The organism is Algisphaera agarilytica, assembly GCF_014207595.1.
In the GTDB taxonomy this organism is placed as follows: Bacteria; Planctomycetota; Phycisphaerae; order Phycisphaerales; family Phycisphaeraceae; genus Algisphaera; species Algisphaera agarilytica.
The window spans coordinates 2,394,302-2,622,430 of the sequence record NZ_JACHGY010000001.1; the positions used below are offsets into that span (position 1 = coordinate 2,394,302).

Genomic DNA, 228,129 nt, shown 5'->3' on the forward strand with positions numbered 1-228,129 from the left:
TAAGACGTTGGCCACTTCGAGCACTTGTTCGTTGGTCGAGCAGTGGATGAAGCCTTGCGAATGCAGGCTTGGCGTTTCGTATCGGCCTTCCGCCTGGACGTCGCTCCAAGCTTGCTCTTGGGTGATGTGCAGGATGATGGGCATCGCGCTAAACAGCCGAGCTGGTGGCGGGCAACACGCTATCCAACAACGCCTGCAACTTCTTCCGCGGCTCGTCTTCGAGTTCGGTGAGCGGGAGGCGGACTTCGCCGGTGTCCATGCCGGCGATCTGCATGGCGGCTTTGATCGGGATGGGGTTGGTGGCGAGGGTGAGGCAGCCCTTGCACAGGGCGAAGAGCTCGAGGTGGCGCTGCTTGGCGGCGGCGAAGTCGCCCTCGGCGGCGGCGGTGACGACGGCCTTGACCTTGGCGGGCAGGAGGTTGGACAGGACGCTGATGACGCCCACGCCGCCGATGGACATGAGCGGGAGGGTCATGCTGTCGTCGCCGGAGATCTGGGCGATGTCGCAGCGCGAGGCGATCTCGCTGGCGAGGTCGAGGCTGCCGGTGGCTTCCTTGATCGCGACGATGTTGGGGTGTTCGTTCAGACGCACCACAGTGTCGGCGGACATGGTGACGTTGGTCCGGCCGGGGATGTTGTAGAGGCAGATCGGCAGCTCGACCGCATCGGCGACGGTCATGAAGTGGCGATACAGGCCTTCCTGCGTCGGCTTGTTGTAGTAGGGATTCACCATCAGGGCGACATCCGCGCCGGCGGCCTTGGCGTCTTGGGTGAGCGAGAGGGCTTCCTTGGTGGAGTTGCTGCCCGTGCCGGCGACGACCTGACACTTGCCCGCGGCGGCTTCGACGGTCTTCTCGATGACCTTGGCGTGTTCATCGTGGGAGAGCGTGGGCGATTCGCCGGTGGTGCCGACGGGCACGACGCCGTCGATGCCGTTGTCGATCTGAAAGGCGACGTTCTTGGCCAGGCGGTCGTAGTCGACTTCGCCCTGGTTGAACGGGGTGACGAGCGCGGTGTAGGTGCCGTTGAGCATGGTGAGCCTTGGGGTAGGGTGGGCAATGCCCACCGCGTGGGGATTCGTAGTCAGGGGCGGAAAGTCCGCCGAGCGGGAGTATTTTACCGATCGCTAGCTCTTACGCAGGGCGAGGATCAGTTCGATCTTGCCCACGTGTTCGCCGAGCTGTTTGGCGATGTCCTCGGCGGACTTCCCGGCGTCGGCGAGGCGGGCGACTTCGTCGGTGAGTTGCTGGGTCTGGGCCTCGGTGGTGAGCGGGCTTTCGACGACTTCACTGAGCTGCTTGGTGATGGCTTCGGGTGAGGCGGGCTTGGGGGTGGGCTCGCCGGCGGCCGGGGCGGGGCCGGCGTCGGGCAGCTTGCCGTGTTCGTCGCGCATGGCTTTCTGGAGCTGGGCGATGCGGAGGTCGGCCTCGTCGATTAGCTTCTCCAGCCGCATTGACTTGGTGTCGAGCTGGTTGCCCAGGCGTTTGGCGAGTTGTTCGATCTCGACCATGAGGCCTTCGAGGTCGTTGCGGACGCCGTCTTGTTGCTTGTAGCGTTCGAGGTTTTCGCGGGCGGTGGGGTGGTCGGGGCCGTGGACGCTGCGTTTGCGGATGCGCATGAGCAGCCAGGCGGAGATGAAGACGACACCGACGATGAGCAGGCCCAGCGAGATGGGGTCGTTGGGGTTGAGCTGGGCGAGGAGGGGTAGTGTCACGGTTGTCCCCCCTTGGCGAGGAGGTCGTCCGCCGCGGCGCGGGCGGCGTCCATGGCCTGCCGGACCGGGACGTTGGCGGTGGCGGCGAGGTCGCGGACGGTGTCGAATTCGGGCTGGGCGGTGAGGGGCGTGCCGTCGAGGCTGCCGACTTTGATGGGCACGTCGCCGAGCCGGGTGGCGGCGGTGACGTGCTCACGGTCGAGGACGAGCCGGTCCCATTCGCGGAAGCGGACGCCGAAGCTGCCGGTGAGTTCGAGGATGCGTCGGGCGGTGGCTTGAGCGGCATCGGGGGTGGACAACACAGAGAGCATGACGCCGGGGCGCTGCTTCTTCATGTGGATGGGGGTGGTCCAGACGTCGAGGGCGCCTTGGTCGAGGAGGGTTTGCGTGGCGTGGCCTAGGATTTCGCCGGTGGTGTCGTCGAGGTTGACCACGAGCTCGACCACGCGGGTCGCGGCGGATTCGTTGCCGGTGTGGGTTCCGGGGGTGGGCGGGGGAGCGTCGGCGGACATGCACTTTTAGTTTACTGCATCGGCGGGTTGGTAGACTTTGAAAATGGCTGAGAACGCCCAGGCTCCGAGCTATCTCCCGTTGGTCCGTGCCGTTGCGGACGGGTTGCGCCACCGCTGCGGAGTGCTCGAAGGCGACCGGGTGTTGGTCGCGTGCTCGGGTGGGGCGGACTCGGTGGCGCTGCTGCGGGCGCTGCATCTTCTTCACGATCGACGGAAGTGGAACCTATCGCTGACGGTCGCGCACGTACAGCACCACCTGCGTCCCGAAGACGAGGCGGAGGGCGATGCGGCGTTCGTCGAAGCCTTGGCGGGGCGGTTGGGTTTGAAGTACGTGCGTCGCGACATCACGCCGGGTGAAGCGGAAGGCAACATCGAAGCGAACGCGCGGGAGCAGCGCTACGCGGCGTTGGCGGAGATGGCCGGCGAGGTCGGGGCGACGTATGTCGCTACCGCCCACCACGCCGACGACCAACTCGAAACCCTGCTCATGGCGATCCTGCGCGGCACCACCGCCAAGGGCCTACGCGGCATCGCGTGGCAACGTTCGCTGCACGATACGGTCACGCTCATCCGCCCGATGCTGAATGCGACGCATGCCGAGGCGATTGAGTTGTTAGAGTCGCTCGATCAGCCTTGGCGGGAGGATGTGACGAATCTCGACAAGTCACGCACGCGGGCACGGCTGCGTCACGAGGTGTTGCCGGTGTTGCGGGAGTTGCGGCCGAGCGTGGCGCGGAAGGCGGTGGAGTTGGGGGATCATTTACGCGATTCGTCCAGCGAAGCGTTGTGATTTTGCTCTCCGGACGCCAATAACAGAGATCGTGATTGCGGTGGGTATGCAGCAGAAAAGTGTGGCGAAAAATCCCACCGTGAGGAATTCGATCAAGTCAAAGCTATGGCTGATTTGCTGTTGATATTTCATACTTTGTAGTAGCACGCTACCCACCATCGCGAAGATCGTGAAGAAAGCCCCCAGCGCTATGTATGGCAGGCGTAGAGACAAAAACAGCATGGGTACCAACGCCGAAAGGGCCGGCATGATGATCACGTTGCCGAGCGCAGCTTCGTGATAAAGGAAGTAGCCGATTCCCCAAAACACTAGAGGTGGGATGGTGAATCTAGCCACGTTTAGTTGATTGTTTTGACTGCGTCCCATCGGAATAGCCTGCTGATCAATTATGCTCGTCGCCACTTCACCTGTGGGGCGTCGCCCCACATCATTTCGAGGTCGTAGTGGCCGCGGGTGGCGGGTTCGAAGAGGTGGACCATGACTTCGACCAGGTCGACGACGCACCAGGTGGAGGCGGCGTCGCGGTCGCTGCCGTAGCGGTCGAAGCCGTGCTGGGCGCCGAGGTCGGCGACCTCGCTGCCGACGGACTTGATCTGGCGGTCGCTGGTGCCCGAGGCGATGACGATGAAATTCGTCACTTGGCTCATGCCGGTGACGTCGAACACGACGATGTCCTCGCAGCGCAGGTCGCTGACGAGGCGGGCGGCCTCGACGGCGACGAGGCGGGCGGCGTCGGGGCCTTTGGCGCTGGCGGGCGTGCTTCCGGGGGTGGAGCGGGTGGTGAACTCGTCGGGCGTGGTGGTCATGGTGTCATTGTAGGGGTGAAAGAAAGCCCGCGGATGGGGTCCGCGGGCTTTGGGGTTGGATTGAGTTTTGGCCTTAGCGGGGTTGCTTGACTTCGCCGCCGCCGCCGGCGCCTTGGGCGGGGCCCAGGACCATCTCGTCGACGGACTTGCCGGCGGGGACCATGGGGTACACGTGTTCGTGCTTCTCGACGAGCGCGTCGAGGATGGCCGGGCCGTCGTAGGCCAGGAACTCGTCCATCACCTTCGGCAGGTCTTCGAGCTTGGTCACGCGGAACGCGCCGCAGTGCATCGCTTCGATGAGCTTGCAGAAGTCGGGGTTGTGCATCTCGGTGTGGCTGTAGCGTTCTTCGTAGAACAGGTCCTGCCACTGCTTGACCATGCCCTGGAAGTCGTTGTTGAGGATGATGGTCTTGGCGGGGATCTTGTACTGGGCGGCGGTGGTCATCTCCATGGCGGTCATGGAGAAGCTGCCGTCGCCGTCGATGTTGACGACCTGGCGAGCCTTGCGGCCTTCCTTCTCGGCCTCGACCATCTCGCCGAGCTGCGCGCCCACCGACGACGGCACGCCGAAGCCCATGGTGCCCAGGCCGCCGGAGGTCAGCCACTGGCGGGGCTCGGTGTACTTGTAGAAGTGGGCGGCCCACATCTGGTGTTGGCCTACGCCGGTGGTGATGATCGCGTCGCCCTTCGACGATTTGTACAGCTGCTCGATCACGGCCTGCGGCTTGAGGTGGAACTCACGCTCGTCGTGGTCGTAGCGGTACGGCTCGTCCTTCTTCCACTGGGCGAGTTGCTCCAGCCACGGCGTGCGGTCGTTTTCCTGGGTGAGGTGCGGCAGCAAGAGCTCGAGGTTCTTGCGGGCGTCGCCCTCGACGCCGATGGTGACGGGCACGGCCTTATTGATGTTTTCCGGGGCGATGTCGAAGTGGATGATGCCGCCACGGCCTTCGCGCTCGGCGGCGCGGGCGGCGGGGGCGAACTTCGCCACGTTGCCGGTGACGCGGTCGTCGAAGCGGGCACCGATGGACACGACGACGTCGGCGTCACGCATGGCCCAGTTGGCGTAGGCGGCGCCGTGCATGCCGAGCATGTCCACGCTGCGGGGGTCGTTCTGGTCGAACGCGCCCAGGCCTTGGAGCGTGGTGGTCACGGGGATGTTGCCGGCGTCGACACACTTCCGCAGGACTTCGGTAGCGCCCGAGAGGATCGCGCCCTGGCCGACGTAGAACAGCGGCTTCTTGGCCTGGTTGATCATGGCGGCGGCGCGTTCGATTTCGGACGACGTGCCCAACTCGCGGATGTGGTAGCCGGGCATGTGCGGCTCGGCGTAGACCTCTTCGTCGAGGACCTGAGCGGTCACGTCCTTGGGCAGGTCGACGAACACGGGGCCGGGCCGGCCGGTGGTGGCGACCATGAAGGCCTGGTTGATGGCGCGGGGGATGTCGCGGACGTGCTTGACCAGCACGTTCCACTTGGTGCACGGCCGGGTGATGCCGGTCATGTCGGCTTCCTGGAACGCGTCGGTGCCGATTGCGCTGGTGGCGACCTGGCCGGCGAAGACGATCAGCGGGGTGCCGTCCATCAGGGCGTCTTGGAGCGGGGTGACGGTGTTGGTCGCCCCTGGGCCGGAGGTCACCAGGACGATGCCGGGCTTGCCGGTGACGCGGGCGTAGCCCTGGCCCATGTGGCCGGCGCCTTGTTCGTGGCGGGAGAGGATGAACTTGAACTGGTTCGACTCGTGGATGGCGTCGAACACGGGGAGGATCGCGCCGCCGGGGTAGCCGAAGATCGTGTCGACGTCATGCTCTTTCATCATGGCGTTGAAGATCTGGGCACCGGTCATGCCGCGGTACTTGTCGGTGGGGGTGCCGCGACGGGCTTGGAGTTCGGTGGCGCTGAGTTGTTGGGCGGGGGCCATGATGGGGCTTCCGTAAAAGGTGGTGTTGTTCGGGGGGTGTTTTTAGACCTACATCGGCCTCGTGGGAGGCGGCGGGTCATGATCAAGTGTTATCGGGTCGTTCGAGCGGGATCGGCGAGTGAGGGCACGGGTCGTCCGCTCAGATAACGACCACGCCGACCGTCGCGACGACGGCGGGGAGGGCGATGACGAGATGGGCGCGATCGCGTTTCATGGGCCGAGGATTATATCGACCCACCGGCGTGGGGGTCAATACGTTGTTTGCGATCTTGCCGGGCTTTAACGCAGAAAACCCGCCCCGGCCGTGGCGGTCGGAGCGGGCGTGATGGGGTTGGGGTTGGGGGTTTAGGCGGTTTCACGGCCGCGGCGGCGGGCCAACAGCACGCTGCCCAGCCCGCCCAGGGCCAGGGCCCCGGCCGGCTCGGGGACCGCGCGGAAGCTGTCCACGGCGAATTCCTGCCCGCCGACGCTGAAGAGGTTGATCGGGGTCACGCCGTCGCCGAGGGTGAGCCGGCCGATCTCGTTGCTGCCGCCCAGGCTTTGGCCGGTGAGCTCGAAATCGACGCCGTTGTAGGTGCCGTTGGTCGTGGACAGCGCCGCCCCGAGGGCCACGCCGAGGATTTGGCTGAGCCCGCCGTTGACCGCGTCCACGGCCCCGTTGACCTGCAGGTTGCTCACGCCGCCGTAGAAGGCGTAGTCGAACTGCATCAGGGTCGGGCTGCCGCCGAAGTCGAAGGTGGCCAGCACGTTGTTGAGTTCGAGTTCCTGGTCGCCGTCGCCGAAGCCGCTGGCGGGGGGGATGAACACCCGGCTCTGGACCTCGGCGAAGTTGGAGGTGAACCCGCCGCCGGGCAGGTGCATGGGGCTGACGGTGATGTCGATGCCGTCGGAGTTGAAGGTCGATACGGGCACGGCCGTGGTCCCGCCGGGCAGGGTCTCAAAGCCAGTGGCGGCGGGTAGGGCGTAGCCGGTTACAGGCAGGAGCACCGCGGCGCACGCGGCGGCGGTCCACCGGGCACGGGCCGAAGTTTGGGGGGCGATCGTTCGAAACATCTCGGGTCTCCGGGGTGGCGGGGGAGGGGGGCCACCGCGGCGGCAACGCCACCGCTCACCGCGGGCAACGCGAACACGCGTCGGGCCGGTCACTGCGGATACGAAAACACCCGGCGCGGTCTGCGCCGGGTGTCGGAGATTTTCATCGGTTGGGTGCTCAGTCGACCGGGACCAGCCGGCGGATGAAGCCCGGGTCGCCGCGGTTCTCAACGGCGACGTACAACGCCCCGTCCGGCCCGGGCATCACGTCGCGGATACGGCCCTGGCCGCGGTAGATCGGCTCGTCTTCGATCACGGTCTTGCCGTCTTCGCTGAGGCGGACCCGGCGGATTTCTTCCTTCGCCAAGGCCGCGACGAACAGGTCGTTCTGCCAGTTGGGGAAGCCGTCGCCGACGTAGAAGCTGCTGCCGCATTGGGCGATCGAGGGCAGCCAGTAGTACACCGGCTCGACGAATCCCTTGTCTTCGTGGAACGGCGGGTTCTTGCCGAAGGGCGTGCGGTTGTAGTTCATCGAGTACGACACGACGGGCCAGCCGTAGTTGTTGCCGGGCTCGACGAGGTTGATCTCGTCGCCGCCGCGGGGGCCGTGCTCGATGTCGTAGAGCAGGCCGGTCACGGGGTGCTTGGCCAGGCCCTGGGGGTTGCGGTGTCCGTAGGACCAGACCGAGGGCATGGCGTTCGAGTCGCTGAGGAACGGGTTGTCCTCGGGGATCGAGCCGTCGGTGTGGATGCGGTGGACCTTGCCGTTGGGGCGGTCGAGCTCTTGGGAGCGGGGCATCTGGCCGCGGTCGCCGATGGTGAAGAACAGCGTGTTGTCGTCGTCGAAGACGAACCGGCTGCCGTAGTGCACCCGCCCGGGGCTGGCGTGCTCGGCCGGGGTTTCGAAGAGTGTTTCCTGGTTGGTCCACACCCAACGCGACCCGCGTTTCTCGAGCTTGCCCCGCACCACGGCGGTCATGCCCGCGGGCTTGTCGCCCGAGTCGTCGGTGATCTCGGAGTAGGACAGGTAGATCCAGCCGTTGCCGGGGTGGCCGGGCGTGTCGTAGTTCGGGTCAACGGCGATGTCGAGCAGGCCGCCCTGGCCGTGGTTCCAGACCTTGGGGGTGCCGACCACGGGTTGTTTGACCAGCTTGTCGTCGATGATCAGGCGGAGCTCGCCGTTGCGTTCGCTGACGAGCATGGTGCCGTCGGGCAGGAACTCGATCGACCACGGGCGGACCAGGCCTTCTGCGACCGTCTCGACTTTGTAGCTGTGATGTTGGGTGGCGAAGACGCCTTGGCCGTCGGGCTTGCTGTCGCCCAGGGCTTCACGGCGTTTTTCGTCGCGGGCTTCGCGGAGGTAGACGACCAGCGCCCACGACTGGGCCTCGGTGAGTCCGCCCTCGAAGGCGGGCATGCCCGCGTCTTCGATGCCTTTGTAGATGGCGTTGAACAGTTCGCGGTCGCTGCCGTCGGTGACCCAATCATCGTTGAGCATGGACGAAGCGCTGCCCCCGGCGTAGTTCTCGCCGTGGCAAGCGATGCAGTTGTTCTTGAACAGTTCTTCCACGTTTTGCGCCGGGGCGGAGCCCAGGGTCACGGTGGAGAGCAGTGCAGTGGAGAGGAGAGAGAGTCGCCGCGGTGAGAAAGAAGGGGGGGTAAGCATGGTGGAAGATCGTAGCCTGTGGATGGACGGATCGACAGGGTGAACTTCCAAAATTAACGGGCGGGATCTAGGGGGCCAACCTCTATATGGATTTTGCCGCTTGCGGCTTAGCGTTCCGATTCGTCGGTCGTGCGCTAAGCCGCAAGCGGCAAAAGTATGAGAGGGTCAGGTTGAGGGTTGCTCAGAGCGCCGAGGCGAGGTGGATGGAGGGTTGAGCTTGTTTGACGTCGTCCATGGTGTCGCCGACGAGGTAGAAGACCATGTCGCCTTCACGCCAGACCATCATGGGCTGCTCGGTGTGGTCCGTCGGCGGGATGTAGGGCACGCCGGGGTCGAGGGTGGGCTTGCCGTCGTAGGCCTTGATCCACAGCGAGAGCATTTGGCCCTTGTCGTTTTCGTACATGACGTGGACCGACTTGTCGCCGGGGAGCGGGCAGAAGCCCGCGAGCTTGTACTCGTAGCCCAGGGTCGAGAGATCGAGGGCGGCGCCGTCGAGTTCCTGGCCGACGTGCTGCACGAGCGAGTCGTCGAGTTGGCCGATTTCAGCGGGGAAGAGCTGGCCGTCGTAGGGGGCGGACTGACCGATCGAGCATTTCACGTGACGCTCGCCGAAAGTCTGCGCGAGGCTGGCGGTGAGGATGCCATCGGAGTGGTAGCCCCGGTTGGAGTTCATCACGCTCAGGGCGACCAGCGCCCCGATGAACAGCGTGGCGGCGACCGCGATCGGGGCGAGCCATTGGCCGATGCGGCCGATCACGGGGCTGTCGTGTTCCTGTACCGACGCGCTTGTCGGAGCGGGCTGTTCCTGGGTGTGTTCGTTGGCGATCGAGCAGATCTTGTCACGCAGTGCATCCGGGCACCGCATGTCCTGCGAATCCATGATGCGTCCGCACGCCTGCTTGAGCTGTTGCTGATGCAGGACCCGCTTGGTGTTCGCCGGGTCGGCGGCCATCTGCTCCAGGGCGCGGAGGCTCTGTTCTTCGTTCAGCTCGCCGTCGGCGTAGCCAGAGAAGAGTTCGTGCGCTTCTTGGGGGGTCATGCCGTTGCTCATGATTCGTTTGCTCGTGCTTCTTTCTGCCCGTTGGTGTGTTTGGGGTGTTTGCCACCCGTTGTTGGTTCGTTGTTCGATGCGGCGGGTTTCAGTTCACCGCGATGCCTTGTTCCTCGGCCAGCCCCGCGAGCTTCTCGCTGAGGATGCCGCGGGCCCGGTACAGCCGGCTCATCACCGTGCCCAGAGGCACGTCCAGGACTTCGCCGACTTCCCGATACTTCAGGCCTTCCACCGCCCAGAGCAGCAGCACCTCGCGGTACTGGTCGGGCAGTTCATCGATCGCCTGCTTCAGCCGATCATCGACCTGTTGCCAGTCCATGTGCTCCAGGTCCCACGCCGGGGGCGGAGCGTCCACTTCGCTGGGGGTGCTTTCATGGATGTACTCATCGGGGATCGTGGGCTCCCGCTTTTTCTTCTGGTACCTGGTGTAGAACGTGTTGTGCAAAATCTTGAACAACCACGGCCTGACCCCTTTTTCCCCGAGCTGGAAACGCCCCTCGGCCTTGAACGCCTTCAGGTAGGTCTCCTGCATCAGGTCCGACGCCTCGTCGGGGTGCCGGCTCAGGTGCATCGCCATCCGATACACCGCATCCATTTCGGCTAACGCCAATTCTCGAAACGCTTCACTATCCACGTGCCACACCTTTTCCTCATCACGAAACGAACGCCGTTTCGCTGACAGGATAACTACTTACCTCGGAAATCTATTCCGCAAGGAAGCGAGGTCTGCAAATTTCGCGGTTTATTGGGCTTAGAAACGTATTCAGCCCGTGATCGAACCCGCATCCGCGCCCGGCAGGAAGCCGGTGGGGGAGGGCTCAGCCTGGGGTTGCCACTGCTGGCGGATGTGGTCGGCGGCGGTCTGGAGATCGGCCCGAAAGGCGTTAAGTTCTTGCTCAATCGGGTTTTGCAGGCCGGTTTCGGGAGCGATCAACGCCACGGAGAACTCGTTCAGGCGCTCGGGCCAGGCGATCGCGGATTCGACCGAGGGGTCGATCCGCTGGCCCATCTGGGATTCCAGCTCACCCAGACCCGCCAGGAGCGATCGGACGGAGGGCCCCAGCGTGTCGGGCCGGGGCTCGGCCGCGAGGATGCCGGGCGAGGGGCTCGAGGGGTCGGGCATCACGAGCTGGGTCAGCGTGACCACACCCAGGAGCGCGGCGGTGCTGAGTCCGCCCAGCCCGATCAGCCACAGCACCCGAGCGGCCACGCCGGGCCCGGTCGCCTGGGCGCGGTCCTCGGCGGTGCGGGGCGGGTAGTCGCCCACGGGGTAGGCCGGGGCGAGCTGCTCGAGCGTGGATCGGCGGTGCTGGGCACCGTCGCGCAGCTGCTGTTCGAGGTCTTGGACGTCGGGTTTGGGGGCGGGGTTGGTCTTCATGGCGTTCACCATCGGGGTTACATCGCGGCCAGGGCCGGGGTGTGTTTGAGTTTCTCGCTGAGGATCTTGCGGGCCCGGTGCAGCAGGACGCGGGCGTTCACACGGCTGATGTTCATCGCCTTGGCGACCTCGGCGGGGGTTTGGTCCTCGCCGTAGTGCAACCAGAGCGCGGTCCACTGCGCGGGCTTGAGCACTTCGTCGGCCAGCCGCCAGATTTCCGAACGGCGGTCGTGTTGCTCGGCCTCGATCGTCCGTTGCAGCGGGCCGTCGGACTGATCGGGCAGGGCGATGATCGCGTCGCCGCCCGCGGTGGGTTCGTGCCCCGACGGGGCGACGTGCTTGGCGTTGGCCCGGCCGTGGTCGATTGCTTTGCGGACCGCGATCGTGAAGAGCCAGGTGCTGAACTTCCGCTTGGGGTCGTAGCGGCCGATCTTTTCGTACGCCGTAAAGAGCGTGATCTGGGCCAGGTCCTCAGCATCGGTTTCCCGACCGACGCGGCGACGCAGCAGGTGGATCAGCCGGACGCGGTACCGCCGGTCGAGTTCTTCGTAGCTCTTGACGCAGCCGGTCTGCACCCGCGCCGCCAGGGCTTCGTCGGTGGCCGCGTCCTGTTCGACGGGCTCGACAGCTTCGGCGGGTGGGGTGACGGGGCTGGGCGTCATCATGGCGGTCATACGCGGAGGGTTCCCTCAAGGCTCGACGATTTCTCTTACGAATCTCGGGCGGCCGCGGTTACAGGAGCGAAACGAAAAACCGGTTGCGGGCCCCGGCGTCGTGCCGGGGCCCACGGGAGTCGGGAGAAATGGCCGGGCGTTACTCGAGACCGAGCTCATCAAACGCCCCGGCCTCGTCGAGCATGTCCAGCACCGCCGCGAGGCCTTCGTTATCGCACATCGCGGTGATGCTCAGCAGGTTGCTGTTTTCCGAAGGCTGCTCGACACGCACGTAGGCGAGCAGGTCGGCGAGCTTCGCCGCATCAGCATCGTTCGCCGCGGCGAGCTCGATCAGGGCTTTGCCACCCGCGGCCATCTGGTAGATCTGCCGAGCGCGGGCCGGGTTGGTCAGGGTGATGTTGAGCGCGAGTTGGGTGTCGAGTTCGCCGGTGCTGCCGACGACTTCGAGCGACTGGATCATGCCCGCGATGTTGGACTGCTGCGGGTTGCCCTCGAAGAGCTCGGCGGGGATGCGGTCGACCCACAGACGGAAGAAGTCGTCGCCGCCGAGGATGTCGGGGTTGATGACCTGTTGCCCGGTTTTCGCTTTGTCGACCAATTCTTCGGTCTTGGTTTTGTCGGGCGAGAGCAGCAGCACGCCGGACTGCGTTTCGCTGCCGGGCATGATCGCGCAGAAGAACCGGGGCTTGTCTTGGCTTTGGACCGAGTGGATGATCAGGTCGGAGTAGTCGTAGGAGTCGTAGTTTTCCAAAGCGAGCAGCAGGCCCTCGACGTTGGTCTGGGCCGAGCCGATGTCGACGGCGATCGAGATGTCGCCGGGGGCGAAGCCTTCGCCGAACGCCACGATCTTGCCCAGGTCCTCGCGGAGGTTCAGGCCGAGGGTGTTGGAAGCGCCGTCGATCAGCTCGCCGAGCTGATCGCGTTGTTCGACGGTGAAGTGGTCCATGACCTGAGCGGCCAGGGTGCTGGTGCGGACCTTGGCGGGGTCGAGGACCATGCCCCACGCCGCGTCCGGCGGGGTGAGGAAGTCCTCAGCAGTCGAAGGGGCCAACGGGACCGCGGCCAGGGCCACGGCTCCGATCAGGGTGGTGAGAAAGCGTTTCATATGAGAATCCAATCATAAATGGGGATAAAGCAATGGTATGGCGAGGTCGCCGTCGGGTATACGGCGGCCACCCCACGACCGTTACCACCACGGCTACCATGCTCCCATGAACGACAGCCCCACCCAAGACCAACCCCTCAAAATCGGCATCATCGGCGGCAGCGGCCTGGGCGACATGTTCGACGCCCCCGGCACCGACCCCGCCGACCAGGTCGTCAAAACCACCCACGAAATCGACACGCCCTTCGGCAAACCCAGCGGTCCGATCACGGCCGTGGAATGGTCGGGTGTGGAGGTCTTCCTATTGCAACGCCACGGGCCGGGCCACGTGCTGAACCCCACGGCCGTGCCGTACCGGGCGAACATCTACGCCATGAAAGCCCTGGGCGTCACGCACCTCCTGGCGAGCGGCGCGACGGGTTCGCTGCGGGAACACCTGCAGCCCGGCGAGCTGGTCATCGTCGATCAGGTGGTGGACAAGACCTACAAACGGCCCAACACTTTCTTCGAGAAGGCCGCGGTGCACGTCGAGTTTTCCTCTCCGTTCTGCCCGGTGATGCGGCGGTGGCTGCTCGACGCGGCGCAGCGCCTCGACACCGACCTCAACATCCACGACGGCGGGACGTATGTGTGCATGGAGGGCCCGGTCTTCTCGACGAAGGCCGAGAGCGAATGGCACCGCCAACTCGGCGGCGACCTCATCGGCATGACCGTGATGCCCGAAGCCAAGCTCGCGCGTGAGGCCGAGCTGGCCTATGCGTTGATCGGATTGCCGACCGACTACGACTGTTGGAAACCCCACGAAGGCGACCAGCACGAACTGCTGCAAGAGATCATCGGCAACCTCAAGAAAGCCAGTGCCGCGGGGATCGCGCTGATGAAGGCTGCGTTGGCTGATCTGTCGATGCTCCGTGATCAACCCAGCCCCGCACACACCGCTCTTGCGCTGGGGATCTGGTCGGACAAGTCGAAGGTTGATCCCGAGGAGGTGAAGCGACTTGAGGTGTTGTGGGGGAAGTATTTTGAGTAGGGATCCGGGGCTTTGTCGCACCTCCGGTACTCCGCAGCCCTCGGCTTAGGTTGCGCAATCAAGCCGAGGGCTGCGGAGCGAAGCGACAAAGCCCCGGATCAAACACTCGGGTCGTGAACCACCCCATTCTTAAACTCCCACACCCAAGCCCCCTCGCGCTGATGCTGAATGATGTACCCCAGCACAGCGACCTGATGTCCCCGGTTCTTGATCTCGATCGGCTTTCCACCCGCCGCCCAAATCCTTCCGGACATTTGTTCACTCACCGCACGCGAGCCTGCTTGCTTGAGGGTGCTCTGGATGGCCTTCGCGGCTTGATACTCGCCGGGCACTTTGCAAAGCACATGCGTGTGTGTCGTACCAACGGCGATCGCGAGTGTGGACAGATCGATCTTGTTGATTTTGCGTAGCAACCCCTCGCCGACCTGTACTCGCAATGATGGCGGAATCACAACCGCGTCCCCGCTGCGTTCTTGGTGGTATCGATGTAGCCCGGCGTGTTCCCCCTGCGGCGGGGGATGTTTGTAATCCCCGGAGGAATGCACGCGGTGGTTGCGATTGCGGAAGCCGCGTGGGTCGCCGTGGAGCCAGGTGCCGTGGGTGTGGAGGCAGAGGTGCCACCAGTCGTGCCACGCGGGCATAGGTTGTCCTCCGGAAGGGGAAACAGAAGGGGCAGAAGGGGAAGGGGAGAAGGGCGTGATCCGGGGCTTTGTCGCTGCGCTCCGCAGCCCACCGCTTAGGGGTTTGAGATCACGAAGCCGAGGGCTACGGAGCCCCAACGGGGCGACAAAGCCCCGGATCCAAACACCTCAAAACTAATCCTTGTCACCAGATTGAACGTCGCCATCCGTATTCTCATCCTCGACGCCTTCCTCCGGCGGCGGTGGCGGCGCTTGTGATTCGCGCCGCTTCTCATCCGCGAGTTCTTTGCGGTTGATCTCGACTTCACGGGGGAAGTCGAAGGCGAGACGGACCTTGTCGCCGTGGATGTCCACGACGCGGATACGGCCCAGGGGGGCGTTGGGGTCGCCCAGGACGACCTCTTCTCCGATTCGGCGGGTGAGTGCGAGCATGACTGGACCTCCTGTCCCCGAGCACGTTCCGACGCGTGCCACGTGGGGTTACGAAACAACCGCCCGCGGCATTGGATTCCGCAGGGCGTAGTCAAAGTTGGCGGCCGTGTCCCAGAGAGGTCTTCCTTCTCCCGGGCGCCTCGCGCCACGTGCGGAGGCTGGCCGTGCGTTGCTTAAGAGGTCAGTCCACCTGCTCTACCGAGGTGATCTGCGGGATGCGTTCGCGGATGTTGCGTTCGATGCCCATGTGCAGGGTCATGCTGCTGGAGGGGCAGCCGATGCACGCGCCGTGGAAGCGGATGCGGGCGATGCCCTCGTCGGTCACTTCCACCAGCTCGACATCGCCGCCGTCGGATTGCACGGCCGGGCGGATGCGTTCGATGACGCCCTGCACCTGCTCAAACAGCGGCAGGCTGGCATCGACATCCGAAGCGTTGTACTGGGGGAGGGACTGGGTCATGGTTTGGGCGGGCAACTCGGCCGATCAAAGCGGAACTGAATTTCATTCTCATCATAGGCCCGCGAGACGTTCTAAACAATGACAGGACGGTGGCGGGGCGGTCGGATCGAGGATCGTCGGCCGTTGTAGCCCAGAAGAAACACGCCGAGGGCTAGGCACGCTCCGACGCCGGGCTCGGGCGTGTGGCCGGGTTCTTCGTCGAGGGCTGAGACCAATGGGTTCTGCTGGCCGGGGGTGAACGCAAAGTCTCGCAGTCCCAAGTCCTCGGCGTCGTACCCCGCCGAAGTCCCACCAACAAGTCGATCCAACGCGGGGCCATCCTCGGTCAAGGCACGGGCCAACGCGGTCACATCCGCGGTCCCGGAGGTCGGGCGGGGCAGGTCCGCGATCCCGAGGGCTTGGATGGCCGCTACGCTCGGCCCTTGAACCACGGCTCGGGCCTGGGTATCGGTCCCACTGCCGAAGTTGATCCAGTCGGCGATCGGCGTGTCGGGCGTGATCCCCGAGATCGCGCTGCCCGAGCCGAGCGAAAGGCCCGGGTTGAACGTGCCTTGTCCGTGGATCAGCACGAGGGCCACCGGCAGGGCGTCGGAAAACAAAGCGTCATCCATCTCGACGACCGCGGCTTGCAGGGTTCCGCCCGGGATCGCGGCGGCCCATCCGAGCCCGGTGATCAGGGCCAGGCCTCTGCCGCTCGGGGTCTGGTCGGCCGGGGGCAGGGTGATCGCGTGCTGCACACTGAGACGTTCCCGGCTGGCGTTGAGGATGAGCAGTGTGGCTCCGGCCGCGTCGAGGCCGTCGATTTCCACGCCCGTGGTGCCATGGGCGGGGAGGATGATCTCGCTGATGTAGGGGGCGGCTAATGCGGGGCTGTGGCATAGCCCGGCCATCACGACGGCGAAAATCACGGAAAAAGCGTGTTGGGTCCGGGAGCGAGGCATGGAAGGGTCCGGAAGCCGATTGAAGTCCGTTCAGCGGGGTCCGTCCCGGGGATATCCTGTTAATGTTCTAAAGGATATCGCATAACCCCGAATAACAACAAGCTTTAGGTATGGATTGTTGGCTTGATTGGGTGAAAAACCCGAGCCCGAGGCCGGCGTCCGAGCTGCCGGGAGCGGGGCGGCCGATTTGTACAGAATTTCGTTCACCGATGGGCGTCGTGGGTTTGACTTGCCGGCCGGTTCTTGTTACTTTTTCCCGACGATTTGGCTTCGGCTGAGTTGCTAGTGAGTTTGACCGTCCATTTATGGGGCGCGTGTTGGTCACAAAACCGACTCGACGCCCCTTGTCAATCGGGGGCAAGCCGCTACATTGCTCAGCCCGCGACCGCGAAGGTCGCGTCGAATCGAGGCGTTTCACGGCAGCGTGAGGTGCCGGCTCAACAAGATTGGGCCTGACAACCGAATAGATTTTTTTGGCTGTTTTTGCCGCTCTTCTGCGGTGTTCGATCCTGGAGGACGAAGCAAACAGCCGGGTATGCCGCCCTAGCTCAGTTGGTAGAGCGCACCCTTGGTAAGGGTGAGGTCGTGGGTTCAAGTCCCATGGGTGGCTTTTTCGAGAGCGAATCTCGAACGTCTGACTCGATTTTTGATTTAGGATTTTTGATTGCAACAAGACAAAAATGATGGACGGTTGGCGGTGTAGCCAAATCAAAAATCATCAATCAAAAATCAAAAATGAACACGTGGTCACCGACCACTGAACCACGGAGAGTTTTTCAAATGGCTAAAGGTGTTTTCGAACGGACCAAACCGCACTGCAACGTCGGCACGATCGGCCACGTTGACCACGGCAAGACCACGCTGACCGCGGCCATCACCGCCGTCCAAGGCGCCAAGGGTCTGGCCGACCACATCAGCTACGACGACGTCGCCAAGGCTTCGGCTTCGGACGGCCGCCGTGACGCCACCAAGATCGTCACCATCTCGACCTCGCACGTCGAGTACGAGACCGACAACCGTCACTACGCCCACGTCGACTGCCCCGGCCACGCCGACTTCGTCAAGAACATGATCACCGGTGCCGCCCAAATGGACGGCGGCATCCTCGTGGTCTCGGCCGCCGACGGCCCCATGCCCCAAACCAAAGAGCACGTCCTGCTCGCCCGTCAGGTGAACGTGCCCAAGCTGGTCGTCTTCCTGAACAAGGTCGACCTCGTCGACGACGAAGAGCTGCTGGACCTCGTCGAAATGGAAGTCCAAGAGCTGCTCACCAAGTACGACTTCGAAGAAGACACCCCCATCATCAAGGGTGCCGCCTTCCCCGCGCTGCAAAACCCCTCGGACCCCGAAGCTTCCAAGTGCATCGGCGACCTCATGGACGCCATCGACACCTGGATCCCCGAGCCCGAGCGTGAAACCGACAAGCCCTTCCTGATGTCCATCGAAGACGTCTTCTCCATCAAGGGTCGTGGTACCGTTGCCACCGGCCGTGTGGAGCGTGGCGAAGTTAAGGTCGGCGACAAGGTCGAGATCGTGGGTCTGGGTGACACCCAGGAAACCACCGTGACCGGCGTTGAGATGTTCAACAAGACCCTGGACTCGGCGATCGCCGGCGACAACTGCGGTGCCCTGCTCCGTGGTATCGAGAAGAGCGACGTCCAGCGTGGTCAGGTCCTCGCGGCTCCCAAGTCGATCACCCCTCACAAGAAGTTCGAGGCTGAGATCTACATCCTCACCAAGGAAGAGGGCGGCCGCACCAGCCCGTTCTTCTCCGGCTACAAGCCCCAGTTCTACTTCCGCACCACCGACGTGACCGGTGCGATCGAGCTGACCGGCGGCGCCGAGATGGCCATGCCCGGCGACAACATCAAGGTCAACGTTGACCTCGGTGAGAAGCCCATCGCGATGGAAGAAGGCGTCCGCTTCGCCGTCCGTGAAGGCGGCCGCACCGTGGGTGCCGGCGTCGTCACCGCCATCACCGAGTAATGTGAAATCCCGTCGTGTCGGCGGTGGAAACGTCGCCGACACGTTTTTCGAATCGAACCGTACAACGCCGCCGATGTCCTCGGCGGTCTTTCCTAGAAGCCCCGACCGAAAGTTAACGTCATGGCCAAGTCCAAAGAAGCCGTCGAGTTCGTCTGGCTGCAGTGCACCGAGTGCGGCGACCTGAACTACCGCACCCCGGTGAACGTCAAGGGCGGCATGCCCGAGAAGCTCAAAGCCGGCCTGAAGAAGTACTCGCCCCGCCTGCGCAAGCACACCCTGCACAAGATCAAGCGTAAGTGATTTGATTTGGCGATTTTGTGATTTAGCGATTTGGTGATTTTGAAAACCAAGTCAATAGCTCAATCGCCAAATCACGAAATCGCCAAATGAACCCCTACGGGTGTAGCTCAGTTGGCTAGAGCAGCGGATTCCAAATCCGCAGGTCGTGGGTTCGAGTCCCTCCACCCGTGTTTTGAGATGGCCGCTTGCGGCTGAGCGTAACGAGCAGTGAATACCATGGGATTACCGATCTACAAACCCGGACAAGGCTACTGGACCCGCGTGCTGTCGGCCGTGGGCGCGGGCACACTGGTGCTCGCCGGTGCCGCCTGGATCTACGCCATCTCGCCCGGCTTTCTGCCGGACGCGAACCAGCTCTACTACCAGGCCGGGCTCGCCGTGGCCATCATTGTGGGCTTCGGTATGCTGATCTACTTCCTGCTCAACAAGCCCAACGTGGTCGACTTCATGATCGCCGTTGAGGCCGAGATGAAGAAGGTCAACTGGCCGAGCAAGAAAGAGATCGTCGGCTCGACCTGGGTCGTCATCTGCGGCACCTTCATGTTTGCCGGCCTACTGTTCCTGATCAACTTCGCCTTCGGCTGGTTCTTCCTGCAGATCGGCATCCTCGCGCCGACCGGCAACTGACACCCCCAAGCCGAGGGCTGTGGAGCCCCAAAAGGGCGACCAAGCCCCGGACGGCAACCCAGCAACCCGAGCACCTTTCATGTCCGAAGAACACAACGACTACGCCGCCGAAGAAACCGTCGAAGCCCCCGCTCCGGAAGCCCCGGCCGTGTCCCCCGAGATCGAAGACCAGATCGACGAAGACGAACTACTCGTCATGCCCGGCATGAACTGGTTCGTCCTCCGCGTGGCCTCCAACAAAGAGTCCAGCGTCCGCAAGACCCTGCTCCGCAAGATCAAGATCGAGGGCTACGACGGCGAAGACCCCGAAAAGCCCCACCTGGTCAACCGGATCCTCGTGCCTACCGAGAAGACCAAGACCATCAAGGCGGGCAAGCAGAAGATCATCGAAACCAAGCTGTACCCCGGCTACGTGTTCGTCGAGATGATGCTCGAAGACGACGGCCGTATCCCCCAGGACATCTTCTTCCTCATCAAAGAAACCACCGGCGTCGGCGACTTCATCGGCACCGCCGGTCGGCCCTCGCCCATGTCGATCCCCGAGATCGAAAAGATGCTCATGGCCTCCAAGCCTGCGGAAGAACAGCCGCAGGTCAAGATGGAGTACCAGAAGGGCGACCACGTCAAGATCACCTCCGGTGCCTTCGAGAACATGGAAGCCACCGTCGACGAACTCATGCCCGACCAAGGCAAGGTCAAGGTCATCGTCACCATCTTTGGCCGTGCGACCCCCGTCGAACTCGAATACTGGATCATCGAACGCATCGAAGAGTGATTCGCAGAATTCCAGGTTCCACATTCCCGCCCCCAAGAAACCGCCGACCCTTCGGCGGTTTTTTCATGCCCCCTAAACGCCCCAAGCCGAGGGCTGCGGAGCCCCGAAGGTGCGACAAAGCCCCGGATCAAGCCCCATAAAAACCGCCCCCACGCTTCCGGATTAACCCTCGCCTTCAAGTGTGGGGCGATTCTGGACGATAAGACCGTGAGGCGGGCGGTACGTCGCCACCCGCGTTCTCGGCCAGGAGGACGAAAGGGGGCTTCCCCATGTCCAGCATCGGAACCGGCATCGCCACAGGGGTCGCGGCCGTCGCCCAGACGGCCCAGCAGACCGCCCGCAACAAAGACCTCGTGCGCAACACCCAGCAGCGGGTCGCCAAAGACAACGCCGATTCGTTCGTCGAACGCCTCCAGTCCGCTGGCCAAGCCGACGATCCCGACGCCGAACTGCCCGACCACCAGGCCCCGGGCTACGAGCAGCTCTACCTCCACGACGGCGACGGCGAGCCCATAAGCCCTGATCCACTCAAGCCGGAGGCTGCGGAGCGCAGCGACAAAGCCCCGGATATCAGCGATCAGTCCCCGCCCCCGCCCGGCCACCCGCTGTACCAGCACCTCGACATCAAGGCCTAACACCTCGGCTCAGCCCACCCGAAACGCCTCGATCCGCCGGAGCGCCGCCCGGTTGACCAGCCGTTTCCCGTGGAAGCGCTGCCCCCACGACACCGCGGTCACGTCGTAGTAGGTGTGTACGGCCTCATCTTCAGCGTTGAGTAGCGCCTTGCGCAGCGACGCCCGGCGGTGAGGATCGGCCCCGGCATCCAGAAGCATCCCCGCCAAGTGGTCACGCTGCGGCTCGTAGGCGGCACACGTCACCACCGCGTTGAACAACGACGTATGTCCCCCGAAGCTCTCAGCATCCACCGCCGCCGTCGCATTCGGATCTGCACCGCGATCAAGCAGCCAACGCGCGATCTCCAGTTCGTCGTACTCGCCGCAGAGGTGCAGCAGGGTCGAACCTTCCAACGGCGTGCCGCAAAGCCCGCCGGGGTCCTCGGCCGGGAATCCCACTTCATGCGGGAACAGCTCGGCCAACGTGAAGCGTCGCTCGAGTAGCGTGGGGTCGTCTACCAGGTGTTTTTCCAACAGATCGACCCGGCCCCGATGAAACGCCATCGCCGGGGTATCGGGCAGCACCGTCCCGTGCTCGTCACAGATTTCCAGGCACCGGTGCTTGCCCTCGGGGTCACGCTTGTAGGTACGCAGGACCTGAGCGACCGGGGCCAAGCGGTTGCCGTGCGCGTCGGCCAGGTCCGCGCCATGTTCGAGTAAAAACTCCAGGCCCGCGGGATTCAACAGCTCGCAGGGGTGCATGACCGCGCCGGGCTTGGCGCCTTGGCCGTCGGGTTCAAGGAACCATTCGCCGAGTTGCTGGAGCCCGATCGCCTGGGCCTCGTGGTTTGCCGCGGCCAGGTCTTTGCCATCGAGTTGCGCCAGCAGGGCGGCGGCCTGGGGCCGGTCCGACGCCGTGGCATAAGCGAACGGCACGCCCCAGGTCGCGCTGGTGTCCAGCCCTCGGGCGCCCTCCCGCAGGATGTCGGGGTGGTGTTGGACCACACGCTCCAGCGTGGCCAGGTCTTGGTCATCGATCGCCACCAGCAGTTCCACCGCTGCCTTGAGCCGGGGCCAGCTCGGGAACCGATACGAACGCGCCAGGGTGAGCTGGGCGTCGCTCAGCGTGGCTTCGGTCGGGCCGGGCGGGGTGGGGTGGTACTCCGAAAAATCCGCCATCGCTTCGGGGAATTCACGGCGAAAGTCGGCCAGCAGCGTTTTCGCTTGGCGTCGGACGTGGTCGAGATCGGGACGGTGGGGGAGGCGGCGCTTGGCCATAAGAGAGCTCCTCTGATGCGCGCCCGCTGTCCGCGTGTTCGGGCTCAGAAAAGCTGGAATGTGAGAACGTCGTCGAGGCGTGGCAGATGGACTCTATCCTTCCCGCGGACCGGGCGGTCTCTGCCAAGACCACCGCCAACGGTAACCCAAGGCCATCAGCGAGGCAAGCAAATTCGGATGTCGCGTCGTGGCTCGGGGTCGCGGTTTTGAGTTCGCCGGGGTGCGGGGGCGATACAATCGAGGGATGCTCCTCGAAATCGCTCTCGCTGTTGCTGTCGTCCTGCTGCTCGTGGCCGCCGTTGTGGCGGGCGTGCTGGTCCGGGCCCGTACGTCCATGGCCACGGAGTTGCATAACGCCAAGGCGGAAAGCGAATCGCTGCGCGAGACCAATCGCGAGCTGGAGACCAAGGCCGCCGTGGCCCAGCAGAGCCTGGAGGAAACCCAGTCCGTCAAGGCCACGGCCGACAAGCTCCGCGACGAGAACACCGACCTGGTCAAGCAGGTCGAACGCCTGACCGCCGACCGCGAAGCCCTCGAGAAGCTGCACAAGAAGCTCGACGACTCGCTCGCGGGCCTCGCCACCAAGTCGCTTAACGAATCCAACAAGCAGTTCCTCGAACTCGCCAAGAAAACGTTTGAGAGTGAGAAGAAAGATGCCGACGCCTCGCTCAAGCAGCGGCAGGTCGCCATCGAAACGTTGGTCAAGCCCATCCAGGAAAAACTCCAGCAGACCACCCAGGCGATCAACGAGATCGAGAAGAACCGCAAGGAAGCCTACGGCGGACTCAAGCAGCACCTCGCCGCCATGGTCACCGACCAGAAACAACTCCGCGACGAAACCGCCAACCTCGTCAAGGCCCTGCGCCGCCCCGAGGTGCGTGGGCAGTGGGGCGAGATGCAGCTGCGACGCGTGGCCGAACTCGCGGGCATGGCCGCCCACTGCGACTTCACAGAACAGACCTCGGTTGATTCGGGTGCGCTGCGTCCGGACATGATCGTTGATCTTCCGGGGGGTCGGCAGATCGTGGTGGACGCCAAGACGCCGATCACCGCCTACATCGACGCCGCCGAGGCCACCGAAGACGCCGATCGCGACACGAACCTCGGCCGACACGTCAAGCACATCGAGGAGAAGATCGCCGAGCTGTCGAGCAAGCGTTACCAGGACCACTTCGCCACCGCCGACTTCGTCGTGCTCTTCATCCCCGGCGAGTCGTTCCTCTACGCCGCCGCGTCTCGCAAGCCCGACCTCATCGAAAACGCGATGAACCGCAACGTTGTCATCGCCACACCGACGACGCTGATTTCGTTGCTCAAGGTCGTCGCGCTGGGTTGGCGCGAAGAACAACTCGCCGACAACGCCAAGAAGATCCAAGACCTCGGCCAGGAACTGCACAAGCGTGTCGCCACGCTGACCCGCCACCTCGACAACCTCGGCAAGGCGGTGGGCAAGACCGTCGAACACTACAACAAGTTCGTCGGCAGCTACGAGTCGCAGGTCATGGTCCAGACCCGAAAGTTCCAGGAACTCGGGGCCGACTCACCCAAAGAGCTTCCTGCCGAGGGCGAAATCGAGATCATCGAATCCAGCCCGCGCACGCTCAAGGCGATCGAGGAGTAGGTCAGGTCTTCGACCTGACGCCCAAACCCCCGTCGACGGTGTCAGGTCGAAGGCCTGACCTACGGGTATCACAACGATCGTTTTTCGTGATACGTCAGCCGCTTGCGCCGCCCGAGCACGACGTGGTCGGGATAGACGTCGGGGTCGCGGTCTGCGCCCGTATCGCGGTCCAGGAACAGGGGGAACTGGTCGGCTTTGGGTTTGGCCCAGTCGTAAGCCCAGTCGTAACTACGCATCAGGATCCGTTGTTCGCGGTTGAGCGTGTCCAGCCAGGCCGGGTCGCTGTGCCATCGATCTTGATTCGTGATCCACGCCGGGCTGTAGGTGAGGAAGAAGTTTTTGCGGACCATGTCACTCTCGTTGGGTTCGACGCGGTGCCACAGCGCGTTATGCATCAGCGTCATCGTGCCGGCCTTACAGGTGAGGATTTTTTCGCCGGGCACCGAGTCGTGCGTGTCGTAGAAGTCCTGATATTCCTGGTGATGGCTGCCGGGCAGGCAGACGAAGTTGCCCATCTTGTGTTCGGGTAGGTCCGTGAGCCAGTAGCCGAACTTGACCTGCAACGGCAGGTGGGGGCTAAACACGTTGTAGGGCAATCCCCGCGGCCCGTCGGGGTGCCAGAAGTTGTGCCACCCGCCGCGCGGCCGGATCATGAGTTGGGATTGCTGGAGCTTGGTGAGTTCGCCGTAGCAATCGTAGGCGAATCCGATATGCCGGGGGTGGTCGATCAGTTCAACGAACGCGGGGTCTTTCTCGACGAGGTTCTCCGCATTGAAGAACCCGCCGGGATCGCGGCGGTTGAGACGTTGGATGAAGGCGTCGTGCAAAGCGAGATACCGCTCCACGTCTTCGGGGCTGATCGCGTCCTCAATCACCAGGAAGCCGTCACGCATAAACGTGTCCCACTGCTCGTCGGTGAATCCGGGCGGCGCGGCGATCGGGGCGGAGTCGGCGACGGATACGGCAGACGGGCTGGACATGGAATAGCTCCGGGAAAAGAAGAAAGAAGCGGAGAAACGCGGAGGTGCGTGAGACGGAAAGCTATATGAAGTTTACCGTTGACAATCGATACGCCAAGTTTTGTTCAAACCACGGCGTCAGATCAGCTTGGGTAACTCGGCGTCGGCTTCGTCGAATTTCCGTCGAACGACCGAGCAATCGAACTTCGGCGGGATGTCCTGGGCCGAGCCGTGATCCAGCAAAAACTTGAAGACCGCCTCGACCACCCGCGACGGGCTTACCCGGCCGCGGCACCACAGGTCGTAGTCCTGGAAGCTCAGGGTGACGGCGTGCGGGAAGGTCCGCCCGTCGGCAAACACGGTCACGTCGTAGGCCCACGAGGTGGCGTGCTCGACTTCCTGTCCAACTTCGATCTCGGCCATGGCGCTATGGTAGAGGGTGGGCGGGCTCTGTTCACGCGGGCGGGCCCGTCGGGGCCGCGAGGCCCTGAGGCTGTATTCGATTCTGCATACTTATTACAATTGACTTCGAATCTTCGTAAACCGTTGCTTTTGCTTGTGTCACGGGGCAACGGGGCGTGTCGGACAGGTGATCATCATGCGAGTAACCATCAAAGATGTGGCAGAGAAGGCCCAGGTCAGCGTGACGACGGTGTCGATGGCGATGGGCAGCCCGGGCCGGATCGCCGAGGCGACCCGCGAACGCGTCCTGAAGGTGGCCGAGGAGATGGGGTATCGGCCCAACATGCTCGTACGCGGCATGCAGAAGGGCCAGACCATGTCGGTGGGGGTGCTCATGAACTTTTCCGGCGACAGCTTCGAGGGCCGGATCTTCCAGGGCGTCCACCACACGCTGGTCGATGCGGGCTACGTGCCGATCGCGTTGATGCCCAACGACCGGGCCCCGGCCCTCTCACAGATCCACTCGCTGCTGGACCGCCGGGTCGATGGCATCCTGATGCGTCCCACCGGCGAAGCGAAGTGGGAAGAGCACCTGCACGAGGCGCTGCGGCGGCACGTGCCGGTGGTCTCGGTCGACTCCGAAACTGTTGGTGAAAGCGGCAAAAGCGAGCGGCAGATCGATTTTGTTGGGACCGACGACTACCTCGGCGGGAAGATCGCCGCCACGAAGATGCTGGAGGCGGGGCACCGGCGTCTGGCGGTGTTGTCGATGGGCGACGAGACCGATCCGATGTACCAGCGGTGCAAGGGTTTTGTGGACACGCTGAAGACAGTTGCGGACACGACTTGCGAGGTCGTCGATCTGAGCTGGGAGTATGTGCATTCGGAGTCGCCCGAGCTGGCGATGAAGCTGCTGGGCAGCGAGAGTCGGCCGACGGGGGTTTTCCTGACGATGGACATGATTGCGCCCGGGGTTTACCGCGCCGCGGCCAGCCTGGGGTTGAACCTGCCCGATGATCTTTCGGTGATTGGTTTTGCCGACGAAGCGGTGGCCCATTACCTCACGCCCAGCCTGTCGACGCTCCGGCAGCACCCCCGGGAGATCGGCCAACACGGGGCCGAGCTGCTTCTCAAGCGGATCGAGATGTTCCGAAAAAGCAAGAAAACCCCGGTCTTTGAGCGCACCATCAAACTGCTCGAACCGACCTGGGTCGAGCGTGATTCGGTGACCGCGCCGCCCGCCTGAGTTCGGCGGAAAAGGGCGTTTTTACATTGATATGGATACACGATCGACGCTTCGCCGAAGCGTTTGTTCACGGTGATCCACGGCTGAGTCAACCCCGGCCGTCGGGCCACGGGGCCTTTCCTGACGCCATGGCACAAGTACCCGTAAGAACGAGCTAAGATACCGGCGTCGTGAACTTTCTTTTTGCAACATTGCGGCTGGGGCTGGCCAATCTGTGGGTCCACAAGCTGCGCTCGTTGCTGACGGCGCTGGGCATCATCATCGGCGTCGGGGCCGTGGTCGCGATCGCGGCGTACGGCGAGGGCACCAAGCGCGCCGCCATCCAGGACATCATGCGCCTCGGGGCGAACAACATCATCATCCGTTCGGTCAAGCCCCCGGGCTCCAACGTGGCGGGCCAGAACGAGGCGACCCGCCTCAGCGAGTATGGCCTAACCCGCAAAGACGTTCGCCGACTGAAGCAGACCGTGCAGCCTATCGAGCGCATGGTCGAACTCAAACGCGTCGGCGACCGGATCCGCCGGGGGACCCGCAGCGTGCCGGGGGCGGTGTTCGGCACCACGCCGGGCCTGCAGGAAGCCGCGTCGCTAACGGTCGAGCGGGGGCGTTACCTCACCGACTCGGACAACGACGGGTCGCGGAACTTCGCGGTGATCGGTGCGGAGGTCGCGGAGCTGCTGTTTCCGTTGGACGATCCCGTGGGCGGGAGCTTTCTCATCGACACCCAGCGGTTCGTTGTGGTGGGCGTGCTGCGTCGCGTCGGGCTGGCGGGCGGCGCGGGAACCGCATTAGTCGGACGCGATCTGAACTACGACATCCACATCCCGCTACGCACGGCCAACACACGCTTCGGCGACGTGCGGCAGTCGCTGGGGCAGGGCAGCCGGGAACGCACGAAGATCGAGATCAGCGAAGTCATCGTGCAGCTGGCGAGCCAGGACCAGGTGCGCGGCGTCGCGGCGAAGATCGAGCGCCTGATCGACACCGAACACAGCGAGACGAACGACGTGTCGCTGATCGTGCCGCTGGAGCTGATCGAGCAGGCCGAGCGGGTGCAGTTCCGCAGCAACGTGCTGATGATCGTCATCGGCGGCCTGAGCCTGTTCGTCGGCGGGGTGGGCATCATGAACATCATGCTCGCTTCCGTCACCGAGCGCACGCGTGAGATCGGCATCCGCCGGGCGCTCGGCGCGACGCGTCGGCACATCGTGGCGCAGTTCCTGGTGGAGACGACCACGCTGTCGTGCGTGGGCGGGCTCATCGGCGTGGGCTGCGGGTTGGCGGTGTCGCTGGGGCTGCAGTGGTACGCCCAGAACTTCGGCGGCGTCGAGCCGCCGGTGGTGATGCTGTTGCCCGTGGCGATCGCGTTCAGCTTCGCGGTGTTGGTCGGCATCGCGTTCGGGCTGTACCCCGCGGTGCGTGCATCGCAGCAGGACCCGATCGTGGCCCTGCGGCACGACTAACTCTGCCGGGTCTACAGCCGGCAGTCTTGCAATCGATGGGTCTTTTCTAAGTTCGGCCACCGTTTCATTTCTTGGAGTTTCGTCATGAATGTTTGGCTACGCCTATGGGCTTCTGTCTGGTGTCTGCTGGTTGTGGTGGGTTTTTCCGATCCAGCATCTGCTCAGATCGAAGCGCGTTCCAACTATTTCGTTCAGGAGTCAGCCCGATGTGCGATGGTTGATTTCGCGATCAGTCGACTCGATATCCCGGACGGCGTTGAGGTTTTGGTGCAACGCAAAGACGGTTACCCGCCGCAGGGTTTCGCGGTGATCAAGGGCCCCGTGGATGTCGAAGGCGATCAGTCTTGGGTTGTCGATGCGACCGATGACCACGGGTTGATGTACGGGGTCCTGGACCTGGCGGAAAGTCTGCGTTTGGGGCTTAACCCGGCCAAACGATCTTCGCCCGACATCCACCGCCGAGGGCTGAAGTTCAACATCCCGTTGGACGCCCGGGCCCCGAGCTACGACGACACCGGCGACGCCGCGTATCACGCCATCGAACAGGTCTGGGACCGTGCGTTCTGGGAGGGCTTCCTCGATCGGATGGCCGAGCACCGTTACAACGTGTTGACGCTGTGGTGCAACCACCCGTTTACGACCATGGTGAAGCTCGAGGAGTACCCCGACGTGGCGTTGCCCGACGTCGCGGTGCGGGCGTTCGAGGTCGACGACCATGAACTGATCCAGTACCGCCAGGCGAAGCTGCGCGAGCCCGGTGCGTTCGAGGTGATCAAGCCGATGACCATGGACGAGAAGATCGAGCATTGGCGATACGTCATGCGCTACGCCAAAGAGCGCGGGATCGACATCTACTTCATCACGTGGAACGTCTGGGTCCACGGGGCCGAGGGGCGGTACGGCATCACCGCGGACCAGACCAACGAACACACCACGCGGTACCTGCGTCGCAGCATGGAGCAGATGGTGCTCACCTACCCCGACCTCAAGGGGTTCGGGATCACGGCGGGCGAGCACATGAAGAACAAGCTCGAAGGTGAAAACTCGACGGGCAACTGGTTCTGGAAGACCTACGGCCTGGGGATCAAGGACGCGCTGGCGCAGCAGCCCGGCCGCGAGTTCGATTTCATCTACCGGGTCTGGTACACCGGCCTGGGCGAGATGAAGAAGACCTTCATCGACAAGTACACCGACGCGGGGCACGGCCAGATCGACATCGGGTTCAAGTACGCCCGGGCCCGGCTGTACTCGATGCCCGATCCGCCGTTCTTCAACAACCAGCTCCGCGACGAGGCCGAGACGAACGGCCTGGCGACGTGGATGAACCTGCGCAACGACGACATCTTCAACTTCCGCTGGGGCGACCCGGATTATGTGCGGGCGTTCATGGAAAACCTCCCGCCCGAGCCCACGCTGGCGGGCTATCACATGGGGTCGGACGGCTACGTGTGGACGCGCGAGTTCACCAGCACCGAGCCCGAGTCGCCCCGGGAACTTGAGTTCGACAAGCACTGGTACAACTTCATGCTCTGGGGCCGACTGGGCTACGACCGGAAGCTGGGGCGGGAGTTTTTCGAAGCGCACCTGGCCAAGCGTTTCCCGCAGGTCGATGCGGCCCGGCTCTACGAGACCTGGAAGACCGCGTCGCAGATCGTGCCGCTGGTCAACCTGGCGCACTGGCGCGACTGGGACCACATGTGGTCGGTCGAGACGTGCATGAGCAAGAAAGAGGGGTACCACTCGGTGGACCACTTCATTGAGTTCGGCCCGATGTGGGGACGGGGCATGGTGTCGATCAAGGACTACGTGGAGCAGCCCGGCAAGGCGGGGCGGTCGCCGATGGATGTGGCGGACGAGCTGGACGCGTTGTCGGACAGCGTGTTGCGAGGTGTTGCGGCGCTGCGGCAGGCGGTGGGTGAAGCGCCGTCGAAAGAGCTGCGGCTGACGCTGGGGGACATGGAGGCGTTTGCGTACCTCGCGGCGTACTACGCCGACAAGTTCCGCGGCTCGACTCAGGTGCACCGTTTCCGCGTCACCGGCGAAGAAGACGTTCGGCAAGAGGCGATCGTTCACTTGGAAGCCGCCGTCGGGCACTGGGAAGATTACGGCCAAGTCGCCGCAGCTCAGTACACCCCGCAGCTATTGGCCCGGGTGAGTACGACCGATTGGCTGGGCGTGCTGCTGGAGTATGCCCGGGCGGATATCGAGTTGGCGAAGAACGCGGAGCCGGGCGAGTTCCCTGCGTCGGTGATCCACTCGAACCTGCCGGATTACATGGATAAGTGATTCGCGGTGTGTCGTGGCCTAGGGCCGAAGCACCTCGGCGGCGATGCGGGCTTCGCGGGCCGCGACGGGGTCGCTGCTTTGGAGCCGGTCGGCCTCGGCGAGCAATTGATCGACACGACGGTGCGAGAGGTGGTGACGCAATTCTCGTGCGAGCCGTGAGGACATCTTGTCCAGCAGTTCATCCACAAGGTCGTCGTCGCTGCGCATCCGCAGGGGGTCTTCGTGTAGGCCCAGGTCGCGGCGGATGTTTTCGAGGGTGGCGTCGTGGTCGGTGACTTCGGTGGAGAGCGGATGGGCCGGGGTGCCTTGCTCGGTCAGGGCGTAGCTGGCGAGCAGCGAGACGGTGCGGCGGTGGTCCAGCCGGGTGTACGTCCAGTACTCGGTCCGGGTCTTGGTGATGAAGGTGGGCGTGGAGGCGAGGCGGTGGCGGACGCGGCGGTGATCGCTGCGGGCGTCGTTGTATTCACAGCGGGCCTGCTCGAGTTGGCGGTGGACGCGGTGGACTTCGTGCGGGCAGCCGCATTCGGGGCCGTGTGGGTGTTGGGCGTGGAGGATGTGGTAGCGGTGTTCGAGGTGGCTGATTTTTCGAGAGAGCTCGTTGATGCAGTCGTCGATCGAGGCGAGCTTGTGTTCGAGGCGATCGATCTCGTGGTTGGGTACGTCGTAGTGGACGGTGTAGGGGTGCTTGAGCTGCTTGGCGGTCACGGTCGCGGGGGGCAGGTCGAGCGCATCGAGCGTGATGGCGATGCGTTCGCCCCCGGGCTCGAAGCCGAGCGCGGCCTGGCGGTGGCGGGACAGCTTGTCCTGGATGATGTCGGCCAAAGCCTCGGCGAGCTTGGGGTTGTCCTCGCCGTGCGCGGTGAGTTGAAGGTCCAGCCGGTGGCGGTTGCGGATGAGCTGGGTGGCGTAGTCGCGACGCTGCGCGGCCTTGGCGTGCTCGGCCTTGCCGTGGGCGTGGCCGTGGACATGGTCGTGGGCCTGAATGAACCACACGCGGGCGGCACCGGGCAGGTCCTGGGAGAGCGCCTGTTCGCCTCGGGCCAGGTCGATCCGTGCGAGGGCGGGCTGCAGCTCGGGGTGCTTGGGGCGGTAGTCGAGGGTGCGTAGCGTTTGGTTCTCCGCATCGTCGAAGCGGCTTTCCTTGAGCGCCTGGGCACCACGGTCGAGCATATCCCTCGCCGCCGCATCGAGGGTGGGTTCGATCGCCGCGCGGGCGGGGAGAAACTGCGGGTCGGTGATGACCGCTTGGCGATAATTGGCCAATGCACTGTCCCACGCCAGCTTGGCGCGGTCGGCCTGGCCTTGCCGGTACGACGCGGGCTGCTGCTCGATGGGCAGGCGGAGGCTGGCCAGCGCGGCGGCTGCGTCGGGGTGATCGGGCACATGACCCAAAGCGAGTTGCAACTGCTCGCGGGCACGTCCGAGGTCCGAGTCGTCGGCGGCCGCCAGGGCACGCTTGTGGTATTGATCCGCCGCGTCGGCGTGTGCCTGATCGAGGCCTTCCAGCGCGGGCAGCCAATCGGCGTGGTGTTCGAGTGCTTGGGTAAAGCACTCGATGGCGTCCAACGGGCGGTGCTGACGCAGCGCTTGTTGGCCCTCGACCACGGCGGCGTCGCGCCGCGCGACCCGGAAGTTCTCGGCAAACTCGGCCTTACGCATCAGCTTGGGATCGTGTTCGAGCGCGCGTGCAAAATGGTGTCGGGCCTTGACCGGGTCGTTGGCGACCAACGCGGCCTCGCCGCGTTCCATATGGCGCTGGGCCGAGCAGCCGATGCCGGCCAGGGTGGTGACAAGAAGCAGAAGAACCAGTGGAAGGGATCGGCGCATGAGAGGGTCTCCACCCTATGGGGCAGAATCGCCGGGTTTGGGGTTGGCCCATAAAAAACCCACGCTCTGGGCGTGGGTTAGGAGGATTCAGAAGGGGGGTAAGCTCAGGCGTGCTTGGCTTTCATCGCCTTGCCCGCCTGGGCGCTCTTGCCCGCGAGGTCGAGGATGTGGATCGGCCGACGCGCCCATTCGGGAGTGATCACCAGGTCGGCCTGGCCGGTCATGTACTCGGCGATGTTTTTGTAGAACAGGTCGCCGCGGCTCTTGGGGTGCTTGCCCGAGGTCTCTTTGATCTGGTGCTTGCGGTTGGCCTTTTTCAGGATCCACTGCTGCGGGTCGTCTTGCCAACCGAAGTGGTTGATGATGTAGGTGCCCTTGGTGCCGTAGAAGGTCAGCGGGGGCCGGCGGACCGGGTCGAGCTGGGTGATGCACAGGTTGGCCACGCAGCCGTTGGCGAAGCGGACGACGGCGGTGGCTTCGTCTTCGTTCATGTCGCCGATCCACGGGAAGTTCTTGGGGGCCTGGCTTTCCCAGTAGCCGTTCTTGGCATAGCCCGAGACCTCGACGATGTCCGAGTCGACGACCTGCAGGGTGTACTCGAGCAGGTGGCAGCCCCAGTCGTAGAGCACCCCGCCGGAGACGGACTTGCTGGTGCGCCACCAGTCGCGTGGCATGCCGTAGCCGCCGAAGTGGGCTTCGACTTTGTACACGTCGCCGATGGTTTTCTTCTCGACGATCTCGCGGACCGCGCGCATGATCCAGCCGTCCCAGTGGCGGTTGTGGTAGGTGCTCACCATGACGTTGTGTTTGTTGGCGAGGTTGATCAGGCGGTCCGCTTCGGAGGTGGTGACGACAAACGGCTTCTCGGTCACCACGTGCTTGCCCGCCTTCACGCACTTGGCCGCGAGGGGGTAGTGAAGGTTGTGCGGGGTGATGTGCACGAGCAGGTTCACGTCCGACTGCTTGAGCATCGCGTCGAGGCTGCCGTAGGTCTCGATGCCAGGGAAGTCGTCCTCGGCCACCTTCAGACGCTCGGGGTCGATCTCGCAGACGGCGAACGGGGTCATGCCCGCCTTCTTCATCTGCTGGAGGTGCTGCTGGCCCATGTTGAAGGCGCCGCCGTAGCCGACGACACCGACCTTGATGTCTTTGGTGGATTTGAACTTCTTCATGGGCGGGACTCTATCAGAATCCGACCCGGCGAGAAACGGTTTTTAGATGGCCAAAGCGGACGGGCGGATTGTTTACAATATTGTTTTCTTCTCGTTTCATAAGGAATCCAACATTGAGCAGTACCGAAGGTTCGAGCAGCGTGATGGTGACCGGGGCCGACCGCGGCATCGGCCTGGGTTTGGTGACGCACTACCTCCAGCAGAGGGGTGAGGTGATCGCCACGACACGCCGCGAGCAAGCGGGCGAGGCGTTGGCCGCGCTGGCCGGGCAGTACCCCGAGCAGCTGAAGGTCTTGACGCTGGACGTGGGGGACGAAACCTCGATCGCCACGTTCGGCAAGCAGCTCGAATCCGACGGCGTGACGCTCGACGTGGTCATCAACAACGCCGGGGTGTCGCTCGGCGAGCCGTTCGGCGAGTGGACCGCGCAGCACTTCGCCACCCACCTTGCGGTGAACACCGTCGGCCCGGGGCTGATCGTGCAGGCGATCAAGCCCAGCCTCAAGGCGGGCAGTGTGGTGATCAACATCACTTCCGGCATGGCGTCGGCCGAGTACAACGTGGGGGCGGAGAATCCGTTGGACGCGTATGCCGTGAGCAAGTGCGGCTTGAACATCCTGACGCGGCGCCTGTCCGAAAAGCTCCGGGCTGAGAACATCGCGCTCATCGCGATGAGCCCGGGCTGGGTGCAGACCGAGATGGGCGGCAAGGAAGCGCCCACCACCGTTGACGACGCGGTCCAACAGATGACCAGCACCATCGCCACGCTCGGCATGGACCACACCGGAACGTTCATCGGCCCCGAGGGCCAAGCGTGTGCGTGGTAATTCACTTCGACCCGCGGAGGAGCCTCATGCTCAGAATGTCCTTGTTTTGCTTGGCTATTCTGCTGTGCACCGCGTGTTCGGCGGTGAGTGAAGACACCGCGGTTTCGGAACCGCCGCCGGTTGGGTCTCAAGACACCCCGGCCGCCGAGCCGCAGCCTTCCGACGCAACGCCCGAGGCCACTACCTACGGCCCCAAAGACTTCGAAGCCCACGGATGGACCATCGTTTGCCAGGCCGTCACCTTCAACGATCACACCTTCACCTCCGCGCCCGACCAGCTCGAGAAGCTCGGCATCAAGGAAGTCATGGCGTACCGCGGCCAGATCGTTGGCGGCGGCTTCGACGAAAAGTTTGAGTTCACGACGATGAGTCAGGAGGCCCGCGACTACGTCAAACAACTCACCGCGGAGAAGGGCATCACCATCCGCCACTACGGAGTGGTGAATGCCAAGACCCCCGAAGACTGGCGCAAGTTGTTTGAGTTTGCCCAGGAGCTGGGGATCCAGGCGATCGTCAGCGAGCCGGAGTACGACGAGCTGGAGATGGTCGATGCGCTGGCACAGGAATTCGACATCCGTGTGGGCATCCACAACCACCCGCTGCCGACCAAGTACTGGCACCCCGATATCGTGATCCACCACATCAAGGACCTCAGCGATCACATGGGCATCAGCGGTGACACCGGCAACTGGGCCCGCTCCGGCCTCGATCCGCTGGAGTGCATCAAGAAGCTCGAACCCCTCGACGGCCGAATCGTAGAGATACAGATCAAAGACATGACCCACGGCTACAACGTCCCCCTCGGCACCGGCCAGAGCGACGTGGCGGCCATGCTGCGGGAGCTCAAAAGCCAGAACTACCAAGGCCCGTTCGTGATCGAATACTTCACCAAACGCGACACCAAGCTGAACGAGATCCGCGAATCCCTGGACCACCTCTACCGCGTGGCCGCCTGGATCGAGTAGCCCCGGATCGCCACCCCTGCGGGTGCTTGGATCGTCCACCAAATCGGCAATATCGTGCTATCGGCGGGCGGGGTGGCCGCCTATATTGTTAGGGATTCGGCTTTCTGTATCAGCCGGTCTGATTCTCATCTCTCTCGGAGTGTCACCGTTTTGAAAACTACCCTGAACCGTCGGACCTTCCTCAAAGCCTCTGCCGCCACCGCGGTGGGAACCGGTGTGGTGCCCACGTTTTCGATCGGCCAGCCGGGCCCCTCGCCCAACAGCAAGCTCAACATCGCCATGATCGGCGCGGGCAACATCGCCGCCATGGCCTACGGCCCGTGCAACCGTGAGAACATCGTCGCCCTGGCGGACACCGACGAGAACATGTTCCTCCAGCACGCCGAGAAGTTCCCCCAGCTCAACGACGCGAAAAAGTACAAAGACTTCCGCGTCATGCTCGACGAGATGGACAGCGAGATTGACGCGGTCTGCATCAACACGCCCGACCACACCCACTTCGTCGCCACGATCGCCGCCATGGAACGCGGCAAGCACGTCATCACCCAGAAGCCGCTGACCCACAACATCTGGGAAGCCCAGACGCTCAAGAAAGCTAAGGACAAGTACGGCGTCGTCACCAACATGGCGGTGCAGGGCCACACCTTCGACGGCATTCGTCAGATGCGCGAATGGTACGAAGCCGGCGTGCTCGGCGAAGTCACCGAAGCCCACAGCTGGATGAGCGGCCCGTGGTGGACCAAGCCCGGTGCCGAGAAGCCCAACCCCTATTGGCAGAAGCCCGAGGTCCTGCCCCCCGCGGCCATGGACGCCCCGGACAACCTCGACTGGGACCTGTGGCTCGGCCCCGTCGCGGCGGACGTTGCGTACAACAGCGTCTACCACCCCAAGACCTGGCGCGGCTACCACGCCTTCGGCAACGGCCTCATCGGCGACTGGATGCCCCACATCTCCGACGCCCCGATCTCCATCCTCGATCTCTACGACCCCGTCTCGGTTGAACTCGAGGAAGTCGAAGGCGGCGACGACATCGTCGTGCCCAACGGCAACCGCGTCCGCTGGGACTTCGAACGCCGCGGCGACAAAGCGCCCTGTACCTTCTACTGGCACAACGGTGCACCCGGCAAGTTCGCTCCCGCGAAGCCCGAAGCTTGGACCTGGAGTGAAAAGTTGCCCAACGCCGGCTCGCTGTTCATCGGCGATAAATCCGTCGGCTACACCGACAACCGCTCCAACAAGCCCCGCCTCGCCAACAAAGACGAAGCCCGCGCCTTCAAAGAAGCCGGCTACCCCGAAGAGGTCTACCCCCGCATCAAGGGCGGCCCGTTCGGCGAGTGGATCCGCGCGATCAAGGGCGACGGCCCCGAGCCCGGTGCCAACTTCGACTTCGCCGCTCCGTTCACCGTCACCCAACTCCTGGGCGCCCTGGCCATCCGCCACGGCGGCAAGATCGAATGGGACGGCGCGAAGGGCGAGATCACCAACCGCCCCGAACTCAACGCTTTTGTCAAGCCCCGCGTCCGACCCGGCTGGGAGTACGGCGAAGACCTCTGGACGTGATCGGCCCGCGACGGATCGTTCCGATTAATTCCCTCGATATGCCCTCGGTGTCCTGAACATCACCGGCGAGCAAGGTCCCCAACCCACGCATGAAAGTGTCGTCGGTCGGGGATCCAACAAGCAATCGGTAAAAGTACTTTAACAGTCGGTTTTTCGTGTTTCGCTTTGCATGATTTCTGTGTTCGAATTGATGGAGTGCCCACGTATGTCCCGTTCGATGAATCGCCGTACCTTCCTGAAAGCCACCGCCGCCACCGCCGCAGGGGCGGGTGCCATCCCCAGCTTCTCAATCGGGCAACCCGGGCCCTCGGCCAATAGCAAGCTCAACATTGCCATGATTGGCGCCGGCAACATCGCGGGCATGGCGTATTGGGGCTGCAACAACGAAAACATCGTTGCCCTGGCGGACGTCGACGAGAACATGTTTCTGCAGAAGGCCGAGGAGTTTCCTCAGCTGGAAAAAGCACGCAAGTTCAAAGACTTCCGCGTGATGCTCGACGAGATGGAAAACGAGATCGATGCGGTGTGCATCAACACGCCCGACCACACCCACTTCGTCGCCACGATCGCCGCCATGGAGCGCGGGATGCACGTCATCACGCAGAAGCCGCTGACCCACAACATCTGGGAAGCGCAGACGCTCCAGAAGGCCAAGCACAAGTACGGCGTCGTCACCAACATGGCGGTGCAGGGCCACACCTACGACGGCATCCGTCAGATGCGAGAGTGGTACGAGGCCGACGTCTTCGGTCAGATCACCGAGGTGCGTTCGTTCTTCGGCGGCCCGGGTTGGCGCGAGTTCGATGGCGACCCCAACAACAACCACTACTTCATGCGCCCGGATGTCTTGCCCCCGGTGGAGCAGCCGGTCCCGTCGCACCTCGATTGGGATTTGTGGAAGGGCCCGTCGACCACCGACCTGCCTTACCACGGCGTATACCACCCCAAGGGCTGGCGCGGCTACTACCCCTTCGGCAACGGCCTGATCGGCGACTGGCTGGCGCACGTGTCTGATGCCCCGGTCTGGATCCTCGACCTCTACGACCCCGTCTCGGTCGAGCTCGAGATGGTACTCAACGGCAGCGACGTCATCGTGCCCGACGCCAACGTGGTCCGCTGGGACTTCGAACGCCGCGGCGACAAGGCCCCCTGCACGTTCTACTGGCACAATGGCTGGGGCAAGTACATGCCCGACAAGCCCGAGGAATGGACCTGGGGTGAGCCGGACGAAAAGATGCCGGCCGGGACCCTCTACTTCGGTGAGAAACAGATCGGCTTCACCGACAACCGTTCGAACAAACCTCGCCTAGCCAACCAAGAAGCGATGCGCGAGTTCAAAGCGGCCGGCTACCCCGAAGAGGTCTACCCCCGCGTCAAGGGCGGCCCGTTTGCCGAGTGGCTCCGCGCGATCAAGGGCGAAGGCCCCGAGCCCGGTGCGAACTTCGACTTTGCCTCGCCGTTCACGGTGATGGCCCTGCTCGGCGCACTGGTCATGCGGCACGGCGGCAAGATCGACTGGGACGCCAAGACCGGCCAGATCACCAACCGCCCCGAACTCAACGCCTTCGTCAAGCCCGAGGTCCGCCCGGGCTGGGAGTACGGCGAAGTCCTGTGGGTCTGAATCGATCACGCATCGGACATACAAACACCGCCACCCCGTTAGCCGCGGGGCTTGTCCCCGCGCTCGCGCACTCACCACCCACCCCGTCCTCTCATATCATGACAGGATGAAACGATCTATCTGCGTGCTGGCTCTGGCGATCGGGCTCACGGGTTGTGCCGCGACCCCGCCCAGCCCCGAATCCCCCGTCTACGAACCGATCTTCGACGGCGAAACCCTCGACGGCTGGCACATCATGCAGGTGCCCGAGAACCACAACTACCACGGCCAGCCGGAGAACTTCTTCGTCGAAGACGGCGCGATCCACGGCGTCCAACTTCCCAACAAGAACGGCGCCCTACTGCTCACCGACCGCAAGTTCGCCGACTTCGAACTCGAACTCGAGTTCCTGGTCGACTGGGGCTGCGACTCGGGCGTCTTCATCCGCTGCACCGAAGACGGCAAGGCCATCCAGATCCTCGTCGACTACATCAGCTGGGGCACCGTCGGCTACGTCTACGGCTCGGGCATCGGCGGCTTCATGTGCCGACCGCTTCTGCTCTACGAAGAAGACGGCCAAATCCTCGCCCGGGACAACTACGACGGCGTCGAGATCGACAAGCTCACCTACTCGATGGACGCCGAGACGTGGAACGCCACCTTCAAGCCCGGCGAGTGGAACACCCTCAAGATCCGCTGCGTCGGCACCGCGCCCCACGTCACCACTTGGATCAACGGCGAGATGGTGATGGACCTCGACGGCAACACCTTCGCCGCCCGCCACATGCGCGACAACAACAAAAAAGATTGGGACCAGCCCACCACCTGGAGCAGCGAAGTCACCCAAGAAGTTACCGGCAACCGCGGCTCGATCGGCCTGCAGGTCCACCCCTCGGGCAAATGGACCCGCTGGAAACCCGACGGCGCCGCCCGCTACCGCAACATCCGCATCCTTGATTTGGGTTCCGAGTAAGCGTTGCCGTAGGTCAGGCATGACTGCCTGACGCGATTTGTCGAGTAGCTTTTTGCGGAAGGATGGCGCAATGGCGGAAGTCGAAGAAGATGACTGTGAGCGATGCGGCCGCCATGCCTCGGGCAAGCGGCGCTGGATGTTCTACAGGCCTCTTGAACGCTTTCCCCAGCCGCCGATGGTGCGGCAGTTCTTCTGCGACCGCTGCTTGAGACTCATGTGGGTCTATGCCGTGATCGGATTCGGTCTGGTGTGGCTCTTGGTGGGTTCGCTCGTGGGTGTCACGATCTGGCTGACGCAGTTTTAATAAACCTTGCTTTCTTGTGTTTAAGATGCGACGCGAACCGTCCCGCGCGTGGTAATCTCAACTGATCCAGTTCCGGGATATTCTGCCTCAGCTACTCTTGTAAATAAAACGCTTGGTATGGTAAATAAACAGATATTTCAATTGATGATTGCTTTATGCTTCTTGATTCCATCATGTGGAGATGGGGGCCAGCCAGGCAATACGTATTCGGTTCAAGGCCGTTATGTGGGGAACTATTCAAATGGTCAAGAAGTAATCGTGCTGAATCAGGATAATACGTTTACACAGACGTTCTCACGCAATGGGGTGACGCAACATTCATTAGACGGGACATGGGAGTTGCGTAATGAATCGATTGTTTTTAGCCCTTTTATAGTAGTCGATAGTTCACCTCCAAAACAGTATGGTCATGTGGAAGGGAGCCTTCACAAAAAAGGCGAAGTGATTTCTTTTAATCCAGATACAGACTATTTTATTAGAAAATCTCCGTGAATTTTGTATCTATCTTAATGAGGGGGCACGGTGTTTGTAGTACATGACGGTTTATTAGTTGCCGTAACTCAGGCAAGCATGCCTGACCTACGGGATGCAGGATTTCGTTTAGCGGGCGACGCGGAGCGTCCCGCGTGGTAACCTCAAACCGACTTATTCCGGGGCATTATGCCCCGGCCACCCCACACCCGATGGGAAGGAGCCGTGATGATCAAGTTTGTGATGATTTGCTACCGCAAGCCCGGCACGACGCGGGCCGAGTTTCAGGACTACTGGCTGAACCAGCACGCCCCGTTGTTCGGCAAGTTCGCCGATGTGTTCGGGACCAAGCGTTACGTGCAGTGCCACACGCTGGACTCGCCGATGAACGACGCGATCCGCGCATCACGCGGCATGGCCGGGGCCTGCGACGGCGTCGCCGAGGTGTGGTTCGAATCCGAAGAACAACTTATGGCCGCGATGAGTTCCCCCGAAGGCCAGGAGGTCGGGGCGACCCTCACCGCCGACGAAAACAACTTTATTGACCACGCCCGCTCCAGCGCGTTCATCGCGGTGGAGCATGAGTTGTGAAATTGAACTAGGTAGTGCATTTTAGTAGCGAATATTCTCAAACGTTGGTCTGGATAGATGAGTTGGCCATTATTGATTGAACGTGCTGTGTAATGAAGCGGAAAATATTCATCGTCTTCTCGTTTCCCTTATTGATCCTGCTTGTCTTGCTCGTATGGAATTTTGACGACATTCAAAGAGCATATCTGATTAGCGGCGACATCAATTTTTACGGAAAAATAATTGACGAAAGTGGTAAGCCAATTGTTGGGCATCAAGTGGAGTTCTCGATTTCGGAACCTAATTTTTTCTGGCACTGGATTGGTTACAGGAAAGCCCGACGTCGTATGGAATATGCCGAGACAGATGCAAAAGGTCTGTTTGCGCTTGAAGGCGAGCGAGGGATATGGATGGACGTTACGATTCGAAATACAGAAACACTCATTTTTAATCCTGAATCCATCGATCGAGTGAAAAAATACCCTGAGCAATTTAGAGAGAAGTATTTTAACGAGGTTATAAATGATGGCGGTGTGAGTAATAACTTCAACTTTAGTGGTTTCTCCGAAGCGCCCAAAGCCGGTTCGGGATCGAGTCCAGGTGAGCCGCTGATTTATACCGGGTACTTTTTGGAGAATATTGATCCGAGGCGTTAAATCGCCTGTGCAGGCACTTTATTCGAAGTGTGAAGAGGGCGCGGGCCAACTACATTAGTATCAGATCAATCGCGATTGTTTTATAGCGCAGGATGTAGGTCAGGCATGCCTGACCTACTGAGCCGATTTACGTTAGGTGGTAAAGCTGTGGTGTTTACGTGTATCACCGAATCCAATGGTATATTTCATCTAAGTCAACATACCTCCTCAACACCGGATGCAGCGTTGCGTGAACATGTTGCTGTCTTGCCAGTGGATGATGGCGTGGATCCCTTTGATGCGGAATTGGATTGGCTGCTCAAAGTGAGCGATGGGGCGACTGAGTTAGAATTAATTCCTGTTTCCGATTGTCCCGGTACATGGCTCTGGATAGACGGAGCGCGTCACCAACCACAATACAGCACCTACATCGTCCGCACGGATGTACGGGTCACCTAACCACTGGCTGGCAGTTGACCGGCGACGCCTGCGAGGGCTGCTCATAGGTGTGGCTAGACTACATCGCCATGGGATAGCTCAAGCTGTTTTCAGTGTGCTAGGATCAAGCGCATACCCGCACTCATCCGCGAGTTCTTTGAACTCGGCGATCTCGGCTTCAGTGAAGAGCAGGCCGCCGGCCTTTTCGCTTTCGAGCGAGGCGTGTTCTAAAGCGACCAGAGTCTTCGTGCGGCGTGCTACTCGGAGCGATACGCTTCCAGCCGCGCGAGTGCCGCGAGGTAGGGGAGGCTGTGGGCGATGTAGGCTTCGTCGTCGAAATGGATGGGCAGGTCGGTGGCGGGGGTGATCGGCTTGATCTTGAACTGGCGGCTTGCGGAGAAGCCGTTGCAGACCGAGCCGGGGATCTTGGTCCAGCTGCCGCGTGAGCGTTGGCCGACGCCGTAGACCATGCTGACGGGGAGGTAGGCCGCGGGGCCTTCGCCTTCGCCGCCGCCTTCGAGCTTGCCCACGTTCAGGCCCGCGATCCATTGCACGTTGGCCACGGCGATCTCGCGGAACTGCGGGTCGTCGAACAACTCGCCGAGTTCGAGAGCCAGGGAAGCGGTGAAGGCGTAAATGTTGTTGTGGCCGTGGTACCAACTCCCGAAATGCACCAGGCTGTGCTCGCGGTCGACCCCGGCGGGGAGGATGAGGAACGGACTGCTTCGGCAGGCGGGCAAGAGGTAGCCGTGGGCGAATCGGTGGAGGGTCTGTTTCCACCGCTCGGCATCGGGGTGGTCGGGCCACTCCCGGGTCATGTCGATCAGCGGCAGCAGGTAGTGGGGGTAGTGGCCGCCTTTGTTGTACAGCCGGCCTTCCTTGCTCCACGCCCCGCAGTGGATGTTGGCTTTCTCGGTGAAGCGGATGCCGTCGAATGAGTCGAAGTGGTCGTAGGTGTAGAAGTGGCCGAAGTACCCGTGCTCGGCTTCATCTTCGGGGACCTGACGTTGCATGAGCAGGTCGGCGTACGCCACGGCGCGGTCTTGGTAGTCGGCTTCTCCCGCACGGCACAACTCGAACGCGGCCCGGGTCATGGTGACCAGGTCACGCGTCATCCACTGCCCATCGGGAGGGGCCGAGCCTTTGGGCGCTCCGTGGACGGCGGCGAAAAAGTCTTGTTCGCCCACCGGGTCGACCGGGCCGTGGTCTTCGAGCCAGTCAAACGCGAGTTTGGCGCGTTCGAGGTACTCGGCGCTCTTCTCGGGGTTATGGGTTTGGATCAGCCGTGACACGCGGGCGAACACCGCGGCGGCTTTGGCGATGTTGCCGGTGACGACGTCGCGGTCCCGGTCTTCGTGGATGACCACGCCGCGCCCCAACCCCTCGACCTCGGCCTTGTCTTGCAGGCGGGCCATGTAGTCGCAGCCGCGGATGAGTTGGTCTTGGAGGAAGACGAGTTGATCTTCCGGCCCCTTGTGAGCGATCAGTTTGATCACATCAGCGATGCCGTCGACGCAGACCGCGTGGCTGCTGAACTCTTGCAGGTCGCTGCCACAGTCGCGCCAGCCCACGCCGGTGCGGGCCTGCTGCGAACGGGTCTTGAGGTAGTCCGACCCGATGACGGGGTAGCTGGCTTCCCAGAGCAGTTGTTCGCCGATGTCGATCGGATTGCTTTCGGCGATCACTTCGTCGCCATCGTGAATGTGTAGGGTGTATCGGCCCGGAGTAAGCACCGACGAGAAATCCGCCTCCCACCAATGCGCGGCCCACCGCTCGCCGTGCGCGACGAGTTGGCCTTGGTGTGCAAGGTCCGATGAATCGTCGTGAAGTGTAAAGGTCGCTTCGGTAGACAGGCGGTCCGGTTGATCGGAGCGGACCATCGCGACTTTATTGTCGGACTGGTCGTAGCCGATCTGGGAAGACATCACCCAGACCTCAGCGGTCAGAGTTGGAGATGTCATGAGCGATACCAGAGCCAGGCAGATAGTGATCCAGCGCATAAGTGGATCGCATTTATAGCAAAACGCGATCCGCGTTTACTAGGCGTTTTTTAGTATTTTCGGGTCGAAATCGTGACCGCACTCGTCGGCGAGTTCTTTGAACTCGGCGATCTCGGCTTCGGTGAAGAGCAGGCCGCCGGCCTTTTCGCTTTCGAGTGAGGCGCGGTATTCGAGTTCGCCGGGGAGGATGGTGCCGTTGTCGACGTTGCCGTGGCCGACGACATCTTCGATGACGGCCTTGACGTTGGCGGCCTGGTCACGGCCGCAGGCGAACGCTCCGCCGCTGACCGCATCCGGGTGGATGACCTGGAAGTAGAACGACGGGGTGGTCTTTTCGCCTTCGGTCCCCGCGGGGATGTCTTCGGGGCGTGAGCGGAGGGTGGGGAGGCTGCCGCCGATGAAGCCGCCGACGAGTTCGTTGATGAGCGACAGGCCGTAGCCCTTGTGTCGGCCGAAGGGCTGGAGGGCGTGGACCTGGTTGGGGTCTTGCGTGGGGTTGCCGTCCTTGTCGACCGCGGAGTCGGGGGGCAGGGTGAGCCCTTCACGTTTAAATTGTTGGACGCGTCCCATGGCGACGGTGGAGGTGGCCCAGTCGATGACGATGGGGTAGCCGATGGCGTCTTGGGTGGGGAAGCCCCAGGAGTGGGGGTTGGTGCCGAGGGTGGGGTGCTTGCCCATGAAGGGGACGACTTCGGCGAGGGCGGCGGTGCAGTTGGTGTAGGCGATGTAGCCGCGTTTGGCCGAATCCATGACGTAGCCGCCGCCCCAGAGGTAATGGAAGGCGTAGTCGACGGACACGATGCCGACGCCGTACTGGTCGGCCATCTTCTCGGCGGCCTCGATGGCTTCAAAAGCCACGGCCTGGCCGAGCTTGCGGTTGGCGTTCCACTGCTCGGCGGCGGCAAACCTGCTGGGGAGCTTTTCGATCTCCGCGCCGGGCACGCAGCCGGGGTTGGTCTCGTTGCCGCTGCCGAAGAGGTGGTCGAGGTGCAGGGCCTTGAGGGCGTTGTGCGTCTTGATGCCGTACCACGCGGTGAGCTGGCTGAAGCGGGCGGCCTGCTGGGCCTCGTCGGCGGTGTAGCCGCGGTGCTGGTAGGCGGCGGCGACGAGGGCGTTGTGAGATTCGATAGGGAAGATCAGATTCGACATGCGGGGAATGGTAGCAAAACCCGGGCGGGGCGGAGTTGCCGATTAAGGACTTTAAGACGGGGCCTCGGGCGGATTTGCCCGGCCGCGTCGGGCGGTTTGCGGCGGCCGCGGGGCCTTGGGTTTTGGGGCTGAAAGCCTCGCCTGCTGGATATCCGGTGGTACACTGAAAAGGTGTGAACTGGATCATGAAGCGGCTCGGGCATCGGTCGGGCCGAGCGAGGGAGATTGAGATGCGTTACCCCAGGATGCGGTTGGGCCTTGTTTTGGTCGCGGGTCTGATTGCGCTGCAGTCCGCCGTGGCGGGGGCGACGCCGACCGTTTGGAGCGGGCTGGACTTTGCCTTCACCAAGGCGAACGGGGCGGACCACACCGACCCCGCGAACCAGGACGCCATCACGTCGCAGGTCGAGTTGACCCGCGCGGCAACGCAGGGCTTGTTCAACATCGCCGCAGAATCCGGTTACAAGGCCACGTCCCCCGCGGGCACCGAATGGGCGTTCCTCCAAAACAACCCCGGCCAGTCCGAGCAAGACCTGGTCAGCACCAACTGGTCCCTGCTCAACTTCGCCGACTGGACCACCGCGCTGGGCGGCCGGGGCGTGCTGGCCGGGGCGATCCTCAACGGCCCCGGGGTGCTGCACCTCATCGACGAAGACATCTACCTCGATATCCAATTCACCGCGTGGGGTTTGCGGGGCAACGGCGGGTTTTCGTATCTGCGTTCGGTCCCCGAGCCTGGCGCCGGTCTGCTGGTGGGGCTGGCGGGCTTCGCCGCTCTCTCGCGACGACGTTGAACGCATCAACTTTTCGGTTCGGCGTTATCCCGCTTCGGGGTTCGCGTGGCGGTCGACCATCTGGCTCAGCGCTTTCCAACCCTCTAACTCTTGGGCGGTCAGCGAGGCCCGGCCCTGGGTCTTCAGCCGGTGTTCCACGGCCCGCAGCCATCGGCGTTTCTCGCGGGGTAGGTTCACCCGGTCGTTGACCACCAGCCCAGTGACGCGTTGCTGCTGGTGTCGTCTGACGACGCGGAGCTTGCCGCGGGTGTGGACGGTGTAGCCGTGGCGTTTGGCGGTGCGGCGGACGTGTTGGATCGTGCCGCGGACGTACTTCGGCCAGTCCTCGGGGTAGCTGACGGTGATGTCGTCGGCGTAGCGGGTGTAGGTGCCGTGGTGCGCCTCGACGTAGCGCAAGATCTGGGCGTCCATCACGTGGTTGATCAGGTTGCTCAGGCGCGGGCTGGTCGGGGCACCCTGGGGGAGCCCGCCTTCGTGGGTGCAGAGTTCGGTGAGCAGGGCGGCGGACTCGGCGTCCCAGCCGATGCGGCGGAAGTAGTGCTCGACACGCTCGGCCGTGGTGTTCGGGAAGAAGTCCTTGAGGTCGAGCTTGATCACCACCGCCTGCCCGGCGTGGAACGCGGCGTTGTGCGCGATCGACACGCCCGGCTCAAACCCGGTCGCGCACCAATGCACCTGGAGCTTGCGGAGCAGCCTGCGGTGGATCAGCCGTTGCAGGTGTTTGAGCTCGGGGTTGGGCGCGTGGAGCACGCGTGTGCCGCCGCGTTTCTTGGCGGTGGTGAAGCGGTGGTACCTGCGGTTGGCGGTTTGCAGTTTCTGCGCGGAAGTATCCAGACGCCGGGCGAGTTCGGCGAGGTCTTTGCCCCTACCCAGCCGGGTGCGACGGCGGTCTGTGCGGTGCGTTTCGTGGGGCTTGGGCAGCAGCGCGAGGCGTTGCAGCCACAGCACGATCGCGACGCAGATCACGACGACCGTCAGCACCGCGAAGATGATTGCGAAGAGCCACAAAAAGCCTTTCGCCGGGTTACCGGGGATCGGCCCGCCTTGCTCAGCATGGGCAAAGACGTGTCTTTGCATCATGCAGACTACCGAGTCTCGGAGGCCGCGACGCGACCCGGGCGACGAAACATCGCCCTACGCTCTACAGAGCTTCGCCAAGGCAGCCTGAATTGTACGGGATCGAATCGTTGCATAAATGCATCAATGCCCGCTGCACATCCCGCCGCAGCAACCGCCGCCCGCCGGTGGGCCGGTGCAGTCGGCGGGGTCGGGCTTCTTGGACAGCACCATGCCGGTGCCCAGCAGCTTCTCGACCGGCGTATCGGCGGGGGTCTTGCCCAGATCAGTTTCGGCGAGTTCACAGAGCTCGCCCCAGGTCTCGACGGTCGCGGACATGCCGTGCATCACTTCGAGGGTCTGGTGGTTGTCGGTGCAGTAGTATTGGTAGGTCGGCATGGCGGTCGCTCGGGCGGCGTGTTGGTGTTTCGATTCACAGCTCCGGAGTCCTTCATTGTACAAGCACCACCAGGCATCGATCGACAACGTCCGCCAGCACTTCGCCGACGACCCGGAGGTGACGGGCGTTCTGCTCGGCGGATCGATCGCCCACGGCAGCGCGACCGAGGCGTCGGACATCGACATCATGTTGGTGGTCGCCGACGAACGGTACGAACAGCGCAAGGCCGAGGGGGCGATCCATTTTTTCAGCAACGAGCTCGCGCCCTATGAAGGCGGGTACGTGGACGGCAAGTACACCAGCCGGGCGTACATGCAACGCGTCGCGCAGGACGGCAGCGAGCCCAGCCGATACGCCTTCCTCGACACGCAGGTGCTGCTCGACCGCGACGGCGGTTTGGACGCCCTCGCCCAACAGGCCTCGGCCTATCCCGACCAAGGCGTCGACGAACGCATCGCCGTGTTCTACGCCCAGCTCGAAGGCTGGCGGTGGTACTGCGGCGAAGCGCTGCGCCACGGCAACCCCCACCTGCTGAACTGGTCGGTAGGCCGACTGGTCCTCTTCGGCGGGCGGATGCTGCTGGCCCACAACCGCCTGCTGTTCCCGTACCACAAGTGGTTCCTGCGCGTGCTCGACGGGGCGACGGAGAAGCCCGACGGCATCGGGTCGCAGATCGACACGCTCTACCGCGAGCCGACCCAAGAACACATCGAGACGTTTTTCGAGTCGGTCCGAGACTTCCGCGATTGGCCCAAGCCCGCGACCGGCTGGCCCGCCCGGTTCATGGCCGACTCAGAACTCGCCTGGCTCAGCGGCCCGGTGGGCGTGGACGACTGGTGATTTGGGGCGACGATGCCGATCGGGTGTGGGGCGGATTGTCTTGAGGTAAAGTACTTCACCCGCTCGGCGTCCCGCCGATCTCAGCATCCGTTTCTCAGGAGTTTTCCGTGCAACACGACCCGTCCCAACTGCCCGTCGGGGTCACGCCCACCGACCGTCGAAAGTTCTGCCTCAACGCCGACTGGCGGTTCGTGCTCGGCGGCGAACAGGACGGCGCCGCGTTGTCCAAGCCGGGTGTCGACGTGGCGAACTGGGAACCCGTCAGCATTCCCCACGGGCTCAAGCTCACCTCGCTTGAGCTTGACGGCTGCACCGACGGCAAAACCCAGCCGACGTTCCTCCGCGAGGTCGGCTGGTACCGCCGGGAGTTCACGGTCGATACGACGGGCGGCTCGCGCGTCTTCCTCGAGTTCGAGGGCGTCCACCAAGTCACCACCGTCTGGGTCAACGGCACCGAGGTTGGGCTTCACGATCTGGGCGGCTACACGCCGTTTCATTTCGATGTCACCGACTACATTGATCGCGACGGGACGAACGTCGTCGTGGTGAAAGCCGACAACACCCAGCGGCCCGATGTCCCGCCGGACCCGGGGCCGTTCGACTACATCAAGTTTGCCGGGCTGTACCGCGATGTGTATCTCGTGCAAACGCATGATGTGCACGTCGGTTTTGCGTGGGACAAGAAGCTGGCGGGCGTGAGCGTGACGACGCCGACGGTGAAGAAAGACTCCGCCACGGTGAGCGTGCGCACCACGCTGACCAATGCCGGGGATGCACCCGCCGAGGCGACGCTGCTCACGCGCATCGTTGATGCGGACGGCATCGTCGTCGCCCGTTTTGAAGAATCCGCCACGGTGCTGGGCCAAGGCGATCACACGTTCTTCCAGACCGGCGCGATCACCGAGAACCTGCGCAAGTGGTCGTGTGACGATCCCTACCTCTACCGCGTGCACACGCTCGTCAGCGTGGACGGTAAGGCGGTGGACACCTGCGAGACGCCGCTGGGCGTGCGCACCATCGAGCTACGTGAAGGCGTGGGCTGCCTCATCAACGGCGAACCCACCATGCTCATCGGCGTGAACCGACACCAGCACTTCGCCTATGTCGGCGACGCCATGCCCAACAGCCTCCACGTGCAGGACGCGATCCAGCTCAAGGCCCGCGGGTTCAACATCATCCGCCTCGCCCACTACCCGCACGACGATGCGTTTCTGCAAGCATGCGACGAACTGGGCATGCTGGTGTACGAAGAGGGGCCGAGCTGGATCCAACTGGAAGATCAGCCGTGGCGTGACAAGCTCGAGCTCGTCACCCGCCGGGCGATCCGCAACCACCGCAACCACCCCTGCGTCGCCTTCTGGGGCGCGGGCATCAACCACCGCGGTACGATCGAACAGCTCCACACCGCGTGCAAGGAAGAAGACCCCACCCGCCTCACCGGCTCGAACCACGCGCCGTGGACCGGGCTGCAGAGTGCGGGCGTAGCGGACTTCTTCACCACGATGGACTACCACAACGACCCCGAGCCGGATGAGCTCACCTTCGCCAACGAGCACATGTCCACCTGGACCGGCGAGCCCAACCAGGAACTCATCTCCCGCTACCGCGCCTCGGCCAACCGCTTCGCGATGGCGGCGTGGACGGCCCATGCGTACTACACCTTCCACGACCCGCCGATCGAGTCGCGCGCCCGCACCCGCGGCGGCATGATGGACATCTTCCGCATGCCGTTCCCGGTGATGGACTGGTGCCAGAGCGAACTGACGACCGAGCCGATGATCGCGCTGGGCGAGCACTGGCTGCCGGGGCTGACCAAGTTGCGCGTGTTCAGCAACGCGGCCGAGGTAGAGCTGCGCGTGAACGGCAAGCTGATCGCACGGCGAACCCCGGATCGCGACGAGTTGTTTGCGAACCTCGTCTCGCCGCCGTTCACGTTCCCCGTGGTGTACGAAGACGGCGAGATCGAAGCGAAGGCGTTTGATGCCGAAGGCAACGAAGTCGCCTCGGTCTCGGCACGCACGCCCGGCCAACCCGCGGCGATCCGCCTCGTGGCCGACGACGAAGGCCGCACGCTCGTGGCCGACGGCAGCGACTTCGTGACCTGCTTCGCCGAGGTGGTCGATAGCCACGGCCAACGCGTCTACGACGCCGACGGCCTGGTGACCTTCGACGTGCAGGGCCCCGGCGAAGTCATGGGCGACGAATCGATCGACGCCAACCCGATGGCCCCGTGGCAGGGCGTCGCCGCGTGTCTGCTCCGCTCCGGCAGCGAGCCGGGCACGATCACACTCACCGCGACCGCCGACGGCCTGACCTCCGCACAGATCACGCTCGACACCGTGGCTTGGCAGCCCGATGAACTCCTCGCCCACGCCAAGCCGATCTACGACCACCCCGTCGTCAAGGTCGACCTCGGCGGCCCCGGCCAACACATCCAGCCCGAGGGCTGGCAGGGTTGGACCGACGACACCGAGCAGGGCCCGAGCTCCTACGACCTGGGCGACGGCGTCACCGCCATCGTCGAAGCCATCAGCGCCACCGGCACCGCCAAGCTGCACTGGCGTGGCGAAGCCAACACCACCGGCCCCCTGGGCTTCGTCGCCGAGGACGGCGTCTCGCCCATCGGTGCATCGGATGCGGGCCTGCGTTTCACCCTCGCTGGACTCAAGCCCGGCCGCTACCAACTCGGCACCCTCCACCACGCCCCGGCCCACAACAGCGACGTCATGGACATCGCCGACCGCGAAGAGGGCGACAGCATGGGTGCTCCCGCCGAGGTGTTGCACCTCACCGATCCCGATGGCGGAGTGGCCGCGGTCATTCAGACCCAGGGCGGCCGAGTGCCGCGTCAGGGTGCAGGCCGTGGTGTGACCACGTTCGACGTGACCGCCGCGGATGCAGTGTCCACGTTCGAACTCCGCGCTGTCGAGCCCGGCCAATCGCTTTGGCTCAACGGGTTCATGCTGCGGCAGTTGCCGGGTTGAGATTGAGGCTGAGGCGTACCGGCGTTCTAAACGCGAGGGGATTGTGCACTGGCCCATGCCAATCCTTGCCAACGGCATCACCGCCATCTTGTCTATTTTGACAATCAGGTGTTTTACTTAGAAAACACTTGCTGTGCTGTCTTGGTGGGCGTTTATGGTGTCGGGGATCGCGGTTTGCTCGACGCCTGTCTCATATCAGCTCAGGGAAAAAGATGCCCCATCGCCACCTGCTCGTTGCCTTGCTCGTTGCTGTGTCCACGCCGGTATGTTTGCAGGCTCAGGTCCAATTATCCAACACCGCACGCTTCGGCATTCTCAACGATCCGAACAATCCCTTTGATACCGAGCCCGACCCCAATGCGCAATCGGCCCTCTACACCGAGCGCTTTCTGCTGAACTTTCCTGAGTTGCGACCGTTCAATCTGGTCGAGGAGCTTGAACGTGAGCTGAATGCCAACACACCCCAGCCGCCCGCATTCGAAGCCTACCGTCAACAGTCGCGGTTGGTTTCTAACAGTTTGTTCGAGGCAAGCATCGGCAACGTCAACGGCGACCTCGACGCCATCCCCGACGACTTTCGCGAAGACCGCATCTACGGCACCGGCCCGGGCGATCCGAATTCGTTTGATGAAGCGGGTGGTTCGGTCGGCGGGTTCGCGGGCAAATTAGTCTCGGGTATCCGCACGCCGGCGGGCTCGGTGAGTAGCAACGATCAAGAAGTGCGGACACGTATCAAAGTCCAAAACACCGGCCCGACCGAGTCTTCCAGCGCACTGGCGCTCGATCTGAGGTTGAAATCACTTTTTGAAGCCCAGCCCAATGTGTGGGCGAACGAAGCAGTCAGCATCAACCTTTTCGATGTCGATGAAGGCGAGGGTTTGCTGCCCGGTTCACAGCGATCTAGCGAGCTCTACGACACGGTCCCCGGAGGGTTTGGTTCGCCCAGCTTCGGCACGCTGTTCAGTGAAGATGAATTCAGCTTCCCCGAATCCAATGAAGTCAGCCGCACCGCGTCGGGTGAATTCGGGATTGATTTCACGCTTGAGCCGGGCCAGGAAAAAACGCTCGAATTTGTGCTGACCTTCTACACCCAGGTCAGTAACGGCTCGGAGTTCCCCGCCCAGCTGGACAACACCCAATCGCTGGACTTCGCGCTCAACATCTTCGGCGACGGTATCGAGGTCGAATATCTCCCCGCCCCCGAGCCCGCTTCGCTGGCGCTGCTCGTCTTGGGCACCACGCTGGTCGTGCGTCGTCGGCGAGCCTAAGCAGAACTCTAGTTCTCACACAGACCGAACAACGAAAAAGCCCGCACATGATCGAAGTCATGTGCGGGCTTATTGTTTCGAGACGGTGCGAAGGTTTCTTCGCCCTCACGCCAGCCGTAGGCCGCGGAGCGGAACGCCTTACGCCTTGAGCTGCGGGCGATCGGGCTCGGGCCAATCGACGTGGAACTTCTGGCCGCGGGGCTTGTCGACGCGCTCGTAGGTGTGGGCGCCGAAGTAGTCACGCTGGGCTTGCAGCAGGTTGGCCGGGACGACCGCCGAGCGGTAGCCGTCGAAGTAGGCCAGCGCCGAGCTGAAGGCCGGGGTCGGCACGCCGTTGAGCACGGCCAGGCTGACGACCTTCCGCCAGTTCTCCTGGCAGCGGTGCAGTTCCTTCTTGAAGAACGGGTCGAGCATGAGGTTTTGCAGCTTCGGGTCCTTGGCGTAGGCCTCGGTGATCTTCTGCAGGAAGCGGGCGCGGATGATGCAGCCGCCGCGGAAGATCTTGGCGATCTCGCCAAAGTTCAGCTTCCAGCCGTACTCGTTTTGCGCTTCGGCCATGAGCTGGAAGCCCTGGGCGTAGGCGCAGATCTTCGAGCTGTAGAGGGCGTCGTGGATCGCTTCGATGAGGGCCTTCTTGCCGCGGACGGGCTTGGTGTTCTTGGGGCCCTTGAGCTTCTTGGACGCGGCGACGCGCTCTTCCTTGATGGCACTGAGGCAGCGGGCGAACACGGCCTCGGCGATCGCGTTGGCGGGGATGCCCATGTCCAGGGCGCTGGTGCTGGTCCACTTACCGGTACCCTTTTGGCCGGCCGCATCGAGGACGATGTCGACGAACCACTTGCGCTTGTTGGTCGGGTCTTTCTGCTGGAGGATGTCGGTGGTGATTTCGATCAGGAAGCTGTCGAGCAGGCCTTCGTTCCACTGGCCGAACACTTTGGACATCTCGTCGGGCTTCATGCCCAGGAGGTCCTTCATGAGCTGATAGGCTTCGCAGATCAGCTGCATGTCGATGTATTCGATGCCGTTGTGGACCATCTTGACGTAGTGGCCCGCGCCGTCGGCGCCGATGTGGGTGGTGCAGGTCTCACCTTCGGTGATCGGCACGCCCTTCTTGTAGTCTTCGTAGGGCTTGCCGGTCTTGGGGTCGACCTTGGCGGCGATGGCTTCCCAGATGGGCTTGAGCGACTTCCAGGCTTTCTTCGAGCCGCCGGGCATGAGCGAAGGCCCGAAGCGTGCGCCGAGCTCACCGCCGGAGACGCCCGAGCCGATGAACTCGTAGCCGGCCTTGGTCAGCTCTTCTTCACGGCGGATGGTGGCGTTCCAGTTGGAGTTGCCGCCGTCGATGATGATGTCGCCCTTATCGATCAGGGGAAGCAGCCCGGCGATGGTCGCGTCCACCGCGTCGCGGTCGTGGGGCAGCACGGCGGTCGACTGCACGAGCAGCACTATCTTGCGGGGCTTGGCGATGGACTTGACGAAGTCCTTGAGCTCGGCGAAGCCGACGACGCGCTCGGCCGAGGGCTCGTTTTCTTCGCAGTCCTTGATGAAGGCTTCCATCTTGGAGGTGGTGCGGTTGTAGACGCTGACCTTGTAGCCGTGGTCGGCCATGTTCAGGACGAGGTTCTGGCCCATGACGGCCAGGCCGATGAGGCCGATGTCGGATTGGTTGGATTTCTTCTTAGCCATGTGAAAGTGTGCTCGGGTTAAAAAAGGCTTTTACGCCAAGACGCCAAGTTGCCAAGACGCCAAGAAGAGAACTCTTCCTGGGGTTCGCCTTGGCGTCTTGGCGCCTTGGCGTCCTGGCGGGTTACATCGTCGTTGATGTGGAATATACGGGACTTTAGAACTTGTTGGCCTGGATAAAGTCGTCATTTCCAGACAAGAAGTTTACAAGATTCAGCGTCGCCCGCATGGCCTGCCGGCCGACGGACTCCAGGGTCCGGCTGCCGATGTGGGGGGTCAGCATGATGTTGTCGACGCCCTGGTAGGGGTGGGGCGTCTGCATCGGCTCGACGTTGACCACGTCCGTGCCGTAGCCGCCGAGCTTGCCCGCTTTGCAGGCCTCGGCGATGTCCGATTCGTTGACCAGGCCGCCGCGGGCGGTGTTGATCAGGATGGCGGTGTCTTTCATCTGCTCGATCAGGGCGGTGTTGATGAACCCGCGGTTTTCTTCAGTCAGGTTCATGTGGAGGCTGATCACGTCGGCGGTGGTGAGGACTTCCTCGGCCGAGTCGCATTTCTTGACGCCGTACTCGTTGGCGAAATCTTCGTCCCAATACAGGTCGTAGGCCATCGCGGGCATGCCGAAGGCGGCGCCGCGTTTGATGACTTCCTTGCCGATCCGGCCCATGCCGATGATGCCCAGGGTCTTGCCCGCCAGTTCGCTGCCGGTCTGACGTTTCCAGTTGCCCGCCTCGACCTCGCGGAGGTGCATCTTGAAGTGTTTGGACAGGCCGATCATCAGGCCGAAGGCGTGCTCGGCGACGGTGGTGTGGTTCACGCCGGGGGTGAAGAGCACGGGGATCTTCTTTTCGGTGGCGTGGGGGACGTTGATCGAGTCGAGCCCGATGCCGTATTTGGCGATGACCTTGAGCGGGGTGGGGGCGGCGAGCGCGGCGTCGATGACGTTGGCGGTGATCTCGTCGTCGCCGTTGAGCAGGCCGTCGAAGCCGCCGTGCTTCTCGACGAGTTCGAGCATCTCGGCCTCGTGGAGCGGGCCGCGGGCACGGACGATCTCGAAGCCCGAGGATTCGAGCTTGGCGTGGTGATCGCCGGGGGTGTCCTGATAGCTGGTGGTGGTGAGGAGGATTCGCATGGCAGGCCTTTCGTCAGGGAGCGTCGTGTCGGGCATTCGAGCCGGACGGGTCCGCTCGTTGATGCGCACGTCCCTCCAGACACCTGCCTCTGAGCGATTCCTGAGATGAAGCGGAAAACGCGGGGAATCAGAGGGGGCCGACGACCTCCGTGCGGGAGATAGAGCCCAAGAAAATACGCCCGGAGCCCGCCAGCGTCAAAATCGGGGGCAAGGAAAACCCCCCGTCAGCGGAAAGCCGAGCGGGGGGCTGTTCGTTATCAAATTGATGGGGTGGTTGCGGGGCCGTAGCCTCGGCCTTACTCCGTGGCGGTGTCGCCGCCCTCGGCCTTGTCACCCTTCTTGCCCTTGCACTCGCCATCTTTCTTGCACAGCTCGATTTGCGACTCGGCGGGCTTTTCGACTTCTTCTTTCTTCTTCTTGCCCTTGTCGCAGAACTCAACCTGCGATTCGGCGGGCTTCTCGACGTCGCCCTTCTTGCCCTTGCACTCGCCGTCTTTCTTGCACAGCTCGAGCTGGGACTCGGCGGGTTTTTCAACCTCTTTCTTCTTCTTGTCGCCCTTGTCGCAGAACTCCACGGCCAGCACGTCGTCGCCGGTAGAAGGGATCACCAGGCCGCTGGCCGGGTTCACAAGGCCCAACAGGGCAACACAAGTCACGATCGAGGCAAGAAATTTAAGCATCACAACTCCTGGTAAATTTAGTGGGGGTCACCCAATCCTTGAGAAAAGCTAAACAATTGAACCTAGAGACCTTAGGCGGTGTCTAACTGAGGTTCAACGTCCCGTGTAGACATTTATTGCGGCGGGGTGGAAAAATATTTCCCAAACCGCCCAGCCCCTCAATCCGGGGGCAGGTCCGCCGCCAAACGCCCGTTGACCAGCGTGACCACCCGGTCGGCGGCCTCCGCCACCTTGTCGTCGTGGGTGACCAGGACCATGGTCTGGCCCTCGGCGTGCAGCTCGTGGAACAGTTCCAGGATCGACCGGCCGGTGTCCGCGTCGAGGTTGCCCGTCGGTTCGTCGGCCAGCAGCACGTCCGGCTCATTGATCAACGCCCGGGCGATCGCCACCCGCTGACGCTCCCCGCCCGACAGCTTCGCGGGGCGGTGTTTCATCCGGTCCTTCAGCCCGACTCGCTCCAGCAGCGACTCGGCCCGCTGCTTGATCGCGCTCTTCGTCCGGCCATCCTCCGCGATGAGCCCGCCGATCAGGACGTTCTCCACCGCGTTCAGCTCCGGCAGCAGGTGATAAAACTGAAACACCAGGCCGACGTGCGTCCGGCGGTAGGCGTCGATTTCCTTTTCGGGCAGTTCGTGCAGGCTGGTCCCGCGGTAGAGGATCTGCCCCTCGGTCGGGGTGTCGAGGCCGCCGATGAGGTGCAGCAGGGTCGACTTGCCCGAACCCGATCGGCCAAGGATGGCCAGCTTCTCGCCCACCGCGATCGACGTGTCCACCCCGTCAAGGACGCGCAGCTCGCGCCCGCCTTCGGTAAAGGTTCTGCCCAGGCCGCGGGTTTCGAGGATGGCTTCACTCATAACGCAGCGTCTCCACGGGTTCGAGTGACGACGCGATCAGGGCCGGGATCAACGACCCGATGACACAGCTCACGATCATCCCCACCGAGACCAGCGTGATCTCCAGTGGGTCGATCCGGTCCGGGATCCGATCGAAGAAGTAGGTCTGGGGGTCCCACATCACAAAGCGGATGTTCTCGTTCAGCCACGCGTAGACCTGGCTCATCGAAAGCACGACCACCAGGCTGGGGAGAAACAGCAGCAGCGCACCGAGGGCGGGGATGCGTTTGATCCAGAACACCATCCGCCGCTGCCGGAACCCGATGAGGATGGCCAGGATCAGGCCCAGCACCGCGCCGAGGACGGCGCTGCCGATCAGCAGCGACGTCACGCCCAGGTAATGGCCCAGGAAGTGTTGCACGAGGTTCAGCGCCCGGACCACGCCGACGCCCAGCGCCGCGCCGCCGACCGCGCCGATCACCCCGATCGCCAGACCGTAGCCGACGAACAGCCCGAGGATGCCTTTGCGGGTGGCGCCGATCGCCCGGAGGATGCCGATGTCGCGGGTCTTGTCCTGGATCAGGGTGTAGAACGTGGTGGCGACCATGAAGATCGCGACCAGGCTGATCACCCCGAAGAGGAAGCTGACCAGGTTCTTTTCGTTTTTGACCGCCCCGATGATCTGCCCGTGCACATCTTCCCAGGTCAGCGCCCGGGGGCGGGCCAGCAGCAGGTTGTCCTGTGCATCGTAGAAATCGGCGATCGTCTTCTGCACGCGGTTGCGGGCATCGAGCACCTCGACGCCCGGGGCGACCTTCAGCACCAGCCGATTCGCCCGGCCGGGGATGACGATCTCCTTGCCACCCAGCCCGGTCTCGGGGTCGAAGCCCTCGGTGTCGAACCCTTTGCGCTGGTCCATCGCCAGCATCTTCTGCAGCGTGTCGAACGGCACGAACACGTACTGCCCGTCGATATCAAACAACCCGCTCTTGAATTCGTTGACGACGACAAACTCCCGCCGTTCCTGCTCCAGCGAGGCCGTGCCGCCCGAAGTCAACGGCACCACGGTCAGCGCCATCGGCGCCCGCGCCCAGGTGCTGTCGATGTTGTAGTTGCCCAGCTCGTCGCGGTAGTGGTACGGGTTCACCTCGATGCCGATCAGCGCCTCAGGCAGGCCCTGGCGTTGCCCTTCTTCGTCTCGGCCCGGGTCGATCGGGTGCTCACGGGTGATCTGCTCTTTGATCTGTTGGTAACGCTTGCTGTCTTCACCCAGGATTTCTTTGGGCAGTTCGAGCAGTTCGTCGGGCGTCCACATCAGCGTGTGTTTGTAGCCGACGATCTCTTCGAGCTTGGCCATGTCCACGCCCTGCACGCGGACGGGCTTGGCGTTGTCGCGGAAGTTGATCAGTCCGTAGGTCTCGATGAGCGGCGTGCCGTTCTGGATCTCGGGCAGTTCGAGGATCGCTGCGAGCAGTTCTTCGTATTGCTCGAAGCCCTGCAGCGAGCCCTCGACGATGACGTCGCCGGTGAGGTTGCGGGCCGACTCACGGAACTGGTCGAGGAACCCGCCCATCACGCTCATGACGATGATCACCATCGCCGTGCAAAGCATCACCGCCACCGCCGCGAACAGCGGCGCGAGCTTCCGGCGGAGGTACTTCAGGATGAGCAGGAGCTTGTACATGGAGGTAGGAAGTTTAACCGCGAAGGCGCGAAGAGCGCGAAGGCTAGTCAATCCTCCCCATCTAGACGACAGAACTTACGGGTTCGTTCATTGCAGTAGCCCCGGTAGCTACATAATGATTTGCCTTAGCTTCGCGTCCTTCGCGCCTTCGCGGTTCAATCACCTTGCGGCTTCATCAGCGGGAACAGGATCACGTCGCGGATGGACTCGGCTCCGGTCAGCATCATCACGAGCCGGTCGATGCCCAGGCCCAGGCCGCCCGCGGGGGGCATGCCGACGCGCAGGGCTTCGAGGAAGTCCTCATCAATCTGTTGCTTCTCGTCTTCATCGCCGACCTGTTCGCGGAAGTTCGCTTCCTGGACTGCGGGGTCGTTGAGCTCGGTGTAGCCCGGGCTGATCTCGACGCCGTTGATCGCCAGTTCGTAGACGTCGGCGAAGTACGGGTCGTTCACGTTTTTCTTCGCCAGCGGGATAATCACGCTCGGCACCTGCGTGACAAAGCACGGGTCGATCAGCGTGTGCTCGATCAGCTTCTCGAAGACCTCGGTGAGTTGCTCGGCCGGGGTGCCGTCGAACTTCAGGTCTTTGCCGGGGTTCTGCTCGCGGAGGCGGTCGATCTCCTCGGGCGTGGCGGGTTCCTTGGTGAACTTCCAGCCGGTGCGTTCTTCGACGAGCTCGGCCATGGGCACGCGGCGCCACGGGCGCGACAGGTCGATCGTTTTGGTGACTTCGCCCTCGGCGTTCTTGTGCTCGATCTTCAGCGTGCCGAAGATTTTTTCTGCAACGGTGCAGGTCATGTCTTCGACCAGCTCGGCCATGGTCTCCCAGTTGCCGTAGGCCTCGTAGGCCTCGAGCATGGTGAACTCGGGGTTGTGGCGGGGGCTGATGCCTTCGTTGCGGAAGTTGCGGTTGATCTCGAAGACCTTGGGCAGCCCGCCGACGAGCAGCCGCTTGAGGTAGAGCTCCGGCGCGATGCGGAGGGTGAGCGGGATGTCCAGCGCGTTGTGGTGGGTGTGGAACGGCCGGGCCGCGGCGCCGCCGTGGATGCTCTGGAGCATCGGGGTCTCGACTTCCATGTAGCCCTTGCCACGCAGGTAGTCGCGGATGGCGTCGATGATGCGGATGCGCAGCTGCATCGTCTGCATGACCTCGGGGTTGGAGTAGAGGTCGACGTAGCGCTTGCGGTAGCGGGTCTCGGGGTCGGTCAGGCCGTGGTGCTTGCCGGGGGGCAGGGCGAGAGATTTGGTGGTGATGCGGTAGGCGGGGCTGTCTTGGGTGACGTCGAAGCCTTCGCCCGCCCAGACGGAGACTTCGCCGGTCTTGGTGGTGCCCAGCGCGCCGCGGGCGGTGACCAGGTCGCCGTAGTCGGTCATCTTGGCGAGGCCGAAGTCGGGTTGGCCGACGGTCTTCTTCGAGACGGCGATCTGCACGTCGCCCGAGTGGTCACGCAGCGACAGGAAGATCAGGTTGCCCATGACGCGGTGCTGCACCACCCGCCCGGCCACCGCGACCACGGCCCGGGTGTCTTCCACGGCGGCGGGGTCCTCGGCGTCTTTGTAGGCCTCGTCCGCCGCGGCGTCGTATCGGCTGCGGGCGTCGGCGATGGTGATCAGCCCCTCGGTGCGTTGGCCGTAGGGGTCCAGCCCGAATTCATCGCGGAGCCGCTTGAGCTTGTTGCGGCGGTCGCCGAGGAGCTGGTTGTCGGATTTTTCGGGCTTTGGGTCGCTCATGGGTTGCAGATCGTATCAGGATTAAGGAGTTTGGAACCGCAGATGAACGCTGATGGAAAAGCTATGATCAAAGCTTGATGTTTTGAAAACGAATCCGCGTTCATCCGCGTGTATCTGCGGTTCCAAAGAAAAAACCTCGCCACGATCACGCGGCGAGGTTCTTGTTTTTGACGCATGCGAAACCGGCCGCGGGTTTACGCTTCGGCGGTTTCTTCTTGTTTGGACTCGGCGGCAGCAGCGGCTTCCGCGGCGGCGTTGGCCGAGGCGGTGGCGGCTTCTTCCTGCTTGACCAGGGTCTCCAGGCCACGGCGGCGGTCGCGGAGGCGACGCTTCTTGCCCACGCGGTCACGCAGGTAGTACAGCTTCGCCCGGCGGGCGTCGCCACGACGCACGACTTCGATCTTCGCGATCCGGGGGGAGTGGATCGGGAAGGTCCGCTCGACGCCTTCGTTGGCGACGATGCGGCGGACGGTGATCGTGGTTTCCAGACCACCGTTTTGCTGCTTGATCACGACGCCTTGGAACACCTGGATACGCTCCTTGGCGCCCTCGATGATGCGGACGTGGACGTCGACGGTGTCGCCGACGTGGACCACGGGCAGGTCGTTCTTGAGTTGCTTGGATTGGACGGCGGCGATAATGGCGTCGCTCATGGCTGAATTCCAGGGCCAGGGGTTTTGGGTGGGTGGGCATCGATCGCCCGTTCGCCCTTGGGCGAGCCGAACAGTGTAGCAATTTGGGCAACGGGTGTCGAGGGGGATGTTCCAGCCCGGTCAGTGGGCCAGATTGTTGAACGCCGGGGCATAACTCACCCGGCCGGCCGGGGCGGGGCGGTCGGGCCGAAACTGGATCACCTGGAAGGCATCGCCCGCGTCGAATTCGCTGGTAAGCCCTTGTTCAGAAGCCGGTTGGAATCCCATGGGCCCGTAGTAGCCCGGCTCGCCCAGGACGAACAGGGCGGTCACACGGTTGGCCTTGCACTGCCGGATCGCCTCACGGACCAGGGCCTTGCCGATGCCTCGGCCCTGGAAGTCGGGGTGAACCGCGATCGGCGCGAGGCCCACCAGGCCGCGGACGCTGCCGCCGTCTTCGTGGGTCATGCCGGTGAGCAGGGCGTGGCCGACGATCCGGCCGTCGCACTCGGCGGCGATGGAAAACAAGACGTCGTATCCATCAAGCAACTCGGCGACGAGCTTCGCCTCGGCGTCGGTCGGGAAGGCGGCGGCGTGGACCGCGATTAGGTCCTTGGCGTCGGCCTCGTCCGCGTCGCGGAGGGTGACGAGGTCGGTGCGGGGGGACGCGGCTGCGTCGCTGCCATCGTCCAGGCCCAGCAGATCGGGGCGGCGCTGGCGGGTCAATTCACGGGAGCGCTCTTTCCGCCACGCCGCGATCTTGGCGTGATCCCCGCTCAGCAGCACCTCCGGCACGTCACGTCCCTCCCACTCCGGCGGCCGCGTGTAGGGCGGGTGGTCGAGCAGGCGATCGACGCCCTCCGAAAAGCTGTCCTCGTGGGCCGAGTCGGCGTGGCCCAGCGCCCCCGGAAGCAGACGAACCACCGAATCGATGATCGTCATCGCCGGGAGCTCGCCGCCGGAGAGCACGTAGTCGCCGAGGCTGATCTCCAACAACCCGCCACCGTCCTCATCTTCGCGCAGCCGATCGATCACCCGCTGGTCCAGCCCCTCGTAGTGCCCGGCGATCACCATCAGCCGTTCTTCCTGCGCGAGCTCTTCACACAACGTCTGCGTCAGCCGCTGCCCCTTCGGGGTCGTCAAGATGCGACGCGGCTTCGCCGCGTGCTCCTCAGTAATCGCTTCCACCGCGTCCCACACCGGCTGACACTGGATCACCATCCCCGGCCCACCCCCGTACGGGGGGCTGTCCACCTTCGCGTGCTTCTCATCCCCGGACCAGTTCCGCAGGTTGTGCACGTGGTACGACGCCACCGCCTTGCGCACCCGCGCCGGATCGTCGGGCGCCGCCGGGTCCGGCACATCCATCGCCGCACGCTTGAGGATGCTCGATTCGAGCACACCCGCAAACATCTCGGGAAACAAGGTCAACACGTCGATTCGCATGGCGACATCCTACGTTTAAACCCAGGGCCCTACCCATCATGATGCGAAACGAAGCATAGCTGCATTGGGGGGGCCGGGGCATAGCGGAGCGGTGCCCCGGAAGCGTGGGCATGAATCTCGCCGTGGTTAGTGATTCCGGGGCATCGAAGACTCTGCCCCGGCCACCCGGTACACAATCGATGACGTAATCACACCCAGCGACGCACCCGCCTGCGATAGTCGGCAAAGTCGTCACCGAACCGCTGCGTAAGCATCTGCTCTTCCAGGCGGATGAGGGTTCGATCCACCACCCAGGCAAACGCGGGCGGGACGATCCACACCGTGGCCGAGCCGCCGATCAGGCAGACGCCCACCAGGATGATCACCATGCCCAGGTACATGGGGTTGCGGGTCAGCGCGAACACGCCGGTGGTCACCAGCACACGGCTCTCCCGGCGGGGCATGATCGTGGTCCGTCGTTGGGCGAAGTGGCCCGCTCCCGCCACACACAGCAGCGAGCCCAGCACGATCGGCCCCCAGCCCAGCATCTTCCAGGGCATGGTGAACCAGATCGCCCCGGGGTAATGCTTGTCCAACACGTGGATCGCCACGAACGCGAGGGTCAGGAACAACGGCGCAGTGAAAGCCCGCCACGCGGTGTTGCCGCGGGCGGGTTGAAGGGTCGTTGGGTGGTTGGCGGGGGCCTGACTCATAACTAGTCAAGCATAGGCCGAGTTACTCGGCAGCGGTCGCTTTACCGGTCTTCTTGTCGAGGATGCCGGCCTTGGCGAGGATGTCGGTGACGGTTTCCGAGGGCTGAGCGCCGACGCCGAGCCAGTAGCGGATGCGGTCTTCCTTGAGGTTGACCTGCTTCGACTCGTCCTTGTTGCAGGGGTCGAAGAAGCCGAGCTCTTCGATCGGCTTGCCGTCGCGGGGCGAGCGTTGATCGATGGCGTTGAGGCGGTAGAAGGGGCTGTGGGTGCGGCCGAAGCGCTTGAGACGAAGACGAACCATGGTGTAGATCTCCGGGGGGCCCGCTGGGGGCGTGACCGTGAACAGGGTGCCGGGGCGGAACATCCGCTGGGGCGAGCCGGGCATTATAACGAGATCCGCGATCCTGCCAAGCTGGCCAGGTCAACAGGGCGGGAGCTGGGGTGGCCAAAGGAGCAAAACCTCGGGTGGGCGGGGCAGAGTCTTCGATGCCCCGGAACGACCGACAACGGTGAGATCAATGCGCACGCTTCCGGGGCACCGCTTTGCTCTGCCCCGGCCACCCCGGTGTGGTGCAACATCCCAGCAGACTCAGGCGTCAACGCTCGGCGACACGAAGTGGCCCGGTTCGCCGTCGACGGGGACCAGGTCCGGGCGGTGGAGCAGGCTGTGGCGGGTGATGTATTCCACGCCGGGCTGGCGCTCGGCGTCGAGCTCGGCTTGCTCTTCGGGGGTGATGCCCGTGTCCGCCTTGCCGTCGTCCTTGAACAGCCGGATCGGCGAAGGCACATCGCCCAGCAGCATGATCCGGCGTTTCTCCGCGTCGGGGTCGGGCATCGGAGCCGCGCTGAGCAGCGCTTTGGTGTACGGGTGCAGCGGATTGCGGTACAGCGTGTCGCGGTCGGCGAGCTCGACGATCCGCCCCAGGTACATCACCGCCACGCGGTCGCAGAAATGTTCGACCACCGCGAGGTTGTGGGCGATGAACAGGTACGACAGGCCGAACTCGTCCTGCAGGTCGTTGAGCAGGTTGAGCACCTGCGACTGCACCGACACGTCGAGGGCCGACACCGGTTCGTCGCAGACGATGAACTTCGGCGAGAGCGCCAGGGCTCGGGCGATGCCGATGCGTTGGCGTTGGCCGCCGGAGAACTCGTGGGGGTAGCGGGCGGCGTGGTCTTTGCGGAGGCCGACCTTCACGAGCAGGTCCGCGACGCGGTCGGGGATTTCTTCCTTGGGGCAGACGCGGTGCACCGCCATGGGTTCGCCGATGATCTTGCCCACCGCCATCCGCGGGTTCAGGCTGCCCACGGGGTCCTGGAAGATGATCTGCATCTCGCGGCGGAGCTGCTTCATCCGGCCCGACGGTGCGGCCAGCACGTCTTCGCCGTTGTAGTGCACGCTGCCCGAGGTCGTGGGGATCAACCGCAGGATCGATCGGCCGACGGTCGACTTGCCGCAGCCCGACTCGCCGACGAGGCCGAGCGTTTCGTTGGGGGCGATGTCGAACGACACGTCGTCCACCGCGCGGACATCCCCGACGTGGGACTTGAGTAGCCCACGCTTCACGGGGAAGTAGGTCTTGAGGTTCTTGACGCTCAGCAGTGGTGGATCGGGGGCGATCATGCTTGGGTACATCATACTCAGACTAAAGCCCGGAGATGTCTTCACTCCCTCTCCCGCCGGGAGAGGGTTGGGGGAGGGCGGGTGGTGTTGTGATGCGCCCGGAAACTTGTCCCAAACTCAAGTTCCCCCTCCGACGGGCTGCGCCGCCACCTCCCCCGGCGGGGGAGGGGTTGAAACAATCAATCCGGCTCGACTTCGAGCAGGGCGAACCGGCTGATCATCTCGCCCAGGTTCGCGTCCCACGACAGCACGGTGAAACGCAGCGGCAGCGACTCGGGGTAGAGCTCCATCGCTTCGAGCAGTTCGCTGGTGGTGGTGACCGGGGCGTCGCCGACGTGGGTGATGACCGACTGGGGGAAGACGCGTTGCCGGGCGGCGATCGAGCCCATCCGTGCATCGACCACGATCACCCCGGCGAACGGCTCGAGGTTGTTGTCGCGGGCGTCGTCGAGGGTGAAGTCGGCGATGCGCCCGATGCCCAGTTCACGCAGCCGGTCGTCCTGCACGGTGATCGCCGGGCTGTGGCGGAGGCGGCGGGGCAGGTCGGTGACGACGGCCTGGTTCTCGAGGTCGTCCAGGGTGACGGTGACGTTGATCTCTTGCCCGCCGCGGACGGTGGTGACCTTGATCGAAGCGCCCGGGGCGAAGCCCGCGACGGTGTAACGCAGGTCGTCCACGTCGCCCACGGCCATGTCCTGGATGTGGGTGATGATGTCGCCGGGCAGAAGCCCCGCCTCGTCGGCCGGCCCGTCGCCGATGGGGTGTTCGATCAGCACGCCCTTGCCGGTGTAGCCGAACGACTCAGCCAGAGCGGGCTCGAGGTCGCGGATCAAGACGCCGAGGTACCCGCGACGCACATCGCCTTCTTCGATGATGCGGGTCGCCACGTCCACGGCCATCTGCACGGGGATGGCAAAGCCCAGGCCCATGAACCCGCCGGGGTCGTTGGCGTTGGTCCGGCTGGAGGCGATGGCGGTGTTCATGCCGACCACCCGGCCGTAGATGTCGGTGAGTGGCCCGCCGGAGTTGCCGGGGTTGATCGCGGCGTCGGTCTGTATGAAGTCTTCGTACTTGCCGGAGTTGCCGATGTCGAGCTGTCGGCCGCTCGCCGAGACGATGCCCTGGCTCACCGAGAAGTCGAAGCGGAACGGGCTGCCGAAGGCAAACACGATCTGACCCTTCTTCACCGGCTCGGGGCTGATCGCCGCGGGGTGGAGGAACTCATCCGGCACTTCGAGCACGGCCACGTCCGTGAGTTCATCGGAGTTCACCAGCCGGGCGGTGTGTTCGCTGCCGTCGGCGAAACGGACACTGATGCGCGTCGCCGAGGCGACGACGTGGTGGTTGGTCAGGATGTAGTTCTTGGTTTCGCCGGTGTCGCGGTCGGTGTGGGCGTAGACCCACCCCGAGCCGTTACCCAAGGGGTCGAGCGGGTCGAATCGGCTGAAGAACCCGCCGCCGGATCGGGCCGAGGGCGCGAAGGTCTGGACGTGGACGACGCTGGGTTCGACGACGGTCGAGACCTTGCTGAACGATTCGGACAGGGTGATCAGGCTGGGGCTTTCGAGCAGCTCCTGCCGGACCTGTTGGATGTTGGCTTCGGAGTGGTTCCAGGCGATGGAGCGGGCGATACCGGGACCCATGAGCATCACCGTGACGACGGTGACGAGCAGGATCAGGGATGGGCCGTACCAGCGGATGGGCAAAACAGGGCTCCGGGGTGGCGGAAGTGCCTTCAACTATACGCTGAGGGTCGAAGCGGGTTCTAGAACTAATTTCGGATTTGGGATTTCGGAAAAAGGCAATAGCAGCTAGCGCGCCGTCGCTTGCGTCTTCTCCGAAATCCGAAACCCCCGTTCCGAAATCCAATCATCCTTCCTTCATCTCGTACGGCCCGCCGTCCTTCAGATAGTTGCCGCTCTTCACGAGCTCGACCCACCGCTCGCCCATGTCTTGCAGGGCCTTGCCGCCGTTGGCGGCGGGGGGGGCGAAGCTGGGTTGCCAGTCGGTCATGCCCAGCCAGTCGTGGAGGACGACGACATGGCCGTGGCAGTCGGGCCCGGCCCCGCAGCCGATGACGGGGATGTTCACCGCGTCGATCACCGCCCGGGCGGCCTCGGCGGTGGACTGCTCGATCAGCAGCATCACGGCCCCGGCGTCCTCGAGCTTCTTGGCGAGCTTGACCATCTTCTTGATCTTGTCCTGGGTTCGGCCGGCCACGATGGGCACGCCCGTGGTCGGGGTCCGCTGCGGACGCCAGCCGATGTGGGCCACCACGGGGATCGACGCCCGATCGAGCTTCTCGATCAGCCCGACGAAACGCTCGTCCACCTCGACCTTCACCGCGTCGGCCATGCCCTCGGTCATGAACCGCCCGGCGTTCTTCACCGCTTCCCACTCGTCGGCCTGGTAGCTCATGAACGGCATATCGCCCATCACAAACGCGTTGGGCGCGCCACGCTTCACCGCGGCGGTGATCGTGAGCATGAACTGGAGCGGGGCGTGGATCGTGTCCTCGAAGCCCAGCACCATGCTGCCCGCGGTGTCGCCCACGAGCATGACATCCACGCCGCCTCGGTACAGCCACCTGGCCGTGGTCGCGTCGTAGCAGGTCAGCATCGCGAACTTTTCTTTGGCCTTCACCCGACGGCGCAGGTCCCGCATGGTGACGGGACGCGGGGCGGACTGGTGCGAAGCAGACGCGGTGGGGGGCGTGAAGCGGCTCATGCGGACATTGTATCCGGGGGGTGGGCAGTAGGAAGTGGGGTGTGGGCAGTGGGGAGATGGCGGTGGTCAGTGGGCAGTGGAGGCGGTTTGCCTTTGCCCCCTCTCCTGCCGGGAGAGGGTTGGGGTGAGGGCACTCGACGGGTGACACGCCAAGCAACTCTTTGTGAACTTCCCATCCCTCTCCGGCCCGCCCTTGCGATTGACCCCGCCCGGCCTTGGGGATACGTTTGTCCGCTGACTATCCCGGCCCGGGCCTGCTTGAGCCAACGCCCGACCCGCGAACCTCCCCCACACGGAACACCCATGACCTCCGCTCCCCCGGAAGCGAACGCTGCTTCACCATCCGCATCGGCCCCCAGCCCCCAACAGCCGACGCTGCGTTTCGGCCTGCGTTCCATGCTGCCCCAGTCGCCCAAGGCCGACCTCTTGTCGGGCCTGACCGTCGCGCTGGCGCTGGTGCCCGAGGCCGTGGCCTTCGCGTTCGTCGCCGGGGTCGACCCGATGATCGGGCTGTACTCGGCGTTCTTCATGGGCCTGATCACCGCGGTCCTCGGCGGCCGGCCGGGCATGATCTCCGGGGCGACCGGGGCGATGGCCGTGGTCGTCGTCGCGCTCGTGGCGATCCACGGCGTGGAATACCTCTTCCCCGCGGTCATCCTCTGCGGACTCATCCAGATCACCATCGGCCTGCTCCGCCTGGGCAAACTCATCCGCATGGTGCCCCACCCGGTCATGCTCGGGTTCGTCAACGGCCTGGCCATCGTCATCGGCATGGCCCAGTTCGGCAGCTTCAAAGAGATCAACCCCGACGGCGTCATGCAGCTGCTCGACGGGCCCCGCCTCGCGCTCATGCTCGGCCTCGTCGCCCTGACCATGGCGATCATCTACTTCCTGCCCAAGCTGACCAAAGCCGTGCCCTCGTCGCTCGCGGCGATCGTCACCGTCAGCCTCCTCGCCGCGGGCATCAACGCGGCGTTCCCCGGTGACGACGGCAAGGTCATGGTGCCCACCGTCCAGAACATGCTCGCCGACGGCAAGCAGGCCGCCGCCGTGACCAGCGCCGCCAAGGCCGAGATCAAAGACACCGCCGAGAAGTCCAACGCGCTGCTCGTCGAGGCCGGGCTCTTGTCCGCCGAGGCCGCGGAGAACGCCAGCGTCGAGATGGACAAGAAGGCCATTAAAGACGCTACAGATTCTCTTTCGGACGAAGCCGTCGCCGCCGCGCTCGCCACCGTCGACCCCGAAAAGGTCACCATGTCCGGCGGCCTGCCCAAGCTCTTTTTCCTCGACGATCAATACAAAGACAGCGAGACCGGCAACAGCCTCCTCCCGCCGCTGAACCTCGCGACCCTCTGGATCATCCTCCCGTTCGCCCTCGTGCTGGCGGGCGTCGGCCTCATCGAATCGCTCATGACCATGACCCTGATCGACGAGATCACCGAGACCCGCGGCCGGGGCAACCGCGAGTGCGTCGGCCAGGGCACGGCCAACATCCTCTCGGGCCTCTTCGGCGGCATGGGCGGATGCGCCATGATCGGCCAGTCGCTCATCAACGTGAAGTCCGGCGGCAAGGGCCGACTCTCCGGCATCACCGCCGCGGTCTGCCTGCTGCTGTTCATCCTCCTGCTCGCCCCGTGGATCGAGATGGTCCCCATGGCCGCCCTCGTCGGCGTCATGTTCATGGTCGTCGTCGGCACCTTCGAATGGACCACCCTCAAGACCTGGCACAAGGTCCCCATGTCCGACGTGCTCATCATGATCTTCGTCGCCGCCTACACCGTCTTCATGCACGACCTCGCCTCGGCGGTCATCCTCGGCGTCGTCCTCGCCGCCCTCGTCTACGCCTGGAAACAGTCCACCCACATCATCGCCGACACCAAGCTCAACGAGCAGGGCAGCAAGATCTACCAGCTCCACGGCCCGCTCTTCTTCGCCTCCGATGAAGAATTCAAAAAGCTCTTCACCCCCGCCAAAGACCCGGATGACGTCGTCATCGACTTCTACTTCACCCGCGTCTACGACCAGTCCGGCCTCGAGGCCATCAACGCCATTACCGAGAAATACTCAAACCTCGGCAAACGCGTCCACCTCACCCACCTCAGCGAAGAATGCCAAAAACTCCTGGGCAAAGCAGGCGACCTCGTCGAACCAAACATCAGCGAAGACCCGCACTATCACGTGATGACAGATCGTTTGGCGTGATACATTTCAAATCGGGGAACAGAGATGGCACACTCGTACGAAGAGTTATGCGAGAAGTTGGAAGAGATTGATTGGCAGATACCTAGTGATCTGAAATCAAGCATATTGCAACAACTGGAAGAACTTGTTGCGACGGGTCACGCCGAAGCAGCAGAAACCTTGGCTGAAGTGTTAGCCTCCGATGGGGAAGGCTCGAAATCTTGTTTGCAAGAGGCATATAGGTGGTATTACATCAGTTTCTATCTGCAGGGATATAGCATGGCATGGCGGGATGAGAATCACACTCCTCCTTATTACAGCGGGCCTGTTGGGGATTTTAGGAATGAGGCTCAAGTAAGCGATTTGCTGCTTGAATTAGGTTGGGAAACTGTAAAGCAACTTGAAGTTGAGGCTTCAGAGTGGATATCGAAGCATAATCTTCAGCCATCAGATGAGGGGTAATCTGAACTCTAGGTTTGCCGTGTATCACTCAACACAGACTCAAACTGTCTAAGGCTACTTCCACCGAGTCGGTGACCCGATACATCTCCCGGTACACGTCCTTCGCCATCCCCGTCTCGATGAAGTGCTCGAACAGCCCCAGCAGGTGGTCGTAGAACCCGTCGGGGTTCAGGATCACGATCGGTTTGTCGTGGAACTTGAGGTAGCGGTGGGTGATGACCTCGGACAGCTCTTCGAGCGTGCCGAAGCCGCCCGGCAGAATCAAGAACGCGTCGGCCCGCTCGTCCATCTCGTGCTTGCGCTCGCGCATCGTCTTGGTCTCGATGAGCTCGTCGGAATCGAGGTAGGCGATCTCGACGGACTTCATCGATTCGGGGATCACGCCGATGACGTGTCCGCCGTGGGCGTGGACGCCGCGGGCGACCCGGCCCATCAGCCCCGTGCTGCCCCCGCCGTACACCAGGGTGTGCCCGGCCTGGGCGAGCCGCATCCCCACTTCATCAGCGACCTCGCCAAAGGCGGGTTCGACGCGGGTACTGGACGAGCAATAAACGCAGATATTCAACGGCAACACAGTGCTCCAGGCTAGCCTTGACCCTAGCGGTGACACGGGACGGTGCGGGGAATTTCGATAAGTATTCTAAGTTTAGCGGACTTGGGGGTTGTCGGCAGAGATTCAGGGGCTATGTTGGGATTCACGTCTGAAGGGATCCGGCGAGCCCTGTTTTTTCTCGCCCCGGAATGTTTTTGGTGTCTGCCCGTTTCGATTCTTCGCATGCTTCGTCGTCTTCGCCGACCGCATCCAACCGCGCCGACACCAATCAATCCCCAGCCCAACCCCCGCCACCCGATCCGAAAAACCCCCACGCCGCGATGGGGGAGAACGCCGACGGCCCGTCCAACGGCGAGCTCATCAAACGCATGCTCGGCCTGGCGTGGGAGTACCGCGCGGGCTCGATCAAAGCGATCATCCTGCAGTTCGTCCTGCTCGCCATGGCGTTGTCGGGCCTGGGCTTGCTGGGCCTGGGCATCGACGTCATCGGGCACGGCTTCAACCCCTTCGACGCCGAGACCAACCCCAACGGCGCGAAAGCCCCGCCCTGGCCGTTCGGCATCCAGCCGCCCGAGTCGTGGGACACGCTCGACCGCGTCAGCCTGGTCAGCCTCCTGATCGTTGCGATCGGTGCGGCGCGATTCGGGCTCGACCGCTGGAGCGTCGTCACCGTGGCGGAGTTGGTGCAGGACATCATCGTGGATCTGCGCGGCCGGGTGTACGACAAGCTCCAACGCCTCTCGTTCCGCTTCTACGACGCGAACGAGTCCGGCTCGATCATCAACCGCGTCACCGGCGACGTGCAGATGGTGCGCATGTTCGTCGACCAGGTGTTGATCCAGGTGTTGATGCTGCTGATCTCGCTGGTGTTCTTCGCGGCGTTCATGTTCAGCCTGCACGTGAAGCTGACGCTGGTGTGTCTCGCGACGACGCCGGTGATCTGGCTGCTGACCGGATGGTTCAGCAAGGTGGTTCGGCCCGCCTACCGGGAGAACCGTCGGCTGTTCGACGGCGCGGTGCGGGTGCTGTCCGAAAACACCCAGGGCGTGCACGTGGTCAAGGGCTTCGCTCGCCAGGACCTGGAGCAGAAGAAGTTCAACAAGGCCAGCGACGCGGTCGCCGAGCAGAAGAACTGGATATTCAACCGCGTCTCGGTCTTTATCCCGCTGATCGTGGGCGTGTCCCAGCTCAACATCCTGCTGCTGCTCTTGGTCGGCGGCTACGTCTACATCCACGACCCGAGCTTCACCTTCGGCATGCTCGTCGTCTTCTCCGGCCTGCTCCAACAGTTCTCAGCACAGATCGGCAACATCGCGCAGATCGCCAACGCGGTGCAGGCCTCGCTCACCGGGGCGCAGCGCGTGTTCGAGGTGCTCGACACCCCGTTGGAGATCGCCTCTTCCGAGGTGCCCCGCAGGCTCGATCGGGCCAAGGGCCGCATCGCCTTCGAGAGCGTGTCGTTCGGCTACGGTGCCAACGATCGGCAGGATGCGCTGTCGGACGTGACCTTCACCGCCGAGCCGGGACAAACTATCGCGATCCTCGGCGCGACCGGCGCGGGCAAAAGCACGCTGCTGTCGCTCATCCCCCGGTTCTACGACCCCACGGCCGGGCGGGTCACGCTCGACGGCATCGACCTGCGCGACTTCGATCTCGACGCGGTGCGCCGCAACATCGGGCTGGTGTTCCAGGAGAGCTTCCTGTTCTCCAACACCGTCGCCGAGAACATCGCCTTCGGCCACCCCGACGCGACCCCCGACCAGATCGAGCGGGCCGCCACCATCGCCGCGGCGCACGACTTCATCACCAACGACCTGTCCGACGGCTACAACACGCTGCTCACCGAAGGCGGCGAGAACCTCTCAGGCGGTCAACGCCAACGCATCGCGATCGCCCGGGCGCTCCTGCTCGACCCGCCGATCCTGCTGATGGACGACCCGACCGCAGCGATCGACCCCGAGACCGAACACGAAATCCTCGACGCGATGTCCCGGGCGATGGCGGGCCGGACCACGTTTGTCGTGGCCCACCGCCTCAGCACGCTGCGACGAGCGGATCGGATCCTGGTGCTGGAAAAAGGCCGGCTGGTGGAGATGGGTTCGCACGAACAGCTGATGGACGGCCAAGGCCACTACCAACGGGCGGCGCAACTCCAGTCGGCCGACGAAGAGTCGCGCCGATTGCTGGGCATGCCGACGGAAGGGGACGACTGACCATGGCCGAGACGACCCCGCCCAACACCAACGCCGCCCCCGAGTCCGCGACGCGCAAACACGCCACGCGCATCACCGCGGTCAACCGCAAGGGAGAAAGCGAAGCCAAGCAGCGGCCGCTCGATTGGCGACTGATCAAGCGGTTGTGGAACTACGCCCGGCCGCACGCTTTCAAGCGCAATCTACTTTTGGTGATCGTGGTCATGCGGGCGGTGCAGATGCCGCTGATGGCGTGGTGGATCGCGACCGTGATCAACGGGCCGATCTTCAACCGCGACTGGCCGGGCGTTGTGCGCGGCACGCTGATCTTTGGGGCGTTGGCGGTGTTTACCGAAGTTACCCACCACTACCGCTCGAAGCTCGCGCTGCAGCTCGGCGAGGCGGTGGTGCAGGACCTGCGACGCGACATCTTCGCGCACCTGCAGAAGATGGGGATGAGTTTCTACGACCGCACAAAGCTCGGCCGGATCATCAGCCGGATGACCTCCGACGCCGAGGCGATGCGCATGGGCATCCAGGACGTGTTGTTCATCGGCATGGTGCAGGGCGGGGGCATGGTGATCGCCGCGGGCGTGATGCTGTGGTACGACCCGCCGTTGTTCGGCTTCGTGTTGGCGATGACGCCGATCATCATCATGCTCAACCGCTACTTCACGAAGCGGCTCACGAAGCAGGCGCGTCTGATCCAAGAGAGCTTTAGCCGGGTGACCGCGACGATCGCCGAGTCGGTCAACGGCGTGCGGGTCACGCAGGGTTTCGTGCGACAAGAGGTCAACGCCGAGCTGTTCCGCGAGCTGGTGAAAGACCACTCCAACTACAACCTCGCCCAGGCTAGGTTGGCGGGCACGCAACTCCCGTTGCTGGAGTTCAAGACCCAGTTCATTATCGCGGGGCTGACGGTGCTCGCGGGGTACCAGGTGTTGGAGGGCGGGTTCACGATTGGCGATCCGCCGCCGGAGAAAACGTTTGCGGCGTTGGTGGTGTTCTGGTTCATGATCCCGCTATTCTTCAACCCGATACGCGTGATGGCGCGGCAGTTCAACACCGCGCTCACCGCGATGGCGGGCGCCGAGCGTGTATTTGGTTTGCTCGACATCGAGCCAGAGAAACTCGAGGCCGACGACGCGGTGTCGCCCGAAGAACTCACCGGCCGGGTCGAGTTCCAGGACGTGCGCTTCGGTTACGACCCCGACCACCCGGTGCTGCACGGCATCAGCTTCACCGCCGAGCCCGGACAGACCGTCGCCCTCGTCGGCCACACCGGCAGCGGCAAGTCCACGGTCATCAAACTCATCTGCAAGTTCTACCTGCCCACGCAGGGCAAGCTGCTCATCGACGGCATCGATGCGTTCAAGCTATCGACCGACGCGCTGATGGCCCAGGTCGGCATCGTGCTGCAATCCAACTTCCTCTTCACTGGCACCGTGATGGACAACATCCGCATGGGTAAACCCGACGCGACCGACGAGCAGGTCATCGACGCGGCGCGGCGGTTGGATTGCTTGGACTTATTTGAAGCGCTCCCCGAAGGCCTGCTCACCGAAGTCGGCGAAAAGGGCGGCAACCTCTCGTTGGGTCAACGCCAGCTTGTGTGCTTCGCCCGGGCTATGCTCGCCGACCCGCGCATCCTGATTCTTGATGAAGCCACGTCGAGTGTGGACACGATGACCGAAGCCCGGATCCAGAAGGCGCTCGAAGTACTCTTGCAGGGGCGGACGAGTTTCGTCGTCGCGCACCGCCTGAGCACCATCCGCCACGCGAGCACCGTGCTGGTGCTCGACCACGGCAAGATCGTCGAGGAAGGCCCGCACACGAAACTGCTGGCGGAGGATGGCATCTACGCCAACCTCTACCGCCAATTCATCCACGCGACCGAGTCGTGAACCAACCAATCACTCAACGATGTGTGTCGTATGGCCAGTGATCCGTTTAGCGGGCGGCACGAAGTGCCCCGCGTTCAGGAGTTCGGCGCGATGCGCAGCGCCATGATCTTGCCGTCTTTTTCCAGCAGCACCATGCCGTCGCGGACCTGGATGAGTCGATAGCCCGCGACGGATTGGCCGGGGGTGACGATCTGGCCGCCGATGACGGCCGAGCCGCGAAGGCCGTGGGCCTTGCCGCTGGCGGTGGGTGGGATGGTGGCTTCCAGACGCAGCTTCGTGGGCTCGGCGGGGGCTTGCTCGTCTACGTTCTTGGCGAGGGTCTGGACGGGAATCATGTCCAGGTCTTCCATGCCTTCGAGTTGATTCAGGTAGTCGTCCAACGGCTCGGTGACGTCGAAGGCGGCTTCGACTTCGACCGGCGCGGGCGCGATCATCGCCATGACTTGTTGAGCGCCGCCGCCTTGGATGACGGTGAGGTAGGCCAACCCGCAGATCACGCCGAGGATGAGCAGCACCGCGATGCTGCCGACGGAGGTGTTGGATTCGGGCTGACGCGCGGTCGCGGGCTGCGCGGTGTGCGCGGTGAGCGGGTGTTGCGGGACGTGGCCGGGCGGCGGCGGGGGCGTGGGGGCGGTGGGGTGCCCGGTTTCGGGGGCCTGGCCGGTGGCGGGGTCGATGTAAGCGGGGTGTTGATTGAATCGGTCGTGCGGATCGCTGCGGGCCATCTGCACCGCCGCCGCGCCAGCGAGGGGGTGCAACGGCTTGAACTCGTGCACGGTGATGCCCATACGCAGCGCGGTTTCCTGCGCATCATCCTCGCTGCGGGCTTCGATGACCGTGCTCACGTTCTGACCCGTCTGGTGATCCAGCCCGACGATCGCAAAATGCGCCATCGGCTGCCTCTGCGCCGCGGGGGCGCCGGGGCGGCGCTGGGCGCCCTCCGACGGGGTGGCCGGTTGGTGGGGCGGGATCTGAGGTTGTCGTGAAAAGTTTGCCATACGCCGAGACTCCACCGATTTATCGGGCGCATGCCCCCCGGGGTTGAGCCGTGATGTCCCGGAAAACCACGCAAGCTTGTTCGCCTTTGCGGGTTAATCCGTTTGTGGAGGATTCCAGCCGTTCAGCGGGCGAGGCAGATCGCCGTGTGCCTACTCATGCGGGTGCCTTCTCACAGAAGCCGTGGGCAGCCCGAGCCGGCTCACCCGTTCTTCTGCGCGAACTCACGCATGAAGTCCGCCAGCGCCTGGGCACCTTCCAACGGCATCGCGTTGTAGATCGACGCCCGGCAGCCGCCGACGCTGCGGTGGCCCTTGAGCCCGTCCATCCCCTGGGCCGCGGCCTCAGCAATGAACTTCGCCTCGAGCTCTTCACTCGGCAGGCGGAACACGACGTTCATGGTGGACCGGTACGCCGCATCAACCGGGCAGCTGTAGTACCCGCCGCCGCCCGCCTCGGCGATCGCGTCGTACAGCAACCCGCTGCGCTTCTCGGCCATCTCCGAAGCCCACGCCAGGCCGCCCTTGCCCTTCAGCCACTCCAGCACCAGACCCACCATGTAGATCTGGAACACCGGCGGGGTGTTGAGCATCGAGCCACCCTTCACGTGGTTCGCATAATTCATGTAGTTGATCTGCTCGCCGTTGCACTGCTCGAGCACGTCGTCGCGGATGATCACGACACACACGCCCGCCGGGCCGATGTTCTTCTGCGCCCCGGCGTAGATCAGCCCGAACGGCGAGACATCGAACGGCTTGCTCAAAAAGTCGCTGCTCATGTCCGCGACGATCGGCGCGTCGCAGCTCGGCATGGCCTTCCACTGCACGCCGCCGATGGTCTCGTTGGTCGTGAGGTGGAGGTATCGGCTGCCCTCGGTGGACTGGACGGTCGCCGGGTCGGGCAGGGTGGTGTAGCTGTTGTCGGTGCCGTCGTACACGAGGTTGACGTCCGCACCGACCGCCTTGGCGTCGGCGATGGCTTTCTTGGCCCACGCGCCGGAGTGGGTGTAGTCGACCCGCTGCCCGTTGGCCGCGAGGCTGCTGGGGATCATGCCAAACTGGAACGTCGCCCCGCCGCCGAGGAACAGCACCTGGTAGTTGTCGGGCAGCTCGAGGATTTCGCGCAGCGACGCCAACGCCGCTTCGTGCACCGCGACGACGGGCTTGCTGCGGTGACTCATCTCCATCACGCCCATACCCAGGCCTTTGCCCCCGGAAGCCGAGCCAAAGTCCACCAAGTCTGCCTGGGCCTGCTGCATCACTTCCAGCGGAAGCGTGCACGGGCCGGCGGAGAAGTTGTAGATGCGGTGGACGGCGGTCGTTTCGGTGGTCATGGCGGGCAAGGGGGGTAGGGGGAACAGCGGGGAGACGCCCGGCCCCGCGATCGTCGCGGCGGGCACCAATCCCTGAGGAGCCGCACACGATACCACCCCCGCCCCTCCCCGTGGGTCGGCCGAGCCTTTCCGTTTGTTCCGTCCCCGCCGACGACGTTTGCGCCGCCCCGATCCGCCGGACTGGTCCGGTTCTGGTCTGATTTTGGTGGACTGGTCTGGTTCCAGACCAGTGTGGCCGACCGCTTTTGTCCCCGAGTCGGGCCTAGCGCGACGAATGCGGGTCGGAGCCTGCCCGTTAACCCCCGCCGCTGGCGATGTTTTCGGCATCGGGGCGATCCGCCGTTTCCTCCCCGACCGGCTGACCTCGATCAGCCCCGCCCGCTCGAGTTGCCCCCACGCCGCCCGCACGGTTTCCCGCGACACTCCGACCTGGGCCGCCACCCGCCGTTCCCCCGGCAGCTCATCTCCCGGCCGAAACACCCCGCTCTCCACCTGCTCCCGCACCCACCGCAACACCCGCCCCCCCCGCGTCTCGAACCCCCAGCACCGGAATCGTTTTCTGTTCGATCACGCCTATATGATAGGTTTTTGTTTGGATTTATTCAAGCCCTGATTTCCCAGCCTTGTGACAGTGCGTCCGGGGCCGAGGCGATCTGATTAAATGTACTTATCCCCTTTTCTCTCCTATCCCCTTTTCTCTGCCTTTTCTCTCTCCAATGCGCCTACTTCTTAGGCGTGACATCAATGATCTCATCGACCGGCTCGTTCATGGGCGTACGTGAGATTTCATCCAGCGTGTCGAAGTCGATCTGATTCAGATCGGCCATATGCACCGCCCGGTCGAATTGGGTGTGGTAGTAGAACTTCATGTTCTTGATGTCGGCGGCGGTGGTCCACTGCGTGGCGCTGTAGAGCAGGTCCGGTGCTTCCACGTCGTCATCGTCGCCCTCGGCAGCGCCGAGCGGGATGTTGAAATTGTCGAGGATGCGGAAGGCTTCACGCACGGTGTCGTAGTCGCCCACGGTGGGGCGGGCGGATTGGGAGAAGGCGACCGCGCGGACGAAGCGTGACGGCGGCGTGAAGTCACCGGGCAGGCCGATCATCCCGCTGCCGGCACCCAGGGGTCCGAACGTGACGCCGCCCACTTCGCGCTCGGGGATGGAGATCGCCGAGAGGTTGATGTAGTTGTTCAGGTTGGTCATGTGCCAGTCGTAGGTCGGCGAGTTGGTGATGGTGCCCAGGTCCGCCTCGAAGACGGTGGCTTTCCCGTCGATGTATTCGACGACGATACGCCCGCCCCGGGCGTCGGCAACCAGCATGTGCAGCGGGAAGGGAAAGCCCAGCTTCGGATCATCGACCGCGACCACGCGGACATCCTTGAGCCCCTCGCGGACCTCATCAACCGTCTCGAACATCGACAGCACATAGCCCGCGAGGTGGATCCCCGCGATGGAGCGGTCCGCGTCTTCGGGCTTGTATTCTTCGTAAGTGGTGAAGCCCGGCAGGTAGAACAGCCCGGCGGTCAGCCCCACCTCATTCATGCCGTCGCCCGGCGTGGCGTGCCCGAGCATGGCGGTCCCGACGACGCCGTATTTGCCCTTCCATTTCATACCGTTCTTGCCGTCGGGCATTTCCCCGGCGTCGTACTCGTACCCGCGTGGCACCACATCCAGGGTGGGCTGCAGATCGAACGGCCCCCACTCCACGGTGCGGGCCCGAACAATCGTGCCGTCTTCACCGACGAGCATGATGCCCGTGCAGGCTTCGGCCGGCCGGAAACCCAGCGGGATAAGCATCATGGCGGCGAGGGTCAGGAGAATTCGTTTCGTACCCATGGGATGCTCCTAGGAATTGGCTTGATGGAAGTGATTTCTTTGCCAGATTATCTCACTTGGTTTAGTTCAAACAATCTTTTTCTTGAGAAGAAGAGGGTAATGGTGCTTGTTTCCCTGTTCTACGCCTCCTGATCCACCGAGCCCCCTTCCCGCAGCAGCCGTTCGCGGAACGCTTGGAGTTCCTGGCGTTGGGGCAGGAGGCGTTTGCGTGTCGGCCAGTGGGTGCTCATCCACATCGCGGTGAGGGCGAAGAGGCAGAGGGGCCAGATCCAGGCGGGTTTGCCGTGGTGGGTGTAGGCGAAGCCGATGGTCATGGCGAGGGCCATGGGGACGATCAGCCAGAACACGCCGTAGGTGAAGTGGTGGATCTGTCGGCCTAGCTGGGCGATTGCCAGGTCGAGGTCTTCCAGGAGCGTGTTGCCCCGACGCACCTCGTCTCGGCGACGCTGGTCGATCGAAAACAAGAAGTAGCCCGCGCCCAGGAGATAGAGGACCGACCCCGGGATCTGATGGAAGTCGTGGCCCTCGAAGATGGGCTCGGCGACGTTGGCCGCGGCGAGGAACAGCAGGGTGACGCTCCAGCCCGTGTCGACGATGTTCATTTCTTTGGCGGATTGTCGGCCGCGCGATTTCACCTTCTGGCGCAGCGACGATTCGTCCACGGCAAACACAGGGCGATCGGCCTGCGTGTTCCAAGCGATCTGCAAGTCATCGAAATTCATGAGATACCTCCTTCTTCGGCGGCGCGGGTGAGGCGTTGCTTGATGCGGTGGACCTTGACGCCGACGTTGCTTTCGGAAATGCCCAGGGCCTCGGCGATCTCGGCGTAGGGGATGCCATCGAACATCATGAGGGTGACCGAGCGGTCGACTTCGTTGAGCTTGGCGATCTGCTGGTAGAGCCAAGCCAAGCGCTGGTCGTCCGGCTGATCGAGCGGGGTCAGCACCGGCTCGTGCCCGGCCAGCGGTTGGCTGCGGTGTTTCTTCTGCGTCTTAGACCAACGCATCGCGGTGTAGAGCGAGACGCGGTAGATCCACGTTGTTTCCGACGAGGCGTGTTGAAACTTGGGCACCGACCGCCAGAGCTGGGCGCAGATTTCCTGATACAGGTCGTCCTGGTCGTGGATCGTGAAGGCGTAGGCCCGCACGACCTTGAACAGGATGCCGCGGTGCTCGGCGAGCCAGCGATCGAATGTCTGGGCCTGCGCCTTTTGCTCACGGGGTGTCATTCAGGTCCCTGTGTGGATGAAGGCCGCGACGGCCTGGGGGATTTAGGCGGATGCGGTGAACGTCACCGCACCCTTGCCCTCACTAGTGACCGAATCGCCCGCATCTTTGCAGGTCTGTCGCAAAACGCTTGTTTGCGAAACGCAGTTGGGTAGTTTGATCGTTCGTGATAAGCCGATATCATTTGCGGTTGGGCTTGCTCCGTACCCGCCTTGAGTGATCAGACTATGAATGTTTGCAAACCAGCAATGTCCGCGTCGGCTCCCCTCTCGGAGGGGGGGCGTGAGTTGTGGTGGGATAGGCTGGGGATCTTCGCATCGGTGGCGTGCGTGGTGCATTGCCTGGCGGCGCCGTTGTTGCTGCTGTTTTTGCCGGTGCTGGGGGCGTGGTGGTCGCACCCGGCGGCGCACTGGGCGTTGGCGGCGTTGGTGCTGCCTTTGGCGGGTTTTGTGGTGATGCGGGGGTACCGCAAGCACCGTCGGCGGATCGCGGTGGTGGCGCTCGTGTTGGGGTGCGTGTTCATCGTGGCGGGGCTGGTCTTGCCTCACGTTGAGGGGGCGAGCGGGCTGTCGTTCGGGCTGTCTTCGGCTGAGGCGCAGGCGGTGGACCCCGGGCTTGACGAGTTGCTCGTGCTGGCTGGCGACGCTTCGGCCGATGCGGCGGATGAAGAGTGCAGCGACACCTGCTGCCCGTCGTTGGCGGTGGATGCCGAGACGGGGAAGGCGAGCTTCAACTTCCCGCCCGGCAGCGTCGCGACTTTCTTGGGCAGTGTGTTCCTGGTGCTGGCCCACGGGGTCAACCTGCACGGCTGCCTGTGCCTGCGTCGCTCGGCTCAGGCCTCGGCGGACGGCTGCGGGTGTGTCGACGCGTAGACGATGCCTGCGACGCTGACATCGAGCGGGTAAATGTATGAGTCTTTCTGGAGATTTAACTTGGTCATGCTGCGCCTCCAAACTCGGTGGATGATTTTTCTACCTAATTATGAGATAAAAAATTGAGAGTTTTAGGAGGCCGCCTGCGATCTCGGATTATGATTGAATCTTGTTGTTGAAACTTCGGATAAAGTTCTTAAGATTTAGCTGGTCTGCTTGAAAAAAGATACCTGTTCAATTCGGGGGTAATTATGCCTAGTGTTGATGAAGAGCCTTCTGATCTCGGGAAGCTCGCAAAAATATTTAAAAAAAGTAAACAAGGTGGTATATACGCAACGGCACTTGCCCTGGCGGCATGGGCGGGTCAGGAAATGCCATCCGTTAATTCAATCACCGGTCGGAACAGCGGGAGCTATAGTTCGAGTGTTGAAATAGATCTGGGGGCAGCAATATTTGTGCGTTTCGACAAGCCTGCGTCGGACGACGAGAAGGCCGTAAAACAGCAGAAATCTTTTGAAACATGGCTGGTTGATCAGTACGGGGGATTTAGTCGATATGAAGTTCGTACATCGACTTATCCAATAAGCACGGAGCGAGATTGCTTGCTTTATACGATCGCAATCGAGTCGCGCTTGCTAAATGATTTTGGATCGCCGAAAACGAGAAGTGTGGTGCGTACTATAGATTTGAATTTAAAGAAACACTTCACAAGGCTCGAAAGCCCCTTGGTGGTTGGGCATTAGTTGACGGCGGGGTTACTGGCTTGGGCCTATGACTTTTTGCGGTGTTCAAAACACTTGTGGGCCTGATTTGTCTTTTAGCAACAAGATGATTGATAGGGTGGTGAGAAGAGGCAAGGCGGGTAGTTCATGAGGGATTCAGGCCGGCAATTTGGCTGCCAACTTCGGCCATGAGTTTGCGTTGGGTGGCGATGGGGAAGAGGTCGAACTCGCGCGCGATGTTGGAGAACGTCGCCAAGGCGATGAGCGACCACGCGGCGAGGTTGGGCTGGGCGGCGTGGTCGGGCAGGGGGGTGTCGCGGGCCTTGGCGTAGCGTTTGAGCACGTCGGCGATGAACTTGTGGAAGCGTTGGTACATCGCGGTGAGGGCGGCGGAGATCTCGGGGTCGTCGGATTCGGAGAGGCCGGCGAAGATGATGCGGTGCAGGCCGGTCTCGCCGCGGCTCTTGCCCTCTTCGTCGAGGATGCGTCGGGCGGTCTTGCCGGGGTCGGCCGCGTCGGGCTTGGGGTCGGCGGCGAGCTGCTCTTCCCACCAACGGGTCTCGAGCTCGTAGAGGTAGTCCAGCGTCGCTAGGAACATCGCTTTTTTGCTCGGCCAGAGCCGGTAGAGCTGGTTCTCCCGCAGCCCGCACGCCTCGGCGAGGGCGGCGGTGGTGGCGCTTCGGTAGCCCAGGTCGGCAAAGGCTTTAGCGAGCACGGGGGTGAGTTCGGTCTTGCGCTGGTCGCTGCGGTTGGGGCGGGCCATGGGGTTTCCGGGAGGTGGTGGGCGGAAAAACTTACGTAAATCGTAACGCGAACGCTTGACACCGCGTAGACGTAAGTGGATACTTACATAATAACGTAAGTAAACGCTTACTTTATTCCCGATCCCGAAATAATTTCCCTACGAGGAGCCCGTGATGTCCGAAACCGCCGACCTGAATGAGACGACCGACCGCATCAAGCCCGAGATTCAAAAACAAGGATCAAGGGTTGAAGAATGGGACCGCAAACGCCCCGTTCGTTCGGAATGGAACCAGCGACCGCGTCGGCCCCGCCGGTTGGGCGTGCTGCCGACCAAGGCGGTGCGGACCGCGGCGTTCGGCATCATCTCGTTGTCGATCTTTGCCTGCGGGGCGTTGTGCCTGCTGGCCGTGTGGGACTACGCCAACGAGGGCGTGCCCTGGCGGGCGCTGTCGAGCCTGGGCATCGTGGCCGCGACGATGGGGGCGTTTGCTTTCGTCAACGAACTCTTCGGCGAAGCGGAGAAGACCGACGCCACCATCATGGGCGGTGCGGCGTGAAACAGGCCGGATTCAAAGAGCGAGCGAACCGTTTCGGCTGGCTGGTTGTGCTGGGTGCTTGCCTGTTGGCGGGGCTGCCGGGCTGCTTTTTCAGCTCCGCGGTGATGTCGCCTCCCCGGAAGGCTGGGGTGTTGGGGTCGCCGGAAGGTCTTTACCTCGGGGCGGACCGGTCGATCACGGTGCTGGCGGAACTGGACGACCACACCACGCGGGAGAACGTGGGTGTTTACTTGTCGGGTGAGTCGGTCGAACGTTTGATGCAGAAGCAGCACGCCGAGGCCGATTCCGAACTGCAGGTCAGCCTCTATGCCGTCAGCTTTTCGAATCCGAGTTATCCATTACGGGTGATACGTTCGGGAGATGATGGAACGCCGATCCGATCGACGATCGAGCGTGAGGTTGGCTCGGGGCAGTGGCTGGAATACGTCGCCGCGCCAAACGAGTCGGGCTATGTGCTGGAGTCCTCGGCTCGGTTGGGCGGCGAGCCCATCGACCTGACGATCGCAGTCGACCCCGGCAAGCATGTTTGGCGTCATCCGGTGAGCGATGCGATCCGCGTGGTGTTGTTGCCCGGTGCGATCGTTTTGGATGTGATTTCTGCCCCGGTGGTGATTCCGTACGTCGTGTGGGCGCTGTCGTACCCCGCAGGACGGCCGAGTAGTGGTGATTGATGATAATGCGTTGATGGAGACGAACTGCCATGACACTGGGTTTGCTGACATTTGCTTGGGTGTGGTTCTGCCTGGGGATCGTTTCCGGGGCGGTCTTAGGGCTGGTCTTTCACCGCGAAGACGGGTGGGGGGGCTACGGCTCGTGGCGTCGGCGCCTCGCTCGGCTCGGGCACATCGCGTTCTTCGGGACGGGGGTGCTGGTGCTGGCGATGGCGTTGACGGCCCGGGCGTTACCCGAGGTGCAGGCGGTGGCGGACGCGCTGCGTTGGGCCGGGCCGATGGCGGTGGTGGGGGCGGTGACGATGCCGTTGGTGTGTGGGTTGTCGGCGTGGCGCAAGCCGTGGCGGGTGTGGTTTCCGGTGCCGGTGACGGCGTTGGGCTTGAGTGTGTTGGGGTTCACCGCGGCGTTGATACGTGGGGTGTTGGCGTAGGGTGGGCATCGCCCACCGCGGGTAACCGGGTGTGTTTCGGTGGGCGGTGCCCACCCTACGAAAGGTGGTTGTCATGAGGATTGGTTTCATTGCGATGAGTGGTGTGCGGGCGTGTGACCAGGAGTTGCTGCGCCTCGGGTTGACCTTGCCGGGCTTTGTGGAGCGGAGCAAGACGATCGCGTCGCTGCCGAGCCTGGGGTTGTTGACGCTGGCGGGGATGACGCCGCCGCGGCATGGCGTGGTGTACCGCGACATCGAACAGATCGAGGACCTGTCGCTGGGCGACAACTTCGACCTCGTGGCGATCTCGACGTTTAGCGCCCAGGCCCCCGAGGCGTATCGCGTGGCGGACGTGCTGCGGGCGGCCGGGGCGAAGGTGGTCATGGGCGGGCTGCACGTGACGACGCTGCCCGAAGAAGCGCTCCAACACTGCGACGCGGTGATGGTGGGCGAGGGCGAGCTGTGTTGGCCGCAGATCCTGGAGGACGCCGAGGCGGACAACCTGCAGCCGATCTACCGGAGTCAGCCGCAGGAATTCGACCTGCGCGAGTCGCCGATGCCCGCGTACCACCTGCTGGACATGGACCGCTACAACCGGATCACGGTGCAGACGACGCGTGGGTGCCCGCTGCGGTGTGAGTTCTGTGCGAGTTCGATCTTGCTGACGAACAAGTACAAGACCAAGCCGATCGATCGCGTGTTGGCGGAGGTGGATGCGATTTGCGGGCGTTGGCCCCGGCCGTTCCTGGAGTTCGCGGACGACAACAGCTTCATCAACCGCAGGCATTGGAAGCAGCTCCTGCCCGAACTCGCCAAACGCCGGGTGCGTTGGTTCACCGAGACCGATCTATCGATCGCCGAGGACGACGAGCTGCTGGCGATGATGCGGGCATCCGGCTGTGCACAGGTGCTCATCGGCCTGGAGTCGCCCATCGAAACCGGCCTGCACCATCTGGAGCTCCGCAGCGACTGGAAACGCAAACGTCTGCCGTCCTACCGCGACGCGATCCAACGCATCCAGTCCCACGGCATCCGCGTCAACGGCTGCTTCGTGCTCGGCCTCGACGGCCACACCACCGACATCTTCGACCGCGTGTTCGACGCCGCGGTCGACTACGAACTGCACGACGTGCAGATCACCCTGCAGACCCCGTTCCCCGGCACGCCGCTGCATCAACGCCTCAAAGCCCAGGGCCGACTCACCCATGACGGCCAGTGGGAACGCTGCACGCTGTTCGATCTGAACTACGAGCCCATCGGCATGACAGCCGACGAACTCACCCAAGGCTTCCGCGACCTCGCGGTAAGAATCTACAGCGACGACCAGATGGCGTGGCGGCGCGAGACTTTCGCGAAGAAGTATGCGCGGCGGACGAGGCCGATACCTGCGCGATTGATCGCCTGATGGTTGCAGGATGAGCTAGCTTGCGGTTGGCGTATAAACCGGCAAAGTCAACGTAAACGTCGCCCCGCGGTCGGGGTGGGCTTGGGCGGTGAGGCCGCCGCCGTGGGCCATGGCTATGGATTCGCTGATGGCCAGGCCCATGCCCATGCCTTTTTCTTTGGTGGTGTAGAAGGGGTCGAAGACCGAGTCGAGCTGGTCCTGCGTCAGGCGTTTGCCGTGGTCGCGGACGGCGACGGCGACCTGCTTCTCGCCCGCTGGGCGGGTGGTCAGCTCGATGCGTCGCTCGGCGGGCGGGGTTTCGTCCATGGCGTCGATGGCGTTGCGGATGAAGTTCATGATGATCTGTTCGATCTGGATCGGGTCGACCTTCACCGGGCTCGCCTCGGATTCGAGGTGGAGCTCGACCACGACGCGGTGCTCCATGAGCTGTTGGTTGCACAGGTCCAGGACGTTCTTGGCCAAGGTGTTGAGCGTGACCGTCTCGGCCTTGGTCGGGCGTTTGGCGATCATGCTCCGCAGGCGTTTGATCATCTCGCCTCCGCGCTGGGCCTGCTCGTTGATGCGCCCGAGCGTGTCGCGGATGAGCTCGGGGTCCGGCCGGCGGTTTTCCATCCGCTTGGTGAGGCCGGCGGCGTAGTTGGCGATCGCGCTGAGGGGCTGGTTAAGTTCGTGGGCGAGGCCCGACGCCATCTCGCCGAGCATGTTCAGGCGGGTGACGTGGGCGAGTTCTTCCTGGTGGCGTTGTACCTCGGACTGGGCTTCGGTGAGTTCGGTCAGGTCGTTGAAGCCGGTGATGAGCAGTTCGACGCCGTCGCACAGGACGCGCTGCGAGGAGAGGATGATCCGCACGGGCGAGCCGTCTTTGCGTCGGCTCCACAGCTCGCGGTCCTGGACCGCGCCCTTCTCGCGGATAAGCTTGACGATGGCCCGCCGGTCCTCGGGGTTGTAGTAGAGGTTGGGTGAGATCTCGCCGGTCAGTTCCTTGGCGGGGTAGCCGAGGATGGATTCCATCTGGTGGTTGGCGCTGACCACCCGGCCGCTCTCGATTTCCGAGAGGATCATGGGCACCGGAGACGCCTGGACCAGCCGGACCATTAAGTCCGTGGACGGGCCCGCGCCGAACGAGGGGCTTCCGTTGCCCGGGTCAGAATCGGAAGGGGGTTGCGAACGGCCTTGGCGGGTTTCGTCGGCGTCGTGCGACATGCGTTCCCAGTGTAATCCATGGGCGGCGGTTGGCCGTAACGCTGGCGGGGCCGTGCGGTCGTAGTGCGGGACCTCAGGCGTTGTCGCGGGGTTGTTGCCAGTAGGCGGGTTGGTAGCCGTGGCGGACGGGTTTGCCCTCGAACGGCTGGTTGAACGTCGCGTCCACCCCCGCCTCAACCGTGCGCTGGTATTCGTCTTGGGTCATCGCAAAGACGATGGGCATCTCGTCGGCGTAGGCGGGGTGCTTGTCCGCGAGGCCGCGCTGCTGATCCCAGACCAGGTCGTGCGCTTCGATGCCGACGCCCTTGGCCAGGATCATGTAGTCGACGGTGTGCTGCAGCATCTCGCGCACCACCTCGGCATACGCGGGGTTGTCCGCGAGGTTGTTGGTCATCTCCGGGTCCTCGGCGGGCTCGTAGAGATAGATATCCTTGGAGAACGGGATGTAGCCGAAGCGGAACCGGTCGTTCTCGACGATCTTGAGTGAATCGCAGAACTCGCTGAAGTTGGTGGTGCGGGGCGGCGCGTTGCAGGCTCCCAGCGGGCCGAGCAGGCTGCGAGCGGCGCCGAAGGCGCGGGTGTCGCCGGCGATGTCGAGGGCGGTGGCGCCCAGGTCGATGTTGCCCACCAGGGTCTGGCTGCGCGAGCCGGCGTCGAGGCCGGGGTGGTTCGAGAGGATCAGCGGGATCTCGAGGTGTTGGCGGTAGGGGTAGGGGCCTTTTTCCTGGATGCCGTGGTCGCCGAGCATGTCGCCGTGGTCGGTGGAGAACAGGATCGTGGTCTTCTCGAGTTGGCCCGCGGCGTCGAGGGCGTCGTGCACCCGCCCGATCTGCTGGTCGATGAATACGATCATCTCGGCATACGCGATGCGCAGCTGGTCGAGCGCCGGTTTGTCCTTGAACACCGGCAGCACCCGGGCGCTGCGTGTCTCAAGCGAGCTATGGGGGAACGACTCGGGCGCAAAGTTCACCACCGGCGGCAGCTTCTCGGGGTCGCACGCACCCACGACCGTCGACGGCGGGTCGTACGGCTGGTGTGGCCCCTGGAACGAGACCCAGGCGAACATCGGGGCTTCGTCCTGGGCGTGTTGGTCGATGAAATCGATCGTGCGTGACGCGATCCAGTGTTCGTAGTACTCCTCGGGCTCGAAGGCGAACTGCCCGTTTTCGATGTTCCAAACGCCGGTGATCTCGGGGCGGCGGGCTTTGAGCCATTGGAAGTAGTGGTCTTGGTCCCCGAGTCGGCCCTCTTCGAAGAGCTGGCCGATGTGGAAGCCCTTGGTGTCGAGGCCGGGGGTGTGGTGGAGCTTGCCGAACGCGCCGGTGGTGTAGCCGTTGTTGGCCATGCGCTGGGGCAGGTATTCGAGGCCCGGGCGTTCGGGCAGGTCGTTGGCCCAGACGCCGTGGTCGGAGACGAATCGCCCGGTCATCATGCTGGCGCGTCCGGGCCCGCACACGGGCGACTGCGCGATCGCGCGGTCGAACACGACGCCGTTCGCCGCAAGGCGGTCGAGGTTGGGCGTGGGCACGCCCGCGCAGCCGTAGCAGCTCAGGAAGTCGCTGCGGAGCTGGTCACAGAGAAACACGAAGACGTTGCGGCGGGGTTGATGCATAACGGGATTCGGTTGGCCAGAATAGAGAAAGAACGCCCGGAATCCATGCGTGCCTCGGACTTTGGTCGATGACGTCAACCGCGCATTTCTGCGTGAAGAAGACATCCTGGCCGAATCGGCTTCAGCGATGAATGGGCGAGCATCCTAAACGGAGTGCGCTCACTTAGATAGTTGCCGCGGTTTGGCCGAAGGTTTACCGAGAGGCAGATTGCGAACCCGCTTCGCCGGGGTTGGGGCTTGGCCCGGGGGCGCGGTTGAGCAGGTCGAAATAGAGGAAGGGTTGGCTGAGACCGTGGAAGTCTCGGATAGGCCAGCCTTCGGGTCCGCTCAGCACACGGTCCCCGCCGCAGAGGGTCACAAAGCTGTGTCGGCGGAAGGTGGTCGTATGGTTGACGTGTCGGCTCAGCCGGTGGAGGCGCGGCTGTGGCTCGGCGTCCAGCACTTCGCCCAAGGCGTAAGCGGCGGCCCAAGCCCGGTCGGCGTCTTCGTCTTCGAGCTGGAGCAGAAGGGGGGCAACGTCGAACACCGCCCCGGTTTCGGCGGCGGCTCGGACGACCGCGAGCTGCACCCACATCGGCCGGTCGGGCAACGCCCCGGCCTTCTGGATGGCATCGGTGTGGCCGGCGAAGGCCAGGGCCTGTGCGGCGGCTCGTTGACCCAGCAACGTCGAGAAATCGTTACGGCTTGACGACAAGAGCTGCTCGGCCAGTGCCACCCCTTGGCGATCGCCAGCGATCGCAAGGCCTAACGCGACGTACCCGCCCAGCAGTCTGTCGTCAGAACTAAGCTCAAACGATTGGCTACGCAACGCCTCGATGGCTTGGGGCCGGCCTGTGATCCCCAGCCCCATCGCGGCAGCGCTACGCAGCAGTGGCGGCTCGTTACCACGCTTCATGAGCTTGGCCAATTCACGAACGATCTCGCGCTGATCGGAACCCGATAGTGCCCGGCGGCCGGTGACCGGTGTTCCCAGGGCCCAGTCGGCCGTCGCTTCGTTTCGCCGGCTGAGTATGCCAAGGCCGAGCGCTGCGGAGCCCCGCACCAACGCCTCGGGAAGCTGCTGCTCCAAGGCCTTGCCGCCGCCGACCTGGGTGCCGCGTGTCTCGCCTTTGAGCAGGCTCAGCAGGAGGCGCAGCTCTTCTTCCGATTCATCGGTCTGCATCGCCAGCGCCAGCGTCGCCTGGCCCCGCAGCATGTGCAGTTGATTGAGTTCTTCGAACTTCGAGGCATCGTTCTGCTTGCGGCGACCCGGAGTGAGATTGATCGGCTCGGTTGTTCCTTGCCGGGCCAAACGCCGGGTCACGCGTTGGAACGTGCGTATATCCGAGATCTCGGTTTGTGCGGCCAAGCTGGCGAGCGCAGCGGTTTGCAATTCCATTCCGACCCGAGCGGTGGTCGATCCGTGGACGACCAAATCGCCCATCTCTTCTAGCGCCCGGAAAGCGGTGATCGATTCGCCTCGGCGTCGTCGTTCAGCGACTTCCAGACGCCAGCCGTCATTGTTTAGCCGTTGATGTGCCGAGGCGTAGGCGAGGGCTTGCGCCGACAGCGTCGGGTTTCGCGACTCTTGGACGACGGCAGCGATCAGGCGGTCCGCCTCGGGTGCGTCGTGTTGGGCCAGCGCCCAAATCGCCATGCGTCGGACTTCATCGGTCGACCCGTTTTTGACCGCGTGGGCGAGTTCAGCCAGTTCGCTGCGCTCCGCGGTCGGGAGCAGGCCCAGGCCCACCATACGTCCGATCGCGTCGATCTCGCTGCGTTCGTCACGCGACCGTTCGATCAGGGCTTCGCGGCTGCGGGCGTTGGCGGTCAGCCCCAGCGCAGCCCATGCCGCTTCGCGGACCAACGCTTCGGGGTCGTCGATCAGCCCGAGATCGCGGGGCGTGTTTTCCTCGGCCCGTGGCGGGACCTCTCCCAACACCAAGACGGTCACATCGGGGTGTTGCATCCGAGCCAGAGCGAGCAGCGCACCGTAACGGACCTGTGCCGAGTCGTGATCCAGGGCTTCGATAAGTTTTTCGCTGGCCTTTTTGATATCGGTCGGGGCAAGGGGGGCGGCGGGGGCGAACGAAGCGGAGCGTGTTTGGTCAAGGATGGATGGCCAATGGGCTTCCCACCAATGCAGCCAGCGATACCGGGCGTCGATATCGGTGGCGTTTTGACCGGGATGGTGGAGATTAAGTTCTTCTTCGAGGCGTTCGCCCGCCGTGGCAGGCGCAGTGGAAAACAGAGTTAATCCCATGCAAAAGACGATGAACCAACAGCAAGCCAGGGCGTGGTGCCTCATATCCGAGTCTCCGAAATGTGAGTTAAACGAAACGAGCAAGGATCGACGCGTGGCCCAAAACGTCTGATTTCGAGCTTCAACATATCCTTTAAAGACGAGCCGCCCTAGGGTTTTTGCCGAAAAAATCCTGAATCTGAGGCGTTTTTATTCGTCTAAAAGGATTAGATCCCGATGTCTTCGTTCCAGAGGTCGGGCTTTTCTTCGACGAACTTCTTCATCAGCGCGATGCACTGCGGGTCGTTCATGAGGATGAACTCGACGCCGCGTTCTCTGAAGAGGTCTTCAGCGCCCAGGAAGTTCTGGTTCTCGCCGACGAGCACGCGGGGGATGCGGTAGAGCAGGCTGGTGCCGGTGCACATGATGCAGGGGCTGAGGGTGGAGACGAGGGTGAGCTGGGGCCAGTCGCGGCGTCGGCCGGCGTTGCGGATGCAGACGACCTCGGCGTGGGCGGTGGGGTCGCCCTTCTGCACGCGCTCGTTGTGGCCGCGGGCGACGATGGCGTCGTCGTCGGGGGAGTACAGCACGCTGCCGATGGGCAGGCCGCCTTCGTTGTAGCTTTTGAGTGCCTGCTGGTAGGCGGCGTCCATCAATTCTTGATCGGTCATGGGGCTTCCATGGACACGCCGAGGGGAGAAGTGCGGCGTTGAGGTCGGGGTGTAGCAGGATTCGCGGTATCTTAACGCGGCAGTGCTCGGTTTACTCGTTCTATTTTCGGTTGCGTTTGCTTTGCTGATGGCCCTCGGCGCGGGGGCGATCCTGTGGCAGATGAACAAGCCGCGCCGCAAGACGCTGGGCGTCGTGCTCGCGATGGGCGGGGCGGTGGAGCCGGCCGACCTGGAGCTCGAAGGCGAAGAGGTCACGTTCAACCTGTCCGACGGCTCGGCGAGCCCGGGCTGGATCGTGACCGGTGACGTGGCCAACGGGCCCGCCGCCGTCGTGGTACACGGCCACCGCGACAGCCGATTCGGCTCGCTCTACCGCGCCCAGATGCTGCGGCCCTACTGCAGCCACATCGCGGTGTTCGATCTGCCCGGCCACGGCGATGCCCAGGCCAAGCGTTGCCTCATGGGCGACCGCGAGGCGGAGGACATCCACGCGGTGGTCGACGGCCTGCCCGAGGGCATGGTCGGCGAGGCCGGGCTGGTCCTGCTGGGCTACTCGATGGGGGCGACGTTTGTGCTCAAGGCCGCGGCGCTCTGGCCCGAGCTGGTGGAGCGGGGCGGGGTGATCGCGTGTGCGCCGTACCGCTGGTGGGACGAGGGGCTGCGGGGGCAGATGAAGCGGCGGGCGTTGCCGACCTGGCCGATGGTGCCGCTGGTGGCGGGGGTGCTGCACGCCGCGTCGCGGATGAACCTGTCGCTCGGCGAGCGCCCGGGGTTCGACCGCGCAGACGACGCCGCGGCGCTGCAGAGCCCGCTGCTGGTGCTGCACGGCGACGAAGACACGATCTGCCCGTTGAGTGCCGGCCAGGCGATCGCCGAGGCTGCGCCGCGGGGCGAGCTGGCGGTGATCGAAGGCGGGACCCACAACCAATTGCTCGGGGCCGACTACGACGCGGTCCATACGGCGTTATCCGGCTTCTTCAAAAAGCTGGGCAAGCAGCCGTGACGGGGTATGATGAGTGGTTGGGTCCTGCCGTGGCTGCGCGATGAGTGCGTGGCCCGAAGCACGGACCCGGATTGGAGTTCGACGTTGTCCACCTCGACCGCATCCCCCTCGCTGCCCGACCTCTCGCAGAGCCCGACCATCGACCAGGTCGGCGTCCACGAACGCGTCGCGCGGTTCCAGACCCGCAGCATCAAAAAGTCCGCCAAGATGGACGCGCTGAAGATGGCGCTGAGCATGATCGACCTGACCACGCTCTCGGGCATGGACAGCCCCGGCAAGGTCCGCCAGCTCTGCAACAAGGCCAAGCACCTGCACGACGTGGTTGAAGGCTTGCCGAACGTCGCGGCGGTGTGCGTGTATCCCACGATGGTGGCGATCGCCAAGGAAGAACTCGAGGGCAGCGGGATTCACCTGGCGTCGGTCGCGACGGGCTTCCCCGCCGGGCAGGTGCCGTTGTCCGCCAAGCTGGACGACACGAAAAAAGCGGTTGATGCCGGCGCGGACGAGATCGACATGGTGATCAGCCGCGGCGAGTTTCTCCGGGGCAACTACAGCTTCGTCTTCGATGAGATCGTGAAGGTGAAAGAAGCCTGCGGCGAAGCGCACCTCAAGGTCATCCTCGAGACCGGCGAGCTGTCGACCTACGACAACGTACGCAAGGCCAGCGACCTGGCGATGCACGCCGGGGCCGACTTCATCAAGACCAGCACCGGCACGATCAGCCCCGCGGCGACGCTCCCCGTTACGCTGGTCATGCTCGAAGCCATCCGCGACTTCTACTACGACACCGGCAAGATGATCGGCATGAAGCCCGCCGGCGGCATCAAGAACGCCAAGCTCGCCCTGCAATACCTCGTCATGGTCCGCGAAACGCTCGGCCAGGCCTGGCTCAGCCCCGACTGGTTCCGCTTCGGCGCGTCCAGCCTCGCCAACGACGTACTCATGCAGATCGTCAAACAGCAAACCGGGGCGTATCAGTCGGCGGATTACTTCTCTTTGGATTAAGGCAGGTGTTGCCGCAGATTGCGCAGACGACTGCAGATTAATATCAAAATGTTTTGTCTTTAATCGGCGAATATCTGTGAAATCTGCGGCGAATAAACAACACAGGCAAAAGCTACGAAAGCAAAATCGATGACCGCATCACCCACCCTCAACTTCGACACCGACTGGTCCTACGACCCCGCGCCCGAATCGACCAGCCACGCGCAGATCGACGAGCAGTACGGCCTGTTCATCGGCGGCCAATTCGTCGCGCCTCAGTCCGGCAAATACTTCGACACGCTCAGCCCCAGCAGCGAACAGAAGCTCGCGTCCGTCGCCGAGGCGGGGCAGGCGGATGTCGACGCGGCGGTGGCGGCGGCCCGCCAAGCCTACGACAACGTGTGGTCCAAGATGCCCGCGGCGGACCGCGGCAAGTACCTCTACCGCATCGCACGCATCCTGCAGGAGCGGGCCCGCGAGTTCGCGGTCATCGAATCGATGGACGGCGGCAAGCCCATCCGCGAGTCGCGCGACATCGATATCCCGCTCGCTGCGGCCCACTTCTTCTACTACGCCGGCTGGGCGGACAAACTCGACTACACCTTCCCCGGCTCGAAGAAGCCCCAGCCCGTCGGCGTCGCGGGGCAGGTCATCCCTTGGAACTTCCCGCTGCTGATGGCGGCGTGGAAACTCGCCCCCGCCCTGGCGTGCGGCAACACGGTCGTGCTCAAGCCCGCCGAGACCACGCCGCTGACCGCGCTCAAGCTCGCGGAAGTCATCCGTGATGCCGAGCTGCCCGAGGGTGTGGTCAACATCGTCACCGGCGCGGGCGCGACGGGCGCGGCGCTGGTCGAACACCCCGGCGTGGACAAGGTCGCCTTCACCGGCAGCACCGCGGTGGGTAAACGCATCATGCAGGCCCTGGCTGGCACAAAGAAAAAGTACACGCTCGAGCTCGGCGGCAAAGCGGCGAACATCGTGTTCGACGATGCCCCGATCGATCAGGCGGTGGAAGGCATCGTCAACGGCATTTTCTTCAACCAGGGACACGTCTGCTGCGCCGGCTCGCGTCTGCTGGTGCAGGAGTCCATCGCCGACCGTTTGATCCGCAAGCTGCAGGACCGCATGCAGACGCTGATCGTCGGAGATCCGCTGGACAAGAACACCGACATCGGCGCGATCAACTCCAGCATGCAGCTGGAAAAGATCAACGGCTACCTCGCGCTGGGCAGCGACGACGGGGCCGAGCTCTGGCAGCCCGAGTGTGCGTTGCCTTCGGGGCAGGGCTACTGGTGCAAGCCGTCGCTGTTCCTGGGCGCCTCGCAGTCCAGCCGGGTGGTGCAGGAGGAGATCTTCGGCCCGGTGCTGGCGGTACAGACCTTCCGCACGGTCGAAGAAGCTGTGACCAAAGCCAACAACACGCCCTACGGCTTGTCGGGCGGCGTGTGGACCGACAAGGGTTCGAAGATTTTCAAAGTCACCAGCGCGATCAACGCGGGGGTGGTCTGGGCCAACACCTTCAACAAGTTCGACCCCGGCTCGCCGTTCGGCGGCGTGAAGGAATCGGGCGTCGGACGCGAGGGCGGGCTGCAGGGGCTAAAAGAGTATTGCGTGTTGAACTAAACGCTGTTTTGCTCGGATGGATCGGATGATTTCGGATCAAGGCAAACTTGTTTTGGATACCGATGCGTTGACGCATTCCATCATCGGCTGCGCGTTTCGTGTGGCGAACGAGTTAGGCAGCGGTTTTCTGGAGAAGGTCTACGAGAACGCGTTGCGCATCGAGTTGGAGGCGGCGGGCCACGAGGTCAAACAGCAAACACCGTTGGTGGTGCGTTACCACGGCGAGACGGTCGGCGAATATGTGGCGGACTTGTTGGTGGACGGCCAGGTTTTAATCGAACTCAAATCTGTTCAATCCATCAGCCCCGCCCACTATGCTCAATGCAAGAATTACCTGGCCGCGACAGAGCTGGATGTATGCCTGTTGCTTAATTTTGGCCCGACCAAACTCGAGCACAAACGCATCCTGCGGAACTCATTATCCGATTAAATCCGATTCATCCGAGCTAAAATCTAATCAATCATGAAACCCACTGAAGAAACCATTGTGGACACCCCCGAAAGCACTGAAGCGCAGCAGCCAGGTTCGCCGCGGCTGAACGTGCTCAAGACGTACAAGCTGTACATCGGCGGCAAGTTCCCGCGCACCGAGTCGGGCCGGTACTACAAGCTCGAGAGCAACGGCGAGACGCTGGCGAACATGTGCCTGTCGTCGCGCAAGGACTTCCGCAACGCGGTGGTCGCGGCGCGGGCGGCGCAGGGCGGCTGGGCCAAGTCGTCGGCGTTTCTGAAGAGCCAGATCCTGTACCGCATCGCGGAGATGCTGGAGGGCCGGGCGTCGCAGTTCGCCGCCGAGCTGGTGCAGATGGGGGCTGACCCCAGCGAGGCCCGGGCCGAGGTGACCGCGTCGATCGACTTGCTCGTGTACTACGCCGGCTGGGCGGACAAGTACACGCAGGTGTTCTCGAGCGTGAACCCGGTGGCGAGCAGCCACTTCAACTTCTCGATTCCCGGCCCGACGGGCGTGGTGGGCGTGATTGCCCCGGAAGGCACGGGTCTGCTGGGCCTCGTGGGCGCGATCGCCCCGGCGATCGTCGGCGGCAACAGCGCTGTCGTCCTCGCGTCGCAGAGCAAGGCGCTCTGTGCGGTCACCCTCGCCGAGGTGTTGCACACGTCCGATCTCCCGGGCGGCGTGGTCAACCTGCTCACCGGCGAACGCGGCGAATTGCTCGAACACTTCGCGTCGCACATGGATGTCAATGCGGTGGTCTACGCGGGTGCCAACGCCGAGGAACTCGCGGCGTTGCAGTCCGGCGCGACGGGCAACCTCAAGCGCGTCATCTCGCGATCTGATGCGGGCGACACGAGCCCCTACGCCATCCTCGACACGCAAGAACTCAAGACGACGTGGCACCCGATCGGGCAGTGATGGATTTCGCCCAGCATCTTGACATCCACTGCGACCTCGGCCCGTTCCCCACACCCGTAGAGCACGAATGCGCCGCGGTCTGCGTGGGCGGGCGCTACACCCGTTCGGCGGTGCAGGCCTACGCCAACAGCAAGGCAAAAGTGCACACATTGATCGATTGGCCCGGTGGTTTGGGCAAGCCGACGGTCCGGCAGATCGGCGCGGTGGCCGCGGCGAAGGACGGCACCCAAGCGGTCGAAGTGATGGCTTGCCCCGAACATGTGCAGGATGGGAATTTTGCGGCTCTGTGTGATGATGTCATGGGGGTGGTCATCGCGGTGCGTGAAGTCAGCCGTGAGATCGAGGTGCATGTTGCGCTCGACACGGCGTGGCTTGGGCCGGAGGCCGAGTCGATCGAATGCCTGTGCTTGGCGGTCCGGGAATCCGGGGGCGATGGTGTGGTATTGGCGTCGCAGGCCCTGCAGATTGATCCGCAGTACGAGAAACAGGTGGCGAGGTTGGTGCACCACTCGGGTCCGTTGCGGGTGAAAGCGTTGTCGCTGACGATCGAGGCGGGGGTGTTGCTGGATGCGGGGGTGGATCGGGTGGGCGTGTCGAGCCGTGTGTTGGGGTGAAGCGTAGTTCGAGGCAGCGCTACGCTTATCGCGGAGCCAAGGAGACGCAAGGCGCGGAGGCAAGCCTTTGGATTTTGGGGATAAGGCGATGTCTTCTGGATACTTTCTTAAATTGTCTTCCTCCGTGTCTCCGTGCCTCTGCGCTCTCCGTGGTAAGCGAAGCGCTGCCTTGCCCTCTGCTTTGCAAATCCCGAATTCGATTAACCTGTGCGTATGAACAGCATCCAGATTCAAGACGTGAAGATCGGGCCGGGCGAGCCGTTGGCGGTGATCGCCGGGCCTTGCCAGGCCGAGTCGTACGACATGTGTGTCGAGGTGGGCACGGCGATGCGGGACCGCTGCGCCGAGCTGGGGCTGGGATACATCTTCAAGGCGTCGTTCGACAAGGCCAACCGTAGCTCGATCCACACCGAGCGCGGCCCGGGCATCGAAGCGGGTTTGGAATTGATCGCCAAGGTCGGCCAGACGCTGGGTGTGCCGGTGACGACCGATGTGCACGAGCCGCACCAGGCCACGGCGGCGGGCGAGGTGATCGACCTGCTCCAGATCCCTGCCTTCCTCTGCCGGCAGACCGACCTGCTCGTCGCGGCGGCGAAGACCGGCAAGGCGGTGAACGTGAAGAAGGGCCAGTTCCTTTCGCCCGCCGAGATGAAGAACGTGGTGACCAAGCTCACCGAGGCGGGCTGCACGAACCAGATGCTGACCGAGCGTGGCACGTTCTTCGGCTATCACCGTTTGGTGAACGACTTCGCGGGGTTGTACGACATGTCGCAGCTGGGTTGGCCGGTGTGTTTCGATGTGACCCACAGCACGCAGAACCCCGGCGGGGCGGGCACGAGCACCGGCGGTCGGCCCGAGTGTGCGCCGACGCTTGCGCGGTGTGCGGTGGCGGCGAGCGTACAGGCGCTGTTCATCGAGACCCATCCCAATCCCAGCGAGGCGATGTCCGACGCGGCGACCATGCTGCCGGTGCCGCAAGTGGTGGAGCTGTTGGGCGAGTTGGCGAAGCTGCACGCGGTGGTTTCGGGTTCTTAATCTGCGTGTACCGCTCGTGTAACCCGTGTTGTGGCAAAAAAACGAGATCAGGGCGGAATTTTCGTAACCCTGAAGCGATTTGATGCGTCTTAATACTGTCTCGGGGCGTTTCGCGCCCGTATCATGTGAGGTGGTCGCGGCATGATGCCGGGCCGCCGGGAGCTTTGACGCATGACCGCAACGCAACGCACCATCGGACGGGCCCGTCGGCGACTGGTTGGGCAGACCACCCTGCGCGCCTTGGGCTGGTCGCTGCTGCTGGCCAGCGCCGTCGCGGCGGCGGCGGTGGTGGCCACGCAATCCTTCGGTGTCCGGCTGGAGTGGTGGGCGTATGCGACGCTCGGCGGGGTCGCGCTGCTCGTGGCGATTCTGGTCGGCGTGATGCGTCGGCCCGAGCCCGATGCGGTGGCGGTGCTGGTCGACGATCGGCTGAACCTCAAGGACAAACTCGGCACGTCGCTCTACGCCGTGACGCTGGACGACAACGAACTGACCCGCCAGGTGATCGACGACGCGGAACGCGCCGCGGCGAGCGCGAACGTCGGCGAGGCGTTCCCCGTGCGTCCCACCAAGGTGTGGGCGTGGGCGCTCGGCGGGGCGGCGGTCGTGGCGCTCCTGACGCTCGATCCGTTGGGGCTGTACGACAGCGCGCTGCAGCGGGCCGAGGCCGCCAAGGTTCAAGCTGCGGAAGCCCAGGAGCTCGAAGAGCTGCTCGCCCAGGCCAAAGAAGAGGCCGAGAAGCTCGCCGCGGAAGACGAGCCCGAAGCGCAGGATGAAGACGCCGCCGCGATGGACCCGGCCGAGCTCGAAGAACAGCTTGAAGCGCTGCTCACTCAAAAAGACCTGTCCAACCCCGAAGACCAGCGTGAAGCCGCGGCCGAGGTGTCGGACCTGCAAGAGAAGTTTGAGGAAGCGGTCGCCCAGCAGCAGGCCGCGGTCGAGGCGTTGCAGAACACCATGAGCCAGATCGACCCCGGCGAGACCGGCCCCGCCGACCGTTTCGCCGATGCGCTGCGTCGCGGCGACTTCTCCCAGGCTCAGGAAGAACTCGCCAAGCTGGCGGATGAGCTGCAGGCCGGTGATCTGTCGGAGAGTCAGCAGGAAGCGTTGGCCGAGCAGATGTCGCAGCTCTCCGAGCAGTTGGAGCAGCTCGCCGAGCAGCAGCAGGACATGTCTGAGCAGGCCGAGCAAGCGGCGCAGCAGGCGATGGAAAACGCCGGCATGTCGCAGGAGCAGATGGACCAACTCGCCGAGGACGGCTTCGACCCCGAGGCGGTGCAGCAGGCGTTGCAGCAGGCGCTCGAGCAGATGCAGGGCATGAGCGCCGAAGAAGCCCAGCAGATGGCCGAGCAGTTGCAGCAGCAGATGGAAAACGCGATGCAGCAGGCGCAGAACAGCGAGAACGCCGGTGACGCGGCCGAGCAGTTGTCGCAGGCGATGCAGCAGATGTCGCAGGCGATGCAGGAACAGACCCAGCAGAACCAGCAACTCTCCGATGCGCTGCAGCAGATGCAGCAGGAACTCAGCGAGTGTGCCGGGGAGCAGGGCGACCTGCAAGACATGCAGAGCGCCAACCAGAAGTTGCAGGAGGCGTTGGAAAAACTCGCCGGCAACGGCCAACAACCCGGCGAGGGCGGCCCGGGGCAGAACGGCCAGGGCCAAGGCGGGCAGGGAGGTCAGGCCAACAACGGCGTCGGCCCGGGCTGGGGCCACGGCTCAGGCGGCGACCCGCTCGGCGACGAACGCGCTCCCTTGGGCACCGGCAAGCACGCCTCCTCGGATATCCAGGAAGGCAACGGCGGCCGCGTCATCGCGTCGTGGACCCGCGACGGGCAGATGGCCAAGGGCGAATCGACCGTGACGTTCAACCAGGCGGTGACCGAAGCCAAGGCCGAGGCCGAGCGGGCGGTGACCGAAGAGCGTGTGCCCAAGCGTTATCAGAAATCGATCAAGGACTACTTCGGCAACCTGCCGGACTCGCCGGAGGCGGCGGAGTGATTCCGATTTCGGATTGGGGATTTCGGATTGCGGAATCTCCGTCCCGGTCGACCGTTGTGGTATTGGGTCTGTGTGTCTTTCCGAAATCCGAAATCTCCAATCCGAAATCTAGTTGAACTTCCGTCTCGATCATCCCGAACTGCTTCTGCTCTTGCTGCTGGTCTTGCCGATCGGGTGGCTGGGTTGGAAGTATCTGGCGACGGTTGAGCCGATCCGCCGGGGGTTGGCGATCGGGCTGCGGGTCGGGGTGTTGGTGCTCTTGGTGTTGATGCTGGCGGGGCTTCGGGCCGAGCAACGGCACACGGAGCTGACCGTGATCGCGGTGGTGGACCAGTCGCCGTCGATGAGCGTGTTTGGCGAGCCGCCCGTGTCGGCTTTCCCGAACCAGCAGCCGATCAATACTTCTGCCAATCGCAGCATGTCGCAGGCGATCCGCGATTTCCTCGTCGCCGCCTCCGAGGACAAGCAGCCCGACGACCGCTTCGGCGTGGTCACCTACGACAACCGGCCGACCGTCGTGACCCGCCCCGGCAACGAGGTTCGTCTCGACCCGTCAACGGGCGCTCAGGTCCGCGAGGGCACCGACACCGCGAAAGCGCTCGAATGGGCGATGGCCGCCAAGAGCGACGCCAACACCGCGCTCCGCCTGGTCCTCGTGACCGACGGCAACGACACGTCCGGCGACACCCTCGCCGCGGCACGCAACGCCGCAGCGGCGGGCGTGGTGATCGACGTGCTGCCCATCGACTACCGGGTCGGGGAAGAGGTCATGGTCGAAGGCGTGTACACCCCGATCGAGGCCCGCGAAGGGCAGACCGTGGCGGTGCGCGTGGTCCTGCGGGGGACCGCGCCGGCCCGCGGCCAGCTCCAGCTCAAACACGACGGCCGGGTCCTCGACCTCAACGGCGCCGCCGACGGCAAGGGCATCCCCATCGTGCCGTCGGATTGGTCCGACTCCCGGGCCCTGACCGAGCAGCAGCAGGACGCGCAGGGCAACGAGATCGCGGTCGTGTCGGAAGTGCAGTCCGAGTCGGGAAGGTATGTGCTGGCCAAGCAGATCGACGTGCCGATCTTTGCCTCCGGGGCCAACCGGTTCGAGGCGGTGTTCGAACCGGCCGTGATCACGGCTCCCGTCGCCGTGGCGGGAAGCGCGACGGCCTCGTCTGACTCGGTCGTAGTCAACAACAGCGCCGAGTCGTTCACTTTGGTGCAGGGCCGCGGCCGGGTGTTGCTGGTGGACAACGTCGGCGGCGCTCCCGGGAGCATCCTGCCCGAGGCGTTGCAGCAGCGCCAGATCAACCTCGACGTGATCCCGCCCGGCGACTTCCCCCGCGACACCGCGGCGCTGACCCGCTACGACGCGGTGATCTTTCAGAACGTCCCGGCCGAGGCGATCACCGGCCAGCAGCAGACCATGCTCGCCCGCTACGTGAACGACCTGGGCGGCGGGTTCATCATGCTCGGCGGGCCCGACAGCTTCGGCGCGGGCGGCTGGACCAACTCGATCATCGACCAGAGCATCCTGCCGGTCGATTGCGAAATCCCCTCGCAGACCGTGCTGCCCTCGGGTGCGTTGGCGATCGTGATCGACCGCTCCGGGTCGATGGGCGCGCCCGTCGGCAACTCCGGGAAGACCCAGCAGGAGATCGCCAGCGAGGCCGCGGCGCTCGCGGTGCAGACGCTCTACCAGCACGACATGATCGGCGTCGTCGCGTTCGACAGCTTCTCGCAATGGGTCGTCCCCATGCAACGCAACCGCAACCCCCAAGCGGTCATGCGGACGCTGCGCTCGATTAACCCCGGCGGGGGCACGTCCATCCTCGCGGGCCTCGAGCGGGCCTACGAAGGACTCATCCAAAACACGCAGGACCTGCGCGAGTCGTCGATCAAACACATCATCCTGCTCTCCGACGGCGGGGCGGATGAGAACTTCCTGCCTATCATCAACAAGCTCAACCGCGCCAACATCAGCGTCTCGACGATCGGCGTAGGTGATGGGCATCGAGCCGACATCCTCGAAGCCTTAGCGCTTGCAGGCGGGGGTGAGTACCACCCGGTGCTCGACCCCAACGACCTACCGCAGGTGTTCGTCAAAGAGGCACGCACGATCCGCAAGAACCTGATCAAAGAGATCGAGTTCACCCCGCAGCGTCGCAACACCGGCTCGCCGATCATGGCAAACCTGCCTTCGACCCCGTCGCTCAACGGCCTCGTGCTCACCGGGCCCAAGTACGACCGCCGCATCGACATGCCGCTACTCGGCCCCGAGGGCGAACCGCTCTTCGCCCACTGGCAAGTCGGCCTGGGCAAGTCCGCGGCGTGGACCAGCGACGCGACCAACAAGTGGGCCACCCCTTGGCTGAACTGGGGTGGCTACGGCGACTTCTGGGCCCGCACCGTCCGCTACGTCAGCCGGCCCAGCGCCAGCCAGCAGGCCGAGCTCACCGCGACTGTAGAAGGCGACCAACTCCGCGTCCGTCTCGATGTCCCCGTTGACGCCGAAGCTGAGCAAAGCGCAGGGGCTGGTGCGGCCGCTCAGGTCATCCAGGGCAAAGTCCTCCGCCCCGACGGCAACATCACCGACATCGATCTCAAGCAGGTCGGCCCCGGCCTCTACGAAGCCCTCGCCCCCGCCACCGAAACCGGCAGCTATATCCTCAACCTCTTCATGGGTACGCCCGGCGGCGAACAAACCTTCATCGCAGGCGGCGCGACCCGCGCGGCGGGCGAAGAGCTCCGCAAGTTCAAGCCCAACACCCAGCTGCTCCGCGAGATCGCCGCGACCACCGGCGGGCGTGTGCTCGACCCGGCCGACCCGGTGGCGGCAAGTCTGTTCGATCGCACGCACCGTTTCGAGTCGGTCTCCACCCGGCCGCTGCGTTGGACGCTGCTGCCGTGGCTGCTCGGCTTGTTGTTGCTAGACGTGGCCAACCGCCGGATCGCCTGGGACCACCGCGCGATCGCCGCGTGGGCCAAGCAGAAGATGTCGGTGCAGCGACGCACCGCCACCGAGACCAAGCAGACGATGTCCGCCCTCAAGAAACGCCGCAAGTCCGTGCAGCACAGCGGGGCCGAGGGCGCACAAGCAAGCAACGGCGACGCGTTTGTCCCCGTTCCCGAAAAGAAGAAAAAGTTCGAGGCCGCCGCGGGTACGAAGGTGTCCGCCGACTTCGCCGACGCCGTGGGCGGCGCGAAAGCCGCCAGCGAGTCTTCCTCGTTCGCCTCGCAAGCCAAACCCCAATCCGAAACCCCACCGGAAGAAGCCACCACCGCCAACCGCCTGCTCGCCGCCAAACGCCGAGCGAGGGAGAAGAACCAATGATGAAATTCAACAGAATCTGCTCGGATTATTCGGATGTTGCGGATTCAAGGCCGAATGAAGCGAACTCCCCCGCGTCTTGCCCTTCTCCGACCGATCCGATCTATCCGAGCTAAGACACGCCCAATCAATACTCCACCGAAAGGCTAAGCCATGGCCCAAAACGACCTCCCCGAATCCCAGATCCTCGAACTCGCCGCCGACTTCCGACGCGACTACGGCGCCGTCCGCGAACAGATCGGCAAGGCCATCGTCGGCCACGACCAGATCATCGACGGCATCCTCACCTGCCTCTTCGTCGGCGGCAACGCGCTGCTCGAAGGCGTGCCCGGCCTGGGCAAAACGATGCTCATCCGCTCGCTCTCCGAAGCCCTTCGGCTGGACTTCTCCCGCATCCAGTTCACCCCCGACCTGATGCCCGCCGACATCACCGGTACCACGATCGTCGTCGAGAACCAACGCCCCGACGGCACCGTGGCCCGCGAGTTCCAGTTCCAGAAGGGCCCGATCTTCGCCCAGATCGTTTTGGCCGACGAGATCAACCGCGCCACCCCTAAGACCCAGGCCGCAATGCTCGAAGCGATGCAGGAAAAATCCGTCACCGTCGGCGGAACCACCTACCCGATGAGCAAGCCGTTCTTCGTCATGGCCACGCAGAACCCCATCGAGCAGGAAGGCACCTACCCGCTACCCGAGGCCCAGCTCGACCGCTTCATGCTCAAGCTGGACGTGGGCTATTCGAACCGCGAAGAGCTCAACGAGATCGTCAACCGCACGACCGCCGCGGTGACGCCGACGATTGATCCGGTGTTGGATGCCGAGAAGATCGTGACCTACCAGAAGCTCGCCCGGCAGGTGCTCATCGCCCCGCACGTGCAGGACTACGCGATCCGTTCGGTATTGGCGACACACCCCGATGGCGAGTTTGCCACCTCCCTAAGTAAACAGTTCCTGCGCTTCGGCGCGAGTCCGCGTGCGGCCCAGGCCTTAGTCCTTGGCGGCAAGGTCAAGGCGCTACTGGATGGCCGGGCCCACGTCGCCGTCGCCGACATCAGCGACGTGATGCTGCCGGTACTTCGTCACCGCGTGTTGTTGAATTTCGAAGGCCAGGCCGAGGGCATCACCGCCGACATGGTCGTGAACGACATCATCGATAACTTGCCTGTCGAGGTGGCTGGCCTCGGCGTCTGAACCGACACCATCCGACAAGGGGTACACCATGAAACGATTCACATCCATCCTGACCACACTACTCATCACTGCTTTGCCGGTTGGCACCACTGTGGCGGAGACGCCGGACGTACAGCCGCTGCTTGACCGGGGGCAGTTTGGCGAGGCGAAGGCGGTTCTGCTCGGCCACCTCGAACAGCAGCCCGGCGATCACGATGCGCGGCTGGCGCTCGGCGTGACGACTTTTCTCGATGGCATCGAGGAGTTTGCGCAGACGACCTACTCGTATGGCGTGCGCAACTTCGGGGAAGACTTTGGCATGATGATGCCGCTGCTGGCGGTGCCCGTGCGGCGCAACCCCGACCCGCAGCCGGTCTCGGCCGACGACGTGGTGGCGATGCTCGAGCGGTTCGAAGAAGCGCTGGCGGAGGTTGATGACATCCTCGCTCCCATCGGCGATGAAGCGGCGCAGATGCCGCTGCGCATCGGCACGGTGCACATGGACCTCAACGGCGACGGCGAGCTCGCCGACGACGAAGGGCTCTGGCGTTTCTACGACGCGTTGACCGGCCGGCAACGCCGGTGGCAGCAACCCGATGAGAACGACCCGGGGGTGCAGGCGAAGGCTGAAAATTTTGTCCTGGGCCTCGACACCGCCGACGCGTACTGGCTCCGCGGCTACTGCCAGGTGATGAGCGGCGTGGTGGATGTGGTCTTGGCCTACGACGGCACCGAGCTGTTCAACCGTACGGCCCATCTGTTCTTTGAGAAGCCCGAGACGCCGTACCCCTGGCTGCTCGAGAACGTGCAGGACGAGTACGGCGGCTTCGACCAAATGCTCTTTCTCGACCTGATTGCGGCGCTGCACCTCATCAACCAGCCGCTGCGTGACGCCGAGCGGATGCCCGCGGCCCACGCGCACTTCATGCAGGTCATCGAGTTCAGCCGGCTGAGCTGGAACTCGATCCTCGCCGAGACCGACAACCAGAACGAGTGGGTGCCGGGGCCCGACCAAACGGGCGCGATCGGCATCAATCTGACGCAGGAGCAGATCGACTCGTGGCTGAGTTTCCTCGACGAGGCCGAGGCGATCCTGGAAGGCGAGACGTTGCTTCCGTTCTGGCGTGGCACCAACGAGAAGCGGGGCATCAACGTGCAGAAGGTCTTTACCGAGCCGACGACGCTGGACCTGATCCTCTGGGTCCAGGGCACCGCGGCCCACCCGTACCTTGAAGAAGGCAAACTGACCGACCCCGGCTTCTGGCGAAAGCTCAACAACGACTTCGGCCGAAACTTCCCGGGCTTCGCGTTCTGGATCAACTGATATGGCAGACACCGCCCTCAATCCCGACACCCTGCTTACCCCCGAGTTCATGCGCCAGCTTGATCGGCTGGACGTGCGCTCGCGGAAGATGCTGCGCGGGACGGTGCAGGGCGAGCGGCGATCCAAGAAGCGGGGCGCCTCGGTCGAGTTTGCCGACTACCGCAACTACGTCGTCGGGGACGACCTGCGGCGGATCGACTGGAACCTCTACGCCCGGCTGGACAAGCTGTTCCTCCGGCTGTTTATGGAAGAGGAAGACCTTTCGGTGTCGCTGGTGATCGATACGACCGTGAGCATGGACTACGGCGAGCCGAACAAGCTGCTCTACGCCAAGCAGATGGTCGCGGCGCTGGGTTATATCGCACTGACCCACTACAACCGGCTGAACCTCTACAGCTTCACCGACACCGTCGCCGGCACGGCCGAGGGTATGCGCGGGCGTCGCCCCATCCCGCGGATGGTCGATTGGCTCAACCAGCAACAACCCACGCCCGGGGAAGGCAACCTCGCGGCGGTCTGCAAGAAGCTGGCGATGCTCAACCAACGCCCCGGCGTGGTCGTGCTGGTCAGCGACTTCTTCGACAAGGGCGACCTCTCCGCGGCGCTGCGCTACCTAGCGGGCGATCGCTACGACGCCTACGCGATCCAATTGCTCTCGCCCCAGGAAGTCGACCCGGCCAAAGGCGGCGTGGTGGGTGATCTCAAACTCACGGATATGGAAGACGGCGATCTGGCCGAGGTGTCGGTGAGCAAGGCGTTGCTTGAGAAGTACCAGGCCAACCTGCAGGCGTATTGCCAGCACGTCCGCGACACCTGCACCAAACGCGGGATGTCATACATGACCGCGACAACTGACCTCGCAGTTGAGTTGGTGGTCCTGAAGTACCTGCGTGAGAGGGGGTTGCTGGGATGACCCGAACGATCCACCACGGAGTACGCGGAGGCACGGAGGCACGGAGGAAGGCATCCTTCGGGGTGACCCTTCGTCTATCTGCCTTGGCTCCGTGCCTCCGTGTCTCCGCGCTCTCCGTGATTAAGCGAAGCGCTGCCTTGCCGATTGGAGGAAACCCATGAGTTTTCTCAACCCCGTAACTGCACTGATCGCGGCGGGGATCACGATTCCGCTTCTGGTGTCGCTGTATTTCCTGAAGCTGCGGCGTAAGCCGATGGTGGTACCATCCACGCTGCTGTGGAAGCGGGCGGTGCAGGACCTGCAGGTGAATGCGCCGTTCCAGCGGATCCGCAACAACCTGTTGCTGTGGTTGCAGCTGTTGCTGTTGGCGTTGCTCTTGCTGGCGATGGCCCGGCCGACGCAGCGGGCGACGGTGGCACCCGGCGAGCGGGTGGTGATCGTGGTCGACCAATCCGGATCGATGGCCACGGAGATGGCCGGCGGCAAGACACGGCTCGACGAAGCCAAAGACCGGGCGTTGCAGTTGATCGACAACCTCGACGCGTCGTCGGGCGGGGCGATGGTGGTGAGCTTTGCCGAACGGGCGCAGGTGCTGCAGTCGTTCACGAACGACCGGGGCCTGCTGCGGACCGCGGTGCGTAGCATCGGGGTGACGGACCAGCGCAGCCGGATCGAGCCGGCGTTGGGTCTGATCGAACCGCACACGGCGGGCCCCGGCGGTGACGCCGCCGACGCCGAGGGCCTCACGGTGTATGTGTTCAGCGACGGCCGGGTCCACCGCGACGGGGCGGAGCCGCTGGCTTTGCCGGGCGCGACGCTGGCGTTTGAACGCATCGGCGAAGTGATCGAAACCAACGTCGGGATCGTCTCGGCCTCGGCCCGGCGCGACTACGACCAGCCCTCGCTGGTGCGCGTCTTCGCCCGGCTGACCAATACCGGTTTGGCGACCCGCACGAACGTGACGCTGATGGTTGACGGCCGAGTGGTGCGGACCCGGGCGTTGTCGTTGCCCGCAGCAGATGCGCCGACGGTGGACGATCAGGGCAACACCACGCCGGGCGCGACCGGCGAGGCGTCGGTGACGTTTGAGGTGCCGCTGTCGGGCAGCGCGACGATCGAGCTGGTGCACGACCACAACGACGGGCTGCTCGCGGACAACGCGGTGCGGCTGCAGCTGCTTCCCGCTCAGCGGCTGGGCGTGCTGCTGGTCACCGAGGGCAACCGCTATCTGCGTGAGGCGATCCGTGCTGCGGGGGCGCGTCGGCTGGAGCTGCGGACCCCCGAAGAGTACGAGGCGATGACGCCTGCCGAGCTACGCAGCGACGGGGCGGCGGACGGCTCGGGGGTGGACTCGGGGTACGACGTGATCGTGTTCGATCGGTATTCGCCGACGGCGGTTCCCCCGGTAAGCAGCCTGGCGTTTGGCGGGGCGGTGCCGGTGCCGGGGCTGTCGGTGCGGGCGTCGGCGGAGGATGCGCCGGTGATGCAGTCGGTGTTGACCTGGTCGCGGGACCACCCGTTGATGCAGTACGTCGTGCTGGACGATGTGACGCTGCGTCGCCCGGGTCGGCTGACGGTGCCGCTCAACGCGAAGGTGTTGGCGGTGGGTTTGGCGGGGCCGTTGATCGCCGAGACGCGTGATGCGCAGCAGCGGCACGTGGCGGTGAGCTTCGATGTGCTCGAGAGCCGGTGGCCGCACCACTGGAGCTTCCAGATCTTCATGGTCAACGCGCTCGAGACGCTCGGCCTGAGTCAGACCGCCAGCGCGTCGAGCGGCGAGGCGGCGCTGTCGTTCCGCTCGGGCGAGTCGGCGACGGTGACGGTACCCGGCGGCGAAACCACGGTGGGCTATAACGGCCCGGTGCGGTTGTCGGCGACGACACGGGAAGGCCGGGCAACGCTGCCGGCGTTCACCCGCGTGGGCTTCTACGACGCGGACGGCACCACGGTGTCGGCCCCGATGGACCGGCTGGCGGTGAACCTGCTTGATGAGTTGGAGAGTGACACCCGGCCCGTCGAACGGCTGGAGGTCGGCACGGGCGTGGTTCAGGCCACGGCCGAGTCGTCGCTGATCCGCCGCGAGGTGTGGCAGTGGTTCGCGTGGGCGGCGCTGGGGATGCTGGTCATCGAGTGGCTGGTGTACACGCGGCGGATGCGGGTTTAGCAACGCAGAACAGCTCAAAAGCAGCAAAGTAGAAAATCAAACACGCCAGATCCGGGCGGTTTAGAGGTCCATTTGTTGCTTTTCGGGTTTGCTATTTTTCTGCGTTTCGCTCCCCCGCTACACTGTGCGCCCCATGGCCAAGACTTCCAAATCCAAGAAATCCCTCACCTACGCCGACACTGGCGTCTCGATCGAGGCCGGCGACGCGATGGTCGGCCGGATCCAGCAGCACCTGCGCAAGACCCACGGCCCCCGCGTCCTGGGCAAGCACGGCGCGTTTGCGGGCATGTTCCGGCTGGACTTCAACGAGAAGTTGTTCAAACGCAACTACAAAGACCCCGTCCTCGTGAGCTGCACCGACGGCGTGGGCACGAAGGTGTTGCTGGCGATCCAGCTCGGCAAGCACGACACGATCGGGCAGGACTGCGTGGCGATGAACGTCAACGACATGATCGTCCAGGGGGCCGAGCCGTTGTTCTTCCTAGACTACATCGGCACGCACTCGGTGGACCCGGTCCATATGGAGCGGATCGTCAAGGGCGTCGCGGACGGGTGCTCGCTGGCGGGTTGTGCGCTGATTGGCGGTGAGACGGCGGAGATGCCGGATGTGTATGGCAAGGGCGATTACGACCTGGCGGGTTTCTCGGTGGGCGTGGTGGAGCTCAGCCGGATTGTCGAGGGCGACCAGCGCGTCGAGAAAGGCGATGTGATCCTGGGCCTGGCGTCCAGCGGCGTGCACAGCAACGGCTACACGCTGGTGCGGGCGATCGTGAAGCAGGCGAAGCTCGACCTAAACAAGGTGTACAAGGATTTCGACGACGACCCGCAGTTTGCCGGCAAGACGCTGGGCGAGATTCTGCTCGAGCCCACGCGGATCTACGTCAAGCCGATCGTGCGGCTGCTGGCGGGTTACAAGCGGAAACGCCCGATCAGCGGCATGGCTCACATCACCGGTGGCGGTTTGCCGGGCAACGTGAACCGGGCTTTGCCGGAGAATCTGGACGCGAAGATCAGCCGCAAGAGCTGGGAGGTGCCGGCGCTGTTCAAGTTCCTGCAGAAGCACGGCAACGTCGACGAGGACGAGATGCTGCGGGTGTTCAACATGGGCATCGGCTACACGCTGATCGTCCGGCCGCACTTCGCCGAGGCGATCGCCGAGAAGCTGACCAAGGCGGGCGAGCAGGTGTTCACCCTCGGCAAGATCACGGCGGGCAGCGGCAAAGTCGTCTTCACCAAGTGATCCGGGCCGGGGATGTCGCGTTTGGGCAACATCCGGTTTGACCGCTGCAGACTACGGCGGGGCTTTTTACTGGGCAATATTTCTCAAGTCATTGAAAAATATAGATTTGAATAAATTTAGAATCGATGTTTCGCTTCTCTTTCGCTCGCTCGGGGGCCCGTGCTATAACTGCATAGCGGCCTGCACCTGGCCCGCCGCTTCCCCGCAATCTGTATCTGGAGCCCCCGGAGATGAACGAACACGACTTCCAAAAGAAACTCGGCGACCTGATGGGTGAGATCAGCACCCTGCCCAAGGCCGAGCGCGAAAAGCTGGAAGCCCTCGCCCAGCAAACCAAGGAACGCCACGGCAAGCTGAAGAAGACCGTCGGCGAGCTCCAGGAGTCGCTGGACTACCTGCGTCTGTCGATCAAGTACCTGGTCTTCGACCTCGAGGCCACCCGCCGGGAGAACGGCTACCTCCGCAAGATGCTCGAGGAGTCCAGCCAGGCTCCCAAGCCCGATAGTGCCGCTGACTTCGGCCCCGAGGACGTGGATTTCGATCTCGACCTCGACGACGACCACGACGACCTGCAAGACTCGCTCTAAATCGATCTCGCCGCAGCTCGGCTGCCCCCCTTGATTACACAATCGAAGACCCGATCCACCGCACCCCGGAAACCGTCGATAGACGCCTTCCGGGGTGCGGCTTTGCTATGATTCGGTACTTCATGGAAGAAGCCCCACGCCAGGGCACCGCCCCGGATTTTGATTCCCGCCCACACGGCCCCGAAAAGGATTCGCAATGGACCCGACGTTCAACCCCCTCGCCCTGATGCCCCAAGCGATGGCCCAAGGCCTCGACGCCAAGGCCATGGCCAATCCGTACCCCAACCCCCAGCTCGCCCCGCCCATCGGCCGCTACCGCGAGATGACCATCGACGAGATGCTGCTCGAAAACCGGGTGGTCTTCCTCATCGGCGAGATCAACCACGCCAGTGCCATGGGCGTCGTGATGCGGCTCCTGCACCTGCAGAACCAGAAGCCCGGCCAAGACATCAACCTCTACATCAACTCGCCAGGCGGCAGCGTCGACGACACGCTGGCCATGATCGACACGATGGACTTCATCAGCTCCGACGTGAACACCTACTGCATCGGCAAGGCGATGTCCGGCGGCGCCCTCACCCTCGCCGCGGGCACCAAGGGCAAACGCTACTGCCTGCCCCACGCCAAGGTCATGATCCACCAGCCCTACGGCGGGATCTACGGCCAAGCCTCGGACGTCAAGATCCAGGCCGACGAAATCCTCAAGACCAAGAATGAGCTCAACGAGCTGCTCGCGGGCTACACCGGCCAATCGGTCGAGCAGATCGCCAAGGACGCCGAACGCGACAAGTTCTTCGGTGCCCAGGAAGCCAAGGACTACGGCCTCGTCGACGAAGTCATCGAGAAGCCCGCCAAGAAAGATTCGGACGACGCGTCCTGATCTGAAACGCCTCCCCAAGAAATTAGAAGCCCACGGTCATCTTGGCCGTGGGTTTTTTTGTGTGATTTGCCCCAGCACATACGACGCAGATTTCCAATACCGCTGCGCAGGACAACGGCGGTTTTGGGGTTTCTAGGTTGAGCCGAGCCAAGGCATACGCCTCCGCTCGGCATTCGATCAGAAACACCACGGAGTCACGCGATGAAATGGTTCAACGTTGGAACCCGCTACGTCTTTACGATTGCGCTGTTTGCTTCGATTTCCTGCGGAGCATATGGCAACGTTCTGGTCAACGGCGGCTTCGAGACCGGCGACCTCACCGGCTGGGACGAGCCGGACGTGAACAACAACCCCTGGTCGGTCCTCGGCTTCGCCCGCACGGGCAGCCACTCGGCGTATAGCGCGCCGATGCCCACCGCCGGGCCGAGCAATCTCTACCAGAGTTTTGATCCGATCCCTGTCAGCCAGATCACCGAAGCGGGTTATTGGTATTTCCATATGGGGGGTACTGGAAGCGTCGGCTCAGCCGTGACGCTGACGTTTTCCGACGCCAGCCAGGTGCAGGACACCCTGTTTGCCGAGGACCCCGAATACGTCCAATTCGAGTGGGCCTACCGCGACCTGACCCCGACGCTTGCAGGCTATGCCGACAAGTCCCTCACGCAGATCAGCTTCTTCACCGGTGTGAACAAAGCCAAGTACATCGACGACGTGGTGATCGTCCCCGAACCCTCCTCGCTGCTGCTGATCGGCCTGGGAGGCGTGGCGATCTGCACGCGGTCGCGACGGGCTCAGGGTTAGGCTGAGATCAAAATCAGGGGCGGATTTGGGGAGATATGAGCGTTGAATCTTGGTGCGAAGCGCTTCCAGCGATACACTGGGAGTGTCTTTGCGTTTTTGTCTCTTTGTTCTTGTTTCAAACTTCGTTCCTAAATCTTGTCTGCCTTGATTAATTTCACCCCCGGGGAACTTGAGGGTGTTTCCTTTGAATCATTTGTTACAGCAGGGTATGAGTCGCCGGGGACGGGTTGCTAGGAGCTACGGTACTGCGCTATTGGTTGGGGCGTTGGGAGCACAGGCCTCGGCATTGACGATCGAGGGTGTTCAGGTTGCGGCTGTGGAGATCCCGCAGATCAACGCGGCGATTACGTTGCCTAGCGATCCGACTTCGCCGTTGACCACCGAGGGCTTGCTTGGTCCGACGTTCACGATTAAAGCGTTCTACGACAGTGGGGCGAGCGGTGTCTTGCTGGCAAAAGAAACCGCAGACGCCCTGGGTGTCCCGCTTGCTTCAGGGGTTGAATTTGGTGATGTCGGTGTGGGTGGCATCGACTATTTCAATGTGTCCGAGAACATTAATATCCACCTCGCACCTTTTCTCGCGCCGTTTGGTGTGGGTGCGGATATCGATAATCCTGCGACCTTTACCCAAACCTACAACCAAGTCTTTACCAACATCCGGGCCCAGGTCGCTCAGCAAAACAGCGACACCTTTATTGGCGGCCTCGATGTGTTTGGCATGCCTCTGTTCCAGGGCAAGACGGTGACCATGGACTCTCGCAGGTTTAACGGCGGCGAGATCGAGGTCACCGATGTCAATGTCTATAACTCGGGACAGCTTCCCAACAGCGTGCCTGATGCGGATTTTCATATCCAAACGACCTATGCGGACTTCTCGCGTTTCACTCAGACCACCGGCGGCGAGGGGCCAACCTTCAGCGAAAACCCTTTTATTGGCGGAGACCCGCTTGACGCGTTGATCCCTGGTGGCGGTGTTGCGGCAGCCAATACGCTTAGCTCAATACCATTGGATACCCAGGTGGTGGCCAGCTACGGCGGGACCTCATCCGGCGGGAGTTGGCTCTATGACATGGGGGCAATGACCTCGATTATCTCCGAGCAGCAGGCTGCGCTGATGGGGGTGACATATAGCGAAGACACGCTCCCCGATGGCACACCGTTCCTCGAAGGTGCTCCGTTGGAAGATCAATTCCAGCTTCAGGTCGGCGGCGTCGGCGGCACGACCACCGTTGCAGGGTTCCTGCTCGACACGCTCACGCTGCCCACCGTTGAGGGCGAGCCGATCACCTACACCAAGGCACCGGTCCTGGTTTTGGATATCGCGGTGGAGGACCCCGACACCGGTGATCAGCTCACACTTGCGGGCATCCTCGGCATGAACTTGATCCTGCCCAACTTCGAAATCAACACGCTCGATCTCCGGGCGAGTGCCTTTGATTTCATTACCTTCGACGAGCCTTCGGGTTTGCTCGGCCTGACGCTCAACCCCGACGTCGTCGACATCACCCTCCCCGGCGACTACAACGGCAACGGCGTCGTCGACGCAGCGGACTACACCATCTGGCAAGACAGCTTCGGCTCGATGGACGATCTGGCCGCCGACGGCAACGGCAACGGTATCGTGGACGCGGCCGACTACACTATCTGGCAAGACAACTTCGGCAACACCAGCGCCGCCAGCGGTCTGTCCAATTTCACCATCATCCCCGAACCCGCATCCCTCCTGATGGTTTCGGGGCTGGGCGTTTTGATGGCTTCGCGGCGTCGCAACCCAATTACTTGCTGAAATTGTGAATCCCACTGAGAAGCGGGTTCTTGCGGCTCTTGGTATTCACCGTGCGGCCAGCCATGTCTGCATGGTGTTGACCACTTCGGCGCACAGCTTGGGTTGGGTTGCGTCGCGGTGGGGTGAAGCGAATCGACCGGAGTCGTTGTCGAAGTACTTGCCGTTGGCGTGGGCGAATTCTTCGGACAGCGCGGCGCGGGTGAGGATGTCGGCACCGATCTTCAGGTCGCCGCCCGCCATGCCGTAGGCGTCGCGGACCATCTTGCTGCCCAGCAGTGACCCGGGGTTGACCGCGACGAAGAGCGGGCCGTCGTCCTGGTAGAGCGCTGCGAGGTGGTTGGTCCACATGGTGATCGCGAGTTTGCTCTGGGCGTAGGCGGTCTTGTCGGGGAGCGGCCGTGAGTTTTGGCCGGCCAACGCTTGAAGGTCGACCTTCGCTTGCGCGGCGGAGGACAGGTTCACCACCCGGCCGCCCGGTCCCATGAGCAAAGTCAAACGGGTTGCGAGTAGGTACGGCGCGACCGTGTTCACCGCAAAGCGGATGTCCAGGCCGTCGGGCGTGACGGGGGTCGGGGTCATGAAGACGCCTGCGTTGTTGATCAGCACATCCAGCTTCTCATGCTTGCTGGAAACCTCGGCGGCGAGCGCTTCGACCTGCTTCATGTCCGACAGGTCGGCGGCGTAGGTTTCAACCGGCCCTGCACCGGGCAGTGAGGCGACTTGGCTCTTGGTTTGTTCGAGTTTGGCGGCGCTTCGGCCGTGCAGCAGCAGGTGGTGGCCCAGGGGCGCGAGCATCTTCGCGGTTTCGAGGCCGATGCCGTCGGTCGCGCCGGTGAGGAGGATGGTTTTGGGCATAGCGGGGCTCGCGGTCTTGGGGTTAGTCGTGGAAGTGGGGCAGCAAATCGTCGGCCAGGCGGTGGAGCGTTTGGTCGATGTCGGCCTGGTTGAAACGCAGGTTGAGCGCCAGGTGATTCACGCCGATGGCTTCGAGCGATTTCACGTAGTCGAGCAGGTGGTTCATCCCCAGCCGCATGCCGAGGTGGATCGGCTGGGGCGGCGTGTCGGGGTTCTCGGCAAGATCGATATACACCGTTTGCAGCACGGGCTGCGGCGCTCGGCCTGCGGCTTCGACGCGTTGCTGCCAGTCCTGGATGACGTGGGCCTGGGCGTCGAGGTTACGCGGGTAGGTCATCCAGCCGTCGCCGTGCTGGGCGACCCAGTCGGGGTTTTGTTGGCTGCCGCCGGTGACGAGCATCGGGATCGAGCCGGCGGTGGGTTTGGGCAGCATGTCGATGCCGCCCAGCGAGCTGCCGAAATCGTTGTCGAACGGCGGGGCGGTCTCGCTCATCGTGCGGATGTATTCAAAGCTCTCGCGGAAGCGTTGGCCACGCGAGTCGTAGGGGATGTTGAGCGCGGGGTATTCGTCCGGCCGATCGCCCGACGCCACGCCGAGGATCAACCGACCCCCCGACAACGCATCCACACTCGCCGCCGCTTTGGCGACGTGGGCGGGGTGGCGCAGCGGCAGGATGATGCTCGCCACGCCGAGTGCGATCTTTTCGGTCTGGCCCGCAAGTAGGCCTAGGTAGACAAACGGGTCGTACAGCTGCCCCGCGTCGCCGAACGAAGGCACATCAAACGGCACATCGCGCAGCCACACCGCCGAGAAACCCAAGGTCTCGGCGAGCTTGATCCGACGGGCCTGGTCGTGCATGTCCGGCACCCGGGATTGGGTGTACTCCGTGACGGGCACGACCAGGCCGAGGGACAGCTTCCCCGCGCGGAATACGCTGTTGTATCCGCGGTTGAGGCTGGGGAATGGGGTGGTTGACGCGGCGGCCGTGGTCATGGCTTAGTTCTCAACAACAACTTTGCCCATACCTTGCTTGCTCTCCAGGCGGGCGTGGGCTTCGCCAGCCTGATCCAGGGTGAACTTGTTTTCATCGAGCACGGGCTTGAGTCCGCCGGCCTCGGCGATAGTCGTCACGTCGCTCAAGATCGCGGCGTGCTCTTCACGCTTGAAGTTGTGCAGCATCGGGATCAGCATGAACACGACGTGCAGCGACAGGCCCTTGAAGTGGGCGGTGGTCAGGTCGAGCTCGCACATCGAGACGGTCGAGGCGACGTGGCCGTTGAGGGCCGCGGCCTCGAAGGAGTTGGCCATGTTGGCCCCGCCCACCGAGTCGTAGACGATGTCGAAGCCCGCGCCGCCGGTGTGATTGGCGACGTAGTCTTCCACCGTTTCGGTCTTGTAGTTGATGGGGGTCGCGCCGAGCTGCTGGATGAGTTCGAGCTGCTTGTCGCCGCCGCCGGTCGCGTAGACGTCGGCACCCCAGTGTTTGGCGAGTTGCAGGGCGACGTGGCCCACGCCACCCGAGCCGCCGTGGACCAGGACTTTTTGTCCTGCGGTGATACCCGCACGCTTGAGGCCTTCGTAGGCGGTGATCACCACCAGAGGCAGTGCCGCGGCCTCGGCCATCGACAGGTTCTTGGGCTTGTGCGCGATCAGCTTGCTGTCCGCGGCGATGTACTCGGCCAACGTGCCGGGCAGGTCAGCCAGGCCGCCGGCACATCCGTATACCTCATCGCCCACGGCGTAGCCTTCGACGCCTTCACCCACCGCTTCGACCGTGCCGGCGAAGTCCATCCCCAGGATCGCGGGGGCGGCGGGCGACAACGGCAGCGCTTCGCCCATCGTGCGGATCATCGTGTCGACGGTGTTGACGCTCGACGCGGCGATCTTCACCAGCACTTCGCCGGCCTTGGCTTCGGGGGTGGCGACCTCGGCGGCCTCGAACACGGAGTCGGGGCCGTAGGATTTAACGAGCATGGCTTTCATCAATGAATTTCCTTAAAGCAATTGAAACGGGGATCAGGTTTGGGTTGGGAAGTTACTGGATTTCCTGGACGCCCATGACCAGGTCGTTCCAGTTGCGTTGGTTCTCGATGTCGTGCTCCAGGCCCTTGTCGTCGGCGATCTGGAAACGCTTGACCGCGGGGGTTTTGCTGGTCGCCTGGTAGAGCCAGTAGGCCTCGGCCTTGAGGGCTTCGTCGATCGGCTTGTCGATCGATTCGTAGACCATGCTCTTGCAGGCGCTGATCGACTCGGCGGGGAACTTCGAAATCCGCTTGGCGAGGTCGTCGACGTACTCGCCGATCTCGTCGGGCTCGAGGACTTTGTTGACGGTGCCGTAGGCTTCGGCTTCCTCGGCGGTGAAGTCACGGGCGCTGAGAATGATCTCGAGTGCCCGGCCCAGGCCGCATTGGCGGGCCATCCGCGAAGCACCACCGCCGCAGGGCAGGATGCCCATGCCGACTTCCATCTGCATGAACTTGAACTTACCGCGAGCAGCAAAGCGCATATCCAACGCGAGGGCGAGCTCGTGGCCGCCGCCGCGGGCGAAGCCTTCGAGCTTGGCGATGGTGGCCTGGGGCAGCTTGCTGATGCGTTCGCAGACCGATTGCAGGTCGAGCAGATTCGCTTCGTCACGCGACACCGCCTCGGTGGACATGTCTTTGAGCAGGTTGGTGTCGTAGTGGCAGACCCAGATCTCGGGGTTGGCCGACTGGAAGACGACGACCTTGATGTCGCGGTCGCGCTCCAGCCGAAGGGCGAGGCTGTTGAGGTCGGCCAGCATCTCCTGGCCCTGGACGTTGACGGGCGGGAAGTCGAAGGTGACCCACATCACGGCGTCTTCGATGTCGGTTTTGAACGTGGTGAATTTGTCGTAGCTCATGTCTGAATTCCTTGTCCTTGGGGTACTAAGTGGAGGGAGGTAACGGAGGGTCAGTCGACCTGAGTCATTTCGTCCACGGTGAACTCGGCCACCGCGCCTTCGGTCGCTTCGAGGTAGGCGGCGAGGTGAGGGGCGTTCATGTGGTGCTGCCAGAGCTCGCGGGACTCCCAGTTCTCGAAGAACAGGAAGTGGGCGGGGTCGTCGTTGTCCTGGTGCAGGTCGTACTGCAGGCAGCCCGCCTCGGCCCGGGTGATCGGGATGAGCTTCTCCAGCTCGGCCTTGACCCGATCGATCTGGTCAGGAATGGCGTGGATGTTGGCGACGATGGTGAGCTTGGGCATGGCGGGTTCCGTGTTGGGGGCGGCCGGGGGTGGCCGCTAGGGGCAGGCTTTCGATGTTGGTCGGAAGATATGAGGCAACATTGGTCTTGACAAGTACCCACATTTTTGTAAGTATTGAAAAAGTTTCTTGTCCAGGATCATGCATATGACGCGAAAGTATTGTTGGAAAACAGGTTGTGACGTTGAGGCCTCGCTCAGCGTCATCGGAGGAAAATGGAAGCCGGTGCTTTTATGCCACCTGATGCAGGGGCCCAAACGCTTCGGCGAGCTCCGTCGGCTCGTTCCGAACGCCACCGAACGCATGATCACCCTCCAGCTCCGTGAGCTGGAAGCGGACGGTGTGGTGCATCGCGAGGTCTTCCCGGAGGTCCCGCCGCGGGTGGAGTACACGATCACCGAGTTCGGCCGAACGCTCGAGCCGATCCTGGTGCAGATGCAGCAGTGGGGCTGTGATTTCAAGGTCCGTCGATTGGCGGAAGAGGCGCAACATGCGCGAGAAGCGCATGAGGCGTCCGAGATTCAGAGTGAATCAGCCTGATTCGTGAAATCGCGTGTCGGTGATTAGCAACCCAAGCGTTACACCCACGCGGCGTGGTGCAGGCGGCGCAGGGCGTGGGGGTTGGAGAGGATGGCGACCTGTTCGGGGCGTTCGAGTTCCGGGAGGCCGTCCTGTGCAGCTTGTTCCAAAGCGGCGGCGACGTTGACCGTGGACTCGAAGGGCTCACGGTTGCTGGCGAGCGCGGCGAGGTGGAAGCGGTTGAACGCGGGGTCGCGGACGACACGGTCCATGGGGTGCTGGTCCGCCACGGCGTCGGCGACGGCTTGGGTGCGCTCAAGTGCGGTCGCGTGCAGGCGCAGCACTTTCGGGGTGTCGTGTTCCTCGGGGATCATGAGCAGGCGGTGCTCACGCAACCAGGTGCCCACGCCGACGCTCGAGAGCATGACCGACACGGGGATCGACACGACCAGCCCGACGAGGACGGGCAGCGCCCAGAAGAACAGGGACGGCGCGAGCCAGGCGATCACGGCGATGGAGACGATCCCGCCGACGGTGTGCCGCCAGTGGTTGCGGGCGGCGTCGCCCCAGCCCACGGCCGACTCGTCACGCTGCTGGGCGTTCCACTTGACCGTTCGGCCGATGAGCGTGTTGATCACGAACATCGTGTGGTAGACCATCATGAGCGGGGCGATCAGGATGGAGATGCCCACCTCGATCATCGCGCCGAGCACGGCCTGCAATTCGCCGCCGTGGGCGCGCATGACGTCCGGGCGTTGCAGCACCAGACACACCGCGTAGAACTTGGGGATCAGCAGCATCGCCATGACCACGGCGAACAGCGTGATACCGATGAGGAACGGGCCGAAGGGCTCGTACGGATCGGCGGCGGTACCCCCGGCGATGACCACCGCCATCAGCCCCAGCAGCATGAACGCGAGCCACAACGGCGAGGCGAGGTACGACATCACGCCCATGCCCAGATGGATGCGCGACATCCATTTGTAGCCGCGGGTGAACACGAGGCGGATGTGCTGCATGTTGCCCTGGCACCAGCGCTGGTCGCGGATGGCGTAATCGACGAGCGTCGTCGGGCATTCTTCGTAGCTGCCGTCGAGGTCGAAGGCGATCTGGACCTTGTAGCCCGCCTTGCGGATGAGCGCGGCCTCGACGAAGTCGTGCGAGAGGATCTCGCCGCCGAGGGGCGCTTTGCCCGGGAGCAGCGGGAGGCCGCAGTGGTCGATGAACGGCTGGACGCGGATGAGCGCGTTGTGGCCGTAGTAGTTGCCATCGAGGTGGGTCCAGTGCCCGAAGCCGACGTTGAAGACTTCACCGTAGACGCTGGCGGCGTACTGCTGGCAGCGGGCGAAGAGGGAGTTGCGGTTGACCGGCTGCGGGGGGACCTGGAGGATGCCGATGTCGTCCTGCGCGCTTGCACGGTGGACCATCTCCACGATGGTGCCGCCGTCCATGACGCTGTCGGCGTCGAGGGTGAGCATGAAGTTGTAGGCGCTGCCGAAGCGTTCGCAGAAGTCTTCGATGTTGCCGGACTTCCGCGCCTTGTTCTTGTGACGGCGGCGGTAGTAGATGTTGACGTCGACGCCTTCGTCGGCGAACTGGTCGAGGATCGCGGCGAGCTGGGTTTCTTCTTCCAGCCAGACGGTGGGGTCGGTGGTGTCCGAGAGGATGTAGTGATCGAAGGCCGAGGTGTAGCCCTGGGCGTGGATCGAGCGGATGATCGCTTCGACGCCGGCGAAGACGCGGATGCTGTCTTCGTTGTAGATCGGCATCAGGATCGCGGTGCGGGGGAGCTTCTCCGGGGCCATCCACGGCTGGGTCTCCACCTTGACCTTGAACACCGCGTTGGGTGAACGGCGGAGCATCTGCAGCAGCCCGATGGTGGCGGTCCAGAACCCCTGCGCGACCCAGAGAAACAGCACGCAGAACAACAGCCACAACGCGATGGTCACGGGGTTCACGCCGTTGCCGTCGTCGCCGAAGACGACGTGGCCGAAGGCGTACGAGGCGAGATACGTGCTCGCGACCGTCGCCAGCAGAAGGCTGAAGCGAGAGAAGAGCGCCCCGCTGGTCGTGCGGAGCATGCGGGGGACGGGGCTGTTGGGGACGATGTCACTCACCGGATTCGGTCCCCTTCGAAACGCTGGGACTGTCGGTGCCGTTCGATTGTTTTTTTCCGCCACTCAACATGCGCTTGGTGCTCGCGCCGACGGGCGCGACCCAGCGGTACGTGCCGCTCCAGAACTCGCCCTGCAATACCGAGGGGAGATCGCCCAGCGGCTGGCGGTGCATCTCCTGGCGGGGCAGGTTGGGCAGGATGCCGTGGGGGCGATCGTCCAGCAGGGGCTGCATGGCCTGGATCAGTTCGTCGGGGTCATCCAGCGCGTCCGGGTGTTGGTTGAGCAGCCGGCCCAGATGGTTGGCCAGGGTGAACGCCACGCGGTCGGCTTGTTCTCCCATGCCCATGAGGGCCGGGAGTTCATCGGTCCAGCGGTCGAAGGCTTCGAGGATGAGCTCGGCCCGCCGGGCGGGGGTGCTTTCGGTGGGGTCGATCCGTTGGTCCAGCGTGTTGGTCAGGCTCAGCGCCGTTTCGCCCCCGACGCCCAACGCCACGAAATACGCGACGACGCGTTCGACGGCGTTACGCGTGTCGCCGGCGGAAACCTCGGCCGTTTCAACGTCGGCGGGGGTGTCCGCCGGTTCGTGGGTCGGGGTGGGTTCGTTCGCGTCCGTCATGGGCGTAGCGGATTGCGGCGCGGTGGCGAGTTCGGGGAGGTCGGAGGCGGTCATGGCTGGGGGTCCCACCGGTAGAGCCAGGTTTCGCTGAGCGGCGGGCCCGTGTCGGGATCGACCACGTCGTCGTAGGTGCCTTCGGGGGCCTGTTCTTTCTTGCGGTCCAGCGCGGTCGCGCCGCGGAGGGTCGCGCGGAGTTCGACGGGGGCGGTGCCGTCGGCGATGACGTCGAAGAACAGGCGGTAGGCGTGGTCGAACTTGTTGTATTGGATGACCGGCTCGCCGGCGAGCTTGCCGTTGGACACGCCCACGTCGCTGCGGACGATCGTGCCGCTGGGCAGGGCGGTCTGCGGCGCGGTGTCGAGGATGAACCGGGCGACCGCTTTGCCCGCGGCGTCTTCGCTCACGGCGGTGCGGACCAGGCTCTTGGCGTTGGCTTCTTCATCGCCGCCGTCGCCGAGCATCGCCCGGGTGTCGACCCAGGGCATCGCCTGCCCGTCTGCGGGGCGGACTTCCTGCGTGAATTCAAGCTTGTACGACAATGTGAGTTCATCGCCGGCGGCCAGTTCGGTCTCGTTGGCGGGGACCCAGTAAGCCCCGATGTTGTCGATGCCTTCGTCGTCGGAAGCGATCTCGAGGAGCTCGACCCAACCCTGGCCCCACTCGCCCTTGGGCTCGACCCAGATCGACGGGCGGATCTGCATCTCGGTTTCGAGGTCTTCGTAGTGGTTGAAGTCGCGGTCGCGTTGGATGAGGCCGAACCCCTTGGGGTTGGTCATCGCGAATCGGCTGACGCGGGTGTGGTGCGGGTTGCGCAGGGGCCGCCAGTTGAGCTCGCCGTTTGCGTGCTGCATGAGCAGGCCGTCGGCATCATGGACTTCGGGGCGGTAGTCGCCGAACCGGGCAGGGGACTCTTCGCCGAAAAGGAACATGCCGGTGATCGGCGCAATGCCGAGCTTGCGGACCGACTGGCGGAAGAACACGTGCGAGGTGATGTCCATCGACGTGGTGGTGTCGGGGGTGATCACGAAGCGGTAGGCCCCGGTGACGCTCGGCCCGTTGAGCAGGCCGTAGAGGGTCAGCGACGTGTCGCCGGGCGCGGGCTGCTTGACCCAGAGCTCGGCCCAACGGGGGAACTCTTCGGGTTCGGGCAGGCCGGTGTTGATCGCGATGCCGCGGGCGGACGAGCCCCAATGCTGGCCGAAGCCGATGGCCCGGAAGTAGCAGCCGCCCTGGATGGACATGAACTCGTTGAAGGTTTCTTTGACGAGTTGGCCGTCTTTTTCGATTGCGCCCTCTAACATTGTGGCTACGGCTTCATCCGTATCGATGTCAGAGCCGACTTCCAAAGCGTCGAGCTCGAACTTTTCGAACTCGACCTTGTGCAGCGCGAGCCCGGCGTAGCCCATGTCGCCGGGCAGCGATTCGGGGTCGACGGTTTCCGAGGCGATCTTGCCGTAGGTGAAACGCTCGGCCGAGAAGGGCAGGGGTTGGACCTGCGACCCGTCGCCCTCAACGGTCGACAGGCGGACGTCTTCTTTAAACAGCCAGCCGCGGTGGCGGAACTGGACGCGGAACGGCTCGGGCCCGCCGTACCACAGGAAGTTCTCCGGCAGGCAGCGGATGTCGCGGTGGCCGTCGTAGTCGAGCGCGGCGATGGCTTCGGGCAGGGGGGCGGCCTCGTTCGAGTAGGGCTCGGTGGAGAGGGTGCGGGCGCGGTCCACCAGTACCTCGAACGCTAGGTCGGGCGCGTCGGCATGAACCGGGGTCACCGCCTGGAGCAGGCACGCCCCGGCGACCAATGCCGACGCCACACCGACTCTGTCGTAGCCAGAGAACCATTCTTTCATACGATAATTCAAGGAGTTATCTTGCTTGGGCCTTCGCCGGGGGGGACGGCTGGCCGTGTTCTGTACTGCCCACCTCTTATCGGGTCAGTATATCGAGTTGGGCTCTGCCAGCCAAGATCGAACGAAGTTCAGGATTAGCCCTAGAGGCGGCTCGAAGGGCGTGGAGAACCCGCCCGGCGACAAATTCGATGTGGGGTGTTCGCACTGGTCGATAGGTCTCCAAGGCCTCCGTTCACCGGCCAGGCAATCGCGGTGCGACGCACCGTCCGCCGGCCCCTCCGTAATTAGTTTCCCCGATGCCCCGACCCACCCATATCCTGCTGACCTGCGTGCTGGCCCTCTTGGGCATTGGCGTGGTCATGGTCCACTCGGCGGGCGTGAGCGTGGCCTCGGCCGACATCGACGCCAACACCTACGACCCGAGCATCACGGCAAGTGGTGTGCTCGCGCCGCTGCTCAGCAAGAACCTGGTCTATGCCGTGATGGCGGTCGGGGCGATGCTGCTGGGCTCGCGGGTCGACCTGCAGGGCATCTTCAGCTCTCGGGGCTGGTGGAACCCGGTGTGGTTCGCCGTGATCATCTCGCTGATCCTTTGCGGCATGACCCTCATGCCGGGCGTGGGCAAGAGCGTCAACGGTGCTTCGCGCTGGCTGGTCATCGGCCCGGCGGGCAGCGGCATCAGCTTCCAGCCCAGCGAACTCATGAAGTGGACCCTCGTGGTCGGGCTGGCGTGGTACTGCGCCCGGCGTCGCGGGGTGATGCACCGGTTCTGGTGGGGCCTGATGCCCGGCCTGCTGCTGGTGGGCTTGGCCTGCGGGCTGATCGTGATTGAAGACCTGGGCACGGCGGCGCTCATCGGCGCGGTGGCGATGTGTGTGTTGATCGCGGGCGGTGCACGGCTGTGGCAGCTGGCGCTCATGCTACCGTTCGCGGTGGGCGCGATTGTCGCGGCGATCATCCACAGCCCGTACCGCGTCAAACGCCTCACCGCGTTCATGGACCCCTGGGCCGACTCGCAGGGCACCGGCTACCACCCGATCCAATCGATGCTCGCCTTCGCCCAGGGCGGCGTGGAAGGCAACGGCTTGGGGCAATCGATCCAGAAGTACTACATCCCCGAAGATACGACCGACTTCGTCTTCCCCATCATCGCAGAGGAACTCGGCTTCGGCGGGGCGGTGCTGGTCGTGGGCCTCTTCCTCACCATCCTCTGGGTCGGCCTGGGCATCGCCAAGGACACGCCGCACACATTCGGCCGACTGGTTGCGCTCGGCGTGCTGCTCACCGTCGGCCTGCAAGCCGTGATCAACATCGCGGTCGTCACCGTGGTCGTCCCGACCAAAGGCATCGCCCTCCCGCTCATCTCGGCGGGCGGCACGGGGTGGATCTTCACCGCCTTTGCGATTGGCCTGGTTGCTTCGCTGGATAACGCCAAGGCGTTGCGCGAAGTGGAAGAGGGTGAAGAGGAAGCCCCGCCGACTGATGTGGCCAACTGGGCCACCCCATCCTCCCCCACGGCCTAGCGACTCAACGAACGGGGGAATCATAAGAATTTTCACTTCGGGGTTGAAATCCCGCCCGCGCTGCCGTCATCCTGACGGAGCCGGCTTTCTTTGTGCTTGGGTCGGCCCACCTCGTTTCTCGTGAGTTTGCCATGACCGACACCGACGCCCTCCACGCCTACGTCCACCGCCGCGACCCCGACGCCTTTGCGCATCTCGTGCAGACGTATCAGGGCCTGGTGTACAGCGCCTGCCGTCGGCAGCTCGACGACCCGGCCGACATCGACGACGCCGTGCAGGCCACGTTCATCAAGCTCGCGGAGAAGGCCCAGACCATCCGCACCAGCGTGGGGTCGTGGCTGTACCGCTGTGCGCTCAACGCCTCGACCGACATCGGCCGGAGCACGACCCGTCGGCGGAAGCGCGAATCGGTTTACGCCGAGCAGCGTGATGTTTCCGACGACCAGCAGGCCCGCCACGAATTGCAGATGCACATCGACGAGGCGTTGCTGGCGGTCTCCGAAGAGCACCGCCAACTGATTGTCGAGCACTTTTTCCAGGGGCGGACGCAGACAGACCTCGCCGGTGAAGCGGGCGTCAGCGTCGCTGCGATGAGCCGACGGGTCGCCGCGGCGGTCGACGCGGTGCGTGGGCGACTCAAGACCCCGGCCGTGGCGATGCCCGCGGCGATCGTCACCGGGTTCCTCACCGAACAAGGCGCCGCCGCCGCGGTGCCCAGCGCACTCACCACCTCGTTGGTCAAGCTGGGCGTTGCGGGCATCGGGCCGGCGACGACCACCTCAACCACTTCCCTGTCTCTCAGCAAAATCGGAGCATTCCTCGTGACCACCGCGAAAACCAAACCGTTGCTTTCTTCTCTCATCGTTCTGGGCATGATGCTCGCGGGCAGCGGCGTTGTGCTTGCGCTCAACCAGCCGAGCGGCGCTGCGCCGCCTTCGACCTCGCCGCCGCCCGTCGGCACGCCGCCAGCCACGCCCACGCCGCCCTTGAGCCTGGGCGTGGTGATCAGCCGGGCGGCGGTCGATGCCGAGATCGGAATCTTCGCCGGCGAGTACGCCAAGGATTCTGAAACAGCCGAGGAATCTGAGAAACGTTTCGCCTTCGCCTGGCACAGCCGGGTGGCCGACCACGTCCGCGAAGAAGTGGAAGTGCCCTACGAATTAATCGCGGTGATCGACCCCGGCACGGCCGAGGACAAGCTGATCCAGCAACGCATGGATACGCTGGGCATCACGCGCACCGTCCTTGGAACCGACGCCGAGGCGATCGCCGAGCTCGATGTGGTGCTGATGACGTCGACCGCAGAGCTCGGCGAGGGGCAGGTCCAGGCGTTGCTGGAAGCGGTGCGCGGGGGCACGGGGCTGCTGGCCATCGGCTGGATGCCTGCCGGCGGCACCGAACTTCTGACCGAGGGCGAGACGGGTTATGTGGTCACCTTCGGTGCTCACCCGGCCGAGCTCGTGATCAATCACGACGTCTTCCCCGGGTTCGAGGTCGGCGACTCGTTTGTGGTCAACCCCAACGGCACCGTGGTGAACCCCTCGGATGTGACGCCGCTGCTTCAGCTCTCGGCCGAGGAGACGCTGCGTTTGGAAGAAGGGCAGCGTTTCGATATGCACGACTTCCCCCCAGGTTTCCGGTTTACGCCGTTGTTTGTGAATGAGATCGGGCAGGGCCGTGTGATGTACAGCGCGACCGCGGGGCACATGATGGGTGGCCGGATGCCGACCCCGATCATGGAAGCCACCGACGGCGGCATCATCGCCGACGGCATCGCCTGGCTCGCTGAGGGCAAGAAACTTGCCGAGGCCGCGGCGGTGAGTGAGTGATGTTGTCGATGCATCGCTTTGCTCGGCACCACCGACAAGCCATCTGCGTTAATCTGCGTCCATCAGCGGTTCCCAATCTCCATCCCGAACCATCCTCCTTGTCGGCGGCGGAAGCGGGGGGCACATCTACCCCAACCTCGCGGTGGTCGAACGGCTACCCCGGAACGTGAAGCCGCATCTGGTCGTGTCGCAACGGCCGCTCGACGCCCAGATCGCCCGTGACTCGGGTCTGGGCTTCACCGCCATCCCCGCGGCCCCGTTGAGTGTTCGGCCCAAAGCGGGGCTGAAGTTCCTTAGCGCTTACCGCAAGGGGAAGTCGGCCACGCTGAAGCTGATCGAAGAGACGGACGCCCAAGCGATGATCGCCACCGGGGGTTTCGTCAGCGGCCCGGCGGTCGCGGCGGCCCGCAAGGCGGGGACCCCCGTATCGTTGGTCAGCCTGGACGCGGTTCCGGGCCGGGCAAATCGGTTCACGGCCAAGAAAGCCAGTGATGTGTTCAGCGCGTTTCCGACGCACGCCGAGGCGAAGCCGTTGCCGGATGCCGAGGTGATCGGTTTCCCGCTGCGTCGCGCGGCGGTCGCGCCGGAGAGTGCGAAGCCGCAAGCGGCCCGCGAATACTTCGGGTTGGAACCGGGGCGCAAGACGCTGCTGATCTTCGCGGGGTCGCAGGGGGCGCGGACGATCAACCAGGCGATCGCCCGGCTGTACGAACGCGGCGTGCTCGGGGATTGGCAGGTGCTGCACGTTACGGGGCCCAGCGCGGAAGGCTTGGGGCCCGAAGGCATCCCGCAGGGTGCGGGGGTCGCGCTGCCGTTTTGCGACCGGATGGACCTGGCGTGGCGGGCGGCGGATACGGCGTTGACACGGGCCGGCGCGGGCACGGTGGGCGAGGCGTGGGCCAACGCGGTGCCGAGCGTGATGCTGCCGTACCCGTTCCACAATGACGAGCATCAGAAGCACAACGCCGCGCCGCTGGTCGACCTGGGCGGGGCGGTGGTTGTGAAAGACCTCATCGACCCGGCGGAGAACGCGCAGCAGTTGGCCCAAGTGTTTGCATCCATCCTGGGCGACGATGCGAAACGACAGCAGATGGCACAAGCGATGCGGGACCACCGCCCGCCGGACGGAGCACAACGGCTCGCGGACTGGGTCACGGCTCAAGTGGGTGCCTAACATCGGTATCCTATTGATTGGGCCAAGATTTATGAATACCGACACCTCGTCCCAGATCGGCATGCCGCAAGACCAGCTCGTCGTTGAGATCAACGCGAAGCTGCGTGACTATGTCGCTCAGCGTGGCCTGCCACGCAACCTGGCCGACGCCCTTCTGTACTCGGGGCTGGGGCCGGGCAAGCGTGTGCGGCCGACGCTGGTGGTGCGCAGCTACGAGGCGGTTCACGGCCCGCTCACCGACGGCCCGATGCCCGAGGCGTTGCTCGCCGCGGCGGTCGGGATCGAGATGGTCCACGCCTTCAGCCTGGTGCACGACGACCTGCCGGCGATGGACGACGATGACCTGCGTCGCGGTCGGCCAACGCTGCACAAACACACCAACGAGGCGATGGCGATCCTCGCCGGGGACGGCCTCTTAGCCTTGAGCTTCGAGTTGGTGACCCGGAACGTGAACGACCCAGCTCTCGGGCTGGCGCTGGTCGGTGAACTGGCCACAGCGACCAACGACATGATCGCCGGCCAGGTGTACGACACATTGCCCGAGGACGACGGCGTCGAGGGGATCGATCGCCTGATCCGCATCCACCGCAACAAGACCGGGGCCCTGCTCCGCGGCTCGGCCCGGATGGGTGGGCGGTGTGCGGGGGCCGATGCATCGCAGATCGAGGCTTTGACACGCTACGCCGATACGGTGGGGCTGATGTTCCAGGTGGTGGACGACTTGCTGGATATCACCTCGGACGCCGCGTCGATGGGCAAGGCGACCCAGAAAGACGCCGAGGCGGGGAAACTGACCTACCCGGGCCTGATGGGGGTGGAGGGTGCTCAGGCGGAGGTTCAGCGGCTGCAGGCCGAGGCCCACGAGGCCCTGGAGCCCCTGGGGGCGGCTGCGGAGCCGTTGCGCAGATTGGCGGATGACCTGGCGGTGCGTCGAAAGTAAAATGACGGCGTCACCCGGGGGATGGGTGGCTCCGGGTTGTTCCAGGATTGCCCAAACCCGCCGGCTTTGGCGGCGTAGGATTCATCAAGGATGATACGCAGGCGTGCCCGCGGCCCTGCCTGGCCAGAGAGACCCGTAAGCCCATGCCCGAAGCCCTCTTACCCACGATTCACGGCCCGCGTGACCTCAAAAAGCTCGCGCCCGATCAGCTCCCCCAGCTGGCCAGCGAGATCCGCCACGAGATCTGCGAGCAGGTCTCCAAGACCGGCGGCCACCTCGCGCCCAACCTCGGCGTGGTCGAGCTGACCATCGCTCTGCATTACGTCTTCGATTTCGGGCACGACCGGCTGCTGTTCGACGTCGGCCACCAGTGCTACCCCCACAAGCTGCTCACCGGCCGGCTGGGCCTGCTCGACAAGCTGCGTCAGAAAGACGGAATGTCCGGCTTCCCCGAGCCCAAGGAATCCGAGTTCGACCTGTTCAGCGTCGGCCACGCCGGCACCGCGATCAGCACGGCCGTGGGCATGGCCCGCGGCGACGATGTTCTGGCGGGTGGCAAAGGCGAATCCGATCGCAGTGTGGTCTCGCTCATCGGCGACGCTTCGATCGTCAACGGCCTGGCGCTCGAAGGCCTCAACAACGCCGGCACGCTGCACCGCCAGTTCCTCACCGTCCTCAACGACAACGGCATGTCCATCAGCCAGCCCCAGGGCGCGATGGCCGGCTACTTCGACCGGGTCCGCGTCAGCCCGACGTACCACGACCTGAAGCGTCGCGGCAAGGAAGTCCTCGACCGCATCCCCGGCGGCTCGATCCTCGAAGAGGTCTACCACCGCGGCGGCGAGATGCTCAAGGCGATGATCTCCGACGGGCACATGTTCGAGCACTTCGGCCACATCTGTATCGGCCCGGTGGACGGCCACGACTTCCCGACGCTGATCCCCACGCTCGCCGAGATCAAAGACATCGACCGCCCGGTGCTCCTGCACGTCAAGACGATCAAGGGCAAAGGCTACGAGTTTGCCGAGGGCGACGCGACCAAGTTCCACTCGCCCAAGCCGTTCAAGCGCGAGGGCTGCCGGGTCGAGATCGACAGCGGCGGGCGGTCGTTCACCGCGGCTTATGCGGACGCGATGCTGGACGTGATGGCGAACGATGAGAAGGTCTACGCCGTCACCGCGGCGATGGGGCCGGGCACGGGCGTCGACAAGCTGATCGAAAAATTCCCCGAACGCACCCTCGACACCGGCATCTGCGAATCGCACGCGATGGACATGTGTGCGGGCCTCGCCAAGAGCGGGCTCAAGCCGTTCTTCGCGGTGTACTCAACGTTTTCGCAGCGGGCGCTCGACCAGGTGTTCCAGGAAGTCGCGCTGCAGGGCTTGCCGGTCCGGGTCTGCATGGACCGGGCGGGCTACGTCGGCGGCGACGGTGCGGTGCACCACGGCTTCATGGATATCGCGATGTTCCGCACTTTCCCCGATGTGGTCCTGATGGCGGCTTCAGATGAAGATTCGCTTCGGGGCGCGTTGGCGTTCATGAGAGACCACGACGCGGGAGCGAGCTTCCTGCGTTACCCCCGGGCCAATGTCGCCGAGCAGCCGGTGGAAGAAAACACCACGCCGTTTGAACTGGGCAAGGCGGTTTGCATCCAGCCGGCGAAGACCGACAAGCCGGACCTGGCCATCCTTGCCTACGGCACCACGGTGATCGACGCACGCTCGGCCCTCCCGATGCTGCGTGAACACGAACTCGATGTCGCGATCTACGACGCCCGCTTCGCCAAGCCCGTGGATATCGCTTTGGTCACGACGTTGCTCGAGGCCGGCACGCCGATCCTCACCGTCGAAGACCACCTGGTCGACGGCGGCTTCGGCAGCGCGGTCCTCGAAGCCGCCAACGCCGCAAGCCTCGACACCCGGCTGATCCACCGCCACGGCATGCCCGCCACCTGGGTCGGCCCCGACAGCCGAACGAACCAGCTTGCCGGCGCGAATCTCGACGCGGCGGGCATCGCCCAGCGTGCTCGGTCGGTGATCCAGTCGGCCAAGTCGTTGCGCGCCACCATGCCGGGGGTTTCGGTTGAGCGTGGCTGAATCCCACGACGAAGCCGGCACCGAAGAATCATCGGACAGCAAAACGAAAACACCTTCGAAACACGGCTGGCTCCACTGGGTCTGGCCGGTAGTTTTGATTGCGTCGCTCTGGGGTGTTTGGCATGAGTTTCACGAGCAGTGGTTCCCGCGCAACCTCGGCCCAATCGCCGAAGGCGTGGTGTATCGCAGCGGCCAGATCGACCGCCGCTTGATCTATGGCTTTCTTGAAGACCACGGGATCGAACGAATCGTCGTGATGAGTAACTACGAATACGACGACCCCGACCACGTTGCGGAGAAAGAGGCTGCGGAGTCGTTGGGGATCGAGGTCGTCCGCCACTCGATGCGTGGCAATGGCGTAGGTACGCCCGAAAGTTACGCGGCGGTGGTGGCATTGATCGACGACGCGGTGCGAAACGATATTCCGACCTTGGTGCACTGCAGTGCCGGCGCACAGCGGACCGGCGGGACGGTCGCCGCCTACCGCTTGCTGGTTGAGCAAGCTGATCCTGCTGAGGTGTACGACGAAGCCAGGTCATACGGGTGGGACACCGACGACGACCACACCTGGCCCGCTTTTCTGAACGACAACATGCAGTCCATCGCAGTTTTGCTGGCTGAGCAAGGTGTATTGGAACAGGTGCCCGATCCACTGCCGGCCTTCGGCCCAGGTTGAGACGGTCGGGCACTGTGCCCGAATGCGAGGCGGGGCCCGCACATCAAATCCACACAGTAAATTCATAGAGTCCACACTCGCCGCTAACGGGAATCGCCTGTTGAGACGCCACACTGTCTCGCATGACTGAAGCTATTCAACGTCGTCCGCTCCGTGCAGTGGTGATTGGTGTGTTGATCTGTTTGGGCTTGGCGGGCGGCGCGGTCGCGGCGCTTGAAGACCAGCTGATCCCCCGCCGGCTCGGCACTGTGGTCGAGGGCAAGGTCTACCGCAGCGGTCAGATCGATCGCCGCCTGATCCGCAACGTACTCGAAGGCCACAACATCGAACGCGTCGTGCTCTTGCACGGCTACGCCACGCACAACCCCGATCACGTCGCCGAGATACAGGCGATCAAAGCCCTGAGCATCGACTACGAACGCTTCCCTATGAGCGGCAACGGCCTGGGTACCCCCGAGCAGTACGCCGGCGTGGTCGAGCTGTTGCACGACGCGGTGCAGAACGATGTCATCACCCTGGTCCACTGCGGGGCGGGCACCCAACGCACCGGGGGCACCGTTGCGGCCTACCGTCTGCTGGTGGAGAAGGCTGATCCTTTCGAAGTCACCCGTGAGTCGATGCGGTATGACTGGAGCCCCAGCGACCCCGATTCTTTGTGGCCGGAGTTCCTCAACGAGAACATGGGCGTGATCGCTCAACACCTCGTGGATGCGGGCGTGATCGATGAAGTCCCCGATCCGCTGCCGATCTTCGGGCTGCGTTGAGCCGGGAATACATCGATCGGTTTCCGGGTTTGTGAGGTATGGATCAATCCACATCTCACCGGTTCAGCTACGGCTTGATAGTACTGACCCTCGTTGTGGCCGTCGCCGCGTTCTACGGCGGTTGGTGGGCAAAAGGGTATGTCGTCGATCCCCCGGAGATCGACGTGACGCCGCTCTTTGCTGAAGGCGAGATTCCCGATGCGCCCGAGGTCACGATCCTGGTGGCCGATGCGCCCGAGCTAGCGGAAGGCGAGTTGCCGCTCGACGCGATCTTCGCTTTGCAGACCAACAATTCAAAGGGATTCGAGCAGGCGGTGGAGGTGGTCCGCGACGGGTGGCGGCCCGGCTACCTGCCCATGCTGCTCGAGACCGCCCGGTTCAGTCGGCATTACCACCGGCAATGGATGAGCCGGGTGATCGACGACCTCAGCGGGCAGAACTTCGAAGGGGATTCGGACCGGGCCTGGCGCTGGGCGTGGGCTCAGGACTACGAGCCCCACCCGCACTACGGCCTGTTCAAAGCGCGTCTGTACCAAGAGCTCGACCCGCGCTTCGCCGCGTACTTCGAAGACGACACCCAGTCCGCCACCATCCGTCTGGACGAGGTCCGTTGGGGCGGGGTGCAGCGGGATGGCATCCCGCCGCTCAAGAACCCCGAGATGGTGACCGCCGATGCAAAAGACGCTGCCTATCTCGATGACGACAACGTCGTCTTCGGCATCGAGCTCAACGGCGACGCCCGGGCCTACCCCAAACGTATCCTCGCCTGGCACGAGATGTTCAAGGACACGTTCGGGCCCGAGGACAACCCGGTCTCGATCAACGGCGTGTACTGCACGCTCTGCGGCTCGATGATCGTTTACGACACCGTGGTCGACGGCACCCACCACGAACTCGGCACCTCCGGCTTCCTCTACCGCTCCAACAAACTCATGTACGACCACGCCACCGAGTCGATGTGGTCCACCCTCACCGGCGAACCCGTCATCGGCCCGCTCGTCGGCCAAGGTATAAAACTCAAACCCCTCCACGTGGTCACCACCACCTGGGGCGTGTGGAAGAAGAAGCACCCCGACACCACCGTCCTCACCCTCAACACCGGCCACCGCCGGGACTACGGCGAGGGCGTCGCCTACCGAAGCTACTTCGCCACCGACCGCCTGATGTTCACGGTCCCCCAGACCGACAACCGCTTGTTCAACAAAGACGAAATCCTCGCCCTCCGCTTCGGCGGCGACGACGCCCCGCCCACCGCCGTCGACACCTTGATGCTGGCGGATACCCCCGTCTTCCAAGGCACGCTCGGCGACACCGAATACGTCGTGCTAACCGATCCGTCGGGCGCCAACCGTGTGTACGAAAGCGGCGGATTGATCTTCGAGCAATACAGCGCTAACGACACCGCGACCACCCGCGACGGCCGTGTCTGGCAAGTCACCGAAGACGCGCTCACCACTGCCGATGGTCAAACCCTGAGCCGCCTCGCCGCCCACCGCGCTTTTTGGTTTGGGTGGTACTCGGCCCACCCCGATACAGAATTGATTCAATAATCACTTGGTCCCGCTGGGCCCGCCGTCTTTGAAGTACTTGTCGCGGATGGCCTGTTCCAGGTCGACGTTGTTGATGTTCGCCAGGGTACAGAGCCAGGCGAGGACGTCTGCGAATTCGCCGGCCGGGTCGTCGTCGCCCGAGGTGTCGCCGCCTTCGCCGACAGACTTGTGCAGGGCGGTGGCGAGCTCGCCGACTTCTTCGACCAACCACATGAAGGTCCCGGCGGTGCCGCGGGCGCTGTCGGTGGCGTGGTACTTGTCGTAGATGTGCTGCTGAAAGTCGCGGAAGGTCAGCGGCGGGTGTTGAGCGTCGTTGGGCTGGTCGGGAGAGGCGTTCATGCGGGTGATTGTAAAGCCGGGGGCGTCGGGGCGAAGCGGGGTTTGATGGATTTTCCGTACACGGCCGGGAGCACCAGTGCGAGCAGCGCCGCGGCGGCGAGGTGATCAAACACGCTCAGCCCGTGTTCGTGGGCGGCCAGGGCGTGGCCCGGGATGAACAGTTGATCCAGGGAGAACAACGCATCGAGCAGCAGCCCCGCGACGACCGCGGTTGTGATTACGCTCAGCAGGTACAACACGCCGGTGCGTCGCCCCAGCAGGTTCCAGGTCACCGAGATGGTCGCGGCGTTGGTCGCAGGGCCGGCGATCAGGAACGCCAGCACGGCGCCCGGTGAAGCGCCGGCCACGAGCAGCCCCATGCCAATCGGAATCGAGGCGGTCGCGCAGACGTATAACGGTGCCCCGACCAACACCGCAGCAAACATCGCCAATACCCCGCCGCCGAGGTACGGGGCCAACGCAGCTTCGGGGACCAACGCGGTGAGCAACGCTGCGACGACCAGGCCCACCACCAATGCTCCGGCGATGTCGGTCGGCAGCGTGACCAGGCTGTAACGTGTCGCTTGTTTCAGCTTCATGCCCAGCGTGGGTGTTTCGGGTTGGGTTGACGAGCAGCAAGTCGATTCCGCTTTCGGCTCTGAACCGCAGCATGACGATTCGGCTTTCGGTTTTGATCCGCAGCACGAGGACTCGGAGGGTTCGGGTTCGCTGCAGCACGACTTCTTTGACGAACAGCAAGACGTGGTCTTCTCGGGTTCAGTTGAGGGTGCGGCGGTATCGGCCTTGGATGCCACATCGATCAGTAGCCCACCGAAGATGCCGTTGATCAACGCCACCACCGGCCGCACCACCGCGAACACCGGCCCCATCAACGCGTAGGTCGCCGCGATCGAGTCCACGCCGGTCTGCGGGGTGGACAGCAGAAACGAAGACGTCGCGCCCCGGCTCGCGCCCTGGCGATACAGCGAGGCCCCCAGCGGGATCACCCCGCAGGAACAAAGCGGGAGCGGCGCACCCAGCACGGCCGCCTTCACCACCGAGCCCAGACCTTTGCCGCCCAGGTGCCGCTCGATGAAGGCCGAGGAGAAAAATACCGACAACACCCCCGCGGCGACGAAGCCGAGGATCAGCCACGGCGCCATCTCGGCGAGGGTGCCCCAGAAAGCGATCGCGATGCGGGTGAGGGTGTCCATGCCACCACCATCATAGGTCAGCCGTTGGCCGATCGATCGCCCACCAGATCAAGCCACGCTTCGGGCAGGACTTCGAGCCAGTACCGGCCGTGGCGTTTCTGGACGTAGACCTTGCAGCCGAACGTTGCGGTGAGCGATTCGGGGGTGATGATCTGGTCGGCCGGGCCCTCGGCGACGATGCGTCCCTTTTGCATCAGGCAGACCTTCGCGGTCATCGGCGAGAGTTCTTCGACGTGGTGCGTGATCATCAGCACCGCCGGCGGGTGGGGCGACCGGAGGATGTGATCCACCGTGGCCAGGACCTGCTCGCGCCCCGCGAGGTCGAGCCCGGCGGTGGGTTCGTCGAGGATGAGTAGTTCAGGCCGATGCACCAGGGCCCGGGCAATGAGGGCACGGCGTTGTTCCCCGGTCGAGAGCACGCCGAAGCGGTGGTCCAGGCGGTGCCCCAGGCCGACGTGCTGGAGGGTGGCGCGGGCGTGTTCGCGTTGTCCTTGGGTGGGGCGGTCGTAGAGCCCGACGGTGGCGAAGTATCCGGTGCAAACCGCTTCGGTGACCGAGAGCGAGGCGTCGACCACGGCGCCGTTGATATGGAAACTGCCGGGGCCGGGCGTGGAATCGGTGGTGGGGTTGACGACGCCAATGTGTTGGCGGAGTTCGCGGACGTCGGTTTGCCCGAGCGTTCGGCCGAGCACGGTGACCCGCCCGCTCGTTGGGTAGAGCTGGCCCAGCAGCAGGCGTGACAACGAAGTCTTACCGCAGCCGTTGGGCCCCAAGAGCGCAACGCACTGGCCGCGGTCGATGGACAGCGACACGCCGTCGAGGATCGTGGTGGCCCCGCGTTTGAGCACCGCGTCGCGCACCTCCACGGCGAGGGCTCCGGTTTTGAAGGGTTCGTTCGATTCCGTCGTCATGCGAGCAGGGTACCATCGTCGGCATGAACGCCACGACCCGAGCCCGACACGAGCGCGACTTGATTGAACTTACCGGCCTGCCCACCGCCACCGCCAAGGAGGACCGCGTTATCGCCTGGGTCGAACGCTGGGCCAAAAGGCGCAAAAACGTCGAGCTCAGCCGCGACCGCTACGGCAACCTGATGCTCATACGCACTGGCGTCGAATCCAAGTCGCCGATCATTTTTACCGCCCACCTTGATCACCCCGCGTTCGTGGTGACCGGGGTGGATGGCAAAACAGTCACCGCTGAATTCCGCGGCGGCGTGCAGGATGCGTTCTTCGTCGGGACGAAGGTCCGGTTGTACCGTGGTGAATCTTCGGTGAAACCTAGTCCGCCCGGCACGATCCGTGAGCTGCGGCCCGCGAAGAAGGGCGGATTTAAAACGGTGGATGTGCAATTCCGCCAGCGGATCGAGGCCCAGCCGGGCGACATCCTGACCTGGGATGTCGGGTCGGCGCAGATCAAGTCGGGCCGACTCCACGCCCCCGCATGCGACGACCTCGCGGGGGCGGCGGCGATGTTCGCGGCGTTTGGTGAGCTGCTGAAGATCCGCAAAGACCCGCCGGATGTGCGTCTGCTGTGCACCCGGGCGGAAGAAATCGGATTCGTCGGGGCGATCGCGGCATGCAAGTCCGGCATCATCCCCAAGAAGGCCCGCCTGATCGCGCTGGAGAACAGCAAGAGCTTCGCGGATTCGCCGCTGGGCGGCGGCCCAATCGTCCGGGTGGGCGACCGCACCAGTACCTTCGACCCCGGGCTGACGTTCGCGGTGGGGCAGGTGGCCCAGTCGATCGCGGCGGAAGACGAAGGGCTCAAGTGGCAACGCAAACTTATGACCGGCGGCACCTGCGAGGCCTCGGCCTACCAAGCGCTCGGCTACACCGCGACGTGTGTCTGTCTGCCGCTGGGCAACTACCACAACATGGACGAGCAGGCGGGCAAGATCGATCGCGAGGTCATCCACCTCGACGATTACCACGGCCTGGTCCGCCTCCTGATGGGCATCGGCCGATCGCTCGACGACCCGGAGACCGCCAAGCCCCTTACCTCTCGGCTCAACCAGCTCTTCGCTGACCATCGATCACTTTTAAGCTGAACCGCAGTCATTTTGAAGCTGCGCAGATACGGCCCGCCGCGCAGGGGTTGCGCCGTATCGCAGGTGTTGCGCGAAGGTGACCGTAGTTCAGGTCGGGAGCGGGTCAACTTCGTGTGATTTAAAAATAAATCGATCGTGTAAATACTCTTGAAAATGAAGGGTTTTATACGTTATGGCGTGGGCTGATGACCGCAGTTCGTACGGTTTGGCACGGGTGGCACCGGGCTTGCGATTTACACGGGGACACCGTTTCCCCTTTTTGTGAGCCCGACTTGAGCCAAGCCCTGCACAATACCACGACCGGCAACACCCAGATCAACTGGCTCGAACTCGCCCGCTTCGCCGCGGACGGGCAGGGTCACAGCGATCTGGGCCGGGGCATTCAACGGCTGGCCACGCTGGCCGCCGCGGTTCACCGTCAGACGGTGGCACAACCTTCATCAACGGTAAGGACGGAGAAAGACACTCAGTGGGTTCAGGGAAGAACCCTGCAGGCTGACCCCTCGGTCACGGAGGACCGATCATGAACTACGGCCTGTACCTCTCCGCATCAGGCGTCCTGACGAACTCGTATCGTCAGGACGTCTTCGCAAACAACCTGGCGAACGTGAACACCGTCGGCTTCAAGCCCGACCTGCCCACGATCACGCCACGCCAAGCCGAAGCCCAGGAAGACGCCACCCCCTTGGGCACCTCGCAGGACCTGCTCGACCGCCTCGGCGGCGGTGTCCTGGCGGGCACGCAGCGCACCAGCTTCTCGGCAGGCCCCATCGAGCAGACCGGGCGGGACCTGGACGTCGCGCTGACCGATGAAAGCAGCTTCTTCGCGGTGCAACAAGTCAACCCGCAGACTGGCGAAACCGCCGTCCGGCTGACCCGCGACGGCCGACTGGCGATCGACAGCCAGGGCTACGTCGTCACCGCCACCGGACACCGCGTGCTCAACGGAAGCGACCAGCCCATCGCGGTCGAGCCCGGCGTGAAGGTGACCATCAGCCCCGACGGCCGGCTGCAGCAAAATGGCGCCGAGGTCGGCCAGCTCCAGGTCGCCACCGTGAACAACACCGATCAACTCCAGAAAGCAGGCGGCAACCTGTTTGCCTTCGGCAGCAACGACCCCCGCGTCATCACGGACACCCCGAACGTGCGCGTGGGGGCGTTGGAATCCTCCGGCACCAACCCCATCAGCGCCATGATGGCGGTCATGGCCAGCGGTAAAGCCGCCCAGAGCAACGCACGCTTGATCCAGTACCACGACCAACTCATGGATAAAGCGGTCAACACGCTAGGAAGAGTCGCGTAAACGCGACAGTTATGAGTGATCAGTGAACAGTGATGAGTTCATAGATCACCCGATTCAAACTCATCACTGTTCACTGAATACTGAGAACTAAACTATGGCAGTCCTCGCCCTCCACTCTGCATCCACCGGCCTCAACGCTCTCTCGACCGAGCTGGACGTGATCGCCAACAACCTCGCCAACGTGAACACCACCGGGTTCAAGACCCAACGCGTGAACTTCGAAGACTTGATCTACCAGCAGAAGAAGCAGCCCGGCGTCGAAAACGCCAACGGCGACCACAGCCCCGCGGGCCTGCAAGTGGGCCTGGGTACGCAAATCAGCAACACTCAATACAATTTTGAGCTCGGCTCGGCCGTGACCACCGGCCGTGAACTCGACGTCTACATCGAAGGCGACGGCTTCTTCGAGGTCCAAATCCTCAGCGAACAGGGCGGCGGCGTCGGCTACACCCGGGCGGGCAACTTCTTCACCAACCGCGATGGGGAATTGGTGCTGGGTAACTCGCAAGGCCCGCGTGTCCAACCCGGTATCACCATCCCGGACGACGCGGTGAACATCAGCATCTCGGCCGACGGCACCGTGGCGGTGACAAATCCGGACGGAACAAATTCGGATGTTGGCCAACTCCAGCTTTCGACCTTTGTAAACAAAGAAGGACTTAAGTCCATCGGCGGAAACATCTACGTGGAGTCCGATGCCTCGGGCCCACCGATCCAGGGCAACCCCGGTGAGGGCAGCTTCGGCACCATCCTGCAGGGCCACCTCGAGAACTCGAACGTCGACCCGGTGACCGAACTGGTCTCGCTGATCAAGACCCAGCGGGCGTTTGAGATGAACAGCCAGACCATCCAGGCTGCGGACGAAGTGCTGCAGGTCGTGGGCAACCTCCGCCGGTAAGAACGTAGCCCGTTGAGATTCGCTTGAGTTAAGTAAACTGAAAATGAAGCCAATTGTAACCATTCTGAGCCTTGCCCTCGCGTCGACCGCCGCGGCCGACTCGGTGCGTCTGCACGAGCAGGCCGGCACCACTGGGCCCGCGGTTCGGCTGATGGAGATCGCCGAACTCGAAGGCGAATACGCCCAGACCCTGGGCGAGCTGGTGGTGGGGCGCTTCGCTGAGGGTCAGGATGAGCTGACGGTTCAACTCGCCACGGTCCGCCGGGTCTTGAGCGAATCGCAGGTGAACTGGTCGGATCTATCTTTGCGGGGTCGCTCGGTCAGTGTGGTCACGCGTCTGGTTGATGAAGACGTGTTGCCTGCCCCCGCGGTGGTGAATGACCGGGCGGTTGTTACCAATAACAAGTTGGCGGTGGACCAGGTCAATGCGGCCATGACGGTTAGCGGCTTGTTGATCCAGGAGATCGAGAAGCTCAATAACGCGACCTCCGAAGAACTAGAGATCACCTTCCGTGGCGACGCCGATGCGGCGGCCTGGTTGAACCGCAGCGCGGCGGTGGGGCGGTACGAGATCGAGAGCATGAGCCGCAGCGGGTTAGGCCGGGTACCCATGAAGGTCCGTCGGTACGACGCCGCCGGCACGGTCGAAGAAGCGACACTCACCGCCGATGTTTCCCGCCGGGTGACGGCCGTGGTTGCGACCAAACAGATCCGCCGAGGCGAAGTGTTTTCCCGGGAAAACACCGAATTGCGCGAAGTGTTCATCACCTCCAAACTAGGCGAGACGTTGGACTCGCCGAACCTCGTGCTGGGTCAGCGCTCAGCGTCGGCTCTCCGTGAAGGAAGCGTGCTGTTGGTGGACCACGTTGCGCCGGACGTACTGGTGAAGCGTGGCGACCTGGTGACCGTGGCCTGCGTCAGCGGGTCGCTGGTGGTGCGGACCGTTGGCCGGGCTTCCGAGGAGGGGGCGATGGGCGACATCATCGCGATCAAGAATCCGCAGACCCGTGAAACGGTCTACGCCACCGTTTCGGGCAAGCGTCAGACGACGATTAAAACTTACGATTCGGCGCAAGTCGAGAAAACTGAAGAAGGGGCGTGGTAATGCATAAGTCGACTTTACTTTCCGTTGCGATCCTGAGTGGCGTGGCCGGCAATACGCTGGGCCAGGAGCTCAGCTCATCCCTGTACAGCACCGGCGATGAGTTCTTTGCTGACCCGTTCGCAGACGAGATGCTGACCGAAGGCGTGGTGCCGGCACCGGGTATGCAGACCGACGACCGGACTTTGTCCCCTGCGATCGCGGCGACGAGCTTCATGGCTGTGACCGCGCCCGAGCCCCGCACCTTCGCGGTCAACGACCTGATCACCATCATCGTCCGTGAAGACACGCAGACGACGTTCTCTTCGTCGCTGGAAACGGAAAAAGCTTCGGAATGGACCGGCGAGATTGCTGAGTTCCCGCGGTTCAACCTCAACGACCTGCTGGACCTGACCATCGTGCCCAACACGTTCCCGAACGGCACCGTGAAGGTGGATGTCTCGGCCGACAGTAATTTCGAGGGTGAGGGTGATTACGAGAACACCCAATCGATGACCGCTCGTATCCAGGCCACGATCATCGACGTGAAGCCCAACGGCAACGTCGTGCTTGAGGCCCGCAAGACGATCCGCAGCGACGACGAGCAGTACACCCTGGTCGCGACGGGTATCTGCCGGGTGGACGACATCACGGTGGACAACACCGTCCTGTCAACCGAGATCGCGGATTTGTTCATCGACAAGCAGCATGAAGGTCATCTCAAGAAAGCGGCCGACAAGGGCCTGCTGACCGAGATCATGGACTTCATCTTCCCCTGGTAAGGCTTTGAGGGAATTGGTTTTGACTATCCGAACGCAATCAACTGAACGAAGCACCATGAAGCAGTCGCAAACCTCTCGAGCCAACCTGATCTGGATTCTCGCGGTGCTCGGCTCGCTGCTGATCGGCACGCAAGCCATCGCCCTCGAGGTCGGCAGCATCGTGCGGATCAAGGGTTCGGAGACCTCCACCCTCGTCGGCATGGGCCTGGTGGTTGGGCTCGACGGCACGGGCGACGGCGGCGACTTCGCCCCGGCCCACCGCCCGCTGGTCGAGGTGATCTCGCGGCTGATGGACGACCAGACCAGCCTGCGTGAACTGGAAAACAGCAAGTCGGTCGCGCTGGTTGCGATCGAGGCGACGGTGCCCGCCGCGGGTGTCCGCGAGGGCGACCTGCTGGATGTGTATGTGTCGTGTGTCGGCCCGGCCAATTCGCTGGCGGGCGGACGCCTGTTTCTGATCCCGATGGTCGGCGAACACGTTGACTCGGACATCATGGCCCTGGCTCGCGGTGCGGTGAAACTCGAAGACCCCAACACCCCGCGCACCGGCAAGATCGAGAGCGGGGCCAAGATGACCAAGTCCATCCGGGCCCGCTACATCAACGAGCGTGGTTACATCCAACTGGTCGTCAACGAAGCCAACGCTTCGTGGACCACGACCAACAATCTCGCCGCTCTGATCAACGGTCTGGTCTCGCCCGACGGCCCCGAGGCCGCGCGGGCGATCGACGCGAAGAACGTGTTCATCCGTGTCCCCGAGTATGAACGCTCCAACCCCGCGTCGTTCATCGCCAACATCCTCGAGGCCTACATCGATGGCTCTCAGGTCACCGGCTCGGCTCGCGTGGTCGTGAACGAACGCACCGGCACGATCGTGATGTCCGGCGATGTCGAGATCAGCCCGACGATCATCAGCCACGACGGCCTGACCATCACGATGCTCAAGCCCGAGCCCCAACCCGAGCCCGGCGAGGAACTGCCCCCGCAAGAAGTCACCGAAGACTTCATCTCGCTCGACCCCAACAACCGCGGCGGGGCACGTCTGGGTGATCTGCTCGCGGCATTCAACCAACTTAAAGTTCCCGCCGAGGACCGCATCCAGATCGTCAAGCAGATGCACGAAGCGGGGCAACTCCACGCGGAGCTGGTGATCCAATGATGCTGACGCCCCCCCCGAGTTTGGACAGCCTGAGCGCCCCGGCGATTTACACCGAAGGGCGTGAGTCCCGCTACACCGGTAGCCGGGATTTCGCGGCGGAGTTGGACCGGGCTGCGAAAACCAGCGGCGAAGTCGAGAACCCCGAGCTGCGTGAAGCGGCCGAGCAGCTTGTTGCCACCGCGTTCATCCTCCCGTTGCTGGAGCAGGCCCGTCAAGACCCGTTCAAGAGTGATCTGTTCCACGGCGGCCAGGGCGAAGAAGTCTTCGGTCAGCAGTTGGACGTGATCTACGCCGAGAACATCACGCAATCGGCCAACTTCGGGATCAGCGACGCGCTGGTCCGCCGCTTCGAAACCACTTTGAACCATGACCCCGAATCGCAGGTGAACCTCCGTGGATAAAACGCTCCGCCTCAATCTCGATCACCTCGAAGCGGTGCTGGCCCAGGCGCTGGAGCGTCAGCGTCAGATGCTTTCGCTGCTTGAGCGCAAGCGGGTCGCGCTGCGTCAGGGCAAGGACCAGGACATGGTCGACCTGACCCGGCTAGAGCACGCCACGGTGCAGACGATCAGCGAGGTCGAAAAGCGTCGGCTGCAACTGGTGGCGGACCTGACGTTGGCGATTGATCCGGCGGCAAAAGAACCGCTGAAGATGAAAGAGCTGGCCGAGCGTTTGCCGGAGCCCTACCGCGGACGCTTGCTGGTGATGCGGGCCAAGCTCGTCGAAGCTATCACGCAGGTGGCCGAGCAGACCTCGGTGGTCCGCCGGGCCAGCGAATCTTTGATGAAACACGTCAACGGCCTGATCCGGACGATCGGGGTCGTTTCCAACGGCGGGGCGGCTTACGGCCAAACCGGCCGGATCAACAACGAACCCGCTCGCATGAGCTCGATCAACCTGACTGCTTAACACCTCACCGAAACCATGGGACTCTCCTCTTCCCTCAATATTGGACGCACCGGCCTCCTCGCCCAACAGACGGCGATTGAAGTCACCGGTAACAACCTCGCGAACCTGGCGACGCCGGGTTACAAGGTGCAGCGCGTCGACCTCTCGGCGATCGGCGACCGCCGGGTGGCGGGGGACCAATACGTCGGGCAGGGTGTCCAGATCGAGGCGATCACGCGTCAGGTCAGCGAAGCGGTCGAGGCACGGCTGCGCACCGCGATCGCAGACCAATCTGCGGCATCCGCAACCGCGGACCAGATCTCGCGTCTCGAAGCGGTACAGAACGAACTCACCGGCCGCGACCTGACCACGCGTTTGGGCGAGTACTTCAACGCCTGGTCGCAGCTCACGACCAATCCCCAGGACCCGTCGCTGCGGACGCTGGTGACCGCGGAAGGAACCTCGCTCGCATCGTTCATCCAGGACCTGCGCAGCGGGTACAACGACATCACGGCCGAATCGACCACGGCACTCGAAGAAGCGGTAGCTTCGGCAGACAGCATCCTGGACCGCATCGAGTCGGTGAACCAGGCGATTGCGGGGAAAGAGGGCGGGGCCGGCCAAGCCTCGGCGCTGCGTGACCAGCGTGACCAGCTGCTGGCGGAGCTGGCACAATTCCTAGATGTCTCGACGGTTGAACAAAACAACGGCAGCATCGACGTGTACGTCGGGTCGCTGCCGATCATCCTCAACGGCCAGTCGCGTGGCGTCGAGCTGCGTACCCGCACCGTGGATGATGAGGTGCTGACCGAGGTGGTCATCAAGGCCGACGGCAGCGCTCTGGATGTGTCCAGCGGCGAGCTCGGCGCACGGATCGAGTTCATCAACGGCGACCTGAAGGAAGCCGTCGAGTCGCTCGACCTGATCACGGGTCAGTTGATCTTTGAGACCAACCGCATCCACAGCCAAGGCCAGGGCACCGAGCTGATCCGAGACGTGACCGCGACCAATGCGGTGACCGATGTCACCGCGGCGCTCAACGACCTGACCCTGACCGAGCTGCCGTTCACCGCGACCAACGGTTCGTTCGAGATTAGCGTGGTGTCCGAAGCCACCGGCCAGGCGACGACCACGGTGATCGATGTCGACCTGGACGGCATCAACCCCGCGACGGACACGACGCTCACATCGCTGGCCGCGGCGCTGAACGCGGTGACCGGGGTCAACGCCTCGATCTCGCCGACGGGCAAACTGCAGATCAGCAGCGATTCGGCAAACAACCGCTTGTCGTTTTCCAACGACACCTCGGGTGTCCTGGCGGCGCTCGGCGTCAACAGCTTCTTCACCGGGGAAGATGCGTTCGACATCGCGGTGAACCAGACGGTGCTTTCGGACCCGTCGCTCCTCGCGGCCGGCCAGGAACGCCTGGCGGGCGACAACCGCAACGCGTTGGCGTTGGCGGCGCTGCGTGACGAGCCATTGACGGCCCTCAACGGGTTGTCGGTGACGCGGGCGTGGTCGCGGCAGGTCGAAGAGGTGGGGACCAACCTCGCCCAGGCCCGTGACGACCAGGAAGCGTTCGGCGTGGTGCGTGAGAACCTTCAGGGCCGACAGGCCGCGATCTCCGGCGTGAACGCGGACGAAGAAACCATCAACCTCCTCGCCTACCAGCGGGCTTATCAGGCCAGCGCCCGGTTCATCACCGTGGTGGACGAACTGACCCAGACCCTACTCAACCTCGTGTGACCTAAGCCATGTCCTCGATCTCCTCCCTCAGCAACCGAACGTCGAGCCTGTTCAGCAGCCAACAGGCGCTTGACCGTTTGCAGCAGACCCAGCGGTCGCTCGCTGAGGCGCAGGAACAGATCTCGACGGGGCAGGCGATCAACCGTGTCTCGGATGATCCTTCGCAGGTGGCGTCGGTCTTGCTGATCGAACGCCGACTGCTCGAGCGGGAGCAAGAGGCACGCAACCTCGATCTGGCGTCGCAGACCCTGAACACCGCCGACCAGGCGCTGGGCGAGGCGACCAACACGCTCATCGAAGCCAAGACCATCGCGCTCTCGCAGATCGGCGTGGGCTCGGATGCGGACACGCGCAACGCGCAGTCGCTGGTGATCGATGCCCAGCTCTCGTCGCTGGTCGACATCGCCAACACCCAGTTCAACGGCGTGTCCGTCTTCGGCGGCAACAACGGTGCGCAGCTGGATGGTCAGGTATTCGAGAAGTTCCTCGGCGGCGTGCGTTACATCGGGACCGGGTCCAACCTGCAGACCGATGTCGGGGCATTCAGCAGCCAGGACTTCACCAGCCAGGGGCGGACCGCATTCGGCCTGTTCGAGGCGGAAGTGAACAACAACCGTGACCTCGACCCGCAGGCCACCGGGGCCACCCCGCTCAGCGCGATCACCGGCGGCACCAACAGCGGTTTTGTGCCCGGCTCCTTGAACGTGACGGTCAACGCGACGACGGTTTCGGTCGATCTCAGCGAGGCCGACTCGTTGGACGACGTCGCCACGATCCTGACCGATTCGATCACCAACATCGTGCCCGGCGGCGGTGCGGTGACGGTGGGCCCGGTGGGCCTGGTCGTCACGGGCAACGGTGGCAACACGGTGACCATTTCCGATCCGCCCGGCACGCGTACGGCTCAGTCGCTCGGGCTGGAAGGCGTTAGCAGCACCGGCGGTGTCCCCACGGCGGGCGTTGACGTTGGCGTGCAACTGACGCCGTTGACGGCGCTGGCCAGCCTCGGCACCGCGGTCGACTTCGCCTCGGGCCTGGTCATTACTCAGGGCCAGCAAACGGTCACGGTTGATCTTTCGACCGCCACCACGATCCAGGACCTGCAGAACACGATTGCGGACCTGGACCTCGGTTTGCGTTTGGACATTGCGGAGGGCGGGCAAGAGCTGGCGATCGTCAGCACCGTGGCGGGCCTGGAGTTCTCCGTCGGCGAGAACGGTGGAAGCACCGCGACCGACCTGGGCATCCACAGCTTCAACGGCGACACCCGGCTTACCGACCTTCGCCAAGGTATTGGCCTGATCACGCAGGAAGGCGAGGACGACCTGTCGATCGCGCTGCACGACGGCACGACCTTCTCGGTCAACCTCGACACCGCGACCACGGTCGCCGAGGCCATCACTCTGATCGATGCCGCTGCGGGCGCCGCGGGCGTGGCCCCGGGCGATTTCACGGTCGCCGTCGCCGCCACCGGCACGGGCCTGGTCGCCACCGACAACACCGTCGGGGGCAGCGACTTTGCGATTACCAACTTCGGCCAGTCCCATGTTGCCGAGCACCTTGGCCTTCTTGAGAACGCCGGGGCGGCCACCACGATCAACGGCGAAGACACCGCGACCCGCCGGGTCGACAACGCTTTTACCGATCTCATAATTTTGCGCGATTCTTTGAAAAATAATGACGAGTCTGGCATCACGCTTGCTTCTACTCAATTAGAAGACGACATCGATTCAGTCGTCAGTGCCCGCGCCATCGTCGGCGTGCAGGCCCAACGCCTCGAAGAGACCCGTTTACGCAACGAGGATCAAACCTTGCAGGAACAAAGCGTGCTCTCCAGCCTGAAAGACGCGGATTTGACCGAGGTCATCTCCCGATACCAGCAGTTGCAGCTGCAGCTCCAGGCGTCGCTTCAGACCAGTGCGCAAATTCAGCAACTTTCACTCTTGGATTTCTTGCGCTAGTGGCGCAAAACATGCGCGGCGGTTCGGTTCCACGGCTAACCGAGCTGATCGCAGAAATACAAGCGGCAGGACGCCGCGACCGCAAACCGGATCGATCTCAACAAACCGATGATCCAAACCACGCGGGAAACTCAGAAGCAGGACGCCAGCCGTGAAGGACCCCAGACGATGAAGATTCAGACCACACGTTTCGGAGAAGTCGAAGTCGAGGACACCCGGGTGCTCAACTTCCCCAAAGGGTTGTTGGGTTTCCCCAAGTACCAGGACTATGTGCTGATCGAATCGGGCGACCAGAGTCGGCCCAACGAAGAGAGCAACTTCTGGTGGCTGCAATCGATCGACCTGCCCGAGTTGGCGTTCGTCGTCACCGACCCCACCCTGTTCGTCTCGACCTACAAGGTGCCGATCCACCCCGAGCAGATGCTGGGCCTGGGCCTGAGCTCGATCGACGACGCCCAGGTGTTCGTCATCGTCAACAAACGCGGCAACGTGCTCACCGGCAACCTCCAGGGCCCGCTGGTGATCAACGTCGCCAGCCGGTGCGGCGAGCAGCTCGTGCTCAGCGACCGCCGGTTCACCACCCGCGTGCCGCTCATCGAGCTGCACCAGGAAGCGCCCACGGCGATGTCCGCCTGAGACCCAGGCAGACGGGGAGTTTGCACGCAGTACTCCTCCGATTGGAAACGACGTTTTGAAGTCATGGACAACCTAAACGTTAAATCCCGACTCTTGATTCAACCCTCCCCCGCGACACACGGACGTGTCGCGTCACGGCCCACGGAAGGAGCCAAACCCTATGCTGGTGCTATCCCGGCAACGCGACGAAACCATCATGATCGGCGACGAGGTGGAGATCACCGTCGTCGACATCCGCGGCGACAAGGTCCGCTTGGGGATCAACGCCCCGCGGACCATCCAGGTCCACCGCAAAGAAGTCTACGAAGCGATCCAACGCGAGAACGCCGAGGCCGCCAACGTCCAGCTCGACGACATCAACGGCCTGGACCAACACATCAAACGCAAGCAGCGCCCCGCGTGAACCAACACTCGGCCCATCCCGTCAACAGTTCGGCTCGTCCCTCGAGCCGCCCCGCGCGTCGCGGGCAACACGGCCAGGCCTGGAGTCTTTCGGAACCGGATCAGCACAAACTCACCCTCACGGGTCAGGGCGACAGGGAAGTTCAGCCCACGGTAGCCACGCCAAACCGGCGATGACACCAACCCGGTAGACAATCAAGGAGGATTGTCGATGTCTCGGATTAACACCAACGTTTCTTCGCTCATTGCTCAGAACAACCTCGCGCGGACCAACCGCGACCTGGAAACCAGCCTGCAACGGCTCAGCACCGGGTTGCAGATCAACCGCGGGGCCGACAACCCCGCCGGCCTGATCGTGTCCGAGCGGTTGCGGAGCGAGATCCAAGGCGCCACGCAGGCCATCGATAACGCCGAGCGGGCCACCAACGTCATCGCCACCACCGAAGGCGCGTTGCAAGAGATCAGCACGCTGCTCACCCAGATCAAGGCGTTGACCATCGAGGCCGCCAACACCGGGGCCTTCAGCCCCGAAGAGATCGAGGCCAACCAGCTCGAGATCGACTCGGCCGTCGAGTCCATCACCCGCATCAGCAACACCACCAGTTTCGCCGGCCTCAAGCTGCTCAACGGCAGCCTCGACTACCTCGACTCGGGCGTGGTCACCAGCCAGATCAGCGACATCAACGTCTTCGGGGCCAACTTCGGGCTGGACGACAACATCAACGTCCAGGTCGAAGTCATCAACTCCGCCGAGAAGGGCACCCTGTTCCTCTCGGGCAACACCGCCGGTGCTCCCGGGGCACTGCTCTCCAGCGTCAGCTTCGAACTTCAAGGCAGCCGCGGCGTGCAGGTGTTCAACTTCGCTTCGGGCACGGCCCTCTCGGCCGTGGCCGCCGCGGTCAATAATGTCCGCGACGCGACGGGTGTTACCGCTCGCCTCGCTTCGGCGACCAACCAGACCTCCGGCCTGCTCTTCGAATCTGAAGGCTACGGCACCAGTTCGTTCGTCTCGGTCCGCAAGCTCGACGACGGCGACTTCTTCGACACCTTCGACGCTCAGGGCGGCAGCCAGATCAACCGTGACGAGGGCGCAGACGTCCTGTCCCTGGTCAACGGCAACCTCGCCCTCGGCGACGGCCTGGACATCACCCTCAACACCAATACCATCAACCTCGGCCTGACGCTGACCTCCGGCGCCGCCCAGGTCACCGGCACGCCCTACAGCTTCACCGTCACCGGCGGCGGGGCCAACTTCCAGATCGGCCCGCAGGTCAACTCCCTGCAACAGGTCGGTTTCGGCATCCAATCCGTCGCCGCCAGCAACCTGGGCGACACCGCCTCGGGCTTCCTCAACTCGATCTCCACCGGCGGCGACAACTCGCTGGTCGCGGGCAAGACCCGCGAAGCCTCGGAGATCATCGACAAGTCCATCGACCAGATCGCTCAACTCCGCGGTCGGCTCGGGGCCTTCGAACGCAACACCCTGCAGACCGCCGTACGGTCCACCGCGATCACGCTCGAAAACCTCACTGCTTCGGAGAGCTCGATCCGCGACACCGACTTCGCCCAGCAGACCGCCGAGCTCACCCGGGCCCAGATCCTGCAACAGGCCGGCACCTCGACCCTGGGTATCGCCAACAGCAACGCCCAGAACGTGCTCTCGCTGCTCGGCTAAGCCGAAGGCTTAACTTTAACCCCGGGCCAATGACCCGGGGCCCCTTTGGGGTTACCCATGTCCGAACCCTTCACCGCCCCGACCCTCGTCCCCGACGCCGTGCGCAACGCCGGCGACGGGGTTTTGTTTGAGGCGGCCCGGGCGTTGGAAGCCAAGAAGTGGCGAAAGGCCGAACGCCTCTGCAGGCAGGTCCTGCGCATCGACCCGAACCACCCAACCGCGGTCCACCTGCTGGGCCTCGCCGCCCACCGCGGCGGGCATGTGTTCGATGCGTTGTCGCTGCTGCGTCGGTCGATCGAGTTGGACGACACCCAGCCGATCTGGTGGTTCAACCTCGGCGTCTCCTGCGCCGCCGGCGACCGCCACGCCGAGGCCAGCGAGTGCTACCGCGCGGCGCTACGCCTCCAGCCCTACCTCGTCCCCGCCCTCTACATGCTCGGCCGTTCGCTCCAGACCATGGGCCTGCTCGACGACGCTGCCGCAGCGTTGGCCCAGGCCCTGCGGATTGAGCCGGGTCACGAAGAAGCGTCCGACCTGCTCCAATCCATCACCCGCGACCTCCGCGACGCGGCTTAAAGTCGTATAGGCACTTGATAAGAGATCGCTAATCAAAAGGAAACATCAATAAGATGTTCCAAAGTGCGAAACATGGAGGCCCCTTTGGGCTCCAGACTGTGATGCTTCTTGAGTCGGGGGCGACAAGAGTGAGAAACTGAAGCTTAAGTTTTGCGTTTGAAATCTCGTGTTGTGGAAGTTCCTTGAGATGACTATTGATATTAAAGCCGTTGTGGATGTTCATTGCCTGAGTTTCACCTGAGTGGTGAGATGCGATCAGCTCTGTAGTCAAGACAGTCCACCGATTTTGTTCAGAGAAAGCTATTACCGGGCGGCCTATCTGTAATTCTGGGAAACGGATTGAGACCTCGGATACAAGATCGAACGGGATAGAGCCTGTGATTATGGATGGGTGTTCAGCTAAGTTATTTTTTCCCAGACGCCAAAGAATACGATTCTCAATCCAATCGTCTCTTGTTGAATTCATAAAAGTGTTCCAAATAGAAATGGCGTTATGGACTGATTCCAATGATCGGTATGAGATACGTTAGACGGTGACTTCTCGTATCCACCCATCCGACCGCCGGTCGCGGTGCTTGCCGGGCTTGCGGGGTTTATCGTCGTTGAGCGTTTCGGGGTACTCGATAAATACCGCGGCGAGAAGTTTTTCGTTGCTACCCGCGCCGATGGTTTCGAGGAACTTCGCCGAGCCGAGTTGACCGCCGCTGGACCAGTAGGTACCCATGCCGTGGGCGGTGAGCAGCAAAAGCAGGTTCTGAACCATCGCCCCGGTGGCCGCGATGTGTTCCTCATCGATCGCACGCTGCGCGGGGGCGGGGTTGTCGCCCGCCTGCGGCAGCCAAGTCACCAGCACTAACGCCCCACACCCGTACATCATCGGCGGGATCTTGTTGGTCGGCTTCATCTCCGGGAACCAGTCCCGCATTTTCGGTGCAAATTGCTGGCACTGCTCATGCCACAACACATGCGCCCGCCAGGGCTCCGCCAACCCGTCCACCTCCCGCGCATGATGAAACGGTGCCCAACCCGCGGTGCGAAGCGAATCCAATACGGCGGTGTTGTTACGCTCGGCCGCTTCTGTTGAGAATTGAATCGGGTTGGCGGGGTCGCCGAAGACTTTGAATGTGGCTCTCGAGCGTATCGTTGAGCCAACGATTTCGGGGGCGTTATTTTCGGCTTCGTTATTCATGGTTATCAGAAATCGGCTACACGATACGGCGGGGATCGGTGTCGGTGGTGAGTCATCCACGGTTGGATTTTGTCACCGATCCCAGTGCTCCGTGATGATAGCTTTGATTCGAGGGTTCTCGGCATCTGTGTCCCCGATGGCTTGGCGTTCGGTCTTGAGTTGAGCTTTTAGTTCATGGATCACCTCACGATAGGCCGGGTCGTCGTAGCGGTTATCCATCTCATGAGGATCATTGAGTAAGTCGTAAAACTCCCAGGCGGCGGGCGTGTTCGCCCAGTAGCGATTGCCTTCACGCCCTTCGACCTGCTTGCCGTTGTGGGTGTCGGTGTAGTCCATGCCATAGAAGAAGATGAGTTTGTAGCGCTCGGTGCGGATGCCGAAGTGGGCGGGGTTGTTGTGGCCGTGGGCCATGTGCATCCAGTAACGGTAGTAGGTGCCTGTGCGCCAGTCGTCTGGCTTGGGCTTGTTTTCCAACGCGTCGGCGAAGCTTCGGCCCTGCATCTTTTGAGGCTTGGCGATGCCCGCGATATCCAGCAGCGTTACTGCGTAATCCGTGTTGTTGATCAGCCAATCGTTCGTACTGCCCGGTTGCACCACGCCCGGCCAACGCACGATCAACGGCATCCGGATCGATTCCTCGTACATCCACCGCTTATCAATAAAGTCGTGCTCCCCCAACAGCATCCCCTGGTCGCTGGTGTAGATCACGATCGTGTTGTCGGCGAGGCCGTTGTCTTCGAGGTAATCCAAGAGCCGTTTGAGGTTGTCGTCGATCCCTTTGACACAACGCAGGTACTCGCGGACGTATCGCTGATGGGTCTCGCGGGTCATTTCCGCGTCAGTCAGGTCCGTTCGCCCGAGGTCTTCTTCGATCTGTTTACGGTAGTGCCGGGCTAAGTTTCGTTTTGTGGGCGAAGGCGAAACGGTCGATCCGATGACGCCGACCAGTTCGTCGTCGACTCCGCGAGTGGCGACCGAGCCAAAATTTGGCCCCGGCTGGTCGTAGAGGTTGTCGGGTTCGGGTATATGGGTGTCCCCGAGATACGGTTCGTATCTCGGGGCATAGATGAATTTGTCGTGGGGTGCCTTGAAATGATGCATCAGAAAGAACGGCTTGGTCTTGTCACGCTTTTGATCGAGCCATTCCAGCGACAAATCGGTCAGCACGTCGGACGAATGGCCCTGGGTGTCGACCACCGCCACTTCTCGTGACAGGGTGCTGTCGTATCGGATCGTGCGGAGCTCGCCGCCTTCGCTGACGTGCAGCGTGGGGTTCATGTATCGGCCCTGGCCCGCGATCACGCCGAAGTAATCAAAGTGGTTCGGCGACGACTTGAGGTGCCACTTTCCGATCACGGCCGTGGTGTAGCCGGCGGCCCTCATGTCTCGCGGAAGGGTGTGCTGCTCGCCGGGCAGGACGTCGTAAAGATCGTAAACCCCGTTGGTGTGGGAGTATTGCCCGGTCAAGATCGTCGCGCGGCTGGGCGTGCAGATCGAGTTGGTACAGAACACGCGATCGAATCGCATGCCTTCTGCAGCCAGCGCGTCGAGGGTGGGCGTCGGGTTGAGCGGTGCGAGCCGCCCCTGATAAGCACCGATCGCCCGAGCGCAGTGGTCGTCGCTCATGATGAAAAGGATGTTGGGCGGGTCGCTCGCGCCATCGGCAAAAGCTGGAGCTTGGGCGGCAAGTGAAAACGCGATCAAGCATAGGACATAGCTGCAGACTCGCATTTTCTGCTCCAGTAATCGACTTGTTGCTCAATTTGAACGCCGTGATGTTGAGGCGGGACAAGATTTGCCAGCGAAGGCTGGGGTTAGGCCTGCGAAAGTTCGGGCGCCTTCATTTCCAGGAAATTCGTCAGCAACTGCGGCCCTTCGACGGTGAGGAAACTTTCGGGGTGGAACTGCACGCCTTCGAGCGGGGCGTCGCCGTGGGGGAGGCTGCCGGGCTTGGCACGCAGACCCATGATGACGTTCTGGCCGTCGTCTTCGCACCAGGCGGTGATGTCGAAGTGGTCGGAATCGAAGGTGTCTTTGAGGATGACCAGGCTGTGGTAGCGGGTGGCGGTGAAGGGGTTGGAGAGGCCGGCGAAGAGGCCCTGCCCGTCGTGTTGGATGGGGCTGGTCTTGCCGTGCATGAGCTTGGTGTGGCGGTCGACGGTCATGCCGAACTTGTGGCCAATGGACTGGTGCCCGAGGCAGACGCCCATCAGTGGAACACGGCCGGCGAAGGCGTCGATGATGTCGCAGCTCACCCCAGCCTCACGCGGTGTGCACGGCCCGGGCGAGATGATCACGTGGTCCGGGTTCATCTCGAGCGCTTCTTCCGGCGTGATCTTGTCGTTGCGGACCACGCGGAGGTCCAGCGACGCGTCGATCTCGCCGAGGCGCTGGACGAGGTTGTAGGTGAAGCTGTCGTAGTTGTCGATGAGGAGGATCATGAGGGGATTATACGGAGGCATCAGGTCTGTTGGTGGGCCCGCCACAGACCCGCTGGGAGGCCGACCACGATCCCAAGCGCCAAGACGAGAGGGCTGAAGCCGGCAATTAGAATCAACTGTCCCGCCATGAGTACGCCGCCGAATAAGGCTCCAGCCAAAATGTTCGCTGCGACACCATTAATCCGCTGTGGCATCAGTGCATTAAGCATGCAGACCGTGGCAACCACTATGGTTACCGGGTCGAAAACGATGTAAAGGCAGCAGCCCATTTCCACAAGATCGTTTGGCGATGATGATGTCGAGGGGCTGAATCCCAATGCAATGAGGAAGCCGAGCCCGTATGGCACGATCCAGGCTAAGGCGATTGATCCCAGGAAATTCCAGGCCCGATGAGTGGGCACTGCTTTGTTGAGCTTGTTCTGTCCGAGTTGATCCGAGGTCAGATACGTCCGGGGATTTGTCAGGCTGAACGGTAAGCCGCATTCCGGGCACTCGCCACTCATAAGCCCCCGAAGGTTGTAACCACAGCCTTTGCAATATTTGTCACGGACCTCAGCCCCACGCTGATAGTCAGAGAACGAGGCGTCTTTGCTTGGGTGCGGGCGGTCTTCCCGGATTGGCATAAGAACCGAAGATAACTCAAGCCGGTTGTGTAGTCACGGAATGATCTAGAGTCGACAAGCTTGGAGTATCTGGCAATTCTGATGCGCAGCGAAAATAGGTGTCGCTCGAAAAACTACGCGTTCGCCGCGTCCATCGTCGGGTAATCGGTGTATCCGCGCTCGCCCGCATCGACGTTGTAGAGCGTGTACGGATCGGCCAACTCGTTGAGCGGGTGGCCGAGGCGGAGGCGTTCGGGGAGATCGGGGTTGGCGATGTAGGGCTTGCCGAAGCTGATGAGGTCGCAGGCGTTGGCGGCCAGTTCGTCGTGGGCGCGCTGGGCGTCGTAGGCGTGGTTGAAGATCAAGGTGTTGGAGAAGTTGGCGCGGGCGGCGGCGTTGACCTGGTCGTTCTTTTCGCCGGTCCAGGGGGCTCCGAGGACTTCGAGGTGGCCCAGGTTCTTGGCGTCGAGGGCCTGGAAGATCTCGGTGAAGTGTCCGAGGATGTCCGAGTCGCGGATGCCGTTGTGTTCGCCCAGGGGGGAGAGGCGGATGCCGACGCGTTCGGGGCCGAAGACGTCGATGAGCTGATCGAGCACGGCCATCGGGAAACGCATGCGTTTTTCGAGGGTGCCGCCGTAGGCGTCGGTGCGCTGGTTGGAGGCGTCTTTGAGGAAGTCGTTGATGATGAAGCCGTTGGCGCCGTGGAGCTGGACGCCGTCAAAGCCCGCGGCTTTGGCGATCTCGGCGGCGTGGCGGTGGTCGACGACAAGCTGCTCGATCTCCTCGGGCGTCAGTTCGTGGGGCGTGGGCATGGGCTTTTTGCCCTGCGGAGTGTGGCGTTCGCCGTTGGGGATGGGGATCGGCGAGGGGCCGACGGGGCCCATCCCTTCGGGCAATAGCTCGGGCACGGTGGCTCGGCCGGCGTGGAAGAGCTGGGCGAAGATGAGGCTGCCCGCTTCGTGGACCGCGTCGGTGACGAGCTTCCAGCCGTCGCGCTGGGCGTCGGAGTAGATGCCGGGCATGGCGTGGTAGCCGAGGCCGCCGGGGTTGATGTGGGTCGCTTCGCTGATGATCAGGCCGGCGGTGCTGCGCTGGGCGTAGTAGGTGGCGTTGAGGGCGTTGGGGATCTCGCCGGGGAGGGTGGATCGGCAGCGGGTCATGGGGGCCATGACGACACGGTTTTTGAGCGTCATCGGGCCAAGTTGGTAAGACGAGAACAGCGGCGGATCGGACGGCGAGGCCATGGTGAATCTCCGGGAAAGGACGCGGCCATGGTAGGCAGGGGCCTCGGAATTTTCCATACATTTAACAACACGGGCGGTCAGGCCTCACGCCACGTGCGGATGAACCCCGCAAACGCCCCGACGATCGCCCCGATCAGGATGATCGCGGGGTGGAGGCCGACGGTGAGCAGGATGCCGAAGGCGGCGCCGAGGGGGAGCGTGACTACGAGCTTGGGGTTGTGGTGTTCCTCGATCGTTTCGAGGGCGAGCACCACGCCGATGAGGATCCACGGCGTGAGGGCGAGAATGCCGAAGGCGAGGACGACATCGGCGAAGCGTCCGCCGAGGCTGTCGCCGACGAAGTGGATGATCGGCCGGCCAAGGATGAACCAGGCGAGCAGGCCGTAGCCGGCGACGCGGGGTTTCTGGAGGAAGAAGTTGTCCTGCGTGGGCAGGGGGGTGTCGCGGGTGGTGGAGTCGTCGTTCGGGTCGAACTCTTTTTCGCAGCCGGGGCAGGGGCTGACCTCAACGAGGGTGAGATCGAACCCGCACGCACGGCAATAGCGGGCGGGGTGCATGATGATCTCGAGGTCGCCGCGGGGCGGGTTGTCGGAGACTTCGCCGAGCTCGTACTCGCCCGAGGCGGACGGGGTGTCGTCGAGCGCATCTTCTTCGCTGAGTTCGTAGATGTCTTCGTCTTCACGCATGGGACATCTCTGCAGTTGAAGGACATGTGGCACACTGATCATAGCCGCGGCGCTACGTATCGCTGGTCGCGGCATGGGATGGCCGGGGACGCGTAGCGTCCCGGCTATTGAGTTACGACCTAGACGATCGCAAGGAATTTTACGCGGATCAGTTGGCGATCAGGTTCACCATGCGGCCGGGGACGACGATGACCTTGCGGATTGTTTTGCCCTCGAGGTGGACCGCGACGTTCTCCTCGGCCTTCGCGGCTTCGACGATGGCGTCTTCGTCGGCGTCGGCGGGGACGGTGACTTTGCCCCGCATCTTGCCCATGACCTGCACGGGGTATTCGATGGTGTCTTCGACGAGCAGGCTCTCGGAGTACAGGGGCCAGCCGGCGTCGGCGATGGTGTCCTTGGGCGTGTGGTCTGTGGCGTGGGGCAGCCGCTCCCAGAGTTCCTCGGCGACGTGCGGCGCCATGGGGGCGAGCATCTGCAGCATCGCCGCGGCGGTGAACCGCGGCACGCGCTCGAGCGGCACCAGCGCGTTGTTGAGCTCAATCAGCGCCGCGATGGCGACGTTGAAGCTCATCGACTCCATCGCGTCGGTGACACGCTTGATGGTCTTGTGGGTCAGACGCAGCAGGTCGTCCGGGGCGTCGTGGTTGTCGATCAGCGACTCGCCGGTGTCTTCGTTGACGAAGTTGCGCCAGAGGCGGTTGAGGAAGCGGTGGACGCCGACCATGTCTTGGGTGTTCCAGGGCTTGGACTGCTCCAGCGGCCCCATATACATCTCATACAAGCGAAGCGTATCCGCGCCGTACTCTTCGCAGACATCGTCTGGGGCAATCGCATTTTTCAGTGATTTACCCATTTTTCCGTAGACCCGTTTCACAGGCTTGCCATCGAAGAAGAATTTCGCGGATTCTCGTTCGCGGCGGTCGAGATCGAAGGCCTTTTTGCCGTTTTCATCTACGACTGAGAACGCATCGACATACACATCTCTTTCGTCACGGAACGCGTCTTCCTGGATGTAGCCCTGGCTGAACAGCTTGCCGAAGGGTTCGGGTGTGGAGACGTGGCCGAGGTCGAAGAGGACCTTGTGCCAGAACCGGGCGTAGAGCAGGTGGAGCACGGCGTGTTCGACGCCGCCGATGTAGAGGTCGACCCCGCCGGCGTGATACCCGCCGGAGGATTTCTCGCTGAGCATCCAGTACTTCTCGGCCGCCTCGCCCACGAGTGCGTCGGCGTTCTTCGGGTCGAGGTAGCGCAGGTAGTACCAGCACGAGCCGGCCCAGTTGGGCATGGTGTTGAGCTCGCGGGTGTACTCGACGCCGTCGATCGAGACGGTCTTCCAGTCGTCGCCCGCACGGCCGAGCGGGGGCTGAGGCGGCGCATCCGGATCGTCCGTGCCGCGCGGCTTGAAGTCTTCCATCTCCGGCAGGTTCACCGGCAGGTCGGCCACATCCACGGCCCGCAGCTCGCCATCGGGCCCGTGCAGAATCGGGAACGGCTCGCCCCAGTAACGTTGTCGGCTGAACAGCCAGTCGCGTAGGCGATACTGCACCTTGGCCTTGCCTTGACCCTTCGAGGAGAGCCAATCGGTGATGAGCTTCTTGGCCTCGGCAACGGGTTTGGCGTTGAGCGAGACGTCGTCGTTGGCGGAGTTCACCAGGTCGCCGTCGCCGGTCCAGGCCTGGGCCTGGATGTCGTGGTCGGCGGGGGATTGCACGACCTCGATGATCGGCAATTCGAACTTCACGGCAAAGGCGTGGTCGCGCTCATCGTGCGCGGGCACCGCCATGATTGCGCCGGTGCCGTAGCCCATCATGACGTAGTCGGCGATCCAGATCGGGATCGACTCGCCGTTGACGGGGTTGGTGGCGTAGGCGCCGGTGAAGACGCCGGTCTTTTCCTTGTCGGCCTGGCGGTCGACGCTTGTCTTCGCCGCGGCATCGGCCTGATAAGCCTTCACGGCCTCGGCCTGCTCGGGCGTGGTGATCACGTCGACCAAGTCGTGCTCCGGGGCGAGGACCATGTAGGTCGCGCCGAACAGCGTGTCGGGGCGGGTCGTGAAGACGGTGATCGTTTCGTCGTTAGCCCCCGGATTTGCCGGGGGGTCGGTTGTGTCGCGCTCCCCGGCAAAGCCGGGGGCTAAAGGTGCAACCGAGAAATCGACTTCCGCGCCGATCGACTTGCCGATCCAGTTGCGCTGCAGCAGCTTGATCGGCTCGGGCCATGCGACGTCGTCCAAGTCTTCGATCAGTCGATCGGCATACGCGGTGATGCGCAGCATCCACTGCTTCAGCGGCCGTTTGTACACCGGGAAGTTGCCACGCTCGGACTTGCCGTCGTTGGTCACTTCTTCGTTGGCCAGCACGGTGCCGAGCTGCGGGCACCAGTTCACCTCGACGTCCGCAAGGAAAGCCAGGCGGTACTCATCCAGCAGCCGCCGCTGCTGGTCGGCGTCGAGCTCGTGCCACTTGTGCACGCCGATGCGTTCCCCAGCGATGGCTTCCATGTCCTCATCGATGCCCGACCAGGTGAGGTCGCCGTTGAACGTGATGTAGTAGTCCTCGCCCTGGAGCTTCTCGATCAGGTGCGCGATCGGCAGCGCCTTGTTCTGCAGCGGGTCGTAGTAGCTGTGGAACATCTGGAGGAAGATCCACTGGGTCCACTTGACGTACTCGGGGTCGGTCGTGGCGAAGCTGCGGTCCCAGTCGTAAGCCATGCCCAGCCGCTTGAGCTGCTTGACCATGTTCTCGATGTTGGCCTCGGTGGTGATCCGGGGGTGGACGTTGGTCTCGATGGCGTACTGCTCGGCGGGCAGGCCGAAGGCGTCGAAGCCCATGGGGTGCAGGACGTTGAAGCCGTGGGCCCGCTTGTACCGGGCGACGATGTCGGTGGCGATGAAGCCCAGCGGGTGGCCGACGTGCAGCCCGACGCCCGAGGGGTAGGGGAACATGTCCATGCAGAAGAACTTGGGCTTGCTGGCGTCAAAGCCCTCGTCGCCGGGGTTCCCGACGTGGAAGGTCTGGTCCTGGGCCCAGCGGGCCTGCCACTTGGCTTCGATCTGTTGGAAATCGTATTTCATGGGACCGCTCAGTTTACCGGCTGAGCGGGGGGCCGTATTTCCACCCGAACAGGCGATATCATGCTCACATGCCCGACCGCATCTCCCTCATCGACTGCTCCCTCCGTGACGGCCACCAATCGCTGCTGGCCACGCGGATGTCGACCGAGCAGTCGCTGCGGGTGCTGCCGCTGATCCGTGACAGCGGGTACTCGATCCTGGAGCTCTGGGGCGGGGCGGTGCTCGACTCGTCGCTGCGGTTCACCGGGGACGACCCGTTTGAGCGCCTCGAACAACTGCGGGCCTGCCTCGACGAGACCGATCGGCCGATCCAGATCCGTTCGCTCTGCCGGGGGCAGAACCTCTTTGGCTACACGCCGTACCCCGACAACGTGGTCAGCGAGTTTCTCAAGGAAGCCATCCGCACCGGCACGCCCAAGCGTTTCAATCTGGCGACCGCGGCCGAGGCTTTCTCGCCCACGGAGCTGGTCGTCAACACGCACCGCATGCGCATCTTCGATGCCCTCAACGACCACCGGAACCTGGTCACCGCGATCATGGCGACCAAGACCTACAACGGCCACGCCGAGGCGGCGATGTCCTACACCGTCAGCCCGGTGCACGACCGCCAGCACTTCATCAGCTTCGCCCGGCGGGTCATCGAGGCCGGGGCCGACTCGCTGGCGATCAAGGACATGGCCGGCCTGCTGCATCCGTCCGATGCCTGGGAACTGATCGAGGCGATCAAGCAGGAGTTCCCCGCCGTCGAACTCACGATGCACAGCCACTGCACCAACGGCCTGGCCACCGCGAGCTACGTCGTCGCCATGATGGCCGGCGTCGATCACCTCGACACCTGCTACGGCCCGATGGCCCACGGCACCGCCCAGCCCCCGGCCGAGCTCATCAAGTACTTCGCCGATGAGTTGGGCATGGAGACCAACGTCGATTTCTCGACTGCACCCGAGATCGACGCGAAGCTCCGCGAGATCCGGGAAGAACTGCGTGAGGTCGACAAAGACCCCGACCACGCCGGCCGATCCTGGCCCGCCGAGCCGACCGCCGAGGTGCGGGAGAAGGTCAAGCAGGCCATCGCTCTGCTCAAGAAACGAGACAAAGCATCCTGCGACGAAGCGATCGACCTGATCGAGCAGGGCATCATGGAGCCGCAGGGCTACCCCGCGATCGACAAGTCCCAGCTCGAGGGCCAGATCCCCGGCGGCATGATCTCGAACCTGCACAACCAGCTCAAAGAGCAGGGCCAGCTCGACCAGCTCCCCGCCATCCTCGAAGAGGTGCCGCGGGTGCGCAAGGCCGCGGGCTACCTGCCGCTGGTCACGCCGACCAGCCAGATTGTCGGGACGCAGGCGGCGTTCAACGTGATCCAGGGCAAGCCGTACCGCATCGTGAGCCAGCAGTTCCGCGACGTCATGATGGGCCACTACGGCAAACTACCCGGCCCGGTCGACCCGCAGGTGCTCGCCGCGGTGTCCGACGGCAAGCCGCCTTTCCACGGCCGACCCGCCGACCGCGTTCCGGATACCGACATCGCCAAGCTCTACCGCGACTGCGGCGAGCTGATCAAATCCCACCGCGATGTCCTGCTGCTGCTGCTGTTCCCGATCCCCGCCAAGACGTTTCTTGAGCAGCGCGCCAAAGCGCAGTCCGGGGAATAGCCGCAGCTCAGAATCGCCAGCTCAAGCCCAGGTAAAACATCGGCCCGTCGTGGCCGACGTTGGGTTGCAGGGCGTTGCCGTTGGACATGTGCAGCCAGCCCGCCCCGGCGAGCAGATCCATGCGTTCTTCCAGGTCGTAGCGGATACCGACCCCGGCGCGGAGCCGGCCGTTGGCGTGCGTGCCCGAGCGGGGCATGCTTTCCGGGCCGACGTATTGCAGCCCGGCCCCCCACTCCAGGAACGCCTCCCACCCGTCGTATTCCCACGGCGTCCAGCGCATCTGCAGGTCGAACGACGTGATCCACGGCCGGTCCTGGTCGGTGTTCTGGGCCACGCCGAACCCGAGCTGCGGCACGACCTCGACGCGGTTGACCGGGTCGAATTCGTAGGAGGCTCCGACATGAGCCTGCACGGCACCGCCTTCGTCGCCGTACGCGAACGAGACAAAGGACTCGGGCCGCCACCGGATATCCTGATCCCCCGTTTCATCGAGAACGGATTCGCCATTGTCAGCGAGCAGGGCGGGGGTTGGCGTGGCGTCGTCCTGTTCGGCCACCGCGAACACCGAGGGAAAATACTCCGGCCACTGAGCGGCGCATAGCATCGTGGCGTGGCTTCCTGCGGCTCCGGGGAGGGCCATGCCAACGATAAGGAACAGGATGACAAGGGACGGAAGGGGACGGAGTTTCATGCCCAGGCTCCGTGGGGGGATGTCAATATCCTTTGTTTATCGTAGACCATCTGCCCGGCTGATCGCGTGAATTCTCGGCGAAGTTTGGGGCGGAAGCCCATCGATTTTGATACGCTTCGCCCCTATGAAAGATCGCGCCGATATCGCTAAATCCACCGCCGCGGGCCTCCGAGCTTTCGCGGCGCAGCCCAACCCTTCGCCCGCTCTGATCGGCTTCGACGGCTTTGTCGATTCGATCATCTCGGTGGTCGACAAACGCCACAGCGTCGAGAGCTTCGACCCGATTCCGACCATCGCCGACTTCGGCGCCCGGGTGTCCGCCAAGGCGGGGCAGTCCAGCAACTACGAGCTGGTGGTCAACCTCGAAAAGCTCGGCGGCAACGGCCCGATCATGGCCAACGCGCTGGCCTCCGCCGGAGTGGCGATCAGCTACGTCGGCTGCCTGGGCTACCCGTCGATCCACCCGGTGTTCAAGGAGTTCTCCGAGGCGGCCGAGGTCTTCAGCGTCGCCGAGCCCGGCTTCACCGATGCGCTGGAGTTCGATGACGGCAAGCTCATGCTGGGCAAGTACGAAACCATCAGCAACCTCGATTGGCCGACGGTCGAGACGGCGGTCGGGGCCGACATGTTTGCCCAACTCGTCCACCGCAGCCGACTGATCGGCTTGGCCAACTGGACCATGCTCAACAAGGTCGAAACCATCTGGTCGCACATCGGCGACCTGCTCGCGGCCGAGAATGCAGCCGAACGCAAGAAAATCTTTGTCGACCTGGCCGACCCCGCCAAGCGGACGCCCGCCGACATCCGCGGGGCGTTGGACCTGCTCTCGAAACTGCAGGGCGCGGCGGACGTGACCCTGGGCCTGAACCTCAGCGAATCGACCCAGGCCTCGGAAGTGCTGGGCCTGGATGTGCCGAGCGACCCGGAAGCGGCGATCGAGGCTTCTGCCGCTGCGATCCGCGAGGCGATGGGTATCTACTGCTGCGTCATTCACCCCCGGAAGGGCGCGGCGGCCGCGATGCTCGACGCCGAGGGTGGTGTCCAGACTGCCTCGTTCCTCGGCCCGTTTGTCGCCAAGCCCAAGCTCTCGACCGGCGCAGGCGACAACTTCAACGGCGGCTTCTGCCTGGGCTTGCTCGCGGGCCTGCCGATCGAAGAATGTCTCTGCACCGGCGTGGGCACCAGCGGCTACTACGTCCGCAACGCCCACAGCCCCAGCCTCGACCAGCTGGCCGAGTTCTGCGACCACCTGCCCCCGGCCGAGTGATTCCGCTCCGCGGCCTCCGGCTGGCGTGGGGTGTGAAGTAGGGTGGGCATCGCCCACCGTTGTTTCGTCAGCTTTTCCACGCTTTTCCGACACGGCCGGGCTCAGGCTCGGGCCGGTTAAACTGTCTTGTTGGAGATTCCTATGAGCACGGCCAGCAGCTTTGAATTCGGAGACCGGGATCGCAAACGCAAGGGCGTGATCGAGATCGGCCCGCTGTTCGACAAGCAGCCGCCTCACGCGCTCGAGGCCGAGATGGCCCTGCTGGGCGCTATGATCCTCGACTGGCAGGTCGTCGGCGACGTGCTGCAGGTGCTCAAGGGGGCTGACGATTTCTACAAGCCCGCCCACGCCGCGATCTTCGAGTCCGTCGTCGAGTTGTACGACCAGTCCCAATCGGTGGACATGGTCCAGCTCAACCAGAAGCTGGCCGACAAGCAGATGCTCGAAGAGGTCGGCGGGCTGGAAGCGCTGCTGTCACTGGTCGACGCGGTGCCCGATTCGTCGGGAGCGACACGCTACGCCCAGATCGTCCGCGACAAAGCGATCCTTCGCCGCCTGATCGAGACAACCGGCCAGGTGCTGCACGAGTGCTACCACAGCGACGAGCCGGTGTACGACCTGCTCGACCGGGCCGAGACGCAGATCTTCGAGATCGCCGAGAAGAAGGGCGACGATGAGCCGGCAGCGATCGACGTGCTGCTCAAAGAAACCTTCGAGAAGCTCGAGCGCGAAGACGGCCGGGCGGTGACGGGGTTCGAGACCGGCTTCTTCGAGCTCGATGAGATGACCAACGGCCTGCAGGCCGGCGAGATGGTGATCATCGCGGCCCGCCCGTCGATGGGTAAGACCGCGTTTGCCGTGAACATCGCCGAGCACATGGCGGCGATCAACAAGGTGCCGGTGGCGATCTTCAGCTTGGAAATGTCCAAGCAGCAGCTCGCCCAGCGGATGCTCTGCTCGCGGTCGGGCGTCGACTCGAACAAGGTGCGTCGCAACATGCTCAGCCGCGACGACTTCGGCAAGCTGACGCTGACCGTCGGCGAGCTCTCCGAGGCGCCGATCTACATCGACGACACCGCGGGCCTCACGCTAATGGGCCTGCGTGCGAAGGCACGGCGGATGAAACAACGCCACGACATCCAGGCGGTCTTCATCGACTACCTCCAGCTCATGTCCGCCCCGAGTGCCGGACGCGACGGCCGTCAGAACGAGGTCTCGGCGATCAGCCGTGGCGTGAAGGCGCTCGCCCGTGAGCTCGAAGTCCCCGTTGTGTGTTTGAGCCAGCTGAACCGTGCGGCCGAGCAGCGTGAAGGCCACCGCCCCCGCATGAGCGACCTGCGGGAGTCGGGCTCGATCGAACAGGACGCTGACGTCATCATGATGCTCCACCGCGAGGACTACTACCACCGCGGCGACGAGGAGTACGAAGACAACAACATCGCCGAGGTCATCGTGAACAAGCAGCGTAACGGCCCGACCGGCACCGTGAAGCTCAACTTCCACGGCCCGACCACCCGCTTCCTCAACCTCGCCACCGGCAGCCAGATGGGCGCGGCGGGTTATTGATTCACAGATTCTTATTGGCCAGCCGAGTTAAGTTATCCGATAGACTCAGCACCATGAAATACGAATCTGAGCTTCAAATCGCTGTGTCCGCCGTTCGTGCCGCCTCGAAGGTCTGCCAGCAGGTCCAGGCCAACCTGGTGACGGCCGCGACGCTGGAGAAAAAGGACAAATCGCCCGTTACCGTGGCCGACTTCGCGTCGCAGGCGGTGGTGTGCGGGGCGCTCAAGGCGGCGTTCCCCGGCGTGCCGGTGGTGGGCGAGGAAGATTCCAAGGAACTGCGGGAAGACGAAGCGGCCGAGTTGCGGGCCAAGGTCGCCCAGCACGCGGGCATGAGCGAAGCCGAGGCCCTCGAAGCGATCGACCACGGCGGGTTCGACCCCGCCAGCGACCCCGGCGTCACCACTTATTGGACCCTCGACCCGATCGACGGCACCAAGGGCTTCCTACGCGGCGAGCAGTACGCGGTGGCCCTGGGCCTCATCGAAAACGGCAAGGTCGTGCTCGGCGTGCTCGGCTGCCCGAACCTCGACGGCGGCCTGCTCATGACCGCCGTCCGCGGCGAAGGGGCCAAGAAACTCTCGATCGACGGCGAAGGTACCGACGGTGAAACCGTGGGCGTCAGCGACATCGAAGACGTCTCGCAAGCCAACTTCTGCGAATCGGTCGAGTCCGGCCACAGCGACCAGGACGCCTCGGTGAAAATCGCCTCGGAACTCGGCATCACCGCCGAGCCGTACCGCATCGACAGCCAGTGCAAGTACGCCGCGGTCGCTCGTGGCAACGCCGCGATCTACCTCCGCCTGCCCACGCGCCCGGGCTACCGCGAAAAAATCTGGGACCATGCCGCGGGCATGATCGTCGTCGAAGAAGCGGGCGGCACCGTCACCGACGTCCTGGGCAAGCCGGTGGACTTCTCGCTCGGCCGAACGCTGGAAAACAACCGTGGCATCATCGCGACCAACGGCAAGTTCCACGAACGCGTGGTCGAAGTCGTCTCGGGTGCGATCACCGTGGTGGATTGACACGCGGGGTTAATGCTAAATAATTGACGCTCGAATCCCTCATTCTGAGGGGTTTTGTCTCTATTGATTTAGTGGGATTCCGATGCGAAAAACAAACGCGATGATTCTGGGCTGGTGTTTCGTGGCGCTCTTCATCCTGGCGGTGCCGGTATCGGCCCAGCCGGAGCCGGCTCGCCCCAACGTCTTGCTGATTTGCATCGATGACCTGCGCCCCGAGTTGGGCTCTTACGGCAAAGACTACATCCAGTCCCCGCACATCGATCAATTGGCGGCGCGCGGCCGACAGTTCAACCGGCACTACGTGCAGGCTCCGACGTGCGGCGCTTCGCGGTATGCCCTGCTCACCGGCCTGTACGGCCCGGTGGGGAATAAGGCGTTGAGCGATCGGGCGGATCGACTGAACAGCGGCGCCGATGTGCCGCCGACCATGCCGGCGTGGTTCCGACAGCACGGCTACACCACCGTCTCGGTGGGCAAGATTTCGCACTTCCCTGGCGGGCGGATGGGCAATGGATGGAATCAGGACGATCGGCCCGAGCTGCCCCAATCCTGGGACCGACACCTGATGCCTGCGGGGGATTGGGAGACGCCGGTTGGCGCGATGCACGGGTTGGCCCACGGTGAAGTTCGGAAGAAGCCCGGGGCGATGCATGTGTATCAATCCGCGGAGGGCGACGACTCGATCTACCCCGACGGCCTGATCACCGAAGAGGCGATCCGCCAATTCGATGAGCTGGCGGCGGACAGCGGCAAGCCGTTCTTTCTGGCGGTGGGTTTCATCCGTCCGCACCTGCCGTTCGGTGCCCCGGCCCGTTACATGCAGCCGTACGTCGGCGTTGAACTCCCGCCGATCCCGCACCCCGCCAAGCCCAAGGGGGTCTCGACGTGGCACGGGTCGGGTGAATTCAACCGCTACTTCCTGTGGGACCGCGACCCGAACGTGGACGCCGATTTTGCTGATGAGGTGCGTCGGCACTACGCGGCCTGTGTGACGTATGTCGACGCCCAGGTGGGTCGGCTGATCGAAAGGCTCGAAGCGAGTGGGGCGGCGGAGAATACGATCGTGGTGCTGTGGGGCGACCACGGCTGGCACCTCGGGGAACACGCGGTGTGGGGCAAACACACGCTGTACGAAGAATCGCTGCGTTCGCCGTTGATCGTGGTGAGTCACCAGATGCAGCAGCAGGGCGTTGCTACCGACGCGGTGGTCGAGACGATCGACATCTTCCCCACGCTCAGTGATCTCGTCGGCCTGGCCAATCCCGAGTTTGCCGATGGGCGTTCGTTGCGTGCGATGCTGGAGGACCCGGCCGCGGTCGGCCACGAGGCGGTCAGCTACCACCACCCTGGGCGGACGCTCCGGACCGACACCCATCGCCTGGTCCTGCACAACAGCGGGGCGGTGGAGCTGTACGACCACACCACGCCCGAAGCGGAGACACGCAACCTCGCGGAGGAGCAGCCCGCGTTGGCCCAGGCCTTGGCGGAGCGGCTGGATGCCAAGCTGCCCAAGCGTTCGCCGGCGAAGTAATTCCCTTCGATGCGGAAATGAATCCTGTGTCAACGAGGCCAGACGAAATAGCGCCGGGCCGAGCACGGGACAGCGACCGGATTGATCTTGGATTTCGATGTCGGGTGTGTTCGATTAGCCGGTCACATCGATCGCCAGCCCCTTGCTGGGGTCGATCGGCTGGGCGGCGATCTGCGACGCGGCGTCGAGCAGCGACAGGGCGGCAGCGCCTTGCTGCTTCTGGTGGTCCAGCGATTTCTTGGCCACGGCCATGCTCACCTCGGCGGCGATGGTCGATTGCGTCAGGGCGCTGGCGTCGGCGGCGGAGAAGCTGCTCATGCAAACGCTATCGGCGTTCCCTCGAATCGGGATTGAGCGTGGTATTTGGTTATCGGATGAAGGATCAGGCTTCGACCGGAGCGGCGGGCGTTTCCGGGACGAGTTGGCGGTAGACCGTGGCGATGTCCAGGTCGTGGCGCTCGCGTTGCAGGAAGACGCTGATCTTGCGGTAACCCGCGGCCTGGATGAGACGCAGGGCCTGGCGGAAGTTGGAGCCGACACGCTTGGGCGAGTGGGCGTCGGAGCCGAGCGTGATGGGGATACGTCGGCGGGCCATCTCGTAAAGGATCCGCGACCCGGGGCAGGCCTCGTTCATGGGGCGACGCCAGCCGGAGGTGTTGAACTCCATCGCGACGCCGGTCGCGGCGATGCGGTCCAGGCTCTTGCACACGTCGCCGAGGATCTTGCTCACGCTCCAGTGGCGGGGCATGAGCATCTTGATCAGGTCGGGGTGGGCCAGCGAATCGAACAGCCCCGTCTCGGCCGAGTCGGCCAGGTGCTGGAAGTACAGCTGCTGGAACTTGAACGTGTCTTTTTCGTAGTACTTCGCCTGGTATTCGGGGACCTGTGGGTGCACCGAACCGAGCACGAAATCGAAGTCGTGCGAGGCGAGTTGTTTTTCGAGATAGGTCTCGTAGCCCGGCACGTAATCGGCCTCGAGCCCGAGCCGAACATCGACGCGGCCTTCCATGACGTGGCGGGCGCGGTCAACGTACATCACGTATTCATCGAGCTGCGCTTCGTCCATGCGCATGTCCGCGGCGTAGCCGTCGGGCATGGGGTTGTGGCAGGTGACGATGACACCCGACAGGCCGCGTTTCAGGGCGACCTGGGCGTATTGCTCGATGCCGCCCTTGGCGTGCTTGCACAGCGGGGTGTGCATGTGCGATTCGTAGAGCCCCAGGCCGTCGGCGTGGTTGCGGCGCGGGGGCTTCGGGGATTCGCTTGGCGGCGGGTCGGCCGCTTCACTGAACGTGAGCGACAAGCCCGGCCCGGCGTTGATGTCCGTCGCGGCGACATCGGGCTGCGAAGTCGGTGGGGTGGTGTGGGTCGGGGAGTCGCCACGCGGGTTGGGTGTGGCGTCCCAGAAGGTCAGCGAACGCGGCGCCTCGTTGGAGGCGTCAGTCGTCGAGTTCTTCGGCGTCGGGTTCGTTTCCGGGGTCGGCTTGTTTTCCGGGGGTGGGAACATCCCCAATGTCATCGGCATCGTCGGGCGGCGACTGACCCTTGGCTGCATAAGTTGCGCGGATTTTTGCGCGTTTCTCGGCGCGCAACCGGCTCGCCTCGTCCGGCCACTCGTATTCGATCTCGCCGGTCTCAGGATTGCGCCAGTCGGTGCTTGCCTGATCGTCACGATCGTCAAGGTCGTTGCGATCCGACTCGGGGCGGAGCTGCAGCTTGATGTCGCCACCGAAGTCGGCCTGAACGACCTGGACGCGGCGTTGGCGGACGAGTTCGAGGGTCGCCAGGAACAGGCCGATCATCTCGCTGCGTGATTTGCGGCCGACGAAGATCTCGCGGAGCGTCATGCCGTCGGTTCCGCCGTCGCGTTCGAGACGGTCGGCGATGTCGTCGGCGTGGAGGGAGATCGGGGTGTCGTCGTAGGTGACTTCGTGGTCGCCGGTGAACCCGATGGCGTCGAGCATCCGGCCGAACGCGGCGCACAGGTCCATGACGTTCACGTCTTCAAGGTCGAGGTCCACCGGCTTGGCCGAGTCCTCGGCCTCGTCTTCCGGGCTGGCGGCTGGGGGCTTGGGCGTCTTGGCCACGGCGGGGAAGCGCACGTCCCATTCGCTGCGGCGCTGGTCGAGCGCCATCGAGGCGTCCTTGTACCGCTTGTAGGCCAGCAGCTGCTGGACGAGTTCGAAACGCGGGTCGACGTTGGCTTCTTCGGTGGGGTCTTCGCCCTCTTCGGTCTCGGCCTGGACCTGGGGCATGAGCAGGGCGCTCTTGATCTCGACGAGCGTCGCGGCCATCACCAGGAACTCGCCCGCCCGGTCCACGTCCATCGCCCCGGGCACCGCCTGGATCACACGGAGGTGTTCGAGGTACTGCTCCGTAAGCTGAGCGATCGGAATGTCCTGGAGGTCGATCTCGTGGCGCTTGACCAGGTAGAGCAAGAGGTCCAACGGCCCCGCGTAGGCGTCGAGCTGGACGCGGTAGTCGGTGGATTTCGGATTGGGGGTTTCGGATTTCGGAACTGCCGAAACACCGGGTTCTGGATCGGTCATATCTCGCTCGTTGACGGAAAAAGGCAGGTTCATGTTAACCTAATCGCTCAATGTCCCCGAAATCCGAAACCCCCAATCCGAAATCCGGCGAAACCGACTACGCCGCATTTGCCCGCGAGGTGCTCAACGCCGAGGCCGACGCGATCCGCCGGATCGAGATCGGCCCGAGCTTCACCGCCGCGGTACAGCTGGTGCTCGATGCGACGTCGGGCCCCTCGGCCGAGGCCCCGGGCGGCGGGAGCCTGGTCGTGTCGGGCCTGGGCAAGTCCGGGCTCATCGGCCAAAAACTCTCGGCCACGTTCTCCAGCACCGGCACCCCGTCACACTTCCTTCACCCGGTCGAGGCGATGCACGGCGACCTCGGACGCATCCGCCGGGGCGACGCGGTCCTGCTGCTGTCCTTCGGCGGCAACACCGAAGAACTCGTGACCTTGGCGGAACTGCTCAAGCAAGACGGCGTGCCCATGATCGCGCTGACGAAAAACGACGGCCCCGGCAACGGGCTCGCGCGACAGGCCACCGTCACGCTCCCGGTCGGCGACATCACCGAGGCCTGTCCTCACGAGCTCGCCCCGACCAGCAGCACCACCGCGATGCTGGCGTTGGGTGACGCCTTGGCCTTGGCTGTGAGCCGGGCCCGGCGGTTCACTGCGGACGATTTCCAGAAATTCCACCCCGGCGGCGGGCTCGGCCGGCAGCTCACGCCCGTGGTCGAGGCCATGCGTTTTGCCGCCGGTCAGAACCTGTCGCTGATCGACCTGGGTACGGTGGTGCAGGACGCCTACGCCTTGGCTGAGCAACACGCCAAAGACTCGGGCCTGCGTCGCCCCGGGGCGCTGCTGGTCGTACACCCCGACGGCACCCTCGCGGGCATCGTGACCGACGGCGACCTCCGCACCGCCCTGATCCGCACCGGCCCCCAGGTCTGGTCCGAGCCGATCGACCAAATCATGACGTCCAGCCCCACGACGCTATCCGACACCGCACTCGTCCGCGACGCGGTGCACATCGTGCGTGAAAAACGCTTCGACGAAATCCCTGTCGTGGCAGCCGACGGAAAGCCGGTGGGCTTGATCGACGTGCAGGACCTCGCGGCACTGAAAGTGATTGAAGGCTGAGTAGGGGTTGGGATTTCGGGGTTAGGTTTTGGGGGTAATGCATGACGAGCGTGAAGTCTTACCAGGATCTGGAAGTTTGGCGTGAAAGCATCGATGTGGTTAAACGAACCTACGCTTTGGCGAGAACATTGCCGGAGATTGAGCGGTTTGCATTGGTAACTCAGATGCAACGCGCTGCAGTTTCCGTGCCCGCCAACATCGCCGAGGGATGGGCTCGCGACTCGACCAAGGAGTACCTCCGGCATCTGTCTATCGCTCGTGGCTCGCTGGCCGAGTTGGAGACATTTTTCGTACTCTGTATCGAGTTGGGATACAGTCAGGCAGATCGGTTGGTTGAATTGCAAGCCGATTCCGAAACGCTCGGCCGGCGACTTAACGCGCTGCAAGCCTCATTACGAAAGCATACTTAATGGCTTCCCCCAACCCCCAACCCCCAAATCCCAACTCCGTCCGTCTCCTGGTCTTCGATGTTGACGGAGTTCTCACCGACGGCGCGATCACGTACCACCGTGAAGGTGGGGAGTCGAAGAACTTCCACACCAAAGACGGCTTGGGCTTGCGGGCAGCGATGCAGTCGGGGGTGAAGGTTGCGATCATCACGGCCCGCCAGAGCGACATCGTCGCCCGGCGGATGAGTGAGCTGGGCATCCAGGACGTGGTGCAGGGCTGCAAGGACAAAGCGAAAGAGGTGGCTCGCCTGGCTGATGCGTTGGGCGTGGCTTTGGAACACACCGCCTACCTTGGTGACGATCTGGTCGACCTGCCCGCGATGCAGAAGGTGGGCTACCCCATGGCCGTGGCCGACGCCGCGGCGGAGCTATGTGAGATGGCTGCTTTCGTGACCCAGCTCCCCGGCGGGCGTGGTGCGGCCCGTGAAGCGGTCGAGCACGTCCTCAAGGCGCAGGGCAAATGGGACGCGATCGTCGCGGGCTACCGCGGCTGAGCAACTTCAGTTGGATGGCGGTTATCGATTGCCCAGGCCGCCGCGGTACTTCTTGACCTTATCGATGAGAAGCATGGCCAGGAGGTAGGCGTCGCGCTTGAGCGGGATCTTGGGCACGATGAGGTGTTGTTCGTCGTCTTTGGTGAGCACGACGAGCTCGTAGAAATCTTTCGATTCCCCTTCGCCGGGCTTGTTCACTTTGAATCGGCGGATGTTGTTCAGCGGTACCGCGACCCCCAGGCCGGGCACCGGGGGCCAGGGGCGGGCGATGAGGCCGACCTTGTTGATGCCCATCCGGGTGTGGGCGAACGAGGCGTAGATCGAGGCAACCAGCAGCGCCAGCGTGCCGATGGTGATGGCGATCTGCACGACGCCGAACTCGGTGATCGGCGGCACCAGGCCCAAGCCCCACACCGTGATGATCCCGATGATCACCGCCCCCAAGGCGAACCAGAACTTGCGTCGCCCCGGGGTGATGTGGGAGACGATCAGGATCTTGGGGCTGTCGTTGATCGAGACCCAGGTCGCCATCCGCTGGTGCTCGGTCAGGTGTTGATCCAGCGTCCAGCCGTCGCCCTGGCCCTTGGGGCGCCGGGTCTCTTTTTCAAGTTCCTGGGCGAGTTCGTAGGAGCTGAGCTTGCTCATAGGCCAAAGATTAACGCGGCTTCGGCGGTTTTCCAGCCGAATGAGGCCCGGAGGAACGAATTTCAGGGTTGACCCCAGAGCCAGAGCGGCCGTAGGCGGTTTATTGCATCGCCAGCCGCAGTTCCTGGAGCTCGCCGACCGCTTTTGCGTTGCCGTCGGCGTTGGCCCGTTTGAGCCCCGCGTCCAGAACGGCCAGGCCGGCCTCGTCTTGGCCGATCTCGCTGAGCATCTTGGCCTTCTGGTAGTAGGCGTAGTGGTAGCCGGGGTCGAGGGCCAGGGCTTTGTCCAGCCACTCCACTGCGGACTCGGGATCGCCCGACTTGGCGTGTTCCAGGGCGATCATGTACGGCACATCCGCGTCCTCGGGGTCCACGGCCAGCAGCTTCATCAATTGGGGCAGTCGATCACTCATCACCCGGATCATAACCCCCTGAGAGCGGTTTTTTGGCGAGCCGCACCGAATGCCGCGCAACATTTCTGGGCACGAGACGTCTAATTTGTGTCAGGTCTGCGAAACCCGCCGCGATACACTAATCGTGCAACAATTTTCAACTTTCCCTTCTTTTGGAGCTTCCTATGTATCGCTTCTCGAATTCACTGCTGATGGCCGCGCTGATGGCGTTTCTGATTTCGCCCGTGGCGGGGGCGGCGGACAGCATCGAACTGACCATGAACATGCAGCCCGGCCAGAGCAAGACGCTGGTGCTGGATATCGATCAGAAGATCAGCCAAAACATGATGGGCCAGCAGATGCAGATGGACCAGCTCATCGGCATGACGATGACCTACACCGCCCTCGACCGCCCGTCGGATAACGGCGGGGTCTGGATCGAGATCAACTACGACCGGGTCCGGTTCAAGATGGGCGGCATGATGTCGGTCGATTTCGATTCGGACGTCCCGGGCCAAAACAACAACCCGATGGCTCAGAGCTTCGGGGCGTTGGTGGGCCAGAAGCTGACGATGGAATTCCTGCCCAACGGCGACGTCCCCACCGTCGAAGGGGTTGCGGAGCTGCAGGAAACCATGATCGACGCGATGAACCTGCCCGAAGGCCCGCAGCGTGAGGCCGCCGAAGAGGCGTTCAAGCTGCAATTCAACGAAGAGATGATCAAGCAGATGGTCGCGGCGATGGGGGCGATGTACCCCGACGAGGCGGTGAGCCGGGGCGACGCGTGGGAAGACACGATGCAGATGAGCGGCATGACTCCGATGTCCATCACTACCAACTACACCCTCGAAGACTTCGACGACGCCACCGCGACCCTCGGCGTGACGGGCAACATCGGCCCGCACCCCGACGCCGAGCCGGTCGTGATGAACGGCATGGAGATGGACGCCGAGTTCAACGGCACGCAGACCGGCCAGGTTGTCATGGACCGCGCCTCGGGTTGGGTGATCTCATCGGTCGTCGATCAAGACATGGAGGGCGGCATGACTATGAACCTGCCCGACGGCCAATCGATCGACATCGACATGATGATCAAGAGCAAGATCACGATGAAACCCGTGGAATGATCCGTGGACCTCAGCGTCTTTCGAACTGATCCATACCTCCCAGGCCCCGCTCATGCACGAGCGGGGCTTGTTTTATGGCATGGGTTTTCCTTGCTCCGTGGTCGGACACGGGTTGTAATGCGGCGATGAAGATCGGCATCCTCAGCGACACGCACGACCGCCTCCCCACGTTCCGCCGGGCGCTGCAGCTCTTTGCCCGGCTTGAAGTCGACGCCGTGTTTCACGCCGGGGACCTGATCGCTCCGTTCGCCGCCAAGCTGTTAACCGCGGACGCCGACATCCTGCCGCCCAAACTCTTCCCCGAACACGTCCACGTCATCTACGGCAACAACGACGGCGAGCGCGACGGCCTCAAGAAAATCCTGCCCCAGATCGTTGACGGCCCGCTCCGCGTCACGCTCGACACCCCCGGCTGCGGATCGGGAACGACCACGGTCGCGATGGCCCACTTCATCGACTGGTTCAAGCCCGACGACCTGGCCGGGGCAGATGTGGTCATCTCGGGCCACGACCACACCCCGAGCATCCAGAGCCGTCCCGATGGCGACCGCGACGTCCTGTTCATCAACCCCGGCGAGTGCTGCGGCTGGGTCAACGAACGCTGCACGGTCGCTCTGCTGGACCTCTCCGGCCCCTCGCCGAAGGCGGACCTGATCGACGTGAAAGGTTGAAAGTTTCTCGGCCAGCAGGTCACCCGGGAAACCGCTAAACTGCCGCGAATTTAGCGCGTCTTGCTGGAGGGCCCCACGGGCACCCCGGTCGAGGAGCCTTTGACGCGCCACGCCTCCCCCCGCGACTCACCCCCGTACGCCCATGCCCAAACGCACCGACCTCAAGACCATCCTCATCATCGGCTCCGGGCCCATCGTCATCGGCCAGGGCTGCGAGTTCGACTACTCCGGCACCCAGGCCTGCAAGGCTCTGCGTGAAGAGGGCTACAAGGTCGTCCTGATCAACTCCAACCCGGCGACGATCATGACCGACCCCGAGTTCGCCGACGCGACCTACATCGAGCCGATCAACCCCGAAGCGGTCGAAAAAATCATCGTCAAGCACAAGGGCACCGACCTGCACATCGACGCGGTCCTGCCCACCCTCGGCGGCCAGACCGCGCTCAACTGCGCCTGCGCCCTCGACGAGGCGGGCACCTTCGAGAAGCACGGCGTCGAGATGATCGGCGCGACCCGCGAAGTCATCTACCGCGCCGAGGACCGGCTGCAATTTAAAGAAATCATGGACCAGATCGGGCTTAAGAGCCCCAAGTCCGGCGTGGCCAACACCATGCAGGAAGCCTGGGACGTGCTCGAAGAAACCGGCCTGCCCGCGATCATCCGACCCGCCTTCACTCTCGGTGGGACCGGCGGAGGCGTGGCCTACAACCGGGAAGAGTTCGAGGACATCTGCCGCCGCGGCCTGGATGCCTCCATGACCTCGCAAGTGCTCATCGACCAGTCGCTGCTCGGCTGGAAGGAGTACGAGATGGAGGTGATGCGTGACAAAGACGACAACGCCGTCATCATCTGCGCGATCGAGAACTTCGACGCGATGGGCGTGCACACCGGCGACTCGATCACCGTCGCCCCCGCCCAGACGCTGACCGACAAGGAATACCAGTTCATGCGGGACGCCTCGCTGGCGATCCTGCGGGCCGTGGGCGTCGAGACCGGCGGCTCGAACTGCCAGTTCGCTATCAACCCCGCCAACGGCGACATGGTCGTGGTCGAGATGAACCCCCGGGTCTCGCGTTCTTCCGCTCTAGCGTCGAAGGCGACCGGCTTCCCCATTGCGAAAATCGCGGCGAAACTGGCCGTGGGCTACACGCTCTGGGAGCTGCCCAACGACATCACCGGCCAGACCGTGGCCTGCTTCGAGCCGAGCATCGACTACGTCGTCACCAAGATCCCGCGGTGGACCTTCGAGAAGTTCCCCGAGGCCGACGAAACCCTGACCACGCAGATGAAGTCGGTCGGCGAAGGCATGAGCATCGGGCGGACGTTCAAAGAGTCGATGCAAAAAGGCATCCGCTCTATGGAGATCAAACGCTACGGCTACGGCCTCGACGCCAACGACAAGTGGCTCAACGCCCAGCGCGGCGTCACCCACGCCGACGGCACCAAGGTCGAGTTCCCCATCGATGCGGGCAAGCTGGTCCGCAAGCTGGAAGTGCCGTCCCAGGGCCGGTGGTTCTACATCCGGTACGCCTTCAAGATGGGCTGGACCGTCGAGCAGGTCCACGAAGCGACGATGATCGACCCGTGGTTCCTCGATCAGCTTAAACAGCTCGTCGACTTCGAAAACACCTTGGCCAGCTACGACAAGCTCGAAGACGTGCCACGCGACGTGTTGTTCGAAGCCAAGCAGCTCGGCTATAGCGACCCGCAGCTGGCGAACCTGTATCTCGGGTCGATCGCGGTTGAGAACATCATGGCCGTGCGTGCCCGCCGCAAGGAGCTCGAGATCGAGCCGGTGTACAAGCTAGTCGATACCTGTGCCGCCGAGTTTGAAGCAGTCACGCCGTACTACTACTCGACCTACGAAGCCCCCTTTGCGAAGGGCGACGGCACGTGCGGTGTGGACGACGAGATCCGCGTCAGCGATACCAAGAAAGTCGTCATCCTCGGCGGCGGCCCCAACCGCATCGGCCAGGGCATCGAGTTCGACTACTGCTGCGTTCAGGCCGCGTTTGCCGCCCAGGAGCTCGGCTACGAAGCGGTGCTGGTCAACTCCAACCCCGAGACGGTCTCGACCGACTACGACACTTCTGACCTCCTGTTCTTCGAGCCGTTGACGCTGGAAGATGTGCTCAATATCTGCGAACGCCTCAACGGCAAGCCCTTCGGCGAAGAAGGCGGCCTGCTCCATGGCGTCGTCGTCCAATACGGCGGCCAGACCCCGCTCAACCTCGCCGGTGGTTTGAAAGCCGCGGGCGTGCCGATCATCGGGACCAGCGTCGATTCGATCGACCTCGCCGAAGACCGCGACAAGTTCGCCGCCCTCTGTGACGAGCTCGGCGTCAAGCAGCCGCCCAACGGCATCGCCTACGACGTCGAGCAGGCCATCGAGATCGCCAACCGGATCACGTACCCCGTGCTGGTGCGGCCGTCGTTTGTGCTGGGCGGACGGGCGATGGAAACCGTCTTCGACGACGACCAACTCCGGTACTACATGGCCAAGGCGATCGGCGCGTCCGACCTCGCGGGCCAGCCGATCCTCGTTGATAAGTTCCTCGCGGAAGCGACCGAGTGCGACATCGACGTCATCGCCGACTTTGGCGGTGACGATCCGCGAGCATTGGTCTGCGGCGTGCTCGAACACATCGAAGAAGCGGGTATCCACTCGGGCGACTCGGCCTGCACCATCCCGCCGTACTCGCTGTCGGACGAGATCATCGAGCAGCTCAAGGCCCAGTCGCGCAAGATGGCCGAGGCGCTCGGCGTCCGGGGTCTGATGAACGTGCAGTGGGCGGTGAAGGACGGCGAGATCTACGTGATCGAGGTCAACCCCCGTGCGTCGCGGACCGTGCCGTTCGTCGGCAAGTCGACCGGCGTGAGCTGGGCCCGCCTCGCCGCCAAGGTCATGGCCGGCAAGCAGCTTGTCGAGCTCGGCGTCACCGAAGAAGTCACGCCCACCCACACCTCGATCAAAGAATCGGTCTTCCCCTTCGGCAAGTTCCCCGGCGTGGACGTCATCCTCGGCCCCGAGATGCGGTCCACCGGCGAGTGCATGGGCGCCGACGCCGACTTCCCCGTCGCCTTCGCCAAGGCTCAGATGTCGGCCGGCTCCAAGCTTCCGCTGGAAGGCAAGGTCTTCCTCTCGGTCCGCGAGAGCGACAAGCCCGCGCTGCCCGAGGTGGCCAAGGGTCTGGTTGATCAGGGCTTCGAGGTGCTCACCACCCGCGGCACCCACAAGTACCTGGCCGACCAGGGCATCCAGACCACGCCCGTGAAGAAGATCCAGGAGGGCGGACGCCCCAACGCGCTGGACCTGATGAAGAACGGCGAGCTGGCACTGATTATCAACACGCCGACCCGCAAAGGTGCCGGCACCGACGAAGGCAAGCTCCGGGCGACCGCGATCCGCAACGGCGTACCGATGATCACGACCATGACTGCGGCCAAGGTCGCGGTCCAGGCGATCGCGGCCCTGCGTCAGAACGACTGGGGCGTGAAGTCGCTGCAGGAATACTTCCCCGAGACCGCGCGGGCCTGAGTGGGAAATTGATTCGGTTTTGATCTTGATCGCTGGACTCCGCGTCCGGCGATTTATTTTTGGCGTGCGTCAGTCTTTGGCGTTGCTCTGCTTGCGCCACGCCTGGGGCGTGATGTTCTGGCGCTTGGCGAAGTCTCGGGAGAACACACTCTGCGCGGAGAACCCGCAGGCGGCGGAGACCGCGTTGAGCGACAGGTCGGTCCGCTTCATCAACTGCTTGGCCCGGTCGTGCTGGACCTGTTTCATCGCTTCGAGCGGGCTGACACCCATGGCCTGCATGAACAGCCGACGCAGGTGGCTGGGCGAGACCGAGACCGACCGCGCGACGTCCTCGACGCTGGGCCGCTGAGCCAGGTGCTCGGCGTACCACGCCAGGCCCGCCGCGACCTTGTGCTGAGCGGTGTCCCGGGTGTTGCTTTCGCGGTCCGCCAGGACGGTGATCGACAACTCAAGCAGCAGCCGTTCGGCCCGCAGCCGAGTGAGTTCGGTGGGCTGGATGTAGTCTTCCTCAAGCTCCAGGAACAAGCTCTTGAGCTTGGCGACCTGCTCGGGCGTCAGGGGGACCGAGATGGCCCGTTGATGTTGGCTCAATGCCTCGGGAACCTGGTCGAAGTGGGCGACCAGGATCTGGCAGGGCTCCTCGGGGACACCCGTCCAGCCGTGCACCCCGTCGGCGGGCATGGCCCAGAGCCGGTCTCCTTCGAGATGCGGGCGTTGCCCGGGGCGTTCGGTGGGGGCACATCGCCCCTCGACGACCGCCAAAAACTCCCAGCCTTTGCGGCGGACGGGGAGCGTGGGGTGCTCGAAAAAGCTGCGTTCGCCGTGGTTTAGGTACGTCAGCATGGTTCTAGCGTCGGCTTTGGAGGCGATATTGTCAAGCATTGGGCCGATAAAAAAACCTCCGCGAGGTGCGGAGGTTTGGGGAAAACGGTGTGGGGAGACGAATCAGGGCACCACTGCGGGGTTCAGCCGCGAGTTCTTATCGAGGAAGAAGATGCGGGCAAAGTCGTCCCAGATGGTCCGGGTATTGTTGTCGATGACCCGGGCGTAGGTGTTGGCGTCTTGTTCTTCGCTCTTGCCATAGGAAGCGAGTTCCGGAGTCAAATCGTTGCTGTAGTTGGTCGCACAGCCGCCGGTGAGCAGGAGGCCACCTGCGAGGAGAACGGCTGCCAGGGTGCGTTGGATCGCTTGAATCATCGGGGGGACTTCCTTGGGGGAACACGGATCAGCCAGGGGAGAAAAACATTGTCGGGGGCGACCCGGCTGCTGTCAACACGAATACGCAAATCCCTTCAGAACGGGTAGCATGAATCCATGAGTTTACTCGTGGGCTTGATCGTGCAGGCATTGGGATCGATGGGGCTGTTCGCCTCCCGGGCCTTCGTGCCCGCGTTCGCGGCGGCTTTGATATTGAGGCTCGGGCCCCATCTGCCGTTCGGTTTGAATGAGGCGGGCATGCTCAAGGCCTTGGGAATCGTGGCCGGGGCCACGCCGACCTGGTTCACCAGCAACGGCTGCCTGATCGTCCTGGGGATTTTGGCGGGCCTGGAGATCGCCGCGACCAAGAACCCCGACGCCCGGGCGATCCTCAACGAGATCGACAAATACGCCAAGCCGGTCATGGCTGCGCTCACGGTCATGGGGGTGGCCTCCGCGGGGGACGCCGAATTTGCCAACAGCATCATCGGGGCGGTCGAGTCCACCGGCGGGCTGGCGCTGGTGCCCGTGTTGGCGGCCGGGCTGACCTGGTCGGCGATCCCCGCGGCCTTCTCCGCGGCCGGCACCTTTGTCATCGCCTCGACCCGGTCGTTCGTCGTGGGCCTGCTCATCGGCGCCGACGAAGACGACGACGTGGGCATCCAGAAACTCATCAGCTGGGGCGAAGACCTCTGGGCCTTGTTCGGCCTGTTCTTCTTCATTCTCTTCCCGATCGTGATGCTGATCCTCATCGGGTTGGCGACCGGGTTTATCTACCTGATCAAGTGGTGGGTCCACCGCAAAGAAGAAAAGTCCAAAGTCCCGTGCACGAACTGTGGCGAGTTGATGTACCGCTGCGCGATGAAGTGTGGCAACTGCCGGACGCCCAACCCCAAGGTTTGTGATGTGGGTTGGCTCGGGCAGTCCGACACCGACGACCCCGCGGACATGGTCACGCAGCCGTACCAACTCGCCGCCGCGAAACGATGCCCGACCTGCGCGACCAAGCTCGAAGAGCGCAAGCCCCGACAGAAATGCGTGGCCTGTGGCGACGACCCGTTTGAGGACCCCGAATTCACCAAGGCCTACATCGATCGCATCGGCATGCGGGTGCCGTTGGTGCTGCTGATCTGTGCCGGGCTCGGCGCGATCTGGATCGTCGGTGTGATCCCGGCGGTGATTGTGTACCGCATGACGCTGGTCGCGCCGTTCCGCCGGTATATCCCGCGTGGCCGCAACTTCGTGATGAAGTGGGGGCTGCGGCTGGTGTTCTTCATCCTGCTGGCGTTGCAGATCTTCCCGGCGGTCGGCGCGGTGACCGTGCCGGTGATGGCGCTGCTCAGTTTCCTGGTGTACCGACAGATGTTTGTCTGCATGGCTGAGGACGACGAAGAATGCGCCAGCAAGCCGTCGTTGATCACCCAGACACCTGCGGCGGGCTGAGCGGGACGTTTCGCGTTACCCGTTAAACGTTCTATCGCGAGTCGGGTGATGGCACGATTGATCACTCGGCGGGCTGAAAACGCAGCTTCAGTTTCGTACCCACCGCCGGGATGACCGGGGTGTTCGCGGTCCACAACTCGGTTCCGCCGTCCTGGGAGTCGGTGGTGGGGCGGCTGACCAGTTCGTCACCGAAGTTCAGGAGCGAGACGACCGTGCCGTTCGTTTCGGCCATGAAGTGGTTTTGGCCTTTGAACTCGATGATCGTCGAGCCGGTGAACACCCAGCGGTTGCCGGGCATGACCTGGCCGTTTTCCTGATCGATTACCCACTGGTTGGCGGGGATCGGTTGATCGGGTTGGTCTTCGAGGACGAAAAACAGTTCGAGCTCGGGGCCGTGGGGCGCGAAAAACTGCAGCTCGCCGTTTGCGTCTTTCTCCGCCCGTGCAGGTTGTCCGGGCTCCAGGCCCAGCAGGATCAAAGCGGTTTGCAACTGGGTGGCCTCGGCGTCCACCGCCACGATCGATTCGTAATCACGGATGCCCGGTCGGCAGGCCAGCAGTTCCAGCCAGTCGACTTCGCGCCCCACGACGGTGGCCTGAACATCCACGTGCCGATTCACGCGGTCGAGGATCACTCCGGGGTAGATCTCTCGCGGTGTTTCCGGAGGCGAAGGCTGATGGGTTTGGTCTTCAGCAATGGGGGTGGCGCTGGAGCATGCGAGCATCGACCCGCACACCCACGCAAGCAGCACGGCAGTCCAGCCCACGGCTTTCGAAGAAGCGGGATGTTCAATCGGCTTTGCCGTGGTTATGTTCATGCCTGAGTTTAGCAGCCCCGACCCCGAGACCTCATGATCCAGAACCACGATCCCGACTACGAACCCCTGCACCCCGAGCGTCTAACGTGGTCGGTGCTGCTCGGGCGCTGGGTCACGTTTGCCAAGTCGGCGTTGGCTCTGCCGAGCGATGACGCGGGGCGTAGGCTGCGGGATGCGGTGCCGGACATCATCACGCTGCAGGCGGTCTGGTTCTCGTTGGAAAACCTCGATGAGCTGGATGCGGACGAACGGGCGCTGGGGCTGGACAAGGCCCAAGTGCTCATCGAGAAGCACACCGCGGCGCTAGAGCAAGCCTGGGCGGAAGAGCCGATGCCTAAAGAACTGCTCGAGCTGATCCACGATGCAAAAACCGCGCTGCAGGAGCAACGCGGCCAGGAGGGTTAATCGGTTTTCAGGCCTCGGCTGAGGCGGGGCGAGACGGGTCAGGCCGCATCGCTTCGGGCGGTCGAGGGGCGAGGCCGACGCTTCACCGCGGGGCGTGGCTTGGGCACCGGTTTGCTGATGCCGGCCAGGGATTGGGCGGTGGTGACGGCCTGCTGGATCTGAGCTTTGACCGGGGTGGGGATCACCTCCCGGGCCAGCCGTGACAGCGCCGAACGGCTGGCGATTTCCTTGTGCGGGTGGGTGAAGGCGAACTGGCCATCGGTCTCGGGGACCCAGCCGCGGTACTGGCTCTTGACCTCGTCGTACTCCTCACAGGTGATGCCCAGCGCCTTGCAGGCGTAGCGGGTGAGGAAGTCGAACGAGACCATACCCCGCTCGGCGCGACGGCGGATATCCGCCACGTCGGCGTAGGTGTTATCGTAGTCCTGCAGGCGGGTCGAGACCAACAGCTTGCTGCTGCGCATCAGCGTGATCGCCTCGCGGGTGTAGCCCACAAAGCCGCCCTGAACATTGGGGTAGCCAAGCGGCTCCTGCCCAGCCCAGGTGACCCACTCCAGCGTGCCGAAGACCTTGCAGCCCGTCGGCAGGTAACGCAGCCGGCGGTGGACCCAGGTGTCGGTGTCGATCTTCACGAGGTAGGGCGTGGGGTTCTCGGCATAGAGATCGAGCATGCGCTGGATCATCCGGCCGCCGTACTCCGTGGCGTAGAGCCGAGCCCCCGCGACATACCGGGCGTTATGCCGCTGAGCGATCTTGGGCCAGACGGGGTTGTCGTCGCCGTCCGAGACCATCAGCACCTTGGCGTTGGGGTAGACCCGTCGCAGGTTCGCCAGACACCACTTGGCCTCCCGCACATCGCGGTAGACCTGCAGGTAGAAGGTGATGTCGTTGTCGTGCGGGCGGTACATCATGGATAAGCTTTTATCGGAACTTATTCGTGGGGAACTTGAGGTTTAACTGATCGCAAACTGAGCGTCACAAGTGAACTACAGCGAAACGACAGCGGCCCCGAAAGTCAGACCGATGGGTTCAGGAGAACGCAATTCGGCGGTATACACATCGGACGGCAGGGGACGTGAGAGGCAGTTTTAAAGCCACCACATCGGGCCGATGCAAGTGAGGTCGAGCCAGGCTCGAACGCGGAAGGGTAGGGAAAAAAAGCAGCTTAGGCAAACCCAAAGCGATCAAAACAACCAGTGGGTAATAATCGCCGTATAAGTGGAGCTTATCGCTGGTTTAATAAATCTAGATATGAGCCAATGGTCGATTCCACACCGGAAAATAACGATTCGGCGACCAGGGCGTGTCCAATGCTGACTTCTTCGACTCCACCAACATGCTCGAGGAAGAGCCCGAGGTTGGCTTGATCCAGATCGTGACCCGCGTTCACGCCTAGGCCGGCGTTCTTGGCTGCTGCGGCCGTGTCCGCGAATCGGGTCACCGTTGCCCGCTGATCGGGGGTTCCGAACGCCTGGGCGTACGACTCGGTGTAGAGCTCGATCCGGTCGGCCCCGGTTTGCTTGGCCGCCTCGGCGGTGGCCGGATCGGGATCAACGAACAAACTGACCCGGCATCCCTGGCTCCGCAACTCCTCGACGATCGGGAGGAGTTCGCCGACCACTTCGGGCTTGGTCAGTTCAAAGCCGTGGTCTGACGTGTTCTGGTCCGAAGCATCGGGCACCAGGGTCGCTTGGGTCGGGCGGACGCGGCGCACGATGGGCATCAGGTGGTCGCCGTGGGAGAGGTCGAGCGGGTTGCCCTCGATGTTGAATTCCCGGTCGGCGTATTCGGGTGAACTTAACAACTCCGCGAGGGCATCGACATCGGTGATGCGGATGTGGCGTTGGTCGGGGCGGGGATGGACCGTGATGCCGTGGGCCCCGGCGTCGAGCGCAGCCCTGGCGAAGTCCACGACCGAAGGCACCTCGCCGGAGCGGGCGTTACGAAGCAGAGCCACCTTATTCACGTTGACCGAAAGAGCCGTTGACATGCCTCAACGATAGCACACCGCGCTTCACCTGGGCGACTGGGTGTTCTCCGTGACCCCGCGGACCTGGAACGCCAGGATCAGCGACCAGAAACACAGCACCAGGTTCTGCACCGGCAGCTGCAGCGCCAGCGGCAGGCAGTAGATCACCATCACGGCCGGCACCCACACGCCCCAGTTGCTGATCACCACCGGCAGCACGGACTGCATCCACCATCGCTTCCAACGCGTCAGCGACCGTCCGCCCAACCCGATGCCCCGCAGCGAATAGCCCGCGTCCTTAAACGCGTAGGCCGCCACCGTTGTCGGCACCGCCCAGATCGGGCAGTAGATCCCCATGTCCACGATGATCTTCTTCGTCAGCGTGAGCACATCGCTTCCCTGGCCGAACCACATCGCCTGCAGGCGGTACATCCCGTCGACCTCCAGGCCCTTGATCCCCCAGAACACCACAAGAAACCCAAGGTGGTGCCACGGGGTGAACCGCCGCACGCTCGGCCGAGCCCGCTGCACCAACCAAGGCAGCACGCCGCCGAAAAACGCGGTGCTGGGCACCACAAACATCCAGCCCAGCTCTGCTTTCAGATCCGCCAGCGCGTTCAACGCCGCCGTGACCGGCGGGACGTACCAGTAGCTCACCAGCAACCCCACCGCAAACACACTCAGCACCGCGCCGGGCACCGCGTTGGCCCGCGCCGCGGCGAGGCCCGCCTGCCACGGATGGATCGCCGGGTCGGGCGAGCGGGAGGGGGGTAACGACATGCCGGCGGCAGGTTCGGACATGGTCGAATGATAGCCGCAGGCAGATACGGGAAATGGATTAGCGTTTCGGCGGGTCGGCCAGCATCACGACGCGCAGGTTGTAGTGCACGAAGCTGTCGAGCTTGCCCCTTAGCCAGAGCAACGGTGCCCGGCTCGGGTCGCCGGGGGCCACGATCGGGCGGAGGTTGTCACGCTTGGAGTTCTGCGTGATCGGGGTCCACGACCACGTCTTGCCGAAATCCTTGGTGTGGCCGCAGAAGATCTCGTAGTGGCGCTGCTGATCGGCGGCACTGATCAGCGGCTTGCCGGTGACCGGGTCCGCGTCCGTGGAGATGTAGACCGTATTCACGGCATACGGGTGGATCACCGCCAGGCCGGGATAGTCCACCTCGGGGGGGTACAGGGCCCGGCCGGCAAAGGCCATCTCGTGCTCGACCCAGCGCTCGCCGTCGAAGCGGGCGTAGTGGTAACGCAGGTCGTTGCCGCCCGCGTGAAGGTTGTCGCGCACATCGCCGCCGTCCCGCTGCGTCGAGAAGATCATGACCGGAAGACCCTCGGCATCGAGTCGCAGGTCAACGGTCCACGCCACGTGGTTGCGGTTGCCTTCGTAGACCCGGGTGAAGGAGGGCGGTTGAAGCTCGGCCTTGTCGCTGGAGGACAAGGGGCCGATCACGCGGCCGTCGCTGTGGCAGAGCATCATCTTGTCGTCGATGAGCCGGGCCGTGCCGTGGTAGATGCTGTTGTCGTAGCCGCGTGGGTGTTCTTCGGTGGTGGCGAAGTGGATCGTGTCGCGGTGGTTCGAGGCGTAGCGGACATACGGCCGACGCCCGTCGTGCCCGGTGCTCTTCGGGTCGTCTGGCTTCGGGTTCCAAGTCATCAGCTTCCCGCCGTAACGCCAGGTTTCCCCGTGGTCGTCCGAGACGAGGTAGTTGGGTTTGTAGCCGCGACCGCGGTGGAAGTTGAACAGCCGATCGGCCGCCCCGTCGAGGGAGTAGAGGTTGGAGTAGCAGTACTTGCCACCCACATCGAGTTCCCGCTCGGGGAGCCAGGTCGTGGGGTCGTTGGGGGACTCGGTGATCCGCCAGCGGCAGAGTTGGTCGGAGCTGTGCTTGCCGTAGACCGCGAGGACCCGGCCGTCGGGCTGGACGTACAGGCCGGGCACGCAGTGGTCGTCTTCCTGGAGGTGGGCGTGCAGGACCGAGCGGGTGGTCTGGCCGGAGGCGAAGTCGTAGGTCGAGACCTCGATATTCCCCACGCGCTGATTGCCGCCGGGCCCGCGACCGCTGGCCACCGATGCGACCCACAACCGGCCCTGGTGGATCAACGCACGCTCGTCCTGGTACCAACACCAGCCGCCGTTGTTGTTGATCACGATGCTGGTGGGGGCCGTTTTCTCTGACATATGCGGTCGATCCTCAACTCACAGTTTACGCCGGTTCGACGTTGACGGCGCAGCTGACCGAGTTGGCGATGAAGCAGTGCTCGTGGGACTTGTGGTGCATGTCGTCGATCGTGGCGGCGTCCGGCGTGGTGTCGCCGCCGAACACGATCGCGGGCCGGAGCGTGACGGTGGTCATCGCCATCTTCTTGTTCTCCAGTGTGCCCAGCACGCCCGAGGCGTTGTCGACGTACGACTCGACGACCAGCCGCTTCTTCGCCGCGATCGCCAGGAACGTCAGCATGTGGCAGTTCGACAGCGAGGCCACGAACATCGTCTCGGGATCGACCTTCTCGGGATCGCCCATAAAGTCCGCCGCCGCCGAGCTCTCGACCACGTGCCCGTTGGCGAAGGTCACGGTGTGGTTCCGCGAATAGGTCTGGTAGGTGAACTCGGCGTCGCCGCGCTGCCACTCGATCTTGGCGGTGTGTTCGCTCATGTTAAAGGTCCTCGCATTGCATCAGTTCGACGGTCTCGCCGTCGGGTCCCTTGAAGAACGCCAGACGCAGCGTGACCGCGGCGGGCCCGGCCTCGGCCTGGTTCTCAATCGGTACGTCGTTCGGCTCCACCGTGATCGTCATCCCCGCCTGCCGGACACGCTCCACCACCTCGTCGAGGTTGTCACACCTCAGGCAGAAGTGCAGCAGGCGGGCCTCGTCCGGCGACGCCGGGTCGTCTTCGCCCCGCTCAAACACCTCGACGTAGTTGCCGTCGCCGATGTCGAGCATGACCGCCCGGGTATCCCCATCCATCAGCCACTGCATCTTCGGGCTCGCGCCCAGGGTCTGGGTGTAGAACGCGACCGAGCGGTCGAAGTCGGGGGTGCGGAGGGCGACGTGGTGGATCCCCCCGCCACGCAGATAAGGGTTGGTATGACTCATGTACAGAATCATACCCCGTCGGCATGGTGACAGCCGTATGCCGTAGTCAACGGCATGCGTGACAGACAAGAAGGAGCTTGGCGAATCAACCGCGTATTACGCAGTGCGCCGACGAGCCACGAATCCCAGAAGACCCGTCACGATCAACGCCGCGGCCCCGGGTTCGGGGATGACTTCGCCGATGGGGATGGAGGTTTCCATCTTGAAGTTTGAGTCGTTGTGATAACGCTCGGCGTAGAACAGGTCGAACTGGTGGTTGGTGCCGACCTCGGCCAGGCCGATGATGTCGTCGAGGTTGATCGAGCCGGAGACGAACGGCTCGGAAGCGCCGGTGGCGGCGTGGAGTCCGCCGAGGTCCAGCGCGAGTTCGCCGTCGATGAAGACCCAGAGGTCGTCGTCGCCGCGGAACGAGAAGGTCTCGCCGCCTTCGTACATGAACTCGGTGCTGATATGCATCGTCCAGTGCCAGTTGTGGCCGGACTCGATCGGGGTGCCGTTGTAGAACGGGATGCCGCAGTCCGGCGTCAAGCCGTCGGCGTCGAGGCTGATGGTGTTGCCCAGGCCTTTTCCGTCGAGCGGGAAGAAGGCGTTGCTGTCGATGCCGTAGACGTTGGAGCTGCCGATCTGGTCCAGCACCAGGGTCTCGCTCAGCATCACGTTGTAGGCCGCGTCCGGCTTGTACCACTTGTCGAAAAGCATCGCGTCGTTGTTGGTCGTGTTGGACGCCCCGGAGTGAACCGGCACGCCATCCACGCCCAAGGTGCTTTGCACGATGCCCGTGTCGAGGATCGAGTGACCCAACCCCCCGAGGAACGTCGGCGACTGATTCACCGCGTCCCAGCAGTGACCCATATCGAACTCGAAATCGGGGTGCGTGTTGACTGGGTCGGGCGCGAGGCCCACGCCGCTCGACTTGTCGCCGATGTTGTTCGTGCCGTTGAAATCATAAAACGTGACGTCGATTTCGAGCTGCTTCCCCTGCGCAATCGCATCGGTCCCCACACCCGCGATACACCACAACCCCACCACGACACAACATCCCTCAAAGGAAAACCGCATCTCGCACCTTTCGCAAAACAGCTCTTGACCTAACTCAGATGTACGAACCACTTAACCCAAAGAAATGACGTTCAGGCGTGTCGAAACACGCCGAATCAATCGGTACCCGTATATTTTGCGCTCAGGGAGTAAATTCAAAAATAGGTAAAAACCACTAGGGGTCGAAAATTACCCGCTGGCTTGCAGTTTCTCGACGATCCCGCGGTCTTCCAGGGTGGTCGTGTCCTGCTTGATCTCGTTGCCCGCAGCGATGTCGCGGAGCAGGCGACGCATGATCTTGCCGCTGCGGGTCTTGGGCAGGGCCTCGGTCAGGCGGATCTGGTCGGGCTTGGAGATCGGGCCGAGTTCCTTGGCGACGTGGGCGGACATCGACTTCTTCATCGCCTCGGCCGCGTCGCTGCCGGGGGCGGGGACCGCGCCCTTGGTGATGACAAAGGCCGAGATGCCCGTGCCCTTCACGTCGTGCGGGAAGCCGACCACCGCAGCCTCGGCCACATCGGGGTGGCTGACCAGGGCCGACTCGATTTCCATCGTGCCGAGGTTGTGGCCCGCGACAACGATGACGTCGTCGATCCGGCCGGTGATCCAGAAGTTGCCGTCCGGATCGACACGCGCGCCGTCAGCGGGGCAGTACATGCCCGGCACCTTCTCCCAGTAGGTCTGGACGAAACGCTGGCGGTCGCCGTAGATGCCGCGGAGCATCGACGGCCAGGGCTTGCGGATCACGAGGATGCCGCCGGAGTTGTTTGGGACCTCTTCGCCGTCAGAATTCACGACGGCGGCATCGATGCCCAGCATGGGTCGGCAGCACGAACCCGGCGTCGTGGTCGTCGCGCCGGGCAGGGGGGTGAGCATGTGCCCGCCGGTCTCGGTCTGCCACCACGTATCGACGATCGGGCAGCGCTCGCCGCCGATCTTCTCGTGGTACCACACCCACGCCTCGGGGTTGATCGGCTCGCCCACGGTGCCCAGCACCTTCAGCGACGACAGGTCGTGCTTCTCGACATGCTCATCGCCCCACTTCATAAACGCGCGGATCGCGGTGGGGGCGGTGTAGAACTTGGTGACCTTGTGCCGCTCGACCATGTCCCAGAACCGGTCGGGGCCCGGCTCGTTGGGGGCGCCCTCGTACATGAGCGTGCGCACGCGGTTGGGCAGCAGGCCGTAGATGATGTAGCTGTGTCCGGTGATCCAGCCGATGTCGGCCGTGCACCAGTACAACTCGTCGGGGTCGTCCGGCTTGAGGTCGAACGTGAGCTTCGAGGTCATGTAGGTATGCACCATGTACCCGCCGGTGGTGTGCATGATGCCCTTGGGCTTGCCGGTGCTGCCGGAGGTGTAGAGGATGAACAGCAGGTCCTCCGCGTCCATCTCCTCGGCGGGGCAGTCGTCGCTGATGCCGTCCATCAGGTCGTGCCACCAGTGGTCCCGGCCGACGGTCATGTGCACCTCGCACTCGGTGCGCTGGTACACGATGACGTTCTCGATCAGGTCGGTCATCTCCAACGCTTCGTCGACGTTGGCCTTGAGCGGCACGTTCTTGGCCCGACGCCACGATCCGTCGCAGGTGATCAGGAGCTTGGACTTACCGTCTTCCACCCGGTCACGGATCGCCGACGCGGAGAAGCCGCCGAAGATGATCGAGTGCACCGCCCCGATCCGGGCACAGGCCAGCATCGCGATCGCCAGTTCGGGCACCATGCCCATGTAGATCGTGACCACGTCGCCCTTCTGCACGCCCTTGGACTTGAGCACGTTGGCGAACTTCGACACCTCACGCAGCAGGTCGTTGTAGGTCAGGTTCACGACTTGGGGTTGACCGTCCGCGTAAGGCTCGGCCTCCCACACGATCGCCACCTGATCGCCCAGCCCCGCCTCGACCTGCCGGTCGATGCAGTTGTAGCAGAGGTTGGTCGTGGCCCCGACAAACCACTTCGCGTCGGGCGCTTCCCACTCCAGCACCTTGTCCCACGGCTTAAACCAGTGCAGCTGCTCCGCGACTTCCGCCCAGAACGCCTCGGGCTCGGCGATCGAGCGGGAGTGCAGTTTTTCGTATTCCTCGATCGACCCGATGTGCGCTTGCGCGGCAAACTCGGCCGGCGGGGCGAAGCGACGATTCTCCTGCAGGTTCGACTCGGTGGACTCGGCTCCGGACATATCAATCAGCCTTTCGAGATGAGAAAATCAGATGAGGCGACTCGGCAAACAACTCGGTCCGGGTCGGTCCCTTCATGGTAATTGCCGTTCCTGCACGCCACAACGGGCGGTCTTGACAGCAAGCGAGTCCTCCCTACAATCAGCGATTCGCTGGCGACGCCAGCCCCACGCCTCCTTAGCTCAGTCGGTTAGAGCATCGGATTCTTAATCCGCAGGTCCTAGGTTCGAGTCCTAGAGGGGGCACTTCCCAAACGCTCTGCAAACGATGCAGGGCGTTTTTTTGTTGGACACACTCGGTTCGCTGGAACCGTGAAGGCCGATCGCCCTGAGCCTGCTCACCCTCCCCTTTGATATACCGCAGACGCCGCTGCCCGACCGCAGCGAGGCGTTGGTCGCCGACGGCGAAGAACGCATCAGCGATTACCTCGGGGCGCGACGCGGGGGCGGGGCCGGTTTCGGCGGGGGCGGGGGGGCGTTCGTGCCGGCCGACTACCGGCGGGTCTACACCGGGCTGGCCGCGGTCTACGAGGCGGGCCTCGCGCCGACCGAGCAGTTCTGTGAATGGGGCAGCGGCTTCGGGATCGTTGCCGCGTTGGCGGCGCAGCTCGGGTTCGAGGCCTGCGGGATCGAGCTCGAGCGCGACCTCGTGCCCCAGGCCGAGGAATTCGTGGCCGAGCACGACCTCGACGTGCCGTTCGCCCACGGCAGCTTCATCCCCGAATCGGCCGAGCACCTGGCCGATGTGCAGGACGACCTGGCGACCCTCGGCCGAGGCGTGGCGGACGGCTACGACGAGCTGGGCCTGGACCCCGACGACTTCGGCCTGATCTACGCCTACCCCTGGCCCGGCGAAGAAGAAATCGTCGAACAAATCTTCGACGCCGTCGCCGCCCGCGGTGCGTTGCTGCTCACCTACCGCAGCACCGAGGACTTGGTGTTGCAACGCAAGGCGTAAAAAGCAGACAAGCGTTTTCACTTGCCTGCTCATTAATGGAAGTTCGGCGGGGGCTAATCCAAGAGGTGTGTGCCGTGCGTGAGTGCGGCACCCGCACGGAGTGCAGCGGCGACATGGATCGTCTCGGCGATTTCTTCTTGGGTGGCCCCGGCTTTGACCGCGGCCTCCTTGTGAAGCTCAAGGCAGTACACGCACTGCGTGGTGAGCGCGACGCCGAGCGCCATCAGTTCTTTGTACTTCGCGGGGATCGCGCCGTCTGCGAGGGCGGCCTGGTCGTACTCATAGAATTTGTTGAACGTGCCGCCATCGATCTTGCTGAGTGTGGGGAGTTTCTTGAGGTTTTCCATCGAGTGCATGGTGGTTTCCTTCTAGAGTTGAGCGGATTTCGGGTTAGTTGCGGCCGGCCATCACGCCGCCGTCCACATCCCAGACCGCGCCGGTGACCCAGCCGGTTTCGTCGGACAGCAGCTGGGTAATGACCGAGGCGACATCGGCGGGGCGACCAACGCGACCGATCGGGTGGAAATCATTGAAGCCCTGCAGGTTCTCTTCGATCTTGTCGGCGGGCATGAAGTTGCCGTAGATCGGCGTGACCACGACCGCGGGGGAGACCGCGTTGACACGGATGTTGTAGTCGCCGAGCTCCATCGCGAGGTGCTGGGTCATCGCGTGCAGGCCGGCCTTGGCCATGGAGTACGCCGACGACGGGGTGGCCTTGATCGCCTGCTTGGCCCACATCGATCCGATGTTCACGATCGATCCGCCGCCGTACTGCTTCATGTTTTCCGCGACCGCCTGGGTGATGAAGAAGGTGGCGCGGTTGAGTTCGAGGTAGCTGTCGTAGTCTTCTTCGCGGTGGTCGAGGAACGGCGTGGGGTTGAACGTGCCCGCCGAGTTGACGAGGTAACCGATGGGCGTGGCCTGCGCCTTGAGATCATTGGCAAAAGCCTGCACGGCCCCGCGGTCATAGAGATCGAGCTGGCTGGTCTGCACCGTGCCCAGCTCGGCAATCTCGGCCCGGGCGACTTCGAGCCGCTCAGGGTTACGGCCGACGATATGGACCGGGATGCCGCGGCCGGCCAGCTGTTTCGCGGTTTCAAGGCCCATTCCGGTGGTGCCGCCGATGATCAAGGCTTGGGGTGTGTTATTCATCATAAATTCCTTATTACCTACCAGTAGGTAGTTATTGGGGGTAAAAAAATCAGCCGCCTAACGGCCGAAACATTTGAAGCAGGGTTTTCGTGGCAGACTGCATGTGTTTGAGCCCGCCTTGGGTGCGGGCGATCAGCAGCGCGCCTTCCAGGGACGACAGGATGAACTGGGCCGAGGACTTTGACGAGCCGACGACCGCGAGCGTGCCGTCCTGGGTGCCTTCGTCGAGGATGCGCTTGATCCAGCCGTGGTTCTCCGCGAAAAACGCCAGCACCGCGTCCGCGGCGGGGCCGTTAAGCGTGAGCATCTCCGCGGCGAGCATGCCGCAGAGGCAGCCCCGGTCGTGAGGCGCTTCCCGCAAGGGCTCAGCAAACAACGCGGCATAGCGCTTGAACTTCTCGGCACCGTTGTGTTCGCTGTCGAGGATGTGCTGAACCGACTGGGCGAAACGCTCGCGGTACCGTGCCAGCAGCTTGACGACCATGTCGTCCTTGCTGGGGAAGTGGTAGTGCACGCTGGCTTTGCGGATCCCCACCGCCTCGCTGAGGTCCTGAAAGCTCATCGCGTTGAGCCCCCGCCGCTGGACCAGGTCTTGGGCCACGTCCATCAGGCGGGTCAGGGTGTCGGAGGGGGAGGTCGTCACACGGGAAGTCTACCTACCTATTGGTAGGTGTCAAGCCCCGAGTGCAAAATTGCAGCGATTTGCTTGGTTCTGTAATGGGCAGGCTTCACATAAAGAAGTGGGCCTCACTTCGCAGGGCAACTCTGTAAATGGGGCAACAGATTCGGTATCGTTGCTGTGCGTGCGGCGCTCCGTTTAACGTGTCAGGGAGCCGAGGGTTTGGTGTTACAGCGAAAGTACAGGTTAACGCCCGCGATTTTTGGGGCGAATAAAGCCTTCCACTTCGAGATTCCGCAACTCCAGTGAGACGCTGGGTACAAACATTGCTGTTTCTAAGTGCGAGGCCCGGATGGTGACGATGTCTCCTGACGCTCGGAGTTTGTCACCCACCTCCAGATTCCGTGCTTTTCGTGCGAGAGCATTGTTGCCGAAGACTTTGATCTTGGCGATCGACTGCCTGAGTGTTCGGTTGTGATAGGTGACATCAACCGGCTCAAAGTCCAGGTAGATCACCCAAGGTGAAGCCGCAGCGTCTTCGGTTAGTGCGGGATTCTCCAGCACCGTGATCGACTTGATGACTGCTTCGTCCCTGTACCAGTCGTTCCACACCGAGTAGTTGAGAAGCAATTCCGCTTCCTCTGCGGCGGCTTTTGACCAGACCCCCGAATCTTCGTTGGGCTGAGCCTGGGGAGGGAATTTTTTCAATAGATCGGTGATATCACGGATCGGTTTGCTGACCCATCCGGAAGATTGTTTTGGGGTTTTCGGCGGGGAAGTATTGCCGCTAGCTTTTGCTTCGGCGTCTCGCAATTTCATTTTGAGCAATGCGATTTCGGCTTGAAGTTGCTCAACCTCCGCGTCCGTTGCGGCGTGGGCGATGTCGGGTGCGTGTAGGGACAGACCGATGAATAGGGCCAGGCAGGCGGCGGCGATACGCATGGGAAAGCTTCCTCGGAAAAAGTTGTGGAATCTGAAACTTGGCGAGTCGCGTTAGGACCGCTCGTCCATCGGGGTGATGCCGTGCTTAGCGGGGCCGGTGTAGACCTGGCGGGGGCGGTAGATGCGGCTCTTGGTATCGCGGACTTCTTTCCAGTTGGCGATCCATCCGGGCATCCGGCCGATGGCGAACATGACGGTAAACATGTCGCTGGGGATGCCCATGGCCCGCATGATGATGCCCGAGTAGAAGTCGACGTTCGGGTAGAGCTTGCGGCTGGTGAAGTACTCGTCGTTGAGTGCGGCTTCTTCCAGACGGCGGGCGATGTTGAGAAGCGGGTCGTTGACGCCGAGCTTGTCGAGCACCTTGTCGGCCGAGGCCTTGAGGATGCGGGCGCGGGGGTCGTAGTTCTTGTAGACGCCGTGCCCGAAGCCGTAGAGCTTGCCCTTGGTGGCCTTGATGTCATCCAGGTACTGGTTGATGTCGACGCCGGATTTTTCGATCTCGTTGAGCTGGTTGATGACCGCGACGTTGGCCCCGCCGTGCAGCGGGCCGGAGAGGGCGGCGACGCCCGCGGAGACCGAGGCGAAGAGGTTGGCGCCGGAGCTGCCGACCATGCGGACGGTCGAGGTCGAACAGTTCTGCTCGTGGTCGGCATGGAGGATGAGGATGAGGCTGAGCGCCTTGATCACATCCGGGTCCATCTCGAAGTGGTCGTGCGGGTTGGAGAACATCAGGTGCAGGAAGTTCTCGCAGTAGCTGTTGGTCGGCTTGGGATACATGATCGGCAGGCCCGCCGAGGTGCGGTAGGCACCGGCGGCGAGGGTGCGGACCTTGGAGATCAGCTTGGCGGCGGCCTCCTCGAAGGTGCTGTCGTCTTCCATGTTCATGACCTCGGGCTGGTAGGCCGAGATCGCGTTGATGGTTGCCGAGAGGATGGCCATGGGGTGGCCGTTGGCGGGGAAGGCGTGGAAGGCCTGGATGACGCCTTCGTGGATCATCTGGTGCTGGGTGAGCAGCGAGCGGAAGTGGGCGACGTGGTCCGCGGTGGGCAGCTCGCCGTAGATGAGCAGCAGGGCGGCTTCGATGAACGAGCAGTTGGCACAGACGTCTTCGATGGGGATGCCGCGGTAGCGGAGGATGCCCGCCTCGCCGTCGATGAAGGTGATCTCGCTGCGGACGCTGCCGGTGTTGCGGTAGCCCTCGTCGAGGGTGATGTAGCCGGTCTGAGCGCGGAGCTTGGCGATGTCGATGGCGTGTTCGTCTTCGGTGCCGACGATGATGGGCAGGTCAAGCGGCTCGTGGCCGGGGAGCTCGAGGCGGGCGGTTTGGGCAGGGGCCGCGTTTTGGGTGGTCATCGTCAAAAAATCCGTCGTGACTGGGGCTGAAAGGTGAGAAAATCAAGTGTAGGGGCTGATCGGGCTTCACGCCAGCGGCTTCGATGCCAAAACCAGCTTAAACACTATATTGACCAAAGGTTCATACACTTTCGGCCTCCATTCCTCTCGGATCCGCCATGACGTTCATCCTCGCTCTGGATCAGGGCACCACCAGTTCGAGGTCGATCCTCTTCGATCGGGCCGGAGAAGCCCTGGGGGTGGCCCAGCAGGAGTTTGCCCAGCACTTCCCCCAGCCCGGCTGGGTCGAGCACGACGCCGAGGTGATCTGGCAGACCCAGCTCGACACCGCCCGGCAGGTGCTCCGCGAAACCGGGACCGACCCCCGCGACATCGCCGCGATCGGCATCGCCAACCAGCGGGAGACGGCCGTGCTCTGGGACCGCAAGACCGGCCAGCCGATCCACCACGCGATCGTCTGGCAGGACCGACGCACGGCAGCGTTCTGCCAACAGCTCATCGAAGAGGGCCACGCCCCGACCATCCGCCGGAAGACCGGGCTGGTGGTGGATGCGTATTTCTCCGCCTCCAAGCTCCGCTGGATGCTCGACCGTGTCGAGGGTGCACGCGACGCCGCCGAGCGCGGCGAGCTGGCGTTCGGCACGATCGATAGCTGGCTCATCTACCGCCTCACGGGTGGACAGCGTCACGTCACCGACCCCAGCAACGCCAGCCGGACCATGCTCTACAACCTGCACGATCACGCGTGGGACACGGAGTTGCTCGAGTTGTTCGACATCCCCGCGAGCGTGTTGCCCGAGGTGGTGGACAGCAGCGCGGTGGTGGGCGAGAGCGATGCGGATGTCTTGGGCGCGGCGATCCCGATTGCGGGCTTGGCGGGCGATCAGCAGGCGGCGCTCTTCGGGAACCAATGCGTCTCGCCGGGCGAGCTCAAAACCACTTACGGCACGGGCTGCTTCATGCTCATGAACACCGGCGATATCCCCGTGGACTCGGCCCACCGCCTGCTGACGACGGTGGCGTGGCGGATCGCCGGCGAAACGACGTATGCCCTGGAGGGCTCGGTCTTCATCGGCGGGGCGGTGGTGCAGTGGCTCCGTGACGGCCTGGGGCTGATCGTCAAAGCCTCGGAGATCGAAGCGCTCGCGGCATCGGTGCCCGACTGCGGCGGGGTGACCCTGGTGCCGGCCTTCGCGGGATTGGGAGCCCCGTATTGGGACGCGGACGCCCGGGCTCTGATCGCGGGGATCACACGCGGCACAACCAAAGCCCATTTCGCCCGGGCCGCGCTCGAAGGCATCGCCTTTCAGGTGGCGGACGTGATGGGTGTGATGGAGAAAGACGCGGGCCGGAAGATCGAAGCGATGCGTGTCGACGGCGGGGCGAGCGCGAACAACCTGTTGATGCAGATGCAGGCCAACCTCTCGCAATGCGAGGTCATCCGGCCACGCGTGACCGAGACGACCGCCTTGGGCGCTGCGTACCTCGCGGGCCTCGCAGTGGGTTTCTGGGAAAGCCAGGAACAGATCGCGGCGCAGTGGTCGGCCGAGCGAACGTTCGCGGCCGAGATCGCGGAGGAAGCGGCCGAGGCGCAGCGTGCGCAATGGTCCCGCGCGGTAGAGCGGGCTGCCGGTTGGGACCGCGCAGCGAGTGCCGAGGGTTAGGATCGCTTGGCGTCCGCCCGCTACCCAGTGGCAGACACGGGAATGGGTTCAAGGAGTATGTGTTCGATGGACGTAAAGAAGTGGCAGGTGGTCGATCTGAAGTTCTCTGCTGCGGAGCAGGTTGCCCAGCCGTTTGAGGTCGAGTTCGCGGGGCGGTTTGTGTGTGGCGACCGCGAGTTGGTCGTGCCGGGCTTTTACAACGGTGGGCAGGAGTGGGTGCTGCGTTTCTCGGCCCCCGCTGAGGGGGCGTGGGAATACACCACCACGTCGTCGCTGGAATCGCTCGCGGGCAAGACCGGGCAGCTCATGGCGGGCCACAACACCAACCCGCGCCAGCACGGTGGGCTGGTGCTTAACCCCGAATCGCCGCAGGAGTTTTTCTACGAAGACGGCTCGCCGTGTTTCGTGTTGGCGTTCGAAGCGGATTGGATGTTCGCGCTCGATTACGACAACGCCGAGGATGCACCCAAGAGCCGGCAACTGCTGGACCACCTCGTGGACTGCCGGGTGAACCAGGCGGTGTTGACGGTGTATTCCTACGACGTGGATTGGCCGAAGGATGCCAAGCTCGCCGACCACCCTGAGCATGAGTACGGCGGCCGGGATGATATCTATCCCTTTGGGGGGAGCAACAGTGAGCCGGATTTCTCAACGCTCAACGTCGCATTCTTCCAGAAGTTCGACCGCGTGGTCGCGCTGATGAACGAGCGGGGCATAACCGCCCACCTGATGATCTACGTCTGGAACAAGCTCGTGCAGTGGCCCGACGCGGAGTCGCTCGAGGACAACCGCTATTTCGATTACATCATCAAGCGGTACCAGGCTTATCCCAACGTGGTGTGGGACGTCTCGAAGGAAGCCCTCAACAACGCACGCTGCAGCGAGGACTACGGCCGGGAGCGGATCGAGCGTATCCGTAACCTCGACGCTTACGGCCGGCTGGTCACCGTGCACGACGGCGGGTTCTGCGAGCGGAACGCGGAGTTGGTCGATTTCATCTCCTGGCAGCACTGGAGTGCTTCGATCTACGACAAGATGCTGGCGGTGTACGAGAAGTATCCCACCCAGCCGGTGTTCAACATCGAGCACGGCGGGTACGAACTTTCTCACTACGAAGTCTTCCCCGGCGACTACACCAACCCCGAGCTCTGCCTGCGTCGCAACTGGCTGATTCAATTCGCCGGGGTGTATACGACCTATTACTGGCAAGGCGCCGCATGGAACGTGTTGATCCACAGCCCGTTCGATCAGCCTGACGGCTTCCCCGAGCCGAGGTTCGAGTATTACCGTCACTTCGCGGACTTCTTCGCCCAGTTCCCCGTATCAAGGTTCAAACCCGAGCCCGGGCGGAACTTCAGCTCGTTCTGCATGTCCGACGGCGAGGGCACACTGCTCTACTACATCCCGCAAGAACACGAGAAACTCTCGGTGTATCTCGCTCAGCCCGAGGGCACGATCCAGTGGTTCAACACCCTCACCGGGCAGTTCACCGAGCGGTTGCCCTCCACGGCCCCGTTCTACCAATCGCCTTGGCGGGGCGAGGCGGACGCGGTGGTGATCTGTCGGACGAAAGACACCGAATGAAAAAGCCCACGGGGTGAGCCGTGGGCTTGGTGGGTCAGTGCTTGTGGTCGTGTCCGTGATCGTGGTGGTGGTCATGGCCGCGTGACAGGTTGGGCAGGTCGACCTTGTTGCTGGGTGTCGTGTCGGCGGGCAGGTCGCCGGTGGCGAACTGGATGCCCGCGAGGTAGTGCTTGAGCAGGAGGGGGTTCCAGTAGATGTCGTGGCGGTGGCCCAGCGAGGTGTAGAACACCCGGCCGTCGCCGACCTTCTGGACCCAGGCCACGGCGAAGTCGCCGTCCGTTCGTTTGGGGGCGTGCTTGGGCTCATCGCTGCGTTCGGGGTCGAGGTTGAGCAGGATGCGCAGGCGGTCGCGGGAGTAGTGCTTTTCGCTGAACTGGTAGATCTCTTCTTTGATGCGGAAGTCGTCGATGCCGTCGAACACGGGTTTGTTGATGGCGTGCTCGGGGTCTTCGACGACGATGGTGACGTTCATGTTGGCGGTCCAGGGGTGGCCCCAGAACTGTCCGCCGATGGCTTGGCCGAACTCGTGATGGCCGTAGCAAGCGTCGCTCGCGGCGTGGATGCCGACGAGGCCCCCGCCGGCCTCGACGTAGTCGATCAGGTTGTCGACCAGGCGGTCGTTGCGCTGCTTCAACCAATTCCACTGTTCATCGGTGAACTGGTCACGGATCGTGACCCAGTGGTTGTCACGGGGCATGAAGATGTTGCCGGACGAGTTGAGCAGGACGACGGTGTCGAACTGCCGCAACGCATCCGGCTCGAAGTTGGCCGGGTCGTTGCTGGCCACGGTTTCGAATGCGCCCGTCGTTTCACCCATGCGGGTCAAGGCGTAGATTCCGGTGGGGATCGAGCCGTGTCGAAAGCCGGCGGTGGCGCTGTAGACGAGGATTTTGCGTGGCTGCAACGGGGCTACGATCGCTTCGGTGGGCATCGCTCCGTCGATATTCTTGGCATGATCAGCGGGCACCGGCTTGTCTTCGGGGTAGGTCGGCATCCAATCGAAGTCTTCAGCACCTGCAGTAGCGGGTAACAGCAGGGCAGTGCAAAGCAGCATGACATGAGATGCAGGTTTAAACATGAGAAAGAGTCCTGGAGTACAGATGACGCCCAAGCGGGGCAGTGGGGATGATTCGGTTAATGTATTTTAACTTGCTGTGTGAGCAAGAAAAAACCCCGCGAATCGCGGGGCTTTGAGAAAACGAGTTGGGGGGTCGATCAGGCGGACCAGCCGGACTTGAAGTTCTTGACTTCTTCCTCGAGGCGGTCGGCCAGGCCGTCCTTCTTGAGGGTCTTCTTCTCGGCGAGCTCGTCGCGGAGGGCCTTGCCGGGTCCGTTGAAGTGCTCGATCAGTGCAGCGGCGAACGGCTGAACCTGTTCGATGGTCAGGTCGTCCAGAGCACCCTTACCACCGGCGAAGATCTGGATGACCTGGTCGATGACGTCCATGGGCACATACTGGCCCTGCTTAAGCAGCTCGACCATGCGTTCACCGCGGGTCAGCTGGGCCTGGGTCGCGGCGTCGAGGTCGGTGCCGAGCTGGGCGAACGCTTCGAGTTCACGGAAGGCCGCGAGGTCGAGGCGGAGCGAGCCGGCGACTTCTTTCATCGCCTTGATCTGAGCGTTACCACCGACGCGGGACACCGAGATGCCGACGTTAATCGCGGGGCGGACGCCGGCGAAGAACAGGTCGGGTTCGAGGTAGATCTGGCCGTCGGTGATGGAGATCACGTTGGTGGGGATGTAGGCCGAGACGTCGCCTTCCTGCGTCTCGATAATGGGCAGGGCGGTCAGCGAGCCGCCGCCGTTTTCGTCCGACAGCTTGGTCGCACGTTCGAGCAGACGCGAGTGGAGGTAGAACACGTCGCCGGGGTAGGCTTCACGGCCGGGGGGACGACGAAGCAGCAGCGACAGCTGACGGTAAGCAACCGCCTGCTTCGAGAGGTCGTCGTAGACGACCAGGGCGTGCTTGCCCTTGTTCATGAAGTACTCGGCCATGGTGGTGCCGGAGTATGGGGCGATGTACTGCATAGGGGCCGACTCGGACGAGCTGGCGTTGATGACGGTGGTGTATTCCATCGCGCCGTTGTCACGCAGGGCCTGGACAACGCCGGCGACGGTCGATTCCTTCTGGCCGACCGCGACGTAGAAGCAGTAGACGGGCTCGTCGGTGTCGTGGGTGGCCTTCTGGTTGATGATCGCGTCGATGGCGACGGCGGTCTTGCCGGTCTTCCGGTCGCCGATGATCAGTTCACGCTGGCCGCGGCCGACGGGGATCATCGAGTCGACGGCCTTCACGCCGAACTGCATGGGCTGGGTCACGGGCTGACGGGCGGCGATGCCGGGGGCGATGATGTCGACCTTCGACGATTCGTCGGAAGCGATGGGGCCCTTGCCGTCGATCGGTTGGCCCAGGGCGTTCACGACGCGGCCCAGGACGCCTTCACCGACGGGCACCGAGAGGAGCTGGCCGGTGGCCTTGACGGTGTCGCCTTCGCGGATGCCCAGGTAGTCACCGAAGATGACCGCACCGACGATGTCGGTTTCTAGGTTCATGACCTGACCGAGGACGGTGCCGCCTTCGGCTTGGAACTCGAGCATCTCGCCGGACATGGCTTTGGACAGGCCGTAGACGCGGGCGATACCGTCGCCGACCTCGACAACGGTGCCGACTTCGGACACCTCGAGTTCGGTGGCGAAGTTGGCGACTTCTTGTTTGATAACGCTCGTGATTTCGTCGGTCTTAATTTTCATCGTATTTCTCGGTCGGGTCGGCGGGGCCGTGGGTTGGGGGTGCGTTGATGAATTAGTCGAGTTCGGCGGCGGCGGCACGGGCTTTTTCCCGGCCGGCGGCGATGAGTTGTTGTTCGATACGGTTGAGTTGGCTCTGGACGCTGGCGTCGATCATCTGGTCGCCGATGCGGAGTTTCAGGCCACCGATCAGCGATTCGTCGACGTGCTGGACGAGGTTGACCTGCTTGCCCATCGAGGCGCCCAGGCCGTTGGCGACACGGCCGGCGGTGGCGTCGTCCATCGGCTGGGCGACGAAGGCTTCGACGTCGAGCTGGTTGCGCTTCTCGGCCATGATTTGGCCGAAGGCGCCGGTGATGCTGGGCAGCGAGCCGAGGCGTTCTTTCTGGTTGACCACTTGGAGGAAGCGGTAGAGCAGGTCCGAGACCTTGCCGGAGAACAGACGCTCGACCATGCCGGCACGGGCCTGGCTGTCGATGATCGGGTTCTCGACCAGACGCACCAGGTCGGCGTCGGATTCGAGCAGAGACGACAGGTCGGCGACTTCCTCGGCGACCGAGTCGAGCTGGTTCTCCGACTCGGCGAGTTCAACGAGCGCCTGGGCGTAGACGCGGCCGATGGCATCGGTGGGGTTGGCGGGCATAAACAGGGTCCAAAGTCGAAGGTCTGAAAATTCAGGGTCTCAAGGCAAAAGGCCGAGGGGCGGGTTAACGCCGGTCGGCCGAGGGGGTTTAGTTGCTGTTGGCGCTGTTCTTGAACTGCTCGATCGATTCGTTGACCAGGCCTTGCTGGTCGCCTTCGTTGATTTCACGCTTCAGGATCTTGCCGGCGATCGTGGTCGAGAGGCTGGCGGCCTGGGTGTAGATGTCGGCCAGGGCCGCTTCGCGGGCCGCGGCGATGTCGGCCTTGGCCGAGGCCTTCATCGAAGCGACTTCGGCTTCGATCTTCGCCTTGTCGGCGTTGGCGGCTTGCTGGGCGGCGGTGCGGGCCTCGGCGACGATCGACTGGGCTTCCTTGCGAGCCTCGGCGAGCTTCTCGTTGTATTCAGCGAGGGCGGCTTCGGCTTCCTTCTTGGCCTTTTCGGCCGAGACCAGGTCGTTGCGCTGCTTGTCTTCGCGGGCCTGCAGGCCGCCGAGGATCTTCGGCCAGACGACGGTGCTGAGCACGGTGAAGAAGATGCCGAACACGATGATGGTGAAGAGCATCTCGGTCCAGACGATGTCCATCAGTCCGCGGCCGCTGTCGCCGGCGGCGAGGGCGAAGCTGGGGGCGGCGAGCACAGCAATCAGAGCAATCAGGTGGCGGGTCATGGTTTGATCCGTAAGGGGGTAAGCAGTTTTCGTTCAGCGAGGCAAAAAGCCGTTCGGCCGGGTTAACGGCCGATCGGCGTGTGGTTTCGTTTTAGCCGAAGAAGTTGCCGATGAAGCCACCGGCGACCACGATGCCGAAGAAGGTGAAACCTTCGATCAGCGCGGCGGAGATGATCATTTGGACGAGGATCTGACCGGCAGCTTCGGGCTGACGGGCGACGGCGGCGGTGGCGTTACCACCGATGTTGCCGATACCGCGGCCGGCGCCGAGGCCGAGGACGCCGATGCCGATGCCGCCGCCGATGGCAGCCAGACCGGCACCCAGGGCGGTGCCGCTGTCGACAGCGGCGATCAGGGTGATGAGCGAAGCGAGGATTTCCATTTCAAACTCCAAACAGGGGGTATAGGGGGTGGGGATGGATCACGTTGCCTGCGACTTGGGGGACCGGACGCGGGCGGGCCGGGGTTGGTTCATTTGGCGATTGTGTGATTGGGTGATTTGGTAATTGCCCGTTTTTGTCGCCGTGTTGTTTCATAAGGGAGGCTAGGTGTTTTGCCTTTCCAATCGCTCAATCACCAAATCAAGAAATCGCCAAATCAATGCGAAGAGGCCGTTCCGGTCAGGCCTTCGCCGACGGCGTCGCCGGGCATTTCGCCTTCGTCGAGGCCGGCTTCGTGTTCGTCGTGTTCATCGTGGTGCACCGCACCCAGCGAGGTGAAGATCACCAGCAGGAACGCGAAGATGTAGGCCTGAAGGAAGGCCACGAACAATTCGAGGAAGCTGAAGACTGCTGCACCCACGACGCTGATGCCGCGACCGAGTAATCCTGCGTAGACCGCGAGGATGATCAGCGAGCCGAGCACCAAGTGGCCGGCGACCATGTTGGCAAACAAACGGATGCACAGCGCGAAGCTCTTGATGAAGTAGCCGGCGAGTTCGAGGCAGAAAACCAGGATGCCCACAGCCCAGAGCACGAGCGTGATCGGAATGATCATGTAGCCGGGCGTGCCTTCGGGTGCTTTGGTGGGGACGGGCCACATGTGGGCGACAAAGCCCATGCCGTTTTCCTTGAGACCGACAACCACCATCATGAGCAGGGCGATGATCGCCAGGCCCGCGGTGAAGTTGATGTTGCCGGTGTAGGTGCCCCAGAGGTGGCCAGCGGCTTGGGAGTTGAGCGTGAGGCCGAGCATCGATCCGATCGGGATCAGGCCCAGCAGGTTGCCCAGCAGGATGAAGAAGAAGAAGGACCAGACCAGCTTGATGTACTTGTCCGTCAGGTTGCCCAGAAGCGGGCGGGTCATTTCGTCGCGGAGGAAGACGCAGATGGTTTCGATCAACTGAGCCAGGCGGCCGCGGGTGACGTAGTCCTCAGCCTTGGTTCCCGAGGCGACGGGCATGGCGTTGGCCGTGATCTTGAGGATCAGGATGCCCAAGACAAGAGCCACGAGCGAGACGAAGTGGTGGTTGGTGAACCAGGTGCTGTCGAAGACGGGGTAAGGAAGGACGTGGCTCATCGCCTCGAGCTTCTTTTCGGTCACTTCTTCGGTCGCCGGGAGGCTTTCAGCTGCGGCAAGGATCGGAGCCAACATTCAGACATCTCCTTCGAGGCCCGCACGGCCCGTGGGGGCGGCGGCGTTTGCATCAGAGGGTTCGGCCGAGGCGGGCTCGGCGTCTTCGGGGGCGGATTCGGCCACGGCGGGGGCCACGGCGTGTTCCAAGAGGAAGGAAGATACCAACTTCACTTCCACCATGAGCGTCAGCAGGTACCAACCCGCCATGTAATAGACCAGAAGTTTTGCGTGGGGGTAGCCCGACCACTGCAGAGCGAAGTACGCCGTCACACAGAGGGCCACCCGCAGCAGCATCCCGGCCATGAATCCCTGGGCGGCGCCGTGGCGGTGCTGCTTGGACAGGAACCACACCGGGACCAGCCCGACGATGCAGCCGACGCCGCAGATCGCCGCCGCGATCAGGTTCACCTGGGCGTGATCCGCCTGCCCCAACAGGTGGAGCCCCACCGAGATCAGCCCGGCGGGGAACAACGCCGCGCCGAGCACCTTGCCCGCCGACGGCATCAGCGGGAACGGCACCGGGGTGTCGTCGGGGTCGGTCGGGGTGGTCAGGGCGAAGGTCATGGCGAGGGCGGGTCTTGCGGGGGGGTGGGTTTCTTGGCGGGTCGGTTTGCGGGGTGTTTTTTCGTGTGGCCTCCGGGCGTGGGCATCTTGGAGGCTTCTTTAATCAAGTTGTAGCAGCCGCCGAGGGTGGAGACGAGGGCTCCGGTCAGGGCCAGCCAGGGCTCGGTGCCCCAGCGTTGGTCTCCGAGGTAGCCTAGGAACGTCAGGCCACCGATGATCAGTCCGAGTTCCAGCCCCATGCCCATCAGACGCCAAGGCGTCGGCGGGCCGCTGGAAGATCCGGGCTTGGGTTTGGGGATCAGCATCGGTCGAGCCTTGCTTGCTAACCGTGATTACCCCGCACGCTTGGCCTCTCCTGAGCCAACCCCCGGCCGTGCCCCCTCGAGTGCGGCCTACTCCAGCGCTGCCGCACCGCCGATGATCTCCGACAGCTCGGTCGTGATCGCGGTCTGACGGGCGCGGTTGAACTGACGTTTGAGCGAGGTCTTCTGCTTGCCCGCCGCGTCGGTCGCCGACTTCATGGCGACCATCCGAGCGAGTTGTTCGCTGACGACCGCGTCGTTGAAGCACTGGAACAGCGTGGTCTTCACCGTGACCGGCAGCAGTTCACTGAGCAGCGTCTCTGCGTCGGGCGAAAATTCGTATACGGATTTCGTGGTCGAGCCGCCGTCGCCTTCCGCCGCGACCGGCGGTTCCAGCGGCAGCAGGGTCTGCACGACCGGCGTCTGCCGGCTCATTGACTCGAACTTCATGTAGACGACCTTCACCGCGTCGTACTCGCCGGCGGTGAAAGCGTCCATGTATTTCTGAGCCAGAGCATCGACATCTTCGAAAGCCGGCGAGTCGCCGAAGCTGTAGCTCTCAGCAACGTCGAGGCCGTTGAACTTACAGAAGGCCTGACCCTTCTTGCCGACGACTTCGAGCTGGGTATTGTCCAGACCTTGCTCTTCGCGGATGTAGCTCAGGCCGGTCCGCATCACGTTGCCGTTGTACGCGCCGCAGAGGCCGCGTTCGGAAGTGAGGACCAGAACCAGTTCTTTGTTGGCGGGGGTGTCGGGCGGGCTGATGAGCGGATGGCTGATATCGCCGCCCGAGCCTAGAGCGGCGGCGAGTTCGCCGACCATCTCCCCGATCTTCTGGGTGTAGGCCTGCGATTGCGTGGCCTTCTTCTGCATCGCCTGAAAGCGAGCCGAGGCGATCAACTGCATCGTCTTGGTGATGCGTTGGATGTTGCCCACGGCCTTCATTCGGCCCTTGATTTCGCGGATATTTGCTGGCATGGGGTAGGCATCATAACGCTTATCTCAGGCGCAGCAACGCGGTTCACCCCCTCGATTAAATAGAGACATCTGGGGTCCGAATCGGACATGGCAAAAGGGGACGCCGCGAACCGCTCGCGACGCCCCCGGGCCGGTGTTCAGTTGGGGGTGGGGATCAATAACGACGGCAGCCGCTGCTGTTGCCCCATTGGCCCCGGCGGTCGTAGTCGTAGTGGCTGGACCGGTACGACGACCGGACGTAGACGCTCTTGTAGTAGCCCCGGCGGACGCAGACTTGGTAGGCCCGGCCGCAGTCGTCGTAGTGGGTGCGGTAGACCGGGGGGACCCAGACCTGTTTGTAGTAGCCGCCGCTGCGGTGGCCGTAGTCGCTGTGGTGGTAGCGGCTGGAGCGGTGGTGGCTGCGGTAGTGGGTGCTGGTCCCGTGCGAGCCGACGGTGATCGACCAGCTCGACCCGGAGGAGCGGCAATCGCCCGCCTGGGCGCTGGGGGCGGCGGTCAGCAGCGGCAACGCCAGGGCGGCGGCCCCGAACAGGGCGAGCGGCCCCGCGCGTCGGGTAGAGGGGGCGGTGGACTGGGTTGCATCGTGATTCTGAAACGGGATCTTCATCGGAAGTCTCCTTCTGGACGTGGATCGGCAGAGATCACAGGGGGTGGCCGCCGATCGATCTGGCCTCCCGCTGGATGGGCGGTCTGGCGCTGGCCTGTGCGTCAGAGGAGAATTTAGTTGCGTCTTTAAATCTTTAAATTCATTTATTTAAGTTATTTAAATAAATTTAATTGCCCTGCATCCCCCATTTCGAATCGTCGAGGGGGTGGCAGCGTGGATAAAAAATTTTCTAGTTTCAAGCTGCTTTCAGGATTAGACTTATGGCGTATCAAAGTGTGTCCGGCGGAGTTTTCGCCAATAAACCGGCGTGTTCATCCGTACTACCGGAGGCACGTCCTACGGCCCCCTCGGGCCGTGAGCCTCGTCCCCTGTGCAACAGCACGTGATCAGGGGCGATCAACCTCCAAGGAGTTTCCCATGCGAATCCGTTCTTTCCTTAGCTCGTTGGCCCTCGCCGCCGCGATGTGTCTGCCGCTGTCCCTGGCGAGCACCGCCTCGGCCGAGTCGGGTGCCCACCGTCAGCCACCGCCGCCGCCGGTCGACATGCCCATCGTGATCGACGAACTCGACTGAATCGTTCCTCGAACGCCGTGGTCCCCGAGTGGCTGCGCGCCCACTGTTCTGATCTGCCATGACCAAGCCCGTCGTCCATCCCGACTTCGACACCCCCGCTCGCCACGCCGGCGACGGGGAGGGCGAGTCGCGCCAGCGCTGGCGGACGGTCTTTGTCGACGGCACGATCCTCGACTCGACCACCCCCAGCTTCGACGACAAGCCCGCCGCCGAGCCCCGCACCCGGACCGTGACCCGGCTGGACGACGAGGTCGCCGCGGTCCGCAAGAACGTGCAGGATTCGGCCCGCGCGGTCCTCGCCTGGCTTTCCGCGGTCGTCGCACACGAAGGCAAGACCGACCTCGACGACATCCTCGACCGCTGCCTCCGGCCCGGCCCAGATATCGAGCGGGTCAACTTCGCCGCCATGGCCGAGGACATCTTCCGTGTCACCGGCGTCGAACTCTCGGCCAAACGCGTCCAAACCGCGGTGACCCACCTCCGCGCCGCCCGCGAAAAAGCCAACGAACAAGCCGCCGCCGCTGCGATGCCCGCCAAAGACGAGCTCGCCGAGCGTCTGGCCGAACTCGATGGCCGACTGCGTGACAACTTCGCGACGCTCACTACCCAAGAGCCCGACGGCCAAGCCGCGCTCCGCCGTGAGATCGGCACCGCCGTGCTCACCGCCGTCCGTTCCGCCGCTGGCCGTGTGATCGACCGCGACTTCGGCGAAGGCATCCCCGACACCGTCAACCTTCACGCCCTCGAAGGCCGATTCCTCGGCTTCGTCCGCGACACGCTCCGCCAACAAGCCGCTTTCGGCTTAGCGTCCGATCACCCCACGCTCGAACACGACCTCCGCCGGCTGCTCATCACCCTCGCCGACCACGACGCCACCGCCGAGGCCGACATGAAGCTGGTCATGCACGGCAGCGCCGTTGTCAGCTCGCTCCTCGGCGTCGACTCGCTGCCCGGCGTGATGGCTCAGCTCAACGTCCTCGTCTCCGGCCGGGGCCTTATCGACACCGACCTCTACGTCGCCGAGATGGTCCGCCTCGGCCACCTCGCCGAGTCGCTGCGGGATGACGCCGCGACCAAGACCTTCATGAACTGGGTGCGCCGCCTGCCCGAAGATCAGCGTCTGCCCTCGCCGATCCGTGTCGCGAGTTACTGCCGATCCAACGCGACCACCCGCCTGCTCGACAAGCTCTTCGCCGGCGACCTCGACCCCGACGCCCTCGCCCTGGCCGACGCCACTCAGCCGCCGCGCACCTACCTCCAGCTCGCGCTCGACACGCACGACCGCATGCTCGAGCTTGACGCCGGCTTCACGCTCACGCTCACCACGCACCTCTTGCGACACGTCGTCGTCGCCCACCTCACGCGCAACAAGACCGACGCGCTGGCCCACCTCGAATCGCTCGGCCCCGCCAAGTCGCTCGACCGCCTCGAAGCCCTCATCAAGTTCGACAACAACGACGAACTCGTCGCCGAGGCCCAGCAGCTGGTCATTCAGGCGCACCCCAGCCTCAAACGCCAGCTCGTCTGCGTGCGGTAGGCACCCTCATCGTTTGCAATCTGAATACGCCGCCATCGCTATCGCGTATCCAAAGTGTTGGACAGTCGTTCCTCACGGTGTGCCCGGTATCATGCAAACGCATTGATTTCATATCTGAGGCCGACCGATCGGCACACCGTGAGGAGTACATCTGTTGAAGCCACACCTCAACCGCCGCCAGTTTGTTAAATCCACGTTGTGTGCCAGCGCAGCTATTTCCTGGCCCGGTCGATCGAATGCCGGCGAGTCGTTCAAAGACAAGCTGAATCATGCCTCGTTCGGCGCCAGCGGCATGGCGAAGCAAGATATCCAAACGCTACTTCGCACCGGAGGGATCAACCTGGTCGCCGTAGCGGAAGTTGACGACATGCGGGCGCAATGGCTCAGGGCAGAGCATGCCGACACGCGCATTTACAAAGATTGGCGGGTGCTATTCGAGAAAGAGGGGCACCACCTCGACTCGGTCAATGTAACGACGCCCGACCACACGCACGCGTCCATCGGCGTAACCGCCATGAAGATGGGTCTGCACGTCTATGGACAAAAGCCTTTGGCGCACAACCTATATGAGACGCGGCGTATGAGTGAAATCGCCCGTGAGACCGGGGTGGTGACGCAGATGGGGATCCAGATGGCGTCATCAATCAACGATCGGCTGACGGTCGAGGTCATCCGTCAAGGCGCGATCGGCAAGATCGAATCGATCCACATGTTCAGTGACAAGGCCTGGGGGGACAACCAGCCACGCCCCGCGCGTGTGGACGCGGTCCCGGCCACGTTGGACTGGGATCTGTGGTGCGGCGGGGCCCCCAAGCCGGAGTACCTTGGCCAGGGCTACTACCACCCCGGAAACTGGCGGAGGCGATTGGATTACGGTTGCGGGACGCTTGGGGACATGGGGTGTCACATCTTCAACCCGATGTTTCGTGTCCTGGATGCGAAGCCACCGATTCGAGTTGTCTCGCTCGGCGACCCCGCCACCGAACACAATTGGGGAGAGAACGGCAGGTACACCTATACCTTCCGCGGCAACGGCCTTACCTCGGGGAAGACGCTAGAGGTGCATTGGCACGGCGGGTCACACCGGGTCCCTGAAGAGCTCCGCAAGGCTTTGGGCAGGCACGGCGATTACATGCCCAAACAGGGTTCTCTTTTTGTGGGCACCGATGGCATGGTGTTGAAGCCGCATCAACGCAAGCCGATGCTCTTTCCGCAGTCTCAATTCGACGATTTTGTTTTCCCCGAACTCGATCAGCGTGATCATTATGTCGATTTTGTGTCGGCGGCTAGCGGGGCGGCGGTCCGTCCGATCGCTGACTTCGCGGACTACGGCGGGCCGCTGACTGAAGTGGTCCTGCTGGGCATGTTGTCATCACGCTTCCCCGGCCAAGATTTAGAGTGGGATGCGGACAGCCTGCGGGTCACGAACTTGGAGCAGGCCAACACCTACATCAAACGTCCGAACCGCTCGGGGTGGGAGGTTGAGGGGCTATGAATAGGCGCAATCCGATCGCGATCAACCGCGGCGATCCGGCACTTCCGCGTCCGGGTCGCACGCTTCGCGCAGCAAACGGGTGATCGTGTGTTGATCCGCTTTCGATAGTCCGCGGAAGTCCACGCCGACGCGGGTGCCCTCGGGGGTCTGCGACATCCAGATCACTTTGACCTTGACCCGCAGCGACGTCGTGCCGTGGGTGAGGCGCAGGTAGCCGCGGTTGCCCACGACCATGCCCGGGCGTTCTTCGACGGTGCAGAACATCAGTCCGGCCTGGGACAGGTTGAGCACCGGGCCGTACTGGCAATCCAGGTCTTTGGTGGCGACCCGTAGGTAGTTCCGCCGGTCGAAGGATCGGCTGGCCCGCGCCCCGCGGTACTCGATCAGCTTGGTCTTGGGTTTGTACTTGTATTGCCCGTCGAAACGCTTCCACCCGCGGGCCGCGTCGCTGTCGCGTCGGCGGTTGGGTTTGGGGGCATCCAGTTCGGCGCTGTCGCCGTTGAGCAGTTGGGCCACGGTGCTGTCACCCATGAGCACCGAGTCCCCGGTGAGCGTTTCTTCGTCGGGCGGCCCGTCGATCAATGCGTCGAGGTACCGCTTAATCAGCCGCACCCGGCTCTCGACGTGGACGGCCTTCCGGCCCCCGCTCCAGAAGCCCCGGCCGGTGAGTTCGTCGTTGATCTGCGTCGGCGTCATCCACCGATTGGGCCAGCCCCCGCGACGCGCAACGATGTCCTCGAACGCTCGGCTGAAGCCGGTGTTCTTCTCTAACGTAGCCAGTGCTCGGTCCAGGGCTTGCATGAGACGATTGATCCTCGTCTCACAAAATCGGACGTTCTGAGCCCGCGCTTCAGCCCGTTCTCCGAACGAGGGATAACCCCGGGCGGGACGTGCCGTCTGGGGCGTGCCGCTGCGGGGGTGGTAGGGGTCGAATCGGTTGTAACGATCGGGTCAGCGCCCGCGGCGTTTGAACTTCGAGCCCAGGCCCTTAGGCGGCAGGTTCTTGGGGATCTTGCCGTCGGGGAACATGGCCTTGAGTTCGTCTTCGGTGTAGCCGGCCGCGGCGTCGAAGCCGCCCGCCACTTCGCGGTCGCCCACATCGCGGGGCTTGTCGCGGCGCTTCACGCCGGTGCGGCGTTCTTCCTGAACGTCCTTGGGCACCGGGCCGGGCTTGAAGTCGGGGAACTCCATCTTGGTGATCTCGGCCCCGGCCATTTTCTCGACGTCGGTCAGCATCTGGCCCTGCTCGGGTGTGACAAACGTCCAGGCGTGGCCACGACGCCCGGCGCGGGCGGTCCGGCCGATGCGGTGGATGTAGATCTCGGGGTCTTCGGGCAGGTCGTAGTTGATCACGTGGGTGATGTGGTCAACGTCCAGGCCACGGGCCGCGAGGTCCGACGCGATGAGCACATCGACCTTCTCCTTGCGGAAGGCCTCCATGACCTTGTTGCGTTTGGATTGGTGCAGGTCGCCGTGCAATTCGCGGACGTTGAGCTCTTTCTTCTTGAGGTACTCCGCAACCTTGCGGCAAGTCGCTTTGGTCTTGCAGAACACGACCGTCGTCTCGGGTTTTTCTTTCACGAGCAGCTTGAGCAAGAGCGCCCGCTTGTCCCACGGCTCCACCGGCAGGTACTTCTGGTCCACCATCGCCACGGTCAGCGAACCCGACACGGTGGTGATCTTCTCGGCGTCCTTCTTCATGAACGACCGGGCGAGACGCTCGATCTGCACGTCCATGGTCGCGGACACAAAGATCGTTTGGCGGCCGCCTTCGGTGACGGGTTTGTCGATCGCGGCGGGGATGTTCTTGAGGATCTTGCGGATGTCTTCGAGGAAGCCGATGTCGAGCATGCGGTCGACCTCGTCGAGGATCATGTAGCGGATGTGATTGAACGAGAGCTGGCCGCGGGCGTGGAGGTCCATGACGCGTCCGGGCGTGCCGACGATGAGGTGGCCGCCTTTCTCCATGGACTTCTTCTGGTCGCGCATCGACTCGCCGCCGATGATCACGCTGGTGCGGATGTTGGTCGCACGGCCGAGGCTGTCGAGTTCCCCCGCCACCTGGGCGGCGAGCTCACGGGTGGGGGCGAGCACCAGCCCCTGAGCGCGGATGTTGGGGTCGCACATCGACAGGACCGGCAGGCCGAACGCGGCGGTCTTACCGGTACCGGTCTTGGCCTGGCCGATGACGTCCTTGCCGGCCATGACCGGGGGGATCAGCGCGGCCTGGATGCCGGTGGGGTGTTCGAAACCCGAGGCGGTGAGGCCGGTGACGACGTCCTCGGAGAGCCCGAGGTCGGCGAAGGTGGTGGATTTGTCAAAGAGTTCGTTTTTGCTGTGCTTTTCGAGTTCGGCGGCTTCGCTCATGTCGGGTGGCTAATCACTTTCCCCCACGGCGGTGGTTCCGGGGGCGGGGCCGTGCGACATAAAAGTTTCCGCGTCGAACGGCGATGGGCATCAAGAGACGTCGGCGTTCGGCGTCAGTGTTCGCAAGATTCTAGGGGTGGGCGGGTTTAACCACAAATGAACAGACTTTGGTCACCGAGCGGCAATGAAGTATTCAATCCTTCACATCCTCATCCCGATACGATGTAGGCGTGAGTACGTTGAATCAGGAACAATCCACCGAGCCGATGAGCCGGGTCGAGATCGACACCGCGGCTTTGGAACGCAACGTCGCCACCGTGCGTCGGCTGGTCGGGCCGGACACCACGGTGTGCGGCGTGGTGAAGAAGAACGCGTATGGCCTGGGCGCGGTCACGATCGCCCACAAACTGACCAAAGCCGGCTGCGAGATGCTCGCGGTCTTCAGCCCCGAGGAGGCCGAGCAGCTCAACAGTGGGGCGGTGACCACGCCGATGCTGCTGTTCTACCCGCTGCGCCACCTCGCCCGGACGGACGGCCTGTATCGCCCCGCGGTCGCCGAGCGACTGCACCTGACCATCCACGACCCCGAGCAATTGGAAGCGCTCGATCAGCTCGGCCGAACGTTCGGCATCAAGCTGCCGGTCCACCTCTACGTCGACACCGGCATGTCCCGCTCGGGCCTGTCCCCCGAGCTCTTCGCCGAGATCCTGGAATCGCAGAAGTCGCGTCACTACACCCGCATCGCCGGGGTCATGTCGCACCTCGCCACCGCCAGCGGCGACCCAAAGCGGGCGCAGAAACAGCTCGACACGTTCGACAAGCTGCTCAAGCAACACGAGGCCGACATCCCCGAGGATGCGCTCGTCCACCTGGCGAACTCCTACGGCGTCCTCCGCTCGCCGACCTACCACCGCACGCTCGTCCGTCCGGGCCTGGGCCTCTACGGATACGGCGAGCATGACCTGGTCGGCGAGCCGTCGATTGAGCCGGGCCTGCGCTGGTCGCCGACGGTGCGCTGGGTCAGCCGGGTGGTGCAGCTCGGCACGTACCCCCGCCACGCCAAGGTCGGTTACGGCGCGACGTACACCCTCAAACGCAAGAGCATCCTGGGCTTGGTCCCGGTGGGCTACGGCGACGGCTACCCGCTCGCGCTGTCATCGACCAAAGACCGCTGCGCCAAGGTGCGCGTGCGTCACGGTGGTGTTTGGCACGAGTGTGACGTGCTCGGCCGAGTCAACATGGACCAGCTCACCATCGACCTGACCGACCTGGCCAAGTCGCTCGACGACGAGGCCGACGAGCAAACGCTGCGGGGTGCCGAGGTCGAGGTCTACAGCAACGACCCCGAAGCGGCCAACGCGCTGCACAAGCTTGCGGAGATGGCGAATTCGCAATGCTATGAATTGTTGTGCAGGCTCGGGGCGCACCTGCCGCGGGTTTATGTTTAAAGTCGAGCAAGAGTGATATTTTTGTAGGGTGGGCACCGCCCACCACCCCAAATCTCAATTGAACGCGGTGGGCGGTGCCCACCCTACGAAAGAAACCCCGTGTGCGTGACGAGGGTGACTCGCCGCGCACACGGGTTGAATTCAAATAAGTTTTTTCTTAACCGTTACTCTTCCGGCTTCAGCTCCGCGAACGTGCCGGGCACGTCGTTGAGGTAGTTCTGCATCAGCACCTTCATCTCGGCGAGCTTCGCGGCGTGGGCCGGGTCGTCGGCGAGGTTGGTGGTCTCGTTCGGGTCGTCGTTGAGGTTGTAGAGCTGGTCGGGGTCGTGGTAGTTGGGCATGAACGGCAGGTCCTTCTGGTGGAGGATGATCCGCTCAAAGAACGAGCCGCCGGCGGCTTGGCCCAGGTGGGCGTAGCGGGCCTCGGGGTCGATGAAGGTCCAGCTGGGGTTGTCCTTGGCCCAGGGGTGGTTCTTCTTGAGCTTCTCAATGGCTTCGAGTTGTTCGGGCATGCGCTCTGCGAGGGTGCGTTGCTTGCTGGGGGGCACGCGGAAGGCGAGGTACTTCCAGCCGTCGGACGTGGTGACCGAGCGGGTCAGGCCGACTTCGCCGTAGACCGAGTCGCGGACCGGAGTGTCGCTGCCCTTGAGCAGGTCGACGATGGATGCGCCGTCGAGCTCCATGTTCTCGGGCGGGGTGGCGCCGGCCAGGTCGAAGAACGTGGACGCGAAGTCGGTGTTCGCGGTCATATGGTCGAGCTTGGTGCCGGCTTCGATGGTGCCGGGCCAGTAGGCGACGGTCGGAGCGACCATGCCGCCGTGGTAGAGCGTGCCCTTGGACCAGTTGGCCATGCCGTGGTCGGGGAAGTAGATGATGAGGGTGTCTTCAGCCAGGCCGAGCTCTTCGACCTTGGCGACGATGGCGCCGACGCCGTCGTCGAGCCAGGTCGTGCCCCAGAGTTCCTTGGGGATGCCCGCTTCTTTGACGCGTTTGATCACGTCTTCACGCGAGGGCTGCACGCCGGTGATCGGCTCTTCGAGCATGCCCACGGGCGACATCCGCGGGTCGAGCAGCAGGCTGTCGGTCGGCTCGGGCACGTGGGTCAGCGTGGTCGAGAAGTACAGGTAGAACGGCTGGTCCTTGTTTTCTTCGATGAACTCGATGCCCGCCTGCGTCAGCCATTCCTGGTTGTGGACGTTGAGGCCGGCCTTCTTGAGGTTCTGGTCGTCGTCGGGGTTGCCGATGTAGATGTTCTTGGCGAAGTCGAAGCCAAGTGTTTTGAGGTACGTGCTGAAGACCTCTTGGTCGCCCTTGAGCTTCTGGATCAGGCCGGGGTCGGACGGGTCGGTCGGGTCGGCGCCTTCGGGGAAGGGGGGGCGCTTGCCATCCAGGCCCACGTGCCACTTGCCGACGAACCCCGTGGCGTAGCCCGTGTCTTGCAGCACGCTCGGCACGGTCGGTTGGTCGGGCTCGAAGCCCTGGTTCCACATCACGTAGGTGATGCCTTCGGGGGTGATCTCGTTGAGGAAGGCCGGCGACTGGCTGCGGCTGGCGTACTGCCCGGTGAGGCAGGTGTATCGGCTGGGGGTACACACGCTCGACGTGACGTAGGTCTGCGACAGGTACATCCCGCCCTCGGCGAGCGCGTTGAGGTGGGGCGTCAGCGCCGCGCCGCCGATGAAGCCCAGGTCGTCGTAACGCTGGTCATCGGTGATGATGAAGATGATGTTGGGCTGACGCTTCTCGGCCTCGGCCTGGGGCTCGGGCTCGGCCACAGGCTCGGGTGCGCTTTCAGGGGCTTGGCAAGCGGTGAGCGACATCACCAGCGAGGCGATGCACGCGAACGACAAAAAGAACTTGGGCATGATTGGGATCCATCGGTGAAAAATGAGGGGCGATGGTCAACAATATACCCCGGCGTGGTTAAGTTTTTCACCTCGGCAAAAAAGTTATGCCGAGACCTCTCGGCAGAACCGCGCGACCGCCCGGTCGAGCTTCGGCCAGTGCTTGTGCACCAACGTGTTATGCGTCGCGTCGTCGATCCGCACGATCGTGACGTTGTCCCGTTCCGCCGCCGCGGCGAGCTTGTGGACGTGATCTCTCCCCGGCAGGTACGGGTCCTTGCCGCCCTCGGCCAGGAGCACGGGGATCTCGATCTGCTTGAGCGCCTCGATCGCCGACGCCTCGTCGAGCTTGAAGCCCGCCTCGGCGGACGCGACATCGAACCCATCCTCAATCCACTTGCGGTCGAGCCAGGGCGTGAGCTTCCGCCGGAAACTCTCGATCGCCCCGCGGAAGTCGGCGAAGGGGGCTAGCCCCACCACACCCGCCACGCGCTCGTCGATCGCCGCGTGCTGCAGCACCGTGCCCCCGCCGAGGCTGAAGCCCATCGTGATGACCTTCAGGCCGTCGTCGATGCCTCCGCGTGGCTTGATCAACCCTCGGCCCGCCGCCGAGTCGATCACCGCCGTGATGTCGTGTTTTTCTTCGACGCCGAACGTCAGCCGCCGCCCGGTTGATCGGCCGTGCACGCGGTGGTCGAACAGCAACACGTCGTGCCCGCGCGCGTTCATTTTCCACGCCGTCTTGAAGTGCCGCTCCTTGGTCTCCATCAACCCGTGCGAGACCACGATGGGCAGACGCGGTTTCGCCTCGGCGTCTCGTGGCGAGAACCACGCATCGATCGTCACCCCGTTGGGTCGATACACCCGGAACCGCCGCCCGCCGCGCTCCCGCGACACCCGGCGGTGCACCGCACCCAGATACTGCCGCCCCGGGTAACGCCCCGCACTCAGCGTCAGCCGCCCCAAGGCCACCGACAGCCGCGAAGGCCCCTCGTCAAAATCAAACGGTTCGGAATCGGACATACCTCGATTGTACGAATCGTCGGCACTGCAGGTTTGCGAGATTTCCCCCGTGTATTCGTCAAGCATCAACCCCTCCCCATCGGGGGAGGTGGCCGGCGAAGCCGGTCGGAGGGGGCAGGTGAGTCCACAAACGGCCCCGAGTGTGCCACGGCAGCAAGTGCCCTCACCCCAACCCTCTCCAGGGGGAGACGGGGCCAATCCCGCATGACTCAATCACCCAATCGCAAAATCACGAAATCGCCAAATCTCAAACCTCCCGCTCCAGCACCTCCAGCGCCGCCGTCGCGTGCCCCCGGCTGACCTCGTGAAACCGCGTCGCCGTGGCCATCGCCAGCAACGCCCGCTTCACCCGCGCCAGCTCCGGCCAGTCCTCGCCCGCCGACAAGCCGTGTGTCTTGCGTTCCCGGGCGATCATCGACACCAGCTTCCGGCCGTGCAGCCGGTGCGGCGTCGACCAAAACAGATGCTCCAGGTAAACCGCGTCCTCCACCCAGTGCCCGACCCGCACCTCGGCGAGATCGATCAACGCCGCCGCTTTGAGATTCGGCGACTCGCGGTCCGCCTCGTCGTCGTGCGACACCCGCGTCAGCGCATTGCCCAGGTGCAGGTCCCCGTGGCACCACCCGTCGCCCGCCCGGCCGTCCCACAGCTCGACCCACTTGTCCAGCTTCTTGTGCGCCCGCTTCAACGCCGCCTTCCAACGCTGCGGCTCGGCACACCCGCGGGCCTGCACCCGCTTGCGCCCCTCGGCCAACATCGTCGGCCAATCCCGTTTCCGCGGCCCCCAACTCGGGTCGATCGGCGTGTCTTGCGAGGCCTGGTAAAACCGGCCCGCCGCGTTCACGATCAGGTCGAACTCCCGGCCCTCCCACTTCTCGTCCAACGGCCCGAACGGCAACCGCTCCATCACCACCCAGGCGAAGTCGTACCCGCCGATCGATTCGCCGTGCGCCAGCACACGCGGCACCACCCCGCCCACCGCCGACACCGGCCGGGCAAACCCAAACGATTCGTCCCCGCGCCCCATGTCGTTCGTCGGCGTCGGCTGCAGCCGGACCAGCCACCGCCGTTCGCGCGGCGGCACCGGCAGCTTGACCACCACGTCGTGCTCGGCCCCCCGGTCGTCGGAAAACGTCGCAAACCCGGTCAACGCGCCGCCGCGCTGCCAAGCCGTCCGGAACCAATTGATCTTGGAAAGTCGCCCGCCACAGGCATCGATCAGCGGCTGCTCGAGCGCCGCACCAAAGGGCACGCTCGCCGCCTCGCTCTGGGCCTCGGATTCGTCACCCTGCCCCATCAGCCGCCTTTCGGTGTGTCGCTGAGCATCTCTAACTCAGTATATCCCCCAGTCCCCCCAACCCGGAGCAAGTCTCCCACTGATTTCACGATTCTTATGGTTGTGGGGCAACTCAATGCCACAAAAAGAAGGCGAATATGTAATTAAGTTTTAATTTAAAAATATATTCAAAGGATGCGAGCTGCGTATTATTTAATTTTTAAGTTAAATAAATATATGCCCCCGTACGTTCTCCCCACTCCCCACTCCCCACTCCCCACTCCCTACTCCCTACTCCCTACTCCCATCGCATACCATGCCGCCCATGCGCGATCCACGAATTACCGCTCTGGCAAAGGTCCTCGTCCACTACAGCACCGGCGTGAAGCCCGGCCAGCTCGTCCGCATCGCCGGCGACCCCGTCGCGATGCCCCTGGTCGAGGCGGTCTACGAGCAAGTGCTCAAGGCGGGAGGGCACCCGCTGGTCCGTCTCAGCCCCGGCTCGTGCACCGACCTGTTCTACGAACACGCCAACGAGGAGCAGCTGCAGTACGTCAACCCGCTGCTGCTCGAAGAAGTCAAAACCATCGACGCGGCCATCGGCTTCTGGGCCGACACCAACACCAAATCGCTCTCGCGCGTCGACCCGAAGAAGCAGGGCCTGTCCTCCGCGGCCCGCAAGCCGATGACCAAGATCTTTTTCGAACGCGCCGCCGCGGGCGACCTCAAGTGGGCCGGCACGCAGTACCCCACACTCGCCAGCGCCCAGGACGCGGAGATGTCGATCGCGCAGTATGAAGACTTCGTCTTCAACGCCGGGCACCTCTTGGCGGACGACCCCGTCTCGGTCTGGCAAGAAATCAGTAAACGCCAGCAGAAGGTCGTCGACTTCCTCACCGGCAAGAAGTACCTGCACTTCCAGACCGCCGCGGGCACCGACCTGCACGTTGACGTCGAGGGCATGACCTGGATCAACTGCGACGGCCACGAAAACTTCCCCGACGGCGAAGTCTTCACCGGGCCGAACCTGTCCGCCGACAACAACTCGCCCGCGCCCGGCGGCGTGCAGGGCGTCGTGAAATACTCCTTCCCCGCCGTGCACCACGGCCGCGAAGTCCACGACATCGAACTCACCTTCGAGAAGGGCCGGGTCGTCGATGCGAAGGCCTCCAAGGGCCTCGACTTCCTCCTGGCGATGCTCGACCAGGACCCGGGCGCCCGCAACATGGGCGAGATCGCCATCGGCACCAACTACCAGATCACCGAGTACAGCAAGAACACCCTCTTCGACGAGAAGATCGGCGGCACCTTCCACGCCGCCGTCGGCGCCGGCTACCCCGAGACCGGCAACGCCAACGAGTCCGGCCTGCACTGGGACATGGTCTGTGACCTCCGCGAACCCGGCGGCGGCGGCACCATCACCGTCGACGGCGAAGTGCTGTCTAAGAACGGCAAATTCGTCTTCGACGGCTGGCCGGGGAACGACTGACCCAACGCTCCAACGCCCGGGGGGTGGCCATCCCCGGGCTTAATTCATTTTTTGTGTGTGTTGCCTTGCCCCCTCTCCCTCCGGGAGAGGGCCGGGGTGAGGGCGGGTTGAAGTTCTTGTGCGTTGGGGCTTGCACAGGTTGATGGTGAGTGCCCTCACCCCAACCCTCTCCCGGAGGGAGAGGGGGCCAAGGCAGCGTCAGTCGTGTGCGCACGGTGGGGCGCACATGAACGCAGAAAATCATCACCGCAGAAAATTTCTTACTCCTTGTCTGTACTCGCTTCCGTGAAACGGGCGGCGTTTTCGTGCGCACGTCTGATGCTTTCCGCCCCCTAGTGTCGGACCACGGTGGCACTCCAGGCGTGAAGGTCGCACAGGCAAGGCACCAAGCACGCCCATACCCGTGGAGCCGGGCTAGCGCACACGTCGGGTGCGTGGCGACGCTTGAGCTCACCACCTTGCCGGGATCGCTCAAGGTCGGAACCCGTCGTCGTTGGTCGAGGGCTTGTGTTCTGGGATTCGTTTCGATCCGATCGCGGAGCTTTGGAGGCGCAAAGGCGCGGAGGAAAACCAAGGCATTAGGTTTTTAAACCAAAGTCTTCCTGCCTTGCTCCGCGTCTCCGCGTCTCTGAAGCTCCGCGATCGGATCGAAACGACAACCCAACTCGCTCACCCCACGCCGGCCACGGTAGCGGGTGTGGCGGGGCGCACGGGTTCGCTCTTTGGAAACTTGAAGCGCAAAAAAAGCCCACGGAATCGATCCGTGGGCTTGGGGCATCCGTGGGATACTGTGGGCAGAAGCTTTACTCGGCACCGGCGCCGACGGCGGCGCTGTCCTTGATGGCTTGCCACTCGGCCTTCGCCGCGGCGAGCTCGGCGTTCCACGCGTCTTGCTCGGGCCAGGGGCCGGGGGTGAAGGTGATGGTCAGTTCACCGTCGTCCAGGCCGTCGATGGTGGGCGGCGTCGCGGCGAGGATGTCCTCGGCGGTCAGGCTGGTCGAGGCGGTGTTGCCTTCGGAGGCGTAGCCCTCGGCACCGGTAATTTCGCCGGGCACCTGGTAGGTCTCGGTCATCTCCATGCCCTCCATCATGGGCGCCATCATGGCCCGCATCTGGGGGTCTTGCATCGAGGGGTCTTCCTTCATGGTGGCGATGACCTGGCCGAGCATGCCGTTGGTCACGGTGAAGGTGCCGTCGGCGAGGCTGTAGGACGAGTCTTCCATGTCGCCGTTGCCGCCGTCGCCGGAGAAGGTGACCTGGTTGATGTCTTCGAAGTAGCCGACGAAGGTGGCGTACTTGAACCCGCCTTCGGTCTTGATTTCGGGTTTGGTGAAGGCGACCCAGCCGTTGTCTTCCTGATCCATCATGTCCGAGGGGTCATCGAGGTTGGCGAAGGGGTCTTCCGGGGCCTGCTGCAGGATCATTTCGCTGAAGCCCATGGTCATGGTCATCTTGCCCGAGCCGTCGGGGTTGATGACCCAGGCCTGCTTGAACTTGACGCATCCCGTGGCGGCGAGGGTCAGGGCCAGGACGCCGCAAAGGGTGAAAAAAGATTTCATGTCTGATTTGCTCCCGAGGTGAGATGATGGGGGAGGGGTCCGTCGGTCTCCCCAATGGTTCCAACGCATTCTACGGCAAAAAACGGCCTCGGCTAAATGCACAGATGGGGGAAGGGGGGAAAAAAATTTCAGATTTGGGGGAACGACCCCGTGTACTTTAGCGTCTTGTTAATACGGGCCGGTGCATTTTTGAAAGGGCACGCATGCTAGGCAAGACATTGCAACGGGTGATCGACCAAAAACTGACCTCCGCCAAAGAACTCGGCGAGCTGGCGGGCGTATCAACGTCCACGGTGTACCGCTGGATCGCGGGTCAGTCCCAGCCGGACTTCGATTCGATCCGGCTGCTGGTGCGTCACCTCCCGGACAACCGGGCACAGGAAGAAATCCTTCAGGCTTTTACGAGCGGCACGGATTGGCTTTGCACACGTTTGGATTTGGAGCTGGACGTGAACGACGACGGACGGATCGACGCAGACGACGCCCTGGACGCCACCATCGAGTGCGTCAAGGGGGCCAGCCAATCCCTCGCCTCCATCCGGGCCCGCTCGCACGAGCCGATGACCTCCGACGAAACGCTCGAGACGGTCGCGCTCCTGAATCACGTCATGAAGCACTGCGCGATCACGCAGCGTGTCCTGGTCGAGATGTCCGAGCAACGCCGCAAGCGCAAGCTCAAACTCGTCAAGTGAATCACGCCTCCGGTGGGTCCGGGGTCTTTCTTGCCAACAACCGCCCGGCATCACGCGTCGCTGCGTGAGCGGGTCTTTTACGTCAACGCCAGCTCGGCGGTGACCAGCGAGTCGTCTTCCGGGTCGGGGGCGATCTCGAAGCCGTGGTCCTTAAACGTCGCGACCATGCGGGGGTTGTTGACTGACGTGGTGCCGTAGACGCGCTGGACATCCATGGCCCGGGCGACATCGAGGCAGCGCTCGGTCAGGGTGAGTCCCAGGCCCTGCCCCTGGTAGCCGTCGGCGACGAGCACCGCGTACTCGGCGGAACGGCCGTCGGGTTCGCAGATCAGTCGGCCCACACCGATCATCTTCTCTTCGCCATCGGGCGAGTCGGCCGGGAGCATGGCGACCAGGGCCATCTCGCGGTCGTAGTCGATGTAGCAGTAACGCGTAGCCATGGCGTGCGTCGTCTTGCCGATGCTCTGGAAGAAGCGGGCCTGCAGCGTGTCGGGGGAGCAGGACGCGACCATGTCGTGCCACGCCGGTTCGTCGGCGGGGCGGATCGGCCGCACCACCACCGTGCTGCCATCGGCCAGCGTGAAGCTTTCTTCGAGCTTGGCCTGATAAGGGTGGATCGCCAAATGGCTGAGCCGGGCGTCGGGGGTGACCGGGGCGTCGTCGGTCATGACGCGGGCGTCGAGGGCGATCGTGCCGGTCGGCCCCACCAGCAGCGGGTTGATGTCGAGCTCGGCGATGTTCGGGCTGTCGGCGATGAGATACGAGAACCGGATCATCGCTTCGATCAACGCGTTCTTGTCGGCCTTGGGTGCGCCGCGGTAGCCCTCGAGCAGCGGCTTGCTCTTGAGGCTGTTGATCATGTTGTCGGCCAGCTTCTCGGTCAGCGGCGGAAGGCCGAGCACGCGGTCCTGCCAGACCTCCGCGGTCACGCCGCCGAAGCCCAGAAGGATGACGCTGCCGAACACCGGGTCCTTGATCGCCCCGAGGATCATCTCGACGCTGTCGCGGGTGTCGATCATCGGCTGCACGGTCGCGCCGTCGAGCTGAGCGTCGGGTTTCACCTCGGCGGCACGCTGCATCATGCGTTGCCAGGCGTAGCGGACGTCGTCCTCGTTGGCCAGGTTCAATCGCACGCCGCCGACGTCGGTCTTGTGGGTGATGTCGGGCGAGAGGATCTTCATCACGACGGGGTAGCCGATGGCCTCGGCGTGGGTGACGGCCTGGTCTTCGGTGGTGGCGATGAGCGTCTCGGCGACGGGGATGCCGTAGGACTTGAGTAGGGCTTTGCCGTCCACCTCGCTGAGGGTCGTGTTGGGGGTGGACAACAGCTCGGTGCGCTTGGGCTTGATCTCTTCGGTTTTGAGCTCGAGCTCCACCGGCACGTCGCGCGGGGTTTCGTAGAGGGCCGCGATGTTGCGTTGGTAGTTGACCAGGTGCATCAGCCCCTGGATCGCACGCTCGGGGGTCGGGTACGCGGGGATGCCGCGTTGGCTGAGCAGTTCGCGGCCCTCGATCACGCTGGCCCCGCCGGCCCAGGCGGTGAGCACGAGCTTGTTGGAGTTGTGCACCACATCGGCAACGGCCTCGGCGGCGGCGGTGGCGTCGGTCATCGCCTGCGGGGTGAGGATCACCAGCACCGCATCCACGTTCGGGTCGTCGGCCACGATGCTGGTCGCCACGGCGTAGCGCTCGGGCGGGGCATCGCCCAACACGTCGATCGGGTTGTTGTGCGACCAATAGGCCGGCAACGCCGCGTTGAGCTCTTCCATGGTTTCGGACGAGAGCTTGGCGAGCGTGCCGCCGCGGGCGATGAGGGCGTCGGTCGCCATGACGCCCGGGCCGCCGGCGTTGGTGACGATCGCCAACCGGCCGCCGCGTGGGACCTTGCGTCGGCCCAGCAGCTCGGCACAGTCGAACATGTCGTCGATCTCGTACACCCGTTCGATGCCCGCCCGGCGGAACGCCGCGTCGTGTACATCGTCGGCCCCCATCAGCGCACCGGTGTGCGACGCGGCCGCCGCGGCCGACTCGGCAAAACGGCCGGCCTTGTACGCGATGATCGGCTTGGTCTTGGTGAACGCCCGCGCCGCCGAGACAAACGCCCGGGCGTTGGCGATCGATTCGATGTACACGAGGATCGCGTCCGTGCCCGAGTCCTGCCCGAAGTAGTCGATCAGGTCGGCGAAGTCGGCCTCGGCCATGTTGCCCACCGACACGAACTGCGAAAACCCGATGCCTTTGCGGATCGCCCAGTCGAGCACACTGGTGCCGAGCGCACCCGACTGCGTGATGAACGCGATGTTGCCCGGCTTGGGCGTGCCGACGGTGAAGCTGGCGTTGAGCCCGATGCCCGGCACGATCACGCCCAGACAGTTTGGCCCGATCATGCGGACGCCGTCGCCCTTGGCGATCTCCGCCAGGACTTCTTGTTCGAGCTTGATCCCTTCTTCACCCGCCTCGCGGAAGCCGGCGCTGATCACGCAGATGCCTTTGACTCCCAGCTCGACCGCCGACTTCACGATGCCCGGCACGGTGAAGGCCGGCGTGCAGATCACCACCAGGTCCGGCACGTTCGGCAGCGCTTCCAGACTCTTGTACGCCGCGATGCCCTGCACCGCTTCGCGTTTGGGGTTGACCGGGTAGACGACGCCCTGAAACCCGCCGCCGATCATGTTGTTGAGCACCGCGTAGCCGACGCTGGAGGTGTTGTCGCTCGCCCCGACGATGGCGACACGCTTGGGATTGAACACACGATCAAGGTTTCGGACCGACATCTTCAAACGCTCCATATGCAAGGAGAATCAGCGATTTACGGGACGCTCGTCCCGCGTCGGCGACACCATAGCACAAGGTGAATTCGTACCTTTTGAGTGGGTTTTGAGTTTTTTGTTTTCCGATCGGGAGCGGCTTATTTCCCGTCCACGGTCAGCGGAATGGTGGCGTTTTTGCCTTCGTCACCGGGGGCAACCTCGGCGGGTTGGTTTTCGATGTGAAGGGCTTTGGCGCGTTGGGTGGACCAATCCTCGACCTTGCGGTCGGGGGCGTCGGGGCCGTCGTGGACGGCTAAAAAATCGTAGCGGTTGTCGCGCTGGGCGGGGGTGAAGCCGGCGTCGCGGATGAGGTGGCAGAGGACTTCTTCGCTGAGGCAGTAGGTCGTGCCGGCCGCACTTACGACGTTCTCTTCCATCATCACGCTGCCCATGTCGTTGGCCCCGTAGTAGAGGCCCAGCTCGCCGATGCGGGGACCCATGGTGACCCAGGAGCTGCCGATGCTGTGGATGTTGTCGAAGAAGATGCGGCTGATCGCCTGGGTACGCAGGTACTCGCTGGCCCCGGCGAGGCGGACGACTTTGCCGGCACGGGGGGCGGCTACGCCGCAAGCGGCTTTGTCGGAGGGATCGACTTCGCCGCGCATCACGGCCTCGGCGAGGACGTCGCCGGGGAAGGGCTCTTCGCTGGCGAGGTCGAAGTCGGGGAGGTGGCCCAGCGGGGTGTTTTCGCGTTGGAAGGGCCAGCTGATGAAGCTGATGTACTTGCCGGGGTAGCCTTGCTCGATCGCCCGGTCCTGGCGGGTGCGGATCGAATTCATGTGCATGATGCGGTCGGCGGCGCCTTCGATATGGCCGAACATCATCGTGCCGGAGGTGTACATGCCGAGCTTGTGCGCAGTCTCCATGACGTCGAGCCATTGCTCAGCCGAGGCCTTGCCCAGGCCGATCTTCCGGCGGACATGCGGCACGAAGATCTCTCCGCCCCCGCCGGGCAACGAGTCCAGCCCGGCGTCCATGAGCAGACGCATGATCGCTTCGAGCTTGGCCAGCCAAACCTCGCGCGGCAGCTCGTGGGATTTCTTCGGGTCGGTCTTCGGGAAGCCGTCGAGGTCGTAAACGGCAACAAACTCGACAAACTCCGGCGGGCTGAAGCCGTGGATGTGAACGCCCGGGAATTCGTTTTTCAATCCCTGAAGCAACTCGACGTAGAAGTCGACGCCGAGGTTCGGGTGCATGCCGCCTTGCAGGAGGACCTGGGTGCCGCCGATCTTCACGAGCTCGCGGACTTTGTCGTGAAGCTGTTCTTTGGTGAGGACGTACGCATCGTCGTCGCCCTCTTTGCGGAAGAAGGCGCAGAAGGTGCACGACGCCGAGCAGACGTTGGTGTAGTTGATGTTGCGGTCGATGACGTAGGTGCGTTTGGCGTCCGGGCCGCTGCCGTGGATGCGGTCGCAGATGGCCGAGGCCCACCGGCCCAGGTCGTGGAGCGGGGCCTCGTGATACAGGCGCAGGGCGTCTTCGGGCGAGAGTCGGGCGTCCCCGGCGACGACGGCTTCGAGGTTCAGTTCGTCGGCTAGGCGTTTGGAATCGGATGAGGTAGAGGGTCGCAACATCTTGATTGGATGTTACGCCGAGGCGGAGGGGAATGCGCAAAAACCACCCGGAAGTTTCCCCGACAGGGTCCGGCAGGTGGTGGAGGTGGGCTTAGGCGGCCTTGGCGGGCGCGTCGTACGCCGGGGCGGGCTGCTTGGCGTCTTGGTCGGCGTGGTCGCTGATCGTTCCCGCGGTGTTCACGGGGTTCTTGAACTCGGCCTGAATCTTTTTGTTGGTGTACAGCTTGAAGAGCAGGTAGAGGCCGTAGGCGTAGCAGGCGACCAGGTAGACGATGACGGCGATGAGGGTGGCTTTGAACAGCATGGCAGGCTTCCTCCACAAAGACGTGGCACGGCGAAATCGCCGAGGGCGATAAGAAGCCATCGGGCGGTCAGGAAGCGGAACTGTAAAAAAAGTCGCGTTTTTGCGGCGGATGGCGGCCCGAGGGGTCACGGGGACGCGAGATCGCTGGGGCGGAGCAGGCAGCCGGCGTCCACGGGGCGGGCGAGGGTGCGGCCGACGATGGGGCCGAGTTCCGCGGCGGGGATGCCGGTGCCGGGGCGTTTCACGGTGAGGTCGTCTCGCTGGAGGACGTGGCCGGCGGGCAGGTCGGTGAGGACGCAAACGCTTTGGCGGGAGATTTTTTGCACGTCGCGTTCGAGGTCGGTGCAGGTCTTGTTGAGCGGGCCGAGCATGCCCGAGGCCCGGCGGACGGCGGCGACGTATTGGCGTAGGCCCTCGGGTTCGACGCTGGCGGCGTGGTCGGGGCCGGGGGCGCTGCGGTCGTGGGTGAGGTGTTTCTCGAGGACCTGGGCTCCGGCGGCGACGGCCAGGGCGCCGGTGTCCAGGGCGGCGGTGTGATCGGAGTAGCCGACGGCGATGCCGGGGAAGCGGTAAGCCAACGCACGCATGCCGCCGAGCGCGGCGTCCTGGTCGGGTGTGGGGTAGGACGAAACACATTGCAGCAGCGCGCCTCGGCTAACGCGTGTGTGTTGCGCCGCGGCGTCGAGTTCGTCGAGTTCGCAGGTGCCGGTGGAGATGAGCATGGGTTTGCCCAGCGCGGCGGCGGCGTCGAGCAGCGGTGTGTTCACCGCGTCGGGCGAAGCGATCTTCACGGCATCGACGTCGAGTGTGGCCAGGTCGGCGACATCGTCCGGACTGAACGGCGTGACGATGAACTTAACGCCACATGATTCGGCGAATTCGCGCAGCGGCTGCAATTGCTCGGCCGACAGCGTGAGTTTTTCCAGCAGCGACTTCGCGTCGTTGGCTTTGCCTTCCTGGTAGCCCGCGAGCAGCGCTTCATTCGAGAGCAAACGGTCGGGGTGGAAGAGCTGGAACTTCACCGCGTCGGCCCCGACCGCAGCGGCGGCGCGGATGAGTTGGGCGGCGCGGTTGGGGTCGCCGTCGTGGTTGACGCCGATCTCGGCGATGACCATCACGCGCGGCGGGTGCTCGGCGTCGGCGGGGGCGAACATCGGCTTGCTATCGGCTTGGCCCATGCGGGCATCGTACCGGCTGGGATGTCTTGGCTCCCTCGGCCCTAATCATTTCCTTTGCACTCACGGGTGGCCGGGGCTGAGGCTCGGTTAAGCCCCGGAAGCGAGCAGCTCAATCTCACCCTTGGACACCCGTTCCGGGGCATCGCGGACTCTGCCCCGGCCACCCGTCGGCGTGATGGAGTTGGGTAACCGCGGTGTTGACCGGGGGCGGGGTGGTCGATACCTTACTTGGCTCTGCGGAAGGTGGTGCCTAAACTCTGGCTTCCTCAGCGACCGGGTAGCTCAACGGTAGAGCATCGGCCTTTTAAGCCGCTGGTTCTGGGTTCGAATCCCAGCCTGGTCACTCTAAAACCCTTGACGTGTCGGCAGTTACCGGCAGGCGTCAAGGGTTTTTTTATGCACCCAAGGCGTCAGTCGGGTCGTTGGTGGCGGCGGGATCGGAGCCGAAGAGGGCGGCGAAACGGGCTTCCAATTCGGCCAGTTCCTGGGCTTCGCGTTCGCGGGTTTCGGGGGTGGTGAGACCCGGGCGGTATTGCGTAGCCAAGCGTTCGACGCGCTGGTGGGCGGCGTGCACCTTGTCTTCGGAGAGCCGGCCCGACTGCACGGCGGCGACGATCGCGTCGACGGCGCGCACCACGAGGTCGGGGTGGTGACACACCAGCATGAGATCGACACCCGCGTCCACGGCCCGCACCGCGGTGTCCTCGATCGGGGCGTGGTCGGCGATGGCTTTCATCTCCAGGTCGTCGCTGATGACCACGCCATCGAAGCCCATCGCTGTCCGGAGCAACCCCTGGATGACCTCGGAGCTGAGCGTGGCGGGGGTGTTGTCCTCGGGCGAAGGGTTGAGGGACTCGAAGACAATGTGGGCGGTCATGATCGAGGCGATGCCGTGGTCGATGGCGTGCTGGAAGGGGGGGATCTCCATGATGTCGAGGCGTTTACCGCCGTGGGGCAGGCGGGGGAGGGTGAGGTGGCTGTCCTGGCGGGTGTCGCCGTGGCCGGGGAAGTGCTTGCCGCAGGCGGCGACGCCGACGGATTGCATGCCTTGGGCGAGTGCGGTGCCGCACTCGGCCACGCGCTGCGGGT

At 63.7% G+C, this 228,129-nt stretch carries 211 protein-coding genes, 4 tRNA genes and 2 pseudogenes (2 of these 217 only partly in view); 103 read left to right on the forward strand and 114 right to left on the reverse strand.

Translation table 11 applies throughout. From position 1 onward, the window contains the following. The 4 genes from HNQ40_RS10305 to larC all read right to left on the reverse strand — a co-directional run. Window positions 1-144, reverse strand: partial view of a DUF952 domain-containing protein gene (locus HNQ40_RS10305; protein ID WP_184677756.1) — the 5' portion only. 213 nt of this gene lie to the left of the window's left edge; the window shows 144 of its 357 coding nt (coding positions 1-144); it begins with the start codon at window positions 142-144; its stop codon lies off the left edge, out of view. A gap of 4 nt (window positions 145-148) precedes the next feature. After that, the gene (gene dapA / locus HNQ40_RS10310) at window positions 149-1,033 is read right to left on the reverse strand and encodes a 4-hydroxy-tetrahydrodipicolinate synthase (protein WP_184677757.1); all 885 of its coding nucleotides are present in this window, start codon (window positions 1,031-1,033) and stop codon (window positions 149-151) included. A gap of 93 nt (window positions 1,034-1,126) precedes the next feature. Next, window positions 1,127-1,714, reverse strand: a complete 588-nt coding sequence (locus tag HNQ40_RS10315; protein WP_184677758.1) for a hypothetical protein — start codon at window positions 1,712-1,714, stop codon at window positions 1,127-1,129. Further along, window positions 1,711-2,226, reverse strand: coding sequence for a nickel insertion protein (gene larC, locus HNQ40_RS10320; RefSeq protein ID WP_184677759.1), 516 nt, complete (start codon window positions 2,224-2,226; stop codon window positions 1,711-1,713). The genes HNQ40_RS10315 and larC overlap by 4 nt, the downstream gene beginning before the upstream one ends. 43 nt (window positions 2,227-2,269) lie before the next feature. Between larC and tilS the strand changes: the two genes are divergently transcribed. Further along, window positions 2,270-3,016: a tRNA lysidine(34) synthetase TilS gene (gene tilS / locus HNQ40_RS10325; RefSeq protein WP_184677760.1), complete on the forward strand. Its 747-nt coding sequence runs from the start codon at window positions 2,270-2,272 to the stop codon at window positions 3,014-3,016. Here the strand turns inward: tilS and HNQ40_RS10330 are convergent. The 10 genes from HNQ40_RS10330 to HNQ40_RS10375 form a co-directional block, all read right to left on the reverse strand. Next, window positions 2,987-3,382, reverse strand: a complete 396-nt coding sequence (locus tag HNQ40_RS10330) for a hypothetical protein (RefSeq protein WP_221435474.1) — start codon at window positions 3,380-3,382, stop codon at window positions 2,987-2,989. The two genes, tilS and HNQ40_RS10330, sit on opposite strands and share 30 nt — an antisense overlap. A 20-nt stretch (window positions 3,383-3,402) precedes the next feature. Next, on the reverse strand, window positions 3,403-3,822 hold the full coding sequence (rsfS, locus tag HNQ40_RS18520) for a ribosome silencing factor (RefSeq protein ID WP_184677762.1): 420 nt from the start codon (window positions 3,820-3,822) through the stop codon (window positions 3,403-3,405). Between the two features lie 73 nt (window positions 3,823-3,895). Further along, window positions 3,896-5,740, reverse strand: a complete 1,845-nt coding sequence (gene ilvB / locus HNQ40_RS10340) for a biosynthetic-type acetolactate synthase large subunit (RefSeq protein ID WP_221435475.1) — start codon at window positions 5,738-5,740, stop codon at window positions 3,896-3,898. A gap of 345 nt (window positions 5,741-6,085) precedes the next feature. Further along, on the reverse strand, window positions 6,086-6,793 hold the full coding sequence (locus HNQ40_RS10345; RefSeq protein WP_184677763.1) for a hypothetical protein: 708 nt from the start codon (window positions 6,791-6,793) through the stop codon (window positions 6,086-6,088). Between the two features lie 157 nt (window positions 6,794-6,950). Next, entirely contained in the window at window positions 6,951-8,438 is a 1,488-nt protein-coding gene (locus tag HNQ40_RS10350) for a PQQ-dependent sugar dehydrogenase (RefSeq protein ID WP_221435476.1), read from the reverse strand. A 181-nt stretch (window positions 8,439-8,619) separates the two neighbouring features. Continuing rightward, window positions 8,620-9,489 carry an anti-sigma factor family protein gene (locus HNQ40_RS10355; RefSeq protein WP_221435477.1) on the reverse strand — a complete coding sequence of 290 codons (870 nt, stop codon included), beginning with the start codon at window positions 9,487-9,489 and terminating at the stop codon, window positions 8,620-8,622. A gap of 88 nt (window positions 9,490-9,577) precedes the next feature. Next, entirely contained in the window at window positions 9,578-10,132 is a 555-nt protein-coding gene (locus HNQ40_RS10360; protein WP_315852772.1) for a sigma-70 family RNA polymerase sigma factor, read from the reverse strand. Between the two features lie 120 nt (window positions 10,133-10,252). After that, entirely contained in the window at window positions 10,253-10,867 is a 615-nt protein-coding gene (locus tag HNQ40_RS10365; RefSeq protein ID WP_184677767.1) for a hypothetical protein, read from the reverse strand. A 17-nt stretch (window positions 10,868-10,884) separates the two neighbouring features. Further along, window positions 10,885-11,541, reverse strand: coding sequence for an RNA polymerase sigma factor (locus HNQ40_RS10370; RefSeq protein WP_184677768.1), 657 nt, complete (start codon window positions 11,539-11,541; stop codon window positions 10,885-10,887). Between the two features lie 139 nt (window positions 11,542-11,680). Beyond that, a complete protein-coding gene (locus HNQ40_RS10375; RefSeq protein WP_184677769.1) occupies window positions 11,681-12,646 on the reverse strand; it encodes a hypothetical protein in 966 nt (321 codons plus the stop codon). Window positions 12,647-12,752: 106 nt separating this feature from the next. Between HNQ40_RS10375 and HNQ40_RS10380 the strand changes: the two genes are divergently transcribed. Then, window positions 12,753-13,676 (forward strand): MTAP family purine nucleoside phosphorylase, encoded by a 924-nt coding sequence (locus tag HNQ40_RS10380; RefSeq protein WP_184677770.1) that lies wholly within the window; start codon window positions 12,753-12,755, stop codon window positions 13,674-13,676. Window positions 13,677-13,774: 98 nt separating this feature from the next. On the opposite strand, the gene HNQ40_RS10385 is transcribed toward HNQ40_RS10380, so the two are convergent. The 4 genes from HNQ40_RS10385 to HNQ40_RS10400 form a co-directional block, all read right to left on the reverse strand. Further along, window positions 13,775-14,317: a hypothetical protein gene (locus tag HNQ40_RS10385; protein WP_184677771.1), complete on the reverse strand. Its 543-nt coding sequence runs from the start codon at window positions 14,315-14,317 to the stop codon at window positions 13,775-13,777. Window positions 14,318-14,491: 174 nt separating this feature from the next. Beyond that, entirely contained in the window at window positions 14,492-14,749 is a 258-nt protein-coding gene (locus HNQ40_RS10390; protein ID WP_184677772.1) for a carbon storage regulator, read from the reverse strand. Window positions 14,750-14,930: 181 nt separating this feature from the next. Next, complete coding sequence (locus HNQ40_RS10395) at window positions 14,931-15,155, reverse strand: NifU family protein (RefSeq protein ID WP_184679229.1); 225 nt, start codon at window positions 15,153-15,155, stop codon at window positions 14,931-14,933. 125 nt (window positions 15,156-15,280) lie between these two features. Beyond that, the gene (locus HNQ40_RS10400; protein WP_221435479.1) at window positions 15,281-16,117 is read right to left on the reverse strand and encodes a hypothetical protein; all 837 of its coding nucleotides are present in this window, start codon (window positions 16,115-16,117) and stop codon (window positions 15,281-15,283) included. 570 nt (window positions 16,118-16,687) lie between these two features. On the opposite strand from HNQ40_RS10400, the gene HNQ40_RS10405 reads away from it, so the two are divergent. From HNQ40_RS10405 to HNQ40_RS10435, 7 genes are all read left to right on the forward strand, one after another. After that, a tRNA-Thr gene (locus HNQ40_RS10405) sits at window positions 16,688-16,760 on the forward strand. Between the two features lie 170 nt (window positions 16,761-16,930). Further along, window positions 16,931-18,136 carry an elongation factor Tu gene (gene tuf, locus HNQ40_RS10410; protein WP_184677774.1) on the forward strand — a complete coding sequence of 402 codons (1,206 nt, stop codon included), beginning with the start codon at window positions 16,931-16,933 and terminating at the stop codon, window positions 18,134-18,136. A gap of 120 nt (window positions 18,137-18,256) precedes the next feature. Beyond that, window positions 18,257-18,436, forward strand: a complete 180-nt coding sequence (rpmG, locus tag HNQ40_RS10415; RefSeq protein WP_184677775.1) for a 50S ribosomal protein L33 — start codon at window positions 18,257-18,259, stop codon at window positions 18,434-18,436. Window positions 18,437-18,532: 96 nt separating this feature from the next. Beyond that, window positions 18,533-18,606, forward strand: a tRNA-Trp gene (locus HNQ40_RS10420). Between the two features lie 46 nt (window positions 18,607-18,652). Then, window positions 18,653-19,063, forward strand: coding sequence for a preprotein translocase subunit SecE (gene secE, locus HNQ40_RS10425; protein ID WP_184677776.1), 411 nt, complete (start codon window positions 18,653-18,655; stop codon window positions 19,061-19,063). Between the two features lie 79 nt (window positions 19,064-19,142). Then, window positions 19,143-19,838: a transcription termination/antitermination protein NusG gene (gene nusG, locus HNQ40_RS10430; RefSeq protein WP_184677777.1), complete on the forward strand. Its 696-nt coding sequence runs from the start codon at window positions 19,143-19,145 to the stop codon at window positions 19,836-19,838. Window positions 19,839-20,107: 269 nt separating this feature from the next. Next, window positions 20,108-20,473, forward strand: a complete 366-nt coding sequence (locus HNQ40_RS10435) for a hypothetical protein (RefSeq protein WP_184677778.1) — start codon at window positions 20,108-20,110, stop codon at window positions 20,471-20,473. A 9-nt stretch (window positions 20,474-20,482) separates the two neighbouring features. Here the strand turns inward: HNQ40_RS10435 and HNQ40_RS10440 are convergent, their stop codons facing one another. Next, entirely contained in the window at window positions 20,483-21,730 is a 1,248-nt protein-coding gene (locus HNQ40_RS10440; RefSeq protein WP_184677779.1) for an ankyrin repeat domain-containing protein, read from the reverse strand. A 244-nt stretch (window positions 21,731-21,974) separates the two neighbouring features. Here HNQ40_RS10440 and rmuC point away from each other — a divergent pair, with 244 nt between their 5' ends. Continuing rightward, window positions 21,975-23,351: a DNA recombination protein RmuC gene (gene rmuC, locus HNQ40_RS10445; protein WP_184677780.1), complete on the forward strand. Its 1,377-nt coding sequence runs from the start codon at window positions 21,975-21,977 to the stop codon at window positions 23,349-23,351. 68 nt (window positions 23,352-23,419) lie between these two features. Here rmuC and HNQ40_RS10450 read toward each other — a convergent pair whose 3' ends face one another. After that, entirely contained in the window at window positions 23,420-24,331 is a 912-nt protein-coding gene (locus tag HNQ40_RS10450; protein WP_184677781.1) for a phytanoyl-CoA dioxygenase family protein, read from the reverse strand. A gap of 117 nt (window positions 24,332-24,448) precedes the next feature. After that, a complete protein-coding gene (locus HNQ40_RS10455) occupies window positions 24,449-24,733 on the reverse strand; it encodes a hypothetical protein (RefSeq protein WP_184677782.1) in 285 nt (94 codons plus the stop codon). A gap of 175 nt (window positions 24,734-24,908) precedes the next feature. On the opposite strand from HNQ40_RS10455, the gene HNQ40_RS10460 reads away from it, so the two are divergent. From HNQ40_RS10460 to HNQ40_RS10470, 3 genes are all read left to right on the forward strand, one after another. Next, entirely contained in the window at window positions 24,909-25,958 is a 1,050-nt protein-coding gene (locus HNQ40_RS10460; RefSeq protein WP_184677783.1) for a LacI family DNA-binding transcriptional regulator, read from the forward strand. 170 nt (window positions 25,959-26,128) lie between these two features. After that, a complete protein-coding gene (locus HNQ40_RS10465) occupies window positions 26,129-27,421 on the forward strand; it encodes an ABC transporter permease (RefSeq protein WP_184677784.1) in 1,293 nt (430 codons plus the stop codon). Between the two features lie 213 nt (window positions 27,422-27,634). Then, on the forward strand, window positions 27,635-29,707 hold the full coding sequence (locus HNQ40_RS10470; protein ID WP_184677785.1) for a hypothetical protein: 2,073 nt from the start codon (window positions 27,635-27,637) through the stop codon (window positions 29,705-29,707). A gap of 18 nt (window positions 29,708-29,725) precedes the next feature. On the opposite strand, the gene HNQ40_RS10475 is transcribed toward HNQ40_RS10470, so the two are convergent. Together HNQ40_RS10475 and HNQ40_RS10480 are read right to left on the reverse strand one after the other, a co-directional pair. After that, window positions 29,726-31,534, reverse strand: coding sequence for a tetratricopeptide repeat protein (locus HNQ40_RS10475; protein WP_184677786.1), 1,809 nt, complete (start codon window positions 31,532-31,534; stop codon window positions 29,726-29,728). 104 nt (window positions 31,535-31,638) lie between these two features. Further along, window positions 31,639-32,706: a Gfo/Idh/MocA family protein gene (locus HNQ40_RS10480; protein WP_184677787.1), complete on the reverse strand. Its 1,068-nt coding sequence runs from the start codon at window positions 32,704-32,706 to the stop codon at window positions 31,639-31,641. Window positions 32,707-32,819: 113 nt separating this feature from the next. Between HNQ40_RS10480 and HNQ40_RS10485 the strand changes: the two genes are divergently transcribed. The 10 genes from HNQ40_RS10485 to HNQ40_RS10530 all read left to right on the forward strand — a co-directional run bounded on the left by HNQ40_RS10485 (window position 32,820) and on the right by HNQ40_RS10530 (window position 41,070). Further along, complete coding sequence (locus HNQ40_RS10485; RefSeq protein ID WP_184677788.1) at window positions 32,820-33,533, forward strand: SDR family NAD(P)-dependent oxidoreductase; 714 nt, start codon at window positions 32,820-32,822, stop codon at window positions 33,531-33,533. 50 nt (window positions 33,534-33,583) lie between these two features. Further along, complete coding sequence (locus HNQ40_RS10490; RefSeq protein ID WP_221435480.1) at window positions 33,584-34,498, forward strand: sugar phosphate isomerase/epimerase family protein; 915 nt, start codon at window positions 33,584-33,586, stop codon at window positions 34,496-34,498. Between the two features lie 150 nt (window positions 34,499-34,648). Beyond that, window positions 34,649-36,058 (forward strand): Gfo/Idh/MocA family oxidoreductase, encoded by a 1,410-nt coding sequence (locus HNQ40_RS10495; RefSeq protein WP_221435481.1) that lies wholly within the window; start codon window positions 34,649-34,651, stop codon window positions 36,056-36,058. A gap of 205 nt (window positions 36,059-36,263) precedes the next feature. Beyond that, window positions 36,264-37,679 carry a Gfo/Idh/MocA family protein gene (locus tag HNQ40_RS10500; RefSeq protein WP_221435482.1) on the forward strand — a complete coding sequence of 472 codons (1,416 nt, stop codon included), beginning with the start codon at window positions 36,264-36,266 and terminating at the stop codon, window positions 37,677-37,679. Between the two features lie 106 nt (window positions 37,680-37,785). Then, window positions 37,786-38,631, forward strand: a complete 846-nt coding sequence (locus HNQ40_RS10505) for a 3-keto-disaccharide hydrolase (RefSeq protein ID WP_184677790.1) — start codon at window positions 37,786-37,788, stop codon at window positions 38,629-38,631. Window positions 38,632-38,701: 70 nt separating this feature from the next. Then, window positions 38,702-38,935 carry a hypothetical protein gene (locus tag HNQ40_RS10510; RefSeq protein ID WP_184677791.1) on the forward strand — a complete coding sequence of 78 codons (234 nt, stop codon included), beginning with the start codon at window positions 38,702-38,704 and terminating at the stop codon, window positions 38,933-38,935. Between the two features lie 48 nt (window positions 38,936-38,983). Further along, complete coding sequence (locus HNQ40_RS10515) at window positions 38,984-39,427, forward strand: hypothetical protein (protein WP_221435483.1); 444 nt, start codon at window positions 38,984-38,986, stop codon at window positions 39,425-39,427. 207 nt (window positions 39,428-39,634) lie between these two features. Then, complete coding sequence (locus HNQ40_RS10520) at window positions 39,635-39,997, forward strand: EthD domain-containing protein (RefSeq protein WP_184677793.1); 363 nt, start codon at window positions 39,635-39,637, stop codon at window positions 39,995-39,997. Window positions 39,998-40,089: 92 nt separating this feature from the next. Further along, window positions 40,090-40,632, forward strand: coding sequence for a hypothetical protein (locus HNQ40_RS10525; RefSeq protein ID WP_184677794.1), 543 nt, complete (start codon window positions 40,090-40,092; stop codon window positions 40,630-40,632). A 105-nt stretch (window positions 40,633-40,737) separates the two neighbouring features. Beyond that, window positions 40,738-41,070 carry a hypothetical protein gene (locus tag HNQ40_RS10530; protein ID WP_184677795.1) on the forward strand — a complete coding sequence of 111 codons (333 nt, stop codon included), beginning with the start codon at window positions 40,738-40,740 and terminating at the stop codon, window positions 41,068-41,070. A 236-nt stretch (window positions 41,071-41,306) separates the two neighbouring features. On the opposite strand, the gene HNQ40_RS10535 is transcribed toward HNQ40_RS10530, so the two are convergent. After that, window positions 41,307-43,049 (reverse strand): glycoside hydrolase family 9 protein, encoded by a 1,743-nt coding sequence (locus tag HNQ40_RS10535; RefSeq protein ID WP_221435485.1) that lies wholly within the window; start codon window positions 43,047-43,049, stop codon window positions 41,307-41,309. A gap of 39 nt (window positions 43,050-43,088) precedes the next feature. Next, window positions 43,089-44,198: an Ldh family oxidoreductase gene (locus HNQ40_RS10540; RefSeq protein WP_184677797.1), complete on the reverse strand. Its 1,110-nt coding sequence runs from the start codon at window positions 44,196-44,198 to the stop codon at window positions 43,089-43,091. A 230-nt stretch (window positions 44,199-44,428) separates the two neighbouring features. Here HNQ40_RS10540 and HNQ40_RS10545 point away from each other — a divergent pair, with 230 nt between their 5' ends. Then, window positions 44,429-44,992: a PEP-CTERM sorting domain-containing protein gene (locus tag HNQ40_RS10545; RefSeq protein ID WP_184677798.1), complete on the forward strand. Its 564-nt coding sequence runs from the start codon at window positions 44,429-44,431 to the stop codon at window positions 44,990-44,992. 24 nt (window positions 44,993-45,016) lie between these two features. On the opposite strand, the gene HNQ40_RS10550 is transcribed toward HNQ40_RS10545, so the two are convergent. Further along, window positions 45,017-46,072 carry a reverse transcriptase family protein gene (locus HNQ40_RS10550; protein ID WP_184677799.1) on the reverse strand — a complete coding sequence of 352 codons (1,056 nt, stop codon included), beginning with the start codon at window positions 46,070-46,072 and terminating at the stop codon, window positions 45,017-45,019. A gap of 120 nt (window positions 46,073-46,192) precedes the next feature. Next, window positions 46,193-46,447, reverse strand: coding sequence for a zinc ribbon domain-containing protein (locus HNQ40_RS10555; protein WP_184677800.1), 255 nt, complete (start codon window positions 46,445-46,447; stop codon window positions 46,193-46,195). 55 nt (window positions 46,448-46,502) lie between these two features. Here HNQ40_RS10555 and HNQ40_RS10560 point away from each other — a divergent pair, with 55 nt between their 5' ends. The 3 genes from HNQ40_RS10560 (at window position 46,503) to HNQ40_RS10570 (ending at window position 51,540) form a co-directional block, all read left to right on the forward strand. Then, complete coding sequence (locus HNQ40_RS10560) at window positions 46,503-47,288, forward strand: nucleotidyltransferase domain-containing protein (protein WP_184677801.1); 786 nt, start codon at window positions 46,503-46,505, stop codon at window positions 47,286-47,288. A gap of 107 nt (window positions 47,289-47,395) precedes the next feature. Continuing rightward, window positions 47,396-50,272, forward strand: a complete 2,877-nt coding sequence (locus tag HNQ40_RS10565) for a glycoside hydrolase family 2 protein (protein WP_184677802.1) — start codon at window positions 47,396-47,398, stop codon at window positions 50,270-50,272. Between the two features lie 128 nt (window positions 50,273-50,400). After that, window positions 50,401-51,540 carry a PEP-CTERM sorting domain-containing protein gene (locus HNQ40_RS10570; RefSeq protein WP_184677803.1) on the forward strand — a complete coding sequence of 380 codons (1,140 nt, stop codon included), beginning with the start codon at window positions 50,401-50,403 and terminating at the stop codon, window positions 51,538-51,540. Window positions 51,541-51,678: 138 nt separating this feature from the next. Here the strand turns inward: HNQ40_RS10570 and gndA are convergent, their stop codons facing one another. The 14 genes and pseudogenes from gndA to panB all read right to left on the reverse strand — a co-directional run bounded on the left by gndA (window position 51,679) and on the right by panB (window position 66,403). After that, complete coding sequence (gene gndA, locus HNQ40_RS10575; protein WP_184677804.1) at window positions 51,679-53,226, reverse strand: NADP-dependent phosphogluconate dehydrogenase; 1,548 nt, start codon at window positions 53,224-53,226, stop codon at window positions 51,679-51,681. A 154-nt stretch (window positions 53,227-53,380) separates the two neighbouring features. Beyond that, window positions 53,381-54,355, reverse strand: a complete 975-nt coding sequence (locus tag HNQ40_RS10580; protein WP_184677805.1) for a phosphoglycerate dehydrogenase — start codon at window positions 54,353-54,355, stop codon at window positions 53,381-53,383. 296 nt (window positions 54,356-54,651) lie between these two features. After that, window positions 54,652-55,035 carry a hypothetical protein gene (locus tag HNQ40_RS10585; RefSeq protein ID WP_184677806.1) on the reverse strand — a complete coding sequence of 128 codons (384 nt, stop codon included), beginning with the start codon at window positions 55,033-55,035 and terminating at the stop codon, window positions 54,652-54,654. Window positions 55,036-55,193: 158 nt separating this feature from the next. Continuing rightward, window positions 55,194-55,889 (reverse strand): ABC transporter ATP-binding protein, encoded by a 696-nt coding sequence (locus tag HNQ40_RS10590; protein ID WP_184677807.1) that lies wholly within the window; start codon window positions 55,887-55,889, stop codon window positions 55,194-55,196. After that, a complete protein-coding gene (locus HNQ40_RS10595) occupies window positions 55,882-57,552 on the reverse strand; it encodes an ABC transporter permease (RefSeq protein WP_184677808.1) in 1,671 nt (556 codons plus the stop codon). The genes HNQ40_RS10590 and HNQ40_RS10595 overlap by 8 nt, the downstream gene beginning before the upstream one ends. Window positions 57,553-57,707: 155 nt before the next feature. After that, the gene (lysS, locus tag HNQ40_RS10600; RefSeq protein WP_184677809.1) at window positions 57,708-59,282 is read right to left on the reverse strand and encodes a lysine--tRNA ligase; all 1,575 of its coding nucleotides are present in this window, start codon (window positions 59,280-59,282) and stop codon (window positions 57,708-57,710) included. Between the two features lie 194 nt (window positions 59,283-59,476). Beyond that, complete coding sequence (gene rplS, locus HNQ40_RS10605; RefSeq protein WP_184677810.1) at window positions 59,477-59,935, reverse strand: 50S ribosomal protein L19; 459 nt, start codon at window positions 59,933-59,935, stop codon at window positions 59,477-59,479. A 120-nt stretch (window positions 59,936-60,055) separates the two neighbouring features. Further along, entirely contained in the window at window positions 60,056-60,616 is a 561-nt protein-coding gene (locus HNQ40_RS18720) for a GNAT family N-acetyltransferase (RefSeq protein WP_390675690.1), read from the reverse strand. Continuing rightward, window positions 60,611-61,360: pseudogene (trmD, locus tag HNQ40_RS18725) on the reverse strand (tRNA (guanosine(37)-N1)-methyltransferase TrmD); the annotation flags it as partial. The pseudogene trmD and the gene HNQ40_RS18720, both read right to left, overlap by 6 nt. Window positions 61,361-61,548: 188 nt before the next feature. Further along, complete coding sequence (locus HNQ40_RS10615) at window positions 61,549-62,052, reverse strand: methyltransferase family protein (protein ID WP_184677812.1); 504 nt, start codon at window positions 62,050-62,052, stop codon at window positions 61,549-61,551. Between the two features lie 22 nt (window positions 62,053-62,074). Further along, a complete protein-coding gene (rpsP, locus tag HNQ40_RS10620; protein ID WP_246402830.1) occupies window positions 62,075-62,437 on the reverse strand; it encodes a 30S ribosomal protein S16 in 363 nt (120 codons plus the stop codon). A 204-nt stretch (window positions 62,438-62,641) separates the two neighbouring features. Continuing rightward, window positions 62,642-63,691 (reverse strand): ABC transporter ATP-binding protein, encoded by a 1,050-nt coding sequence (locus HNQ40_RS10625; protein WP_315852773.1) that lies wholly within the window; start codon window positions 63,689-63,691, stop codon window positions 62,642-62,644. A 164-nt stretch (window positions 63,692-63,855) separates the two neighbouring features. After that, window positions 63,856-65,382 (reverse strand): S1C family serine protease, encoded by a 1,527-nt coding sequence (locus HNQ40_RS10630; protein ID WP_184677813.1) that lies wholly within the window; start codon window positions 65,380-65,382, stop codon window positions 63,856-63,858. 163 nt (window positions 65,383-65,545) lie between these two features. Further along, on the reverse strand, window positions 65,546-66,403 hold the full coding sequence (panB, locus tag HNQ40_RS10635) for a 3-methyl-2-oxobutanoate hydroxymethyltransferase (protein ID WP_184677814.1): 858 nt from the start codon (window positions 66,401-66,403) through the stop codon (window positions 65,546-65,548). Window positions 66,404-66,799: 396 nt separating this feature from the next. On the opposite strand from panB, the gene HNQ40_RS10640 reads away from it, so the two are divergent. Together HNQ40_RS10640 and HNQ40_RS10645 are read left to right on the forward strand one after the other, a co-directional pair. Then, on the forward strand, window positions 66,800-68,605 hold the full coding sequence (locus HNQ40_RS10640; RefSeq protein WP_184679234.1) for a SulP family inorganic anion transporter: 1,806 nt from the start codon (window positions 66,800-66,802) through the stop codon (window positions 68,603-68,605). A gap of 24 nt (window positions 68,606-68,629) precedes the next feature. Continuing rightward, window positions 68,630-69,046 (forward strand): hypothetical protein, encoded by a 417-nt coding sequence (locus HNQ40_RS10645; protein ID WP_184677815.1) that lies wholly within the window; start codon window positions 68,630-68,632, stop codon window positions 69,044-69,046. A 28-nt stretch (window positions 69,047-69,074) separates the two neighbouring features. Here the strand turns inward: HNQ40_RS10645 and HNQ40_RS10650 are convergent, their stop codons facing one another. Then, window positions 69,075-69,617: an LOG family protein gene (locus HNQ40_RS10650; protein WP_221435486.1), complete on the reverse strand. Its 543-nt coding sequence runs from the start codon at window positions 69,615-69,617 to the stop codon at window positions 69,075-69,077. A 179-nt stretch (window positions 69,618-69,796) separates the two neighbouring features. Here HNQ40_RS10650 and HNQ40_RS10655 point away from each other — a divergent pair, with 179 nt between their 5' ends. Together HNQ40_RS10655 and HNQ40_RS10660 are read left to right on the forward strand one after the other, a co-directional pair. Beyond that, window positions 69,797-71,812, forward strand: a complete 2,016-nt coding sequence (locus HNQ40_RS10655; protein ID WP_315852774.1) for an ABC transporter ATP-binding protein — start codon at window positions 69,797-69,799, stop codon at window positions 71,810-71,812. Between the two features lie 2 nt (window positions 71,813-71,814). Beyond that, complete coding sequence (locus HNQ40_RS10660; protein ID WP_184677816.1) at window positions 71,815-73,695, forward strand: ABC transporter ATP-binding protein; 1,881 nt, start codon at window positions 71,815-71,817, stop codon at window positions 73,693-73,695. A 74-nt stretch (window positions 73,696-73,769) separates the two neighbouring features. Here HNQ40_RS10660 and HNQ40_RS10665 read toward each other — a convergent pair whose 3' ends face one another. The 6 genes and pseudogenes from HNQ40_RS10665 to HNQ40_RS10685 form a co-directional block, all read right to left on the reverse strand. Beyond that, window positions 73,770-74,588 (reverse strand): hypothetical protein, encoded by an 819-nt coding sequence (locus HNQ40_RS10665; protein ID WP_184677817.1) that lies wholly within the window; start codon window positions 74,586-74,588, stop codon window positions 73,770-73,772. 305 nt (window positions 74,589-74,893) lie between these two features. Continuing rightward, complete coding sequence (gene serC, locus HNQ40_RS10670; protein ID WP_246402835.1) at window positions 74,894-76,024, reverse strand: phosphoserine transaminase; 1,131 nt, start codon at window positions 76,022-76,024, stop codon at window positions 74,894-74,896. 369 nt (window positions 76,025-76,393) lie between these two features. Next, window positions 76,394-76,540 (reverse strand): annotated as a pseudogene (locus tag HNQ40_RS18730) (GntR family transcriptional regulator); the annotation flags it as partial. Between the two features lie 206 nt (window positions 76,541-76,746). Continuing rightward, the gene (locus HNQ40_RS10675) at window positions 76,747-77,859 is read right to left on the reverse strand and encodes a linear amide C-N hydrolase (protein WP_184677819.1); all 1,113 of its coding nucleotides are present in this window, start codon (window positions 77,857-77,859) and stop codon (window positions 76,747-76,749) included. A 119-nt stretch (window positions 77,860-77,978) separates the two neighbouring features. Continuing rightward, window positions 77,979-78,581 (reverse strand): hypothetical protein, encoded by a 603-nt coding sequence (locus tag HNQ40_RS10680; protein ID WP_184677820.1) that lies wholly within the window; start codon window positions 78,579-78,581, stop codon window positions 77,979-77,981. After that, window positions 78,578-79,087, reverse strand: a complete 510-nt coding sequence (locus tag HNQ40_RS10685; RefSeq protein WP_184677821.1) for an RNA polymerase sigma factor — start codon at window positions 79,085-79,087, stop codon at window positions 78,578-78,580. Before HNQ40_RS10685 ends, HNQ40_RS10680 begins: the two co-directional genes overlap by 4 nt. Window positions 79,088-79,312: 225 nt before the next feature. Here HNQ40_RS10685 and HNQ40_RS10690 point away from each other — a divergent pair, with 225 nt between their 5' ends. Then, window positions 79,313-79,957: a MerC domain-containing protein gene (locus HNQ40_RS10690; protein WP_184677822.1), complete on the forward strand. Its 645-nt coding sequence runs from the start codon at window positions 79,313-79,315 to the stop codon at window positions 79,955-79,957. Between the two features lie 251 nt (window positions 79,958-80,208). Further along, entirely contained in the window at window positions 80,209-80,700 is a 492-nt protein-coding gene (locus HNQ40_RS10695; protein WP_184677823.1) for a hypothetical protein, read from the forward strand. Between the two features lie 124 nt (window positions 80,701-80,824). On the opposite strand, the gene HNQ40_RS10700 is transcribed toward HNQ40_RS10695, so the two are convergent. After that, window positions 80,825-81,442, reverse strand: coding sequence for a TetR/AcrR family transcriptional regulator (locus HNQ40_RS10700; RefSeq protein ID WP_184677824.1), 618 nt, complete (start codon window positions 81,440-81,442; stop codon window positions 80,825-80,827). Between the two features lie 154 nt (window positions 81,443-81,596). Between HNQ40_RS10700 and HNQ40_RS10705 the strand changes: the two genes are divergently transcribed. The 4 genes from HNQ40_RS10705 (at window position 81,597) to HNQ40_RS10720 (ending at window position 84,487) form a co-directional block, all read left to right on the forward strand. Beyond that, window positions 81,597-81,980: a hypothetical protein gene (locus HNQ40_RS10705; protein WP_184677825.1), complete on the forward strand. Its 384-nt coding sequence runs from the start codon at window positions 81,597-81,599 to the stop codon at window positions 81,978-81,980. Then, window positions 81,977-82,651, forward strand: a complete 675-nt coding sequence (locus HNQ40_RS10710; protein WP_184677826.1) for a hypothetical protein — start codon at window positions 81,977-81,979, stop codon at window positions 82,649-82,651. The genes HNQ40_RS10705 and HNQ40_RS10710 overlap by 4 nt, the downstream gene beginning before the upstream one ends. 29 nt (window positions 82,652-82,680) lie before the next feature. Beyond that, the gene (locus HNQ40_RS10715; protein ID WP_184677827.1) at window positions 82,681-83,082 is read left to right on the forward strand and encodes a hypothetical protein; all 402 of its coding nucleotides are present in this window, start codon (window positions 82,681-82,683) and stop codon (window positions 83,080-83,082) included. 73 nt (window positions 83,083-83,155) lie between these two features. Further along, window positions 83,156-84,487, forward strand: coding sequence for a B12-binding domain-containing radical SAM protein (locus HNQ40_RS10720; RefSeq protein ID WP_184677828.1), 1,332 nt, complete (start codon window positions 83,156-83,158; stop codon window positions 84,485-84,487). A gap of 15 nt (window positions 84,488-84,502) precedes the next feature. On the opposite strand, the gene HNQ40_RS10725 is transcribed toward HNQ40_RS10720, so the two are convergent. The 4 genes from HNQ40_RS10725 to HNQ40_RS10740 form a co-directional block, all read right to left on the reverse strand. Further along, window positions 84,503-85,690, reverse strand: a complete 1,188-nt coding sequence (locus HNQ40_RS10725; RefSeq protein ID WP_184677829.1) for an ATP-binding protein — start codon at window positions 85,688-85,690, stop codon at window positions 84,503-84,505. A 73-nt stretch (window positions 85,691-85,763) separates the two neighbouring features. Further along, the gene (locus tag HNQ40_RS10730) at window positions 85,764-87,302 is read right to left on the reverse strand and encodes a sulfatase family protein (protein ID WP_184677830.1); all 1,539 of its coding nucleotides are present in this window, start codon (window positions 87,300-87,302) and stop codon (window positions 85,764-85,766) included. A gap of 193 nt (window positions 87,303-87,495) precedes the next feature. After that, window positions 87,496-89,544 (reverse strand): HEAT repeat domain-containing protein, encoded by a 2,049-nt coding sequence (locus HNQ40_RS10735; protein WP_184677831.1) that lies wholly within the window; start codon window positions 89,542-89,544, stop codon window positions 87,496-87,498. Between the two features lie 206 nt (window positions 89,545-89,750). Continuing rightward, window positions 89,751-90,194: a nucleoside deaminase gene (locus HNQ40_RS10740; protein WP_184677832.1), complete on the reverse strand. Its 444-nt coding sequence runs from the start codon at window positions 90,192-90,194 to the stop codon at window positions 89,751-89,753. 127 nt (window positions 90,195-90,321) lie between these two features. Between HNQ40_RS10740 and HNQ40_RS10745 the strand changes: the two genes are divergently transcribed. The 18 genes from HNQ40_RS10745 (at window position 90,322) to HNQ40_RS10830 (ending at window position 113,004) form a co-directional block, all read left to right on the forward strand. Further along, a complete protein-coding gene (locus HNQ40_RS10745) occupies window positions 90,322-91,197 on the forward strand; it encodes an alpha/beta hydrolase (protein WP_246403187.1) in 876 nt (291 codons plus the stop codon). An 84-nt stretch (window positions 91,198-91,281) separates the two neighbouring features. Beyond that, complete coding sequence (gene deoC, locus HNQ40_RS10750; protein WP_221435488.1) at window positions 91,282-92,202, forward strand: deoxyribose-phosphate aldolase; 921 nt, start codon at window positions 91,282-91,284, stop codon at window positions 92,200-92,202. A gap of 129 nt (window positions 92,203-92,331) precedes the next feature. After that, window positions 92,332-93,804, forward strand: a complete 1,473-nt coding sequence (locus tag HNQ40_RS10755; protein ID WP_184677835.1) for an aldehyde dehydrogenase family protein — start codon at window positions 92,332-92,334, stop codon at window positions 93,802-93,804. Window positions 93,805-93,829: 25 nt separating this feature from the next. Next, window positions 93,830-94,234 carry a GxxExxY protein gene (locus HNQ40_RS10760; protein WP_184677836.1) on the forward strand — a complete coding sequence of 135 codons (405 nt, stop codon included), beginning with the start codon at window positions 93,830-93,832 and terminating at the stop codon, window positions 94,232-94,234. Window positions 94,235-94,267: 33 nt separating this feature from the next. After that, window positions 94,268-95,173 carry an aldehyde dehydrogenase family protein gene (locus HNQ40_RS10765; RefSeq protein ID WP_184677837.1) on the forward strand — a complete coding sequence of 302 codons (906 nt, stop codon included), beginning with the start codon at window positions 94,268-94,270 and terminating at the stop codon, window positions 95,171-95,173. Next, on the forward strand, window positions 95,173-95,787 hold the full coding sequence (locus tag HNQ40_RS10770) for a hypothetical protein (RefSeq protein WP_184677838.1): 615 nt from the start codon (window positions 95,173-95,175) through the stop codon (window positions 95,785-95,787). The genes HNQ40_RS10765 and HNQ40_RS10770 overlap by 1 nt, the downstream gene beginning before the upstream one ends. Before the next feature lie 213 nt (window positions 95,788-96,000). Next, on the forward strand, window positions 96,001-96,822 hold the full coding sequence (kdsA, locus tag HNQ40_RS10775; protein WP_184677839.1) for a 3-deoxy-8-phosphooctulonate synthase: 822 nt from the start codon (window positions 96,001-96,003) through the stop codon (window positions 96,820-96,822). 171 nt (window positions 96,823-96,993) lie between these two features. Next, entirely contained in the window at window positions 96,994-98,820 is a 1,827-nt protein-coding gene (locus tag HNQ40_RS10780; protein WP_184677840.1) for a hypothetical protein, read from the forward strand. Window positions 98,821-98,932: 112 nt separating this feature from the next. Beyond that, the gene (locus HNQ40_RS10785) at window positions 98,933-102,142 is read left to right on the forward strand and encodes a VWA domain-containing protein (RefSeq protein ID WP_184677841.1); all 3,210 of its coding nucleotides are present in this window, start codon (window positions 98,933-98,935) and stop codon (window positions 102,140-102,142) included. Between the two features lie 150 nt (window positions 102,143-102,292). Further along, window positions 102,293-103,330 (forward strand): AAA family ATPase, encoded by a 1,038-nt coding sequence (locus tag HNQ40_RS10790; RefSeq protein ID WP_184677842.1) that lies wholly within the window; start codon window positions 102,293-102,295, stop codon window positions 103,328-103,330. 28 nt (window positions 103,331-103,358) lie between these two features. Next, on the forward strand, window positions 103,359-104,633 hold the full coding sequence (locus HNQ40_RS10795) for a hypothetical protein (RefSeq protein WP_184677843.1): 1,275 nt from the start codon (window positions 103,359-103,361) through the stop codon (window positions 104,631-104,633). Window position 104,634: 1 nt separating this feature from the next. Beyond that, window positions 104,635-105,546: a DUF58 domain-containing protein gene (locus tag HNQ40_RS10800; RefSeq protein WP_184677844.1), complete on the forward strand. Its 912-nt coding sequence runs from the start codon at window positions 104,635-104,637 to the stop codon at window positions 105,544-105,546. Between the two features lie 157 nt (window positions 105,547-105,703). Further along, complete coding sequence (locus tag HNQ40_RS10805) at window positions 105,704-107,710, forward strand: vWA domain-containing protein (RefSeq protein WP_184677845.1); 2,007 nt, start codon at window positions 105,704-105,706, stop codon at window positions 107,708-107,710. Between the two features lie 133 nt (window positions 107,711-107,843). Continuing rightward, a complete protein-coding gene (purM, locus tag HNQ40_RS10810; protein WP_184677846.1) occupies window positions 107,844-108,950 on the forward strand; it encodes a phosphoribosylformylglycinamidine cyclo-ligase in 1,107 nt (368 codons plus the stop codon). 230 nt (window positions 108,951-109,180) lie between these two features. Then, on the forward strand, window positions 109,181-109,537 hold the full coding sequence (locus HNQ40_RS10815) for a hypothetical protein (RefSeq protein WP_184677847.1): 357 nt from the start codon (window positions 109,181-109,183) through the stop codon (window positions 109,535-109,537). A 196-nt stretch (window positions 109,538-109,733) separates the two neighbouring features. Next, the gene (locus HNQ40_RS10820) at window positions 109,734-110,417 is read left to right on the forward strand and encodes a ClpP family protease (RefSeq protein WP_221435489.1); all 684 of its coding nucleotides are present in this window, start codon (window positions 109,734-109,736) and stop codon (window positions 110,415-110,417) included. Window positions 110,418-110,618: 201 nt separating this feature from the next. Next, the gene (locus tag HNQ40_RS10825; protein WP_184677848.1) at window positions 110,619-111,218 is read left to right on the forward strand and encodes a PEP-CTERM sorting domain-containing protein; all 600 of its coding nucleotides are present in this window, start codon (window positions 110,619-110,621) and stop codon (window positions 111,216-111,218) included. A gap of 316 nt (window positions 111,219-111,534) precedes the next feature. Next, on the forward strand, window positions 111,535-113,004 hold the full coding sequence (locus tag HNQ40_RS10830; RefSeq protein ID WP_221435490.1) for a dockerin type I repeat-containing protein: 1,470 nt from the start codon (window positions 111,535-111,537) through the stop codon (window positions 113,002-113,004). Between the two features lie 45 nt (window positions 113,005-113,049). Here HNQ40_RS10830 and HNQ40_RS10835 read toward each other — a convergent pair whose 3' ends face one another. From HNQ40_RS10835 to HNQ40_RS10855, 5 genes are read right to left on the reverse strand one after another with little or no spacing between them, the layout of a single operon-like run. Then, window positions 113,050-113,859, reverse strand: coding sequence for an SDR family NAD(P)-dependent oxidoreductase (locus HNQ40_RS10835; protein ID WP_184677850.1), 810 nt, complete (start codon window positions 113,857-113,859; stop codon window positions 113,050-113,052). Between the two features lie 22 nt (window positions 113,860-113,881). After that, window positions 113,882-114,853, reverse strand: a complete 972-nt coding sequence (locus HNQ40_RS10840; RefSeq protein WP_184677851.1) for an LLM class oxidoreductase — start codon at window positions 114,851-114,853, stop codon at window positions 113,882-113,884. A gap of 3 nt (window positions 114,854-114,856) precedes the next feature. Continuing rightward, entirely contained in the window at window positions 114,857-115,843 is a 987-nt protein-coding gene (locus tag HNQ40_RS10845; protein ID WP_184677852.1) for a zinc-dependent alcohol dehydrogenase family protein, read from the reverse strand. Between the two features lie 52 nt (window positions 115,844-115,895). Continuing rightward, window positions 115,896-116,741: an enoyl-CoA hydratase/isomerase family protein gene (locus HNQ40_RS10850; RefSeq protein WP_184677853.1), complete on the reverse strand. Its 846-nt coding sequence runs from the start codon at window positions 116,739-116,741 to the stop codon at window positions 115,896-115,898. A gap of 50 nt (window positions 116,742-116,791) precedes the next feature. Then, window positions 116,792-117,082 carry a putative quinol monooxygenase gene (locus HNQ40_RS10855; protein WP_184677854.1) on the reverse strand — a complete coding sequence of 97 codons (291 nt, stop codon included), beginning with the start codon at window positions 117,080-117,082 and terminating at the stop codon, window positions 116,792-116,794. Window positions 117,083-117,227: 145 nt separating this feature from the next. Between HNQ40_RS10855 and HNQ40_RS10860 the strand changes: the two genes are divergently transcribed. After that, window positions 117,228-117,620, forward strand: coding sequence for a winged helix-turn-helix transcriptional regulator (locus HNQ40_RS10860; protein ID WP_184677855.1), 393 nt, complete (start codon window positions 117,228-117,230; stop codon window positions 117,618-117,620). Between the two features lie 38 nt (window positions 117,621-117,658). Here HNQ40_RS10860 and mdoH read toward each other — a convergent pair whose 3' ends face one another. The 3 genes from mdoH to HNQ40_RS10875 are packed head-to-tail and all read right to left on the reverse strand — an operon-like array spanning window position 117,659 to window position 122,179. Next, window positions 117,659-119,716 carry a glucans biosynthesis glucosyltransferase MdoH gene (gene mdoH, locus HNQ40_RS10865; protein ID WP_184677856.1) on the reverse strand — a complete coding sequence of 686 codons (2,058 nt, stop codon included), beginning with the start codon at window positions 119,714-119,716 and terminating at the stop codon, window positions 117,659-117,661. After that, window positions 119,709-120,386 carry a hypothetical protein gene (locus HNQ40_RS10870; RefSeq protein ID WP_184677857.1) on the reverse strand — a complete coding sequence of 226 codons (678 nt, stop codon included), beginning with the start codon at window positions 120,384-120,386 and terminating at the stop codon, window positions 119,709-119,711. The genes mdoH and HNQ40_RS10870 overlap by 8 nt, the downstream gene beginning before the upstream one ends. Next, window positions 120,383-122,179, reverse strand: a complete 1,797-nt coding sequence (locus tag HNQ40_RS10875; RefSeq protein WP_184677858.1) for a glucan biosynthesis protein — start codon at window positions 122,177-122,179, stop codon at window positions 120,383-120,385. The genes HNQ40_RS10870 and HNQ40_RS10875 overlap by 4 nt, the downstream gene beginning before the upstream one ends. A 296-nt stretch (window positions 122,180-122,475) precedes the next feature. Between HNQ40_RS10875 and HNQ40_RS10880 the strand changes: the two genes are divergently transcribed. The 8 genes from HNQ40_RS10880 (at window position 122,476) to HNQ40_RS10915 (ending at window position 132,731) form a co-directional block, all read left to right on the forward strand. Further along, window positions 122,476-123,702, forward strand: a complete 1,227-nt coding sequence (locus HNQ40_RS10880; protein ID WP_184677859.1) for an FtsW/RodA/SpoVE family cell cycle protein — start codon at window positions 122,476-122,478, stop codon at window positions 123,700-123,702. A 131-nt stretch (window positions 123,703-123,833) separates the two neighbouring features. Beyond that, window positions 123,834-125,531 carry an RNA polymerase sigma factor gene (locus HNQ40_RS10885; protein WP_184677860.1) on the forward strand — a complete coding sequence of 566 codons (1,698 nt, stop codon included), beginning with the start codon at window positions 123,834-123,836 and terminating at the stop codon, window positions 125,529-125,531. 91 nt (window positions 125,532-125,622) lie between these two features. Continuing rightward, window positions 125,623-126,705 (forward strand): UDP-N-acetylglucosamine--N-acetylmuramyl-(pentapeptide) pyrophosphoryl-undecaprenol N-acetylglucosamine transferase, encoded by a 1,083-nt coding sequence (locus HNQ40_RS18615; RefSeq protein ID WP_315852787.1) that lies wholly within the window; start codon window positions 125,623-125,625, stop codon window positions 126,703-126,705. Between the two features lie 31 nt (window positions 126,706-126,736). After that, a complete protein-coding gene (locus HNQ40_RS10895) occupies window positions 126,737-127,645 on the forward strand; it encodes a polyprenyl synthetase family protein (RefSeq protein WP_184677862.1) in 909 nt (302 codons plus the stop codon). Between the two features lie 143 nt (window positions 127,646-127,788). After that, the gene (gene dxs / locus HNQ40_RS10900) at window positions 127,789-129,741 is read left to right on the forward strand and encodes a 1-deoxy-D-xylulose-5-phosphate synthase (protein WP_184677863.1); all 1,953 of its coding nucleotides are present in this window, start codon (window positions 127,789-127,791) and stop codon (window positions 129,739-129,741) included. Next, window positions 129,734-130,417 (forward strand): phosphatase domain-containing putative toxin, encoded by a 684-nt coding sequence (locus tag HNQ40_RS10905; protein ID WP_184677864.1) that lies wholly within the window; start codon window positions 129,734-129,736, stop codon window positions 130,415-130,417. The genes dxs and HNQ40_RS10905 overlap by 8 nt, the downstream gene beginning before the upstream one ends. 122 nt (window positions 130,418-130,539) lie before the next feature. Then, window positions 130,540-131,181 (forward strand): hypothetical protein, encoded by a 642-nt coding sequence (locus tag HNQ40_RS10910; protein ID WP_184677865.1) that lies wholly within the window; start codon window positions 130,540-130,542, stop codon window positions 131,179-131,181. Between the two features lie 38 nt (window positions 131,182-131,219). After that, on the forward strand, window positions 131,220-132,731 hold the full coding sequence (locus tag HNQ40_RS10915) for a DUF3179 domain-containing protein (RefSeq protein ID WP_184677866.1): 1,512 nt from the start codon (window positions 131,220-131,222) through the stop codon (window positions 132,729-132,731). Here HNQ40_RS10915 and HNQ40_RS10920 read toward each other — a convergent pair whose 3' ends face one another. From HNQ40_RS10920 to HNQ40_RS10930, 3 genes are read right to left on the reverse strand one after another with little or no spacing between them, the layout of a single operon-like run. Next, window positions 132,732-133,070: a MazG nucleotide pyrophosphohydrolase domain-containing protein gene (locus tag HNQ40_RS10920; RefSeq protein ID WP_184677867.1), complete on the reverse strand. Its 339-nt coding sequence runs from the start codon at window positions 133,068-133,070 to the stop codon at window positions 132,732-132,734. It lies immediately after the preceding gene. Further along, entirely contained in the window at window positions 133,067-134,263 is a 1,197-nt protein-coding gene (locus tag HNQ40_RS10925; RefSeq protein WP_184677868.1) for an SO_0444 family Cu/Zn efflux transporter, read from the reverse strand. The genes HNQ40_RS10920 and HNQ40_RS10925 overlap by 4 nt, the downstream gene beginning before the upstream one ends. 17 nt (window positions 134,264-134,280) lie before the next feature. Next, a complete protein-coding gene (locus tag HNQ40_RS10930) occupies window positions 134,281-135,174 on the reverse strand; it encodes an ABC transporter ATP-binding protein (RefSeq protein ID WP_184677869.1) in 894 nt (297 codons plus the stop codon). Window positions 135,175-135,197: 23 nt separating this feature from the next. Here HNQ40_RS10930 and HNQ40_RS10935 point away from each other — a divergent pair, with 23 nt between their 5' ends. The 15 genes from HNQ40_RS10935 (at window position 135,198) to HNQ40_RS11005 (ending at window position 149,420) form a co-directional block, all read left to right on the forward strand. Then, entirely contained in the window at window positions 135,198-136,313 is a 1,116-nt protein-coding gene (locus tag HNQ40_RS10935) for a M20/M25/M40 family metallo-hydrolase (RefSeq protein WP_184677870.1), read from the forward strand. Between the two features lie 272 nt (window positions 136,314-136,585). Continuing rightward, window positions 136,586-136,840: a hypothetical protein gene (locus tag HNQ40_RS10940; protein ID WP_184677871.1), complete on the forward strand. Its 255-nt coding sequence runs from the start codon at window positions 136,586-136,588 to the stop codon at window positions 136,838-136,840. Next, window positions 136,837-137,616: a flagellar hook-basal body protein gene (locus tag HNQ40_RS10945; protein ID WP_184677872.1), complete on the forward strand. Its 780-nt coding sequence runs from the start codon at window positions 136,837-136,839 to the stop codon at window positions 137,614-137,616. Before HNQ40_RS10940 ends, HNQ40_RS10945 begins: the two co-directional genes overlap by 4 nt. Before the next feature lie 94 nt (window positions 137,617-137,710). After that, window positions 137,711-138,514, forward strand: coding sequence for a flagellar basal-body rod protein FlgG (flgG, locus tag HNQ40_RS10950; protein ID WP_184677873.1), 804 nt, complete (start codon window positions 137,711-137,713; stop codon window positions 138,512-138,514). Window positions 138,515-138,557: 43 nt separating this feature from the next. Further along, window positions 138,558-139,619, forward strand: a complete 1,062-nt coding sequence (gene flgA, locus HNQ40_RS10955) for a flagellar basal body P-ring formation chaperone FlgA (protein ID WP_184677874.1) — start codon at window positions 138,558-138,560, stop codon at window positions 139,617-139,619. Further along, a complete protein-coding gene (locus HNQ40_RS10960; protein WP_184677875.1) occupies window positions 139,619-140,377 on the forward strand; it encodes a flagellar basal body L-ring protein FlgH in 759 nt (252 codons plus the stop codon). Before flgA ends, HNQ40_RS10960 begins: the two co-directional genes overlap by 1 nt. Before the next feature lie 55 nt (window positions 140,378-140,432). Then, window positions 140,433-141,536: a flagellar basal body P-ring protein FlgI gene (locus HNQ40_RS10965; RefSeq protein ID WP_184677876.1), complete on the forward strand. Its 1,104-nt coding sequence runs from the start codon at window positions 140,433-140,435 to the stop codon at window positions 141,534-141,536. Beyond that, the gene (locus HNQ40_RS10970; protein ID WP_184677877.1) at window positions 141,536-141,937 is read left to right on the forward strand and encodes a rod-binding protein; all 402 of its coding nucleotides are present in this window, start codon (window positions 141,536-141,538) and stop codon (window positions 141,935-141,937) included. The genes HNQ40_RS10965 and HNQ40_RS10970 overlap by 1 nt, the downstream gene beginning before the upstream one ends. After that, complete coding sequence (locus HNQ40_RS10975; RefSeq protein ID WP_184677878.1) at window positions 141,930-142,445, forward strand: flagellar protein FlgN; 516 nt, start codon at window positions 141,930-141,932, stop codon at window positions 142,443-142,445. Before HNQ40_RS10970 ends, HNQ40_RS10975 begins: the two co-directional genes overlap by 8 nt. Before the next feature lie 15 nt (window positions 142,446-142,460). Further along, window positions 142,461-144,170: a flagellar hook-associated protein FlgK gene (gene flgK / locus HNQ40_RS10980; RefSeq protein WP_184677879.1), complete on the forward strand. Its 1,710-nt coding sequence runs from the start codon at window positions 142,461-142,463 to the stop codon at window positions 144,168-144,170. A gap of 8 nt (window positions 144,171-144,178) precedes the next feature. After that, the gene (locus HNQ40_RS10985; protein ID WP_184677880.1) at window positions 144,179-146,131 is read left to right on the forward strand and encodes a flagellin N-terminal helical domain-containing protein; all 1,953 of its coding nucleotides are present in this window, start codon (window positions 144,179-144,181) and stop codon (window positions 146,129-146,131) included. A gap of 168 nt (window positions 146,132-146,299) precedes the next feature. Then, the gene (gene fliW / locus HNQ40_RS10990; protein WP_184677881.1) at window positions 146,300-146,767 is read left to right on the forward strand and encodes a flagellar assembly protein FliW; all 468 of its coding nucleotides are present in this window, start codon (window positions 146,300-146,302) and stop codon (window positions 146,765-146,767) included. Window positions 146,768-146,927: 160 nt separating this feature from the next. Further along, window positions 146,928-147,170: a carbon storage regulator CsrA gene (csrA, locus tag HNQ40_RS10995; protein WP_184677882.1), complete on the forward strand. Its 243-nt coding sequence runs from the start codon at window positions 146,928-146,930 to the stop codon at window positions 147,168-147,170. Between the two features lie 210 nt (window positions 147,171-147,380). Beyond that, window positions 147,381-148,844 carry a flagellin N-terminal helical domain-containing protein gene (locus HNQ40_RS11000; RefSeq protein ID WP_184677883.1) on the forward strand — a complete coding sequence of 488 codons (1,464 nt, stop codon included), beginning with the start codon at window positions 147,381-147,383 and terminating at the stop codon, window positions 148,842-148,844. Between the two features lie 57 nt (window positions 148,845-148,901). Continuing rightward, entirely contained in the window at window positions 148,902-149,420 is a 519-nt protein-coding gene (locus tag HNQ40_RS11005; RefSeq protein ID WP_184677884.1) for a tetratricopeptide repeat protein, read from the forward strand. A 526-nt stretch (window positions 149,421-149,946) separates the two neighbouring features. Here the strand turns inward: HNQ40_RS11005 and HNQ40_RS11010 are convergent. From HNQ40_RS11010 to leuS, 7 genes are all read right to left on the reverse strand, one after another. After that, window positions 149,947-150,609, reverse strand: coding sequence for a nitroreductase family protein (locus HNQ40_RS11010; protein ID WP_184677885.1), 663 nt, complete (start codon window positions 150,607-150,609; stop codon window positions 149,947-149,949). A 72-nt stretch (window positions 150,610-150,681) separates the two neighbouring features. Further along, window positions 150,682-152,340, reverse strand: coding sequence for a sulfatase family protein (locus HNQ40_RS11015; RefSeq protein WP_184677886.1), 1,659 nt, complete (start codon window positions 152,338-152,340; stop codon window positions 150,682-150,684). 83 nt (window positions 152,341-152,423) lie between these two features. Further along, entirely contained in the window at window positions 152,424-153,050 is a 627-nt protein-coding gene (locus HNQ40_RS11020; protein WP_184677887.1) for an anthranilate synthase component II, read from the reverse strand. A gap of 20 nt (window positions 153,051-153,070) precedes the next feature. After that, complete coding sequence (locus HNQ40_RS11025) at window positions 153,071-153,553, reverse strand: hypothetical protein (protein ID WP_221435492.1); 483 nt, start codon at window positions 153,551-153,553, stop codon at window positions 153,071-153,073. A gap of 233 nt (window positions 153,554-153,786) precedes the next feature. Then, complete coding sequence (locus tag HNQ40_RS11030) at window positions 153,787-154,896, reverse strand: alkene reductase (RefSeq protein ID WP_184677889.1); 1,110 nt, start codon at window positions 154,894-154,896, stop codon at window positions 153,787-153,789. 77 nt (window positions 154,897-154,973) lie between these two features. Beyond that, entirely contained in the window at window positions 154,974-155,582 is a 609-nt protein-coding gene (locus HNQ40_RS11035) for a hypothetical protein (protein ID WP_184677890.1), read from the reverse strand. 148 nt (window positions 155,583-155,730) lie between these two features. Beyond that, complete coding sequence (leuS, locus tag HNQ40_RS11040) at window positions 155,731-158,655, reverse strand: leucine--tRNA ligase (RefSeq protein ID WP_184677891.1); 2,925 nt, start codon at window positions 158,653-158,655, stop codon at window positions 155,731-155,733. A gap of 68 nt (window positions 158,656-158,723) precedes the next feature. Here leuS and HNQ40_RS11045 point away from each other — a divergent pair, with 68 nt between their 5' ends. After that, entirely contained in the window at window positions 158,724-160,310 is a 1,587-nt protein-coding gene (locus HNQ40_RS11045; RefSeq protein WP_184677892.1) for a hypothetical protein, read from the forward strand. Between the two features lie 7 nt (window positions 160,311-160,317). Here HNQ40_RS11045 and HNQ40_RS11050 read toward each other — a convergent pair whose 3' ends face one another. Further along, window positions 160,318-161,001: an acyloxyacyl hydrolase gene (locus HNQ40_RS11050; protein ID WP_184677893.1), complete on the reverse strand. Its 684-nt coding sequence runs from the start codon at window positions 160,999-161,001 to the stop codon at window positions 160,318-160,320. A 124-nt stretch (window positions 161,002-161,125) separates the two neighbouring features. Here HNQ40_RS11050 and HNQ40_RS11055 point away from each other — a divergent pair, with 124 nt between their 5' ends. From HNQ40_RS11055 to HNQ40_RS11070, 4 genes are all read left to right on the forward strand, one after another. Then, window positions 161,126-162,268, forward strand: coding sequence for a PfkB family carbohydrate kinase (locus HNQ40_RS11055; RefSeq protein WP_184677894.1), 1,143 nt, complete (start codon window positions 161,126-161,128; stop codon window positions 162,266-162,268). A gap of 141 nt (window positions 162,269-162,409) precedes the next feature. Continuing rightward, window positions 162,410-163,834, forward strand: coding sequence for a replicative DNA helicase (gene dnaB / locus HNQ40_RS11060; RefSeq protein ID WP_184677895.1), 1,425 nt, complete (start codon window positions 162,410-162,412; stop codon window positions 163,832-163,834). A gap of 53 nt (window positions 163,835-163,887) precedes the next feature. Next, entirely contained in the window at window positions 163,888-164,856 is a 969-nt protein-coding gene (locus HNQ40_RS11065; RefSeq protein ID WP_184677896.1) for a 3'(2'),5'-bisphosphate nucleotidase, read from the forward strand. Window positions 164,857-164,938: 82 nt separating this feature from the next. Beyond that, a complete protein-coding gene (locus HNQ40_RS11070; protein ID WP_221435493.1) occupies window positions 164,939-166,387 on the forward strand; it encodes a sulfatase in 1,449 nt (482 codons plus the stop codon). 114 nt (window positions 166,388-166,501) lie between these two features. On the opposite strand, the gene HNQ40_RS11075 is transcribed toward HNQ40_RS11070, so the two are convergent. From HNQ40_RS11075 to HNQ40_RS11085, 3 genes are all read right to left on the reverse strand, one after another. Beyond that, window positions 166,502-166,705 (reverse strand): putative motility protein, encoded by a 204-nt coding sequence (locus tag HNQ40_RS11075; RefSeq protein WP_184677897.1) that lies wholly within the window; start codon window positions 166,703-166,705, stop codon window positions 166,502-166,504. Window positions 166,706-166,769: 64 nt separating this feature from the next. Further along, window positions 166,770-167,894 carry a histidinol-phosphatase HisJ family protein gene (locus HNQ40_RS11080; RefSeq protein WP_221435494.1) on the reverse strand — a complete coding sequence of 375 codons (1,125 nt, stop codon included), beginning with the start codon at window positions 167,892-167,894 and terminating at the stop codon, window positions 166,770-166,772. Further along, entirely contained in the window at window positions 167,827-168,936 is a 1,110-nt protein-coding gene (locus HNQ40_RS11085) for a segregation and condensation protein A (RefSeq protein ID WP_184677898.1), read from the reverse strand. Before HNQ40_RS11085 ends, HNQ40_RS11080 begins: the two co-directional genes overlap by 68 nt. A gap of 50 nt (window positions 168,937-168,986) precedes the next feature. Here HNQ40_RS11085 and HNQ40_RS11090 point away from each other — a divergent pair, with 50 nt between their 5' ends. The 3 genes from HNQ40_RS11090 to HNQ40_RS11100 are packed head-to-tail and all read left to right on the forward strand — an operon-like array spanning window position 168,987 to window position 170,997. Continuing rightward, a complete protein-coding gene (locus HNQ40_RS11090; RefSeq protein WP_184677899.1) occupies window positions 168,987-170,054 on the forward strand; it encodes a KpsF/GutQ family sugar-phosphate isomerase in 1,068 nt (355 codons plus the stop codon). Window positions 170,055-170,095: 41 nt separating this feature from the next. Continuing rightward, window positions 170,096-170,464 (forward strand): four helix bundle protein, encoded by a 369-nt coding sequence (locus tag HNQ40_RS11095; protein ID WP_184677900.1) that lies wholly within the window; start codon window positions 170,096-170,098, stop codon window positions 170,462-170,464. Next, complete coding sequence (locus HNQ40_RS11100) at window positions 170,464-170,997, forward strand: KdsC family phosphatase (protein WP_184677901.1); 534 nt, start codon at window positions 170,464-170,466, stop codon at window positions 170,995-170,997. The genes HNQ40_RS11095 and HNQ40_RS11100 overlap by 1 nt, the downstream gene beginning before the upstream one ends. A 21-nt stretch (window positions 170,998-171,018) precedes the next feature. On the opposite strand, the gene HNQ40_RS11105 is transcribed toward HNQ40_RS11100, so the two are convergent. Together HNQ40_RS11105 and HNQ40_RS11110 are read right to left on the reverse strand one after the other, a co-directional pair. Further along, window positions 171,019-171,642: a hypothetical protein gene (locus HNQ40_RS11105; protein ID WP_184677902.1), complete on the reverse strand. Its 624-nt coding sequence runs from the start codon at window positions 171,640-171,642 to the stop codon at window positions 171,019-171,021. A gap of 100 nt (window positions 171,643-171,742) precedes the next feature. Continuing rightward, window positions 171,743-172,054, reverse strand: a complete 312-nt coding sequence (locus tag HNQ40_RS11110; RefSeq protein WP_184677903.1) for a tetratricopeptide repeat protein — start codon at window positions 172,052-172,054, stop codon at window positions 171,743-171,745. Window positions 172,055-172,218: 164 nt separating this feature from the next. Here HNQ40_RS11110 and HNQ40_RS11115 point away from each other — a divergent pair, with 164 nt between their 5' ends. From HNQ40_RS11115 to carB, 3 genes are all read left to right on the forward strand, one after another. Beyond that, complete coding sequence (locus HNQ40_RS11115) at window positions 172,219-173,160, forward strand: DUF6263 family protein (protein ID WP_184677904.1); 942 nt, start codon at window positions 172,219-172,221, stop codon at window positions 173,158-173,160. A gap of 74 nt (window positions 173,161-173,234) precedes the next feature. Continuing rightward, window positions 173,235-173,831, forward strand: coding sequence for a YfcE family phosphodiesterase (locus HNQ40_RS11120; RefSeq protein WP_184677905.1), 597 nt, complete (start codon window positions 173,235-173,237; stop codon window positions 173,829-173,831). A 142-nt stretch (window positions 173,832-173,973) separates the two neighbouring features. Next, on the forward strand, window positions 173,974-177,369 hold the full coding sequence (gene carB, locus HNQ40_RS11125) for a carbamoyl-phosphate synthase large subunit (RefSeq protein ID WP_184677906.1): 3,396 nt from the start codon (window positions 173,974-173,976) through the stop codon (window positions 177,367-177,369). Between the two features lie 69 nt (window positions 177,370-177,438). Here the strand turns inward: carB and HNQ40_RS11130 are convergent, their stop codons facing one another. Next, window positions 177,439-178,212 carry an AraC family transcriptional regulator gene (locus HNQ40_RS11130; RefSeq protein ID WP_184677907.1) on the reverse strand — a complete coding sequence of 258 codons (774 nt, stop codon included), beginning with the start codon at window positions 178,210-178,212 and terminating at the stop codon, window positions 177,439-177,441. 102 nt (window positions 178,213-178,314) lie between these two features. Then, entirely contained in the window at window positions 178,315-178,566 is a 252-nt protein-coding gene (locus tag HNQ40_RS11135; protein ID WP_184677908.1) for a hypothetical protein, read from the reverse strand. Between the two features lie 117 nt (window positions 178,567-178,683). On the opposite strand from HNQ40_RS11135, the gene HNQ40_RS11140 reads away from it, so the two are divergent. Further along, a complete protein-coding gene (locus HNQ40_RS11140; protein ID WP_184677909.1) occupies window positions 178,684-180,009 on the forward strand; it encodes a hypothetical protein in 1,326 nt (441 codons plus the stop codon). A 61-nt stretch (window positions 180,010-180,070) separates the two neighbouring features. Here HNQ40_RS11140 and HNQ40_RS11145 read toward each other — a convergent pair whose 3' ends face one another. Continuing rightward, window positions 180,071-180,826, reverse strand: a complete 756-nt coding sequence (locus tag HNQ40_RS11145; protein WP_184677910.1) for a YdjY domain-containing protein — start codon at window positions 180,824-180,826, stop codon at window positions 180,071-180,073. Window positions 180,827-180,859: 33 nt separating this feature from the next. On the opposite strand from HNQ40_RS11145, the gene HNQ40_RS11150 reads away from it, so the two are divergent. Further along, a complete protein-coding gene (locus tag HNQ40_RS11150) occupies window positions 180,860-181,231 on the forward strand; it encodes a hypothetical protein (protein ID WP_184677911.1) in 372 nt (123 codons plus the stop codon). 38 nt (window positions 181,232-181,269) lie between these two features. On the opposite strand, the gene HNQ40_RS11155 is transcribed toward HNQ40_RS11150, so the two are convergent. From HNQ40_RS11155 to acs, 8 genes are all read right to left on the reverse strand, one after another. Continuing rightward, a complete protein-coding gene (locus HNQ40_RS11155) occupies window positions 181,270-182,142 on the reverse strand; it encodes a hypothetical protein (protein ID WP_184677912.1) in 873 nt (290 codons plus the stop codon). Window positions 182,143-182,456: 314 nt separating this feature from the next. Then, the gene (locus tag HNQ40_RS11160; protein ID WP_184677913.1) at window positions 182,457-183,221 is read right to left on the reverse strand and encodes a pyridoxine 5'-phosphate synthase; all 765 of its coding nucleotides are present in this window, start codon (window positions 183,219-183,221) and stop codon (window positions 182,457-182,459) included. Window positions 183,222-183,245: 24 nt separating this feature from the next. Further along, window positions 183,246-184,001: an Mpv17/PMP22 family protein gene (locus tag HNQ40_RS11165; protein WP_184677914.1), complete on the reverse strand. Its 756-nt coding sequence runs from the start codon at window positions 183,999-184,001 to the stop codon at window positions 183,246-183,248. A gap of 37 nt (window positions 184,002-184,038) precedes the next feature. Then, window positions 184,039-185,382 (reverse strand): BNR-4 repeat-containing protein, encoded by a 1,344-nt coding sequence (locus HNQ40_RS11170; RefSeq protein WP_184677915.1) that lies wholly within the window; start codon window positions 185,380-185,382, stop codon window positions 184,039-184,041. A gap of 25 nt (window positions 185,383-185,407) precedes the next feature. After that, complete coding sequence (locus tag HNQ40_RS11175; protein WP_184677916.1) at window positions 185,408-185,857, reverse strand: OsmC family protein; 450 nt, start codon at window positions 185,855-185,857, stop codon at window positions 185,408-185,410. A gap of 1 nt (window position 185,858) precedes the next feature. After that, on the reverse strand, window positions 185,859-186,299 hold the full coding sequence (locus HNQ40_RS11180) for a VOC family protein (protein ID WP_184677917.1): 441 nt from the start codon (window positions 186,297-186,299) through the stop codon (window positions 185,859-185,861). Between the two features lie 96 nt (window positions 186,300-186,395). Continuing rightward, window positions 186,396-187,358 (reverse strand): fibro-slime domain-containing protein, encoded by a 963-nt coding sequence (locus tag HNQ40_RS11185; RefSeq protein WP_184677918.1) that lies wholly within the window; start codon window positions 187,356-187,358, stop codon window positions 186,396-186,398. A gap of 168 nt (window positions 187,359-187,526) precedes the next feature. Continuing rightward, window positions 187,527-189,515 carry an acetate--CoA ligase gene (gene acs, locus HNQ40_RS11190; protein WP_184677919.1) on the reverse strand — a complete coding sequence of 663 codons (1,989 nt, stop codon included), beginning with the start codon at window positions 189,513-189,515 and terminating at the stop codon, window positions 187,527-187,529. A gap of 169 nt (window positions 189,516-189,684) precedes the next feature. Between acs and HNQ40_RS11195 the strand changes: the two genes are divergently transcribed. After that, window positions 189,685-189,758, forward strand: a tRNA-Lys gene (locus tag HNQ40_RS11195). 145 nt (window positions 189,759-189,903) lie between these two features. Beyond that, complete coding sequence (locus tag HNQ40_RS11200; protein ID WP_184677920.1) at window positions 189,904-190,470, forward strand: class I SAM-dependent methyltransferase; 567 nt, start codon at window positions 189,904-189,906, stop codon at window positions 190,468-190,470. A 53-nt stretch (window positions 190,471-190,523) separates the two neighbouring features. Here HNQ40_RS11200 and HNQ40_RS11205 read toward each other — a convergent pair whose 3' ends face one another. The 5 genes from HNQ40_RS11205 to HNQ40_RS11225 form a co-directional block, all read right to left on the reverse strand. After that, window positions 190,524-190,826 (reverse strand): carboxymuconolactone decarboxylase family protein, encoded by a 303-nt coding sequence (locus HNQ40_RS11205; RefSeq protein WP_184677921.1) that lies wholly within the window; start codon window positions 190,824-190,826, stop codon window positions 190,524-190,526. Window positions 190,827-190,860: 34 nt separating this feature from the next. After that, complete coding sequence (locus tag HNQ40_RS11210) at window positions 190,861-191,625, reverse strand: SDR family NAD(P)-dependent oxidoreductase (RefSeq protein ID WP_390675231.1); 765 nt, start codon at window positions 191,623-191,625, stop codon at window positions 190,861-190,863. Between the two features lie 46 nt (window positions 191,626-191,671). Then, the gene (locus HNQ40_RS11215; protein WP_184677923.1) at window positions 191,672-192,265 is read right to left on the reverse strand and encodes a TetR/AcrR family transcriptional regulator; all 594 of its coding nucleotides are present in this window, start codon (window positions 192,263-192,265) and stop codon (window positions 191,672-191,674) included. A 222-nt stretch (window positions 192,266-192,487) separates the two neighbouring features. Beyond that, the gene (locus tag HNQ40_RS11220; protein WP_184677924.1) at window positions 192,488-193,183 is read right to left on the reverse strand and encodes a hypothetical protein; all 696 of its coding nucleotides are present in this window, start codon (window positions 193,181-193,183) and stop codon (window positions 192,488-192,490) included. A 51-nt stretch (window positions 193,184-193,234) separates the two neighbouring features. Further along, window positions 193,235-194,539 (reverse strand): citrate synthase, encoded by a 1,305-nt coding sequence (locus tag HNQ40_RS11225; protein ID WP_184677925.1) that lies wholly within the window; start codon window positions 194,537-194,539, stop codon window positions 193,235-193,237. 158 nt (window positions 194,540-194,697) lie between these two features. Here HNQ40_RS11225 and glpK point away from each other — a divergent pair, with 158 nt between their 5' ends. After that, the gene (gene glpK, locus HNQ40_RS11230; RefSeq protein WP_184677926.1) at window positions 194,698-196,203 is read left to right on the forward strand and encodes a glycerol kinase GlpK; all 1,506 of its coding nucleotides are present in this window, start codon (window positions 194,698-194,700) and stop codon (window positions 196,201-196,203) included. Between the two features lie 66 nt (window positions 196,204-196,269). Further along, on the forward strand, window positions 196,270-197,787 hold the full coding sequence (locus HNQ40_RS11235) for a DUF5060 domain-containing protein (RefSeq protein ID WP_184677927.1): 1,518 nt from the start codon (window positions 196,270-196,272) through the stop codon (window positions 197,785-197,787). A 34-nt stretch (window positions 197,788-197,821) separates the two neighbouring features. Here HNQ40_RS11235 and HNQ40_RS11240 read toward each other — a convergent pair whose 3' ends face one another. The 10 genes from HNQ40_RS11240 to HNQ40_RS11285 all read right to left on the reverse strand — a co-directional run bounded on the left by HNQ40_RS11240 (window position 197,822) and on the right by HNQ40_RS11285 (window position 205,871). Further along, window positions 197,822-198,865, reverse strand: coding sequence for a ThuA domain-containing protein (locus HNQ40_RS11240; RefSeq protein WP_221435495.1), 1,044 nt, complete (start codon window positions 198,863-198,865; stop codon window positions 197,822-197,824). A gap of 137 nt (window positions 198,866-199,002) precedes the next feature. Continuing rightward, on the reverse strand, window positions 199,003-200,538 hold the full coding sequence (gene atpA, locus HNQ40_RS11245; RefSeq protein WP_184677929.1) for a F0F1 ATP synthase subunit alpha: 1,536 nt from the start codon (window positions 200,536-200,538) through the stop codon (window positions 199,003-199,005). Window positions 200,539-200,590: 52 nt separating this feature from the next. Then, window positions 200,591-201,178 carry an ATP synthase F1 subunit delta gene (gene atpH / locus HNQ40_RS11250; RefSeq protein WP_184677930.1) on the reverse strand — a complete coding sequence of 196 codons (588 nt, stop codon included), beginning with the start codon at window positions 201,176-201,178 and terminating at the stop codon, window positions 200,591-200,593. A gap of 88 nt (window positions 201,179-201,266) precedes the next feature. After that, window positions 201,267-201,845 (reverse strand): F0F1 ATP synthase subunit B, encoded by a 579-nt coding sequence (gene atpF, locus HNQ40_RS11255; protein ID WP_184677931.1) that lies wholly within the window; start codon window positions 201,843-201,845, stop codon window positions 201,267-201,269. Window positions 201,846-201,936: 91 nt separating this feature from the next. Further along, window positions 201,937-202,227: a F0F1 ATP synthase subunit C gene (locus tag HNQ40_RS11260; RefSeq protein ID WP_184677932.1), complete on the reverse strand. Its 291-nt coding sequence runs from the start codon at window positions 202,225-202,227 to the stop codon at window positions 201,937-201,939. 215 nt (window positions 202,228-202,442) lie between these two features. Further along, window positions 202,443-203,438 carry a F0F1 ATP synthase subunit A gene (locus HNQ40_RS11265; protein WP_184677933.1) on the reverse strand — a complete coding sequence of 332 codons (996 nt, stop codon included), beginning with the start codon at window positions 203,436-203,438 and terminating at the stop codon, window positions 202,443-202,445. After that, window positions 203,439-203,984: a hypothetical protein gene (locus HNQ40_RS11270; RefSeq protein WP_184677934.1), complete on the reverse strand. Its 546-nt coding sequence runs from the start codon at window positions 203,982-203,984 to the stop codon at window positions 203,439-203,441. It abuts the gene before it with no gap. Continuing rightward, a complete protein-coding gene (locus tag HNQ40_RS11275) occupies window positions 203,981-204,289 on the reverse strand; it encodes an AtpZ/AtpI family protein (RefSeq protein WP_184677935.1) in 309 nt (102 codons plus the stop codon). The genes HNQ40_RS11270 and HNQ40_RS11275 overlap by 4 nt, the downstream gene beginning before the upstream one ends. A gap of 87 nt (window positions 204,290-204,376) precedes the next feature. Then, entirely contained in the window at window positions 204,377-205,264 is an 888-nt protein-coding gene (gene atpG, locus HNQ40_RS11280) for an ATP synthase F1 subunit gamma (protein WP_184677936.1), read from the reverse strand. A 154-nt stretch (window positions 205,265-205,418) separates the two neighbouring features. Continuing rightward, window positions 205,419-205,871: a hypothetical protein gene (locus HNQ40_RS11285; RefSeq protein ID WP_184677937.1), complete on the reverse strand. Its 453-nt coding sequence runs from the start codon at window positions 205,869-205,871 to the stop codon at window positions 205,419-205,421. A gap of 417 nt (window positions 205,872-206,288) precedes the next feature. On the opposite strand from HNQ40_RS11285, the gene HNQ40_RS11290 reads away from it, so the two are divergent. The 3 genes from HNQ40_RS11290 to HNQ40_RS11300 all read left to right on the forward strand — a co-directional run bounded on the left by HNQ40_RS11290 (window position 206,289) and on the right by HNQ40_RS11300 (window position 209,476). Next, window positions 206,289-206,444, forward strand: a complete 156-nt coding sequence (locus HNQ40_RS11290) for a hypothetical protein (protein WP_184677938.1) — start codon at window positions 206,289-206,291, stop codon at window positions 206,442-206,444. 58 nt (window positions 206,445-206,502) lie between these two features. Next, window positions 206,503-207,981 (forward strand): hypothetical protein, encoded by a 1,479-nt coding sequence (locus HNQ40_RS11295; RefSeq protein ID WP_184677939.1) that lies wholly within the window; start codon window positions 206,503-206,505, stop codon window positions 207,979-207,981. A gap of 154 nt (window positions 207,982-208,135) precedes the next feature. Then, a complete protein-coding gene (locus tag HNQ40_RS11300) occupies window positions 208,136-209,476 on the forward strand; it encodes a Gfo/Idh/MocA family protein (protein WP_184677940.1) in 1,341 nt (446 codons plus the stop codon). Between the two features lie 21 nt (window positions 209,477-209,497). Here HNQ40_RS11300 and HNQ40_RS11305 read toward each other — a convergent pair whose 3' ends face one another. Next, window positions 209,498-210,277, reverse strand: a complete 780-nt coding sequence (locus HNQ40_RS11305) for a PilZ domain-containing protein (protein ID WP_184677941.1) — start codon at window positions 210,275-210,277, stop codon at window positions 209,498-209,500. 150 nt (window positions 210,278-210,427) lie between these two features. Further along, complete coding sequence (locus HNQ40_RS11310; RefSeq protein ID WP_184677942.1) at window positions 210,428-211,843, reverse strand: DEAD/DEAH box helicase; 1,416 nt, start codon at window positions 211,841-211,843, stop codon at window positions 210,428-210,430. 230 nt (window positions 211,844-212,073) lie between these two features. Here HNQ40_RS11310 and alr point away from each other — a divergent pair, with 230 nt between their 5' ends. Then, the gene (alr, locus tag HNQ40_RS11315) at window positions 212,074-213,291 is read left to right on the forward strand and encodes an alanine racemase (RefSeq protein WP_184677943.1); all 1,218 of its coding nucleotides are present in this window, start codon (window positions 212,074-212,076) and stop codon (window positions 213,289-213,291) included. Window positions 213,292-213,455: 164 nt separating this feature from the next. On the opposite strand, the gene HNQ40_RS11320 is transcribed toward alr, so the two are convergent. From HNQ40_RS11320 to HNQ40_RS11330, 3 genes are all read right to left on the reverse strand, one after another. After that, on the reverse strand, window positions 213,456-215,156 hold the full coding sequence (locus HNQ40_RS11320) for a sulfatase family protein (RefSeq protein ID WP_184677944.1): 1,701 nt from the start codon (window positions 215,154-215,156) through the stop codon (window positions 213,456-213,458). Between the two features lie 84 nt (window positions 215,157-215,240). Then, window positions 215,241-216,158, reverse strand: coding sequence for an alpha/beta hydrolase (locus HNQ40_RS11325; protein WP_184677945.1), 918 nt, complete (start codon window positions 216,156-216,158; stop codon window positions 215,241-215,243). A 247-nt stretch (window positions 216,159-216,405) separates the two neighbouring features. Then, on the reverse strand, window positions 216,406-217,455 hold the full coding sequence (locus tag HNQ40_RS11330; protein ID WP_184677946.1) for an aminoglycoside phosphotransferase family protein: 1,050 nt from the start codon (window positions 217,453-217,455) through the stop codon (window positions 216,406-216,408). 304 nt (window positions 217,456-217,759) lie between these two features. Between HNQ40_RS11330 and HNQ40_RS11335 the strand changes: the two genes are divergently transcribed. Continuing rightward, window positions 217,760-218,923 carry an aminopeptidase gene (locus tag HNQ40_RS11335; RefSeq protein ID WP_184677947.1) on the forward strand — a complete coding sequence of 388 codons (1,164 nt, stop codon included), beginning with the start codon at window positions 217,760-217,762 and terminating at the stop codon, window positions 218,921-218,923. Window positions 218,924-219,726: 803 nt separating this feature from the next. Here HNQ40_RS11335 and HNQ40_RS11340 read toward each other — a convergent pair. Beyond that, a complete protein-coding gene (locus HNQ40_RS11340) occupies window positions 219,727-220,482 on the reverse strand; it encodes a hypothetical protein (protein WP_184677948.1) in 756 nt (251 codons plus the stop codon). A gap of 203 nt (window positions 220,483-220,685) precedes the next feature. Here HNQ40_RS11340 and HNQ40_RS11345 point away from each other — a divergent pair, with 203 nt between their 5' ends. Next, on the forward strand, window positions 220,686-221,174 hold the full coding sequence (locus HNQ40_RS11345; protein WP_221435496.1) for a helix-turn-helix domain-containing protein: 489 nt from the start codon (window positions 220,686-220,688) through the stop codon (window positions 221,172-221,174). A 77-nt stretch (window positions 221,175-221,251) separates the two neighbouring features. Here the strand turns inward: HNQ40_RS11345 and HNQ40_RS11350 are convergent, their stop codons facing one another. From HNQ40_RS11350 to HNQ40_RS11365, 4 genes are all read right to left on the reverse strand, one after another. Then, a complete protein-coding gene (locus tag HNQ40_RS11350) occupies window positions 221,252-223,948 on the reverse strand; it encodes a bifunctional acetate--CoA ligase family protein/GNAT family N-acetyltransferase (RefSeq protein ID WP_184677950.1) in 2,697 nt (898 codons plus the stop codon). 134 nt (window positions 223,949-224,082) lie between these two features. Continuing rightward, window positions 224,083-225,558, reverse strand: a complete 1,476-nt coding sequence (locus HNQ40_RS11355) for a radical SAM protein (RefSeq protein WP_184677951.1) — start codon at window positions 225,556-225,558, stop codon at window positions 224,083-224,085. A 91-nt stretch (window positions 225,559-225,649) separates the two neighbouring features. Continuing rightward, window positions 225,650-225,862, reverse strand: coding sequence for a hypothetical protein (locus tag HNQ40_RS11360; RefSeq protein WP_184677952.1), 213 nt, complete (start codon window positions 225,860-225,862; stop codon window positions 225,650-225,652). Window positions 225,863-225,987: 125 nt separating this feature from the next. Beyond that, on the reverse strand, window positions 225,988-227,040 hold the full coding sequence (locus HNQ40_RS11365) for an N-acetylneuraminate synthase family protein (RefSeq protein ID WP_184677953.1): 1,053 nt from the start codon (window positions 227,038-227,040) through the stop codon (window positions 225,988-225,990). Window positions 227,041-227,311: 271 nt separating this feature from the next. Here HNQ40_RS11365 and HNQ40_RS11370 point away from each other — a divergent pair. Next, window positions 227,312-227,383: transfer RNA gene (locus HNQ40_RS11370), tRNA-Lys, on the forward strand. 51 nt (window positions 227,384-227,434) lie between these two features. Here the strand turns inward: HNQ40_RS11370 and nagZ are convergent. Then, on the reverse strand, window positions 227,435-228,129 hold the 3' portion of the coding sequence (gene nagZ / locus HNQ40_RS11375) for a beta-N-acetylhexosaminidase (RefSeq protein ID WP_184677954.1). Its footprint extends 460 nt past the window's final position; 695 of the gene's 1,155 nt are visible here — the last part of the coding sequence; the start codon falls outside the window, past its right edge; the stop codon is at window positions 227,435-227,437.

Coding starts and splice junctions, on each gene's coding strand:
- dapA (WP_184677757.1), bottom strand. CDS start 1,033: ATGCTCAACGGCACCTACACCGCGCTCGTCACCCCGTTCAACCAGGGC.
- larC (WP_184677759.1), bottom strand. CDS start 2,226: ATGTCCGCCGACGCTCCCCCGCCCACCCCCGGAACCCACACCGGCAAC.
- tilS (WP_184677760.1), top strand. CDS start 2,270: ATGGCTGAGAACGCCCAGGCTCCGAGCTATCTCCCGTTGGTCCGTGCC.
- HNQ40_RS10330 (WP_221435474.1), bottom strand. CDS start 3,382: ATGGGACGCAGTCAAAACAATCAACTAAACGTGGCTAGATTCACCATC.
- rsfS (WP_184677762.1), bottom strand. CDS start 3,822: ATGACCACCACGCCCGACGAGTTCACCACCCGCTCCACCCCCGGAAGC.
- ilvB (WP_221435475.1), bottom strand. CDS start 5,740: ATGGCCCCCGCCCAACAACTCAGCGCCACCGAACTCCAAGCCCGTCGC.
- HNQ40_RS10345 (WP_184677763.1), bottom strand. CDS start 6,793: ATGTTTCGAACGATCGCCCCCCAAACTTCGGCCCGTGCCCGGTGGACC.
- HNQ40_RS10350 (WP_221435476.1), bottom strand. CDS start 8,438: ATGCTTACCCCCCCTTCTTTCTCACCGCGGCGACTCTCTCTCCTCTCC.
- HNQ40_RS10355 (WP_221435477.1), bottom strand. CDS start 9,489: ATGAGCAACGGCATGACCCCCCAAGAAGCGCACGAACTCTTCTCTGGC.
- HNQ40_RS10365 (WP_184677767.1), bottom strand. CDS start 10,867: ATGAAGACCAACCCCGCCCCCAAACCCGACGTCCAAGACCTCGAACAG.
- HNQ40_RS10370 (WP_184677768.1), bottom strand. CDS start 11,541: ATGACCGCCATGATGACGCCCAGCCCCGTCACCCCACCCGCCGAAGCT.
- HNQ40_RS10375 (WP_184677769.1), bottom strand. CDS start 12,646: ATGAAACGCTTTCTCACCACCCTGATCGGAGCCGTGGCCCTGGCCGCG.
- HNQ40_RS10380 (WP_184677770.1), top strand. CDS start 12,753: ATGAACGACAGCCCCACCCAAGACCAACCCCTCAAAATCGGCATCATC.
- HNQ40_RS10385 (WP_184677771.1), bottom strand. CDS start 14,317: ATGCCCGCGTGGCACGACTGGTGGCACCTCTGCCTCCACACCCACGGC.
- HNQ40_RS10390 (WP_184677772.1), bottom strand. CDS start 14,749: ATGCTCGCACTCACCCGCCGAATCGGAGAAGAGGTCGTCCTGGGCGAC.
- tuf (WP_184677774.1), top strand. CDS start 16,931: ATGGCTAAAGGTGTTTTCGAACGGACCAAACCGCACTGCAACGTCGGC.
- rpmG (WP_184677775.1), top strand. CDS start 18,257: ATGGCCAAGTCCAAAGAAGCCGTCGAGTTCGTCTGGCTGCAGTGCACC.
- secE (WP_184677776.1), top strand. CDS start 18,653: ATGGGATTACCGATCTACAAACCCGGACAAGGCTACTGGACCCGCGTG.
- nusG (WP_184677777.1), top strand. CDS start 19,143: ATGTCCGAAGAACACAACGACTACGCCGCCGAAGAAACCGTCGAAGCC.
- HNQ40_RS10435 (WP_184677778.1), top strand. CDS start 20,108: ATGTCCAGCATCGGAACCGGCATCGCCACAGGGGTCGCGGCCGTCGCC.
- HNQ40_RS10440 (WP_184677779.1), bottom strand. CDS start 21,730: ATGGCCAAGCGCCGCCTCCCCCACCGTCCCGATCTCGACCACGTCCGA.
- rmuC (WP_184677780.1), top strand. CDS start 21,975: ATGCTCCTCGAAATCGCTCTCGCTGTTGCTGTCGTCCTGCTGCTCGTG.
- HNQ40_RS10450 (WP_184677781.1), bottom strand. CDS start 24,331: ATGTCCAGCCCGTCTGCCGTATCCGTCGCCGACTCCGCCCCGATCGCC.
- HNQ40_RS10455 (WP_184677782.1), bottom strand. CDS start 24,733: ATGGCCGAGATCGAAGTTGGACAGGAAGTCGAGCACGCCACCTCGTGG.
- HNQ40_RS10460 (WP_184677783.1), top strand. CDS start 24,909: ATGCGAGTAACCATCAAAGATGTGGCAGAGAAGGCCCAGGTCAGCGTG.
- HNQ40_RS10470 (WP_184677785.1), top strand. CDS start 27,635: ATGGTTGATTTCGCGATCAGTCGACTCGATATCCCGGACGGCGTTGAG.
- HNQ40_RS10475 (WP_184677786.1), bottom strand. CDS start 31,534: ATGCGCCGATCCCTTCCACTGGTTCTTCTGCTTCTTGTCACCACCCTG.
- HNQ40_RS10480 (WP_184677787.1), bottom strand. CDS start 32,706: ATGAAGAAGTTCAAATCCACCAAAGACATCAAGGTCGGTGTCGTCGGC.
- HNQ40_RS10500 (WP_221435482.1), top strand. CDS start 36,264: ATGTCCCGTTCGATGAATCGCCGTACCTTCCTGAAAGCCACCGCCGCC.
- HNQ40_RS10505 (WP_184677790.1), top strand. CDS start 37,786: ATGAAACGATCTATCTGCGTGCTGGCTCTGGCGATCGGGCTCACGGGT.
- HNQ40_RS10510 (WP_184677791.1), top strand. CDS start 38,702: ATGGCGGAAGTCGAAGAAGATGACTGTGAGCGATGCGGCCGCCATGCC.
- HNQ40_RS10520 (WP_184677793.1), top strand. CDS start 39,635: ATGATCAAGTTTGTGATGATTTGCTACCGCAAGCCCGGCACGACGCGG.
- HNQ40_RS10525 (WP_184677794.1), top strand. CDS start 40,090: ATGAAGCGGAAAATATTCATCGTCTTCTCGTTTCCCTTATTGATCCTG.
- HNQ40_RS10530 (WP_184677795.1), top strand. CDS start 40,738: ATGCCTGACCTACTGAGCCGATTTACGTTAGGTGGTAAAGCTGTGGTG.
- HNQ40_RS10535 (WP_221435485.1), bottom strand. CDS start 43,049: ATGCGCTGGATCACTATCTGCCTGGCTCTGGTATCGCTCATGACATCT.
- HNQ40_RS10540 (WP_184677797.1), bottom strand. CDS start 44,198: ATGTCGAATCTGATCTTCCCTATCGAATCTCACAACGCCCTCGTCGCC.
- HNQ40_RS10545 (WP_184677798.1), top strand. CDS start 44,429: ATGCGTTACCCCAGGATGCGGTTGGGCCTTGTTTTGGTCGCGGGTCTG.
- HNQ40_RS10550 (WP_184677799.1), bottom strand. CDS start 46,072: ATGATGCAAAGACACGTCTTTGCCCATGCTGAGCAAGGCGGGCCGATC.
- HNQ40_RS10555 (WP_184677800.1), bottom strand. CDS start 46,447: ATGCCGACCTACCAATACTACTGCACCGACAACCACCAGACCCTCGAA.
- gndA (WP_184677804.1), bottom strand. CDS start 53,226: ATGGCTAAGAAGAAATCCAACCAATCCGACATCGGCCTCATCGGCCTG.
- HNQ40_RS10580 (WP_184677805.1), bottom strand. CDS start 54,355: ATGCGAATCCTCCTCACCACCACCAGCTATCAGGACACCCCCGGCGAT.
- HNQ40_RS10585 (WP_184677806.1), bottom strand. CDS start 55,035: ATGCTTAAATTTCTTGCCTCGATCGTGACTTGTGTTGCCCTGTTGGGC.
- HNQ40_RS10590 (WP_184677807.1), bottom strand. CDS start 55,889: ATGAGTGAAGCCATCCTCGAAACCCGCGGCCTGGGCAGAACCTTTACC.
- HNQ40_RS10595 (WP_184677808.1), bottom strand. CDS start 57,552: ATGTACAAGCTCCTGCTCATCCTGAAGTACCTCCGCCGGAAGCTCGCG.
- lysS (WP_184677809.1), bottom strand. CDS start 59,282: ATGAGCGACCCAAAGCCCGAAAAATCCGACAACCAGCTCCTCGGCGAC.
- rplS (WP_184677810.1), bottom strand. CDS start 59,935: ATGAGCGACGCCATTATCGCCGCCGTCCAATCCAAGCAACTCAAGAAC.
- HNQ40_RS10615 (WP_184677812.1), bottom strand. CDS start 62,052: ATGAGTCAGGCCCCCGCCAACCACCCAACGACCCTTCAACCCGCCCGC.
- rpsP (WP_246402830.1), bottom strand. CDS start 62,437: ATGCCCGGCTCGCCCCAGCGGATGTTCCGCCCCGGCACCCTGTTCACG.
- HNQ40_RS10625 (WP_315852773.1), bottom strand. CDS start 63,691: ATGATGTACCCAAGCATGATCGCCCCCGATCCACCACTGCTGAGCGTC.
- panB (WP_184677814.1), bottom strand. CDS start 66,403: ATGAGCCGCTTCACGCCCCCCACCGCGTCTGCTTCGCACCAGTCCGCC.
- HNQ40_RS10640 (WP_184679234.1), top strand. CDS start 66,800: ATGCTGCCCCAGTCGCCCAAGGCCGACCTCTTGTCGGGCCTGACCGTC.
- HNQ40_RS10645 (WP_184677815.1), top strand. CDS start 68,630: ATGGCACACTCGTACGAAGAGTTATGCGAGAAGTTGGAAGAGATTGAT.
- HNQ40_RS10660 (WP_184677816.1), top strand. CDS start 71,815: ATGGCCGAGACGACCCCGCCCAACACCAACGCCGCCCCCGAGTCCGCG.
- HNQ40_RS10665 (WP_184677817.1), bottom strand. CDS start 74,588: ATGGCGCATTTTGCGATCGTCGGGCTGGATCACCAGACGGGTCAGAAC.
- serC (WP_246402835.1), bottom strand. CDS start 76,024: ATGACCACCGAAACGACCGCCGTCCACCGCATCTACAACTTCTCCGCC.
- HNQ40_RS10675 (WP_184677819.1), bottom strand. CDS start 77,859: ATGGGTACGAAACGAATTCTCCTGACCCTCGCCGCCATGATGCTTATC.
- HNQ40_RS10680 (WP_184677820.1), bottom strand. CDS start 78,581: ATGAATTTCGATGACTTGCAGATCGCTTGGAACACGCAGGCCGATCGC.
- HNQ40_RS10685 (WP_184677821.1), bottom strand. CDS start 79,087: ATGACACCCCGTGAGCAAAAGGCGCAGGCCCAGACATTCGATCGCTGG.
- HNQ40_RS10690 (WP_184677822.1), top strand. CDS start 79,313: ATGAATGTTTGCAAACCAGCAATGTCCGCGTCGGCTCCCCTCTCGGAG.
- HNQ40_RS10695 (WP_184677823.1), top strand. CDS start 80,209: ATGCCTAGTGTTGATGAAGAGCCTTCTGATCTCGGGAAGCTCGCAAAA.
- HNQ40_RS10700 (WP_184677824.1), bottom strand. CDS start 81,442: ATGGCCCGCCCCAACCGCAGCGACCAGCGCAAGACCGAACTCACCCCC.
- HNQ40_RS10705 (WP_184677825.1), top strand. CDS start 81,597: ATGTCCGAAACCGCCGACCTGAATGAGACGACCGACCGCATCAAGCCC.
- HNQ40_RS10715 (WP_184677827.1), top strand. CDS start 82,681: ATGACACTGGGTTTGCTGACATTTGCTTGGGTGTGGTTCTGCCTGGGG.
- HNQ40_RS10720 (WP_184677828.1), top strand. CDS start 83,156: ATGAGGATTGGTTTCATTGCGATGAGTGGTGTGCGGGCGTGTGACCAG.
- HNQ40_RS10725 (WP_184677829.1), bottom strand. CDS start 85,690: ATGTCGCACGACGCCGACGAAACCCGCCAAGGCCGTTCGCAACCCCCT.
- HNQ40_RS10730 (WP_184677830.1), bottom strand. CDS start 87,302: ATGCATCAACCCCGCCGCAACGTCTTCGTGTTTCTCTGTGACCAGCTC.
- HNQ40_RS10735 (WP_184677831.1), bottom strand. CDS start 89,544: ATGGGATTAACTCTGTTTTCCACTGCGCCTGCCACGGCGGGCGAACGC.
- HNQ40_RS10740 (WP_184677832.1), bottom strand. CDS start 90,194: ATGACCGATCAAGAATTGATGGACGCCGCCTACCAGCAGGCACTCAAA.
- HNQ40_RS10745 (WP_246403187.1), top strand. CDS start 90,322: ATGGCCCTCGGCGCGGGGGCGATCCTGTGGCAGATGAACAAGCCGCGC.
- HNQ40_RS10755 (WP_184677835.1), top strand. CDS start 92,332: ATGACCGCATCACCCACCCTCAACTTCGACACCGACTGGTCCTACGAC.
- HNQ40_RS10760 (WP_184677836.1), top strand. CDS start 93,830: ATGATTTCGGATCAAGGCAAACTTGTTTTGGATACCGATGCGTTGACG.
- HNQ40_RS10765 (WP_184677837.1), top strand. CDS start 94,268: ATGAAACCCACTGAAGAAACCATTGTGGACACCCCCGAAAGCACTGAA.
- HNQ40_RS10770 (WP_184677838.1), top strand. CDS start 95,173: ATGGATTTCGCCCAGCATCTTGACATCCACTGCGACCTCGGCCCGTTC.
- kdsA (WP_184677839.1), top strand. CDS start 96,001: ATGAACAGCATCCAGATTCAAGACGTGAAGATCGGGCCGGGCGAGCCG.
- HNQ40_RS10780 (WP_184677840.1), top strand. CDS start 96,994: ATGACCGCAACGCAACGCACCATCGGACGGGCCCGTCGGCGACTGGTT.
- HNQ40_RS10790 (WP_184677842.1), top strand. CDS start 102,293: ATGGCCCAAAACGACCTCCCCGAATCCCAGATCCTCGAACTCGCCGCC.
- HNQ40_RS10795 (WP_184677843.1), top strand. CDS start 103,359: ATGAAACGATTCACATCCATCCTGACCACACTACTCATCACTGCTTTG.
- HNQ40_RS10800 (WP_184677844.1), top strand. CDS start 104,635: ATGGCAGACACCGCCCTCAATCCCGACACCCTGCTTACCCCCGAGTTC.
- HNQ40_RS10805 (WP_184677845.1), top strand. CDS start 105,704: ATGAGTTTTCTCAACCCCGTAACTGCACTGATCGCGGCGGGGATCACG.
- purM (WP_184677846.1), top strand. CDS start 107,844: ATGGCCAAGACTTCCAAATCCAAGAAATCCCTCACCTACGCCGACACT.
- HNQ40_RS10815 (WP_184677847.1), top strand. CDS start 109,181: ATGAACGAACACGACTTCCAAAAGAAACTCGGCGACCTGATGGGTGAG.
- HNQ40_RS10820 (WP_221435489.1), top strand. CDS start 109,734: ATGGACCCGACGTTCAACCCCCTCGCCCTGATGCCCCAAGCGATGGCC.
- HNQ40_RS10825 (WP_184677848.1), top strand. CDS start 110,619: ATGAAATGGTTCAACGTTGGAACCCGCTACGTCTTTACGATTGCGCTG.
- HNQ40_RS10835 (WP_184677850.1), bottom strand. CDS start 113,859: ATGCCCAAAACCATCCTCCTCACCGGCGCGACCGACGGCATCGGCCTC.
- HNQ40_RS10840 (WP_184677851.1), bottom strand. CDS start 114,853: ATGACCACGGCCGCCGCGTCAACCACCCCATTCCCCAGCCTCAACCGC.
- HNQ40_RS10845 (WP_184677852.1), bottom strand. CDS start 115,843: ATGAAAGCCATGCTCGTTAAATCCTACGGCCCCGACTCCGTGTTCGAG.
- HNQ40_RS10850 (WP_184677853.1), bottom strand. CDS start 116,741: ATGAGCTACGACAAATTCACCACGTTCAAAACCGACATCGAAGACGCC.
- HNQ40_RS10855 (WP_184677854.1), bottom strand. CDS start 117,082: ATGCCCAAGCTCACCATCGTCGCCAACATCCACGCCATTCCTGACCAG.
- HNQ40_RS10860 (WP_184677855.1), top strand. CDS start 117,228: ATGACGCGAAAGTATTGTTGGAAAACAGGTTGTGACGTTGAGGCCTCG.
- HNQ40_RS10870 (WP_184677857.1), bottom strand. CDS start 120,386: ATGACCGCCTCCGACCTCCCCGAACTCGCCACCGCGCCGCAATCCGCT.
- HNQ40_RS10875 (WP_184677858.1), bottom strand. CDS start 122,179: ATGAAAGAATGGTTCTCTGGCTACGACAGAGTCGGTGTGGCGTCGGCA.
- HNQ40_RS10880 (WP_184677859.1), top strand. CDS start 122,476: ATGCCCCGACCCACCCATATCCTGCTGACCTGCGTGCTGGCCCTCTTG.
- HNQ40_RS10885 (WP_184677860.1), top strand. CDS start 123,834: ATGACCGACACCGACGCCCTCCACGCCTACGTCCACCGCCGCGACCCC.
- HNQ40_RS10895 (WP_184677862.1), top strand. CDS start 126,737: ATGAATACCGACACCTCGTCCCAGATCGGCATGCCGCAAGACCAGCTC.
- dxs (WP_184677863.1), top strand. CDS start 127,789: ATGCCCGAAGCCCTCTTACCCACGATTCACGGCCCGCGTGACCTCAAA.
- HNQ40_RS10910 (WP_184677865.1), top strand. CDS start 130,540: ATGACTGAAGCTATTCAACGTCGTCCGCTCCGTGCAGTGGTGATTGGT.
- HNQ40_RS10915 (WP_184677866.1), top strand. CDS start 131,220: ATGGATCAATCCACATCTCACCGGTTCAGCTACGGCTTGATAGTACTG.
- HNQ40_RS10920 (WP_184677867.1), bottom strand. CDS start 133,070: ATGAACGCCTCTCCCGACCAGCCCAACGACGCTCAACACCCGCCGCTG.
- HNQ40_RS10925 (WP_184677868.1), bottom strand. CDS start 134,263: ATGGACACCCTCACCCGCATCGCGATCGCTTTCTGGGGCACCCTCGCC.
- HNQ40_RS10930 (WP_184677869.1), bottom strand. CDS start 135,174: ATGACGACGGAATCGAACGAACCCTTCAAAACCGGAGCCCTCGCCGTG.
- HNQ40_RS10935 (WP_184677870.1), top strand. CDS start 135,198: ATGAACGCCACGACCCGAGCCCGACACGAGCGCGACTTGATTGAACTT.
- HNQ40_RS10945 (WP_184677872.1), top strand. CDS start 136,837: ATGAACTACGGCCTGTACCTCTCCGCATCAGGCGTCCTGACGAACTCG.
- flgG (WP_184677873.1), top strand. CDS start 137,711: ATGGCAGTCCTCGCCCTCCACTCTGCATCCACCGGCCTCAACGCTCTC.
- flgA (WP_184677874.1), top strand. CDS start 138,558: ATGAAGCCAATTGTAACCATTCTGAGCCTTGCCCTCGCGTCGACCGCC.
- HNQ40_RS10960 (WP_184677875.1), top strand. CDS start 139,619: ATGCATAAGTCGACTTTACTTTCCGTTGCGATCCTGAGTGGCGTGGCC.
- HNQ40_RS10965 (WP_184677876.1), top strand. CDS start 140,433: ATGAAGCAGTCGCAAACCTCTCGAGCCAACCTGATCTGGATTCTCGCG.
- HNQ40_RS10970 (WP_184677877.1), top strand. CDS start 141,536: ATGCTGACGCCCCCCCCGAGTTTGGACAGCCTGAGCGCCCCGGCGATT.
- flgK (WP_184677879.1), top strand. CDS start 142,461: ATGGGACTCTCCTCTTCCCTCAATATTGGACGCACCGGCCTCCTCGCC.
- HNQ40_RS10985 (WP_184677880.1), top strand. CDS start 144,179: ATGTCCTCGATCTCCTCCCTCAGCAACCGAACGTCGAGCCTGTTCAGC.
- fliW (WP_184677881.1), top strand. CDS start 146,300: ATGAAGATTCAGACCACACGTTTCGGAGAAGTCGAAGTCGAGGACACC.
- csrA (WP_184677882.1), top strand. CDS start 146,928: ATGCTGGTGCTATCCCGGCAACGCGACGAAACCATCATGATCGGCGAC.
- HNQ40_RS11000 (WP_184677883.1), top strand. CDS start 147,381: ATGTCTCGGATTAACACCAACGTTTCTTCGCTCATTGCTCAGAACAAC.
- HNQ40_RS11005 (WP_184677884.1), top strand. CDS start 148,902: ATGTCCGAACCCTTCACCGCCCCGACCCTCGTCCCCGACGCCGTGCGC.
- HNQ40_RS11010 (WP_184677885.1), bottom strand. CDS start 150,609: ATGAATAACGAAGCCGAAAATAACGCCCCCGAAATCGTTGGCTCAACG.
- HNQ40_RS11015 (WP_184677886.1), bottom strand. CDS start 152,340: ATGCGAGTCTGCAGCTATGTCCTATGCTTGATCGCGTTTTCACTTGCC.
- HNQ40_RS11020 (WP_184677887.1), bottom strand. CDS start 153,050: ATGATCCTCCTCATCGACAACTACGACAGCTTCACCTACAACCTCGTC.
- HNQ40_RS11025 (WP_221435492.1), bottom strand. CDS start 153,553: ATGAGTGGCGAGTGCCCGGAATGCGGCTTACCGTTCAGCCTGACAAAT.
- HNQ40_RS11030 (WP_184677889.1), bottom strand. CDS start 154,896: ATGGCCTCGCCGTCCGATCCGCCGCTGTTCTCGTCTTACCAACTTGGC.
- HNQ40_RS11035 (WP_184677890.1), bottom strand. CDS start 155,582: ATGCGTGAAGACGAAGACATCTACGAACTCAGCGAAGAAGATGCGCTC.
- leuS (WP_184677891.1), bottom strand. CDS start 158,655: ATGAAATACGATTTCCAACAGATCGAAGCCAAGTGGCAGGCCCGCTGG.
- HNQ40_RS11045 (WP_184677892.1), top strand. CDS start 158,724: ATGCCCGACCGCATCTCCCTCATCGACTGCTCCCTCCGTGACGGCCAC.
- HNQ40_RS11050 (WP_184677893.1), bottom strand. CDS start 161,001: ATGAAACTCCGTCCCCTTCCGTCCCTTGTCATCCTGTTCCTTATCGTT.
- HNQ40_RS11055 (WP_184677894.1), top strand. CDS start 161,126: ATGAAAGATCGCGCCGATATCGCTAAATCCACCGCCGCGGGCCTCCGA.
- dnaB (WP_184677895.1), top strand. CDS start 162,410: ATGAGCACGGCCAGCAGCTTTGAATTCGGAGACCGGGATCGCAAACGC.
- HNQ40_RS11065 (WP_184677896.1), top strand. CDS start 163,888: ATGAAATACGAATCTGAGCTTCAAATCGCTGTGTCCGCCGTTCGTGCC.
- HNQ40_RS11070 (WP_221435493.1), top strand. CDS start 164,939: ATGCGAAAAACAAACGCGATGATTCTGGGCTGGTGTTTCGTGGCGCTC.
- HNQ40_RS11075 (WP_184677897.1), bottom strand. CDS start 166,705: ATGAGCAGCTTCTCCGCCGCCGACGCCAGCGCCCTGACGCAATCGACC.
- HNQ40_RS11080 (WP_221435494.1), bottom strand. CDS start 167,894: ATGTTCCCACCCCCGGAAAACAAGCCGACCCCGGAAACGAACCCGACG.
- HNQ40_RS11085 (WP_184677898.1), bottom strand. CDS start 168,936: ATGACCGATCCAGAACCCGGTGTTTCGGCAGTTCCGAAATCCGAAACC.
- HNQ40_RS11090 (WP_184677899.1), top strand. CDS start 168,987: ATGTCCCCGAAATCCGAAACCCCCAATCCGAAATCCGGCGAAACCGAC.
- HNQ40_RS11095 (WP_184677900.1), top strand. CDS start 170,096: ATGACGAGCGTGAAGTCTTACCAGGATCTGGAAGTTTGGCGTGAAAGC.
- HNQ40_RS11100 (WP_184677901.1), top strand. CDS start 170,464: ATGGCTTCCCCCAACCCCCAACCCCCAAATCCCAACTCCGTCCGTCTC.
- HNQ40_RS11105 (WP_184677902.1), bottom strand. CDS start 171,642: ATGAGCAAGCTCAGCTCCTACGAACTCGCCCAGGAACTTGAAAAAGAG.
- HNQ40_RS11110 (WP_184677903.1), bottom strand. CDS start 172,054: ATGAGTGATCGACTGCCCCAATTGATGAAGCTGCTGGCCGTGGACCCC.
- HNQ40_RS11115 (WP_184677904.1), top strand. CDS start 172,219: ATGTATCGCTTCTCGAATTCACTGCTGATGGCCGCGCTGATGGCGTTT.
- HNQ40_RS11120 (WP_184677905.1), top strand. CDS start 173,235: ATGGCATGGGTTTTCCTTGCTCCGTGGTCGGACACGGGTTGTAATGCG.
- carB (WP_184677906.1), top strand. CDS start 173,974: ATGCCCAAACGCACCGACCTCAAGACCATCCTCATCATCGGCTCCGGG.
- HNQ40_RS11130 (WP_184677907.1), bottom strand. CDS start 178,212: ATGCTGACGTACCTAAACCACGGCGAACGCAGCTTTTTCGAGCACCCC.
- HNQ40_RS11135 (WP_184677908.1), bottom strand. CDS start 178,566: ATGATTCAAGCGATCCAACGCACCCTGGCAGCCGTTCTCCTCGCAGGT.
- HNQ40_RS11140 (WP_184677909.1), top strand. CDS start 178,684: ATGAGTTTACTCGTGGGCTTGATCGTGCAGGCATTGGGATCGATGGGG.
- HNQ40_RS11145 (WP_184677910.1), bottom strand. CDS start 180,826: ATGAACATAACCACGGCAAAGCCGATTGAACATCCCGCTTCTTCGAAA.
- HNQ40_RS11150 (WP_184677911.1), top strand. CDS start 180,860: ATGATCCAGAACCACGATCCCGACTACGAACCCCTGCACCCCGAGCGT.
- HNQ40_RS11155 (WP_184677912.1), bottom strand. CDS start 182,142: ATGATGTACCGCCCGCACGACAACGACATCACCTTCTACCTGCAGGTC.
- HNQ40_RS11160 (WP_184677913.1), bottom strand. CDS start 183,221: ATGTCAACGGCTCTTTCGGTCAACGTGAATAAGGTGGCTCTGCTTCGT.
- HNQ40_RS11165 (WP_184677914.1), bottom strand. CDS start 184,001: ATGTCCGAACCTGCCGCCGGCATGTCGTTACCCCCCTCCCGCTCGCCC.
- HNQ40_RS11170 (WP_184677915.1), bottom strand. CDS start 185,382: ATGTCAGAGAAAACGGCCCCCACCAGCATCGTGATCAACAACAACGGC.
- HNQ40_RS11175 (WP_184677916.1), bottom strand. CDS start 185,857: ATGAGCGAACACACCGCCAAGATCGAGTGGCAGCGCGGCGACGCCGAG.
- HNQ40_RS11180 (WP_184677917.1), bottom strand. CDS start 186,299: ATGAGTCATACCAACCCTTATCTGCGTGGCGGGGGGATCCACCACGTC.
- HNQ40_RS11185 (WP_184677918.1), bottom strand. CDS start 187,358: ATGCGGTTTTCCTTTGAGGGATGTTGTGTCGTGGTGGGGTTGTGGTGT.
- acs (WP_184677919.1), bottom strand. CDS start 189,515: ATGTCCGGAGCCGAGTCCACCGAGTCGAACCTGCAGGAGAATCGTCGC.
- HNQ40_RS11205 (WP_184677921.1), bottom strand. CDS start 190,826: ATGCACTCGATGGAAAACCTCAAGAAACTCCCCACACTCAGCAAGATC.
- HNQ40_RS11210 (WP_390675231.1), bottom strand. CDS start 191,625: ATGATGAATAACACACCCCAAGCCTTGATCATCGGCGGCACCACCGGA.
- HNQ40_RS11220 (WP_184677924.1), bottom strand. CDS start 193,183: ATGCGTATCGCCGCCGCCTGCCTGGCCCTATTCATCGGTCTGTCCCTA.
- HNQ40_RS11225 (WP_184677925.1), bottom strand. CDS start 194,539: ATGACCACCCAAAACGCGGCCCCTGCCCAAACCGCCCGCCTCGAGCTC.
- glpK (WP_184677926.1), top strand. CDS start 194,698: ATGACGTTCATCCTCGCTCTGGATCAGGGCACCACCAGTTCGAGGTCG.
- HNQ40_RS11235 (WP_184677927.1), top strand. CDS start 196,270: ATGGACGTAAAGAAGTGGCAGGTGGTCGATCTGAAGTTCTCTGCTGCG.
- HNQ40_RS11240 (WP_221435495.1), bottom strand. CDS start 198,865: ATGTTTAAACCTGCATCTCATGTCATGCTGCTTTGCACTGCCCTGCTG.
- atpA (WP_184677929.1), bottom strand. CDS start 200,538: ATGAAAATTAAGACCGACGAAATCACGAGCGTTATCAAACAAGAAGTC.
- atpH (WP_184677930.1), bottom strand. CDS start 201,178: ATGCCCGCCAACCCCACCGATGCCATCGGCCGCGTCTACGCCCAGGCG.
- atpF (WP_184677931.1), bottom strand. CDS start 201,845: ATGACCCGCCACCTGATTGCTCTGATTGCTGTGCTCGCCGCCCCCAGC.
- HNQ40_RS11260 (WP_184677932.1), bottom strand. CDS start 202,227: ATGGAAATCCTCGCTTCGCTCATCACCCTGATCGCCGCTGTCGACAGC.
- HNQ40_RS11265 (WP_184677933.1), bottom strand. CDS start 203,438: ATGTTGGCTCCGATCCTTGCCGCAGCTGAAAGCCTCCCGGCGACCGAA.
- HNQ40_RS11270 (WP_184677934.1), bottom strand. CDS start 203,984: ATGACCTTCGCCCTGACCACCCCGACCGACCCCGACGACACCCCGGTG.
- HNQ40_RS11275 (WP_184677935.1), bottom strand. CDS start 204,289: ATGCTGATCCCCAAACCCAAGCCCGGATCTTCCAGCGGCCCGCCGACG.
- atpG (WP_184677936.1), bottom strand. CDS start 205,264: ATGCCAGCAAATATCCGCGAAATCAAGGGCCGAATGAAGGCCGTGGGC.
- HNQ40_RS11285 (WP_184677937.1), bottom strand. CDS start 205,871: ATGAAGATCCCGTTTCAGAATCACGATGCAACCCAGTCCACCGCCCCC.
- HNQ40_RS11290 (WP_184677938.1), top strand. CDS start 206,289: ATGCGAATCCGTTCTTTCCTTAGCTCGTTGGCCCTCGCCGCCGCGATG.
- HNQ40_RS11295 (WP_184677939.1), top strand. CDS start 206,503: ATGACCAAGCCCGTCGTCCATCCCGACTTCGACACCCCCGCTCGCCAC.
- HNQ40_RS11305 (WP_184677941.1), bottom strand. CDS start 210,277: ATGCAAGCCCTGGACCGAGCACTGGCTACGTTAGAGAAGAACACCGGC.
- HNQ40_RS11310 (WP_184677942.1), bottom strand. CDS start 211,843: ATGAGCGAAGCCGCCGAACTCGAAAAGCACAGCAAAAACGAACTCTTT.
- HNQ40_RS11320 (WP_184677944.1), bottom strand. CDS start 215,156: ATGCCCAAGTTCTTTTTGTCGTTCGCGTGCATCGCCTCGCTGGTGATG.
- HNQ40_RS11325 (WP_184677945.1), bottom strand. CDS start 216,158: ATGTCCGATTCCGAACCGTTTGATTTTGACGAGGGGCCTTCGCGGCTG.
- HNQ40_RS11330 (WP_184677946.1), bottom strand. CDS start 217,455: ATGGGGCAGGGTGACGAATCCGAGGCCCAGAGCGAGGCGGCGAGCGTG.
- HNQ40_RS11335 (WP_184677947.1), top strand. CDS start 217,760: ATGCGCGATCCACGAATTACCGCTCTGGCAAAGGTCCTCGTCCACTAC.
- HNQ40_RS11340 (WP_184677948.1), bottom strand. CDS start 220,482: ATGAAATCTTTTTTCACCCTTTGCGGCGTCCTGGCCCTGACCCTCGCC.
- HNQ40_RS11345 (WP_221435496.1), top strand. CDS start 220,686: ATGCTAGGCAAGACATTGCAACGGGTGATCGACCAAAAACTGACCTCC.
- HNQ40_RS11350 (WP_184677950.1), bottom strand. CDS start 223,948: ATGTCGGTCCGAAACCTTGATCGTGTGTTCAATCCCAAGCGTGTCGCC.
- HNQ40_RS11355 (WP_184677951.1), bottom strand. CDS start 225,558: ATGTTGCGACCCTCTACCTCATCCGATTCCAAACGCCTAGCCGACGAA.
- HNQ40_RS11360 (WP_184677952.1), bottom strand. CDS start 225,862: ATGCTGTTCAAAGCCACCCTCATCGCCGTCATCGTCTACCTGGTCGCC.
- HNQ40_RS11365 (WP_184677953.1), bottom strand. CDS start 227,040: ATGGGCCAAGCCGATAGCAAGCCGATGTTCGCCCCCGCCGACGCCGAG.